The sequence below is a fragment of the Janthinobacterium goodfellowi genome, from assembly GCF_051380695.1.
Classification (GTDB): domain Bacteria; phylum Pseudomonadota; class Gammaproteobacteria; order Burkholderiales; family Burkholderiaceae_D; genus Janthinobacterium.
The window spans coordinates 56,362-282,367 of the sequence record NZ_JBNYXN010000006.1; the positions used below are offsets into that span (position 1 = coordinate 56,362).

A 226,006-nucleotide genomic window follows, 5' to 3' on the forward strand; every position below is an offset into this window, starting at 1 on the left:
ACGCCAGCCCCATGCCCCGCTTCGCGGCACACGAAGTTCAGGCACCAGTGGATGCCGTACGAGCGGTAGACATAGGCGTGCGCGGGCGGGCCGAACATGGCCGCATTGCGCGGCGTCATGCCGCCATACGTGTGCGAGGCCGGGTCCAGCCGGTCATACGCTTCCGTTTCCACGATGCGCCCGCCCACGCCGTCGACCAGCACGGTCACGCCGATCAGCTGGCGTGCCACGCTGCTGGAATCGTCCGCAAAATCGATACCCGCGAGGATTTTTTTCATCCGGCAATTGTAATGCCACGCTGTCTGCGTACGCCTAGTCTCGCCTTGAAAACAAATAAAAATTAGTATTTTTATCATGAATATCGGGATGGACAGCGTCGTAAAATACGGAAAATAGCGAATGGAGCGGGCCAAAACGGGGATTTTTCCAGAATAGTTTGCACAGATGAACTATTGCCGCGCATAAACAGCGATAATCGTCGGCACCGCGCCGGGCGCCCACGAGGCGGATGGCGGCAGCGCAACAAGATAACAACCAGGCAAGACAATGATGACGAGAGCGGCAGCGCAAAAGCAGGTAGTGCAGGAAGATCCGGTTGACGCCTTGATGCGTTCCATCCGTATCCCGCCGCGTCCCAGCCTGCTGGTCGACCTGCAGCGCGAACTGGCCGAACAGGACCCGTCGCCGCGCCGCATCGCGCGCATCATCGCCGACGACGTCGGCATGTCCGGCGCCCTGCTGAAACTGGCGAATTCGCCGTTCTATGGCGCCGCGCGCAAGGCCAAGTCCGTCGAACAAGGCATCAACTTTCTCGGCATCAACCAATGCAGCGCCATGATGACGGGCTTGCTGGCGCGCCAGGCGCTGGAAGCGGAAGGCGTGGAACTGACCAATTTCTGGGACGTATCGGCCAAGCGCGCGCGCGCCCTGGTATTTACCTCGCGCAAGCTGCGCATCGCCCCGCCCGATATCGCGCATACCTTCGGCCTGTTCTGCGACATCGGCGTGCCCCTGCTGATGAACCGCTTCCCCGACTACGTCAACACGTATGCGGCGGCGGCCAACGATGCGCACAACTGTTTTACAGCCCTGGAAGACGCGCGCCACCAGACCAACCACGCGGCCATCGGCTGCTTGCTGGCGCGCAACTGGGGCCTGTCCTCCGACGTTTCCTGGGCAATTTTGCACCACCACGACTACACGGTGCTGGCGGACCCGTCCACGGACGACGCCATCCGCTCGCTCGTCGCCCTGTCGCTGCTGGCCGAAAAGGGCATTCAGCGCTACCATGGCAACAGTACCTCGCTGGAATGGGACAAGGGCGGCGAACTTGCCTGCCAGCATCTTGGCCTGTCGCAGGAAGAAGCGGCCGACCTGCTCGACGAGCTGCACGAGATGTTCGACACCGACCATTGAGGTATCGGGCGGCCGCGTCCGCCTGTATGATCCATCCCGGCGCCCGGCAAAACCCTGGCGCCCGTTTCCGTTTGCCTGACCCGTATTCCTTAACCTGTTGATCGCCATGCCCAAAAATAAGCGCCCTGTCCCCCGTAAATCCGCCAACACGCCTGAAGACAAGGATGAGTCCGTCACACGCATGCTGTGCACGATGGCCCTGAACCTGGCGGAGCAGGAAGACAGCGAATCGCAGGGCACGGTGCTGGCCGAGCAAGCCGTCGAGTTCGGCCGCCTGATCCGCAAGGCCCTGAATCAAAAGAAGGATGAAATCCTGTACGACGCCATCGAGCGTTCCAAGTACGAGGACGTGGGTGCCTATCAGTATTTGCGCAGCCATATCGAGGAAGCGGCGTCCATTTCCGTGATCCGCCGCGAAAACGCCCCGGCGATGGAAATCAACGCCTTCGTCGTGCCCCTGCTGGTGCAAAGCACGGGCGGCCTGAAGGAAGCGGACAGCTTCCAGGACCAGGATGCATTCGAAGCGCTGGTGAAAAGTTTTCAGCAGGCAGAACTGGAAAGCGCCAAGGCCAAGGTGGTCCTGATGAGCCATGCCTACGACCTCGATGAAATCGACCGCATCACCTATAGCCATCTGCACGACATGGTGCGCGATGCCTATTCGTCGATGACGGACAAGAAGATCGTCGCCACGCCGGGCCTGGAAAGCAGCATCGTCGGCTGGAGCGAAACGGCCTTCGGCCCGCAGGACACGGCCGTCGAACTGCGCTTCCTGCTGGGCTTTGCCTTGAAACGCGTGGACGATCCGTTCTATGCGGAACCGAAGGACGAAGCGGCGCTCGACGCCTGGTTCGATGCGCGCATGGCCCGCTACCAGCAATGGACGACGGAAGTGGGCGACCTGCTGAAACGCTGCCTGGCGCCGGCCGGCAGTGCCCTGGAAGTGAGTTTTCTGTACCAGGATCTGTTCCACGGTGGCAAGGAACAAGGCATGAGCGAGTATGCGATGCTGCAGATGATGTCCGGCATCAACCATGCATTGGCGGAAAACAACGTGGATGCGGGCGACGTCTCGGTGGTCGTCGGCCCGGCCGATGAACATGGCGAAATGCTGCTGCGCGTCAACGTCAGCACGGCGGACGGCGCCCTGCTGCACAGCGCCGACAAGCCGCTGGACCTGGCCGCCGACCTGCAGGACGAAGTCGACGACATCTGCGACGCGCTGGCCACCATCGGCGTCACCCACTTGTCCGTGGCGCTGAAATTCGATGCCAAGGGGCAGCCGGTGGAAGCGCAGGCTTATATAGCAAGTTAAAACCATGCGGTCTGTATGCCGCCAGGTTTTTTCACATTTCAATTTACACACTGAGTTGTGCGAAAGGCACGTTCTTCAATTCAATATCAGTCACCCTCCGGCCATCTCAAGAAAAAATTAGGGTTGTGATATTTACCTTGCGTTTTTTCAAGATGGCCCCCTACCTTACATAAAGGAACTGCGTTAAATTGTGAAAGCTCAGCGCAGCGGGTCAAGTGAAGATTCTGGCCACACCATCTTCAACCATCTTCACGAATACGTAACAAACAGCAATATCTTTGCTCAGATCCACCGCCTTCCTTCCAAATTCCCCTCCATCAGTTCGCCCTTGTTACTCGCGTAATTTGACGCCAGCAAAATGTTCCCCTCCTACAATAGCGCAACATATTGATTCAGCGCAGTTACAACGCCAGCAATCATTGATCTATCCACCTAATTATGTACCTGATGATCTACATCAAACCTTGCCCAACTATCGCCAGAATTACCAATTTAAGAATGTAACAATTAAACTACTCAATAACTTTTTCACTTCAAATAATCATGCGTATAAAATATATTTTAAGAAAAATCGTGGCCGCCGTCAGGGCATCAATCTCTACAGCGAATGGACAGAAATGGGCAAGACGAGGAATCGTCCTATTTTTAGTACCATCCATACTTCTGTTGTTACCACTATTGGCACCTATTGCAGTTGACTACACCATCGTTATCTTCCAATTAAAAATCTACTTTATTGTATTGGCGGTCATAACCACATACAGCAAAGTGCCAAGGTTCCGCAATGCTGCACAGATGCTAATCCACAAACTTCGAATAATTGATCAGGACTTAAACAAGCCACAGCGCCTCTATCGAAATATTGTTGTTCTTGGCGTTACAGTTACACTACTCGGCTACTTAGGTGCCGGCCATTGGTTACCATATCTATGGTGGACCTTTGTCGTCTATTGTATTTACGTCGCCGTGCTTGATGGGCTGCGTTGGTATCAGGCTCTTTCTGCGCATACGCTCGGAAAAGCGTCTATCACCGTTATCTTCGCTGCTACGAGCACACTCGCCTATGCAATGGCACGTCAAGAAATTGCTATCGCAATCCATGTAGTACCAACAAATTTCACCCATACAAGCCTATTAATGGCAATTTTTACCATACCCTTCCTTATCGTATTTTCCGGCGGCTTGATATACGCGACCAGCATGGTAGCATCAGCGATTATTATTCCGGTCCTGTTCATGGCTCGGAGCGCGCCGAAGGGAATGAAAGCATGGTTATTGGCCGAAACTATCCAGGATAGTTCGATGAAATATGTTATGACAACCAAAATCTTCCAAGTCTTCTTCTATGGGATACTTGGTTTAATTCTTTGGCAACAGGGACGTCCTGCCATGTTACATTATGAAACTGAAATTCAAAAATGGCTTCCTGCTGCCGTGTACAACTTTGATATGTACCCCGGGAAGGAATGTGCACTCAAGCCTGGTGAGAAACTAGCACCTTTAGGCGATGCAAAATTTTTAGTAGCAAAGCGACTCGAAAATGGAGATATAAAATTCTCGCCTCCGATGAAGTGCGACGATCTTCCCGTGCACTAAACCTACTTTCCGCAACTAATGCACTTCCATTTTTCCGAGCTTCGAAACATTAAGTGCAAGATATAAATCCAATAATTTCAAAAAACAGTCTAACCAATATAAGTAAAATTAGCCCATTATCTCCATGCATTTTGGTCGCCGGATAACGTTATTATCAATAGCATCGACACAGAAACGAGAACTGGCGATTCGCGAAAGAAAATATAATTTATAGTGCAATAGTGATTTGCATCTGTTGGCTACCTTCCTTAATTATTCTTAATTCCCCCCTACAAAGAGCACAGTATTTCATACTTACTCACGCAAAGTCCGCCACAAAGCCAATTTACTGGAATATTGCAAAGTATAGGCGGGGCTGCTCGATGGCAAGCTGACGATGCGGTAACGCTGCGCGTGCTCGCCCAGCACTTTGACGCCCAGCTTGGCGGCCGTGCCGCCGTTGAAGGCGATCGTGTGCAGCTGCGGCAGGCTGGCGGCCAGGGCGACGAGGTCGTTGTCGTCGCGGCAGCGGATATTGCTGTCCAGGCTGCCCGCGCGCTGCGCCTGCGCCACCACGTCCCACAGGCCCACGCCGTGCGCCAGCAAGCTGGCCAAACGCTCTTCATAGGGCAGGCTCTTCAACTCCACGCCCAGCACCTCGCCCAGCAGCATCCAGAACTTGTTTTGCGGATGCGCATAGTACTGACTGTGCGCCAGCGATTTTTCGCCGGGCAGGCTGCCCAGTATCAGCAAGCGCGTGCCGGCGTCGACGACGGGATCGAAACAGCGCTTGCGCGCATCGGCAGCATGGTCTGGCAGGAGAGCTGGGCTGTTCAAATCAGATATCCGGAAGGGAAGACGAAGGAGCATTTTACCCGGCCACGCGACGGTGTAGAATTCCCGCACACCCCTCCCTCTACAAGAGACGCCCATGCGCACCATCGACACCCTGCTGGCCCAGTATGGCGAAAGCCACCGCAACCACATCAATGAATGGGTGCACATCGTGTGCGTGCCGTTGATCGTTTTCAGTCTGCTGGGGCTGCTGTGGAGCGTGCATCCCAGCGTGGCGCTGCTCGGCAGTATTCTGGCCTTATACTATTACTATAAGCTGTCGCGTCCGTTTGCGGCGGGCATGCTGGCGATGCTGGCCGTCATGCTGGGCCTGCTGCTGCTCATGCCGCCGCTGACTATTTTGCCCACGTCGCTGGCGCTGTTCGTGCTGGCCTGGATAGGCCAGTTCATCGGCCACCAGATCGAAGGCAAGAAACCGTCGTTTTTCGACGATGTGCGCTTTTTGCTGGTGGGGCCGCTGTTCGTGCTGGGATTTTTGTACCGGCGCCTGCGGCTGGCGTATTGAGCGGCAGGTGGTCCCTTGGTCACGCGGGACCGGTAACAGATTTTTACTATTCGCAACTAGTTATCTGCGACAAGTGTCCTTATGATAAGTCATCATCTGCCGGTCGACGCAATCGGCAACCAACTTTTGTCCAAGGGAGTCCTACATGAAAGCACCAATTATTGCAGTGGCATTGCTGGCCACCCTGGCCGGCTGCGCCGTACAACCGAACTCGGCGAATGTCTACAACGCGCGCCAGGCGCAGAATGAACAATCGGTTCGCATGGGCACGGTTGAATCCGTGCGCCAGGTAACCATCGACAAGGGCGAAACGGGCACGGGCGTGCTGGCCGGCGCGGCGCTGGGCGGCGTGGCCGGCTCGACCGTCGGCGGCGGCAAGGGCGCCATCGCGGCCAGCATCCTCGGCGCGGTTGCCGGCGGCATGGCCGGCAAGAGCATCGAAGCGAATGCCTCGAACAAACCCGGCCTGGAAATCACGGTGCGCCTGGACAATGGCGACATGCGCGCCATCGTACAAGACGCGGACGAACTGTTCCGTCCGGGCGAGCGCGTGCGCCTGCTGTCGGACGGCCGCAAGACCCGCGTCACCCACTGATCTGCTTGCCGGCGCATGCGCTCAGCCGAATGCGCCGGCAGCGATGAGCAAAGTCGAGGGCGACATGCCCTCATGCAGCCAGACGGCAATCCATGTTGCCACGATGACATACACAAGCACGCTCCATATTTTGATCTGCAGTGAGGCTGGCATGGCGGTCTCCCTTCAAAGATGCAATTCAGAAAACATTTACTTGATATTAAAGTAAATATTTTCATAAATTCAACATTCTCCAGAAGCACTGCGCTGGCTCAATGCCGGTGTGTCTGCTGACCGCTCGTCGAGCAAGCCCGACCAGGGCTCGCCATCCCCGCGCGATGCCCGTATACTTGCGCGATGTCCTCTCCTCTCCTGTTCATCATTGCCTGCCTGATCTGGGGCTCCACCTTCTGGGCCATCACCTTGCAGCTGGGCGATGTCGCCCCCGCCGTGTCCGTGGTCTACCGCTTCGGCCTCGCTTCCGCCACCCTGTTTGCCTGGTGCGCGCTGCGCGGCGACCGCCTGCGCCTGCCCTGGCGCGCGCAAAAATGGATGCTGCTGCAGGGCCTGGCCTCGTTTGCCCTCAGCTATGTGTGCACGTATAGTTCGGAGCAATACCTCGTTTCCGCCCTCGTCAGCGTGCTGTTCGCGCTGATGGTGTTCTGGACGCCCTTGCTCAACCGCATCGCCTTCGGCACACCGATCACCTGGAGCACCTGCTGCGCGGCGTTTGTTGCCATCTGCGGTATCGTGCTGCTGTTTTACCAGTCCATCGGCGCGGCGCTGCACGATATTCTCGGCGGCGGCAATGGCCATTTTCTGCTCGGATTCTTGCTGGCCCTGGTGGCCACCGTGTCTAGCACGGTAGGCAATGCCCTCGTCATGAAAGTGCGCGAACAGTCCGGCAACGTGATGCTGACCATGGCGTGGACCATGCTATGGGGTAGCTTGATGGTGGCCGCCTGGGCCATCGCCACGGGCCAGTCCTGGCAATTGCCCACGCGCACGAGTTACTGGATGGGATTACTGTATCTGGCCATCTTCGGCTCGGTGATCGCCTTCAGCGCGTATTTCACTTTAATCGCGCGCATCGGCACGCAAAAGACCGTGTATATCGGCGTCGTCACGCCCGTCATTTCCGTGCTGCTGTCGGTCCAGTTCGAACATTACCGGCCCGCCCCCATCGAATGGGCAGGCATGGTCCTATGCCTGTCCAGCGTGGCCTGGGCCCTGACGTCGGGCGCGCGCAAGACGAGTAGCATTGCTTCCCTTTCCACCACTCCATCAACAAAGGCAACATGAGCACCTCTTCCTCCCTCGCCATCCGTCCCGCGACCGCATCCGACGTGGCTGCCATCTTTGGCATGATCCACGAACTGGCCGTGTTTGAAAAACTCGAACACATGATGATCGCCAAGGAATCCATGCTGCACGACAGCCTGTTCGGCAAGCACCCCGCGTGCGAAGCGCTGGTGGGCGAGGAAGACGGCACGGTCGTGACCTTCGCCCTGTTCTTCCACAATTTTTCCACCTTCCTGTGCCGCAAGGGGCTGTACCTGGAAGACCTGTATGTGAAGCAATCGGTGCGCGGCAAGGGCTATGGCAAGCAGATGCTCGTGGCGCTGGCGCAACTGGCCGTCGAACGCGATTGCGGTCGCTTCGAATGGTCGGTGCTGGACTGGAATGACAACGCGATCAACTTCTACAAGGGCATGGGCGCGGACGTGATGCCGGACTGGCGCATCTGCCGCGTGACTGGCGATGCCTTGACGCAATTGTCGGCAGGAACGCCGAAAGCGGCCTGATTGGAATTGTAGCGAAGGAACTGACAATGCAAGTTCCCAAAAAAATCCCCGCGGGCTAGCGGCACCGCGGGGGGAACCCATTGTCAAGTGGGAGGGGGAGAATGCAATCAACGGTTATCAATATAAACGCTACGACTGGTCACCGCGCCGACCTTTACATTTGCTTACCGGGCCTTACATTTTCCTTAAAGCCGACACCTAACTGTCCACCATTTGCCACAGTTTATTTCCGTGGTTCAATCAATGTGCCGTGCAAGCCGATATGTTGTTGCGCAACCCCACTGCCACCCTGCGCATTTTTATAGATTTGGTACACTGTCAGGCAGGCGATGCAGCCAGCAACCACGGCAAAAATGACCATGCGACGCTCCTTGAGTATGCTTGATGGAATCAGGGCTCGCGGCTGATGATGTCCAGGCGAGCAGGGAAAATTCAGTGTGGCATCTTCGACGTTGGGGGCATTGCGCAATGTCAAACGCGCCAATTTGACGGGGTCATGGCGTTTGATCTGACGCAAAGTGGCGGCATTCCGCTCACACAAAATGAACGCATCATTCCGCACCTGGGAGCCACATCATGAATGTCTCTGCCAAACCGCTCGTCATGAAAATCTACCGCGCCTACCTGCGTTCCCGCCTGGAACGTTACACGCGCGACTTGCAAGCCATCGCCGAACAGCGCGAAAACGACTTCCAGGCCGAACGCATCCTGCACCAGGCCGTCGTCTCGGTGCGCTCCAAACTGCACTCGCTGTAACCGTGATGCCGTCAGTGCTGCCGGCCGGCAACGGCCCAGCGTTCCACCAGCTCGAACAGGCCTTGCGTCAGCAGGGCCAGCACGGCTGCGGGGATCGCGCCGGCCAGCAGCATGTCGTTGTCGTTCAGGGCCAGGCCGATGGTGATGCGTTCGCCGTAGCCTCCCGCGCCGATGAAGGCGGCGATGGTGGCCGTGCCCACGCTCATCACGGCCGCCGTTTTCACGCCCGCCAGCATGACGGGCAAGGCCAGCGGCAAGTCCACGTGCAGCAGGCGGTCGCGCCGGCTCATGCCCAGCGCCAGCGCCGCCATGCGCAAGCCTTGCGGCACCTGCAAGATGCCCGTGCACGTGTTGCGCACGATGGGCAGCAAGGCGTACACGAATAGCGCCACCAGCGCCGGCGCCAAGCCGATCATGCCCAGCACGGGTATCAATATCGCCAGCAGGGCCAGCGACGGCACCGTCTGCAGCACGCCGACGAAGGCCAGCACCGTTTGCCGCAGCGGCACCGAAAACGCCGCCAGCACGCCCAGCGGAATGCCGATCAGGCATGCCAGCGCCACCGACAGCAGCACCAGGGTCAGGTGCTGGCGCGTCAGGGTCCACAGATCGTCGCCGAGGATTTTATCAAGCAAGCCGCTGCGCGCGACCGCCGGTTTGTTCGCCCGCGTGCCTGACGCCAGCCACTGCCGCGCCACGCCGGCAAAGCTCTTGCCGTCGATTTCCACGGCCGCATTCATGGCGATCATGTCGGCCTCGCTGATGCGTCCCTGCAGCGCCTGCAAGGCTTGCCAGGCGGCGGGAAAGCGCTGCGGCACGTCGAGCCGGTACAGCAGCATGGCGTCGTAGCGGGGAAAGTACTGCTGCGTGTCGGCCAGCACGCGCAAGCCATACTGGCGGATCTTCGCGTCCGTCGAATAGATGTCGATCACGTCCACCTGGCGCTGCGCCAGCGCTTCATACGCAATGCCGTGATCGAGCCCGCGTGGGCGCTGCGGCAAGCCATAGCGCGCGGCCAGACCCGGCCAGCCATCGATCCTGCCGATGAATTCATGCGACAGGCCGAATTTCAAGGCCGGGTGCTGCGCCAGCTGCGCCAGGCTCGCGATGGATGTTTCATCGCCGCGCATGGCCAGCGCATACGTATTGTTAAAGCCCAGCGGCACGGCCACGCCCAGCCCCAGCGCGGCCAGCTCGCGCCGCATCTGGTCCAGCTCAATCGGTTTGTCGTGCTTGAGGATTTCGCTGGCGATCGTGCCCATGTATTCGGCATACATGTCGATGCTGCCCGCCTGCAGCGCAGCAAGCACGATGGCCGTGTTGCCCAGGCCCTGGCGGTGCTGCGCCCTGACGTGCGGCGCGGCGCTCTGCTGGATGATCTCGCCGAGAATATACGATTCCGTAAAGCGCTTCGAACCCACCTTCAGGGTACCGCCGTCCAGGGCGTGTGCGGGCGCGGCGACGCCGAAAACAAGCAGCAACAACAGGTAAACACAACGCACGCGGCGCTCCAGGACGGATGATCAATCCGGCAAGCTTACCACCGGCGCGCGCCAGACACCGCCATGCACCACGCCCGCGCACGGGTTCAGGCCCAGCGCATATGCCAGGTCGGCCGGGCGCGCGATGCGCCACAGGGCGAAATCGGCGCGCTTGCCCACTGCCAGGCTGCCCGTTTCATACTGCAAACCCAGCGCGCGCGCCGCGTGGCAGGTGGCACCGGCCAGCGCCTCCTGCGGCGTCAGGCGCCACAGCGTGCACGCCATGTTCATCGCCAGCAGCAATGACGTCATGGGCGAGGTGCCCGGATTGCAATCGGTGGACACGGCCATGGGCACGCCGGCCGCGCGCAAGGCCGCCACAGGCGGCGGCTGCGTCTCGCGCAAAAAGTAATACGCGCCCGGCAGCAGCACGGCCACCGTGCCGTGTTTTGCCATGGCGGCGATGCCCTCCTGCGACAGGAATTCCAAATGGTCGGCCGACAGGCCGCCATGGCGGGCCACCAGCGCCGCGCCGCCCAGGTCCGACAGCTGCTCCGCATGCAGTTTCACGGGCAGGCCCAGCGCCTGCGCCGCCTCGAATACCTTTTCGGTTTGCGCCGGCGTAAAGCCGATGCGTTCGCAAAAGGCGTCGACGGCATCAACCAGTCCATCGCTGGCCAACCGGGGCAGCATCTGGGCGCACAGCAGCTCGATATACGCATCGGGCTGGCCCGCGTATTCGGGTGGCAGCGCGTGCGCGCCGAGGAAGGTGGTGCGCACATTGACCGGCAGCTCTTGGCCGATGCGGCGCGCCACGCGCAGCATCTTCGCCTCGCTGTCCGCAGCCAGGCCGTAGCCGGACTTGATTTCCAGCGTGGTCACGCCTTCGGCCAGCAGCGCCAGCACGCGGGGCAGGCTTTGCCGCAGCAATTCGTCGTCGCTGGCCGCGCGCGTGGCGCGCACGGTGGACATGATGCCGCCGCCGGCACGGCTGATGTCTTCATAGCTGGCGCCATTCAGGCGCGCCTCGAATTCGTCGCTGCGGTTGCCCGCGTGGACGATGTGCGTATGGCAGTCGATCAGGCCGGGCGTCAGCCAGCAGCCCTGGCCATCGTGCAGCACCGCGCCGCTGGCCGGCAACTCGTCGCCGGGACCGAACCAGGCGATGCGGCCATCCTTGACGGCGATGGCCGCGTCGAGCAGTTCGCCGTAGCCGTGCTCCATCGTGGCCAGGTGGACGTTGTGGATGACCATGTCCCAGTCTTGCATCGTTTTTCTCTCCTAGATGAACAGGTCGACGCGGAACACGGCCGTGCGCTGCAAGGCGTCGAGACGCCATTCCTGCGCATCGTCGGCGTCCAGCAGCAGCGCGTCATGGCGGGCCAGCGCAAACTGCTGGTCGCTTGCGCGCACCAGCACGTGGCCTTCGCCGGCGACGAACAGCAGGGTGGCCGCGCTGCGCCGTACCAGCTTGCCCGGCGCCGTGATTTTTTCCAGCTGGTGACGGCAGCGGTCGCGCCGCGTCATCACATTGAAATCCGTCGTCGGTCCCTTGACCTGCGCCTCCACGGCCGCCTCGCCGGGAAACCACAGCATCGGTTGCGCCGCATTCAAGGTCACCTTGCGCGTGCCGTCAAGCGTCAGCTGCACGCTGTCGCCATCGACCAGCATCAGGCTGCGGTCGATGCCTGGAAAGCTGGAAAACGGCCCGCTGGCCGTGATCGTCGCCAGGCTGATACGCCAGTCAAAATCGTCGAAACCGGCGCCCGGGGGAGAAATGGCGATTTCCGTCGTGCTGCCGCCGCCATTCTTCCACGGCGCGGCGCGCAGGTATTCCTGCGGGATGAAGGTCGCCATCAGAGCGCCCTCAGTTGCGCCAGGGTGCGCTTGTAGGCGGTGGCGATGGCGTCCTGCGCCACGTGGCGCCCATCGCGCACCTGCCACTGGCCGCCGCACAGCACGTCGCGCACCAGCTTGTCGTTGCCGCAGAAGATAAAACTGCCCAGTACATCGGCGATGGCCACGCCGCACAGGTTCACATGCGCGTCGTCGAGCACCAGCACATCGGCGCGGCAACCTGGGGCCAGGGCACCGAGCTTGCGTCCGGACGCCTGCGCGCCCCCCTGCAAGGCCGCCTGCCACAGATAGTCGCCCACGTGGCGCTGCTCCGGCGTGGCGGCCACGTTGCGCTGCTGGCGCTGCAAGCGCTGGCCATATTCGAGCCAGCGCAATTCCTCCACCGGCGACTGCGACACATGGCTGTCGCTGCCGACGCCGAAGCGCCCGCCGGCGGCGATGAATTCGGCCAGCGGAAACAGGCCGTCGCCCAGGTTCGCCTCCGTCGTCGGGCACAGGCCCGCCACGGCGCCGCTGGCGGCCATCCGCGCCACCTCGTCAGGCTGCACATGCGTGGCGTGCACGAGGCACCAGCGCGCATCGACATCGACCTGGTCGTACAGATACTGCACTGGGCGCCGGCCGCTGTAATCCAGGCACTGACGCACCTCGCCCTGCTGCTCGGCGATATGGATGTGGATGGGCCGGCCCACGGGCAGCGCTTGCGCCACTTCGCGGATCTGCGCCACGCCGGCGGCGCGCAGCGAATGGGGAGCAAAGCCCACTTCCACCTGCCCGCCGCGCTGCGGCGCCAGCGCCTCGACGATGCGCAGGACATCGTCCGCACTGGTGCGGAAGCGCGCCTGCTCCGGCTTGAGCGGTTGCTCGCCGAAACCCGCATGGCTGTACAGCACGGGCAGCATGGTCATGCCGATGCCGCTGATGCGCGCCGCGGCCAGCACCCGTTCAGCCGTTTCGGCGGGACGCGCATACAGGTCGCCAGCCGCATCGCGCTGCAGGTAGTGAAATTCGCAGACGGACGTGTAGCCATGGCGCAGGCATTCGGCAAACAGCTGCGCGGCGATGCTTTCCATCTGTTCCGGCGTGATGCGGTGCGCGAAGCGGTACATCAGCTCGCGCCAGGTCCAGAAACTGTCCGCGACATGATTAACCTCGTCACCCGCAACCTCCGTCATGCCGCCCAGCGCGCGCTGGAAGGCATGCGAATGCAGGTTGACCATGCCGGGCAAGACATACTCGGCCACTTCCGCGCCGGGCGGCGGCGTGGCGCCCTCTTTGACGTGCGTCAAGTCGCCGGCCGCATCCCATTCCAGCAGCACGTCGCGGCGCCAGCCTTGCGGCAGTAGCGCGTGGCGCGCAAACAAACAGGTACTCAATGCGCCACCCATGCCATGGCCGCATCCATCATCTGGCGCAGCAGCGGCTGCACCCGGGCCGCCAGGTCAGGCCGGTAGCCGAATGGCGCCGATTCGTCCATGTACAGGCACTGGCACATCTCCAGCTGGATCGCATGCACGCGGCCTGCCGGTTGGCCGTAATGGCGCGTGATATGGCCGCCCTTGAAGCGGCCGTTGAGCGCCACGGTAAATGCATCCTGCGCGCGCGCGATATCGACCACGGCGGACGTCAGGCCCGCATCGCAGCTGGCGCCATCGGCCGTGCCGAAGTTCAGGTCGGGCAGCTTGCCGTCGAAGAAGCGCGGCACATGCGAGGCGATGGAATGGGCATCCCACAGCACCACGGCGCCATGCACGCGCAGCAGGCGGTCCAGTTCCGCGCGCAGCTGCGCATGATACGGCGCCCAGTAACGCTGCAATCGGCGCTGCACGTCGGCCGCATCGGGTTCCTTGCCGGCCAGGTACAGCGGCTCGCGGTGGAAGGTATCGTTGGGCAGCAAGCCCGTCGTATCCTGGCCCGGATACAGATTCGTGTCTTCCTGCGGGCGGTTCAAGTCGATGGCGTAGCGCGACCAGCGCGCCGACAGCACGGACGCGTCCATCTCCTGCAAAAAGCCGTACAGCTCGCGCAAATGCCAGTCCGTGTCGGCCTTGATGAGGGCCTGCGGCGTCATGCGCGCGGCGATATCGTCCGGTATGTCGGTGCCCACGTGGGGCATCGACACGAGCAGCGGGATGCTGCCTTCGTTGAAGCGGAAATCCATGCTTGTCTCCTTGCTCCCGCTCAAGCGTACAGCGGGGCGAACAAATTCTTGCAGGTGCTGCTCAATTCACCCTGCAGCACCATCTGCTTGGCCGCTTCGATATCGGGCGCGAAGAAGCGGTCGGCGTCGAAGAACGGCACCTTCTGGCGCAGCTGGTGGTGCACGTGCTCCAGGTGCGGCGAGGTTTTCAGCGGACGGTGGAAATCGATGCCCTGTGCGGCAGCGAGCAGCTCGATACCGACGATGACGGCCGTGTTGTGCGCCATGTCGTCCAGGCGGCGCCCGGCGAACGTGGCCATGCTCACGTGGTCTTCCTGGTTGGCGGAGGTGGGCAGGCTGTCGACGCTGGCCGGATGGGCGAGCGACTTGTTTTCCGACGCCAGCGCCGCGGCCGTCACGTGGGCGATCATGAAGCCGGAATTGACGCCCGGGTCGCGCACGAGAAACGGAGGCAGGCCGGACAGCGTCGCGTCGATCAGCAGCGCGATACGGCGCTCTGCCAGCGCGCCGATTTCGGCGATCGCCAGCGCCAGCGTGTCGGCGGCAAAGGCCACCGGTTCGGCATGGAAGTTCCCGCCCGAGACGATCTCCGCCTGCCCGTTGGGGCCATCCTGGAAAATCAGCGGATTGTCCGTGACCGCATTGGCTTCGATCAGCAGGGTGCGGCCCACATTGCCGATCAAATCGAGGCAGGCGCCCATGACTTGCGGCTGGCAGCGCAGGCTGTACGGGTCTTGCACGCGCTCGTCACCTTCCAGGTGCGAGGCGCGGATCGCGCTGTTGGCCACCAGCTGGCGGTACATCTGCGCCGCCAGGATTTGGCCCGGCTGTCCCCGCACGGCGTGCACGCGCGCGTCGAACGGCGAGTCGCTGCCCTTGGCCGCGTCGAGCGACAGCGCGCCCGTGACCATGGCCGCTTCCAGCAGGCGCTCGGCCATGAACAGGCCATGCAGCGCCAGCGCGTTCGACACCTGCGTGCCATTGATCAGGGCCAGGCCCTCTTTCGCCGCCAGCACGACGGGGGCGATGCCTGCCTGCGCCAGCGCCTCGGGCGCCGGCATCAATTCGCCGTTGACGCGCACGTCGCCCACGCCCAGCATGGCCAGGGTCATGTGCGACAGGGGCGCCAGATCGCCCGAGGCGCCGACGGAACCCTTGGCGGGAATGGCCGGCATGATGCCCGCGTTGTACAAAGCGATCAGGGTGTCGACGATCAGCGGGCGCACGCCGGAAAAGCCGCGCGCCAGGCTGCCGATCTTCATCAGCATGATCAGGCGCACGACGGCGTCCGACAGCAGCTCTCCCGTGCCGACGGAATGCGACAGGATCAGGTTGCGCTGCAATTGCTCCAGTTTTTCATCGGGGATGCGCGTCTTGGCGAGCAGGCCGAAGCCCGTGTTGATGCCGTAGGCCGCATCGCCCTTGGCGACGATGGCTTGCACGGCGGCGGCCGACGCCTCGATGACGGGATAGGCCTCGGCGGCGAGGATCAGTTTTGCGGGTGCGGCCCAGACGGCGCGCAGGTCGCCCAGGGTCATCGCGCCCGGCTTCAGGGTCCAACTTTTGGCGTGCTGTGTCATCTTCGCTTTCACTTCATCATGGGGAGAATCAGGCCGTTGCGCTTGGCGCAGGCGGCCGCAGTTTCATAGCCGGCATCGGCATGGCGCATCACGCCCGAGCCGCTGTCGTTGACCAGCACGCGGGCCAGGCGTTTCGCCGCCCCTTCCGTGCCGTCGGCCACGATGACCATGCCCGCATGCTGAGAATACCCCATTCCCACGCCGCCGCCATGGTGCAGCGAGACCCAGGTGGCGCCGCCGGCCGTGTTCAGCATGGCGTTCAGCAGCGGCCAGTCGGAGACGGCGTCGGTGCCGTCCTTCATGCTTTCCGTCTCGCGGTTCGGGCTGGCGACGGAACCCGTGTCCAAGTGGTCGCGGCCGATGACGATGGGCGCCTTCAGTTCGCCCGTGCGCACCATCTCGTTGACGGCCAGGCCGGCGATGTGGCGCTCGCCCAGTCCCAGCCAGCAGATGCGCGCCGGCAGGCCCTGGAAGGCGATGCGCTCGCGCGCCATGTCCAGCCAGTGGTGCACCTGCTTGTGGTGCGGGAACAGCTCCTTGATCTTCGCATCCGTTTTATAGATGTCTTCCGGGTCGCCCGACAGGGCCACCCAGCGGAACGGGCCACGTCCTTCGCAAAATTGCGGGCGGATGTAGGCGGGCACGAAGCCGGGGAAGTCGAAGGCGTTCTGCACGCCCTGGTCGAACGCCACCTGGCGGATGTTGTTGCCGTAATCGACCGTGTGCACGCCCATGGCGTGGAAATCGAGCATGGCCTGCACGTGGGCGGCGCAGGAATCGGCGGCGGCCACCGTCAGGCGCGCGTGGCGCTGCGGGTCTTGCTGCGCCGCCTTCCAGTCCGAGACGCTCCAGCCGCGCGGCAGGTAGCCGTTGACCAGGTCATGCGCGGACGTCTGGTCCGTCACCAGGTCGGGCACCAGGCCGCCCGCCTTGGCGCGGCGCACCAGTTCCGGCAGCACTTCGGCCGCGTTGCCCAGGAGGCCAATGGAAATGGCTTCCTTGCGTTCGGTGTGGTATTTGACCAGTTCCAGGGCTTCGTCCAGGCTGGCCGCCTGCTTGTCCAGGTAGCGCGTGCGCAGGCGGAAGTCGATGCTGCTCTGCTGACATTCGATGTTGAGCGAGACGGCGCCCGCCATCGTGGCGGCCAGCGGCTGCGCGCCGCCCATGCCGCCCAGGCCCGCCGTCAGGATCCAGCGCCCGCCCCAGTCGCCGCCGAAATGCTGGCGGCCCGCCTCGGCGAAGGTTTCATACGTTCCCTGCACGATGCCCTGCGTGCCGATATAGATCCAGCTGCCGGCCGTCATCTGGCCGTACATGAACAGGCCCTGGCGATCGAGCTCGTTGAAGTGTTCCCAGTTCGCCCATTTCGGCACCAGGTTGGAGTTGGCGATCAGCACGCGCGGCGCATCCGCGTGGGTCTGGAACACACCCACCGGCTTGCCGGACTGGATCAGGAGAGTCTGGTCGTCTTCCAGTTCGCGCAGCGAGGCGAGGATCTGGTCGAAGCAGGCCCAGTTGCGCGCGGCGCGGCCGATGCCGCCGTAGACGACCAGGTGCTGCGGATTTTCCGCCACTTCCGGGTCCAGGTTGTTTTGCAACATGCGGTAGGCCGCCTCGGCCTGCCAACTCTTGCAAGCCATGGCCGTGCCGCGCGGCGCGCGGATGGTACGGCTGGCATCAAAGCGTGGATCGGTGTCCATTGTGCTGTTCATGCTGTCTCCTCGTAGGGTGCGAGCGGACATGCGTGGTCCGCTCTGGTACTCCCAGCATAGGTTGTCTATACAACCAAGTCAACAGGTTTTTGCAGCTGTCAAATCCTTACTTTTTCTCGAACACGCGCTTGCCCGCCACCCACGTCTGCAGCACCTGCGTCTTGCCGATGGCCTTGGGTTCGACGGTGAACAGGTCCTGGTCGACGACGATGAAGTCCGCCCATTTGCCCGCTTCCAGCGTGCCGATGACCTTTTCCTGGTGCGCCGCCCAGGCCGCGTCGAGGGTGAAGCAGCGCAGCGCTTCCGTCACCGTCATGGCTTGCTGCGGATACCAGCCGCCGGCCGGAAACCCTTCGCTGTTTTGCCGCGTGACGGCCGCGTGGATGCCCTCGAACGGGTTCGGCGACTCGATGGGGAAATCGGAGCCGCAGGCGATGCGCGAACCCTGCTTGAGGAAGGTGCGCCACGCATATGCGCCCTTGATGCGTTCGTGGCCCACGCGCTGCTCCGCCATGTTCTGGTCGGATGTGGCGTGCGTGGGCTGCATCGACGGCACGATGCCCAGACTCTTGAAACGGGGGATGTCGCTCAATTTCACCACCTGCGCGTGCTCCATGCGGTGGCGCAGGCCCACGCTATGGTATTGCGCGATCAAGGCTTCATAGCCGTCGAGGATTTGATGGTTGCCCGCGTCGCCGATGGCGTGCACGTTCACCTGGTAGCCGGCGCGCATGGCTTTTTCCATCTTCGCGCGCATGGCGTGGTCCTTGTAGAACAGCAGGCCGCTGGTAGTCGGATCGTCGCTGTACGGCGCCAGCAGGGCCGCGCCGCGGCTGCCCAGGGCCCCGTCGGACAGCAGTTTGACGGCGCGCAAGGCGTACATGTCGCGCGCATAGCTTTTTAATGGGCCGTTTTTCGACAGCGCGTCGAAGTCTTCCGTCGTGTCGGCAATCATGCCGTAGACGCGCACCGTCAGCTTGCCGTGGTCCGCGTAGTCGCGGAACAGCCGGTCCTGCATCTGGCCGATGCCCGCATCGTGCACGCTGGTCAGGCCCGCCTGCGACAGCTGCGCCAGCGCGCCATCGAGGGCGGCGCGGTTTTCCACGTCGCCCGGCTTGGGCAGCACGGCATCCATCAAGTCCATGGCATTGTCGACCAGCACGCCGGTTGCATTGCCGTCCGCATCGCGGACGATCTTGCCGCCGGCCGGATCTTGCGTGGCGCGCGTGATGCCGGCCAGCGCCAGCGCGCGGCTGTTGGCCCAGCCCGCGTGGCCATCGACCCGGCGCAGCCACACGGGCCGCGCGCTTTCCGCCGCATCGAGTTCCGCGGCCGTGGGAAAGCGTCCCAGCTTCCAGATTTCCTGGTTCCAGCCATTACCGATCACCCAGCCGCGCTCGGGATGCGCGCGGGCGAAGTCGCCCACGGCCTGCACGGCGGCCGGCAGCGACGACGAACCGTACAGCATCACGCCGCTGGCGATCGTACCCAGGCCGAACACGTGACCGTGCGCGTCGATCAGGCCCGGCAACACGGTTTTTCCCTGCACGTCGACGTGCAGGGCGCCCTTGGCCGCCTTGCGTTTCGCCTGCGCGGCGCTGCCGACGGCAAGCAGCTTGCCCGCGTCGTCAAAGGCCAGCGCCGTGAAGCGCAGCACCTTGCCGCTTGCATCGAGCGTGTAGCCATTCGCATTGTCGATGACGGTATCGGCATGGGCCTGGCCCAAGGTGCCCAGGCAGGCGAGAACGAGCAGGGTGCGGCGCAGGTGCGGGGTCGGCATTTCCATCTCCAGGTCTTTTAATAAATGAGTGAAAAGACGAGTGTATAGAAATTGGCAAAATGGTCAATCAGGCAGCGTGCGGCGGCCTTACCATCAGCCAGTAATCGCAGCCCGTGACGGCTTCCGCGTAACGCCCCGCCACCACGAAGCCCAGGCGGGCATAAAACGGCAGGCTGCGCTCGTTGTAGGTCTCCAGGAAGCACGCGGCGCCCGCCGCATCGACGGCCGCCAGTCCCGGCGCCAGCACGGACGCGCCCAGCCCCTGCCCCTGCGCGGCGGGAGCGATGCCGGCGATCGACAGATACCACGCGTCTTGCAGACCATGCGGCGCCAGCGCGTGCTCCATGTTCGCGACGATGGCCGTGAAATGCGCGTAGCCGCGCTCCCCCAGCAGCACGCGCAAGGCATCCTCGCGCTGCGCGTAGGCGGCCTGGCGCTGGGCCGCCGGCGTATCCGTCGTCCAGATGGCGGCACCATTGCCCGTCTCATCAGCCAGGTCGACGCGGCCCGCCTGCTCGCCCTCGACCAGCGCCAGCGCGAAGTACGCCTCCAGCATGGCCAGCCGCGCCGCTTCATCCTCGCCGCACGCCACCGTGACGGCGCGGTAAAACGGGTCGCCGATCAGGGCGGCGGCCAGGCTGCGGGCGGTGCGGGAGGATGCGATGTTGGATGGGCTGGACATGGTTCTCTTTCTGTTCATTGAAACGCCCGGCATCTTAACGCAAGCGCGCAGGCCTTGCGCCCGGTCAATACTCGCGTGGCGGTGCTGGCCTACGCTGGCGTTTTATCGCGGAGGTTCCATGGCCAGGCACCATGTCATCAGCACCACCGCGTGCGAGGTGTTCTTCAAGCTCGTGGCCCACCAAAAGAGCAGCCTGGGCGCGCACTTCGACAGCATGATCGTCACCTTCAGCGCCGACGGCCAGCCCGTGCTGGGCACCACCCTGCGCAACGCGACAAGCGGCTGCGAACTGCACCGCCTGGCCGGCCAGCCCGACGAATGCTGGTGCTGCGGCTACGACGAACAGCTGGAATTCGTCTCGCAAAACAAGGTGCCGCTGGCGCACGCCGATTACCGGCTCACCTTGAGCAACGGCGAAACGTGGACGGGGACGACGGATGCGAAGGGACGCACGGGGCGCGTGGCCAGCAAGCGGGAGGCGCAGATCACCCAGGCCGAGTTCCTGCCGCACCCGGATAAATCACCATGCTGCGCCGCCGCGCCAAAACACGCTGCGCCTGCCGTCAAGGTCGTCCAGCTCGATGGCATCAAGACGACCGACAAGGACGTCGGTTCTTCCGTGAAACAGGTCAAAGTGAAGGACAAGGTTCGCCCGCTGACCAGGGGCGAGATCGACATGGCCTGGATGCTGTTCCAGGATGCGATCGACTACGGCAAGGTCAAGGTGCATGGGGAGCCGTATCTATGGTTCGGCTTGCAGCCGAAAGATGTGGCCATGACGCCGGATGGGGAGATTTATTTTCATGAGTCGGAATTTCGAGAAGATTTTTCCATAGCTCAGCCAATAGACAAAAACTGGTTCATGCATGAAATGGTCCATGTCTGGCAGTATCAATTGGGCTATCCGGTTGCATTGCGTGGGGCTATCCGTTTCGGATTGAGTTACACGTATTCTTTAAAGCGAGGAAAAAAACTATCTGACTTCAACATGGAGGCGCAGGGCAACTTACTGGCAGATTATTTCGGGCTAAAGTATTTGAAAACACCAAAAGCCATGAATCAAAAAGAATACCGAAACTCCCTGACTCTCTACGAAGAGGTGATCAATGAATTTATTAAAAATAGAAAAAGCAAGACCAATCTTCCTGGAAATGACATTGATCATGAGCCTCGGTTTGACATACCGTGATGCGTACCCGATGTCCCGCATGGCCGAAGCCGAGATTAGCTCATTCAAAGGCATACCATGCTTTACCATTTCAAAAAAAGAAGAACGCCGCAATGGAACGCCAATGCTGGGCGCACTCATGGTTTACGATATCTCCATAAAGCCGCCTGTAGAAGTCTGGTCCTTCATTCTCCCTGGAGCGACGACCCTTCCCATGCATGCAAAAACCTGCTATTTGTATGGCCAAGTACCGGCAGGAGCCGAATCGACTGCCGTGACGATGCTGAAAACAGACAGGATGTACAGCGTCTTTTTGAATGGCAGGCCGGATGACCCATCTGACTCGACCTACGGCTACAAAGGGAAATTCTGTCTCATCACGACAGCGAACAGCGGCCAACAGGTCATTCCCATCAAGCGCGATATGCGGGCCTGGATAGACGAAATTTGCCCAGCAAACACTTCGGCACAATAAGGTCAATAATGTCCATTTATAACAAGACCCTACCGCTGCTCACCTTGCTGACCTGCATGAGCGCCTCGGCCACTTCCCGCATGGCATACGCGGAAGTACAGCTAAAAAATGGCACTCCCTGTTTCTCTATTTCTGAAAAAGAAGAAGCGCGCAACGGGCTTCCTCGGATTAGTGCAGTCGTACTGACAGATGTATCCGTCAAGCCTGCAGTCAAAGTATGGTCTTTTCTTTTACCGGGCGCAGCGACTATTCCTGTGCATGCCAAGTCCTGCCTTCTGTATGGAGTTGCATCAGCAACAGCAGAGGTCAAGCCACCCAAAGCCCCGCCGCTGAAAACAGGACGCATGTATGACGTCTTCCTGAACGGTGGGCCAGCCGATCCCTCAGATCCTACTCGCGGTTACGTGGGCAAGTTTTGCTTATTCACCGACATCTCCGGGGAGCGCAAGATTCTTCGTATCGACAGCGATAGCCAAGCCTGGATAGATGAAATCTGTCCAGAACAGTCGCTCATCAGATAGTGCGAGGGTCGCCATGCCATATCGTCACACGCTGCTATTCCTGCTTGCCACCCTGACGGCTATCGATGCCTCGGCGTGGTCGCGCATGGGTCCCGCCGCCGTCATCACGGAAGCGGGCCTTCCCTGCTTCCAGATTGCCAATGAAGAGGAAAGATCAAGAGGCCCCGTCAGCCTGAAGATGCTGACGATCAGCACACCTGGGCCGAATGGCTGGAAAAATGTATGGACGGTCATGTTCCCCAATGCCTCGTTTGGCGATCCCACCTATCGTCTGCCAGACAAGGGATGCGTGCGCTACGGCAAGGCTCCCGAGGGGGCCGAGAGCAGCGATGCCGCGCCACTGGTTGCGGGAAAGGTGTATGGCGTATCCTTCCTTGGAAGGCCGCCATCCACATCCGATCCGACTTCGCGCTACTCGGCAGATTTTTGCCTGCTCACAGCCCAAGCCGGGGGATTTCACGTCGTTCAACTGACAAACGGCAAGAATACCTGCGCCCCCGAAGAACTGTCACGATAAGGCATGCAGCATCAGGGAATTGGCCAAAACACTCAAGGTTTGGGCGGAACCACTTCAATCGACGCCTCCCCCCGCTTCGCCGGCGCCCTGAACCATTCACCGGGCGGCACCACGTGCGATTCTTTCGGGTCGTCGATGTAGTGCGGCGAAGTGATCTGCACGTCGAATTCGTTGAAGACGTCGATGATGTTCTGGTGCAAGCGGTTCAGCACTTCGGCGCGCTGACGGGGGACTTCGGCGCTGGCGTAGGCGACGAGGCGGTATTGCACGTAGTAATCCTGCAGGGCCAGCTGCATCACGTACGGTTTCGGCGTGGTCGACAGTTCCTTCGTGCGCGACGCGGCCAGTTCCAGCATGGCGTGCACCTGCCGCCACGGCGTGGCGTAGCCGATGGTGACCGTGGAGTCGAGCACGAAGCCGCCGCCCGGCTGGGCGCGCGAATAGTTCTTCGTCGTTTGCGACATCACCCAGGCGTTCGGCAAGGCGACTTCTTCGCCCAGGCCCGTGCGCAGGCGTGTCTCGAACATGCCCAACTCGACCACCGTGCCTTCGCTGTCGCCCACGCGCACATATTCTCCCTTGCGCAGGGCGCGCGTGTACATGAGGATCAGGCCGCTGGCGCCCTGGCCCACGATGCTCGACGCACCGATCGACACCATCAGACCGACCAGCACGGACAGGCCCTGGAAGGCGGCCGTATGCGAGCCGGGCAGATACGGATACGCCATGGCCAGCGCGAACAGCCAGATCACCACGCTGGCGATGCGGCGCGTGGGCAGGGCCGTGTCCTTGTCGAGCCAGCCGATCTGCAATTCGCCGCTTTCCACGCGCTTGAACAGCGAGGCGGCCGTGGCGGCGATCAGGCGCGCGATGGCGAAGATCACGCAGACCAGCACCAGCCCCGGCAAGGCGCCGATGATGGCGTGGAAGACGTCGGCGGCCACGTCGAACAGGTAGCCGCTCAGGCTTTCGCCCCAGGAACGCGTGTAGGGCAGGCGGCCCAGCACGAAGGCGGCCCACAGATAGGTGGCCATCAGGCGCAAGCCCCACAGCACGGCGCTGAGCAGTTGATACGCAAAGGCGATGTAGTGTTCGGCGTCGAGCACGCGCACATTCTTCAGGCGCACGTCCCGCAGGCGCGAGGCCAGCAGGATGCCGCTGCGGCGCTTGGCCCAGCGGTACAAGCGCGTCAAGCCCATCCACACGAGCCAGAACACGAGGGTGGCGGCCGCGCACACGGCGGCGGCGATCGACAGGTAGCGCCAGCTGCTCTGCTCGCGATAGTCGAGCACGGCCTTGCTCAACTCGCCGGCCGCCGTTTTCGCCACGCTTTCCGTCGTGTCGCCGGCCAGCTGGTTGACGTCGCCAGGCACGACGACGAACAGTTGCACGCCGTCGAGCAACACTTGCGTGCCTTCGGGAATCATGCGCGTGCTCGGCTGCAGCGGACCGTTTTTCGCCAGCACGCCTTCCAGGCGGCGCTGCGCGCCGATGGCTCGTTCATCGGGCGGATAGCCGGCCAGCGCGGCGCGGAAGACGAATACCTTGCGGTTGGCAAACATCAGCGGCGCCGTCTTGACGGCTGCGGCCTGCGACGGCGCGATGGCGGTCGCGGCTTCCGCAACGAGCGAGGATACGCCCTCGTCCGCGTGGGCTGCGGGCAGCAGGAAGATCGTCAACAGGTACAGCAAGCGGAGCAACGCGGACATGGCAGAAATGAAAGAGTGACAAGGAGTAGCCATCATGCCATGTAATTGCGGAAACTCAAGCGCCGCACCTACCGTTCAGCTCGCATCATGGAAAATGATGCCCAGGGTATGGCGCAAGCCCGAACGCAAGCGCGACACGCCATGGCGCATGTTGACGCGGTAACTGCCGCGCGTGCCGTTGACGGGGCGCTGCGCCACGGGAAAGATGACGGCGTCGCCCTGCGCCAGCGGCACGACCTCCAGGCGCGACTGCATGCGCGGACGCTGCTCCGTGAGCACGAACTCGCCGCCCGTGAAATCGTCTTGCGGGCGCGACAGCAGCACGGCCAGTTGCAGCGGAAACACGTGCTCGCCATACAGGTCCTGGTGCAGGCAGTTGTAATCGCCGTCGCGGTAGCGCAAGAGCAAGGGCGTGGGCCGCGTCTGCCCCGCCGCATGGCAGCGCGCGAGGAAATCGGCGTGGCTGGACGGAAAGCGCGTTTCCAGGCCCATGCTGGCGTGCCAGAGGTTGGCGATCGCCGCCAGCGGCCCGTACAACTGTTCGCGCAAGGCAGCCACCACGTCCGGCAGCGGATGCGCCCAATACTGGTATTCGCCCTGTCCAAAACCGTGGCGCTGCATCACCACCTTGCTGCGAAAGCGCGATGCATCGTCATACTGCGCCGCCAGCGCCCCGCACTGCGCGGGATTAAGCAAGCCCGGCACGACGGCGCAGCCATATTGATTCAGCTCATCCTCGATCTGGCGCCAGTCCAGCGCCCTCACCGCTCGCCCTCGCGTTCGAGCAGCGCCTGCTTGCGCTCTACGCCCCAGCGGTAGCCGGACAGCGCGCCATCGTTGCGCACGACCCGGTGGCAGGGGATGGCGACGGCCAGCGCGTTCGCGGCGCAGGCACCCGCCACGGCGCGCGCGCCTTGCGGGGCGCCGATGCGCCGCGCCAGCTCCGCATAGCTGACCGTGCTGCCGGCGGGAATCTCGCGCAAGGCTTGCCACACGCGCTGCTGGAACACGGTGCCGCGCACGTCGAGCGGCAAGTCCAGGCCCAGACCCGGCGCCTCGACCAGGCCCACCACCTGCGCCACCGTCTGTTCATAATCAGGCTCGGCGCCGCGCAGCTCGGCCTGCGGAAAGCGGTCCTGCAAGTCGCGCAGCAGCACTTCCGGGTCGTCGTCGATCAGAATCGCGCAGATGCCCTTGTCCGTGCTGGCCACGAGGATGGCGCCCAGCGAGCAGGCGCCGATGGCAAAGCGGATCACGGCGCCGCTGCCGCCGGCACGGAATGCGCCCGGCGTCATGCCCAGCAAGCCCGGCGTGGCGGCGTACAGGCGGCCGCTGGAATTGAAACCGGCCGCATACAAGGTCTCGGTGACGTTCGCCGCGCCCTGCAAGCCGGCCTTCAGGCGCTCGCCGCGCCGCGCCGCCGCGTAGGCTTTCGGCGTGATGCCCGTATGCGCCTTGAAGACGCGGTGGAAGTGAAAGCGGCTCATGCCGGCCGCCTGCGCCAGCGCATCCAGGTCGGGCAGCTCGTCGCTGGCGTCGATCAGCCGGCAGATGTCGGCCACGATGGCCGCCTGGCGCTGGGCCAGCGGCGGCAAGTTGGGTTTGCAGCGCAGGCAGGGGCGAAAGCCGGCCGCCTCCGCGTCCTCGCAGCTGGCGTGGAAAGCCACGTTGCGGCGCAAGGCGGGGCGCGCGGCGCAGGAAGGCCGGCAATACACGCCCGTCGTGCGCACCGAGTAATAAAAGACGCCGTCGGCATCGGGCGCGCGCCGCTGCAGGGCATCCCAGCGTTCATCGTCAGTCAGGTAAGCGTGTTCCATGGCGAACTCCGTGCAGGTCAATAGTAAGAGCCTATCCCAGTAGATGAATACATCCCCTGCTGGCGCCCCTCAGAAGCGGGGACGGCGTTGCTCGTCGTCGCGTGGCTCGCCACGCGTCCTCCTCACGCCTTGTCCGCGCTCCTGATGAACTGCCAGCAGAAGACGCTCCCTACTGGGATAGGCTCCAAGTCACCAGCATAACCAGCGCCCATGCGCGCCACACTCCGGCGCTTGCTTTTGAATTCAAAAAGGCTGGCGGCGCCTGCCTTGCTCGGTGCTAAAATCGGCCATCGCGCCTCCAGCCGGCGGCGCGTCCAGCCCGCGCCCCGGAGAAACCGCATTGGACGACCACAATACCCAGGAAAATACGCCCATTTTCCAGCGCATCAAGGATTTTCTGCTGGCCGGCATTGCCGCCGGCCGCTGGAAGGAAGGCGACGTGATTCCGTCCGAGCAAGCCCTGGTGAAACAGTTCGGCGTCTCGCGCATGACGGTCAACCGCGCCGTGCGCGAACTGACGAGCGAGCAGGTGCTGACGCGGCGCCAGGGATCGGGCACCTATGTGGCGCAACAAAAATACCAGGCGACCCTGTTGGAAATCAAGAGTATCGCCGATGAAGTGCGCGCGCGCGGGCATATCCACCGCAGCAGCCTGCAATTGCTGGAGCGTACCAAGGCCTCGGATTTGCTGGCCAAGCAATTCGGCCTGCCGCCGGAACATCCGCTGTTTCATTCGCTGATCGTGCATTTTGAAAACGGCGTGCCGATCCAGGTGGAAGACCGCTGGGTCAACCCCGAGTGCGCGCCCGACTACATGACGCAGGATTTTTCCAGCATCACGCCGAACGAATACCTGATGGCCGCCGCGCCCCTGCAAGGCGCCACCTACAGCATCGAAGCGCTGTCGGCGCCGCGCGACATCGCCGAAATGCTGGCCATCGACACGAAACAGGCATGCCTGGTGCTGCGCCGCCAGACGCGCTCGGGCGGCAAGATCGCCTCGATCGCCACCATGTGGCACCCCGGACACCGCTATCAGTTCGCGGGAAGTTTCACCTGAGAACACCTGAAAAACCTACTGCGCGTCGCGCTTTGCGGCCTGTGATACTCACCGTGCTCAAGCACGGTTGCGCTTCTCGGCCACAAATCACTGCCGCTCGCTACGGTTTTATCAGGCGTCTTCCGAGCAGATGGTTCAATAACACGATTTTGCGTTAAATTTCTCTCAGATTCTCACCAAATCGCGAAAAAAACAGCCATTCCGGGGCAAAAAAAATCCCGTTCTGGCTGTTTCAGAACTTAACTACTCCGAGCAAATATTCGATGCTATAGTTGCCGCCAGAAAGCGCCGCAGGCGTTTATTTGAGCGCGCATCATGCACTGCCAGCCCAGTCCAATCAAGCCCCAGAAAGGGATGCATTTGTCGTATTGCAGCCACACGAGTTTCAGCGCACCACGCCGACGGCGCCCTGCGCTGCGCCGGCTCGCTCGTACGATGCTGGCGGCAGGCATGGCAGTGTCCCTGCCGGTGCAGGCGGCGGTACACGGCATGGCGCCAACACTGCTATGGCCTTACGCGGCCGCCAGCGCCACCGCCCTGGCGGGAGTGGCTTGCTGGCAAGCCTGGCGGCTGCGGCAGCAGTTGCGCCGCCTGCTGCTGCCCGCGCATGCCCTGGCCGAACAGGATGCCGGGCAAGCCTTGCGCGGCGCGGCCATGGCTGGCTGGACCTGGCGGCGACAATCCGACCGGCTGCAGTTCGCCCCCCAGTATCAGGACGTGCTGGGCGACAAGGGCGCCAGGCTCGATCATGCACTGGCCGACTGGCTGGCCGAGGTGCACCGGGATGACCGCGCGCGCCTGAGTCTTGCCTTTCGCCAGCATCTGGAGGGTCAGGCACCCGGCACCTTCAATTGCGAATTCCGTTTGCGCCACAGCGACGGCCACTGGCGCTGGCTGCTGGCGCGCGGCGCCGTGCTGACACGTGCCTCGGATGGCGCCGCCACGCAGGCCAGCGGCATCATCTGCGATATCAGCGAGCGCAAGCAGGACGAGCAATCGCGCATGCGCTCGATGCTGGAAGCGGCGCCCGAAGCCATGCTGGTGGCCGACGTCGAGGGCAAGGTGCATTACGCCAACCAGATCGGCGCGCGCTGCTTCGGTTATCCGCTGGCCGAATTGACGGGTATGTCGCTGGAGCAATTGGTACCGGAAAGCACGGCCAGCCAGTCCGTGGGCGATCCGCAAGCGCGGCACAGCCTGCCAGGCCGGGTGATGATGGCGCGCCGCCGCGACGGCACGCATTTCCCTGCCAAGGTCAGCCTGTCGCCGCTGCGCATGGCCGGGCAATTGTTTTCCATCGTCTCGCTGCGCGACATGACGCAGCGGCAACGCGCCGAGGAAGCCCTGCACGCCAGCTCGGAACGCTACCGCCTGATCGTGCAGACGGCCGCCGAAGGCATCTGGATGACGGATGCGGACGGCAAGACCACCTTCGTCAACCCGAAGATGGCGCACATGCTGGGCTACACGGTGCAGGAAATGCTGGGCCGGCCCCTGCTCGACTTCATGGACCGCGACAGCCAGCTGCTGATGCAGCGCCGCCTGGCCAGCCACGGCAGTGCCGCCAGCCAGCCGGACCAGGTCGATTTCCGCTTCTTCCGCAAGGATCAGTCCAGCCTGTGGGGCTTGCTGTCGAGCACCAGCATCCAGTCGGACAATGGCGAGCCGGGCGGCACCCTGGCGATGATCACCGACATCACGGAACGGCGCCAGGCGTCGATCGCCCTGTCGAACTCGAGCCAGCGCATGGCGTCCGTCTTCGGCGCGGTGACGAACGGCCTGGTCGTGCAGGACAGCCACGGCCACATTTTGGAAAGCAATGCGGCAGCCGAGCGCATGCTGGCGGCCAGTCCGGCAGGCAACAGCCTGTGGCAAGCCATCCGCGAAGACGGCTCCGCCTTCGACCAGCGCAGCCATCCCGTGCACATCACCCTGTCGACGGGCGAGGCCATGCGCGACGTGCTGATGGGCGTGCAGCAACCCGACGGCAGCCTGTCGTGGCTATCCGTGAATACCGAGGCCATCCGCGATGAATACGGCAAGGTGGGCATGGTGGTGGCCAGCCTGACGGACATCACGTATCACAAGCGCAGCGAGAGCGCCTTGCGCGAACTCAATGAACACTTGGAAGAGCGCGTGGCGCAGCGCACGGAGCAGCTGGACCAGGCCAAGCAGGTGGCCGAAGAAGCGAGCCTGGCGAAGGGACAATTCCTGGCCAACATGAGCCATGAAATCCGCACGCCCATGAATGGCGTGATCGGCATGGCGTATCTGGCCCTGAAAACGGACCTGGAACCGCGCCAGCGCGATTATCTGGAAAAAATCCGTTTTGCCGGCGAACACTTGCTGGGCATCATCGACGATATCCTCGACATCTCGAAGATCGAGGCGGGCAAGCTGGAAATCGAGCGCGTCAACTTCAGTTTCGACCACGTGGTGCAAACGCTGATGACGGTGGTGGCGCCGCGCGCCGCCAGCAAGAACCTGGAACTGCTGTTTGAAATCGATCCGCAATTGCCGGCCGTACTCGTGGGCGACCCGCTGCGCCTGGGGCAAGTGCTGATCAACTACGCCAATAACGCCATCAAGTTCAGCGAACAGGGCAGCATTACCGTGAAAGTGCGCAAGGTGGTGGCGGACGCGAAGCACTGCCTGGTGCGCTTCGAAGTGTGCGACCACGGCATCGGCCTGTCGCAGGATGAAATGAGCAAGCTGTTCCAGTCCTTCCAGCAGGCCGACACGTCCACCACGCGCGAATATGGCGGCACGGGCCTGGGCCTGGCCATCTGCAAGCAGCTGGCCCAGCTGATGGGCGGCGACGTGGGCGTCGACAGCCGTCCCGGCGCCGGCAGCACCTTCTGGTTCACGGCCAACCTGGGCATTTCCGACCAGGCGGCGCCCGCCATGCTCGACAGCATGGTGCAGACGGCGGCCGCCATGCGCGCCAGCGCCGACGCGGCCCTGGTGATGCGCACGCTCAAGCATGCGCGCATCCTGCTGGTGGAAGACAACACATTTAATCAACAGGTGGCGCTGGAATTGCTGGAGGAAGCGGGCGCCTCCGTCTGCCTGGCCAACAATGGCGAGGAAGCGCTCGACCTGCTGCGCCAGACGCAGTTCGACTGCGTGCTGATGGACGTGCAGATGCCGCTGATGGATGGCTTGCAGGCGACGCGCCACATCCGCGCCGACCCGCAGCTGGCGCACCTGCGCGTGCTGGCCATGACGGCCACGGCCACCAGCGAAGACCGCGTGCGCTGCCTGGATGCGGGCATGGACGATTTCATTTCCAAGCCCATCCAGCCGGCCATGATGTACCAGACCATCGCCAGCTGGCTGCCGGCGCGCGAGACGCCGCCGCCACCGGCGCGCAACCGCGCCGCGCCCGCCTTCAAGACCACGCTGGCGGGCGACCCGCAGGTGATCGACCTGTCGATCCTGGCCAAGTTGCTGGGCTACAACCCGGAAAAGGTGCGTAAATTCGCCTTCAAGTTCCTGCAGACGACGCAGGATGGCTTTGGCGACATCGATGCGGCCCTGGCGCGCGGCGACGTGCACCAGGTGCGGGAACTGGGACACCGCATCAAGTCGTCGGCGCGCACCGTCGGGGCCCTGGGGCTGGCCGAGCTGTGCCACAACCTGGAAACCCTGGCGCCGGGCGAAGCGGCCGACGAGGCGGAGCGGGCCCGGCACATCGTCGCGCGCCTGTGGCCCCTGCTGGAACAGATTACCGAACAAATCATGAATAACACCAGCTTTGCCAATGACGATTAGCTACCGCCAAATTCCTTTGAGGCAAGGTATCGGCATCGACAGCGATGCGCATATCAATAGAAAGACAGGACGATGACTACTGTATCAAACCAAGCAAGCCGGGAACACAGCGAAGCAGGCCTGGCGCCATTGCGCGTACTGCTGCTGGACGACGACGTGTTCATGCTCGACGTGCTCAGCGACATGCTCGAGCAGATGGGCCCGTTCGACATCCGCTGCGAATCGCACAGCGAACAGGCGCTGGCCACCCTGAAGCAGCACCAGCCCGACCTGCTGATCTGCGACCTGTCCATGCCCGACATCGACGGCATCGAATTCTTGCGCATGGCGGCTGAAAACGGCTTCCGCGGCGGCGTGGTCCTGCTGTCGGGCCTGCATTCGGCCGTGCGCCTGGCGGCCGAACGCCTGGCCATGGCCAACGGCCTGCATATATTAGGCACCTTCCGCAAGCCGATGGAAAGCGCGGAATTGCAGCTCATGGTGAACTTGCAGCTGCAGCACACGGCGCGTCTGGCCAGCGCGCAAGCCTGATCGCGGAGTCAGGCCGGGAGGGCGGACACGGCGCCGCAGGCCAGCAGGCATGCGGCTTTGCCGCCCTGGCGGCAGGCGCAGGGGCGATATGCCTCAAGTTTTTCTGCAATAATCGCCACGCTTTGAAAAAATGGGTTATTATTTCAGCCATCCCCGCCTGCATACCTCTGGTCGCACCTTCCAAGAACATTGAATTTGTGCCCATTGCCCCCATCTTCTCACTGCATTCCAGGAAGCATGGATGGCGAACCAGCGTATGGTTAATTCCAGGCATTATTGATCCCACCCTCATTTGAGGAAAATATGAGCGAAAATATCAAACACATTAGCGATGCATCTTTTGAAGCAGACGTCCTGAAATCCGAGTTGCCAGTACTGGTCGACTTCTGGGCAGAATGGTGCGGTCCCTGCAAGGCCATCGCCCCGATCCTGGAAGAAGTGGCCAAGGAATACGCCGGCCGCATCGTGATCGCCAAGATGGACGTGGACGCCAACCAGGCAGTGCCTGCCAAGTTCGGCATCCGCGGCATCCCGACCCTGATCCTGTTCAAGGATGGTGCTGCAGCTGCTCAAAAAGTGGGCGCCATGGCCAAGGGCCAGTTGACCGCTTTCGTCGACAGCAACATTTAATGTATGATGGGCAGCGCTGCGCCCGCAGCGCCGCCTGACTGGATAGACCGGGAAGCGGCTTTGCCTCATTCGTGCACAGCCTTCCCCAATAATTAATCAACGCCACGCAGTCCCCTCCCCTACCTTTACATCCCGTCTCGGGACACTCAACACATATGCATTTATCCGAACTAAAGGCCCTACACGTATCCGCCCTGCTTGAGATGGCGATCGGTCTTGACATTGACAACGCAGCCCGCTTGCGCAAACAGGAGCTGATGTTCGCTATCCTGAAAAAACGCGCCAAGTCCGGCGAACAGATTTTTGGCGACGGCGCCCTGGAAGTGCTGCCTGACGGCTTCGGCTTCCTGCGCTCGCCTGACGCCAGCTACATGGCGTCCACCGACGACATTTACATCTCCCCTTCGCAAATCCGCCGCTTCAATCTGCACACCGGCGATTCGATCGAAGGCGAGGTACGGACCCCGAAAGATGGCGAACGCTATTTCGCACTGGTCAAAGTCGACAAGGTCAACGGCGAATCGCCGGAGATGTCGAAACACCGCATCCTGTTTGAAAACCTGACGCCGCTGCACCCGAACGAGCCGCTGCGCCTGGAACGTGAAATGAATGGCCAGGAAAACATCACCGGCCGCATCATCGACCTGATCGCCCCGATCGGCAAAGGCCAGCGCGGCTTGCTGGTGGCGTCGCCGAAATCCGGCAAATCCGTGATCCTGCAGCACATCGCGCATGCGATCACGGCAAATCACCCGGACATCACCCTGATCGTGCTGCTGATCGACGAACGTCCGGAAGAAGTGACCGAAATGCAACGCTCCGTGCGCGGCGAAGTGGTCGCCTCGACCTTCGACGAGCCGGCCACGCGCCACGTGCAAGTGGCCGAGATGGTGCTGGAAAAAGCCAAGCGCCTGGTCGAAATGAAAAAAGACGTGGTCATCCTGCTCGACTCGATCACCCGTCTGGCGCGCGCCTACAACACCGTCATCCCTGCCTCGGGCAAGGTCCTGACCGGCGGTGTCGACGCGAACGCGCTGCAACGTCCAAAACGCTTCTTCGGCGCCGCGCGCAATATCGAAGAAGGCGGCTCGCTGACCATCATCGCCACGGCGCTGATCGAAACGGGTTCGCGCATGGATGACGTGATCTTTGAAGAATTCAAGGGTACCGGCAACATGGAAGTACATCTGGAACGCCGTTTGGCCGAAAAACGCGTCTACCCGGCCATCAACCTGAACAAATCGGGTACCCGCCGCGAAGAATTGCTGATCAAGCCGAACGAGCTGCAAAAAATCTGGATCCTGCGCAAGTTGCTGTACTCGATGGACGAGATCGAGGCGATGGAGTTCATTCTCGACAAGATGAAGGCGACCAAAAACAACGCCGAATTCTTCGACATGATGCGCCGGGGGGGGTAAACCTACTGCGCGTCCCGCTCTACGGCCTGTGTTGCTCGCTGTACCTTCGTACAGCTGCGCTACTCGGCCGTATATCGGGCCTGCTCGCTACGGTTTCCCGCTCCCCGGTGCCGGATCGTAGTGCAAGCCGCTTTTGAGCGGCTTTTTTATTGCCTGCGGCCCCAAAGCGCTATATAATCGACGGTTGCATTATTTTAAACCCTGGCAAGTGATCGGCAATCGGGTCAAGAAGCAGGACGACCGACGAAGTGCTGTTTGGCTACCAAACTAGAGAGAAGACCATGAAAGTCGATACCCATCCAGAATACCGCGAAGTTGTTTTCCACGATCTGTCGTGCGATTTCAAATTCGTTACCCGCTCGACCATCCAAACTCGCGAAAAAATCACCCACGACGGTAAAGAATACCCACTGGTGAAGATCGAGGTTTCGGCTGAATCGCACCCATTCTTCACGGGCAAGCACAAAATCGTCGATACCGCCGGTCGCGTCGAGAAGTTCCGTCAGAAGTTCGGTTCGGTTGGTTCGAAAACCGCAGTCGCAGCAGGCTGATTTTTGCCGCTTTGCGGCAAAACAGGGCAGCTTCGGCTGCCAGAGAAAAGGCAGCCACGGCTGCCTTTTTTGTCTTTGGCCGCTTTACTTTATACTCGCGCATACCCGACGCCATTCGTCGCGTCTTGCCACTATTCTGATACCGATTATCGATGAAGCCAGTCCGCCTTCCCGCCGCTGCCACACTCGCGCTGCCACGATGGGCCTTGTTTGCGCTCGGCCTGCTGTACATCCTGCCTGGCCTGATCGGCCGCGAACCGTGGAAGAACGATGATGCCGCCAGTTTCGGCATCATGTGGACCATGGCGCATGGCGGCCTGAACGACTGGCTGTGGCCCAACATCGCCGGCCTGTCGCTGCCCGACGAAGGCCCGCTGGCCTTCTGGCTGGGCGCCATCTTCATCAAACTGTTCGGCTGGATCGACGGCGACGTCTTCGGCGCGCGCATGTCGACCATCGGCATCTTCGTCGTCAGCACCCTGTCCGTCTGGTACACCGCCTTCAACCTGGGCCGCCGCAACGACGCCCAGCCGCTGCGCCTGGCCTTCGGCGGCCAGCCCGAGCCGGACGACTTCGGCCGCACCCTGGCCGATGCCGCCGTGCTCATCTACCTGGGCTGCCTGGGCCTGCTGCAGCACAGCCACGACATCACGGCCGAAGCGCTGTACGTGTCATTGATGGCGTATTTGCTGTACCGCGCCGTGCGCTACATGGAAGGCCCGTCCGTGCGCAATGCGGCCCTGCTGGGCCTGGCGCTGGGCGGCCTGACCCTCGCGCGCGGCTGGATCACGCCGGCGGCGCTGAGCATCGCCCTGCTGCTGTGCACCGTCTTCCTGCGCCTGCCATTGCTGCGCAGCGTGCGCCACCTGGCGCTGGCCATCCTGATCGGCATCGCGCTGACCCTGGTGTGGCTGCTGCCGGGCGAATGGCTGCAACCGTACGGCCATTCGCCGCTGCAAGCATGGATGGAATGGAATTGCCGCCAGTTCAGCGCCCCCAGCCTGAAAAGCCTGCAGTATTTCTGGCGTGTCGGCATCTGGTTCTTCTGGCCCGCCTGGCCGTTCGCCGCCTGGGCCGTGTATGCCTGGCGCCGCCAGCACCACGTGCTGCACATCGTCGTGCCGCTGACCTTTGTCGCCATGCTGGCCATCCTGGGCCTGTGCCATCCCGATCCCGACCCGAGCCAGCTGCTGCCGCTGCTGCCGCCGCTGGCCGTGATGGCCGCATTCGGCCTGCTGACCATGAAACGGGGCGCCATCAACGCCATCGACTGGTTCTCCGTGATGGTGCTGACCATCTGCGCCCTCGCGCTGTGGCTGTTCTGGTTCGCCATCCTGACCGGCTGGCCGCCGAAACTGTCGCATAACGCCCTGAAACTCATGCCCGGCTTCAAGCCCGAGCTGGACTTGCTCGCCTTCTTCGTCGCCGCCTGCGCCAGCGCGGGCTGGGTGGCACTGGTGCACTGGCGCATCTCGCGCCAGCCGGCCGTGCTGTGGCGCGCCGTGGTACTGTCGTCCGGCGGCCTGATCCTGATCTGGGTGCTGATCATGACCCTGTTCCTGCCGCCGCTGAACTACAGCAAGAGCTACGCCAGCGTGGCGCATCAGATTTCCGTCCACCTGCCGCCGGGCACTACCTGTATCAACAGCAACGTCGGTGCCGCCCAGCGCGCCTCGTTCGCCTACTACGGCCACCTGCCGTTTGCCACGGTGGGGCAGCAGCAATGCGATGTATTCTTGTTGCAAGACAGCATCAAAGTTCCCGACAGCAAGGAAAAGCTGCCGGAACACCACGGTGCGGACTGGATCAAGCTGTGGGAAGGACGCCGCCCCACGGATGACGTGGAACGCTTCCGCCTGTACCAGCGCGTCAGGTAAGCAGCAAAAAACCGGGCCAGCCCCGGTTTTTTTACGTCCGCCAGACAATCATTACTGTCAGGAAAAGTGTTGCCTTAAAATATAGTGAATTACCTAAATTGAACTAACATTGCTTTTTAGATTATAATAGCGGACTGCGCGATGGCGGTGTCTTGCTTTCCCGCCCGAATCGTCCCCCAATTCACCATGAGATTGTCCATGAAATTATTTGCTACACGCACCTTGCCGCTCATCAGCGCCGCCCTGTTCGCCTTCTCCTTCAGCGCTTCCGCGCAAGCGACCGTGGTCGACCTCGGCGTTGCCAATGGCTATTCGGCCTTTATCTTCGGCAACATCGGCAGCAGCGGCTCCAGCGGCTTTACCAGCGTCGGCGGCAGCATTGCCGCTGGCGGCAATATCTATCTGGACAACTACAACGTCGGCACGAATAAAAAGCCAGGCAGCGCCGTCAATTCGGTCGTTGCGGGCGGCAACCTGAACACTGGCTGGGGCACGCTCAGCGGTTCGGCCGTGTACGGCGTCAGCAACCCCAACGCCACCCTGACGGCGCCACAATGGTTCCCAACGAACAACATCAGCAAAGGCAATGCGTCCACCCTGGACTTCGCGGGCGCCAAGCAGCAGTTGACGACCCTGTCGGGCGACGTGGCCAAGCTGCAATCGAACGGTACCGTGATTTCGCAGTACGGCAACATGACCCTGGTCGGCAATGTCAACGCCGACGTGAATATTTTCAACATCGATGCGTCGAACCTGCATAACCTGACCCTGGACCTGTCCTCGCTGAAAAGCACGGCCAGCATCATCATCAACGGCACGGCCACCAACATCACCATGAGCGGCGGCTTCGACAATTTCGCCAGTTTCGCCAACCGCACGCTGTTCAACTTCGCCAACGCCACCACCACCAGCCTGCAGAACGTCGGCATCAACGGCAGCATCCTGGCGCCGCACAGCGCGTTCTCGGGTTCGGGCGACATGAACGGCACCCTGATCGCCAATTCGGTCAGCTCGATCAATTATGGCCATGTCGCGATGAACGGTTCCGGCTTCAACACGGTCAACGTGTCGGCCGTACCTGAGCCAGGCACCTACGCCATGCTGCTGGCCGGCCTGGGCTTGCTGGCCTTTATGCGCCGCCGCACGCCAGCGCGCGCACCGCAAGCCGCGATGGCCTAAGCTTTACGCTGATCAATAAAAAAACACCGGGCCGCGCAAGCGTCCCGGTGTTTTTTTATGGGCTGGCGAAAAACTTATTCCGTACTCAAGCCCAGATCCGTCGCCACCTGCTGGCGCAATACATATTTCTGGATCTTGCCCGTCACCGTCATGGGAAATTCCTCGACGAAGCGCACATAGCGGGGAATCTTGTAATAGGCGATCTGCCCGTCGCAAAAGGCGCGGATGTCCTCGCTGGTGGCCTGCGTGCCCGGGCGCAGGATGATGCAGGCGCACAGTTCTTCGCCATACTTGGCGTCCGGCACGCCCACGCATTGCACGTCGAGCACGCTCGGGTGACGGTACAGGAATTCCTCGACTTCGCGCGGGTAGATGTTTTCGCCGCCGCGTATCACCATGTCCTTCGAACGGCCGACGATGCTGCAAAAGCCGTTGTCGTCGATGACGGCCAGGTCGCCCGTGTGCATCCAGCGCGCCGTATCGATGGCCTCCGCTGTTTTTTCCGGGTCGCCCCAGTAGCCCTGCATCACGGAATAGCCGCGCGTGAGCAATTCGCCCTTTTCGCCGCGCGGCACGATCCGCCCTTCCGCATCGATGATTTTCACTTCCAGATGCGGGTGGACCCGGCCGATGGACGAGACGCGCATCTCGCGCGGATCTTCGATCGACGTCTGGAAGCTGACGGGCGACGTTTCCGTCATGCCATACGCAATCGTGATTTCCGCCATGTGCATCAATTCGATAACCCTCGTCATGACTTCCATCGGACACGGCGAGCCGGCCATGATGCCGGTGCGCAAATTCGACAAATCGTATTGTTTAAAGTCAGGATGATCGAGGATGGCGATGAACATGGTCGGCACGCCATGCAATCCCGTGCAGCGCTCGGCCTGCACCGTTTCCAGCACGGCTTTCGGGTCGAAGCCTTCGCCGGGAAACACCATGGCCGCGCCATGCGTGACGCAGGCCAGGTTGCCCAGCACCATGCCGAAACAGTGGTACAGGGGCACGGGGATGCACAAGCGGTCCCGTTCCGTCAGGCGCATGGCTTCGCCGATGAAAAAGCCATTGTTCAGGATATTGTGGTGCGTCAAGGTGGCGCCCTTCGGCGCGCCCGTGGTGCCGGACGTGAACTGAATGTTGACGGCGTCGTCAAACTGCAAGGTGGCGCTGACTTCTTCCAGGCGCGCCAGGTCGGCGTGCGTGATGCCTTCCATCACCGCGTCGAAATTGTGCATGCCCGGGGTGGCGGCCGCGCCCAGGCGGATGACGTGACGCAATTGCGGCAGGCGCGGCGACTGCAGGGCGCCGGCGCGCGAACGGGCGATGTCCGGCACCACGTCCTGCACGATGGCCAGGTAATCGCTGGACTTGAAGCTGGGCGACAGGATCAGCGCGCTGCACTGCACCTTGTCGAGCACGTATTCGAGTTCCGAGCGGCGGTAGGCGGGATTGATGTTGACCATGATCAAACCGGCTTTTGCCGTGGCAAACTGGGTCAGCACCCATTCCGCGCAGTTTTGCGACCAGATGCCGACCCGGTCGCCCGGCTGCAAGCCCAGCTTCAGCAGGCCGGCGGCCAGCTTGTGCACGCGCTGCTGGAATTCCAGATACGTCCAGCGCACGTTCTGGTGCGCCACGATCAGGGCATCGTGCTGGCCGTAGCGCTCGGCGATGCCGTCCAGGTAGGCGCCTATCGTTTCGCCGATCAACGGCGTCTCGTGGGCGCCGTGTACATAACTCATTGCTTGCATGCTGTCTCCAGGGTGTGTGGCGCGGCGCGCTCTTGTTATCGTCTTCGATGCTGAAAATTATAGCCGCAACCGCCCCCGCCCTGCGTCAGCTTGCTGTAATGTGCAGGCCAGCACACCAGATACTCACGGCACCATGACAGGCAACGCGCAGCACCCGCCCGAACAGGGCTTTATTCTGACCCGCCACTGGCGCGACACGCCCGCCGGCACGGAGGTCGATTTCTGGCTGGCAACGGATGCCGGGCCCCGCCACGTGCGCCTGCCCGTGCAGATGGCCGTCGCCTTCCTTCCCATGGAGCAGCAGGAACAGGCGCAACAGCTGCTGCGCGGCGAGCGCCATGCCGAGCTGCGTCCCCTGTCGCTGTGCGATTTTCACCACCGTCCCGTGCTGGGTCTGTACTGCAAGCAATACCGGCATTTGCTGAAGCTGGAAAAGCAGCTGCGCGCGCATGGTGTCGACGTGTACGAAGCGGACATCCGCCCGCCCGAGCGCTACCTGATGGAGCGTTTCATTACGGCGCCGGTAAGCGTCAAAGGGGAAACAGGGCAGGACGTGCAGCTGAAACCGGCACCCGGCTACCGGCCAAGCTTGAAACTGGCCTCGCTCGATATCGAGACGACGGCCCATGGCGAGCTGTATTCGCTGGCCCTGGAAGGCTGCGGCCAGCGCCAGGTCTATATGCTGGGGCCGCAAAACGGCGGCGATGAAACGCTCGATTTCGACCTCGAATACTGCGACACGCGCGCGCAGATCCTCGAGCGCCTGAACACGTGGATGGAGCGGCACGATCCGGACGCCATCATCGGCTGGAACCTGGTGCAGTTCGACTTGCGCGTGCTCAAGGAACATGCTGAGCGTTATCAAGTGCCCTTGAAACTGGGGCGCGGCGGCGCCGTCATGGAATGGCGCGAACACGGCGGCAAGCAGGAACACTATTTTGCCGCCGCAGCCGGCCGCCTGATCATCGACGGCATCGAAGCCTTGCGCTCGGCGACGTGGAATTTTTCCTCGTTCAGCCTGGAAAACGTGGCGCAGACGCTCTTGGGCGAAGGCAAGTCCATCGACAATCCCTATCAGCGCATGGCCGAGATCGACCGGCGTTTCCGCGAAGACAAGCCGGCGCTGGCGCGCTACAACCTCAAGGATTGCGAGCTGGTCACGCGCATCTTCGCCAAGACCGAGCTGCTGACCTTCTTGCTGGAACGGGCCAGCGTGACGGGCCTGGCGGCCGACCGCAGCGGCGGCTCCGTGGCCGCCTTCGAACATTTGTATTTGCCGCTGATGCATCGGCAGGGTTATGTGGCGCCCAACCTGGGCGATATTTCGGGCGAAAACAGCCCCGGCGGCTTCGTCATGGATTCCCAGTCGGGCCTGTACGATTCCGTGCTGGTGCTCGACTATAAAAGCCTGTACCCGTCCATCATCCGCACTTTCCTGATCGACCCCGTGGGGCTGGTGGTGGGCACCAGCGGCGACGAGGCCGATACCGTGCCCGGCTACCGGGGCGCGCAGTTTTCGCGTGTAAAACATTGCCTGCCCGCCATCGTGAAACAGGTGTGGCAAGGGCGCGAGACGGCCAAGCGCGAGCGCAACGCGCCCTTGTCGCAAGCGTTAAAGATCATCATGAACGCGTTCTATGGCGTGCTGGGCTCGAGCGGCTGCCGCTTCTTCGATCCACGCCTGGCCTCGTCGATCACCTTGCGCGGCCACGACATCATGCACCGCACGCGCGAGCTGATCACCGAGCAAGGTTATCAGGTGATCTATGGCGACACGGATTCCACGTTTGTGTGGCTGAAAACGGCGCATACGGATGAAGAAGCTGGCAAGATCGGCCGCGCCCTGGTGACGCATGTGAACGCCTGGTGGGACGCCCATCTGCGCGAGGAATTCGGCCTGGAAAATGCGCTGGAACTGGAATTCGAGACGCATTACCGGCGTTTCCTGATGCCCACCATCCGCGGCTCGGAAGAAGGCAGCAAGAAGCGCTACGCGGGCCTGGTCGGCAAGCCCGACGGCAGCGAACAGATGGTCTACAAGGGCCTGGAAACGGTGCGCAGCGACTGGACGCCGCTGGCGCAGCAATTCCAGCAAGCCTTGTACCTGCGCATCTTCCAGCGCGCCGCCTATCAGGACTATGTGCGCGACTACGTGGCGCGCACCGTGCGCGGCGAATTCGATGCTTTATTGGTCTACCGCAAGCGATTGCGCCGCCCGCTCGACGATTACCAGCGCAACGTGCCGCCCCACGTGCGCGCGGCGCGCACGGCCGACGCCTACAACCTGGCGCAGGGCCGGCCGCTGCAATACCAGAACGGCGGCTGGATCAGCTATGTCATCACCGTGGCGGGACCGGAACCGCTGGAAACGCAGCGCTCGCCCATCGACTACCAGCATTACCTGACGCGCCAGCTGCAGCCGGTGGCGGACGCCATCTTGCCCTTCCTCGGCGACGATTTTTCGCGCCTGGTCTCGGGGCAACAGGATTTGTTTTAGATCAATTTTGCTGACCGGCACAGCCAAGCTGAGGTAATATCGGCGCCTGCCGGGCCAGTCCGCGGGCGCTGTGCGCCGGGGCAGCGTAAAATACGCCTTGGCGAAAGAATAAGAGCTGCATGAAGAAGAAGATGCCATTCCAGACGAGAATCGTTCGCAAGAAGATTTTCCCCGCTGAAATGGCGCATAATTTCACACTATGTTGAACCAGCGGGCAGCAGCACCAGCCGTCTGCCCTGCTAATTTTTGAATGAATTGACACCATGACCGAGATCACGTCCCTGAGAGACATCCCGCAAAAAAATATCTTCCGCAAGGGCGACACCTTTGTGCTGTTCGGCGAGCTGTTCGGCCGCGGCTATGTGAATGGCTTGCTGGACGAAGCGCGCAAGGCGGGCATGAATATCGTCGGCATGACGGTCGGCCGCCGCGATGAAAACATGGCGCTGCGCCCCCTGAACGCGGAAGAACTGGCCGAAGCCGAAGCCAACCTGGGCGGCCGCATCATCAATGTGCCGCTGATGGCCGGTTTCGACCTCGACGCGCCCGCCGGCGAACCGACGCCGACGGCCCTGCTGGCCGACATGACCCTGAAAAGCTGGCAAGAAGACAAGCTGGACTGGGCGCAGATCGAACGCTGCCGCGAAGCCGGCATCGCCCGCTTCAGCGCGTCCGTGGCCAAAGCCATGGCCGAACTGGACAGCCTGATTCCTGACGGCAGCAATGTGTATTTCGCCCACACCATGGCCGGCGGCATTCCGAAGGTCAAAGTCTTCCTAGCGATCGCCAACCGCATCTACAAAGGCCGTGGCGAGCGCTTCATGTCTTCGCGCGCCCTGCTCGACAGCGACCTGGGCAAGTTGATCCTGATGAACTTCGACGAAGTCACGGCCAACACCCTGCAGCACCTGATCGACGGCAGCGCCGCCATCCGCGCCCGCATCGAGCAAACGGGCGGCCAGGTGCGCTACAGCGCCTACGGCTACCACGGCACCGAGATCTTGATCGACGGCAAATACCAGTGGCAAACCTACAGCAACTACACGCAGGGCCTGGCCAAGATGCGCCTGGAAAACGTGGCCAAGGCTGCGTGGGAAAAAGGCATCAAGGCCACCGTCTTCAATTGCCCGGAAATCCGCACGAACTCGTCCGACATTTTCGTCGGCGTGGAGCTGTCGCTGTTCCCCCTGCTCGACGCGCTGAAAAAAGAAGGCGGCGCAGCCTGGGCCGAAGAACAGTGGAAAATCTGCCAGGGTTTGCTGGAAGACGGCGTGTCACTGCAAGACTTGCTCGACCGTATCGCCGCCTACAACGGCGACGCCACCAGCGTGCAATTCCGCAACTTCGCCGCCTGGCCGATGGACAACACGCCAGAGCTGGCCGAAGTCATGATCGGCACCTCGGACGACATCACCAAGCTGCACAAGGACCGCAAGGAACTGATCACCGACCACCTGAGTTCCTTGGTACTGGAAGGCACGGGCCCGCTGATGTTCCACGAAATGTCGGAACCGAAAGCGCCCGTCATCTGGCTCAACCACGACATCATCGCGCGCCAGCTGAACTCGGTTCACAACTGAGTTTGAAACTGCGCTTGATGTAGCAACACACCACCGACGGCCCGGCTCATCCCCGGGCCGTCGGCGTTTACGCCGCCGCGTTTATGTCCGCACGATCGACACGCCGCCATCGGCCAGCAGCGCCGTGCCGGTGGTGAAGCTCGAGGCATCGGATGCCAGGTACAGCGCCGAGCGGGCGATCTCGTCCGACGTGGCCAGGCGTTTCAGGGCATGCAATCCCGCCACGAAGGCCAGCGCCTCGGGCGTATTCGCCACTGCCCGCCCCATCGGCGTATCGGTGCCGCCCGGCAGCAGGGCATTCACGCGCACGCCCGCCGCGCCATACTCGGCCGCCAGGGCCTTGGTCAAGCCGATCACGCCCGCCTTGCTGGCCGCATACGCGGCCATGCCGGACATGCCCAGCGTATGCCCGACAAAGGTCGAGGTAAAAATCAGCGAACCGCCGCCGCGCGCCGCCATGGCGGGCAACTGATATTTGGCTGCCAGGAAGGCACTGGTGAGATTGGTATCGACCGCCGCCCGCCAGTCTTCCAGGGCAACTTCCGGCGTGGGCCCCATGGGCCCCAGGGTGCCCGCATTATTGAAGGCGATATCGAGGCCGCCAAAGCGTTGCAGCGCCAGCGCCACGGCCGCTTGCGCGCATGCCGCGTCGCCCACATCGCCGGCGCAAGCCACGGCTTGCGCGCCGCCGTCCGCCAGCTGCCCCACCAGCGCATCGAGTTCCTTCCGCCGCCGCGCCACCAGCACCAGCCGCGCGCCATGGCGGGCAAACAGCCGCGCCGCCGCAAGGCCGATGCCCGAGCTGGCGCCCGTGACGATCGCGACCTTATTTTCCAGTTGCAACATTTGCGTCCCCTTCAGTGGTTGAAAGGGAAAAGATAGGCCGGCAAGCCAGGCGCGGCACTCCGCTTCTTGCGCTGGAATCGGCGTCTTCACAGATTCTCCATGCATGTGGCAAACGCACGCCAAGCATAAAACTTGCCAGATTGTGACAAATCAGTGATAATGCGTCTCGCGTTGCCGGGATGGCGGAATAGGTAGACGCACGGGACTCAAAATCCCGCGCTGGAAACAGCGTGCCGGTTCGATTCCGGCTCCCGGCACCAGAACACAGCAGTAAAAGCTCGAAAAACATCCAGGAACCCGCCTTCGTCATAGGAGAGCGGGTTTTTTGTTGTCCGTATTTGTCCATCGGCGTACATTCAAAGCCATGAATTTTGTTGGTACTTTTTGCTGGATTTAGGATTTTCTCTAAAAAAATACCATCAGGGAGTGCGCCATGCCACTGTCCGATCTGTTTATCCGCCATGCCGTCTACCAGGGCACGCCCAGCGGCGACAAGTATCCCGACCTGTACGGCATGTACCTGCTGGTTACCCGTACGGGCAAATACTGGCGGTTGAATTACCGCCATGCAGGCAAACAAAAGACGCTGGCCCTGGGCGTCTACCCCCGCGTGAGCCTGGCCAAGGCGCGGCGCAAGGCCGAAGACGCGCGCAAGGCGCTGGCCGAAGGGATCGATCCGAACGCCGTCAAGCGCGCCCAGAAGGCCGAGCAGCGCAGCGCCGCCTTGAATACCTTCGACAAGCTGGCGCGCCAGTGGCTGCTCACCATCCAGCGCAACGGCAGCGCCAGTACGCAAAAGAAAGTCGGCAACTGGCTCGAAGGCGACGTCATCCCGTATCTGGGCAAGATGCCGCTCAACACCATCCGCCCGCGCGACGTGCTGCGCGTGGTGCAGCGCGTCGAGGCGCGCGGCGCGATCGATTCGGCGCACCGCATCAAGCAGCTGTGCGGCCAGGTGCTGCGCTTCGGCGTGGCGATGGACCTCGTCGAGCGCGACGTCACGGCGGACCTGAAAGGCGCATTGACGCCGGTGCCGAGAACGCACTACCCGGCACTGACGGAGCCGGGCGATGTCGCGCCGCTGCTGCGCGCCATTTATGGCTACCACGGCCACGTTACGGCGGTGGCGGCGCTGAAACTGGCGCCCATGCTGTTCGTGCGTCCCGGCGAACTGCGCGCCGCCGAATGGAGCGAAATCCATCTCGATGCCGCCGAGTGGCGCATCCCGGCCAGGAAAATGAAAATGCAGCTCGAACACCTGGTGCCGCTGCCGACACAGGCCGTGGCGATCCTGCGCGCGCTGCAGCCTGTCACCGGCGAAGGCCGCTACGTGTTTCCCGGCCTGCGCAGCGGCCAGCGCTGCATGAGCGAAAACACCATCAATGCGGCGCTGCGTTCCCTCGGCTATGCCAAGGAAGTCATGACCGGCCACGGTTTCCGCGCCATGGCCCGCACCATCCTCGACGAAGTGCTGCAAGAGCGCGTGGACCTGATCGAGCACCAGCTGGCGCACAGCGTCATCGACCCGAACGGGCGCGCCTACAACCGCACGGCGCACCTGCCTGCGCGCCGCGCCATGATGCAGCGCTGGGCCGACTATCTCGACGCCCTGCGCGACGGCGTCGCCACGCCGCCAGCCTGACGGCGACGCCCGTCTGGAGAAAGAAAACCAGCGACGGCGCTGGCCGGAACAGGTGCCGCGCCACGCGCGCATGTCGTCGCCGCGCCACGATAGGCGACACGGCGTGCGTCCACCCACATCCGCCGTCATCCTGTTTCGCGACAGCGCCCGCGCTGTTTGATATCGCATAAGGAAAGCGGCGGGCCCGCGCCTACATTAAAGACCGGGGAGCCGCGGGCGCGTGAGCTGGCGAGGAGCAAGCCATGTTTTCGCTTCGCTCAAACCGGCTTGCCCTGCGGGGCCATCCTCGCTGCGCTCGCCCACCACACCAGGAGCATCGATGCACGCCGAGACCACGCCACGCAAGCGACAAGGCGGCCGCCCGAAAGGCGACCCGGCCGCCGTGCGCGGCGCCACCATCGGCGTGCGCGTGTCGGCCGCCGAACATGCGGCGCAGCTGGAACGCGCCGCCCGCATGCAGATGCGTCCCGCGCAATGGCTGCGCGCCGCAGCGCTGGCGCGCGCCTTGCCCCGACCGCCCGTCGCCGCCATCAACCGCGAACACTACGTGGAACTGGCCCGCCTGGCGTCCAACCTGAATCAGTTGACCCATCTCGCCAACGAGGGCGGCCGCGTCGCCGTGGCCGACGCCCTGCTGCAGCGGCTGATCGCGGAAACGCGCCGCCTGCGGCTGGCACTGCTGGGCGTGAAGGAGCAGGACGATGATCGCTAAGGCCATCAAGGGACGCGGCTTTCGCGGCGTGCTGGCCTATGCCTGGGCAAGGAGCAGGCGCGCGTGATCGACACCAACATGACCGGCCGCACGCCGCGCGAACTGGCGCAGGAATTCGGCGCCGTGCGCAAGCTGCGCCCAGGCCTGGGCAAGGCGGTGCTGCACGTGTCGCTGTCGGCCGCGCCGGGAGAGCAGCTGTCCGACGCCCAGTGGACGCAGATCGCGGGCCGCTATCTGGCGGGCATGGGCCTGGACGACAACCAGTACCTGCTGACGCGCCATGCCGACACCCGGCATGAACACGTGCACCTGCTGGTCAACCGTGTCCGCTGCGATGGCGGCGTTGCCAGCGACAGCCACGACTACCGGCGCCAGGAAAGCATCATGCGCGCGGTCGAACGCGACTTCGGCCTGCAGCAGCTGCGCCCCTCCGTAGAGGCGCCGCGCCGCGCGGCGAGCAGGGGCGAGATCGAGGCAGGACTGCGCACCGGCATCGCCTCGACACGGCAGCGGCTGCAGCAGCTGTGCGACGCCGCCATCACCGGCTGCGCCAGTTTCACCGCTTTCATGCAGCACCTGGCAGCGGCGGGCGTGGCCCTGGTGCCGGTGACGCAGCGCCATGACAGCACCCTGGCGGGCCTGTCCTACCGCCTCGATGGCGTGCTGATGAAGGGCAGCGACCTGGGACGCGGATACAGCCCGATGGGGCTGGCGAAACGAGGAGTCCACTATGACAAAGAGCGAGACCTTGCGGCAGTTGGCCACTGCCGAGAATACGGCGCAGCTGGACGCGCTGGCGTGCAACATGGCGCAGCTGCACCAGGCGAAGCTGGCCAGCGCCGAGGAGCTGGCGGCGACCCTGGAGCCGCTGGCGCAGGCGATGGCGGCGCTGACGGACGAGGCGCGCCAGACGATGCAGCAGCTAGGCCTCGACGGCACGCGCCAGGGCGAGCAGTTCCGGAGCCAGATCGAGGCGGCGACGAGCGCCTGGCGCAGCGCGGAACAGGCGGCGCGCGAGAGCGCCCAGGCAATCGACTGCAGCAGCCGTATGCTGTCGCAGCGCCAGTATCTGCTGGCTGCGCTGGTGGGCATGATGACGGGGCTGCTCGCCAGCGCATTGTGGCTCTGTCTGGCACCTGCCCCCAGGTTGCAGAACGTGCTGGACGCGCAGCAACTGGCCGCGCTGATCCGGCCCGCGACCGCAGCCTGGAAGCCGTGCGCGGGCAAATGACGGCAATGGGCTGCGCGCAGTTCGTCGTCAGGCTGGTGCAGGCAAGGGACGGCAAGCAAGAGACGCGACAGTGGAGCGGGCTGGAACTGCTCCGCAGTCTGACCTGGCTCAAGCGCATGAATGCGCGCGGCTACGACGTCACCCTGCGCCCCGCAGGCCAGCATGGCCTGGTGCTGCTCGACGGCCTGCAACAGGCCGACTTGCAGCGCCTGGACGCGCGCGGCTGGCAGAGCGCCGCCGTGGTGGAAGTGCAGCATGGCCGCTTCCAGGCCTGGATCAAACTGTCCAGGCAGCCAGTCGCCTACGCCTTGCGCCACCAGGCGGCATCCCGCCTGGCGTCCGACCTTTGCCGCAGCGGCAGCGCCATCACGGTCGCAGAATTTGGCGCGCTGGCCGGGTTGACCTGCCACGCATCGGCCATGGCCGAAGCGCAAGCGGCACGCTATGCGCTGCTGCAGGCATCGAGCGGAACAGTGGCCGCCGCCGCAGCGCCCTGCCTGGAGCGCATGGCGCACTTGCCGAACCTGCCACCGCCGCCCAGGCTGTCCATGCCGCAGGGCGCTGTCCGGAAACGCTCAAGCGGGCGCGCCAGATAATCGGCCAGGTGCTGGCGGCCTTAGCAGCAGCTTTACCGGTTGCATTTCGACATGGCGGCGAACGTTTGGCGCATGAGAAAGCCATTTTCTCGGGCGTGACAATGCGTGTAGTTTTCTGTTTGGCAATTTGCTATTCTCGGGGCGGCTGTCGGCTGCGGATTCAACCGGTCAATGACGGCAAGCGGCCAAAAGCAGACCTATTGCGAGGCTACGCCTTAACTCGTCATGTAGTCGTTACATCGCATTCTCATTGTTCGTTGTTCGACTTCAGAGATAATCATCAGTAACCCCAGATTCAGCATCCTCCAAACGTAGCAAGAAAGGATTCAATGCGCCGTCTCGTCACCTTAATTCCCCTGATCTTTTGCACACCTATGGCCTTTGCTGCCGTACCAGTGAATATTCACGTTCCACCTAATGTGCAAGCGTGCACTCGTGCGCAACCATGTCCAGTTGCAATCCTTAGCCCAGGATATGGGCTTTCCGGTTCAGACTACTCATTCGTCACACAAAATCTCAACCGAATGGGTTACTTGGTTGTCGCGTTGCAAGATAGCTCTGGCGGCATAGCGTTAGATCGAAACGCGCCGATTACGAAGCAACTACGGGCGATGGCCCGCGTAACTTCACGGTCGATCTCCACCGTGATCGACGGGACCGCAGTACGCTATCCTCAGTTCGATTGGAGACACTTGCTTCTCGTCGGGCACTCCCTTGGTGGCGACAGTTCGGCTCAGTTTGCCGCTGACAACCCGAGCCGCGTATCCAGCTTTATCAGCCTCGACAGCCGTCGGGTCGCGTTGCCCCGCTCAGCTGGTATCCACGTCCTGACAATTCGTGCCAGTGACACCACTGCCGACCGCGGTGTACTGCCGAATGAGAAAGAGCGCGGCCACTACGGTACATGCGTGGTCCACATCAAAGGCTCGCGCCACAAGGATATGCAAGATGCTGGTAGTGAACAATTGAAGGCCAAAATTGTATCCGCCATCGATACTTTCCTCGCTCCAGCGCCGCACCCTAAATACGCCTGCGACCGAGACTCAAAGCTCTAATAATGTTCAGGCGATCATTTTGATATTGCAAAGTCCGCTATGGGGCGGAAGCTGCCAACGGCAGCAACCGGCCAGAAGCGGACAGTCGGCAATTGACCAATAAAGCTTTACTCAGAAAGTCAGCATGTCTCACCGTGATCCTTTTAATGTTATTTCATCCACCGTTGATCTGGATGATCCGGTAGAGCACGGTGATGCTCAACGCTTTATGGTTAACGCCCTGGCTCGGGTGATCGAATGTCTACCCGTTCCCGCGCAGTCTTCTGTTTTGGCTGCTAAACGATATCTTGAGGGCGCGGCAACGGATAGCGAGGCCATAGCTGTCCGGGTGAGGCTTTGGGAGACCATCCGAGGACGCGATATGTCGGATGACCCTGAGGTGTTGCGTATCAGAACCACGATTTGTGCGCTGCACGGCATGGACGCTGAAGCACCTTACGACAAGTTGGAATACTTTCTGTTTTTTTGGGAGCGCAGCGGCTTAAGCATGGTCGAGCTAGCTGGAGCTATGTTCGACACATACGGCGTTGTTTATCACGACGCTTAATCGGCTGCGGTGGCATATGTCGAATGCGTCAGATCTATGTCTGCTTCGGGGCGTAAGCGGACACCGCAGTGGGGAAGCTGCGGCCTCAAAGCAACTCGCAGTAATTTCGGCCATACTTTTCAAGAAAGCGTTCCCTCGCTGCCGATGCTTGCTGGAAGGAAAATACAAAATCAAAAAAATTCATCGGGAGTGCTAGCATTTGACGGTTTTTGTACTAGACTACTTGTCTGAAGTCACCAGCAACCGCTCCAAGTGGAATGGTAACGAAGAACTTTTTCTCCGATGATGGTATTTATGATGGTATTTTTGGATATTCGCTGAATTCTCATAGCGGTTTTCGATTCCGGCTCCCGCACCACAGAACACTTTAGTTGTACCTGATCAAACCCGCCCATCGCCAGATGCTGCGGGTTTTTTTGTATTAGCGCCCCGATCTGCGCTCCAGCACCGCCGCCCGCTCCGTATCAACAATGCTGAAACGCACGACATTGCGTGTGCAGCCATCCGGCTATCCAAACGGCCGCACGCCAAACAGCACGCCGTGCAGCCAGAACGCCAGCAGCAGCCACAGCGCACAGCCTGCGGCTATGGCGATCAGGGTGCCTTGCATGGTGCCGCCCTGGTAGGCCACGCCGGCCGCGCGGTCGCGCTGCACGGCAAAAACCAGATCCACTGACGACCAGACGAGGAAGCTGCCGAACAGCAGCACGTCGGCCACGTTGCCGTTGGCCAGCAGATGCGCGACGGCCCAGAGTTGCGTGCCCAGCAGCATGGGATGGTGCACCAGGGTCTTGATGCGGTTGCGCGGCACATTGGCCGCCGCCAGCAAAATCAGCGAGAACAGCATCAGCAGGCCGCTGGCGTGGCGCAAGCCCATGGGCGGCGTCCACAGTGCCTGCGGCTGCTGGCGCGCCAGGGCGTAGCCCCAGATGATCAGGCCCAGCCCGGCAAACGCCACGAGCGAATACAGCCCCTTCCAGCGCTTTTCGCCCAGGCGCATCAACTGGACGCTGCGCCAGCCGTCGGCGACGATGCGCACCGAGTGCACACCCAGGAACAGCAGCAAACCGAGTATCAGCACCGTCATCGTCTTCTCCCCCAGTTAATACCCGCTATCGAGCATAGACGACACCATGGCCGGCGCCGTCCGCGCAGATCAACGTTCCTCGCGATAGTAATCGCAGCCCTCGAACGTGGTGCGCAGCGCCTGCTGCAGCTGGGCGTAGCGCTCGGGCGTCAAGTTGAAACGCACGTCGATCTGGCCGTCGTCATCCATCTGCATGGCGGCCTCGGCATCCATCTGCACGGACAGGCGGTTCGGATGCAGGATCACGGCGTGCATGTGGCCATACCAGGCAAATTCCTGGCTGCAATATTCAATATACGGCTCGTCCATGCCCGTGGCGACGTCCTGCTCGTCGTATTCGTCGGCGCGCTGCAGCATCAGGTAGACGGGCTCGCCTTTGCCCGCTGGCGCGGCCAGGGTGGTGATCAGGGCGTCGTCTTCATGGATGACGGACAACTCGGTGGCGGTAAATCCTGCGGACATGGCGTGCTTTCAACAAATAAATGAATGACGCCACCATAGCGCAAAAGCGCCGCGCACGACATAGGACGCGGCGAATAAAGCGTGCCGCCCCCGGCCGCGCTCGCCGCCTATAATGGCCATTCCATCCATATTGCACAGGAGACCGTCTTGACCGCCGTATCACCCTACACCACCCGCCTGGCCATCCCCTCCATCGCCACCTACCAGCACCTGCGCGTCGCCGCCGGGCTGAGCGCGAAAACCGCGGAGGCGGCGGCCAAGGGCTTGCCGAACTCGCTGTTTGCCGTGCAAGTGCTGCTGGGCGACGAAGTGGTGGGCATGGGCAGGGTCATCGGCGATGGCGGCTGCTTCTTCCAGGTCGCCGATATCGCCGTGCTGCCGGCCCACCAGGGCAAGGGCCTGGGCAAGCGCATCATGCGCGAGATCATGCAATTCATCGAGACGGAAGTACCGCCCAGCGCGTATGTCAGCCTGATCGCCGATGGCCAGGCGCAAGACCTGTATGCGCAGTTCGGTTTCAAGCATACGGCGCCCGCCTCCGTCGGCATGGCGCTGAAGCGCTAAGCGACCGATGCCGGTCTGGCTGCTGTGCTGCATGGCGCTGGCGCTGCTGTTGAGCGCTGCCGCCTGGCGCGCCGAGCGCGCACGGCAACGGTGCGGGCGCACGACACGCTGGCCATGGCTGGCGGCCATCGCCGCGTCCGTCCTCTTGCCCCTGGCATGGCTGCCCGGCGTGCTGAAGGCCATGCCGGCCGAGCAGGCACAGCTGAAACTGGGCTGGTTCGTGTTATCGAGCGGCATGCTCTTGATGCTGGCGCTACGCAGCATCTGGCTGCTGTCGCACCAGCGGCGCTGGCAGAAAACATCGCTGCTGGGCACGCCAGTGTACTTGAGCGGCGGTATCGGCCCCTGCGTGGCCGGGCTGCTGCGGCCCCGCATCGTGATGCCCGTCTGGCTGCAACTGATTCCTCCCCAACAACAGGCGCTGCTGCTGGCGCACGCACAATGCCGGCTGGCCGCGCGCGACCCGCAGTTGCTGGCGCTGGCGTACGCCTTGATCGTGATCATGCCGTGGAACCTGCCCCTGTGGTGGCAGCTGCACCGGCTGCGCTTTGCCATCGAGGTCGATTGCGATGCGCGCATGCTGGCGCACGGCCATGCGCTGCGCGACTATGCCACCGTCCTGCGCCGGCACGGCCAGTATTATTCGGGCTTGACGGGCGCCTCGCCCATCGTGCTGAACGATCCGCTGGCGCTGCGCCGGCGGCGCCGGATCATGGCCAGATTTCCCCGGGGCCGGGCGGCGAACTTGCTATAGTAGCGGCATCGCCGCGCGGCATGCCCGCGATCCCGGCTCCCCCCTTCGAAATCAGAGAGATACCATGCTTTACCTGCTTGCCATCGTGATCGTCATCGCCCTGCTGTACTACGTCTTCAGCGGCCGCACGCCCGTCAAACCGCTGCACAAGCCGCTCGTCTCCGTGCGCCAGTACGTGCCGGCGATCCCTGCGGGCGCACCGGCGCACCACTGGAGCGATGAAGGACGCTTTGCGTCGGAAGTGGAAAATGAAGCGATGTACCAGCCCGCCATCGCCAAGCTGGCCGGCGAACACGGTCCCGGCAACGCGGAAGAAAAATGCCTGGCCCTGCTCGTCTGCGACGATGCCAACCCGTTCCAGGACAAGGCCATCGCCGTCTTCATCGACGGCCAACTGGTCGGCTACCTGTCGCACAACGACGCCCTGCGCCTGCGCCGCAACCTGGGCCGCATGGACCTGGTAGGCCAGCTGACCTCGTGCGACGCCGTCATCCGCGGCGGCGGCCTGTGGAACGGCAAGCGCCTGTCGTATGCCGTCTGGCTGGACTTGCAGCCCTACAATTAAGTGAACTCCCGCCACGGCCAGCGTTGTTGCGTCACACAAGGAAGTGCCGGACAGATGGCGCCGGCGCCGATGCAGACCACTGGAAGGGCAAGGAGTTCGATGCCATTATCGCCGGCAGTAGACCAGGCATTTTGATGCACATCAAATAAATCGACATTTCCTGGCTGTGGCCTTGCGAAAGGTCATGGCCCGTGTTTTTTTGACCCACATCAAGCCCCCCCCATAAGAAAACCGCCCATGAGCACAGCCATGCTGGACTTGCCCGTGCTGATGGCGCACTGAGGTCAAGCGCGCCATGTCTATTTGCTAAATAGCTATAATTGCCTGATTTTCCATATCAAGGCAATGTAGATGAAGCAACAACTGATCCATTGGGGCAGCGCCCTGGCGCCATTCGGCAGCGACCTGCTGTGGACGGTCCTGCCGTGGATGCTGCTGTATGGCGTGCTCGGCTTCGTGCTGGCGCTCGGCATCTGCTACCAGCTGGCCAGAAAATGCCTGCTGGTGCGCCGTCCGCCCGCCTGGCATGTGGCCGCCAAGCTCAGCTATGTGTTGATCCTGCTCGCGCTGCCGCTCCTCGGCGGCGGGTTTGGCGCCGTGCACAGCGTGCACCGCGTGGTCAACCAGGCCCTCGAGCGCGACCTGCAGCCGGTGGTCGAAGCACAGATGCCGGCGCTGCGCGTCTACCTGGAACAGCAGGCCAGGCTGATCGCCCCGGGCCAGCCGGTCAGCATGCGCAGCCTGATCGAACCCTTCGTGCAAGACATGTATTACCGGCCCACCTCGGACAGTTACTGGGAACGCAGCAAGGCGCGCTGGATCAATGAATTCATCCTGCGCCGTGGCAGCGTGCTGCTGACGCAGGTGCTGCAGGAACAGCTGATCGCCAGGGCCGGCGTGCTGGGCGACGCGCTCAAGGGCGCCGGCTTCCGTGGCCAGGCGACGGGCGAACTGGCCAGCCTGGGCACCGACCTGGCCGTGCGCCTGACCACCGATGTGGCGCGCCAGGCCGACTTCAGCAAACTCGACAAATCAGTGCCGATGATTTTCATCGACGCCATCAAACGCCAGGCCGGCGCCTATTTCAATTCGCTCAAGATCACGCTGGGCCTGTTCGCGCTGGTCGCGCTGCTGCTGGTGTGGGGCGAGATCATGCTGTACCGCCACTATTACCTGCGCCGCCAGCCGGCCGCCACGGCCCTGCCCGTGCCACCGATGTAAAAAAAAGCCGCCCCTCCTTGCGGACGGGGCGGCTTTTCATGTGCAGCTAACGCTTAGACTTTACGCTGGGCGACAGCGTCCACTACGCACAGTGCCGTCATGTTGACGATGCGGCGCACGGTGGCCGATGGCGTCAAAATGTGCACGGGCTTGGCGCAGCCGAGCAGGATCGGGCCCACGGCGATGCCGTTGCCGGCGGCCGTCTTCACCAGGTTGTAGGCGATGTTGGCCGATTCGATGTTCGGCATGACGAGCAGGTTGGCGTCGTTCTTCAACGCCGAATTCGGCATGATTTTCTGACGCAGCTTGCTGTCGAGGGCCGTATCGCCGTGCATTTCGCCGTCGATTTCCAGGTCCGGCGCGCGTTCCTTGATGATGGCCAGGGCGGCGCGCATCTTTTGCGCCGAGGCGCTGTCGCTGGAACCGAAGTTCGAGTGCGACAGCAGGGCCGCGCGCGGCGACAGGCCGAAACGGGTCATCTCTTCGGCGGCCATGATAGTGATCTCGGCCAATTGCTCGGCGTCCGGGTTTTCGTTGACGTGCGTGTCGACCATCACCAGCTGGCGTTCCGGCATGATCAGCACGTTCATGGCGGCGTAGACATTGCTGCCGGCGCGCTTGCCCAGCACCTGGTCGATGTATTTCAGGTGCAGCTGGGTAGTGCCGAAGGTGCCGCAGATCATGCCGTCCGCGTCGCCCTTGTGGATCATCATCGAACCGATCAGGGTATGGCGGCGGCGCATTTCCAGCTTCGCGTATTCCTCGGTGACGCCCTTGCGGCTGGTCATCGCGTAATACGTGTTCCAGTAATCGCGATAGCGCTCGTCGAAGTCCGGGTTGATGACGTCGAAATCGACGCCTTGCTTGAGGCGCAGGCCGAACTTCTGGATGCGCGCTTCGAGCACGGGCGGACGGCCCACCAGGATGGGGCGCGCCAGTTTTTCATCGACCACCACTTGCACGGCGCGCAGCACGCGCTCTTCTTCGCCTTCGGCGTAGACGATGCGCTTGAGTTCGGCAGGCGTGGATTTGGCCATCAGGAACAGCGGCTTCATGAAGGTGCCGCTGCGGTAGACGAATTGCTGCAGGCTGTCCGCGTACGCCTGCAAGTCCTTGATCGGACGCGTGGCGACGCCGGAATCCTCGGCCGCCTTGGCCACGGCCGGCGCGATCTTGATCAGGAGGCGCGGATCGAACGGCATCGGGATCAGGTATTCAGGGCCGAACGACAGGTTGCTGATGCCGTAGGTCGTGGCCACGATGTCGGACTGCTCGGCGTGCGCCAGGTCGGCGATCGCGTGCACGACGGCGATTTCCATTTCGCGCGTAATGGTGGTTGCGCCGCAATCGAGGGCGCCGCGGAAGATGTACGGGAAGCACAGCACGTTGTTGACCTGGTTCGGATAGTCCGAACGGCCCGTGGCGATGATGGCGTCGCTGCGCACGGCCTTGACTTCTTCCGGCAGGATTTCCGGATTCGGGTTGGCCAGTGCCAGGATCAGCGGGTTCGGCGCCATCTTGCGCACCATGTCCTGCTTCAGCACGCCGCCGGCGGAGACGCCGAGGAAAATGTCGGCGTCCGGGATAATCTCGGCCAGGGTGCGCAGCGGCGTGTCTTGCGCGAAGCGTTCCTTGTCCGGGTCCATCAGTTCCGTGCGGCCCTTGTAGACGACGCCGGCCAGGTCGGTGACGTAGATGTTTTTCAGGGGGAAGCCCAGGTCGACGATCAGGTCCAGGCAGGCCAGCGCCGCGGCGCCCGCGCCCGACACGACCAGCTTGCAGTCCTCGATTTTCTTGCCGACGGCTTTCAAGCCGTTCAGGATGGCCGCGCCGACGATGATGGCGGTGCCGTGCTGGTCGTCATGGAAGACGGGAATCTTCATGCGGTCGCGCAGCTGGCGCTCGATGTAGAAGCACTCGGGCGCCTTGATGTCTTCCAGGTTCACGCCGCCGAAGGTCGGTTCCAGCGAGGCGATGATGTCGACCAGTTTATCGGGGTCCATCTCGTTGATTTCGATGTCGAAGACGTCGATGCCGGCGAATTTCTTGAACAGCACGCCCTTGCCTTCCATCACCGGCTTGGCGGCCAGCGGGCCGATATTGCCCAGTCCCAGTACGGCCGTGCCGTTGGTGATGACGGCCACAAGGTTGCCGCGCGCCGTATATTTATAGGCATTCGCCGGATCGATGACGATTTCTTCACAGGGAGCGGCCACGCCTGGCGAATAGGCCAGCGCCAGGTCGCGCTGGTTGGTCAGTTGTTTGGTCGGCGTCACGCTGATTTTGCCGGGGCGCGGGCACTCGTGATACTCGAGTGCGGCCAAGCGCAATTGTTGACGCAATTCTTCTTTTTTATCAGATGACGAATCCATGCTGTGCTGCCTTCCTGTTTGGTCGATCGGGTGTTCCGGATTTTATCAGACCGATTCTTTCAATTAGCTAGGTATTTTCCGCTAGCCACAGTCTGATATCACGAAAACGCATAACCTAGCATTGTAAGGCCGTCCGGCGGCACAAACGTCCTGAACAGGAAAAACTATCAAATTTTAGATTTCAATTAGTTTTTGTGATCAGTCGCCGGGAGCGCGCCACAGCGGCAGCGCGGCGACGGCGCGCTCGATATCGTCCATGTCGTCGTCGCCCAGGGTGGTGTCGAATGGGGCGGACAGGATGCGGCGCATCAGCGCCAGACGGGTCGTCGCCTGCTGCGCGTCGATGAAATGTGTCGTCTCCGCGCAATACTGCGCGCGGCGCAGGGCATCGGCGCCGTCATCGTCGCCATCGGGATAATAATGGCGGCCGATGTGATGCAGCGACTGCAGCAGGAATTCGATCTCGCGCAGGATGCGCAGCGCATCCTCGCCGGACAGCACGATGCGGCGGTTGGCGGGCAGCAGGGACGGCGGCGCGGCGCGCTTATTCGAAATTGTCATCGATCAGGAAGCCGTAGCCGTCATCGATCAGCATTTGCAGATACGCGTCGAAGCTGTCGGCGATGACCAGGTAGCTATCAGGATCGTGCAGGAAGCGCACGACCTGCCCCACCTTGCCCGACGCCGTCGGCGTGAAATCGACATACAGGCGCGAGGATCCGCCATTGTTCATGCAATGCGAAAAACACAGGCGCTGGCCCTGCTGGACGCCTGCGTCGATGCGGGTGTCGACGATGCCGGGGTCGTCTTCCAGGTAATGGCCGTAGATATCGGCGATGCTGCGCTGGTTCGCTTGCCGGTCTTCCAGGATCTGTTCAACGGAACTCAGATAATACGGATACTCGAACACGTCCGAGCCCAGCATGTACACCAGTACCATGCCGCCCGCATACTCCTGGTAATACGTGCCGTTGTACTGGCCCAGCAGGCGCAGCAGGCTGTCCGGGCACAGCGGATACGCCTGGCGCAAGCTGTCCAGCTGCGCCGCGCTGGCGCCGCTGGACAGCGCCAGTTCCGCCAGCGGTTCCGGCGGCATGGCCTGGCGCAAGCCGGCTAAATAGTGGTCGACGATGTTCATGGCTGAAATATATCAGCTGACCCGATACGCCATGCGCACGCTAGCGCGCACCGGCCAGCCGCGCCCCCGGCGCGAAGCGCACGGCGATCAGCAATAACAGCACCACGCCCCCGGCCATCACCATCCACGCCTGGGCCAGGCTGGACGAGTGCTGGCGGATCAGGCCGGCGATGAAGGGCATGCTGCTGGCAATGATGTAGCCGCCGCCCTGCACGAAACCGAGCAAGGCGCCGGCGCCGGCAGGATCACGCACGTGATCCATGCTGACGATCAGCGACAGGGGAAACAGGGCGCCGATGCCGCAACCGAGCAGGATCACGGCAGGAATGGCCAGTTGCGCGGGCGCCACGATCAGGCAAGCCAGGCCGGCCAGCACGGCCAGCAGTACCGACAGCAGCAGGATGCGGCGGTCGGAGAAGCGGTGGATGACGCTGGAAATCGCCAGTCCCGCCAGCACTTCCACCAGGGTCAGGCCACCGAGCAGCAAGCCGCTGTCGGCCGCGCTCCAGCCCAGTTCCGTGTAAAACGGCGGCAGCCAGGCCAGCACCAGGGTATAGGCGCCCGTGCCGATGCCGAAAAACACCATCAGCAGCCAGGCGCGGGGGTTACCCACGGGCAGGCTGGCGCCCGCGCCGCCGGACACGTCCACGCGCGAGGCGGCGGCGCGGCGCCACAGCAGCGCGGCGGCCACGGCGGGCAGCGCCCACAGGGCCAGCAGCGCTTGCCAGCCCCAGCTTTGCGCCAGCGGCGAAGCGGACGCGGCCGCGATGGCCGCGCCGCCCATGATGCCCGTCGTATAAAAACCCATCAACTGACCCGCCCGCTCGGGGAAATGGCGCTTGATGAAGGCCGGCAGCAGCGCCTGCACCAGCGCGATGCCCAGGCCGCCCAGGGCCGCCGTGGCGATCAGGCCGCCGCTGCCGTGCAGGGGCCAGCGCAAGGCGCAGGCGGCAGCGATGATGGCGATGCCGAGTCCGATGCCGCGCGCCACGCCCAGCCGGCGCTGCAACTGCGCGCCCGCCAGCGCGCACACGCCCATGGCGAACACGGGCACGGTGGTCAGCAAGCCCGCGTCGGCATTGCTGAGGCCCGTGCTGGCCTGGATACTGTCGAGCAAGGGGCCGATGGCGGCCAGGATGGGGCGCAAATTCAGGCCCAGCAGGATGATGGCGGCCACCAGCAGGGCGGACGAGGGTAACGGGGAAGATACGGGGCGTTCAACAGGCATGGCAGAGTAGTCCTTGCCTCGCAGGGAGGCACATGGTTTAATGCGTGACATAATCACTTGATGAAAAGTATCTTAGCATAAAGATAGAAATCTATCTTGATGTCGAGATAAATGCATACACCATGACGGATACCCCGCAAGAACACGCGCGCGCGCAATTTGCCGCCGCACAATGGCAACGCGAACTGCCGCAGATGGATACGCGTGCCATGCAGCTGGTGGGCCAGCTGGGCACGGTGGCGCAGCTGATGGCGCGCGACTGGCTCAATCCCCTGTTCGCCGAACACGGCTTGCAGCCGGGCGAATTCGACGTGCTGGCGACCTTGCGCCGCTCGGGCGCGCCCTACAGCCTGACGCCGACGGCCCTGTACGAGGCGGCCATGCTGTCCTCGGGCGGCATGACCAACCGCATCGACCGGCTGGAAGCGGCCGGCCTGATCGAACGCCAGAAGCACCCGACGGACCGGCGCGGCGTGCTGGTGGCCCTGACACAAAGGGGATTGGAATTGATTGAGAAGCTGGTGCTGCTGCACGTGGAAAACGAGCGCGCCATGCTGTCGGCCTTGAACGCGGACGAGCAGCGCCAGCTCGACCAGTTGCTGGCCAAGCTGCTGCACGGCATGGCGCAGGCAAAGAAGGGTTAAGCGAGCACGCGCGCCAGCTCGCGCAGGGCCGCATGGCCGCGCCGTGCCTGGCGCTGCAATTGTTCCGGCGCACAGTGGCCATACAGGGCCTGGACGTGGCCCTCGCTGGCGGCGCGCAGGTCGAGCTCGCCCGCACCGGGATCGGGCAACTGCCCCTCGACCAGGGTCAGGAAATAATGGCGCTGCGCCCCGCACAGGTTGGCCGCGAACTGCAGCACCAGGCCGCTGTCGAACAGCAGCGCGCCGCTGCGCGCCCCCGCCTCCAGCAGCAGACGATACGGCGGCAAGGGCCGCCGCGCCGCGCGCAGCACGCTGGCCAGGCGCACCTGATAACCGAGTTCCAGTCCATTCGCATGCAAGCGGCCGCCTTGCAGATACACCTTGAACGATGCTTGCACGGCCCGGCTGGCGCAGCGGAACCAGCGCTCATCCTCATACAGGCACAGCTGGCCGCCATCGCACAGCTCGTAAAATCCGCGCGCCAGCAGTTCCGGCGCCGTGAAAGTGGCCAGGCCGACGGCCTGCGGCTCGCGCAGCCAGCCATCGTCAAGATAGGATTGCATCACGGCGTGGATATCGTGGAGAGGCATAGGGACATGATCGGCGGTGGCAAGGGCCTGTATTGTAGGCCAGCCTATAATAGCCGGGCCACACTATCACTCAACGAACAGACCACGCCATGGCCCCACACGACGCGCTTTCCGAATTCGACCTGATCAAACACTATTTCGTGCGCCAGCGCCCCGGCCGCGCCACCCTGGGCATCGGCGACGATTGCGCGCTGCTCACGCCCGGCGCCGGCAAGCAGATCGCCATCTCGTCGGACATGCTGGTCGAGGACCGGCACTTCTTTGCCGGCGCCGACGCCCGCATGCTCGGTCACAAAAGCCTGGCCGTGAACCTGTCCGACCTGGCCGCCATGGGCGCGCGTCCCGTGGCATTCACTTTGGCCCTGGCCCTGCCGCAAGCGGAACGCGCCTGGCTGGCCGGCTTTGCCGACGGCCTGTTTGCATTGGCAGATGAATTTGGCTGCGAACTGATCGGCGGCGACACCACCAAGGGCCCCCTGAATATCTGCATCACCGTGTTCGGCGAACTGACGCCGGGCCAGGCCCTGCGCCGCAGCGCGGCCGTGGCGGGCGACGATATCTGGGTCAGCGGCACCCTGGGCGACGCGCGCCTGGCGCTGGCCGGCTACCGCATGGAACAGGAACTGTCCTCCGCCGACCTGCTGATGGCCGCCGCACGCATGCACACGCCGACGCCGCGCGTGGCGCTCGGCTGCGCGCTGGCCGAAGCGGGCATCGCGCATGCGGCCATCGACATCTCGGACGGCCTGGTGGGCGACCTCGGTCACATCTTGAAAGCGTCGCAAGTGGGCGCCACCCTGGACGTCGACGCCCTGCCGGCCGGCCCGATACTGGCGCAGCAGGATGCGCAACTGCGCCGCCGCTACACGGCCGCCGGCGGCGACGACTATGAACTGTGCTTCACGGCGCCCGCATCGTCGCGCGAGGCCATCGCCGCGCTGGCGATCAGCTGCGGCACGCCCGCCACGCGCGTGGGCCGCATCGAGGCGCAATCAGGCTTGCGTCTGGTGAACGGAGCCGGGCAGCCGCTCGATCTGGCCTTGCGTTCCTTCGACCACTTCAGCGAGTAACTTCTAGCGCACCGACACGCGCGCCAGCCCCGGCTGGTTCACCATCCAGTAATGCTGGAAGGCCAGGCGGATATTGTCGCGCAGCTGCGTGTCGTCCCACGGTTTCGTGTAAAAACGGTAGATGGCACCGCGGTTGATCGAGTCGAGCACCGCTTCCAGGCCCGTGTAGCCGGACAGGATGATGCGGATGGTTTCCGGGTACAGCTCCTTCACTTTACTGAGGAATTCCGTGCCGCTCATGCTGGGCATGCGCTGGTCGCAGACGATGACGTGGACCCTGTGCAGGGCCAGCATCTCGAATCCTTCGGCCGGCGTGCTGGCCGTGAGGATCTGGTAGCCCTCGGGACGGAACAGGCGGTGCAGCGAGGACAGCACGTTGACGTCGTCGTCGACGATGAGCAGGGTTTGCGCCGGCTGGGCGGCCGGGTCGTGGCCGGGCGGCAGGCCCGCGCCGGCCGTGATCATCTGCCCCAGTTCCAGCGCCGGCAAGGCGCGGCTGAAATAAAAGCCCTGGATTTCGTCGCAGCGGTTGCGCCGCAGGTATTCGAGCTGCGGGCGCGATTCCACGCCCTCGGCCACCACGCTCAGCTTCAGGCTGTGCGCCATGCTGACGATGGCCAGCGCGATGGCCGCGTCGTTCGGGTTGCTGGTGATGTTGCGCACGAAGGCGATGTCGATTTTCAGCTTGTCGATGGGGAAGCGCTGCAGATACGCGAGGCTCGAGTAACCGGTGCCGAAATCGTCGATGGCCACCTTCACGCCGATTTTTTTCAGCTTGCCCAGCACGACGATGGTGCGCTCGGCGTTCGACATCAGCGCCGTTTCCGTCAGTTCCAGTTCCAGCAGCTCCGGCGCCACGTTGTACTGCGCCAGCGCGCGCGTCACTTCGCCTTCCAGGTCGCCTTCGGCAAACTGGCGGCTCGACACGTTCACGGCCACGTGCACGGGGCCCACTTCGCTGTCGCGCCATTCTGCGATCTGGCGGCAGGCGGCCTGGATCACCCAGGCGCCCACGCGCACGATCAGGCCCGTGTCTTCCAGCACGGGCACGAATTCGGCCGGCGCCACCAGGCCGTAGCCGGGACGGCGCCAGCGCAGCAGCGCCTCCACGCCGCTGATGCGGCCCGTGCGCAAATCCACCTTCGGCTGGTAGTACAAAATGAACTGCTCGTGTTCGAGCGCATGGCGCAGCGCCAGTTCCAGGTCCAGGCGCGCCAGCACCTGCACGTTCATGCCGGCCGTGAAAAAGCGGTAGCCGTCGCGGCCCGCCTGCTTGGCGCCGCCCATGGCCGTATTCGCGTATTTGATCAGGGTTTCCGGGTCGGTGGCGTCGTCCGGATACATGGCGATGCCGATGCTGGCCGTCAGGGTGGCCGCGTGGCCGCGCAAGTCGAACGGCGCCCTCAAGGCTTCGCGCACCTGGTTAGCCACGGCCACGGCTTCCTGCTGGTTGCGGCTCATGGTCAGGATCAGCGCGAATTCGTCGTTGCCCAGGCGCCCTACCGTGTCGCGCAGGCGCACGCATTCGACCAGGCGGTTGCTGAACTGGCGCAGCAGTTCGTCGCCCAGCGCCGCGCCCAGGGTGTCGTTGATGCTTTTGAAGCGGTCCAGCGCGATGAACAGCACCACGATACGCCAGCTTTTTTCCTGCGCCAGTTCGACGGCCTGGGCCAGCGTCTGGTAAAACAGGCTGCGGTTCGGCAGGCCCGTCAAGCCATCGTAATGGGCCAGGTGCTTCAGGCGCTCCTGTGCCTGGCGCCGCTCGCTGATGTCGCGCGCCACGGCGATCAGCAGCAGGCCGCCCGCAGCCTGCCCGCCCATCACGGGCGCCTGCGCATACCAGTGCCAGCCCAGTTCCACGGGCACCAGGCTCAGGTCGCGCCGCACCAGTTCGCATTCCGTCACTTCCGTGGCCAGGTGGGCCGGGCCGCCCGGCAGCGCGGCCAGAGGCGGGGCCGGCGGCGACGGCAGCAGGCTGCCGGGCGCCAGCGCCAGCAGTTCGGTGCGCGCATAGCCGAGCAGGCGGCATGCGCCGTCGTTGACGTCGACCAGGGTCATGCCCAGCACGTCGACGAGGAAGATGGCGTCCGTGGTGGCGTCCATGGCGCCGCGAAAGCGCTGCAGTTCGGCCGTGCGCTGGCCCACCGTGCGTTCGAGCAGGGTGTTGTAGTGACGCGCGGCGCGGTGCAGCAGCCGCACTTCGAGCATGTTGCGGATGCGCGTGAGCACCTCGAGCGCGTCGAAGGGCTTGCTGATGAAGTCGCGCGCGCCCGCTTCCAGCGCCGCCAGCTTGGCGTCCGGGTCGGCGGCGATCACCAGCACGGGCAGATAGCCTTCCAGTTCCAGCGGGCGCAAGGCATCCATCACGGCATAGCCGCTCATGCCGGGCATCACTAGGTCGAGGATGATCAGGTCGAACTGGTGGCGCTGGTGCAGGCCGGCCACGGCGCGCGCATCGAGGGTGCTGGTGATGGCCGTGTAGCCGCCGCTGTGCAGCAAATGCTCGAGCAGGCGCAGATTGACGTCCTGGTCGTCGACGACGAGGATTTTCGCCGCATAGATATCGGCCTGGCTGATCATGGCGCGCCTGTTCCCTTCTGCCGGCGCTGCTGCGCCACATAGGCCAGGGTGCTGTTGATCGCCTCGGTAAATTCATCGAGGTTGATCGGCTTGGTCAGATAGCGGTAAAAGCCCAGCGCCATGCTGCGCTCGACGTCGCCCGGCATGGCGTTGGCCGTCAGGGCGATGACGGGAATATGCGCCGTGCGGGGATCGGCGCGCAGCAGCTTCAGCGCGTCCGTGCCATTCACGTGCGGCAGGTTGATGTCCATCAGGATCAGCTGCGGCAGGTGCGTGCGCGCCATTTCCACGCCCAGGCGGCCATCCGTGGCCGTCAGCAGGCGCAATTGCGGGCAGTAGCGGACGATTTCCTCGACCAGGGTCAGGTTGGCGGGATTGTCTTCCACGTACAGCAGGGTCACGGGGGCGCTGTGCTCGAGCAGCGCGCCGGCCAGGTCCGGCCGTGGCAAGGCCAGCAGGTCGGGCGCGGGCACGGCGTCGACCACGCGCAGCTCGATCCAGAACGTGCTGCCTTCGCCGGGCGCGCTGGTCACGCCGATGCTGCCATCCATCAGCTCCACCAGGCGCTTGGTGACCACCAGGCCGATGCCGCTGCCTTCTTCCGTGCCGCCCTCCTGCCCCAGCCGGTTGAAGGGCTGGAACAGCAGCGCCACCTGTTCGCCGTCGAGGCCTATGCCCGTGTCGCGCACGCTGATGCGCACCCGTCCGGCCGCCTGCGGCGCGCAATCGATGGTCACCCGCCCCTGTTCGCGGTTGTACTTGAGCGCATTCGACAGCAGGTTCAACAGAATCTGCTTGAGGCGCGTGCGGTCGGCCAGCACGTTCAGGGGGCAGGCGTCGGGGAAGGTCATGCCGATGCCGCGCTGGCTGGCCAGCGGCGCGATCATGTCGCGGCATTCCTGCAAGATGGCGTCCAGGGCCACCGGTTCGAGCGACAGGCTGACCGTGCCCGATTCCACCTTCGCCAGGTCGAGGATTTCATTGATCAAGGTCAGCAGGTGGCGCCCCGATTTCAGGATATGGCCGGCGAACTCCTTCTTTTGCTCCAGGGTCGACGGCAGGCGGTCGGAACTGAGGATTTGCGCGAAGCCCAGGATGGCGTTCAGGGGCGTGCGCAATTCATGGCTCATCGACGACAGGAAGGCCGACTTGGCATAGTTGGCGCTGCGCGCCTCTTCCATCGCCATGGCCAGTTCGCCATTCGTCATTTCCAGCTGCATCGTGCGCTCGTGCACGCGCACTTCCAGTTCCTGGTTCAGGCGCATGACTTCCTGCTGCGCCTGGGTGCGCTGCTCGCCCTCGCGCGCCAGCTCGCCGTTCGAGCGCTCCAGCGCCTGCGTGCGCAGCTCGATCTCGGCCAGCATCTTGTTGAAGGAATCGACCAACTGCGCCACTTCGTCGACGCTGAGCTTGCGCGCGCGGCGCGAGTAGTCGCCCGTCTCGATCACTTCGCGCGCCACGTCGGCGATATCGAGGATGGGCTGCGTGATGACGAAATCGAGGCGGCGCAGCAGCAGCAAGGCCACCAGCAGCGCCAGCACCGTCACGCCCAGCGCGATGGCCAGGTAATCGGCCGTGCGGCCGGCCAGCTCGTAATCGGCGCGCAGATACACGGTGCCCAGCAGCTCGCCATTGTCGACGATGGGCTTGAACAGCTCCACCGAGTTGCCCTGGATGGTTTCGCCTTCCTTGCCCACCTTCGCCGGCAGCTCGCCCACGTGCTCGTTCGCGCGGTAACTGGCGAACAGGCTGCCGTCGGCCTTGTACAGGGCGCCGGCCGTCACGCGCGGGCGGATGCGCATCAGGTTGAGGTTTTCCAGCGCCAGGCGCTCGTCGTCGAAGGCCAGCGCGGCCGAACTCATGTGTCCAAGCAGTTCGGCCTGGGTACTGATGTCGGCCACCAGGTTGCGGTGGTAGGCGCGCAAGTCGTAGGCGACGATGGTGCCCAGGGAAATGACGAGCGCCACCAGGGTGGTCAGCAAGACCACCGACATCAGTTTGTGGCGGATGGAGCGCAGTCGTATCATCTAGGCGCCTCCCGTCTGCACGCGATAGGCGGCCAGCAGCATGCGCGCGCTGATGCGGATATGCGCCTGCGCCACGGGTTTCAGGGCCACGTCGAAGCGCACCTTGTCTTCGGCCATCACAAAATTGATCATGCTGCCCATCGCGTAGACCTCATCCGAATCGGACACCGTCAGCAGCGCCAGGCTACGGCTGGCGGCCAGCATTTCCTGCAGCGCCGATTTATCCAGCGCGCCCAGGTACAGCACGTGCAGCCCGGCCAGCGCGTCGCCGCGGCGCACTTTTTTCACCTGCACGGCGCGGCCGTTGACGCTGTGCCCGGCCACGCTCAGTTCAAGCTGCTCGGCCAGCGCGTCGGCGCCCGCCACGCCGATCACCAGCGGAGAGTCGGGCCGGACAAAGCTGCCGTCGGGCCACTCGACATAGCCGGCAAACTTGTACAGATACGCGGCCTTGACCTGGCGCTCCAGGTCGCCCGGCACTTGCGCCCGCGCCTCGGCGCACAGCGTGCCCAGGAGCAGCAATAGCCAGCCCCAGCGAAGGGAGCGATGGCCGCCGCGCACGGGGCGGCGCAGGGGGCCAGGATGACGCCACCAGGTCCAGTTCAGAATTGCCATGACAACCGAGTAAAGATAATGCATACGAAGGCGCGGCACCATGCCGCTTGCCTGTTCGAGCGATGCGCACCAGGGTAGCGCAGCGACAGAGCGCCTGCCGGCCCGAAGTGGTAGCAAATGTATAAAAGAGTGTACGCATTTTCGCTGTGACCGGGGAAAGTTTCTTTTACCGTGGGCCATGCTACAGTCTTGCCACCATTTTCACCGCATGCAGGAGTCAACCATGAGCAACGCACTCGTCCCCCTCTCCACCGCGGTCGGCCTGGCCTTGCAGGCGAAAGGCCTGCTGCTGGCCACGGCCGAATCGTGCACGGGCGGCGGCGTGGCGCAAGCCGTCACCGATATCTCAGGCTCGAGCGCCTGGTTCGAACGGGGCTTCGTCACCTATTCCAATGGCGCCAAGAGCGGCATGCTGGGCGTGCCCGCCGAGCTGATCGCCGCGCACGGCGCCGTCAGCGAGGAAGTGGCCGCCGCCATGGCGCAAGGCACCCTGGCCCACAGCGAGGCCCAGGTGGCCGTCTCGACCACGGGCATCGCCGGCCCCACGGGCGGCGTGCCGGGCAAGCCCGTCGGCACCGTCTGCTTCGGCTGGGCCATGGACGGACGCGTGCAGACGCAGCGGCTGGTGTTCGCCGGCGACCGCCAGGCCGTGCGCGAGCAGGCGGTGGCGCACGCCCTGCGCGAACTGCTGCGTTTTATCCAGTAGCGTCGGCGATGCAGGCGCGGTCGCGTCCCGCCTGCTTGGCCGCGTACAGGGCGCTGTCGGCGCGCATCAGCAATTCGTGGCGGCCGGCGCCGTGGCGCGGATATTCGGCGATGCCGGCGGAAAAGGTGCAGCCGGACAGGCTGTGCGGCGCCTGCTGGATCAGCAGCTGGCGGTAGCGGGCGGCGATATCGTCGATCTTGTGCGCGGCGATGACGCTGTCGGCCTCGCGCAACAGCAGGCAGAATTCCTCGCCGCCATAGCGGCACACCATGTCGCTGCCGCGCAGCTGACCTTCCACCAGGCGCGCGAACTGGATCAGCACTTCGTCGCCAAAGTTGTGCCCATAGGTGTCGTTGACGCGCTTAAAGAAATCCAGGTCGATGATGGCGATGGCCACGGGCGCATCCGCATCGGCCTCATGCAGGATGGCATTGAGACAGGTTTCAAAATGGCGGCGGTTGTACAGTCCCGTCAGGTGGTCGCGCATGGCCTGTTCCTTCAGGCTGTCCTGCAAGGAATTGACATGCAGGATCTGGTGCGCCAGTTCGCGGTTCAGGTGCTCGAGCTTGACGTTTTCCGATTCGCGCGCCGCCTGCAGCTCCAGCGCCTTGTCGCGCTCGGCCTTCAGGCTGTGCATTTCCTTTTCCAGGTTGCGCATCAGGCTGCGCGAGGCGCGCGCCGACTTGCTGCTGGCCTCGTACGCGGCCTGGTATTGCTGCAGGAAACCGTACGCGGCCTGCCATTCGCCCAGCTGGGCATTGATATCGGAGAGCCCACGCAGGATCTGCTGCTGGTGGAACGGATTGCGCGTCCAGCTCAGCAGGCTGTGCGCCTGCGTCAGCGAGGCCAGCGCCTGCGCCGTCTGTCCCGCGTGCAAGTCCAGCTTGCCGCGCACCAGCCACGCATGCATCTGCTCTTCCAGGTCCTGGCCGCGGCGCGCATAGTCTTCCGCCCGCAGCAGCAATTGCAAGGCGCTCTCGGGCTGGCGCAGCAGGATGGCGGCGTGGGCGGCAATGCAGAACAAAAAGGCGCGCACGGCCAGGTCTTCTTCCGGCCACTCGTAAAACGGCTCGACCAGCGCCAGCGCTTCGGCCGGCTTGCCGGTAGCTAATAAACACATGGCAAGGTTGGCCGAAACGATGGTTTGCTGGTATTTGAGCTTTTGCGTGCCGATGATCTCGAGCGCCTCGACCAGCAGGGGAATGGCGTCTTCATCGTTGCCCAGGTCATGCTGCGACGACGCCAGGTTCGACAGGCTGTTGACCCGGTGCGCGGGGCTGCCGAAACGCTCGGCGATGTCGAGCGCCAGCAGGAAATTGCGCGGGCCGTCCTGCGTATCGCCACGGTTCAGGGCATCGACGCCCAGGCGCGCGTACAGCATGAACTTGTGCAGCGAGTCGGGGATCTGCGCGGCCTGGCTGCGCGCCTGCAGGAAATGCTGCTCGGCATCGGCAAAGTCGCCGCGCCGGCTCGCGTATGCGCCCCGCAGGGCCGCCACCTCCATGCCCCCTTCCAGGTCGCCGCTGTGCTGGAAATACGCGCGCAGGCGCTCGCACGACGGTTCGGCCTCGCCCGCGTAATACGCGAGCCAGCAATGATTCAGTTCCGCATAGGCGCCGCCGCGCGCATACTGTTGTCGTTGCGCCGCCGCCAGCGCCATCTGCGCCAGCCGGCGTGCCTGGCGGCGGTTGCCGACCAGGCAAGACAGGGCTTGCTGATTCAAACGGTCAATGTCGGCTTTATCGAGACTGGAGATCGGCACTGCGTCCTCGTTCACACTCTGGGGTGCATTTTTCACACAAAACTTGCTCTGTATCAATGGTATCCTGATTAACATCATAACCAGATTCGCTCCCGCGCATGGCATCTTTGCAAAGGATTGTGGTAAAAATGCCAGTCGTGGCCTGGCCGGGCGCCATCGCCGCTGTCACGGATCTTTGATTGTCACTGACGCAACAACTTGGAGTAGTCGCAATGCAAAACACGGTACATTTCATCCTGCAGGGCAAGGGCGGCATCGGCAAAACCCTCGTCTCGACCCTGCTGGCCCAGTGGATAGGCGGCAAGGACGACACGCCTTTGCGCTGTTATGACACCGACCAGGAAAACGCCACCTTCTCGCGCTACAAGGCGATGAACGTCAAGCATGTGCCCGTGATGACGGATGCGCGCAACATCGACCCGAAACGCTTCGACGCGCTGATGATCGACATCCTCGACACGGACGGCAACTGCGTGGTCGACAATGGCGCGAACACGTTTTCGCCGCTGATGGGCTACCTGCTGGAAAACGACTGTTTCTCTCTGCTGGAAGAATCGGGCCGCAAGGTGTACATCCACACCATCGTCGGCGGCGGCGACACCCTGCACGACACGGCCACGGGTTTTGTCGCCACGGCACAGTCAACGAAGGTGCCGCTGGTGCTGTGGCAAAACGAACACTTCGGCCTGCTGCAATCGGCGTCCGGCAAGCAGTTCGTCGAGTCGCAATCGTATGCCGACAACCGCGCGCGCGTGAAAGGCAGCATCACCTTGAGCCAGCGCAACCCCGACACCTTCGGCGCCGACGTCAAGAAAATGAACACGGCGCGCCTGACGATGCAGGAAGTGCTGCAGAACGACAAGTTCAACATCATGGAAAAGCAGCGCATCAAGGTCGTCTACCGCGATATCTTCGAACAGCTCGACAAGGTGCAGTGGTAGATGGACCGGCACACACTGCGCAGCCACGTGTTCGACAAGACGGGCATCAAGGTCGACGTCGATGATCCGATATTCGCCCTGGTGGCGCTGAACGAAGCCGTGCTGGCGGAAACCGTCGAGCGCCAGCTGGCCCTGCTGGACGCCGCCACCCAGGCGCTGGCTGCGCAGGCGCGCGCCACGGGCGGCTTGCCGCCCGAACCGGGCGCTGCCATGCCCCAGCCCGTGCCGCAAGCGCCCGGGCCCGCCCCCCTTTTTACGCCGCGCGAATGGCGTTTGCTGGGCGCGGCGGCCATCGTCTCGCTCGCCTGCGCGCTGATGGTGCTGGGCGGCGCGGCCCTGCTGTATCAACCGTAGCACCGTCGCGCTGGGCCAGCCCCGAGCGGGCCGCAGCGTCTTCCCCACCCTAGCCTGGAAGCATGCATGAAACCGATCAAATTGCTGGCCATTCCCGCCCTGATGCTGTCGCTGTACGGCGCCCCGCTCACGCTCGCCCACGCCGCCGGCGCCGCTGCCGCGACGGCAGCCACGGCAGCCACGGCCGTGCCCAATGTCGCCTACGAAAAATACACCTTGCCGAACGGTCTCGACGTGATCCTCGTGGAAGACCATAAATTGCCCGTCACGGCCGTCAACATCTGGTACCACGTGGGGCCGGCGAATGAAGCGCCGGGGCTGACGGGCTTCGCGCACCTGTTCGAACACATGATGTTCGCCGCCACCAAGCACGTGCCGCGCGGCATGGCCGACCAGTTGCTCGAAGGCGCGGGCGCCACCGATTCGAACGGCAGCACGGATTTCGACCGCACCAATTATTTCGACACGGTGCCGTCGAACCAGCTGGAACTGGCCCTGTGGGCCCATTCCGACCGCATGGGCTATCTGCTGGACGTGCTCGATCAGACGGCGCTGACGAACCAGCAGGACGTGGTGCGCAACGAGCGCCGCCAGAGCGTGGAAAACGCGCCCTACGGCATCGTGCAGGAAGCGCTGTACCACCAGCTGTTTCCGAAGACCCATCCGTATTACGCCAGCGTCATCGGTTCGCACGCGGACATCCAGAACGCGAAACTGGCCGACATCAAGGAATTCTTCACCAAATACTATGGTCCCAACAATGCCAGCCTGGTGATCGCGGGCGACATCGACAAGGCCAAGACCAAGGAGCTGGTCAACAAATACTTCGGCAGCTTCAAGAGCGGCCCCGCCGTGGCCAAGCCCGACGTCGTGACGCCGCCCATCACGCAGGAGCGCCGCCTGGTGGTGCAGGACCGGGTCGAACTGCCGCGCGTCTTCATGGCCTGGCTGACGCCGTCCGCCTACGCCAAGGACGATGCGGAACTGTCGATGGCCGCGCAAATCCTGGCGGGCGGCAAGTCCAGCCGTTTATATAAATCGCTCGTGTACGACAAGCAGATCGCGCAGGACGTGGGCGCCAACCAGAGCTCGAACGCCCTCACCTCCGTGTTTACCCTCGACGTGACGGCCCGCCCCGGCCATCAGCCCGAGGAAATCGAGCAAGCCATGCAGGCGGAACTGGAACAGTTGCGCGCCCAGGGGCCCAGCGAGAAGGAACTCGAGCGGGCCCGCAACAGCATCGAGACGAGCATGCTGAGCCAGGTGGAAAAAGTGGGCGGCAATGCCAACATGATGAACCAGTACAACCAGTACCTGGGCGACCCTGGCTACCTGGGCAAGGATATCGAGCGCTACCGTCAGGTGACAGCGGCCGGCGTGCAGCGCGCCGTCGACACCTACCTGAAAAACCAGGCGCGCGTGGTCGTCTACGGCGTGCCGGGCAAGCCGGACCTGGGTCCGGAAGTGGCGACGCCCGCGCCGGGCAAGGTCAAGCCGGCACCGGGCACGGCCATCAACGCGGACGAGCCGTGGCGCAACGCGGTGCCGAAGGCCGGTCCCGCGCCGAAGATCGTGCTGCCGCAAGCGACCTCCTTCACCTTGAGCAACGGCTTGACCGTGATCCACAACTACAACCCGGCCGTGCCACTCGTCTCCAGCCAGCTGGTCATCAAAAGCGGTTCGGGCGCCAATCCGCTGGCGCAGCCGGGCTTGTCGAGCTTCACGGCGCAGTTGCTGCAGGAAGGCACGGCCACGCGCAGCGCGCCGCAGATCGCCGATGACGTGGCGCAGCTGGGCACCTTCCTGGGCACCGGCTCCGGCGCGGATGCCTCGTTCGCCCAGTTGACCTCGCTCAAGTCCACCTTCCCGCAGGCGCTCGACGTGCTGGCCGACGTGGTACAGCACCCGCAATTCCCGCAAGACGAAGTGGAGCGCCAGCGCGCCAGCCGCCTCGGCGAACTGGCGCAGCAGCGCGAAAACGCGGCGGCCGTGGCGGTCCGCGTGGAAGCGGCCGCCCTGTACGGCCCGCAGCATCCGTACGGTTACATCCAGCTGGGCACGGAAGCGGCCCTGAAAGCCACCAGCCGCGCCGACCTGCAGGCGTTCTGGCAGCAGCATTATGTGCCCAACAATGCGGCCCTGATCGTCTCGGGCGACATCGGCGCAGCGGAATTGAAGGCCCTGGCCGAAGCCAAGTTCGGCAGCTGGAAGGCGGGCGCGGTGGCGCCGTCCGTGACGGCGGCGCCGGCCACGACGAAAGCCAGGCTGATCCTCGTCGACAAGCCGGGCGCGCCGCAGACGGCCGTGCGCCTGTCGGCCATCGGCGTGGCCCGCGCGACGCCCGACTATGCGCCGCTGCAAGTGATGAACGCGGCGCTGGGCGGCCTGTTTACTAGCCGCCTGAGCAATAATTTGCGCGAAGAGAAGGGCTACACCTATGGCGTGCGCTCGCACTTCCAGTACCGTAGCCAGCCGGGACCGTTCTCCATCGCGGCCGGCGTGCGCACGGACGTGACGGGCGCGGCCGTGTCGGAAACCTTCAAGGAAATCCGCGCCATGATCGCCAAGCCGTTAAGCGCCAAGGAATTGTCGAATGCGCGCAATTCGCAAGTGCTGTCCTTGCCGGGCCAGTTCGAGACGAATGCCAGCATCAGCAGCAGCATGGCCAACACGTATATCTACGGCTTGGGCCTCGACTACTACGCGACCTTGCCGCAGCGCTTTGCCAGCGTGACGGACAAGCAGGTGCAGCAGGTGGCAAAAAAATACCTGCAGCCGGAAAAGCTGATCGTCATCGGCGTGGGCGACCAGGCGAAGATCGCCCCGCAGTTGAGCAAGCTGAAACTGGCGCCCGTGGAACTACGCGATGCCGAGGGTAACGTGAAGTGAGGACTAGCGGCGCTTGAACAGCGCCGCTTTATCCACCAGCGCCGCGATCGCCACGCCCGCCGTGTAGGCGATCAAATCGCCCCAGCCGAAGGTGGAACCGAGCACCAGATGCCCCAGCGGATGCGCGCGCAGCGCGACGAGCCAGGGCGTCTGGACCAGCTGGCCGAATTCGACGGCAAAGCAGATCAGCAGCGCAGTCAGCGCCAGCTGCCAGGTGCGCATGCGCGTGGCGAAGATGCCCAGCGCAAAGACGATCATCATGGCCCACAGGGCATCGCCCGGATACTTGCCCAGCGCGGCGGGGAGGAATTGGGGATAGGCGCGCGAGGCCAGGCCCAGCGCGATGACAGCCACGGTTGCGCCCACCTGCAGCAGGCGGCGGCGTTCAGGTTTTACCAGGAACATATTTCCATTCAAAGGCACAATACGGGCCGAACCATTGCGGCCCGTCCGATATTGTACTGCGCGGCCGTGTCCGCCTGCAGCCTATCGCATCAAGCCAGGTCCACGTGCTGCGCCAGGAAATCGAGAAAAACGCGCACGCGCGGCGGCACATGCCCGCCCTGCCCCACGAACACGGCATGCACTTCTTCGCTGTCGCCCGGGTTGAACGCTTCCAGCACGGCCTGCAAACGGCCTGCCGCGATATCGGCGCGCACCTGGAAGGCGGCCAGACGCGCCAGTCCCAGCCCCGCCAGCGCCAGTTGCCGCAAGGCTTCGCCATCGCTGGCCTGCGTATTGCCCACGACCGGCACGACGAGGTCGCCGTCGGGCAGGCGCAGCGGCCAGCCAGAGCGGGCGCGCGCGTAATTGGCGTCGAGCAAGTTATGCGACGCGAGATCGGCAGGCAACAGCGGCGTGCCGCGCCGGGCCAGGTAGCTTGGTGCCGCCACGATCGCCATGCGCGTCTGGCCCAGCTTGCGCGCCAGCAAGTTGGAACTTTTCAGGGGACCGGCCCGCACCGCCACGTCCGTGCGCTGCTCGAGGATATCGACGACGGTATCGGTCAGCACGATGTCGAGCGTCACCTCGGGATAGCGTTCAAGGAAGAGCGGCGCCAGCGGCAGCAAAAAATGCTGGCCGAACGGCACGTTCGCATTCACCCTGATCTTGCCGCGCGGGACATCCTGCACGCCCGCGCAGCGCTCCGCCTCGTCCAGCGCCGTCAGCACCTGCGTGCCCCGTTCATACAGGCCGCAGCCCTCGGCCGTCAGCTGCAGCTGGCGCGTGGAGCGGTTCAGCAGGCGCGCGCCCAGGCGCTCTTCCAGCCGAGACACGAGCTTGCTGACGGCCGACGGCGTCATGCCGCAGGCGCGCGCGGCGGCGGAAAAGCCGCCCAGCTCGACCACGCGCACAAACACTTCCAGCTCGCCGGAACGGTTCACTTCCAGTCTGGCCATTGTGAATTCAACTCATAAATGTTCTTCGATGGGATAGTCTAGTACACAAATGGCTTTGCTTTCATCATGCGCACATTCCCCTTGATAAAGCGAGCCGCCATGCAACGATATTCCCTCCTCCCCGCCGCCCTGCTGAGCCTGGCATTCAGCACCAGCCCTGCCCAGGCCGCCAACGCCGAACCTGCCCACGGCTGGCTGGCCAGCTGGACAGCCAGCCCGCAAGCCGTGTGGGGCAGCGACTTTGTGCTTCCCGCCAACGTGCCCGCCGTGCTGCACGGGCAAACCGTGCGCCAGGTGGCGCGCATCAGCGTGGGCGGCCCGCGCGTGCGCATCGTGCTGTCGAATGCGTATGGCAAGGCACCGCTACGCATCGGCGCGGCCACCGTGGCGCTGACCGCTTCCGCTTCGGCCATCGAAGCGGGCAGCCTGCGCACGCTGACGTTTGCCGGCCAGCCCTCGGCCACCATGGCGCCGGGTTCGCCGCTCGTCAGCGACCCCGTCGCGCTGTCCGTGCCAGACCTGGCGCGGCTGACGGTGAGCGTGCACCTGCCGCAGCCCAGCGCGACTGCCACGTTTCACTGGGATGGCCGCGAGACGGCGTGGATTGCCCCGCAGGACCAGACGCGCGCCATCCGCATCGATGACGCGCCCGGCGTGCAGACCACCACGGCGCGCCTCTTGCTCAGTGCCATCGAGGTGGAGGCGGCGCCGGCGGCGCAAGCCGTGGCCATCCTTGGCGACTCGATCACCGATGGCGCCAGCGCCAGCCTGGGGATCGATGCACGCTGGCCCGATTTCCTGGCCAGGCGCCTCGCGCCGCAGGGCGTGGCCGTGATCAATGCGGGCATTTCCGGTGGACGGCTGTTGTCCGACGGCATGGGAGAGAACGCCCTGGCCCGCTTCGAGCGCGACGTGCTGGCGCAGCCCGGCGTGCGCACGGTCATCGTGTTGTTGGGGATCAATGACATCAGCTGGCCCGGCACGGCGTTTGCGCCACAGCAACAGCGTCCCACCTTGGAAGAATTAAGCAGCGGCTACGCGCAGCTGGTGGCCCAGGCGCGCAGTCGCGGCGTGCGCGTTATCGGCGCCACTGTGACGCCGTTCGAAGGCGCCCTGCCCGGCACGCCCCTGAGCGACTATTATCAGCCGGAAAAAGATGCACTGCGCCAGCAATTGAATGCGTGGATACGCGACAGCGGCCTGTTTGACGCCGTGCTCGACTTCGACGCCTGGGCGCGCGACCCCGCCCATCCGCTGCGCCTGCTACCCGCCTACGACTCGGGCGACCACCTGCACCCGGGCGACGCGGGCAACCGGGCGCTGGCGGAAGGGATAGACCTGCCGCTGCTGTTGAACGATCAGTCGCCCAGGCCCGCGTACAAGGCCGTGCTCAAGTAGCGTTCGCCGAACGACGGGATGATGGTGACGATGGTCTTGCCCGCGTTTTCCGGACGGCGCGCCACTTGCAGGGCGGCCCACAGGGCGGCGCCCGACGAGATGCCGACCAACAAGCCTTCATCGCTGGCGGCCAGGCGCGCCGTGGCGAAGGCGTCGTCGTTCTTGACGCAAATGATTTCGTCGTAGATGGCCGTGTTGAGGATTTGCGGCACGAAACCGGCGCCGATGCCCTGGATCGGGTGCGGTCCCTTGGTGCCTTTCGACAGCATCGGCGACGCTTCCGGTTCCACGGCGATCACTTGCAGGCCGGGCTTGCGCTCCTTCAACACTTCACCGATGCCGGTAATCGTGCCGCCCGTGCCCACGCCGGCGACGACGATGTCGACTTGCCCATCCGTATCGCGCCAGATTTCCTCGGCCGTCGTGGCGCGGTGGATGGCGGGATTGGCGGGATTATTAAATTGCTGCAGCATCAAATAGCGCGGGTCGGCCGCCACCAGTTCCTCGGCCTTGCGAATGGCGCCCAGCATGCCTTCGCTGCCGGGCGTGAGCACCAGCTCGGCGCCGTAGGCGCGCAGCAGGATGCGCCGTTCGCGGCTCATGGTATCGGGCATGACGAGGGTGCAGCGGTAGCCGCGCGCGGCGCAGACCATGGCCAGCGCAATGCCCGTGTTGCCGCTGGTGGGCTCGACGATGACGGTATCGGGATGGATCTTGCCTGCGGCTTCCGCGGCGACGATCATGGACAGGCCGATGCGGTCCTTGACACTGTGCGCGGGATTGTAGAATTCGAGTTTGGCCAGGATGGTGGCCACACTGCCGGCGGCGATGCGGTTGATGCGCACCAGGGGGGTGTTGCCGATCAGTTCAGTGACGTCGTTGGCGATGTTCATGGGAGTCTCCACAGCAATTACAGAAGAATCCAGTCTACCGCGTTTTGGCGGCGGCGCGAGCATGCGCCGCCGCCAAAGTGAACAATTACTTAACGTCCAGCAATTCCACGTCGAAGATCAGTGCCGAGTTCGGCGGAATGTCGCCATTGCCGGCGCCGCGCGGGCCGTAGGCCAGTTCGCCTGGAATGATCAGGGTGCGCTTGCCGCCCACTTTCATGCCAGCCACGCCCTGGTCCCAGCCCTTGATGACCATGCCCTTGCCCAGCGGGAAATCGAACGGGCCACGGCCCACGGAGCTGTCGAACTTCTTGCCGCGCGAATCTTTCGCCAGGGGACGGTACAGCCAGCCCGTGTAGTGCACGGTGACGTTGCTGCCGGCGGACGCTTCCTTGCCCGTGCCGACCTTGTTGTCGATCAGAATCAATTTATCGGCGACAGGGCCAGGGCTCAGCGAGACGGCGGAGGCGGGAACAGGCGCTGGCGCCTGTGCCTGCGCCAGCGACGCGGCGACGGAGCAGATCAGGGCAAACAAAACGGAGCTACGCGTCATGATGTATTCTTTCATTGAGTGTCGGTGAGATCCCTGCAAGCGCCAGTGAGCGCGGCAGGGAACGCCAATGATAGCAAACCGCCGCAACGATAGGAAAAACTTGTCGCCCGATACACACGCTCCCCGCCTGTTTTACGCGCTGTGGCCCGACGCGGCCACGCGTGCGGCCCTGGCCGCCTGGCAGGCGCGCCTGCAAGGCAAGCCCGTGCGCGTGGAAAAACTGCACCTGACCCTGGCCTTCCTGGGCCAGCACCCGGCCAGCGACCTGCCGGCCCTGCTGGCTATCCTGGAACAATTACCGGCACGTCCCATGCCCTTGCTGTTCGATCACGTCAGCCACTTCACGCAGCTGGCGCTGGCCTGGGCCGCCCTGGCGCAGCCGTCGCCGGCCCTGCTGGACTTGCGCGCGGCCTGCATGCACAGCCTGGCGAAGCAGGGGCTGGCGCCCCGCTTCGAGCACGACCGTTTTACGCCGCACGTGACCCTGGCGCGCCAGGCGCCGCCGCCAGCCATCGAGCACTTCGCGCCGATCGCCTGGCAGGCGGACGAACTGGTGCTGGTGGAATCGCTGAAAAGCAGCGGCGACTATCGCATCGTGGCGCGCCGCAAACTGGCTTAGGCGGCGTCCGCCACTGGCACTGCGGCCAGTTTGTCCTGGCGCAAGCTTTTCAGCGCATGGGCAGCCGCCACCATGCCGAAGCTGGCCGTCACCACCACGCTGGAACCGAAGCCGGCGCAATTCAAGCCCGTCACGCCGGCGGGCGTGCTGCCATCGATGGCGCACGCTTCCGCGCTCTCTGGCGTGCTCAACGGCTCCATGGAAAACACGGCATCGACGTTGAATTTGTTTTTCACGCCACGGGGGAAACCATATTCGGTGCGCAACAGTTTGCGCACGCGCTTGAGCAGCGGTTCCTGCTCCGTTTTCGACAAATCGCGCACGGCGATCAGGGTCGGGTCCGTCTGCCCGCCCGCGCTGCCGATGGTCAGCATGGGCAAATTGCGCGCGCGGCAATACGCGATCACGGCTGCCTTCGCCTTGGCATTGTCGATGGCATCGACCAGGTAGTCGAAATCGCGCCCGCCCAGCAGCTGTTCGAGGTTATCGGGGGTAATGAAATCCTCGATCTGCGTGACCTGGCAAAACGGGTTGATCAGTTCGATGCGTTCGGCCAGGGCCGTGATCTTGGCCTTGCCGATGGTGTCGCTCATGGCCTGGATCTGGCGGTTGATGTTCGATTCGGCAACATTGTCGAGGTCGATCAGGGTCAGGCGGCCGACGGCGCTGCGCGCCAGCGCTTCGACGATCCAGGAACCGACGCCGCCCACGCCGATCACACACACGTGAGCCGCGCGAAAACGTTCCAGCGCGGGGGCGCCGTACAGGCGGGCTATGCCGCCGAAACGCCGTTCAAAATCGATCTCGGTCAAGTCCATGGAAATTAGTTCATTGGTGGAGGTATGCATGGCGCCATTTTAACGGACACTGCGCTGGCGGATATTCTAAAATAGCCGAATTGACACAGCGACAAGCGCCGTTTGTCGCCGCGCCCCCACACCGTTCACCACGAGAACTCGCCATGACCGCTCCCCTGTTCGACTCCGTTCCCGGCTTTGACCAGCCCATCGCCGTGCTCAAGCATTGCCACGACAAGATCCGCAAGCAACTGACGACCCTGCAAAACCTGCTGGCCCACTTGGTGCAGCACGGCAACACGGCGGACGCGCAGCAGGCGGCCAAGGCAGTGTTGCAATATTTCAATAAAGCCGCCCATCTGCACCATGACGATGAAGAGCAAGACCTGATGCCCATGCTGCAGGCGACGGCCACGGGCGACGATGCGGCCCTGCTGGCGACCCTGGTGCCGGAAATCCTGGCCGACCACCAGCGCATGGACCAGGCCTGGCTGAGCCTGCGTCCGGAACTGGATGCCATCGCCGCCGGCACGGGCACGCAGCTGTCCGCCCATGGCGTGCGCGACTATGTCGCCGCCTACCAGGCCCACATGAGCAAGGAAGAGGGCCAGCTGGCGCCGATGGCCAAGCGCCTGTTCAGCGCGCAGCAGGTGGAGCAGCTGGGCACGGCCATGCAGCGCCGCCGCGGCATCGCGCCCGAAGCACCCGCCGCCGCCCAGCCGGACGCGGCCGCCGCGCTGGCGGCCATGCGCACCGATTACGTGCAGTCGAGCCTGAGCGAGACCGATGTGCTGGCCGATCCCATCGCCCAGTTCCAGAAATGGTTTGCCGAAGCCGTCAAGGCCCAGGTGCTGGAGCCGAACGCCATGAGCTTGTCCACCGTCACTTCCGAGGGCAAGCCCAGCTCGCGCATCGTGCTGATCAAGCAGTTCGACGAGCGTGGCTTTACCTGGTACACGAATTATCAGAGCGACAAGGGCCAGCAGCTCGAACGCAACCCGCACGCCGCCCTGCTGTTCTTCTGGGGCGAGCTGGAGCGGCAAGTGCGCATCGAGGGCACGGTGGTGAAAACCACGGCCGCCGAGAGCGATGAATATTTCAATGTGCGTCCCGTGCAAAGCCGTTTGTCGGCGATTGCCTCGCAGCAAAGCGCGCCCATCGCCGACCGTGCCGCGCTGGAACGCAATTACGAGGCCGTGGCCGCCGCCGTCGGCGATGCGCAGCCGCCGCGCCCGGCCCACTGGGGCGGCTACCGCTTGCAGCCGGAGCGCATCGAATTCTGGCAGGGACGCCGTTCGCGCTTCCATGACCGCATCGTGTTTACGCGCGGTGCGGACGGGCAATGGAGCATGCAACGCTTGCAGCCTTGAGGGCGCAGTCAAGGCGGCGCAAAGCAAGCTGGTCAATATAGGTGTAGGCTATGAGGGTCGAAGTTACTAAATGACATTGTTTCTCAATTTGCGGGCGCAACGGCGGCCGCTTCATTGGAGGCCATTTTGTTTGTACAAAACCAACTCAAGTCCTGGATCGCCAGCATCCGCAGCAAGACCGCCTTGCCGCTCCGTATAGAATTGTGGAATGGCCAGCATGTCGACCTGTCCAGCGAAGCGCCTAGAGTCACCATCCGCCTGCCGACCGTCGCCTCGGCCCGCTATCTGCTGAACCCGTCGCTGGCCAACCTGGGTTCGGCCTATGTGGAAGGCAATATCGAAGTCAAGGGCACGGCCCAGGACATGATTTCCATCTGCAATGCCCTGGCCCGCAACACCTTGAAACCGGAAGGCAAGCTGGCCCGCATCGTGCGCAGCTTTACGCACGACAAGAGCAAGGATGCCGAGGCCATCCGCTACCACTACGATGTGTCGAATGCCTTCTACGAGCAATTCCTCGACCCCGCCTTGGTGTATTCTTGCGCCTATTTCGAACACGGCGATGAAACGCTGGCGCAGGCGCAAGTCAAGAAGATCGACCATATCCTGAAGAAAATCCAGCTGCAGCCGGGCCAGACCCTGCTCGACATCGGCTGCGGCTGGGGCGCGCTCGTCATGCGTGCCGCCCAACAATATGGCGCCCGCTGCGTGGGCGTGACCCTGTCGGAAAACCAGTACGCGCTGGCGCGCGAGCGCGTGGCGGCGGCCGGCCTGGCGCACCTGATCGACATCCGCCTGCAAGACTACCGCGACGTCACGGGCCAGTTCGACCGCATCACCAGCGTGGGCATGTTCGAGCACGTGGGCCTCAAGCATTTGCCCGAGTATTTCGGCATCATCAACAAGCTGCTGGCGCCGGACGGCATGGCGATGAACCACGGCATCACCTCGACCGACCCGGAGAATGGCGAAACGCCGTATGGGGGCGGGGAATTCATCGAGAAATATGTGTTTCCGCACGGCGAACTGGCGCACATCGGCAATGTACTCAAGACCATGCAGCAAGGGGGGCTGGAAGTGCTGGACGTGGAGAATCTGCGGCGCCACTATGCGCGCACCTGCGCGCTGTGGACGGAAAATTTCGAAGCCAACGCCGAGCAGATCCGTCCGCTGGCGGGCGAGCGGCGCTTCCGCATCTGGCACGTCTACCTGGCCGGCTGCGCCTATGCCTTCGAGCAAGATTTGATCAGCCTGTACCAGATCGTCTGCGTGAAGGCGGGCCGACGCTCTTCCGTCCTGCCCTGGTCGCGCAATTACATGTATGCGCAGGACGCCAGGCCGGCGCCCGTGCTGGCGACCTGATCCTGATGCGCGCGCGGGGCGCTTACTTCAGGCGCCCCGCGTACATGGCGCGGAATTTCTCCACCTTGGGCACGACGACGAGGGCGCAATAGCCCTGCAAGGGGTGCCGCTCGACGTAATTCTGGTGGTAATCCTCGGCCGGATAAAAGACCGATGCCGGTTCTAGCTGCGTGACGATCGGCGCATCCCACACGCCGGCCATCTCGGCGAGCACCTTGCGCGCCACGGTTTCCTGTTCGGCCGACTGGTAATAGATAACGGAGCGAAATTGCGTGCCGACATCGTTGCCCTGCCGGTTCAAGGTGGTGGGGTCGTGCAGCGTGAAAAAGATTTCCAGCAAGTCGTGATAGCTGATGACGGCGGGATCGAATTCCAGGCGCACCACTTCCGCGTGGCCCGTGTCGCCCGTGCACACCTGTTCATAGTTGGGGTTGGGCACGCTGCCGCCCGTGTAGCCGGACTCGACGCGCGTCACGCCGCGCACTTCCCCGTACACGGCGGCCAGGCACCAGAAACAGCCGCCGCCCAGTACCGCCACTTCCATCTGTTGATTCATGATGCCCTCCCGCAACGCCTGTGCGACGTATCATTTGATGACTGTAACGCAAAGCGCCATGGCCTGCAGCGCCGCTTGAAACGGCGCGTGGTGCACCGCACATAAGGGGCATGCCGGCCACGATTGCGCTGGCACTGCCGATTTTTGGCATAATGTCAGCAAATAGACAGGTCACCCATGAACACACGCTCTCCCCGCGCGCCAGCGCAAGAATTCGATACGACACATTTCCGCCAGGCATTGTCGCAGTTTGCCACCGGCGTGACGGTCATTACGACGCGCCTGGCCGACGGCAGTTTCCGCGGCTTGACGGCCAGTTCCTTCAATTCCGTCTCGCTGTCGCCGCCCCTGGTGCTGTGGAGCCTCGGTTCCGTGGCGAACAGCATGCCCATCTTCAGCGGCAACTCGCATTACGTCATCAATGTGCTGGGCGCCGAGCAGGCGGAACTGGCGCAGCGCTTCGCGCGCCGTACGCCGAATCCCTTCGACGACGTCGAATATGAGCTGTCGCGCACGGGCCAGCCCATCCTGAAAGGCGCCTCGGCCTGGTTCGAATGCCACAACCGCAGCCGCTATCCCGAAGGCGACCACGTCATTTTCGTGGGCGAAGTAGAACAATGCGCGTTTACCGCACAGCCGCCCTTGATCTTCCACAATGGAAAGTTCAATACACCGCCAGCCTGAGCGTGACAAAAAAAAATCCGCCGAGGCGGATTTTTTGTTTTACAGGGTAAATTTATACCCGATGCTGACACTCACGGCGAGCGGGTCGAGCTTGATATCCTGCGTCTGCCCCGTCGAGAATTTCGCCTTGGTCTTCAGGAAGGTCTTGACCACGGCCACGTCGGCAAACCAGCGCTCGTTGAAGGACAGGGTGCTGCCGACCACCAGGCTGCCTGCCAGCTTGTTGTCCAAGCGGTAGGTGACCGGCGATCCACCCGGATCCAGCAAGGCCGTCATCTGGCCCGAGCCTTTTTCTTTCTGGAAATAGGCATACGTCAAGCCCGCGCCCACGTACGGACGGATCATCGCATTGGGCTGGAAGAAACGGTACTGGATGAAGGCCGTCGGCGGCAAGGCTTCCGCCGTCCCCAGCTTGCCCGTGCCCTTGATGGCGCCATCGCCGATCAAGTCATGCTTGTACGGCACACCCAGGATCATTTCAGCGGAAATATTGTCCGTGATCATGTAGCCAAAGGTCAGGATGGGTTTGGTATCGGCCTTGACGTCGGCTTTCGTGCCCGGCAGCGCCGGCGCGGAAATATCGCCACTGTCCACGTGCGGCGTGATCTTGTTGACGCCGACCTTGGCCATCCAGGTGCCCGCGCTTTGCGCCGAAGCGCCCGTCGCCATGGCCATCGCGGCGGCGGCGGCCAGCACGCGTACAGCGGTATTCAAACGATTTTTCATCTTGTCTCCTGATCATTATGTGCGGATAGCCGGGCTATCCAGTCTTGTCGCAGCCAGCGCCAGCCACGTCCCGGGGACGCAGCCGGCGCGGCGATTCCTTACAGCCAGCCCCGCACGACCATGTCCTTGGCCACATAACGGGCCAGCAACAGGTTGTTGAACGGCGTAGGATGCACATCGTCGGCATACGCGTAGTGGCTGACGTCGCCCGCTTTCAGGTTCGCGCCGGTGCAGACCAGCGAGCTGCCCAGGATATTGCCCGGCGCGCTCAAGTCGCACGCCGTCTCGCTGACATTGGTCAAGCCATACGGACCTGGGTTGACGCCCTGATCATGGCTGACGGCAAACACGTCGACCAGCAAGACTTTCGCATTGCCGCTCAGGCCGCCGCTCAGTTCGCCATTGAAGGCGCTGACCATGGCATTGATGAGGGCCTTGGTATTGGCATCCTTGCTCAAGCCCGATGGCGTACCGGCCACGTCGGGCAGATTGTTGACCACCACATAGTTGGCGCCCTTGGCGATGATCTGGTCCTTGACCAGCGCCACCAGTTCGGTGCCAGCTTGTTTCATGGAGGCAACCAGCAACGGTCCCTGGGCCGCAGCGTAATCGGCACCGGCCTTGGCGCCGGCGGCGTTGCCCGTCACCGTCGCATCGGCTTGCGCCTTGGCGACCAGCGGACCATACACGGCAGGCGAAGCGACGGTCGTGTTGCCGGCAATCACGGCCGCTTGCACGGCGGCGCCGACGATGGTCGCCGACGTGGCGCCAGGCGCCGCGCTGGCTGCCTGGATGGCGGCACCGATGGAGCCGGCGGCCGTGGCGGGATTGGTGGCACCGGCGGCCAGGGCCATGGTCAGGTTGGTGGCGAATGCCTTGGCGCCCGCATCGGCACCCGCCTTCGTGCCGGCGGCCGTCGCACCGGCTTGCAGTGCGCCCAGCTGATACAGCACGTCGTTACCGCCAGCCATGACGAAGACGGCTTCCGTGCCGCTGAACTTGCCGCCGGAAACGGCCAGGTGGTTCGCGACCTGCGTCACCACGGGCACGGTCAGGGCGCCCAGCGCGCTACCGGTGGCCTTGTTGTTCGGACCGATCGGATTGGTGACGCGCGAACCGCCCATGGCGTAGCCGTAGCAGCCGGTATGCTTGACGCGCGGCACGGAAAGGCCTTGCGCGGCATTGCCTTCCAGGCCAGTCTCGGCGGCGCATGGCGCGGCCAGGCCGAATTGCGCGGCCAGATGTTCGGTCCAGTTCTTGCCCGTCAGTTCAGGATTGATCTTGGTATTGTCGCCATTGATGGTGAACTTGCCGCCACCTTTCGCCGCCACCGTGCCCACGGCATACGAGCCGACATCGGACAGGCTGTCGCCGAACGACACCTGCGCCGTGTATTTGACTTTCAAAGTTTGATCACCGCCACTGGCGCCGCCGCAACCTGCCAGGACAGCCGCAGCCAGCACGGCCAGCGCGAATTTTGTTTGATGCATTTTGTCTCCTCGGTCTTTTTTCTGGTTTCTAAACGAACGGGCGTGCTATTCGCTACCCAACTAATATGCCATCGTTCCTCAGGCTTGTATAGAAAATATGTTTTAAAAATCAACAGAATAACAACACCGCCGGCGCCCCTGTCATGACCGGGCGATCCACTGAATTATGGAGGAATTAGTATGTTTCGTGGCAAGCATCTCTATTGCGCTGCATCAAGAAAAAGCCCCTTGCGGGGCTTTTTATGATGCGGATAGAAACTGCTGCAAGATACCACTTGAGCCGAACGCGGCACGCCGCAAACGGTCATTGACGCCCAGCCACGCGGGGCCGGTGGGCGGAGCTTCGACGAGGATCAGCTCGGCGCCGACCTGGTCCATCGTGCGCAGCGAGGCATACAGCGCATGCGCGTAGTTTTCCGGGCTGGCCGCCAGGCGCACGCTGGCGCTGGCCGGCGGCAGATCCGAGTAGTGGATCAGGGCCACGCGGCGTCCGTCGTTGAGCAGGCGGTTCAAGGTGGCGCGCACGTCGTCGCTGTGCTGCATCGCAACAGGCGTATGTGGCGCGTAGTGCGATTCCAGGGTGCCCGAGGCGCGTGGCGCGGCCGCGTCCGCCACAGCCGGTGCGCGGCCAATGACGGCGGCGATCTGCTCGCTGCTGATATGGCCGGGACGCAAGAGTACGGGACCGTGCGTGGCCAGGCGCGACAGGTCGACGATGGTCGACTCGATGCCCACGTCGCTCTGCCCGCCGTCGAGTACCAGGCCCAGCAAGCCGCTGCCGAGTTCCGCCGCGAATTCATCGCGCACATGCTGCGCCGTGGTGGGGCTGACATTGCCGAACTTGTTTGCCGACGGCGCCGCCAAGCCACCGTTGCCGCCCTTGAACGTGCGTAGCAATTCGATAGCCACCGGATGCGACGGGCAGCGCAAACCCACCGTATCCTGGCCGCCGGAAACGGCATCGGGAATATGCGCGGCGCGCTTGACGATCAGGGTCAGCGGACCGGGCCAGAAGGCGGCCACCAGTTGCTCCGCCTCGACTGGAATATCATCGGACCAGTGCGCCAGGTCGGCGCCGGGCGCCACGTGCACGATCACGGGGTGGTCCGAGGGACGGCCCTTGGCTTCATAGATGCGCGCCACGGCGGCCGGGTTTTCCGCATCGGCGCCCAGGCCATACACCGTTTCCGTGGGGAAAGCGACGAGACCGCCCGCTTCCAGCACGGCGGCCGCCGCCGCCAGATCGTGTGCGGGCACGCTCACGGCGCGATTCCCAGGATCAGGCAAGCGTCGCGCAGGCGCTGTTGCGCCTCTTGCAAAGTAGCGGCGATGAGGGTCAGGTGACCCATCTTGCGGCCACGGCGCGGATCGTCCTTGCCATACAGGTGCAAACACGCGCCCGGCAGTGCCAGGATACGGTCCCAGGCTGGTTCGCTGGCGACATCGCTGCCGTCGGCAAACCAGGCATCGCCGAGGATGTTGAGCATCACGGCCGGCGAATGCTGGCGCACCTCGCCCAGCGGCAAACGCGCCATGGCCCGCACCTGCTGCGCGAACTGGCTGGTGACGCAGGCATCCATCGTGTAGTGGCCGCTGTTATGCGGACGGGGCGCCATTTCATTGACCACCAGGCTGCCATCTTCCAGCACGAAAAATTCGATGCACAGCACGCCGACATAGCCGAGCTCGGCAACCATGGCCTGCGCCGCCCGCTGCGCCCTGGCGGCGCAGTCGTCCGACACGTTCGGGCCCGGCACCGTGGTGGTAAACAAGACGCCGTCGCGGTGCACGTTTTCGGCGATCGGATACACGACCGATGCACCGTCCACGCCGCGCGCCGTCAGCACGGACACTTCATACGCCAGCGGCAGCATCTTTTCCAACAGGCAAGTTACTTCGCCCATTTCCGCGAAGGCGGCGCGCACCTCGTCGCGCGTGCGCACGCGGAACTGGCCCTTGCCGTCATAGCCCATGCGCACGGTTTTCAAGATGCCTGGCAGCAAGTCGTCGGCGATGCCGTCGATGTCCTGCTGCGTGGCAATCACCATGTGCGGCGCCGGCAGCACGCCGGATTTCGCGGCACAAGCGACAAAGAAACGTTTTTCCGCGATGCGGTCTTGCGCCACCGACACGCCGTGGGCGTTGGGCGCCACGAACACGCGTTCGGCCAGGCGCGACAGGCTGTCGGCCGGCACGTTCTCGAATTCCGTGGTGACGGCCAGGCATTGCGCGGCCAGGGCGTCGAGGCCGGCCGCATCGCTGTAGCCGGCATTGACCAGGCGCTGCGCCACCTGCCCCGCAGGGCAGGCATCGGACGGTTCCAGCACAGCCACCTGGTAGCCCATGCTCTGGGCGGCCTGGGCAAACATGCGGCCGAGCTGGCCGCCGCCCATCACGCCCAGCCACGCCGGTGGGTTGGCGGCGGGCAGCAATGGGGAAGTCGATTTACTATTCATTATTTTTCAAACACATTATTCAGGCAAGACCATGGCCTTGGCGGCGGCCGTTTGCGTCACGCGGAAGGCTTCCAGGCGGTCGGCCAGGGCGTCGTCGTTGGCGGCAAGCATCGCCACGGCCGTCAGCGCCGCATTCGCCGCGCCCGCTTCACCGATGGCGAAGGTGGCCACGGGCACGCCCTTGGGCATTTGCAGGATGGACAGCATGGAATCTTCGCCGCGCAGGTATTTCGACGGCACAGGCACGCCCAGCACGGGAACGATGGTCATCGCCGCCACCATGCCAGGCAGGTGGGCGGCACCGCCGGCGCCGGCGATGATGGCGCGCAAGCCGCGCGCGCGCGCGCTTTTCGCATACGCATACATCTCATCGGGCATGCGGTGCGCGGATATGACTTGCGCTTCGTATGGGACGCCAAACTGTTTCAGCATTGCAACAGCGTTCTGCATCACGTCCCAGTCCGAGGACGAGCCCATGATGACGCCGACCAGCGGCTTATTCTGCTCACTCATCTCAGGCCTTCAGCTTCTCGCCCGTCAGGCGTTCGATGGCTTCGAAATACTTGGCCTGGGTTTTTTCGATGACGTCGGCAGGCAGCGCGGGCGCCGGTGCGGTTTTGCCCCAGGTCAGTGTTTCCAGGTAGTCGCGCACGAATTGCTTGTCGAACGATGGCGGCGAAATGCCAGGCTGATAGGAATCGGCAGGCCAGAAACGCGAGGAGTCGGCCGTCAGCACTTCATCCATCAGATGCATGACGCCGTTGTCGTCGAGGCCGAATTCGAACTTGGTGTCGGCGATGATGATGCCGCGCGTGGCCGCGTACTCGGCGGCCGTCTTGTACAGGGCAATGGCGACGTCGCGCATCTTGGCGGCCAGGTCGGCGCCGATGCGCTCTTCCATTTCAGCAAAGCTGATGTTTTCGTCATGCTCGCCCAGCTCGGCCTTGGCCGCCGGGGTGAAGATCGGTTCCGGCAGCTTTTCCGCCTGTTGCAGGCCGGCCGGCAGCTTGATGCCGCAGATGCTGCCCGTGTCCAGGTAATCTTTCCAGCCCGAACCGATGATGTAGCCGCGCACGACTGCCTCGACCATGATCGGTTTCAAGCGCTTGGCCACGACGGCGCGGCCCTTGACTTGCTCCACTTCCTCGGGCGCCACCACGGATTCCGGCGCCACGCCGGTCAGGTGGTTCGGCACGATATGGCCCAGTTTCTCGAACCAGAAGTCGCTCATCTGGTTGAGGACCTTGCCCTTGCCGGGGATAGGCTCGTTCATGACGACATCGAAGGCCGACAGGCGGTCCGTGGTGACGATCAGGATCTTGTCGTCGCCAACGGCGTAATTGTCGCGGACCTTGCCGTGGCCCAGCAATGGCAGGGAGTGGATGGAAGTCTGATAGAGGCTGTTCATAGCGGGGGAATAGTTGGATGAAACGAAACCGGCAGGCAGGGAAGGCGCCCGCCGGTCGAGAAAATCGGGCACGGAGCATTGCTTCCGGCCCGTTCCAGACAGAATTTTACTTCACAATTTGCGCCAGCTCGCCGGCCTTGTAACGCTCGGCCATTTTTTCCAGTGGCATGGCCTTGATTTTCGACGCCTGGCCTTCGCAGCCGAATGCCTGCATGCGGGCGCGCACGATTTGCTCTGCAGCAAGACGGGCTGGCTTCAGGTAGTCGCGCGGGTCGAATTTCGACGGGTTTTCAAACAGGTATTTGCGGATCGCGGCCGTCATCGCCAGGCGGATGTCGGTGTCGATGTTGATCTTGCGCACGCCGTGACGGATGCCTTCCTGGATTTCTTCCACTGGCACGCCGTAGGTTTCCTTCATGTCGCCGCCGAATTCGCGGATGATGGCCAGCAATTCCTGCGGCACCGACGAGGAACCGTGCATCACCAGATGGGTGTTCGGGATGCGTGCGTGGATTTCCTTGATGCGGTCGATGGCCAGGATGTCGCCCGTCGGCTTGCGCGTGAATTTGTAGGCGCCGTGCGAGGTGCCGATGGCGATCGCCAGGGCATCGCACTGGGTGCGCTGCACGAAGTCGGCCGCTTGCGCCACGTCCGTCAGCAGTTGCTCGCGCGTCATGGTGCCGTCGGCGCCGTGGCCGTCTTCCTTGTCGCCCTTCATGGTTTCCAGCGAACCGAGCACGCCCAGTTCCGCTTCCACCGTCACGCCGATGGCGTGCGAGAATTTCACCACTTCACGCGACACTTCCACGTTGTATTCGTAGGAGGCGACCGACTTGCCATCCGCTTCCAGCGAACCGTCCATCATCACGGAAGTAAAACCCGAGCGGATGGCGGCCATGCAGACGGCCGGCGACTGGCCGTGATCCTGGTGCATGACGACGGGAATGTGCGGATACGCTTCGACGGCGGCGTCGATCAGGTGGCGCAGGAACGCTTCACCGGCGTACTTGCGGGCGCCAGCGGACGCCTGCATGATCACCGGCGAGTTCAAGGCATCGGCGGCGGCCATGATGGCCTGCACTTGTTCCAGGTTATTGACGTTGAAAGCAGGAATGCCATAACCGTTTTCGGCGGCATGGTCCAACAATTGACGCATGGATACGAGAGACATGGTAATACTCCAGATAACAATAGAAACCGTTGCGGCGCTTCGCGGTCGATGACCGCGCCGGCGCCTGAATTCTTACGTTTAGTCGAATTCGCCTACTTTGACAATTTTCAAGGCATTCGTACCGCCCACCTGGCCCATCGGCTCGCCCCAGGTGACGACGATCATGTCACCCTTTTTGACGATACCCTGCGCCACCAGCAGCTCTTCCGCCTGCTTCAGCACTTGCGCGCTGGGGGCGTTCTGCATCAGATGATACGCCCGAACATTGCGGTACAGCGCGGCTTTGCGCAAAGTCGTCACGCTGGGCGTGAGCGCGTAAATCGGCGTGTCGATACTGTGGCGGCTCATCCACAAGGCGGTGGAACCGGATTCCGTCAGCGCCACGATGGCTTTGACGCGCAAATGGTGGGCCGTAAACAGGGCGCCATACGCGATCGACTGATCGATGCGGGTAAACGTGACGTTGAGGAAATCGGCATCGAGCTTGTTGTATTCGGACTGTTCCGCTTCGACGCAGATGGCAGCCATCATTTCCACCGTCTCGATCGGGTATTTGCCCGAGGCCGTCTCGGCCGACGTCATGACGGCATCCGTGCCGTCCAACACGGCATTGGCCACGTCGGACACTTCGGCGCGCGTCGGCACGGCGTTGACGATCATCGATTCCATCATCTGCGTGGCCGTGATCGCCAGCTTGTTCGACGCGCGCGCCATCTTGATCATGCGCTTCTGCAGGGCCGGCACGGCCGCGTTGCCGACTTCCACGGCCAGATCGCCGCGCGCCACCATGATGCCGTCGGAGGCGTCGAGGATTTCCTGCAGCGCGGGAATGGCTTCCGCCCGTTCGATCTTGGCGATCATCATCGGCTTGTGGTGGTACGGTTCGCCGGCGATATTGGCCAGCTGGCGCGCCATTTCCATGTCGGTCGCGCATTTCGGGAAGGAAATAGCCAGATAATCGGCCTGGAAACTCATGGCCGTCTTGATATCTTCCATATCCTTGGCCGTCAGCGCGGGCGCGGACAGGCCGCCGCCCTGGCGGTTGATGCCCTTGTTGTTCGACAGCTCCCCGCCGATCTTGACGGTGGTGTGGATTTCACTGCCGTGGATGCGCTCGACGATCAGCACGATGAGGCCGTCGTTCAGCAGCAGCACGTCGCCCTTGTGCAGGTCGCGCGGCAAGGCCTTGTAGTCGAGGCCGACCCGTTCCTGGTTGCCCAGTTCGCCGTTTTCTCCCCACTTGGCGTCGAGGATGAAGCGCTCGCCCGCTTCGAGCTGGATGCGGGTGTTTTCAAACTTGCCGACGCGAATCTTCGGCCCTTGCATATCGGCCATGATGGCCACTTCGCGGCCGCATTCGGCCGCCGCCAGGCGCACCAGCGCCGCGCGGTCGATATGGTCCTGCGCCTTGCCGTGGGAAAAATTCAAGCGCACCACGTCGACGCCCGCACGTATCATTTTGACCAGGATATCGAAGTCGGTGGAGGCGGGGCCGATTGTTGCTACGATTTTTGTACCACGTGGCATAGGAATCCTTGTGCGCGAGCGAAGGTGAGCAAGGCCGGTTTGAGACAGCAGCCGGCAAGGTAAAAGCGCAGCGGTCAGGCTGCGCTTGGTGGCACTACAGTCAGGCTGGATCAGCCAGCACGTTGCATGAGAATTTCCACTGCAGGCAAAGTCTTGCCTTCCAGGAACTCCAGGAAAGCGCCGCCGCCCGTCGAGATATAGCTGATTTTATCGGTAATGTCGTATTTGGCAATCGCCGCCAGGGTGTCGCCACCGCCGGCGATCGAGAATGCTTTCGACTCGGCAATGGCCAGGGCCAGGGTCTTGGTGCCGTTGCCGAACTGGTCGAACTCGAACACGCCAACGGGGCCGTTCCACACGATGGTGCCGGCGGCGGCGATCTGCTGCGCCAGCAGGGCGGCCGTTTTCGGGCCGATATCGAGGATCATGTCATCGTCCGCCACGTCGGCCACGTCCTTGACGGTGGCGGCGGCTGTCGGCGAAAACTCCTTGGCGCACACGACATCGACGGGAATCGGCACTTGCGCGCCGCGCTTGGCCATGATGTCGATGATGGCACGGGCTTCGTCGACGAGTTCCGCTTCCACCAGCGACTTGCCGACGTTCAAGCCGACGGCTTTCATGAAGGTGTTGGCGATGCCACCGCCGACGATCAGGTTATCGACCTTGTCGGACAGGGCTTTCAAAATGGTCAGCTTGCTCGATACTTTCGAACCAGCAACAATGGCCAGCAATGGACGGGCTGGCGCGTGCAAGGCTTTGCCCAGTGCATCGAGTTCGGCGGCCAGCAGTGGGCCGGCGCAGGCGACAGGGGCGAACTTGGCGATGCCGTGCGTGGATGCTTCCGCGCGGTGGGCCGTGCCGAACGCGTCATTGACGTAGATATCGCACAATTTCGCCATTTTTTGCGCCAGCTCATCGCTGTTTTTCTTTTCGCCCTTGTTGACGCGCACGTTTTCCAGCAAGACCACCTGGCCGGCGGCCAGGTTTTCCAGGCCGGCGCCATCGACCCAGTTTTGTTTCAGTGCAACTTCCTGGCCCAGCAGCTCGGACAGGCGGGCCGCCACGGGCGCCAGGCTGTCGGCCGGCTTGAACTCGCCTTCCGTCGGACGGCCCAGGTGCGACGTCACCATGACGGCGGCGCCAGCGTCGAGGGCGGCGCGGATGGCCGGCACCGAAGCGCGGATGCGCGTATCTTCGGTGATCTTGCCACTGTCATCTTGCGGGACGTTCAGGTCGGCGCGGATAAACACGCGCTTGCCTTGCAGTGCATTTTGGGCGATCAAATCTTGCAGACGGATGAAGTTGAGAACAGCTGACATGGCGATCCAGATGACGAGTGGAAGGAAGTGCGCTATTTTACCGCAATGACCAGACCAAATCGCCGATTTGTCCTGCTTTACTGAAAAACGTGCAACAGGCGCAAGCCCGTGAAAACCAGCATGCCAAACACGATGGTTTGCAGCATATTGCGGCGGATCACAAAAAAGAGCGTGGCGGCAACACCCGACAAGAGTTTCAAATTCGATAACCCCAAGTGGATTTGCTGCCCTTCCATCAGCATGTCGGGCGCGATGATGGCGGCCAGCGCGCAGGCCGGCGCATAGCGCAGCATCTCGCCCACGCGGCGCGGAATGGTGATGTGATGGCCGATCAGCCAGAAGGTGCTGCGCGTGGCGGCCGTGGCCACCACCAGCACGGCGATGGCGATCCACACGTCGCTCCTGCCCCAGGCTATACCGTCAAACATGGCGTTTTGTCCACTTTTCTGTCAATTCTTCCACGGCCATGGCGCTGACCATGCCCACCACGACGGCCACAAGCAAGCCCAGCTTATACGGCAAGCCATAGGCCAGCACGGCGACCGTGCCTGCCACCAGCACGCCGCACAGGGCGGCGCGGCTGAGGATCAGCGGTATCGTCACGCACAGGATCGCCAGGGTCCCGGCAAAACCCAGACCCCATTCGGCCGGCACGATGGCGCCCAGCACGATGCCGATGAAGGAACCGGTTTGCCAGGCCAGCCAGTTGGGGTAGATCAAGCCTTTCAGGAAAGGCAGCTTGGCCGGGTCCGGCGTTTCGTGCGGGTAGCGCTGCAGGAACAGGCCCACGGTGATGTCGCCGGCCACATAGCCGAGCGCAAAGCGCTGGCGCCACGGCAGATGGGCGAAATGCGGGGCCAGCAGCACGGAAAAGATGACAAAACGCAAATTGACGACGAGGGCCGTGGCGAAGATCACCCACACGGGCGCCTGCGCGGCCAGCAGGGGTAAAGAGGCGAGCTGGGCCGAGCCGGCAAAGACAAACAGGGTCATGGCTCCCGCCTGCGCCACGGTCAGGCCGCTTTTCACCATGGCCACGCCCACCACCATGCCCCAGGCGGCGATGCCCAGCAAGGTGGGCGCGCCCAGGTTCAGGCCGGCGCGCCAGGCATCTTTCAGCATGGCATCGTCGCTGGTGACCGGGACGGCGTTCACGCGGCGCTCCGGCAGGCGCACTGTGGTAACTGCACAACAATGGTGCGCGGAGGTCGGCTCCGCAACGGTGATACCGGCAAGGCAAATCCAGTCAGTGTGGCGCTGCAGCTGCCGAATTTGCGCGAAAACCCGCGCCGCAGCCGAAGATGATCAAGCCGCCATTTTAGCCATGATTTTTGCTGTCTGCCTGAATCCGTTAAAATCGTGGTTTTGGCAGCAGCCGACTTCCATCCATACAGCCTCACGGAGCATGACAAGATGACAAAAACCACCCAGCCAGCGGTCGAACTCGACAGTAAAGACTTGCCAGCCCACTGCCCTAACCCGGCCATGCCGCTGTGGTCGTCGCATCCGCGCGTGTTCCTGGAATTCAACAAGGACGGTGTCGCCAAGTGCCCGTACTGCGGCACGGCCTACACCCTGAAGGAAGGCGCCAGCGCCGGCCATCATTAAACTGCCCAGCGGCGCGCCTCCAGCGCGCCGTTTTTATGTGCACCAGCCCGGAGTCGTCATGAAACGTCTGAAAGAACTCAATGGCAGCGCCGCCGAAGTCGAAGCGGCGTTCTACGATGCCTTGCATCGCGCCGACCTCGAAGCGCTGATGGCGCTATGGGCCGACGATGAAGAGATCGTCTGCATCCACCCGGGCGGCGCGCGCCTGATCGGCCATGTCGCCATCCGCGCCTCGTGGGAAACCATCCTGGCGGGCGGCGGCCTGCACATCGTGCCCGCGCAGCTGCATGAAACGCACAACCTGATGAGTTCAGTACACACCGTCATCGAAGGCGTCACCAATGATGAAGGCGGTCCGGCGCATCTGCTGGCGACGAATGTGTACGTGAAAACGCCGCGCGGCTGGCGCATCGTCTTGCACCACGCCTCCATCGCCCCCGGTGGCGCGCCGGCCGACGCCACGGGAACGCAGATACTGCACTGATGTCTTTACCGCTTATTGACAACGCCCCCTACACCGCCCCGCTCTGGCTGCCTGGCGGCCACGCGCAGACGATTTATCCCGCCGTGTGCCTCGCCAAGCCGGCCGTGGCCTTCCGCCGCGAACGCTGGCAAGCGCCCGACGGCGACTTCGTCGACGTCGACCTGGTCGACGGCCAGCCGGGCCAGCCCTTCGTGCTGCTGTTCCACGGCCTGGAAGGCTCGTCGAACAGCCATTACGCGCGGGCCCTGATGGCCGAGGTGGCCGCGCGCGGCTGGTCGGGCGCCGTGCCGCATTTTCGCGGCTGCTCGGGCGAAGCGAACCTGGCGCCCCGCTTCTACCATTCGGGCGATGCGCAGGAAGTGGACTGGATCGTGCGGCGCCTGCGTCCGCGCGCGACAGGCAAGTTTTACGCGGCCGGCGTCTCGCTGGGCGGCAACGCCCTGCTGTGCTGGCTGGGCCAGTCGCAGCACCAGGCCGATTTCATCGATGCGGCCGCGGCCGTGTCGGCCCCGCTGGACCTGGCGCAAGGGGGCAAGGCCTTGTCTTCGGGAGCCAACCGGCTCTACACGCGCATGTTCCTGAACACCTTGAAACCCAAATGCCTGGCCAAGCTGGAACAGTTTCCCGGCCTGTTCGCGCGCGAGGCCATGCTGGCCGCGCGCGACTTGCACGCCTTCGACGATGTCGTCACGGCGCCCCTGCACGGCTACCGCGACGCCGACGATTACTGGCACCGCGCCAGCGCCAAGCACGTCTTGCAGGACATCACCGTGCCGACCCTGGTGCTGAATGCGCAGAACGACCCCTTCCTGCCCGGGCGCTTCCTGCCGCACAGCGCCGCGCCGACAGTCACGCTCGAGTATCCGCGCCACGGCGGCCACGTCGGCTTTGCGGCAGGCAAGTTGCCGGGCAGCACACGCTGGCTGCCGCAGCGCCTGATCCATTTTTTTGAAGGCGGCAACACGGCGCCATCGGCACCGCAAAGCTGTCACGCTGGCAGTTCGCAAACGCACACGGAAAACGCACCACATGGATGAACTCGTCAAACAGGCCCTGGCCAAATGGCCGAACGTGCCGCACTGCTACGGCTGGCTGGGCCTGGACGCGCGCGGCCACTGGCGCATGCGCGACCAGCAGGCGCAACAGCGACAACTGCCAGGCGACAAGATCGCCCACGAGGCCCTGCTGGGATTTATCAACCGCAATTACGGCCATGACGAACGCGGCTGCTGGTTCTTCCAGAACGGCCCGCAGCGCGTGTATGTAAATCTGGAAGCAACGCCCTACATCGCCCGCAGCGATCCGCGGCACGGTTTTGCCGTGCAGACAGGCGCGCCGCTGGCAGCCATCGATGCCGCCTGGCTGTGCGACAACGGCGCGCTGATCCTGCGCCAGGGCGACAGCGTGGCGCAGGTCGATGACCGCGACATGGCGCAGGTGCTGCCCGCGCTGCGCCTCGATGGCCAGCTGGCCAGCGACGAGGCCTTGCTGGCGTGGCTGGAAGAGCGCCGGGGCAAGCTGACCCTACTGCATGACGGCAAGGAGATCGCCGTGCAGCCGCTGCGCTACGATGCCGTACCGACAACCTTTGGCTTCCAGCGCGCGCCGCAAGCCGAATAAGGCTTATCCCTTCTGCTCCTTGATCTGCTCGCGGCGCTTTTCCTGCAATTCGCGCTCGCGCGCATCGATCACGGCCTGGTCATAAAAGGTCGCGTCCGTCGATTTGCGGGCGATCGTCAGCTGGTCCAGCGCGGCCATGGTGGCGCCCTGCAGCACGTAGGATTCGGCCAGCGCCATGTGCTGCAAGGTCCTCTTGCCCTGATCCGCATAGGCTTTCGCCAGTAAATCGTACAGTTCCGGCTCTTCCTTGTAGAGCTGCACCTGTTCGCGCAGGTACACGGTGGCCTGCTCCAGCTTGCCGGCAGCCATCAGCGCTTCCGCATACTGGTGAGCAATGCCGCGCGACAGGGGAAACTGCTGGCGCGCAGAGTCCGCCGCCTTCAAAGCCTGCTGCGCCACTTCCTTCTTTTGCGCCGGCATCAACAGCACTTCCAGCCCCATCGCCGCCAGCAGCGAGTTGGGCGCCTGGGTGCCACCCGAGGTGAACACATTCGGTCCGGCCGGCTGGTGCAGGGCCGCATTGGCCGCATCGAGTTCCTTTTGCGCCTCCGCCGGCTTGCCCTGCTTGACGGCGACAAAGGACAAGCCGTAATGGGCGGCCGTCACCTGGAAGCGGCTTTGCTGCTCCAGTTGCGTCTTGAAGACGGCCTGGGCATTCAGCAGGCCTTGCACGCTTTCATCCTGCAGCACGCGGGCGCGCGCCCGGGCCAGGTGAAAACTCAGGCTGTCCGCACGCTGCTTGTACGGCTGCTCGCGGATGCGCGCCTGGATGTCGGCGATGCGTTCCGTCGTCAGCGGGTGGGTCTGCAGATAGGCGGGCATCAGGTCGCTGTACGAGCGGCTGGCCGCCTGCATGCGGCCGAAGAAGGCCACCATGCCGGTGGTGTCGAAACCGGCTTCGCCCATGATCTGGAAACCGATGCGGTCCGCCTCGCGTTCGGCATCGCGGCCGAAATTGAGCTGGCGCTGGATGGCCAGGCCCTGGCCGGCGGCAAACACGCCCATGGCCACGTCGCCGCCTGCGCGCGAAGCGAGCGCCGCCAGCAGCATGGCCGCCAGCGGCATCAGGGCATCCTGGCGCTGCTGGCCCAGCATGCGCGCGATATGGCGCTGCGCCACGTGGCCGATCTCGTGCGACAGCACGGAAGCCAGTTCCGCCTCCGTTTGCGCCGCCAGCACCAGGGCCGAGTGCACGCCGATGAAGCCGCCCGGCAAGGCAAACGCGTTCAATTGGGGATCGCGCACGGCAAAGAAGAAATAGTCGTAATTCGTTTCGCCGCGCACGCTGGGGCGCGCCGCCACGAGGGCGTTGCCGAAGGTATTCAGGTATTCGAGCAAGGGCGCGTCGTCGAGATAGTCGCGGTCGCCGCGGATGCCGCGCATGATTTCCTCGCCGATCTTGCGCTCCATGGCCGGGGACAGGTCTTCGCGCGAGGTATCGCCCAGGTTCGGCAGGTTCGGCGCCGGCGGCACGGCCAGCGGCGTCCAGCCGCTGGCAGGCTTGGCCGCCGCGCCGGCGGCCGGCGCCGCTGGCGCGGACGTATAGGTTTGCGCCAGCGCAAACGGCGCCGCCAGCCACAATGCCGCCAGCATGAATGTGCGCAAAGAGCCGCGCAGCCATGCCGTGCCGGCGTTCTCAGGGACGATCGGAAGGGGAGTTTTTGAATTCACGGGTGCTATCATACCTTGTTAGCGGCGCCCATTCCCACGCGCCATGCCAGTGGCATGGCGTCGTGATTCGGCCTGCCGCGTCCCCGTTCCTCACCTATTTTGACGCCATGACAACAGCAGACAAGCAAGCCCCCGCCGGGGAACTGACCCATTTCGACGCCACGGGCCAAGCCCATATGGTCGACGTGGGCAGCAAGGAAGACACGCGCCGCAGCGCCGTGGCCGCCGGCACCATCCGCATGCAGCCCGCCACCCTGGCCCTGATCATTTCCGGCAACGCAAAAAAGGGCGACGTGCTGGGCATCGCCCGCATCGCCGCCATCATGGGCGCCAAGCGCACCAGCGACCTGATTCCCCTGTGCCACCCGCTGGCCCTCACGCGCGTCACGGTCGACTTCGACGTGGATGAAGCGGCCAACAGCGTGCATTGCCGCGCCCAGGTCGACACGACGGGCAAGACGGGCGTGGAAATGGAAGCGCTCACGTCCGTGCAGATCGGCTTATTGACGATCTACGACATGTGCAAGGCCGTCGACCGGGGCATGGTCATGACCAACGTGCGCGTGCTGGAAAAGCATGGCGGCAAGTCGGGCGACTGGCACGCGGAAGTGTAACTATGCGGCCTGGCGCGCCAGCCGGCCCCGGATGCGGCGCACGTCGCACAGCAGCCAGAGGGCACTGGCCAGGCACAGCACGATGATGGCGATCGACAGGGGCAAGTGGAACTGCTCCTGCCCCGCCAGCGCAAAGCCGGCATGGATCAGGCAAGTGCCCACGCCGAGCGCGGCGCATACGCCCGCGTAAAACGGCGCCCGCTCGGTGCCGAGCAGCACGTGCCGGTAACCGGCCAGCACCACGGCAATCGCCGCCAGGTTAAACACGAGAAAACCCTGCACGCCGCCCGGCACATGAAACATCTCCCATTCTTTCCAGTAGGCGGCGTCGATCTGATGCAGGATCAGGCACAACATGGTCCAGAAGTAGCTGCGCGACATAAGATTTATATTCGTCAATATTGACGCAATTGTAAATCTTATGTCACGGACCGTCACGCACGGTATTCTTTGATAGCAATATCAATTTCATTGATCTACATGCTTTTTCATCAAGAAATCATGCATACTGCGAGTCGACCATATTCACATGAGCATCGCATGACTAGCAACAAGCCCGCCGCCGAAAGCAAGCTCCAGGACTTCGAATTCGAAGCCATGAATCTGCAGGTGGGGGGACGCATCCAGTTCATCACGCACCGCACCATCAAACCCATTCAGCATTTCTCGACCGTGATCGGCTATGTGAAAGACGAGTACCTGATCGTCAAGATTCCCATGGAGAACGGCGCCTCCATCGTGCTCAACGAAGGCGACAAGCTGACCATCCGCGTGTTTTCCGGCGTCACCGTCTGTTCGTTTGCCTGCAGCGTGCTGCGCATCTTTGGCCGCCCGCTCAATTACGTGCACCTGAGCTTTCCCGACACCATCCAGGGCACCAGCCTGCGCACGGCCATGCGCGTGAAAGTGGACATTCCCGCGCAGCTGAGCTACCGCGACGTGGCGGCCGTGCCCGTGTTCATCGTCAACCTCAGCGTCTCGGGAGCACTGATCGAGGCACCCAGCATGCTCACGCCCGATGACGAAGGCGTGGCGCTCAGCTTTACCTTGCTGGTGCAGCCGAACAAGCATCAGATGCGCGTCAACACGCGCGCCCGCATCCAGAACGTCAGCGTGGGCAAGCCCTCGAATGGTCACGCCGCCGATGTCGCCGAAATCTATACATACGGCGTGCAATTCATCGACCTGGAACCGACCCACTACACGCTGCTGCAAAATCTTACCTATGAAGCGCTGATCGCGGACCGGCAAAAAATCGTCTGACACAGGCGCGGCAGGCGCCGCTCACTGCGTCGCCACCACCTCGGGAATATTGTTTTTGGTAATCGCTTCCTTTGCCGCCGGATTCGTCACGGTGGTGCTGTTGAACCAGCTCAGGCTGCTGGTACCCGGCTTCATGGTCATCGTCACGCTTTGTCCACCGATCCCCGTGCCCAGGTCGGCAGCGAGGGTCAGTACGATATTGCCCTTGTCCACTGTGGCGCTCGCCACTTCGCGCGTGGCACTGAAGACGGGAATGGAGCTGGGCACGGCCGGGGTGGGCGTGCTGCAGGCGGCCGCCTCGCCCCCATTTTCCTGCACGCACAGGGCCACGGCCGTCTTCAGCGGCGCCGCCGCGGCCAGCACATTGCTGACCTTGGCCCGCATCGCATAGTCGCCGTACTGGGGAATGGCCACGGCCGCCAGGATGCCGGCGATGGCCACCACGATCATCAGTTCTATCAGGGTAAATCCGCTCTGCGCGCGCATCGCATCCTCCCGGGGTGCAGTTGGTCACGCCCTGCACGGTGCAAGCGCCATGCCAGCGGCGCGCCCGGGCAGCGGCGGCACACATGGAAAGAAAAGCGACACTTTTTGGCAGCTTCGGACCGGCACCGTCGGCCCAGGCCGGAAATCGCCGTGTCGTGCGGACACAAAAAAAGGAGCCGAAGCTCCTTTTTTGTACTGCGGTGACCGGGCTGGAATTACAGCATGGCTTTCAGCAGACGCGCCATTTCCGACGGGTTTTTGGTGACGGTGATGCCGCAAGCTTCCATGATTTCCAGCTTGGCTTGTGCCGTATCGGCACCGCCCGAGATCAGCGCGCCGGCGTGGCCCATGCGCTTGCCTGGAGGAGCGGTTACGCCAGCGATGAAGCCGACGACCGGTTTTTTCATGTTGTCTTTGATCCAATAAGCCGCGTTGGCTTCGTCCGGACCGCCGATTTCGCCGATCATGATGACCGCGTCGGTATCTGGATCGTCATTGAACATCTTCATGATGTCGATGTGCTTCAGACCGTTGATCGGGTCGCCGCCGATGCCGACTGCCGACGATTGGCCCAGGCCCAGTGCGGTCAATTGACCCACTGCTTCATACGTCAGGGTGCCCGAACGCGAAACGACGCCGATACGGCCCTTCTTGTGGATGTGACCTGGCATGATGCCGATCTTGATTTCGTCTGGCGTGATCAAGCCTGGGCAGTTAGGGCCCAGCAGCAAGGTTTTGCTGTTGGCTTTAGCCATGCGGTCTTTCAGGGCCATCATGTCACGGACAGGAATGCCTTCGGTGATGCAAATGGCCAGATCCATTTCAGCTTCGACAGCTTCCCAGATCGCCGCTGCGGCGCCTGCTGGCGGCACGTAGATCACGGAAACGTTGGCGCCGGTTTCTTTTTTCGCTTCGGTAACGTTAGCGAAAATAGGAATGCCTTCGAAATCTTCGCCGGCTTTCTTCGGGTTCACGCCTGCCACGAAGGCAGCTTTGCCGTTCGCGTAGTCGCGGCAACCGCGGGTGTGGAACTGGCCGGTCTTGCCGGTAATCCCTTGGGTAACGACTTTGGTATCTTTATTGATCAGAATGGACATGTTGATTCCTTAATTAAGCTTGACCGGCAGCAGCGGCAACGACGCTCTTGGCTGCATCTTCCATGGTGTCGGCTGCGATGATAGGCAGACCGGAATCGGCCAGCATCTTTTTGCCCAGGTCTTCGTTGGTGCCCTTCATGCGCACGACCAGCGGTACGTTCAGCGAGACGGCTTTCACTGCGGCGATCACGCCTTCAGCGATCACGTCGCAACGCATGATGCCGCCGAAAATGTTCACCAGGATGGCTTTCAGGCCTGGGTTTTTCAGCATGATCTTGAACGCTTCGGTCACTTTTTCTGCCGTGGCGCCGCCGCCGACGTCCAGGAAGTTGGCTGGCTCGCCGCCGAACAGTTTAATCGTGTCCATGGTGGCCATGGCCAGGCCGGCGCCGTTCACCAGGCAACCGATGTTGCCGTCGAGCGAGATGTAGGCCAGGTCGAATTTCGACGCTTCGATTTCCGCTGGATCTTCTTCGTCCAGGTCGCGCAGGGCGACGATTTCCGGATGACGGAACAGGGCGTTCGGGTCAAAGTTGAACTTGGCGTCCAGGGCGATGACTTTGCCGCTGCCGGTGACGATCAGCGGGTTGATCTCGGCCAGCGAGCAGTCGGTTTCCCAGTAGGCTTTGTACAGGCCTTGCAGGTTGGCGCGCGCGTCGGCGATGGAACCGGCAGGCACGCCGATTTTGGCGGCGATGTCGTCTGCCTGGGCATCGGTCAGGCCTACGCCCGGATCGATGGTCACGTGGTGGATCTTCTCAGGGTGGCTCTCGGCCACTTCTTCGATGTCCATGCCGCCTTCGGACGATGCCATCAGGACGATTTTCTGGGTAACGCGGTCGGTGACCAGCGAAACGTACAGTTCTTGCTTGATGTCGGCGCCTTCTTCCACCAGCAGGCGGTTGACTTTCTGGCCTTCGGCGCTGGTCTGGTGCGTGATCAGCTGCATGCCCATGATCTGGTCAGCGTATTCCTTGACCTGTTCCATCGATTTGGCCACTTTCACGCCGCCGCCCTTGCCGCGGCCACCTGCGTGGATCTGCGCCTTGACAACCCACACCGGGCCGCCCAGGGTTTCCGCAGCCTTGACGGCTTCTTCGACGGACATGCACGGAATACCGCGTGGTACCGTCACTCCGTGCTGCCGGAGGATTTCTTTGGCTTGATACTCATGGATTTTCATGCTGGCTTCCCTTCTGATACTGATTTGTAAAAATACGGTTAGTGGTGCAAAAAAAACAGGAAAAACAGAGCGCCGGGGTCACGCTTTGGCTACCCAGCGCGGGTAATACTGTGCAACCGCCCCGCCATCGGTGCGCAGGGCGTGGCATTTGTCGAGTTGAAACGGCTTTTCATGCGACACGTCAGCATTCGCACCGTCACGGGTCGACCAGACATCGCCGGCAAATGCCTGAACCGTCGCAGTCGGCAAGACTTGCGCCAGTTCGGTCAAATGGGTACAGCCAGCGATTCCCGCCAGGCGCTGTTTCAAGTCGCGGCGGAAATTCTTCAATAAGTTCAAACCGATCAGCGCCCTGTAAGCGGGGCCGATGGTATCGCAAAAACCGGGATAGGGCACGGCATCGGAGGCAGCTTCGGCCTCGACAATGTTCAGTTCGCGATCGACGGTAATGCGTAAATGGAGGTCATGCAGAGGGACGCCGGCGGGACGGGGGCCGGAGGCCAGGGTCGCGTCATAGCTTTTGATATCGGTGATATGGGCGTCAATATCCCACAGGCCGTCGTCGCGCATATACGCTTGGACGTCGATAACGCGGGAGTGCCGTAGGGCGCGCCGGGATACGGGAGTTGACAGGGGCATAAGACCGATGCCGCTTGCGCGGCCATAATTTAGTAAGCAGCCATGTGCCTAAAGCACTCTGTTCGCAGCTTCTACGAACAGCAACCGCACCTGCGGCGCCGCAAAAACCCTAAAAGTGTAGCACAGTAGGCGCCGGTTGCGCCGCAACATAATTTTTCATTGCTTTGATAAAAATATTTCAAAGCATAAAGAATTCACATGGAAATTGACGCTATTATCACGAATGGTGATGATAGATATGGCCGATGAGCGCCGTGGCATCCCTGAAATGGCCGCGCCGGCCCGGCCGACGGCGGCATGGGCTGGCCCGGCCCCACGCAGCGCAACAATATGCCATCCGATCGACAGGCTGGCGGCGAGGAAAATGAACTTACCAGTAAAACAATGATCTGTAGCAAGGCTGCCTGGCAGGCAAGGCATGGTGCAGTCACGAACTGTTGCAGAAGGAACACAGCGGGACGGCCAGCGGCGCGCGCCTAGTCGTCTTCCGGCTCTAGCCCCTTCAAGGCCGCCTGCACGGCGCGCTGGGAAAAGCCGCGCTGCATCAAAAAACGCATCTGCTTGTTGCGCTGCTCCGCATCCTGCGCCACTTGCCCGAATTTGCGGCGCCACACTTCGCAGGCGCGCGCCACTTCCCCTTCGGCCAGGCCCGCCTTGAGTTCCTGCAGCGCTTCGCCGCCTATGCCATGGCTTTGCAGCTCCGCCATGATGCGGCTGTTGCCGAAGCGGGCCGAGCGGCGGTGGATCAGCGACTCGGAAAAGCGCTCCTGCGACAGCCAGTTGGCCTGCTCCAGGCTGTCGAGCAAGGCTTCCACGTCGTCGCCCTCCTGCGCATGGCGCTGCAGCTTGCGCCGCAATTCCATGCGGCTGTGTTCGCGCATCGACAAAAAGCGTAGCGCCCTGCCCTTCAGGCTTAGTTGTACTGCGGCCATACACCCACCTTGTCTTTCATTCCACGATCACATCACCCAAACACAATCGCCGCCCGGCGCAACAGCGCGGGACGGCGATCATGGTCACACCTTGCAGCAAGCCATGCGTAGGTCGGATTAAGCCCCTTGGGCCGTAATCCGACAACATTGTTGACGTCTGTGGTGTTGTCGGATTACGCGCGGCTTTGCCGCGCTAATCCGACCTACTCTGCCTTGGCTTCCGCAGCCTTGGCAGCCTTGTCGGCGGCCTTATCCGCTTTTTCCGGCTTTTCAGCGGCCAGCGGCGGCAGTTCACGCACGCCCAGCGAAGCGCGGACCTTGTTTTCGATTTCGCGGGCCAGCGCCGGACGCTCTTGCAGGAAGGCGCGGGCGTTGTCCTTGCCCTGGCCGATGCGTTCGCCGTTGTAGCTGTACCACGAACCGGATTTTTCCACGATCTTGGCATCCGAACCCAGGTCCAGGATTTCGCCTTCGCGCGAGGTGCCGGCGCCGTACAGGATGTCGAAGTGCGCTTCCTTGAACGGCGGCGCGATCTTGTTCTTGACGACCTTGACCTTGGTTTCGTTGCCGATCACTTCATCGCCGGACTTGATCGAGCCGGTGCGGCGGATATCCAGGCGCACCGAGGCGTAGAATTTCAGCGCATTGCCGCCCGTGGTCGTTTCAGGGCTGCCGAACATCACGCCGATCTTCATGCGGATCTGGTTGATGAAGATGACCAGGGTATTCGTGCGGTTGATGGAGCCGGTCAGCTTGCGCAGCGCTTGCGACATCAGACGCGCTTGCAAACCTGGCAGGGAATCGCCCATGTCGCCTTCGATCTCGGCGCGTGGCGTCAGTGCCGCCACGGAGTCGATGACGACGAGGTCGACGCTGCCCGAACGCACGAGGGCGTCGCAGATTTCCAGCGCCTGCTCGCCCGTGTCCGGTTGCGAGATCAGCAATTCATGCAGGTTCACGCCCAGCTTTTGCGCGTAACCGACGTCCAGCGCGTGCTCGGCATCGATAAAGGCGCAGGTGCCGCCCAGTTTTTGCATTTCGGCGATGGTTTGCAGGGTCAGCGTGGTTTTACCCGACGATTCCGGACCGTAGATTTCCACCACGCGGCCGCGCGGCAAGCCGCCCACGCCCAGCGCGATATCGAGGCCGAGCGAACCGGTCGACACGACTTGCACTTCTTCGATCGGTGCGCTGGCATCCATGCGCATGACCGAACCTTTGCCAAACTGCTTCTCGATCTGCGCCAGTGCGGCGGCGAGCGCCTTGGCTTTTTCCGATGCGGGTACTACAGCTTTTTTATCGTCCATATGTTCTTTCAGCCGTTCTACAGGTGCGGATTCAGGTGACGCATCTACGTGAACCGTGCAGCCTGCGATAGCGCCAGTGGGTTAAATTCTTTACACAGACAGTACTGTATAAAAAAACAGTGATCAATGCAAGCGGAACGTGGATTTGTTTTGAAACAGATCAATACAAGCCTGGTTTTTCACAAAAACTCGCCACCTTGCGGAAAATGAAACACAATACAAGCTTCTACCGCTGCAAGCATAGGAAGCCTCACCATGCGTATTTTACTTGCCGAAGATGACAGCGTGCTGGCCGATGGCCTGACCCGCTCGCTGCGCCAGTCCGGTTATGCGATCGACTACGTCAAGACCGGGCAGGAAGCCGATACGGCCCTGTCCACCCAGGAATTCGACCTGCTGATCCTCGACCTGGGCCTGCCGAAGATGTCCGGCCTGGAAGTGCTGCGCCGCCTGCGCGCACGCGCCTCGCTGCTGCCCGTGCTGATCCTGACGGCCGCCGATTCCATCGAACAACGCGTGAATGGCCTCGACCTCGGTGCCGACGATTATATGGCCAAGCCGTTCGCCTTGTCGGAACTGGAGGCAAGAGTGCGCGCCCTGACGCGCCGCGGCGCTGGCGGCGGCGCCACCATCATCAAGCACGGCCCCCTCAGCTACGATCAGGTGGGACGCAGCGCCTACATCAACGACCAGATGCTCGACCTGTCCGCGCGCGAACTGGGCTTGCTGGAAATCCTGCTGGGCCGCACCGGCCGCCTCGTCTCGAAAGAGCAGCTGGTCGACCACCTGTGCGAATGGGGCGAGGAAGTATCGAACAACGCCATCGAAGTGTATGTACACCGCCTGCGCAAGAAGATCGAGGTGGGCGGCGTGCGCATCGCCACCGTGCGCGGCCTCGGCTATTGCCTGGAGAAATATTCGGAAGCGGCGCGCCTGCAAGCCGAAGCGGGCGAGGCCGCCGCTCCTGCCAACGGTCCCGCCAGCAAGTGAAGGCGCGCGAGGCGCCTGCGGACGAGCCGGACGACGACGACTGGTTCGAGCCGCCCACCACGGAGCAGGATGACACCATCGAGCATTCGCTGTTCGGCGAAATCCTCGACTGGATGCTGGCGCCCCTGCTGCTGCTGTGGCCGATGAGCATCGCCATCACCTATCTGGTGGCCAAAGGCATTGCCAATCAGCCGTTCGACCATGCGCTGGAAGACAGCGTGACAGTGCTGACGCAACAGGTCAAGCAGGCCGATGGCGCGCTGCTTCGCCGCGCGCCGGAAAAGAACAGCAGCGGCCGCGACTTCCTGCGCGGCGACGATATCGACACCCTGTATTACCTGGTGGTGGGTCCGCGCGGCGAATACCTCGACGGCGACCGCGACTTGCCGCCGCCGCAAGACCCCGACAAATACCGCAGCGGCATGGTGCTGTTTCGCAACGACACCATCCACGGCACGCCCGTGCGCGTGGCGTTCAGCTATCTCGATATTCCTGCCGGCAACGACGATGAGCCGAACCGCGCGCTGGTGCAAGTGGCGGAAACCCTGGAAAAGCGCGCCCAGCTGGCCAATGAAATCATCAAGGGCGTGATTTTGCCGCAGTTCATCATCCTGCCCGTGATCCTGGCCCTGGTCTGGTTTGCCCTGGCGCGCGGCCTGTCGCCGCTGGCGCAATTGCAGGAGCGCATACGCGCCCGGCCGCCCGACGACCTCTCTCCCATCGAATCGGGCCAGGTGCCCGAGGAAATCACGCCGCTGGTCGGTTCGCTCAACGAGATGCTGGCGCGCCTGTCCCTGTCGATCGACATGCAGAAACGCTTCATCGCCGATGCGGCGCACCAGATGAAGACGCCGCTGGCCGGCATGCGCATGCAATCGGAGCTGGCCCTGCGCCAGACCGACCACGACGAGATCCACCGCTCGCTGCTGCAGCTGGCGAAAAGTTCGGAAGCGGCCACGCGCCTGGTCAACCAACTGCTGGCCCTGGCGCGCGCGGAAAACCAGCCGCAGGCGGGCACGGCATTCGAGCCGATCGAACTGAGCGAACTGGCGCGCGGCGTGGTGCAGGACTGGGTGCAAGCCTCGTTTGCCCAGCATATCGACCTGGGCTTCGAACAGCCCGCGTATTCGATCATGATTTCCGGCAATGCCATGATGCTGCGCGAGCTGCTGAGCAATCTGATCGACAATGCCCTGCGCTACACGCCAGCTGGCGGCAGCGTCACGGTGCGCGTGCGCAGCACCCTGGAACTGGCCATCCTGGAAGTGGAAGATACGGGCCCCGGCATTGCGCCGGCCGAACGGGCCCACGTATTCGAACGCTTTTACCGCATTCTTGGCAGCAATGTCGACGGTAGCGGCCTGGGCCTGGCCATCGTGCGCGAGATTGCGCAGCAGCACGGCGCCGAAGTCGATATTTTTAACAATCCGCGCGCCACGTCGCCGAAGTTGCCAGGCACCCTGCTGCGCCTGAGCATCGCCCTGCTGTTGCCGGAAGCGCCAGAAGAGGATGACATCACGTATGGATAAACCCAGCCTTTCCGCAACGCCGCCGCAGCCGGCGCGCACGCCCGGCCCCGAGCTGCAGGCGCGCCGCGATGTGCACTGGCGCAAGACGCGGCGCCTGACGGCCATCCTGCTGCTGGTCTGGCTGCTGACGGGCTTCCTGACCGTGTTCTATGCGCGCGAGCTGTTGCACCTGAACCTGTTCGGCTGGCCCCTGCCCTTCTACATGGCGGCCCAGGGCGCCTCGCTCGTGTACCTGGCCATCATCGCCTTCTATGCCTGGCGCATGCGGCGCCTCGACCGGGCTTTTCATGCCGAGGAGCAAGCATGAGCGGCCAGCGCAGCTTCTTTGCGCGCCTGTGCCGCTACTACCTGCTGTTTACCGCCGGTTTCGCCGCCTTCCTGCTGGCCCTGTCTGTGCTGGAACAGGAAGGCATGCCGCGCGCGTGGATCGGCTACCTGTTCATGCTCGTCACCATCACGCTGTACGCCACCATCGGCGTCATCAGCCGCACCTCGAACGTCACCGAATACTATGTGGCGGGACGCCGGGTGCCGGCCATGTTCAACGGCATGGCCACGGCCGCCGACTGGATTTCGGCCGCCAGCTTCATCAGCCTGGCGGGCGGCCTGTACCTGAACGGCTTCGACGGCCTGGCCTTCATCATGGGCTGGACGGGCGGCTATTGCCTGGTGGCGCTATTGATCGCCCCCTACCTGCGCAAGTTCAGCCAGTACACGATTCCCGATTTCCTCGCAGCACGCTACGGCAGCGGCACCGACAAACGGGGCGCCAGCGTGCGCGTGGTGGCCGTGGCCGCCACCATCATCGTGTCGTTCACCTATGTCGTGGCGCAGATCTACGCCGTCGGCCTGATCGCCTCGCGCTTCACGGGCGTGGATTTTTCCGTCGGCATCTTCCTGGGCCTGGCCAGCATCCTCGTCTGTTCCTTTCTGGGCGGCATGCGCGCCATCACCTGGACGCAGGTGGCGCAGTACATCATCATCCTCGTCGCCTTTCTGATTCCCGCCATATGGCTGTCGGTCAAGCATGCGGACAATCCCGTGCCGCAGATCGCCTACGGCAAGGTATTGCCGCAACTGAGCGCGCGCGAACACGTGCTGGAAACGGACCCGAAAGAAAACGAGGTGCGCGCCATCTTCCGCCAGCGCGCGCAAAGCTACCAGGCGCGCATCGACGGCTTGCCCGGTTCCTGGGAGCAAGGCCGCCTGACGGCCCAGCGCCAGCTCGATAGTTTGCGCCAGCGCAATACCTCGCTGTTCGATATCCGCAACGCGGAGCGCACCCTGATCGCCTATCCCAAAAGCCCCGACGAGGCACGCGTGCTGTGGCAGGCGATGCAGGCGCAAAACCGGAAACGCGCCGAACCGATCATTCCGCACGCGCAGCCGTTTCCCGCCGCCGACCGCGAGCAGTCCGACATCAAACGCAACAATTTCCTGGCCCTCGTGTTTTGCATGATGCTGGGCACGGCCGCCCTGCCCCACATCCTCATGCGATCGTACACCACGCCCTCCGTGCACGAAACGCGCGTCTCCGTGTTCTGGACGCTGTTCTTCATCCTGTTGATCTATCTCACGATTCCCGCGCTGGCCGTGCTGGTCAAGTACGATATCTACTCGGCGCTGGTGGGCACGCAATACGCGAACCTGCCCACCTGGGTGTCGTACTGGGCCAATGTGGACAAGCTCAGTCCCCTGATCAGCATCGTCGACGTCAACCGCGACGGCATCGTGCAACTGGCGGAAATTTCCATCGACGCCGACGTGCTGGTGCTGGCCACGCCCGAGATCGCCGGCCTGCCCTATGTGATTTCCGGCCTGGTGGCGGCCGGCGGCCTGGCTGCCGCCCTGTCGACGGCCGACGGCTTGCTGCTGGCCATCTCCAACGCCCTGTCGCACGACATCTATTACAAGGTGGTCGATCCCAGCGCCTCGACGCAAAAGCGCGTGACGATTTCCAAACTGCTGCTGCTGGCCGTGGCCTTCATCGCCGCCTATGCCGCTTCGCAAAAGCCGGCGGACATTTTGTCGCTGGTGGGCGTGGCCTTCTCCCTAGCCGCCTCGACCCTGTTTCCGCCGCTGGTGCTCGGCGTCTTCTGGCAACGCGCCAACTACCAGGGCGCGCTGGCCGGCATGCTGACGGGCTTTGGCGTGTGCCTGTATTACATGCTGCACACGAGCACCATGCTGGGCGGTAATGCCAGCGGTCAATGGTTTCATATCGCGCCCATCTCCGCCGGCATCTTCGGCGTGCCGGCCGGCCTGGCCGCCGCCATCCTGGTCAGCTGGCTGACGCCGGCGCCGGGACGGCGCAGCAGAGGGCTGGTCGAGCACATCCGGGCGCCGGAATGAGCTTCCATCTTTCAATTTTCTTTCCAGGTTACCCCACACCATGCTCCAGGTTCTCTTGCGTCTGCTCCATCTCTTGGCCGCCTGCGCCAGCCTATTGGCCATCTCCGCACAGGCGCACACCGCCGTCGCCCCGCCCCTGTCGGCCTTCTTCGCCAACCCCGAATTCAGCGCCCCCCAGCTGTCGCCCGATGCGCGTCACCTGGCCGTGAAAGTGAGCGGCGCGAACAATCGCGAACGGCTGGCCGTCGTCAACCTGCTCGATAACAGCATCAAGGTCGTGGCGCAATTCAGCGATGTCGACGTGGGCGACGTCGAATGGGTCAACAACGAGCGCCTGATCCTGAACACGCGCGACCGCCAGACGGCGCCCGGCGACATGCGTTTCGGGCCGGGCCTGTTTGCCGTCAACCGCGACGGCAGCAACTTTCGCCAGCTGGCCGCCCGCAGCGCCATGCCCGATGCCTCCACCTCGATCTATAAACTGCTGCCCTGGCATACCTACCTGACGGGCCAGCGCGGTGCGCAGGATACTGCTGCCGTGTATGTGCGCAGTACCGTGTACGCCTCGACGGGCGAAGTCGACTATGAAGGCTTGCGGCAGCTCGATACGCTCACGGGCCGCAGCACGAGCGTCAAGCCGCCGGGCAAGGTGCGCCGCTGGCTGCTCGACCAGCATGGCGAACCGCGCCTGGCCGTCACCCGGGAGCGCAATATCGAAAGCATCATGTACCGGGAACCTGACGGCGGCGTCTGGCGCACGCTGGCGCAGTTCGACGCCTACCTCGGCGGCGCCAATGCCTTCACCCCGCTATCCTTCGGTCCGGACGGCACCTTGTACGTGAGCGCCCGCATGGGCAGCGATACGCTGTCCGTGCATGCCTACGACCTGGCCAGCGGCAGCATCAAGCCCACGCCCATCATCTCGCTCGACGGGTATGACTTCAGCGGCAATCTGATCGTCCGGCAAGGCAAGCTGCTGGGCGTGCGCCACCTCAGCGATGCGCGTGCCACGCGCTGGTTCGATCCCGCCATGACGGCGACCCAGGCGCGCATCGACGCCCTGTTGCCGTCGACCATCAACCTGGTCTCGCTGGCGGCCCGCCCCGCCACGCCCTTCATGCTGGTGACCTCGTATTCCGACCGGCAGCCGGGCAAATTCTCGCTGTTCAATAGCGATACGGGCAAGCTGAGCATCATCGGCGAGACGCAGCCGCTCATCCAGCCGGCGCAGATGAGCGAGCAGCAGCTGGTGCGCTACACGGCGCGCGATGGCCTGGCCATTCCAGCCTGGCTTACCGTGCCCGCCACGAGTTCTGGCAAGCAGCTACCGCTTGTCGTGCTCGTGCACGGCGGCCCGTATGTGCGCGGCAGCTCCTGGCAATGGAATGCCGAAGTGCAATTTCTTGCCTCGCGTGGCTATGCCGTGCTGCAACCGGAGTTTCGCGGCAGCACAGGCTTTGGCGCCAAGCATTTTCGGGCCGGCTGGAAACAATGGGGCTTGAAGATGCAGGACGATCTCGCCGACGGCGCGCGCTGGGCCATCGCGGAAGGGATCGCCGATCCGCGCCGCATCTGCATCGCTGGCGCCAGCTATGGCGGCTATGCTGCCCTGATGGGCCTGGTCAACGATCCCGACCTGTTCCGCTGTGCCATCGACTGGGTGGGCGTGACCGACATTAACCTGATGTATAGCGGCCACTGGAGCTTCAAGTCCGACCTCGGCGATGACTGGAAACAGTACGGCATGCCCGAGCTGATTGGCGACCGGACGGCGAACGCGGCGCAATTCCAGGCCACCTCGCCCATCGCCCAGGCGGCGCGCATCACTCAACCCCTGCTGCTGGCGTACGGCGCCGCCGACCAGCGGGTGCCGCTGTACCACGGCAAGCAGTTCTACGCGGCCGTCAAACAGTACAATCGCGATGTCGAATGGGTGGTATACGATGAGGAAGGTCATGGCTGGACACTGCCGAAGAACCGCATCGACTTCTGGGGCCGGGTGGAGAAATTCCTCGACAGAAATATCGGAAAAGACAGCGCGCCGCTAAAAAAGGAGTAGGCTGGAGGGCCGCTTTACTTACGAGGAGATCCCATGCCGTCTGGAAAAATTCTTGTTGCCCAGGGAGGCGGCCCCACCGCCGTCATCAACCAGTCGCTGGTGGGCGTGGTGCTCGAATCGCGGCGTTTTCAGCACGTCACGCGCGTGTACGGCGCGCTGCATGGCGTGCGCGGCATCATCAATGAAGAGTTCGTCGACCTGACGCAGGAAACCAGCCATAACCTGGAACTGGTGGCCGCCACGCCGTCTTCGGCGCTCGGCTCCACGCGCGACAAGCCCGACATCGCCTACTGCCAGCAAATCTTCGAAGTGCTGCGCGCGCACGAGATCGAACATTTCTTTTACATCGGCGGCAACGACTCGTCCGACACGGTGCGCATCGTCAGCGAGGAAGCGCACAAGGCCGGCTATCCGCTGCGCTGCATCCACATCCCGAAAACCATCGACAACGACCTGGTGGGCAGCGACCACACGCCCGGCTTTCCCTCGGCCGCGCGCTTCGTCGCGCAAGCGTTCGCCGGCGCCAACCTCGACAACGCGGCCTTGCCCGGCGTCTACGTGGGCGTGGTGATGGGCCGCCACGCGGGTTTTCTGACGGCCGCCTCGGCGCTGGGCAAGAAGTTCCCCGACGACGGCCCGCACCTGATCTATCTGCCCGAGCGCATCTTCGTGCTGGAAAACTTCCTTGCCGACGTGAAGGCCACCTATGAAAAGTATGGCCGCTGCGTGATCGCCGTCTCGGAAGGCATCCACGATGCATCGGGCGAGCCGATCGCCAGCCTGCTGGCCCAGGAAGTGGAACGCGATGCGCATGGCAACGTGCAATTGTCCGGCACGGGCGCGCTGGCCGACCTGCTGTGCGACGAGATCAAGGCCAAGCTGGGCATCAAGCGCGTGCGCGGCGATACCTTCGGCTATCTGCAGCGCTCCTTCATCGGCTGCGTTTCCGACGTCGACCAGCGCGAAGCCCGCGAAGTGGGAGAGAAGGCGGTGCAGTTCGCCATGTGGGGCGACCGCGACGGCTCCGTGGCCATCAAGCGCACGGGCTTTTATTCCGTCGATTACGAACTGCTGCCGCTGACCGACGTGGCGGGCAAGACGCGGACCATGGAAGACGAGTTCATCAGCGCCAGCGGCACGGACGTGACCGATGCATTCCGCCTGTATCTGCGTCCGCTGCTGGGTTCAAGCATGCCCGATGCGTTCCGCCTGCGCGCGGCCAAGGTGGCGAAGGTCTTGAAACCTTAGCTGGACTCCGCCAGCAATAGCGGCCGCAGCTTGACGGCCGCTTCTTTTAATTGCGGCACGTGTTGCAGCAATTGCTCCACGGACTTTCGCGCCACGGGCGCGTGGCAGGCGACGGCCGCCACGATGCGCCCATCGGCCGCGCAGATGGGCACGGCCACGGCCACCATGCCGTGCACGAATTCCTCGTCGTCGATGCCGATGCCCAGCCGGGCGATGCGCACGATCTCGCGCTCGAGCAGCACGGGATCGGTGATGCTTTTCGGCGTGCGCGCCTCCAGGGTCAGCATGGCCAGCAATTCGCGCCGCTCCAGCAAACTCATGTGCGCCAAGAACAGCTTGCCGCTGGCCGTGCAATGCATGGGCGCGCGCGTGCCCAGCACCAGGTGCAGGCGCAGCGGTTCCTGCGTTTCCACGCGGTCCACGTAGACGACGGCATTGCCCTCGGGAATGGCCAAATTGCACGTCTCGCCCGTGGCCGCCACCAGGCTGCCCAGGATGCTGCGGCTCACGCGGATCAGGGCATTGTTGCGCAAGGTCGCCAGCGCCAGGTTGGTCGAAGCGGCGCCCGGTACATAGCCGCGCCCCACGGGCGTGCGCAGCACATAGCCATGTTGTTCCAGGGTATCGAGCAGGCGCATCATGCTGGCCTTGGGCACCTGCATGCGCGCGGCCAGTTGCGACAAGGTCAGGGGCTGGCTGGCGCTGGCCAGGTGCTCGATCAGGCGCAGCACGCGCAAGCCGCGCGCCTCGTCGCCATGGCTGGCCGCCGCGCTGCTGCCCACCGCCCCAGCTTCTCCGGCATCGGCCGGCCGTTTTTGAAACGCATCATGCATGTTCTGTTTCACCTCTCGCGTATGCGGCGGTTTCCGCTTGTCCCGGTGCTGCACGTCTTCTATAAATGGAACCAGACGTTCCAAAAATAATCAATAAAGACCAGTGTATCGCAAAAAACGCCCGCCGAGGCAAGCTGATACCGCAACGCAGGAGACAAGCACCATGTTGCAAACACACTACGATTACATCGTTGTCGGCGCCGGTTCGGCCGGCTGCGTGCTGGCCAACCGCCTGTCGCACGACAGCGGCAACCAGGTATTGCTGCTGGAAGCGGGCGGCAAGGACAACAATCTCTGGATACACGTGCCGGTCGGCTATTTCAAGACCATGCACGACCCGAAGCTGGACTGGTGCTACCGCACGGAAGCGGATGCCGGCATTGCCGGGCGCCAGCTGCAATGGCCGCGCGGCAAGGTGCTGGGCGGCTCCAGCTCGCTCAACGGCTTGCTGTATGTGCGCGGACAGAAAGAGGATTACGACCGCTGGGCCGAACTGGGCAACGCAGGCTGGAGCTATGCCGAGGTGCTGCCCTATTTTAAAAAATCGGAAGACCAGGAACGCGGCGCCAGCGATTACCACGGCGTGGGTGGCCCGTTAAAGGTGTCGGACCTGCGCCTGCGCCGCCCGATCGCCGAACACTTCATTGCCGGCGCCACGGAAAGCGGCATCCCCTTCAATGCCGATTACAACGGCGCCACGCAGGAAGGCGTCGGCTACTTCCAGCAGACGGCCAGCAAGGGCCTGCGCTGGAGTACGGCCAAAGCCTTTTTGCGCCCGGCCCGCAAGCGCGCGAACCTGCGCGTGGAAGTGCGGGCACAGATCACGCGCGTGCTGTTCGAGGGCAAGCGCGCCGTCGGCATCGAGTACCGGCAAGATGGCCAGCTGCGCCAGGCGCGCGCCAGCGGCGAAGTGATTTTATGCGCGGGCGCCATCGGCTCGCCGCAAATCCTGCAATGCTCGGGCGTGGGTCCGCGCGCGCTGCTCGAGCAAGTGGGCGTGCCGCTCGTGCACGACTTGCCCGGCGTGGGACAGAACCTGCAAGACCATCTGCAAATCCGCCTCGTCTTCAAGACGCGGCTGAAAACCCTGAACGATGAAGTCAACAGCCTGTGGGGCAAGCTGTGGGTGGGCATGCAATATGTGTTTTCCCGCTCGGGTCCCCTCACCCTGGCGGCCAGCCAGGTGACGGTGTTTACCCGATCCTCGCCCGAGGTGGAGCGGCCCGACATCCAGTTCCACATGCAGCCCTTGAGCGCCGACAAGCCGGGCGAAGGCGCGCATCCGTTTTCCGCCTTTACGTCGTCCGTGTGCCAGCTGCGCCCGCACAGCCGCGGCCACGTATCGATCAAGTCCGCCGATCCCCTCGCCTACCCTGGCATTTATCCCAATTACCTGTCCGACCCGCGCGACCAGCAAACGGCGATTGCCGCCCTGCGCGTGGCACGCAGGATCGCCGCCGCGCCGTCGCTGGCGCCGCACATCATTTCAGAGTTCGTGCCCGGCCCGCAGTTCGAGACGGATGCGCAGCTGCTGGACGCGGCGCGCCGCTTCAGCCAGTCGATCTACCACCCGAGCGGCACCTGCAAGATGGGCCACGACGCCATGGCCGTCGTCGACGACCGCCTGCGCGTGCACGGCATGCAGAACCTGCGCGTGGTCGACGCGTCGATCATGCCGGAAATCGTCTCGGGCAATACGAACGCGCCCACCATCATGATCGCCGAAAAAGCGGCCGACATGATCCTGGCGGACGCCGTGCGGCTGCCGCAGGCGGCCTGACCCACCCATTCCAGGCAAGGAGGATGTCAGCGGCGGGCAGACGGCCCCGCCTCCAATGACCCGGCGACAAGCCGGGCATCAGAAAAAAACACATAATCGATATCGATTGGAGACTAGATATGGACAACAATCCCAGCAATCCGAAAAAAGCCCAAGAGCTGCGGAAAGTCGTGATGGCCAGCGTAATCGGCGCCACCATCGAGTGGTACGACTTCTTTTTATACGGCGTCGTCGCCGGCATCGTGTTCAGCAAGCTGTATTTCCCGGGCGGCGATCCGCTCGTCTCGACCATGCTGGCCTACGGCACCTTCGCCGTGGGCTTTCTGTCGCGCCCCATCGGCGGCGTGATCTTCGGCCACTTCGGCGACAAGATCGGCCGCAAGAGCATGCTGGTGATGACCCTGATGATCATGGGCATCTCCACTTTCCTGATCGGCGTGCTGCCGACCTACGACCACATCGGCTACTGGGCGCCGGGCCTGCTGCTGTTCCTGCGCGTGCTGCAAGGTATCGGCCTCGGTGGCGAGTGGGGCGGCGCGGTGCTGATGGCGTACGAATATGCGCCGCCGAAGGAGCGCGGCTTCTATGCCAGCCTGCCGCAGATCGGCCTGGCCATCGGCCTGTGCCTCGCGTCCGGCGTGGTGGCGATCCTGTCGTACACCCTGACGGATGCGCAATTCCTTTCGTGGGGCTGGCGCGTCGCCTTCATCCTGTCGGCCGCCCTCGTCTTCATCGGCATGTGGATACGCCTGAACGTGATGGAAACGCCCGAGTTCCAGGCCGTCAAGGAAAAGAACGCGGAGACGCAGATTCCCTTCTTCGACCTCTTGAAACGCTATCCGGGCAACGTCCTGAAGGGCATGGGCGCGCGCTATATCGACGGTGTGTTCTTCAATATCTTCGGCGTGTTTTCCATCACCTATCTGACCAACACCATCAAGATCGCCCGCACGGAAGCGCTGATGGGCGTGATGGCGTCGGCCGTCGTGATGTGCTTTTGCATCCCCTTCTTCGGCCGCCTGTCGGACCGCATCGGCCGCAGCAAGGTGTTCTTCTGGGGCTCTCTGATCACGGGCGTGTCGGCCATTCCCGCCTTCTGGATCATGCTGCACCACGCCGACAATCCGCTGCTGCTGTGGTGTTCCGTGATCATCCCGCTGGGCGTGCTGTATTCGGCCGTGTACGGCCCGGAAGCGGCCCTGTTCTGCGACCTGTTCGACGCCAAGGTGCGCTACACGGGCATCTCCTTCGTGTACCAGTTCTCCGGCATCTTCGCCAGCGGCCTGACGCCCATCATCGCCACCTACCTGCTCAAGACGGGCAAGGGCGAGCCATGGCACATCGTCGGCTACATCCTGTTCGCCTCCCTCGTCTCGGCCGTCAGCGTGGCCATGATAGGCAAGGGCGGTTCGCAGCCGGACGGCCGCATGAAGCCGGCGCACGCAAGGTAAGCTGGCAACTGGCATAAAAAAAGCAGGCTCTCAAAGAGGCCTGCTTTTTTCTTTTTCATAAATGCCAAAGCGCCTGACAAAACCGTAGCGAGCGCCAGTGATTTGTGGCTAAGAAGCGCAACCGTACTCTAGTACGGTGAGCATCGCAGGCCGCAAAGCGCGGCGCGCAGTAGGTTTGGTCAGGTGCGATCAGATGACGATCGTCTGGTGCTCGTCGCCCACGCGGGCACGGATGGTGCCGATGCGCGAGACGGTTTCGCCGGCCGCTTGCAATTGCGCGATGGCGGCGTCCGCGTTTTCCTGCGAAACGATGACGGTCATGCCGATGCCGCAGTTGAAGACGCGGTGCATCTCGGCGTCAGCCACGCCGCCGTGCTGTTGCAGCCACGTGAACAGCGGCGGCATGGTCCATGCCTTCGAGTCCAGTTCGGCCACCAGGCCAGGCTGCAGAACACGCGGGATGTTTTCCACCAGGCCGCCGCCGGTGATGTGCACCATGCCCTTGACTTCCATGGCATCCATCAGCGCCAGCAGCGGCTTGACGTAGATGCGCGTCGGCTGCATCAGCACGTCGGCCAGCTTACGGCCATGGAAGTCGCCTTCCAGGTCCGGCTTCGCCACTTCGATGATCTTGCGCACCAGCGAGTAACCGTTCGAGTGCACGCCCGACGAAGCCAGGCCCAGCACCACGTCGCCCGGGGCGATCTTGGTGCCGTCGATGATTTTCGATTTTTCCACGGCGCCGACGGCAAAACCTGCCAGGTCGTATTCGCCGGCCGGGTACATGCTCGGCATTTCCGCCGTTTCGCCGCCGATCAGCGCGCAGCCCGCTTGTTCGCAACCCTGGGCGATGCCCTTGATGACGTCGGTGGCAATGGCCACGTCCAGCTTGCCGCAGGCAAAATAGTCGAGGAAGAACAGCGGCTCGGCGCCTTGCACGAGGATGTCGTTGACGCTCATGGCGACGAGGTCGATGCCGACCGTGTCATGGCGGTTCAGTTCGAACGCCAGGCGCAATTTCGTGCCCACGCCGTCGGTGCCCGAGACCAGCACGGGTTCCTTGTACTTCTTGCTGATTTCAAACATGGCGCCAAAACCGCCCAGGCCGCCCATCACGCCTTCGCGCAGGGTGCGCTTGGCAAACGGCTTGATTGCTTCGACTAAAGCGTCGCCTGCGTCGATATCGACGCCAGCGTCACGGTAGGAAAGGGAAACATTAGAAGTCTGGTTCATGGTGTGGTGGCAGCGGAGGCGGTAAAATAGAAGGCGGATACCCGCCGGCACGCGCGCGCAAGCATGTTTTTCAACATCGTGCGGCAGGGCGCCAGCGGGTGAATTCGGTCGATCAAGACGCTATTTTATCAAACTGCCCCGCCATTTCGTAATTAACTGCCTTTTTTTAACGCAACAGCACAAACTACATGCCATTCGCCATCACCGCCGAACAGAAGCAAACAGCATTTTGGATCGCGGTCTGGCTGGCATTCTTGCTGCTGCTCGTCAGCCTGGGCCCCATCCTGACGCCCTTCCTGGCCGCCGCCATCCTCGCCTACGTGCTCAATCCCGGCGTGGACCGCTTGCAGCGCCTGCATTACCGGCGCTTTTACGTTCCCCGTCCGCTGGCCGTGCTGGTCGTCGTAGTGTTGTTTTTCCTCGCCATCACGGCGCTCGTGCTGATCGTCGTGCCCGTATTGCAAAAGGAAATCCCCTTGCTGCAGGCGCAAATCCCGCAATTCCTGAGCAAGGCGAACGAGTTCCTGGCGCCGAAACTGCGCGACCTGGGCATCCGCGTGCGCCTGGACGGCACGGGCATCAAACGCATGCTGAGCCAGCAGATGGCCACCAGCGGCGATGAAATCTGGAGCACGGTACTCGCCTCGGCCCGCATCGGCGGCACGGCCGTGCTGGGCTGGCTGGCCACCGTCGTGCTGATTCCCGTGGTGCTGTTCTACCTGTTGCTGGACTGGCATCCCATGCTGGCGCGCATCGCCGGCGCCGTGCCGCGCCGCTGGGTCGGCCGCACGGTGGGCATGGCGCAGGAAGTCGACACCCTGCTGGCGCAATACCTGCGCGGGCAGTTGCTCGTGATGCTGGTGCTGGCCACGTATTACTCGGTGGCGCTGGCCATCGCCGGTTTTGAAGTCGCATTGCCTGTGGGCATCATCACGGGCTTGCTGGTGTTCATCCCCTACCTGGGCTTCGGCCTGGGCCTGATGCTGGCCCTGATCGCCGCCCTGCTGCAATTTGCCGACTGGAGCGGCGTCATCGCCGTGGCCGTCATCTATGGCTGCGGCCAGGTCATCGAGGGCTTTTTCCTCACGCCGCGCCTGGTGGGCGAGCGCATCGGCCTGAACCCGCTGGCCGTGATCTTCGCCTTATTGGCTTTCGGACAATTGTTCGGTTTCGTCGGCGTTTTGCTCGCTTTACCCGCTTCTGCCGTCCTGATGGTCGCTTTTAAGCATCTAAGACGCCACTACCTCTCCAGCAGCTTCTATAATACCTAGTAAAAGCGGATATCATATCAACCTAGCAATACCACGATGCACATGCAGTAATGAAAAACAGGACAAGGCGTACGCCATGAAACAACTGGTGCTCGATTTAGGCACAGACCAGGCGCACAGCCTCGATACCTTCGAGGTGGGACAGAATGCCGAAGTGGCGCAGCTGATGCGCCAGTTCGCCGCGCGCACTTCGCGCGAACATTTTGCCTACCTGTGGGGCGAACTGGCCGCCGGCAAGAGCCACCTGCTCAAGGCCCTGGCCAGCACCGAGCGCGCGCGCTACATTTCGCCGTTCTCGATCGAGTCCGAATTCGTGTATTCGCCCGACGTGGACCTGTACCTGCTCGACGACTGCGAAAAGCTGTCGCCGCTGGCGCAGATCGATGCCTTTGCCCTGTTCAATGAAATCCGCGCCAACCAGGCCTTCATGGTCTGCAGCGGCGCCGTGCCGCCTGCCGTGCTGCCCGTGCGCGAAGACTTGCGCACGCGCATGGGCTGGGGCCTGATCTACCAGATCCACGGCTTGACGGACGATGAAAAAATCGCTGCCCTGACCCAGGCGGCCACCACCCGCGGCTTGACCTTGTCGCCCGGCGTGTTACCCTATCTGCTGTCCCATTTCCGGCGCGACATGCGTTCGCTGTCGACGATGCTGGACTCTCTCGACCTCTACTCCCTTGAAACCCAACGCCCGATCACCTTGCCATTGTTGCGCGAGTTGCTGCAGGCGGAAGCGAAAGAATGATGAATCTGGCCCTGTTTGACCTCGACCACACCCTGCTGCCCATCGACTCGGATCACGAGTGGGGCGAATTCCTGGTACGCATCGGTGCCGTGGACGCCGCCGAATTCACCCGCCGCAACGACGAATTTTTCGCGCAATACCAGGCCGGCACGCTCGATCCCGTGGAATACCTGGAATTCTCGCTCGGCACCCTGGCGCAATTCCCGCGCGAACGCCTCGAAGCGCTGCACAAGCAGTTCATGGCCGAAGTGGTCTTGCCGGCGATCCGCCCCGAAGTCGTGGCGCTGATCAAGCAGCACCAGGACGCGGGCGACCTGCTGGCCATCGTCACGGCCACCAACCATTTCATCACCAAACCCATCGCCGATGCACTGGGCGTCGAACACCTGCTGGCCGCCATGCCCGAATATGACACTCAAGGCAATGTCACGGGCAAGCTGCTGGGCACGCCCACGCTGGGCGCGGGCAAGCTGACCCACACCCACGCCTGGCTGGAAAAGATGGGCAAGGAACTGGGGCAGTTCGAGCGCAGCTATTTTTACAGCGATTCGCACAACGATATTCCCTTGCTGTCGGTCGTGACCCACCCCGTCGCGACCAATCCCAACACCGCTTTGAGCGCACACGCATCCCTCCACGGCTGGCCATCACTCCACTTATTCAATGATTAAAAAATTCATCCGCAAGATCCTCGGCGTTAAAAAAGAGGCAGCGCGCGACACCACGGCACCCGTCGTGCTCGGTCCCGCGCAACACGGAATCGACCCGAAACTGGTATCGTCGAATGCCATCCGCGTCACCAGCAGCCTGCAGGAAGCGGGCTTCGCGGCCTTCGTCGTCGGCGGCGCCGTGCGCGACCTGCTGCTGGGCGTCAAACCGAAGGACTTCGACATCGCCACCAACGCCACGCCGGAACAGGTCAAGCGCTTGTTCCGCCGCGCCTTCATCATCGGCAAGCGCTTCCAGATCGTGCACGTGATGTTCGGCCAGGATCTGCTGGAAGTGACGACCTTCCGCGGCGCCGGCGCCGACTCGGCCCCCAAGGATGAACACGGCCGCGTCCTGCGCGACAACACCTTCGGTTTGCAGCACGAAGACGCGCTGCGCCGCGACTTCACCATCAACGCCATGTACTACAACCCGGCCACGCAGGAAGTGCTCGATTACCACGGCGGCGTGGAAGACATCCGCGCCAAGACCCTGCGCATGATCGGCAAGCCGGAAGAACGCTACCGCGAAGACCCCGTGCGCATGCTGCGCGTGGTGCGCTTCGCCGCCAAGCTGAAATTCACCATCGAGCCGCACACGGCCGCGCCGATTCCCGTCATGGCGCCGCTGATCAACAACGTGCCGGCGCCGCGCGTGTTCGACGAAATGCTGAAACTCCTGATGAGCGGCCACGCGCTGGCCTGCCTGCAGCAACTGCGCAAGGAAGGCTTGCATCACGGCCTGCTGCCGCTGCTCGACGTGGTGCTGGAACAGCCGCTGGGCGCGAAATTCGTCACCCTGGCGCTGGACGCCACGGACCAGCGCATCGCCGCCGGCAAGACCGTCTCGCCGGGCTTCCTGTTTGCCTCGCTGCTGTGGCACCAGGTGCTGGAAAAATGGACGGCCTACCGCGCCGCCGGCGAGTCGACGATTCCCGCGCTGCACCTGGCGGCCGACGACGTGCTCGATTCGCAGACGGAAAAACTGGCCCTGCAGCGCAAGATCGGTTCCGACATGCGCGACATCTGGTCGATGCAGCCTCGCTTCGAGCGCCGGGTCGGCAAGGCGCCGTACAAACTGCTCGAGCACCTGCGCTTCCGCGCCGGCTACGACTTCCTGCTGCTGCGCTGCGCCTCGGGCGAGATCGACGCGGACATCGGCGAATGGTGGACGGCCTTTTATGAAGGCGACGAGGAAACGCGCGAAGCGCTGCTGGTCAGCGCCAATGCCGCGCCGGGCGCCGTCAAGAAGAAACGCCCGCCGCGCCGCAGCACGCGCAGCAAAACGGGTGGCGGCACTACCACCGGCAGCAGCAGCAGCGGCGAATAATGTCAGTGATTGCTTACATCGGTATCGGGGCGAACCTGGGAGACGCGCGCGCCAACGTGCAGGATGCGATCGCGCGCCTGGCGCGCCTGCCCGGCGCATCCCTCGTGGACGCCTCGGCCAGCTACCGCACGGCGCCCATCGATTCCAGCGGCGACGACTACATCAACGCCGTGGCGCGCATCGCGACCACCTTGCCGGCGGAGGAACTGCTGCAGGCCCTGCACGCCATCGAGGCGGCGCACGGACGCGAACGGCCTTACCGCAATGCCCCGCGCACCCTGGACCTGGACTTGCTGCTGTACGGCGATGCACAGATCGCCAGCGCCACCCTGACGGTACCGCATCCGCGCCTCACCGAGCGGGCCTTCGTGCTGGTGCCGCTGCTGGCCCTGGCGCCGGCCATCGTCGTGCCCGGCCTCGGCCCGGCGCAGAGCTACCTGGCGGGCGTGGCCGACCAGGCGATCAGCCAGCTCTGAGCGCCATGCGGCATTGCTCTACAATGCCGCCCCTGCACGCCGCCATATAAAGTACTACACTAGCGGCGTCGCAATAGCATCACCCCCCATTCACTCTAGAGAATACCTATGTCCGCTTATTTGCAAGGAACAGATCTGGCCGCAAAAGACAAGGCCGCCACACCGACGCCGGCGCCATCCAAGCCTGTCGCCAACAAGGCCGTGACCATCCACACCCTGGCCACGCTGCGCGCCGCCGGCGAAAAGATCACCATGCTGACCTGCTATGACGCCAGCTTCGCGTCGCTGATGGACCGCTGCGGCGTGGAGATCCTGCTGATCGGCGATTCGCTCGGCATGGTCTGCAACGGCCTGAACTCCACCCTGCCCGTCACCGTGGCCGAACTGGCCTACCACACGGCGTCCGTGGCGCGCGGCAGCAAGTCGGCCATGATCCTGTCCGACCTGCCGTTCGGCGCGTACGGCACGCCTGAAACGGCTTACGCCAACGCCGTCATCCTGATGCAGGCAGGCGCGCACATGATCAAGATCGAAGGCGGCGCCTGGCTGGCCGAGACCGTCCGTTTCCTCACCGAGCGCGGCATCCCCATCTGTGCCCACATCGGCCTGACGCCGCAATTCGTGCACCAGCTGGGCGGTTATAAAGTCCAGGGCAAGAGCACGGAAAGCGCCGCCGAACTGAAAAACGACGCGCTGGTGCTGCAAAACGCGGGCGCCGCCATCGTGCTGATGGAAGCCATGCCGTCGCAGCTGGGCAAGGAAGTGACCGACATGCTGACGATCCCCACCATCGGCATCGGCGCCGGTCCCGACTGCTCGGGCCAGGTCCTCGTCATGCACGACATGCTGGGTGTCTTCCCAGGCCGCAAGGCCCGCTTCGTGCGCAACTTCATGGAAGGCGCGGCCAGCATCGATGACGCCGTCACCGGCTATGTGAAGGCCGTCAAGGACGGCAGCTTCCCGGCGCTGGAACACTGCTTCTGATGGTTTGATCGGGGTTCGCGGCTGTTCGCTGAACCCCACAGCTACTACCGGGGTCAGACCCTCAGGGACCCGGCGTCCCCGTCTGACTCCGGCTTAACGCCAACAATTCCCACTACCCCACCTGTATCCACGTCGTCTTCAGCTCCGTGTACTTGTCCAGCGCGTGCAGCGACTTGTCGCGCCCGTTGCCCGACTGCTTGTAGCCGCCGAACGGCACGGTGATGTCGTCGCCGTCGTACTGGTTGACGTGCACGGTGCCGGCACGCAGGGCGCGCGCCGTCTGGATGGCCTTGCTGATGTCCGAAGTCCACACGGCCGCCTGCAAGCCGTAGGGCGTGGCATTGGCCTGTTTGATGGCTTCGGCGATATCCGTAAAGCCCAGCACGGACAAGACGGGGCCGAAGATCTCTTCGCGCGCGATCGTCATGCCGGCGTCCACGCCGAAGATGGTGGGCTGCACGTAGTACCCGCCCGTATCAAGGCGCACGGCCTCGCCGCCGCCGAGCAGCTGCGCGCCTTCGTTCTTGCCAGCCGCGATATAGCCCATCACCGTTTGCATTTGCGTGGCGTCGACGATGGCACCCATGACGGTGGCTTCGTCGAGCGGGTCGCCCGGCTGGAAGCGGGGCAGCATGGCCAGCGCCTTGGCGACAAATTCTTCCTTGATCGATTCTTCCACGAACAGGCGCGAGGGCGCGTTGCAGCTTTCGCCCTGGTTGAAGAAGATGGAGCCGACGGCGGCCGCCACGGCCTTGTCCAGGTCCGGGCAATCGGCGCACACGATGTTGGCGGATTTGCCGCCCAGTTCCGTCCACGCCCGTTTCAGATTCGACTGGCCCGCCATCTGCACGATCAGTTTCCCCGTGCGCGTGGAACCCGTAAAGCCGATGCAATCGACATCCATGTGCAGCGCCAGCGCGGCACCGGCCTCGTTGCCGTAGCCGGGCAGCACGTTGAAGACGCCCGCCGGCACGCCCGCTTCCAGCGCGATGTCGGCCAGGCGCAGGGCCGTCAGCGGCGATTTTTCCGACGGTTTCAAGATCACGCTGTTGCCGGCCGCGAGGGCGGGCGCGATCTTCCAGGCAGCCATGATCATCGGATAATTCCACGGCACGATGGCGGCGACGACGCCCACCGGTTCGCGCGTGATCAGGGCCAGGCTGTTGGCGGGCGTCGGGGCGATTTCATCGTAGACCTTGTCGATCGCCTCGCCATACCAGCGCAGGCAGTTGGCCGTGGCGCCCACGTCCACGCTCTGGCTGTACTTGATCGGTTTACCCATGTCCAGGGTTTCCAGCAGGGCCAGCTCGGGACCGTATTTCTGTACCAGGTCGGCGAACTTGATCAATATCCGCTTGCGCTGCGCCGGCGATTTACCGGCCCAGCGGCGATCGTCAAAGGCGGCGCGCGCGGCCTGCACGGCCGCCTCCACGTCGGCGCCATCGCAGCGGGCCACCTGCCCCAGCAAGCGCCCGTCGATGGGCGACAGATTGTCGAAAGTCTGGCCGGACCTGGCCGCGACCCGCTCACCGTTGATGAAGGCGCGGCCATCGATCTTGATCTCTGCGGCCCGTGCGTGCCAGCTGGTGTTTTCCGTCATGGTCGTCTCCTGTGTCAGTTTACAAGCAGCTTACTCCTGGTCCGCCGAATACGCCGCGGACATCTGCTTGCGGCGTCTGCGGTCGGCGCGCGCCAGCATCACGGCATATGCGATCACGGCGAGCGTCACGACGAGGATGGTCAGCGCGGCGATGGCATTGACGCGCGGATCGAGCCCCAGGCGCGCGCGCGAGAAGATCACCAGCGGCATCGTCGTCGAACCGGGGCCGGACAGGAAGGCCGACAGCACCACGTCGTCGAGCGACAGGGTAAACGTCAGCAGCCAGGCCGAGGCCAGCGCTTGCGTGATGTTCGGCAGGGTCACGAGAAAGAACACCTGGTGCGCGCGGCAGCCCAGATCCATGGCCGCTTCCGCCAGCGACTTGCTCATTTCCTGCAGGCGCGACTGCACCACCACGGCCGCATACGCCATGCCCAGCAGGGTGTGACCGAGCCAGATGGTCAGCACGCCCCGCTCGGGGAAGCCGAAGACCTTTTGCATGGACACCAGCATCAGCAGCAGGGACAGGCCGATGATCACTTCGGGCATCACCAACGGCGCGCTGACCATGGCGGAAAACACCGTGCGGCCGCGGAAGCGCTGGTAGCTGGTCAAGGCAAAGGCGGCAAACGTGCCGAGGATGACGGAAGACGTCGCCGACATGAAGGCGATTTTTAATGACAGGCCGAAGCCCGAGATGATTTCCGCATCGCTCATCAACTCGCTGTACCAGCGCAGCGAAAAGCCGCTCCACACCATGTCCTGGCGCGAGCTGTTGAACGAGAAGACGATCAGCACGATGATGGGCAGGTAGAGGAACAAATAGCCCAGCGAGAGCCAGCCGCGCCCGAACCAGCGCTGCAGGAAGGTACGTCCGTTCATGTGCGCTCCTCCGCGTCCTGGTCGGTCTTGTATTTGTTAAAAATGGCCATTGGCACGAGGATCAGCAGGATCACCAGCACCGTCACCGACGAAGCCATGGCCCAGTCGTTATTGGTGAAATACTCATCCCACAGCACGCGGCCGATCATCAGGGTTTCCGGGCCGCCCAGCAGCTCGGGAATCACGTATTCGCCCACGGACGGAATGAACACCAGCATGGCGCCGGCGATGATGCCCGACTTCGACAGGGGCACGGTGATGCGCCAGAACGCCTGCAAGGGCGTGGCGCCCAGGTCGGCCGCCGCTTCCAGATAGCGCACGTCCATTTTCACCAGGTTCGCGTACAGGGGCAGGATCATGAACGGCAGATAGGCATACACCATGCCGACGACCAGCGAGAACGAGGTATTCATCATGTGCAGCGGTTCCTGCACCATGCCCAGCGCGAGCAGCAGGTCGTTGAGCAAGCCGTGATTGGCCAGGATGCCCTTCCACGCATACACGCGCAGCAAGAACGAAGTCCAGAACGGCAGCATCACCAGCATCATCAGCACGGGGCGGATAGCCGGCCTGGCGCGCGCCATGAAGTAGGCGAACGGGTAGCCGATGAACAGGCAAATGGCCGTGGTGATGGCTGCGTACTTGATGGAACTGAGGTAGGTGAGCAGATACAGTTCATCGGCGGCGATGAACAGGTAGTTGGCGATTTTCACCTTCAGCACGACGATGCCGTCGACATACGACAGCAGGCCGCCGAACGGGCTGCCCGCCGTGTCCATGTCGGACAGGCTGATGCGCAGCACGATCAGGAACGGTATTAAAAAGGCGGCCGTCAGGAACAGCGCGGGCACGGCGATGACGGCGTTGCGCCCAGTGACCCAACGCAGGGTGACGAGCTTGCGCAGCGATTGCAGAATGGACGTCATGATGGCCTCAGCTGGTCAGCACGACGATGTCGGCGCCATCCCACCACACCCACACGCGCTGTTCGCGCTCAAGGCGCGCGGCGTCGTGGCGGGCCGCGTTGGTGCGCGAGACTTTCACCACCGTGCCGCTGTCGAGGCGCACGTGGTAGCTCGTTTCATTGCCAAAATACGCCATGGCGACGATCACGCCCTGGGCGCAGTTATAGCCGTGTTCCGCTGGGGCAGCCCGCTCTTCCAAAGCGGGCGGCGCGATCTGGATGCCGATCTTTTCGGGGCGCACGGCCACCGAGACATCCATGCCCAGATTGCCCGTGATGCCATGCGCGACATAGTGGCGGCCGTCGGGCGTGTCGATGATCACGTGATCGGGTTCGTCTTCCGTGATGCGGCCATCGAACAGGTTGACGCTGCCGATGAAGTCGGCGACGAAGCGGCAATTCGGCGTCTCGTAGATTTCACCGGGCGCGCCCACCTGCAGGATGCGCCCTTCGCTCATGACGGCGATGCGCGTGGCCATGCTCATGGCCTCGTCCTGGTCGTGCGTGACCATCACGCACGTCACGCCCACCTGCTCGATGATGTTGACCAGTTCCATCTGCGTGCGTTCGCGCAGTTTTTTATCCAGCGCGCCCAGCGGCTCGTCGAGCAGCAGCAATTGCGGACGCTTGGCCAGGCTGCGCGCCAGCGCCACGCGCTGCTGCTGGCCGCCCGATAGCTGGTGCGGCTTGCGCTTCGCGTATTGGCCCAGCTGCACCAGCGCCAGCATCTGCTCGACCCGCGCCGCCACTTCCGCTTTCGGCAAGCCGTCGCGGCGCAGGCCGAAGGCGATGTTGTCCCACACGGACAGGTGGGGGAACAGCGCGTACGACTGGAACATCATGTTGATGGGCCGCTGGTGCGGCGGCACGTCGACGATGCTGCTGCCCGCCAGCACGATGCGCCCCGAGGTCGGCGTCTCGAAACCGGCCAGCATGCGCAGCAGGGTCGACTTGCCGCAACCTGAACTGCCCAGCAGGGCGAAGATCTCACCCTTGTTGATCGTCACGGAAATACCATCGACGGCGCGCACGCCATCGAATTCCTTGACCAGCTGATCAATCAGCAAGAAAGGCGCTTGGGCGTCGCTGGCCGACGCGGCAGGTGTTGCTATCGTCATGTGTGGGTAGCTTCTGGGTAAGAGGGTGTCAAAATGAAAAACTGGCCACTACAAGAGCGGCCAGGATGGAAGTTTAGCGGAACTGCCGCCATTGCGGTCCAAAAAATACGCAGATGGCGGCAAAATGGGGCAAAAACCTACATCCAGCCCTTCGCCTTCACCTCGTCATACGTCTTGTCCAGGCACAGCCGTATCAGCGCCACCATCTCATCGATCTGCGCGCGCGTCATGACCAGGGGCGGGGCGACGATCATGCGTTCGCCCACGGCGCGCATGATGACGCCGTTGTCGAACATGTGGCCGCGGCAGATCATGCCCACGCCCTGGTCCTCGTCGAACAGCTCGTTGTCGTGCACGGTGGCGCCCTTTTTACGCACCAGGTTCAGGCCCGCGACGAGGCCGCAGCTGTCCGCATAGCCGACCAGCGGATGCTCGCCCAGGCTGGCGAAGCACTGCTTCAGGTACGGTCCCGTATCGTCGGCCACCTTCGCCACCAGCTGCTCTTCCTCGATGATGCGGATGTTTTCCAGCGCGGCCGCACAGGCCACGGGGTGGCCCGAATACGTGAAACCGTGCGTGAATTCGCCGCCCTGCTCGATCAGCACCTTGGCCACCCTGTCGCCCACCAGCACGCCGCCCAGCGGCACATAGCCCGAGGTGACGCCCTTGGCGAACGTGATCAGGTCGGGCTTGATGCCGAACAGCTCGGAGCCGAACCAGCGCCCCAGCCGGCCGAAGCCGCAGATGACTTCATCGGCGATCAGCAAGATGCCGTACTTGTCGCAGATGCGCTGGATTTCGGGCCAGTACGTCGATGGCGGGATGATGACGCCGCCCGCGCCCTGCACCGGCTCGCCGATGAAGGCGGCCACCTTGTCGGCGCCGATTTCCAGGATCTTGTCTTCCAGCCAGCCGGCCGCCTTCAAGCCGAAGGCTTCCGGAGACAAGCCGTGGCCCGATTCCAGGTAATTGGGCTGGCCGATATGCGCGATGCCCGGTATCGGCAAGCCGCCCTGCGCATGCATGCCGTCCATGCCGCCCAGCGATGCTCCCGCCACCGTGCTGCCGTGATAGGCGTTATGGCGGCTGATGATGGTGTGGCGCTCCTTGTAGCCGAGGATATCCCAGTAGCGGCGCACCATGCGCAAATTCGTGTCGTTGCCTTCCGAGCCGGAACTGGTGAAGAACACGTGCTGGAACTGCGGCGGCGATATCTGCGCCAGCTTGGCCGCCAGCTGCGCGGCCGGCACGTTCGTCGTGCCAAAGAAGCTGTTATAGAAGGGCAGCGTCTCCATCTGCCTGTACACGGCTTGCGAAATCGACGTGCGGCCATAGCCCACGTTGACGCACCACAGGCCCGACATGCCGTCGACGATCTTCTTGCCCTGGCTATCCCACAGGTAGACGCCGTCGCCGCGCACGATCACGCGCGCGCCCTTGCTTGCCAGGTCCTGGAAGTCGGTGAACGGATGCAGGTAGTGGGCCGAATCCATCTGCTGGATGGCGGCCGTGTCGTACACCTGCGGCGCCGCGTTCTTTTGCGCCACGGACGATACAAAAGCGGCGCTCGGCGCCAGCGGATTGTTGGATGTGCTCATAGGTGATCCTTTATACGTGCAGTAAGAGATGCTCGCGCTCCCACGGACTGATGACGGTCATGAATTCCTGGTGCTCCAGGTCCTTGATGGCCGCATACACGTCGATGAAGCGCTCGCCCAGCACCGTGCGCAGCTTGTCTTCCGCGCGCAGCAGCTGCAGGGCCTCGGGCAAGCCTTGCGGCAGCTCGAATTTCATGTCGTAGGCGCTGCCCACCATCATCGGCGTCGCTTCCAGCTGTTCCGTCATGCCGAGATAGCCGCAGGCCAGGGTGACGGCCAGGGCCAGGTAGGGATTCGCGTCGGCGCCGATGATGCGGTTTTCCACGCGGCGGTCCTGCACGCCCGACTCGGGGACGCGGAAGCCCACCGTGCGGTTGTCCAGGCCCCACTGGATGTTGATCGGCGCGGCAGTGTGGCGCACGATGCGGCGGTAGGAGTTCACGTAGGGCGCGACGATGGCCATGGCCGACGGCATGTAGCGCTGCAGGCCCGCGATGTAATGCTTGAAGATGGGCGCGGCCGAACCGTCCTCGTTGCTGAAGATATTCAGGCCCGTCTTCGCATCGACGACGCTCTGGTGCACGTGCATGGCGGAACCCGGCTCGCCCGCCATGGGCTTGGCCATGAAGGTGGCGTACATATCGTGTTTTAACGCCGCTTCGCGCAGGGTGCGCTTGAAGAAGAAGACCTTGTCGGCCAGGCCCAGCGGATCGCCGTGCAGGAAGTTGATTTCCATCTGTCCCGCGCCGATTTCGTGGATCAGCGTATCGACGTCAAGGTTCATCAGTTCGCAGTAATCGTAGATATCCTCGAACAGCGGGTCGAATTCGTTGACGGCGTCGATGCTGTACACCTGGCGGCTCGTCTCGGCCCGGCCGCTGCGCCCGATGGGCGGTTTCAATGGCAAGTCGGGGTCCGTGTTTTTCGCCGTCAGGTAGAACTCCAGCTCCGGCGCCACCACGGGTTTCCAGCCCTTGTCCGCATACAGTTTCAGCACGCGCCGCAGCACGGAGCGGGGAGCAAAATCGACCAGCGCGCCATCGGCAAAATAGCAGTCGTGGATGACTTGCGCGGTGGGGTCGGTAGCCCACGGTACCATGGTGATGGTGGTGGGATCGGCCTTTAAAATCATGTCGCGGTCGGTGCTGGAAATGGCGCGGTCGTAGCCGCCATCATCGACCGGGTAATTGCCCGTCACCGTCATGCCCAGTACCGCTTCCGGGATGCGCATGCCGCGCTCCTGGGTGAATTTCCCGCGCGGCAGGATCTTCCCCCGCGCCACGCCCGTCAAGTCGGGTACCAGGCATTCGATTTCCGTGACGCGCTTTTCATTGAGCCACAAATCCATATCCGTATAGGTGAAATTTTCGCGTATTGCCATGTTTCCCTCTCGCTGGTCTTGATCAAGCACCGCGTACTGCGGGCGGTGCGCCTGTCATTCTGTCTTTCTGTGCTGCTCCTGGTAGTCGCGGCAAGCCTGGCCGAAGGCGCCGAACAGCCGCATGGACTGCGGATTGTCCTCGACCTGCCATTCCGGGTGCCATTGCACGGCCAGCGCAAAGCCGGCGGCGCTGGCCACCGTGTACGCTTCCACCAGGCCGTCGTCGGCCAGCGCTTCCACCAGCAAGCCATCGGCCAGCCGGGCGATGCCCTGGCCATGCAGGGAATTGACCATCATTTCGCTCTCGCCGCCCAGCAACCGTGACAGCACGCCGTCGGGCATCAGCTTGATGCGGTGCGCGGGCGCATACTGGCGCGCCAGCGGATCGAGCACGTTCTCGCGGTGGTCCTGCATGCCAGGCACCGCCTGCACGGCCTGGTGCAGGCTGCCGCCCAGGGCCACGTTGACTTCCTGGAAGCCGCGGCAGATGGCCAGCAGCGGCAACTGCGACGCCAGTGCGGCGCGGATCAGAGGCAAGGTGGTGGCGTCGCGCGCGGGGTCCTGCGGCAGGTCCGGATGCAGGATCTCTTCGCCATACAGGCGCGCGTCGACGTTCGAGGCGGAACCGGTCAGCATGACGCCGTCGGCGATCCGCAGCGCCGCTTCCATGTCCACATCGGCGCCCAGGGCGGGCAACAGCAGCGGCATGCAGCCGGCGCCGCGCAGCACGGCGTGCAGGTATTTATCCTGCGCCATGTGCCAGGCGTGGCTGCCCAGCTGGCGCTGGCAGGCGGGAACGAGAACGATGGGATGGCGCATGGTGCTACCTCGCTGGCGTGACGATCCAATGACAGCGCCATGACAGCGCTGCCGCTCGCTTCACTGTACAGCAGAGCCGGTAGAGTCGGCCACACCGATGGACGTGGCCACTGGCGGCGCACATCGCCTACACTACGGCTTTGCAATATTGCCTTTATTAAAATCATCATATGCCCGTCCGGCGCCAAACACCAGCGCCGCGGGCACAGTTCCCTACTTTCCCATGCATCCACACCGTTTTCCCGCCCTCCCGAACACCTTTTCCACCGTGCGGGGGCAGCCATGAAGCACATGCCGTGGCGCGACTTCTTCGCCCTCGTGGTCAGCATCGGCGTGGTCGGCCTGGGCCTGGGCGCCACCATGCCGCTCACCGCCCTGACCCTGCACCAGCGCGGCGTGGGCACGGACATCATCGGCATGATCACGGCCGTCAGCGCCCTCGGCATCCTGGCCGCCTCGCCGTTCGTCTCGGGCTGGGTGGGGCGTTTCGGCGCGCGCGCCACCATGCTGGGCGCCGTCTGGGTGGCATCGCTGGCGACGATCGCCATGCAGTTCAGCGACCACCTGCTGGCGTGGAGCGTGCTGCGTTTCCTGTTCGGTGGTGCCATGGGCGTGCTGTTTACCATCGGCGAAGCATGGGTCAACCGCCTGGCGCCCGACAATTCGCGCGGCCGCGTGGTGGCCATGTACACCACCAGTTTTACCTTCTTCCAGCTGATCGGCCCCGCCCTCGTAGCCCTCTTCAACGACAAGATTGCGTGGAGCTTCGCCGCCTGCGGCCTGCTGTTTTTGCTGGCCGTGCCGGGCCTGATGCTGATCTCGAACAGCGGCCCGGAAAAGGAGCCGGAAGAACACGGCGTGAAGTGGACCCTGATCCTGCCGCGCATGCCGATGATCGTGCTGGGAGCCGCCTTCTTCGCCCTGTTCGACACCCTGGCATTGAGCTTGCTGCCACTGTATGCGATGGAGCACGGCGTCGGCACGGACCTGGCCCTGCTGTCGGCCACCGTGGTGCTGGTGGGCGATACGGGCCTGCAATTTGCGCTGGGCTGGATGGCCGACCGCTTCGGTCGCGCCAGGGTCCACGCGGGCTGCGGCGTGGCCGTCTGCCTGCTGCTGCCGTTGCTGCCGTTCGCCGTCGGCACGCCGTGGCTGTGGTGGACCTTGCTGCTGTTGCTGGGCGCGGCGGCGGGCGGCATCTACATGCTGGCCCTGGTCGCCTGCGGCGAGCGGTTTACGGGGCTGTCGCTGACCAGCGCCAGCGCCATCGTCAATGCCACCTGGGGCGTGACCAGCGGCGGCGGCCCCCTGCTGACGGGCGTGCTGATGCAATCGGCGGGCGTAAACGCCCTGCCGGCCGTGATGTGGGTATGCGCCGCCATTTTCGTGGGCAGCGCCGTGTGGGAACGCAGGAAGGGGATCGTGTAATGCGCTACTTTTTTTCCAACCGCTGCCGCAGCTCTTCGGCCACCGGGTAGTCGGGATACGCCTGCCTGAATGCGGCCCACTCCTCGTGCGCCAGCGCGCCCTCGCCCGCCTTGAGCAGGGCGTCGATCTTCACCAGCCACACGGAAGCGTCGAGCTTTGCCGGCGGCGGCAGCGGCGCGGAGCGGGCCGCCACGGGAGCGGGCATGGCCAGCGCGCGCTGCACGGGCGCCTGGCGCTGCATGCCGGCCTCGGCCTGCATGGCGGCTTGCTGCTCCATTGCCGCGGCAGGCGCCGGCGGAGGCGGCGGCGCAGGTGGAGCCACGGGTACTGACACATGTGCTGGTACTGGCTCGGCGTGCGCCGGCGACCTCGGTGCCGCCTTGGCCATGGCGCGCGGTGTCGGCGGCGGCGCGGACTCAGTCGCAGGTGCAGCGGCCGGTGCGGCTTCCCGCATCACCTCCTGCGTGACCGGTTCCCCGACCACGGGAAACTGCGCCGGCTTCGAGCCGAACCAGTCCACGCCGATCAGGTTTACCGTCAGCAGCACGGCAGCGGCCAGCCCCAGCGGAACGCGCCAGCGCTGCAGGTAGTCCGGTGATTTCTTGGCCGGCGGAGTGCGCAGCACGCCATCGGCACTGTCGTTGGCGGCCGCCGGCTGATGCAAAGCTTTTTCCGCGTCGGCCAGGATGGCCGCATCGAGCGCGCTGGAAGGCGCCGGCTGCGGCAGGCTGGCCAGCAGCGCGTTCAATTCCTCATCATTCGGTTCGTCGTGATCGTGCGTATTCATGCCTGTCCTCCCGCGCCAGCGGCGCTGTCCAAGCCCGCGCGCAATTTCTGCATGGCGTAGCGCAGCCGGCTCTTGACGGTTTCCGCTTCCGCCCCCGTCACCGCGGCGATCTCGAGGATGCTCATGCCGCTGAACTGCTGCAGCACCAGCGCCTCCTTTTGCTCCACCGGCAGCGCGGCGATGGCCGCATGCAGCCGCGCGTGCTGCTGTTTCTGCTCCAGCGACTGCGGCGGCGAGGCGCCCTCGTCCGCCAGTTCGCCCGCGTCGCCGTGGTCCTGTCCTTCCCGCTGGCGCAGGAGGTCGATCAGGCGGTTGCGCGCGATCTGGTACAGATAGGTGCGAAACGCCGCCTGCGGCTGGTAGCCGGCCCGCGCCGCATGCAGGCTGGCCCACGCATCCTGCACGATCTCGTCCACCCACGCGCGGCGCGGCGAACGCCAGGCCACGAAACGGTACAGGCCCTGGCTGTGGCGCCGGTACAGCTCGCGAAACGACGGCAGGTCGCCGGCGCTGTAGCGCAGCATCAGGTCTTCATCCGTCGCGGTCAATAAAGTGTCGGGCATGCGGACCAGTGTAGCCGAACTACGCGGCAGCGACAATTTCCCTGCGCCTTCAGCGTAAAGTGGATGCAATGGGCGCATAGCTGACGCGGCGCACTTCGCGGATCTGTCCCTCCTTGAGCGCCCCTTCCACCAGTTCATAGCCGAGCAGGGCGAAGACGCGGCCCTGCAGGAACAAAGGACGCGCATTGCCGTACCAGTCCACGCAGGACGCGCGGCAGCCGTCGTCCGATGCCGGACCGGGCCGCGCCGCCAGCGCGCCCAGTTCCGTCAACTGCAAGCCGCTGTTGCGCAGATACAGAACGGAGGCGGCTGACTTGTTGAGGCCAGGCCGCTCGTCCGCACCCAGGATGGGCAGGCCGATCAGGCCCTCGCCGGCCGCTTGCGGCTTGTAGAAAAAGCCGTGGCTGCGCGACTCGCCCTGCGCCGCGTCGGCGCGGATGTAGCGCGTGGCGACGGCCGCCTGCGCCCCCAGGCCGATGGTGCTGAAGTGCAGATCCCTGCCCTGCGCGCCGATCACCACGGCGTCATTGCCCAGCGCTTCGATGCGCTCCACGCCGTGCGGCAGCGACAAGGCTTGCACGCTGCCCGCATCGGCCCAGCGCACGGCATACAGGGGCTGGCGCGGCCAGGCCTGGTCGGCCTTGCGGCGTCCGGGATTGCCGGGATTGCCGTACAACAGATACGGCCCCACATAGCGGTTCTGCAGGCCGTAGCCGCCGCCACCGGGCAGCGGATGGTAGCTGCCGGCCGGCGCGCTGTCGCGGCCATCGGAAAACGACGCCAGCGGCACGCGCAGCAGGGCCATGTCGCCCCGGCCCCGCGCGCCATCCCACATCGCGTCGCCCTGGCCCTCGGCGCGCAGCAGGACGTTCAGGTGGCCGTCGCCGCTTTCCAGGAGCGAGAACTGGTCGACGGGCGCGCCAGCCACCTTCAGGGCGCTGGGCGCCGAGCCGTCGAGGGGAATGCGGAACACGCCCGAGTCGCTGCCGCGGCGCGTCGTCCACACGAAAACGGATTCGCCCGACACATAAAACACGCGCCCCTGCGGCCCCATCACGGCCGTCGCTTCGCAGCGCATGTCGCGCTGCGCCAGATCGCACACGGTGACCGTATGCAGGGTCAGACCAAAGCCTGGTTCGGGCTCTTCATCGGTGCGGTAAATGCGCGTGGCCGGGGCGATGCGCTTGAAGTCGGACGGCACGGCGTCGGGACGCCAGCGGCGCAGCGCGGGAAAGCCGCCGAACGGGTCGCCCCGGCGCAGGTTCAGCGACAGGGGCGAATAGAATACCAGCTTGCTGCCGATCAGGCGGCTGGCGTAATTGCGCGACGAATAATAATCGTTGGAGCGCAAATGATACGTGGCGCGGTAGGCCAGCTTGCCGTCCGCACCGATGTCGAACAGGCCGATCTCCGTGCCGCCACGGCTGTAGCTGTAGCCGATCACCACGACCGTGTCGCCATCGATCAGCATTTCGTCATACCAGCTGCCGGACGGGTCGCTGCCGGGCGCGAACGCGTCGAGCGCAGCGACGGGCTGCAGGGCATTGCCCCCCATCTGCACGGTAAACAGCTTGCCGCGCCGGAGCATCACCAGGTGCTTGCCGTGCAGCTTGACGATGCCGCCTTCGTCCACGCCCGCCGTCTGCACATTGGTGACCGATTCGGCCGCCTCTGCCGATGCCGCCGGTGCCGCTTTCGCCACCATCGGCGCTGGCGCTGGCGGCGGCGCGGGTGCCGTCGTCATATACTGCGCCGTGGCGCGCTGCAGTTTCTGCTGCTCCCGCAGCAGCGCCGCCTGGCGCGCCTGCAGCTGCTGCAGGTAGCTGCTCAAGGCCTGCTCGCTGGCGAACGGCGCCAGGGTCTTGCGCGGCGCCGTGCCGGCGGCGTGGCTGCCTGCCGACAGCAGCAGGGACAGTATCAATGTGATCTTGAGGGCGCTGGACATCGCTTCTTCTCCGGTTGGCTGGGGTGTCCAACATGAAACGCAGCGGCAGAGAAAAAAGGGTTAAATATGCGCAAAAATATTCACGCGGCTGCCGCCTTACTCAAAACCCCGTATGCGGTCGCCATTGAAATTCGGCAGGCGCCACTCGAAGTGCAGGGCCAGGAAGCGGAACAAAAAGCCCGCCCCGATGGACGACAGCTGCGCCACTGAACTATCGACCTTGAAGTGCAGCAGGCCGACATACAGGGCGCCCGTAAACAGCGCCACGGTGGCATACACTTCGCGCTGCAGCACGAGGGGAATCTGGTTGCACAGGATATCGCGCAGCAGGCCGCCGAAGACGCCCGTGATCATCCCCGCCAGCACGACGATGGCCGGGTGCATCTTGGCCGACATGGCGATGTCGCAGCCGATCACGCAAAACGCCACGAGACCCAGTCCATCGACCAGCAAAAAGATGGCGCGCAGATGGTGCAGATAGCGCGCGACAAAGGCCGTGACGACGGCCGCGCCGATGGTAAACAGCAGGTATTCGGGATGCGCGATCCAGCCCAGCGGATAGTGCCCCAGCAGCACGTCGCGCACGGTACCGCCGCCCAGCGCCGTGACGGTGCCGATCATGCAGATGCCGAACAAGTCCATGCCCCGCCGCATGCCCATGATGGCGCCGGACATCGCTTCGGCGACAATCGCCACCAGGTAAATCGTATATAGCAGCATGGTCTTACTCTTCCGAAAATGATTTGAGAATTTGTTCGCGTTCGCGCGCTTCGCTCAGGGTGCGCGCCTCGCTCGTGCCCGTGCTGGAGCCGCCATCGCCGCCAGCGCCAGAGTCACCGTGCGCCATGCGCGTATCGGCACCGGCGCTGCCGCAGCCGACGCTGCTGTGGATAAAGGCGAAGTTATCCTTCAGGCAGTCGCCGGCCAGGTATTCGGCATACACGTAGTCGCCGTCGAGCAGGGCCAGGCCAGGCGGTTCGGCCAGCACCTGTTCGCGGCGGCCCTGCACGGCCACCTGCATGTAATCGCGCCAGACGGGCAGCGCCAGGGTGCCGCCCGTGGCGTTGCCCAGGCTCTTGGGCTGGTCGTAGCCTAGCCAGACGACGGAGACGAGGCCCGAGGAATAGCCGGCGAACCAGGCGTCATACGCATTGTTCGAGGTGCCCGTCTTGCCGGCCGCGTCGCCGCGTCCCAGCGCCAGCGCGCCGCGTCCCGTGCCGCTCTTGACGACGTCGCGCAGCATGCTGTCCATGACGTAGGCATTGCGCGTGGAGATGACCTGCGTGCCCGGTGCCGGCGCGCCTTTGGCGCGTGGCGCCGCGTCGGAAAACAGCACTTCTCCGCTACGGCTGCGCACTTCCTTGATCAGCTTTGGCGGCATTTGCACGCCGCCGTTGGCGAACACGGCATACGACTGCGCCAGCTGCAGCGGCGTGACGGCGCCAGCGCCCAGCGCCAGCGGCAGCGAGACGGGATTGCGCGCGCCCTCGAAACCGAAGCGCGTGGCGTAGTGCTGCACGTAGCCGGGGCCGGCCGCCTGCATCAGGCTGACGGCCACCAGGTTTTTCGAGCGCACGAGACCGCGCCGCACGCTGATGAAGCCTTCATAGTTGTTGCCGTAATTGCGCGGACGCCACGGCTGCGCGCCCGTTTCCCGCGGCAGCAGCAGGCGCTGCGTATCGTCCACGGCCGTGCCGGGAAAGTATCCCTTTTCCAGCGCCGCCGAATACACGAAAGGCTTGAAGCTGGAACCGGGCTGGCGGTAGGCCTGCATGGCGTGGTTGTAGTGGTTGCGGTAGAAATCGAAGCCGCCCGCCATGGCGACGATTTCGCCGCTGTGCGCCTCGACGGAAATGAGCGCGCCTTCCATCTCGGGCAGCTGGCTCACGAGCCAGCGCTTTTTCGCCGCGTCGTGCACCACGCGGATGACGCTGTTTTCCACGATGGCGCGCTTGCCGTCGAGCGGCAGCTTGCCGCCCAGGCGCGCGTCCGATGCCGCCAGCACGATCTCGTCGCCATTGCGCAGCTGCGCCGTCACCTGGCGCTTGCCGCTCGTCTCGACCTTGCGCACCAGCGCGGCGCGCACTTCTCCGCTGTCCGGGTAGGCGGCCAGCTGGCGCGCCACGCTGTCTGCGGAGGAGGCCAGGCGCGCTTCCGGGCCGCGATAGCCGCGCCGCGCCTGCGCATTCAATAGCCCATCGCGCAGCGACTTGTCGGCCGCCCGCTGCGGCGCCATGCGGATGGTGGTGGTCACGTCCAGGCCCATGCTGTAGGCGCCTTCCGGGTAGCTTTGCACGATCAGCTGACGCGCTTCCTCGACCGCATACGCGGCCGCGTGCACGGAGCTGTTGCGGTCCTTGTTCAGCGCCAGTTTTTCCGCCACGGCCGCGTCGTATTCTGCCGGCGTGATGTAGCCGAGTTCGCGCATGCGCTGCAGGATGTAATGCTGGCGCACGGTGGCGCGCTGGGGATTGGCCACGGGGTTGTAGGCCGACGGCGCCTTCGGCAAGCCGGCCAGCATGGCCGCTTCGGCGATGCTGACGTCGGCCAGCGGCTTGTCGAAATAAATGTTCGAGGCGGCGGAAAAGCCGTAGGAACGCTCGCCCAGGTAAATCTGGTTCATGTACAGTTCCAGCAGCTTGTCCTTGCCGTAGTGCTGTTCCAGCTTGTAGGCGAGCAGCATCTCCGTCAGCTTGCGCTGCACGGTCTTTTCGCGCGACAGGAAAAAGTCGCGCGCCACCTGCATGGTGATGGTGCTGGCGCCCTGCGCATGGTGGCCCGTGACGACGTTGGCCAGGGTCGCGCGCGTCAAGCCATAAAAGTCGACGGCGCCATGCTCGTAGAAGCGCGCATCCTCGATGGCCAGCAAGGCCTGGCGCATGCGCAGCGGGATCTCCTTCAGGGGCAGGAACTCGCGGCGCTCTTCGCCGTATTCGGCCAGCAGCTCGCCTTCGCTGGAGAAAATGCGCAGCGGCAGCGCGGGCTTGTACTGGGCCAGGTGCTCGACGGCCGGCAAGTCCTGCCACGCCTGGTGCAGCCACCAGCCGCCCGCGAGGGCGGCGGACAAGCCCAGGCCCAGGGTCAATCCCAGGCCGAATTTCAGATTGCGCGCCAGTTTCGATGACGGCTTGCGTGGCTTTGTATCTTGCGCTTGTGCTTCCATGGTGGTATTCCCTTGCTGCCAGGAGGCCGCGCTGCATGCGCGTACGCGGCACTCCATCAAAGAGGCATTGTGCACTGCAACACACCCATCCTTATGAAAAGTAAGTATTATTTAGTATTGATAAATTTTTCTTATGTAAGGCAGTGGTCATGGATCTCAATCCCAAGCACACGGAAGCGTTCCGCGCCGTCGTCGAAACGGGCAGTTTCGAGCAGGCGGCGCTGCGGCTGCACCTGACGTCGCCGGCCATTTCGCAACGGGTGCGGGCGCTGGAAAGCCAGCTCGGCAATGCGCTGATCGTGCGCAGCCGTCCCGCGCGCGCCACGCGCATGGGCCAGCGGCTGATGCAGTATCTGAAGCGGGCCAAGCTGCTGGAAGCGGATTTGCAGGCGGAGCTGGCGGTGCAGCAGGATGCCCCGCTGACCCTGGTGCTGGCGCTGAACGCCGACTCCATGGGCACGTGGTTTTTCCCGGCCCTGTCCGAGGTGCTGATACGCGAACGCGTGCTGCTGGACCTGACCGTGGAAGACCAGGACCACACCTATACCTTGCTGGAGACGGGCATGGCGATCGGCTGCATCAGCACGGAGCCGAAACCGATGCGCGGCTGCACGGCCGAGCCGCTGGGCGTGATGCGCTACTGGCTGGTGGCCACGCCCGCGTTCCGCCAGCAGTGGTTCGCGCACGGCCTGACGCGCAAGGCGGCGCGCACGGCGCCCGTGGTCGCCTACACGCGCAAGGACACCTTGCAGTCGTCGTTCCTGCAAGAGGCGCTGGGCTTGCCCGAAGGCGCCTACCCCTGCCATTACGTGCCGGGCGCCACCTCGCACTTCAACGCCATCCGCTACGGCCTCGGCTACGGCATGGTGCCGGAGTTGCTGCTGCAGGCGAATACGGATGGCGAGCTGGTGGAAAGGCTCACGCCCAAGACCCCCGCCGACGTGGTCCTGTACTGGCACACGTGGAAGGTGCAGTCGCCGCGCATGGAACAGCTGTCGCGGCAAATCATCGCGGCGGCACGCACCATGCTGAGATAATTATCGCTGCATGCCCCAGCGTTTCAAGGTCACGCGCTCCAGGGTGCGAAAGCCGATGTTTTCCACCAGCAAGCCGATGACGATGACGGCAGCCAGGCCGGCGAACACCTTGTCCGTGTACAGCTCGTTGCGGTTCTGGAAGATATACCAGCCCAGGCCGCCCTGCCCCGACGTGGTGCCGAATACCAGCTCGGCCGCGATCAGGGTGCGCCAGGCAAACGCCCAGCCGATCTTCAGGCCCGAGACGATGGACGGCAAGGCGCCCGGCACGAGGATGTGCAGCACCAGGCGCAAGCCGTTCAAGCCGTAGTTGCGGCCCGCCATGCGCAGGGTCTCGGGCACGCCCTGGAAGCCCGCATACGTGTTCAAGGCCAGCGGCCACATCACGGAATGGACGATGACGAAGATCAGGCTGGCGCGCCCCAGGCCAAACCACAGCAGGGCCAGCGGCAGCAGAGCGATGGCCGGCAAGGGATTCAACATGGCCGTCAGGGTTTCCAGCAGGTCGCGCCCGATGCGGCTCGATACGGCCAGCAAGGTCAGCACGAAGGCGGCCAGCACGCCCACCGCATAGCCCTGCAGCAAGACGACGAGGGACGCGGCCGTGCGCGTGAGCAATTCTCCGCTGGCGATGCCGCCGATAAACGCCTGCGCCGTCTGTATAAAACTGGGCAACAATAAATCGTTGTGCGTCCAGCGCGCCGCCCCTTCCCACAGCAGCGCCAGGCCGAGCAAAATCAAGGCCTTGCGCCACAGCGCGTGCTGGCTCCAGCGCTGCCAGCGCGACAATGGCCGCTCGACGATGACGCCGGCGGGCGGCGGCGCCGCGTAGACGAATTCCTGGCGGATGGGCGGCTCCAGCAGCGCGCTCATACGGCCTCCCGCTGCGCGCCAGCTGCTTGCGGGACGGGAATTACTTCCTCATCGAACAGCAAGCCGTGGATGCGGCGGCTGGCAGCCTGGAATTCCGCGCTGCCCGCGCTGTGCAAGCCGAATTGATGGCTGTTGAGTTCGGCGCGTACGCGGCCCGGATGGGGCGACAGCAGCAAGATGCGGTTGCCCACGACCAGCGCTTCTTCGATCGAATGCGTGACGAACACAAGCGTGAAGCGCAGCTCTTCCCACAGGCGGCTCAGCTCTTCCTGCATCTTGCGCCGCGTCAAGGCGTCGAGGGCGGCGAACGGCTCGTCCATCAGCAGCACTTCCGGCTGCATGGCCAAGGCGCGCGCGATGGCCACGCGCTGCTTCATGCCGCCCGACAAGGTATGCGGATGGGCGTCTTCAAAGCCGGCCAGGCCCACCTTGGCGATCCAGTGATGGGCACGCTCGCGGGCCGCCTGCTTGTCCAGCCGCTTGCTGGCCAACAAGGGGAACATGACGTTTTCCAGCACGGTCTTCCATGGCGGTAACTGGTCGAATTCCTGGAACACGACGACACGGTCCGGCCCCGGTTGATGAATGGGCTGGCCCTGCATGGCGATGCTGCCTGCACGCGGCGCGACGAAGCCGGCCACGGCTTTCAGCAAGGACGACTTGCCGCAGCCCGATGGCCCCAGCAGCACGAAACGGTCGCTGCGGAACACGTCGAAACTGACATCGTGCGTGGCGCGCACGGTGCGCTGTTCCGTGCGGTACTCCAGGCTGACATTCTTGACGCTGAGCAAGGGCTCCAGCGCAACCGGAGGGCGTACGAGGTAAAAAGCGGGCGCATTCATGTCAGCCTCCTTGCGTGATGGCAGGGTCGTCAAAAAAGTAATCGCGCCAGCTGTCGGGCAAGTTGCGGATGGCGCTCACGCGGTGCAGGAATTGCGCCAGTCCATAGGTATTTTGCGGCGCGATCTTGAATTGCACTTGCGGATTGGCAAAGATTTTCAGCAGCAGATTGCGGTCCACCTTGCTCTTGTTCACCTTGATGTAGATGTCGGCCGCGCCTTGGCGGTTGCTGCTCGCGTACTGCGCCGCTTCGGCCAGGGCGGCGATGAAGGCGCGGTACGTCTTCGGATTGTCCTTGCGGTACTTTTCCGTCGCATACAGCAGGGTCGACGAGCTGGGTCCGCCCTGCACGTCATACGAGTTCAGGATGATGTGGGCGTTCGGATTCTGCGCCAGTTCCTGCTCCTGGAACGGCGAATTGCCGAAATGGCCGCTCAATTCCGTGCCGCCGGCGATGATGGCCGCGGCCGCATCCGGATGCGGCAGGGTTTGCGTGATCTTGTCGAGGCGGGCAAATTCCTTGTCGCCCCACTGCTTCGCCACGGCCATCTGCAATATCCTCGCCTGGACGGAAACGGAGACGGCGGGCAAGGCGATGCGGTCCTTGTCCGTCAAGTCGGCCAGGGTTTTCACCTTGGGGTTGTTGCTGATCAAATAGTAGGGAAAATTGCCCAAGGACGCCACGCCGCGCACGTTCTGCCGGCCTTTCGTCCGGTCCCAGATCGTCAGCAGCGGCCCCAGGCCCGCCCCCGCGATGTCGATATTGCCCGACAACAAAGCATCGTTGATGGCCGGGCCGCCGGACAGGGTGATCCACTCGACTTTCACGTCCACGCCCTGCTGCTTGCCATGCTTTTCGATCAGCTTTTGTTCCTGCGCAATATTGAGCAGCAAGAAGGTGATGCCGTGCTGGCCCGCGATGCGGATCTGGCCTTCGGCCCGGGCCATGGGCATGGCCATGCACAGCACGGCAATGGTGGCGAGCAGGCGCCGGGAAAAGGTCAAGATCGGCAACATGGACACTCCTTGGGTCAGATCAACAGTCAAAAAATCAGTATGGCGCATCGCCTTCGATCGTGGTTCGGTAGAGTTTGCGGCGCTGGTTTGGCGGGCACCCCGTCGCCAGATGCATCAGGGAACGGTTGTCCCAGAACACCAGGTCGTGCGGCTGCCAGCGGTGCACATACAGGTGCTCGGGGCGCACGCTGTGGGCAAACAGTTCGTCGAGCACGGCGCGGCTTTCATCGTCAGGCACGCCGACGATGCGCGTGGTGAAATGCTCACTGACGAACAGGGCACGGCGTCCCGTTTCCGGATGCACGCGCACGACGGGGTGCGTCACGGGTTTGACTTCATCGATCTGCGCCTGCGTCAGCGCGGGCCGCCATGGGTTGCGGCGGCGCAATTCCTCATACTGGCTCAAATAGCTGTGTTCGGCGCGGGCGCCGCGCACGGCGTGGCGCAGCGCGGCCGGCAAGCTTTCCCACGCCAGGTGCATGTTGGCAAACACGGTATCGCCGCCCTCGTCCGGCAACTCTTGCGCGTGCAGCATGGAACCGAGGCTGGGCACTTCCTTGTACGACAGGTCCGAATGCCAGAAGTGACCCGCGTCGCCCAGGCCGATGGGTTGGCCATCTTCGACGATGTTCGAGATGATCAGCACTTCCGGCTGCGTGGGCAGCTGGAACTGGCGCAGCACGTGGATTTGCAGGGGACCGAAGCGGCGGCTGAAATCGACTTGCTGCTGCGGCGTGATGCGCTGGTCGCGGAACACCAGCACATGATGGTCGAGGTGGGCGTGGTGCAGGCGCTGGAAGTCGCCCAGCGACAGCGGCTGCGACAGGTCCAGTCCCAGCACTTGCGCGCCGAGCGGGGCATCGAACGTTTCGATGCGGAAATGGCTGGTGGAAAGCACGGGTTTCAGGACGGCCGACATAAGAATTCGCCAAGAGTCTGGGGAAGTCCACTCTATGCCTGCGCATCGATCCTGCAAACGAAGCATTTCTGATATGGATATGCGCGGCGCGTTGCGCCAGACTGCAACAGCGGCTGTCACGCAATGGCACAGCGGCACCGGCTTTGCCCGGGATTGGCGCTAGCACGCAACTTGCTTATCCATTCATTTTCAACGCATAGACAGGAATGCCATGCCCGCCATCGCCCTGCTGCTCGTCTTGCTGTTCACTGCTTCCGTTCACGCCCAGGATAGCCAGGGTGAAAGTGATCTCAGCTACAAAGCCTATGTGCACAGCGACAAGCGCATCAAGTGTTTGTACGGCTATGCGGCCGACAAGACGGGCGACCATGGGGCGGCCGTCGCCATCTTTGAAGACTGCATCCGGCGCTGGAACGATGTGTATTCGATGATTTGGCTGGCCCAGCTGTATGAAACGGGCATCGGCGTGACCAAGGACCTGGCGCAAGCGACGGCGCTGATGCGGCGCGGCGCGCACGCCAACGATGACGCCGCCTATGCGCGGCTGGCGCGCTATCACTATGGCGTGGCGCTGGCCGAAGGCCGGGGCACGCCGCAGGATCTTGCCCAGGCCAAAACCTGGCTGCGCCAGGCGGCGCAGGAAGGCGTGCGGGAGGCGGCCGACTACCTGGACCGCCTGGAAGGCACCGCGCCGTAAGCGCCGTGCCGGCGTGGCTTACGCCGTCGCTTCGTAGCGGGCCAGGCGGGTCGCCATGCGCGGCGCCAGCTCGTGGCCGGCCGTGACCGTCACTTCGAGGTCGTTCAGCAAGCCATCCTTCAAGCCGTAGACCCAGCCATGGACGCTGAGTTCCTGGCCCCGTTCCCACGCATCTTGCACGACAGTGGTCTGGCACACGTTCAAGACTTGCTCGACCACGTTCAGTTCGCACAGGCGGTCGCCGCGCTGGCGGCTGGTCAGCACGTCGCCCAGATAGCGCTCGTGCTTCTGGCCCACGTCCTGCACGTGGCGCAGCCAGTTGTCGACCAGGCCGATGCGCGTGCCCGTCATGGCCGCATGCACGCCCTTGCAGCCGTAATGGCCGACGATGATGATATGTTTGACTTTCAGCACGTCCACGGCAAATTGCAGGACGGACAGGCAATTGAGGTCGGAATGCACGACCACGTTGGCAATATTACGGTGCACAAACACGTCGCCAGGCGCCATGCCCAGCAATTCGTTGGCGGGCACGCGGCTGTCGGAACAGCCGATCCACAGGTATTCGGGCGAGGTTTGCGCTTCCAGATTCTTGAAGAAGTTCGGGTCCTTCGCCACCATCGAGTCGGCCCAGCGGCGGTTACGCTGCAGCAGTTCCGCCAGGGCCGGGCCATTTTTCTGTTCGGTCATATCGCTCCCATTGTGTGCGTACGACTGAATTGGCGGCAAATCGCACCCATAGGCCGGCGATGCGCGCGCATTTTTCAGTCGTGATGAAAAAAACGCCGGGATGTTTCAGCATCCCGGCGCATGGTATTACGTGTGCTTACTCAAAAAAATCCTTGACCTTGTCTTTCCAGGTCTTGCTTTGCGGACTGTGCTTGGCACCGCCCTCGGTCGTCGACTTTTCAAAGTCGCGCAGCAGGTCTTTCTGTTTTTCCGTCAGTTTCACCGGTGTTTCGATGGCCACGTGGCAGAACAGGTCGCCCGCGTAACCGGAGCGCACGCCCTTGATGCCCTTGCCTTTCAGGCGGAAGGTCTTGCCCGACTGGGTGCCTTCCGGGATCGTGAACGACACTTTGCCGTTCAGGGTAGGCACTTCGATTTCGCCGCCCAGAGCAGCCTTGGTGAACGAGATCGGCATTTCGCAATGCAGATCGTCGCCTTCGCGCTGGAACACGGCGTGCGGCTTGATGTGGATTTCCACATACAGGTCGCCCGATGGGCCGCCATTCGTGCCCGGTTCGCCGTTGCCGGACGAACGGATACGCATGCCATTGTCGATACCGACGGGAATTTTGACTTCCAGCGTCTTGTTGCGCTTGATGCGACCGGCGCCGCCGCATGGCGTGCAGGGGTCGGTGATGACCTTGCCGCTGCCATGGCATTTCGGGCAGGTTTGCTGGATGCTGAAGAAACCTTGCTGCATGCGCACCTGGCCGTGGCCGCCGCACGTCCCGCAAGTGGTCGGCGAGGTGCCCGGCTTGGCGCCGCTGCCGTGGCAGGTGTCGCACTTGTCCCAGCTCGGCACGCGGATGGTCGTGTCGAAGCCGTGAGCAGCTTGCTCCAGTGTAATTTCCAGGTTGTAGCGCAAGTCGGCGCCACGGTACACCTGTGGACCCGCATTGCGGCTGCGTCCACCGCCACCGCCAAAGATGTCGCCGAAGATATCGCCGAAGCTGTCGGCGAAGCCGCCCGCACCGCCGCCGAAGCCGCCGCCACCGCCCATGTTCGGGTCCACGCCGGCGTGACCATAACGGTCATACGCATCGCGCTTTTCCGGATTGGTCAGCATCTCGTAGGCTTCTTTGACTTCCTTAAACTTTTCTTCCGATTCCTTGCTATCCGGATTGCGGTCCGGATGGTATTTCATCGCCAGTTTACGGTAAGACTTTTTGATCTCTTCTTCCGAAGCATTTTTTGCGACACCGAGTGTCTCGTAAAAATCACGCTTTGCCATGTTGTCGGCACCTTGCAGTCTATCTACTGATGTAAAAATTACACGAAAAAGCCGAGTCGAGTGCTGCGCTAGGCGCAGCGACTCGGCTCGGCCGGTCTTCGCGGCTAATCCCGCGATGTAGCGTTCAGCCCGGCTGCCCCCAGTTCATGGGAGCGCAAGACAATTACTTGCTGTCTTTGACTTCCTTGAAGTCAGCGTCGACAACGTCGTCCTGCTTGGCGCCTGCGTCCGATGCGCCAGCAGCTTGCTGTGCACCTTCCGCGCCGCCGGCAGCTTGCTGCGCTTGCATGTCGGCATACATTTTTTCGCCCAGTTTCTGCGATGCGCTCGACAGTGCTTCCACCTTGGCGTCGATCTCAGCCTTGTCGCCCGCCTTGATGCTTGCTTCCAGGTCGGTGATCGCCGCTTCGATCTTCTCTTTCTCGCCCGCATCCAGCTTGTCGCCGTATTCGGTCAAGGATTTCCGGGTCGAGTGTACCAGAGCATCGGCCTGGTTGCGCGACTCGGCCAATTCTTTGACCTTCTTGTCTTCTTCGGCGTTCAGCTCGGCGTCTTTCACCATCTTCTGGATTTCAGCCTCGGTCAAGCCGGAATTGGCCTTGATCGTGATCTTATTTTCCTTGCCGGTGGCCTTGTCTTTCGCGCCGACGTGCAAGATGCCGTTGGCGTCGATGTCGAAGGTCACTTCAATCTGTGGCGTGCCGCGCGATGCTGGCGGGATGCCTTCCAGATTGAATTCGCCCAGACCCTTGTTGCCGGCGGCGATTTCGCGCTCACCCTGGAAGACCTTGATGGTCACCGCAGGCTGGTTGTCGTCGGCCGTCGAGAACACTTGGCTGAACTTGGTCGGAATCGTCGTGTTTTTGTGGATCATCTTGGTCATCACGCCGCCCAGGGTTTCAATACCCAGGGACAGAGGAGTGACGTCCAGCAACAGCAAGTCCTTGCGTTCGCCCGACAGGACCGAACCCTGGATCGCTGCACCCACGGCGACGGCTTCGTCCGGGTTCACGTCCTTGCGTGGATCCTTGCCGAAGAATTCCTTCACTTTTTCCTGCACCTTCGGCATACGGGTCATACCGCCGACCAGGATGATGTCGTCGATGTCCGACACTTTCACGCCAGCATCTTTGATGGCGATGCGGCATGGTTCCATCGTGGCCGTGATCAGCTCTTCCACCAGCGATTCCAGCTTGGCGCGGGTCATCTTCAGGTTCAAGTGGACCGGTGCGCCGTTCGCCATGGCGATGTACGGCTCGTTGATCTCGGTTTGCTGCGACGACGACAATTCGATCTTCGCGCGCTCGGCCGAAGCCTTGATGCGCTGCAGGGCGATCGGATCTTTTTTCAGGTCGATGCCGTTGATCTTCTTGAACTCGTCGATGATGTAATCGATGACGCGCTGGTCGAAGTCTTCGCCGCCCAGGAAGGTGTCGCCGTTGGTCGACAGCACTTCAAATTGTTTCTCGCCATCAACATCCGCGATTTCGATGATCGACACGTCGAACGTACCGCCACCCAAGTCATACACGGCGATTTTACGGTCGCCTTTTTCGGTCTTGTCCAGGCCGAACGCCAGCGCTGCCGCGGTTGGCTCGTTGATGATGCGCTTGACGTCCAGGCCAGCGATACGGCCGGCATCCTTGGTGGCTTGACGCTGCGAATCGTTGAAGTACGCAGGCACGGTGATGACGGCTTCGGTGACTTCTTCACCGAGGTAGTCTTCTGCCGTTTTTTTCATCTTGCGCAGGACTTCAGCCGAAATTTGCGGCGGCGCCAGTTTTTTGTCGCGTACGCTAATCCATGCATCGCCGTTGTCGGCCTTGATGATTTGGTAAGGCATCAGCGCGATGTCTTTTTGGACTTCTTTTTCGTCGAACTTGCGACCGATCAGACGCTTGACTGCGTACAGCGTGTTTTTCGGATTGGTCACGGCCTGGCGTTTCGCCGGCGCGCCGACGAGAATTTCGCCATCTTCTTGATAAGCAATAATCGACGGCGTCGTGCGTGCGCCTTCAGCGTTTTCGATTACCTTTGGTTGACCGTTTTCCATGATGGAAACGCAGGAATTCGTGGTTCCCAGATCGATACCGATAATTCTACCCATGATTTTTTTCCTTTTATTTGCTAGATTTCAGATGGTTCTTATATGTGGCAAAGCGGCATGGTTTCAAGGCTTGCTTGATGCCGCACTCTGATTATTTTGCTTGCGCGGTCGTGACAATGGCTGGACGCAGCAGACGGTCCGCAATCATATAGCCCTTTTGCAGGACGGATACGATGGTATTGGCTTCCTGGTCCGCTGGCACCACGGCAACGGCCTGGTGTTTCATCGGATCGAGCTTTTCGCCCTGCACTGGCAAGACTTCCACCAGGCGATTGCGCTCGAACGCTGCGTTCAGTTGCTTCAGGGTCATCTCGACGCCTTCTTTCAGCGATTCGATGGTCGGTGCTTCCACCGTCAGCGCCGTTTCCAGGCTGTCTTTCACCGGCACCATGGCTTCGGCAAAGCTTTCGACTGCGAATTTATGCGCTTTAGCAACATCTTCCTGCGCACGGCGGCGAATATTTTCGCCATCGGCCTTGGCGCGCATGAAGGCATCGTGCATCTCTGCAAGACGCGCTTCGGTACTCGCCAGCTGCTCTTCCAAAGTAGGCTCTGCGGGAGTCGATGGTGCAGTCGCCGCGGCGTCCGCTTGCGGATTAGGTACAGCTTGGTTTTCCTGATCTTGCATCTAGAAAGCTCCTACAATCAATGACTTAAATGAGTTAGTCTAACTATCTTTACAACACTAACGGGCAGATGGGGCTATATCCTATTGTTTCAAGGGGTATGCATGGCAAAACCAGAATTACATCGATCCATGTTACAGCTTATTACAAAAGGCTACCCATTTCGGCCAGTGAGCCGTGCGCGCCCCCTTGATTTTCCAGGCTTCCCCCGGCAAAGCGGGCATTCTACCAGCCCCGCCACGGCCATCGCCACTGGCGGCGTTGCTATCTGGATAGTACTTTTGCCCCGCCACACATGACAAAGCCGCGCAAGCGCGGCTTTTGATTGTAAAAAATCAACTATCTTTAATTCGCCGCGCCCAGTGCCAGCGCCGCCGCGCGCGCCTGTTCGCCCGCTTTCTTGTCCGCGTCGCGCTGCGGTGCCGTCTTCATCGTCGGCCAGCCGATCATGTGTTGTTCTGCAATTTCCGCCATGCCCGCGATCCAGGCCGGCGTTTCGTTCAGGCAAGCGATGTAGTGAAACTGCTGGCCGCCGGCCGCCTCGAAATCATGCTTCGCTTCCATGGCGATCTCTTCCAGCGTTTCCAGGCAGTCGCTGGTAAAGCCCGGGCACAGCAAATCGACGCGCTTGACGCCCTGCTGCGCCAGCGCCACCAGGGTCGGCGCCGTGTATGGCTGCAGCCATTCGGCCTTGCCAAAGCGCGACTGGAAAGTCACCACATATTGCTCTTTAGTTAATTTCAGTTTTTCCGCCAGCAATCGCGCCGTTTTCAGGCATTGGCAGTGATACGGATCGCCCAGCAGCAAGGTGCGCTTGGGCACGCCATGAAAGCTCATCACCAGTTTTTCCGGACGGCCATGCGCTTCCCAGTGGTTCAGCACGGAATCGCGCAAGGCGTCGATATACGTGTCGTGCTCGTGATATTGCTTGATGAAACGCAATTCCGGCACATTGCGCACGGTAGCGTAATGGGCGAATACGGCGTCGTAGATGGAACCCGTCGTCGTGCCCGAGTATTGCGGATACGCCGGCAGGATGGCGATGCGCTCGCAGCCTTCGCTTTTCAGCTGGGCCAGCACGTCGGGCAAGGAAGGCGAACCGTAACGCATGGCCATGGCCACGGTCACACCATCGTGCCCCCGCTCGGCCAGCGCGCCGGCCAGCAGTTTCGCCTGCTTTTGCGTGTGCACTTTCAGGGGCGAGCCCTCGCGCGTCCAGATCGACGCGTATTTCTTCGCCGACTGGCCCGAGCGGAAGGGCAGGATGATCAGGTTCAGGATGAACCACCAGACGATGCGGGGTATCTCCACCACGCGCGGGTCCGACAAAAATTGCTTCAGGTAGCGCCGCACGGCAGACGAGGTCGGCGCATCGGGCGTGCCCAGGTTGACCAGCACCACGGCGCTGCGGTCGATGCTGCCATGCGTGTACGGCGGTTCTGTTTGAAATGACATGAAGGCTCTTCGAAGGCGTTGGATGGATTAGCCAACCATTATAGTTACATTGCGTCAACATCGGGAGTACTGCCAGGCGATGGCAGCACGCCTGTCACGTCCCAGGTCAAATCGCGAGCAATTCGCGCGCATGCTTGCGCGTGGTGGCCGTGATTTCCAGGCCGCCCAGCATGCGCGCCACTTCTTCCACCCTGGCCTTGGCGTCGAGCATGTCGATGCGCGACGCCGTCTTGCCGTTGTCCAGGGTGCTTTTTGCCACTTGGAAATGCTGATTGGCCTGGCTGGCCACTTGCGGCAAGTGGGTCACGCACAGCACTTGCCGTCCCTGCCCCAGGCGTTTTAATAAGCGTCCGACCACTTCCGCGACGGCGCCGCCGATGCCGCTGTCGACCTCGTCGAAGATCAGGGTCGGCGTGGTGGTGGCGTGCGAGGTGATGACGGAAATGGCCAGCGCGATACGCGCCAGTTCGCCGCCGGACGCCACCTTGGCCAGCGAACGGGGCGCCGTGCCCGCGTGGCCGGCGACAAGGAATTCCACTTGCTCGAGGCCATGCGCGGCCGGTTCGCACGGGTGCAGGGCGATTTCAAAGCTGCCGCCCGTCATGCTCAGTTCCTGCATGGCGCGCGTGACGGCTTGCCCCAGTTCCAGGGCGGCGGCGCGGCGCGTGGCGGACAGGCGCTCGGCCACGGCGCGGTACTCGACCTCGATCTTCGCTTCCTGGCGCAGCAAGCCCTCGATATCGGAAGCGTCGGCCAGGTGCTGCAGCTTTTCCGACAGCTTGGCATGTTCTTCCGGCAATTCTTCGGGCGTGACGCGGAATTTGCGGGCCGTGCTGTGCATGGCTTCCATGCGCGCGTCGAGCTGGTGCAAACGCTCCGGGTCCAGTTCCACGCGGTCCAGGTAATTGTTCAGCGCATACACGGATTCCTGCAGCTGGATGCGCGACGATTCGATCAGGTCGACGATCGGCTGCAATTCCGCATCGACGGACACCAGCTTGCCCAGCTTCTGATTCAAGGCCGACAGCTGCGACACGATCGGGTGGTCTTCCGACTCGGAAATGAGGGACAGCGCTTCCTGCGCCCCTTCCAGCAGGCTGGCCGCGTGCGACAGGCGGCTGTGCTCGTTCGTGATCTCCGTCCATTCACCGGGCTTGGCGGCCAGTTTTTCCAGCTCGCCTACTTGCCATTCCAGCCGTTCGCGCTCGTACAGCACGTTGGCGGCATTCGTTTCGAATTCTTCTCGCTGGCGCACGAGGGCGCGCCAGCGCTTGTGCAGCGCCGCCACTTGCCGCGCATCTTGCTCCGCGCCCGCTTCGCGCGCCGTCGCCTGGCCGTCGAGCAAGGCCCGCTGCGCTTCGCTTTTCAGCAAGGACTGGTGCGCGTGCTGGCCATGGATATCGACCAGCATGTCGCCCAGTTCGCGCAGCTGCGCGGCCGTGGCGGGGATGCCGTTGATATACGCCTTCGAGCGGCCCGCATTGTCGATCACGCGGCGCAGCAGGGCGCCGCCATCGTCGTTGGCGAATTCATGCGCCACCAGCCAGGCCTGCGCCACCTCGCTGACGGAAAAATCGGCCGTGATGTCGGCCTTGGCCGCGCCTTCGCGCACCACGCTGGCGTCGCCGCGCCCGCCCAGCGCCAGGGTCAGCGCATCGATGAGGATGGACTTGCCGGCGCCCGTCTCGCCCGTCAGCACGCTGAAGCCGGCGGAAAATTCCAGTTCAATGGTATCGACAATGACAAAATCGCGAATGGACAGTGTATGGAGCATGGCTTCTGTGGTTAGGCGGCGCACCGCGGGTTGAGGTGGAGAAACTATTAGCTGAGCTTGCCCTCGCCCGACGGGTACTCATTCCAGTGCAATTTTTCACGCAGGGTGTTGTAGTAACTCCACCCTTCCGGATGCAGGAAGGTAATCGTATGGGGCGAACGGCGGATGAGGATGCGGTCTTGCTGCACCAGGCTGGCAAAGGTCTGCATGTCGAAATTGACGCTGATATCGCGCCCGCGCACGATTTCCACCACGATCTGGCTGGAATCGGGCAGGACGATGGGACGGTTCGACAGCGCATGCGGGGCGATCGGCACGAGCACGATGCCGCCCAGGGTCGGATGCAGCAGGGGACCGCCGGCCGACAGCGAATATGCGGTCGAGCCCGTGGGCGTGGAAATGATCAAGCCATCCGAACGCTGGTTGTACATGAAGTGGCCGTCGACCTCGACGCGCAATTCGGCCATGCCGGCGCCGCCGCCGCGCGAGACGACGACATCGTTGACGGCCATGCCCACGTGGATCGACTCGCCATCGCGCAGCACGCTGCCTTCGAGCAAGGTGCGGCGCTCGGCCTTGAAACGGCCGCCGAGAATTTGCGCCAGCACGGGCAGCATGCGCTCAAGCGGAATATCGGTCATGAAGCCCAGGCGCCCCTGATTGATACCGATCAAGGGGACGTCGAATGGCGCCAGTTGGCGCGCAATGCCGAGCATGGTGCCGTCGCCGCCCATGACGATGGCGCAATCGGCGGCGGCGCCGATCTCGGCCGGCGACATGGCGCGCACGCCGGGAAATGCCAGGTTCAGGTGCGCGGCCGTCTCCGCCTCGAAGACCACCGTGTGGCCCAGCACTTGCAGGAAATCGACGATGCTTTTCACGGGCTCGGCAATGCCATCCGTATTCTGGCGCACGACCAGGGCGATAGTCTTGGCGCCCAGGTTGAAGCGCTCGTCCGGGGCTGGCAAGGTCGCGGCTGGCTGTTCGGCGCGCTGTTCGGCGTGTGTATCGACGGGCATAAGAGTCTCGGTAGTAAATTCGGTGGCAAGCCGCCCCAGGCTGTCGCACGCCGCCATCGCATGATACTGTATATATACACAGTATAGTGCGGCTGCCGTGTGCCCGCAAGGGGCGTTCTTGGTATTGCACGCAGTGTAGCGCAGAAAAAGAATCGTCCATGCGTGCGCCAGCGCTCCCTGCATGGACAAATCCGCTTGCATGCACTCTGGCGCGGCAGGACACTGATTTCACGTCAATTCTTCTGTCAGGAGGCCATATGGTTACCCAGCATAGCGAACGCAAGATCAATACCGATGAAAAGGTCAGCAATGACGGCGTCGACCGTCTGCCGCACGAGCGCGACGAATCGCCCGATGCGCAAAACGTGCGCCCACGCAAGATCATGCAGCAGGCGGCCAGCGACCTGGAGCAAGGGCTGGTCGATACGGACCTGCACGCCCAGCCGGGCGTGGAAAAGGTCAAGCCCGCCGCGCCGCAGCAAGCCCGTCCCGACGCGCAACTGGAACCAAAGAAGGCGCGCTGACTCCAACCGTCACGCCCCGCTACTCGCACTGCTGATGCGCACTGGTCATCGCACTGGTCATATTACGGAGTACGCCATGCACCGTTACGTCTGTTCATTCCTGCTCGCCACTGCCTGCGGCGCCCATCTCGCCCACGCCCAGACGCCCGCCATGCCCGTGGGCTTCGGCCCCCAGCCCACCCTGCCCGCACCGGACAAGCAACTGATTCCCACCGTGAACGTGGCGCCCGTGCAGCGCTGGACGGCCGCGCAGCACCCCGCTGTCGCGGCGGGCCTGGCCATCCATGCATATGCGCGCGACCTCGACCATCCGCGCTGGCTGTACGTCTTGCCGAATGGCGACGTGCTCGTGGCGGAAACGAACGCCCCGCCCAAGCCGGACGACAGCAAGGGCATCAAGGGCGCCATCATGCAGATGCAGATGAAAAAAGCGGGCGCGGCCACGCCCAGCGCCAACCGCATCACCCTGCTGCGCGGCATCGACGCGAATGGCGTGGCGCAAACGCGCAGCATCTTCCTGCAGGGACTGAACTCGCCATTTGGCATGGCCCTGGTGGGTAACGAGCTGTACATCGCCAATGCCGACGCCTTGATGCGTTTTCCTTACAAGGAAGGCCAGACAGCCATCACAGCGCCCGGCGTCAAGGTGATGGATTTGCCGGGCGGCCCCATCAATCACCACTGGACCAAGAACGTCATCGCCAGCTCCGATGGCAAATTTCTCTATGTTTCCGTCGGCTCGAACAGCAACGTGGGTGAAAACGGCATGGCGGCCGAAGATGGCCGCGCCGCCATCTGGCAATTCACGCGCGCCACGGGCAAGGCCCGCGTGTATGCGACGGGCTTGCGCAACCCCGTCGGCCTGGCCTGGCAGCCCAGGACGGGCGCCCTCTGGACGGCCGTCAATGAGCGCGACGAGCTGGGCAACGACCTGGTGCCCGACTACATGACGTCCGTCAAGGATGGCGCCTTCTATGGCTGGCCCTACAGTTATTTCGGCCAGCACGTCGATGCGCGGGTCACGCCGCCCCGTCCCGAACTGGTGGCCACGGCTGTTGCACCCGACTACGCGCTGGGCGCCCATACGGCCTCGCTGGGACTGGCGTTTTATGACGCCACCCTGCTGCCGGAACGCTACCGGGGCGGCGCCTTCATCGGCCAGCACGGCTCGTGGAACCGCAAACCCTTCAGCGGCTATAAAGTCATCTTTGTTCCGTTCGCCGATGGCGTGCCCAGCGGTCCTCCGCAGGACGTCGTCGCCGGCTTCCTCGACAGCAATGGCAAGGCGCAGGGGCGCCCCGTCGGCGTGGCCGTCGACAAGGCGGGCGCGCTGCTGGTGGCGGACGACGTAGGCAATGTCATCTGGCGCGTCACGCCGGCGCCGTGAATGCATGGGCGCCGCGCATGCGCCCCCTGTGTGGCACAACGAACGGAAGCGCAGGGATGGGACGCGCATGATGGACCTTCGAACCACGCAAGGAGTACATCATGAAAAAAACAGGATCAGCCGTCTGGAGTGGCGGCCTTAAAGATGGCAAAGGATTTATTTCCACCGAAAGCGGCGCGCTCGACAATGTGGCCTATGGTTTCAACACGCGCTTCGAGGATGGTCCCGGCAGCAATCCGGAAGAACTGATCGGCGCGGCCCACGCGGCCTGCTTCACCATGGCCCTGTCCGGCCAACTGGGCGAGGCGGGCTTGCGCGCCACGGCCCTGAAAACCACGGCCGACGTCAGCCTGGAAAAAATCGATGGCAGCTATGCCATCACGGCCGTGCATTTGACCCTGGTGGCCACCATTCCTGGCGCCACCGACGAAGCGTTCCAGGACGCGGCCCTGCGCGCCAAGCTCGGCTGCCCCGTATCGAAGTTGCTGGCCACGGAAATCACGCTGGACGCCCGTCTGGAGTAATTCCGGCAGACCGCCCGCTGCTGTCCAATCAGCGGACGGCAAGGGCGGTCTCGGCAAGAAAGCCGTAAAACGCATAAAATCCTGCCATTCCCCTCTCACCCTCAAGGATTTACGATGCGTATTTTGCACACCATGTTACGGGTCGGCGACCTGCAGCGCTCCATCGACTTTTACACGAATGTCCTGGGCATGAAACTGCTGCGCACCAGCGACAATCCGGAATACCAGTACACGCTGGCCTTCGTCGGCTATGGCTCGAATCCCGACCATGCGGAACTGGAACTGACGTATAACTATGGCACCACCAGCTACGAGCTGGGCACGGCGTATGGCCACATCGCCATCTCGGCCGACGATATCGTCGCCGCTTGCGACGCGGCACGCGCGAATGGCGGCAACGTCACGCGCGAACCGGGTCCCGTCAAGGGCGGCAACACCGTTATCGCCTTCATCACCGATCCGGATGGCTACAAGATCGAATTGATCGAACGCAAGTTCGACGGCCAGGGCGCCGGCCTGTAATTCCTCAGCCTGGCTCCGTGGCCGTTGCAATGGCCGCGCGCAGCCAGGCGATGCCCGCATCGCCGTCCGTGCGGCGGTGCCGTATCACTTCAAACGCAAACGGCGCGATGGCAAACGGCGCGGAGCACAGCGCCAGCCCTTGCGCCACGCTGCCGTGCAAGGCGCGCCGCGCCACCGTCAGGATCAAATCCGTCCCCATCACCACCTCCGGCGCGACCGTCCAGTACGGCACGCGCACGGCGATGCGGCGCGCCTGGCCCAGTTGCGCCAGAGCCGCATCGACTTCGGCCGCCATGCCGCCTTCGCCGGACGCCAGCAGCACATGCGGGCGCGCCAGATAGGTCTGCAAGCTCAAGCTCTCGCCCGGCGCCAGGCTGGCCGGATCGAGTGCGCACACGAACGTTTCCTCGAATAAAGTTTCTCTATGCAACTGCTCGGGCAATTGCGGGAACACGCCCAGCGCCAGGTCGATCTCGCCATCCTGCACGCCGGCCACCACGGCCTGGCGGCTGGCATAGCTGACGGCCACGTCGATGCCGGGCGCTTCCACGCGCAAACGGCGCAGCAAAGAGGGCAAGATCAATGCCGCGCCGTAATCCGACATGGCCAGGCGAAACACGCGCTGCGCCGTGGCTGCCTCGAAGACGGCGCCGCCGAGCACGGAGCGCACGCTCTGCAAGGCTTCGGCCAGCGGCCGCGCCAGCGCCAAGGCGCGCGCCGTTGGCTGGAAACCGCCCTTGCCGCGCAGCAGCAGCGGATCGCCGAGCAAGTGACGCAAGCGCGCCAGCGCATGGCTGACGGCAGGCTGACTCATGTGCAAGCGTTCCGCCGCGCGCGACAGATGGCGTTCGCTGAGCAGCGCTTCCAGGATCACCAGCAAGTTCAAATCGACGGCGCGCAGATTATTCATTTGGTGCATAGTTAGCTGACAAACTACGAATTGGATTTAATGATGACAGCATAATACGATGACTCCATCAACTCAACACGCAGGGAGTCGCACATGAACGGATGGATCACCTTGTTTGCCCCGCTGGCCATGCTGGCCGGCGCCGTCGTCCCTTTTCAGGCGGGCGCGAACGCCGCGCTGGGCCGCAACCTGGGCCACCCGCTGTGGGCCACCATCGCCTCGCTGGCCGTCAGCGCCGTGCTTGCTTTACTGGTGATGCTGGCCTGGCGGGTGCCCGCGCCCGATTTGCACCTCGCCATGCGCGGGCCGGGCTGGTCCTGGCTCGGTGGCGCGGCCGGCGTGTTTTATATTACGGCCGCGCTGATGCTGGCGCCGCGCATGGGGTCCGGGCCCTTCATGGCGGCCGTCATCGGCGGACAGATGCTGGCAGCGCTGGCCATCGACCGCTACGGCTTGCTGGGTTTTGCCGTCAAGCATATTTCTCCGCTGCACTGGGCCGGCGCCGGCCTGGTGGTGGCCGGTGTCGTGCTGACCCAGTTCGCCAGCAGCCGCGCCGTCTGACAACACCGCCAGACGAAAAAAAACCAGCGCCGTTGCCGGGGCTGGTTTTTTTTGCAGGGCAAGACCGCCCTTACTTGTCGAGCAAGGCATTGACGGGCATCAAGTCCGTTTCCTTCAAGGTGCCGGCGGCAGCCTTCAGGCGCAAGCCGTTCATGATGGTGTCGTAGCGGGCTTTCGACAGGTCTTTTTGCGTCGAGAACAATTGTTTCTGCGCATTCAAGACGTCGATATTGATGCGCACGCCCACTTGATAGCCGAGCTGGTTCGATTCCAGCGCCGACTTGCTCGACACTTCCGCCGCTTCCAGCGCCTTGACTTGCGCCAGGCCGCTATTGACGCCGAGGAAGGCCTGGCGCGCGCCTTGCGATGCCGCGCGGCGTGCCGTTTCCAGGTCGTTGCGGGCCTTGTTTTCCAGCGCGATCGATTCGCGCACCTTGCTGGTGACGGCAAAGCCGCTGAAGATCGGGATGCTCCACTGCACGCCGATGGCATTGTTGTTGACGCCGCCGGCGCCGCCCGTCGTGTAAGTGTGGCCCGTGTTGGCGATCAGGTCCAGGGTCGGGTAGTGGCCGGCGCGGTTGCGGCCGATATCGCGCTTGGCCGATTCCACGTTGAACTGGGCCGTGACGACGCCGTAGTTCTGTTCTTCCGCCGAGCTCACCCACGGTTCGATGGCGGCCGGTTCCGGCGCGCTGATGACCACGCCCGTGCGCATCGGCGCCAAGGACGTTGGCGCTTCGCCGATGATGGTTTGCAAGGCGCTGCGCTTGTTGGCCAGGTCATTGATGGCGGCAAATTCCTGCGCCACCACTAGGTCATAGGCCGCTTGCGCTTCGTGCGTATCGGTAATCGTTTGCGTACCGACTTCGAAGTTGCGCTTGGCCGATGCCAGCTGCTCCGTCGTCGCGACTTTTTGCGCCTGCGTGGCGCCCAGGTTGTCCTGCGCGCTGAGCACGTCGAAATACGCCTGCGCCACGCGCGTGATCAGGTCTTGCTGCACCTGTGCAAATTGCGCTTCGGCGATCGCCTGCGCCAGCTTGCTTTGCTGATAGGTTTCCCAGCGATCCCAACGGAACAGCGGCTGCGCCAAGGTCAGGTTGTAGGTATTCGTGTGCACGTTAACGGTCGGCATGGTGATCTTATTGCCTTGACTCAATACGATCGGTTCCTGATTGCCACGCGTATTGCTGCCCGACGCGGAGATTTGCGGCAGCAAGCCTGCCAGCCCCTGCGGAACCCGCTCCATCCCGGCCGACAGGGCCGCGCGCGCGCTGGCATACTGCGCGTCATTGGCCAGCGCCTGCTGGTACACCTGGATGAGATCGGCCGCCTGCGCTTGCAGCGAGCATGTCATCGAGACAAAGGCGCTGGTCATCAGCACGGCGATAAGGGGTTTCCGCATTGCATTTCTCCGTTGGAGTCGTCAAAAGTTGATGGAATCAAAAATCTGCTACCGCTTGCCTTGCACCCGCCGGATGAGCGGGGTACAGGCCTCCGCAGGCATGCAGGAAAACATGCCTGGGTGCATCTACTGCAACATAACTTAGTATTGAGGCATTGCGCCGTCGACTTGCAGCGCCCAGGCATGCACGCCACCCGTCAAATTACTGATCTTGCCAAACCCATTGCGTTCCAGGAAGGCCGCCACTTGCATGCTGCGCATGCCGTGATGGCAGATGCAGACGATCTCGGCGTCCTCATCGAGGTCATCGATGCGGGCAGGAATCGAGTTCATCTGCATCAGGGTGGCACCGTCGAGGTGGCACAGGTCGAACTCCCACTGTTCCCGCACGTCCAGCAGGAACGGACGCGGGCGGGAAGGGTCAGCCAGCCAGGCGGCCAGCTGCGGTGCACTCAAATGCTCCATCGAATCGGTCGCCTCAGAACTGGAAATGCGACGGTGCCACGGCTTGCAGCGGCGTGACATTGGTTTCAAACAGCTTGCGCGTGTCGTAGGCCTTGTCCGAGCTGCGCGTGATCAGGTGCGCCGACATGATCGGCGCTTCGCCGATGATGGCCAGGATGCGGCCGCCGACTTTCACTTGTTGCAACAGCGCTTCCGGCAACACGGCCAGGGCGCCGGACACGACGATCACGTCGTATGGCGCGCCCTTGCTCCAGCCCTGGGCGCCGTCGCCCAGTTCCACGGTCACGTTGGTCACGCCGTTGGCGGCCAGGTTCTGCTCGGCCAGGGCTTTCAATTGGGGAACGATTTCCACGCTCGTCACATGACGCGCCTTGTGCGCCAGCAAAGCGGCCATGTAACCGCTGCCGGTACCGATTTCCAGCACATTTTCATGCTTCTTGACGGCTACGTCCTGCAAAATGCGCGCTTCCAGCTTCGGCGTCAACATGCATTCGCCGCCGCCCAGTGGGATTTCCGTATCGACGAAGGCCAGGTTTTTATAGGCAGCCGGCACGAAATCTTCACGTTTGACCACGTTCAACAGCTCCAGCACGTCGATATCCAGTACGTCCCATGGACGGATCTGCTGTTCGATCATATTGAAGCGGGCTTGTTCGATATTCATCTTTGGACTCGGTAAGTGAAGTAATAATCCGCCATTTTATCGTTGAACTGGCTGAAAGCACATGTTAACCATAAAGGCGGGGAATGGAGGAAATTTGCGACGATCTGCAGATTTGGGGGGGCGAACCTTGGAAAAGGGGTAACTGAACGGTAGTAGCCAGGCCCGGTGCATCAGCTTTTCCCGGGCGCCTCCGCCTGCAGGCTGCGCAAGCTCATGTCGATAAAGGCATCCATATAGGCGAGCGGATCGATATCCTTGACCTCGCACGGCACGAAAGAGTGCGTCCACATCATGAGCATGGTGACGGGCGCGCTGAGGATGGTGCTGACCAGCACAGGATCGATCTGGCGGAATTCGCCCCGCTGCATGCCCCGTTCCAGCAGGCTAACAATCAGCCCATTGCCGCGCGCGACGACTTCTTCGTTGTAAAACTGCGCCAGTTCCGGGAAATTGTTCGCTTCGGCCAGCATCAGCTTGGTCAAACCGGCCAGTTTGGTGGCGCCGAATTCTTCCCACCACTGCATCATCACCTTGCGCAACAATTCGGCGCTGGTGCTGTCCGAAGCGGCCATGCTGTCTTCCGCCTCGCCGATCGACTGCACGATATTGTCGCGCACGACGGCCTTGAACAGCTCTTGTTTATTCTCAAAGTACAGGTACAGGGTGCCTTTCGACACGCCCGCCCGCTTGGCCACATCCTCCAGGCGCGTCGATGCGAAGCCCCGTTCGACAAACAGGTCGAGGGCGGCAGCGAGTAATTCCTGCGGGCGGGCATCCTTGCGCCGCTCCCAGCGGGGCTTGGTATCAATCGGGGCTTGCATGTATCTTTCCAAGTAACTTACTTTTGAGTCATTAATAGTAGCCCTGTCTACGGGCAAGGTCAAGCGCAGGCGACCGTTGGACGACAGATGAGTTTGCACTGGCGACAGATGAGTTTGCACTGGCGACGCATAAGTTTGCACTGGCGACGCATGAGTGTGCACCAGCTACGCCTAAACTTGCTTTGGGACGTTAAGGAGCGCATCCGTTTGCACCGGTAAATCCGCCATTGTTGCAGTAAACTTGGCGGGGAAGGCGATCAGATTGCATAGTACCAGCTAGTAGGCCATGTTTGAAACATCAATAAACGCCTATGTACGGCACCATCACGGTCGTCCAAAAGCCAGTAGAGATGCCTTCCAAAAATACAATTTAATTCATTCGCCACTGTACCATCTAGGCAATTACAGTTGACCTAAGAGTTCGTGATACCTGCTCATCCGTCACTTTGATAGCAGAGCCAATCAATTCTTGAGCAATAGCCTCAGCCAATTCATTAACTTCAATATATAAAAAAATAAGTGCCGTAAATTTTTCATCCGAGTCAATGATACATCGCGTGCCGTCCGGCGTCTTTAGCTGCATGGCACGAGGTTTATCTACGACAAAACTCGCTAACTCGGTTTGTGCCACTGCAACCAGAGAAAGCTCATTCCATCGTTGAACATTAAGTGCATCGGAACGGAAGTGCCAAACCAATCCGGCAACATCATAACTATTAAGAGTAATCAGTGCAGCTCGATCTGAATCGACTTTCAAAGTCTTCAGCAATCGAATCATTTTCTTTGCGCCACCATTTGCCAGAATATCTTTGACATTTATGTGATGCATATGCAGGAAGGGATAGTTTTTGATAGTCTGAGCAGACGAAGTGTCTAAAATGCACACTCCTCTATCTTTTTTCTCTCCAGTTTTCTGATAGTCAACAGTGTCATGCCAATGCGAAGGGACAACATCAATCTTGCGACTAAGTGAGCCGCCACTAAGGGCTATTGACTTTGATCCTGTAGTATCGACATCCGCTTCGGGAAACGCCGCACGAAGTACACTGGCAGATCTTGTCCTCAATCGAAGTAGTAACTGAGGTCCAGACTCGCCTGTCCAATCCGAATATTCACCGCGAAGATTTTTCGCGCCAAAAATGTCTATGGTTACAAAACCCTTCCGAAGAACCAAAAGATCAACATCACTTGTTCCTCGTATGTGTACATTAAGAGGTACAGAGCCTTGATACTCGAATTCAACAGGAATTTCTCCTAACAGAGATTTTTCCAATTGATTTTTTACCCGGTCACCTTGAGCGTAGGAATTCTTGGTGTACTGAGCATCGACCTCCTGCAATGCGCCCAAAGCATACCGCGTTGCCTTATTGATAGAACGCTTTTCATAGGCCTCTTCAAGCGGAACGTGAAATGCCGAATCAAGCGCCACAGAATCGCTTTTTGCCAATAATCCAGAAGTCCCCCCTTGACGACGACGCTTCAAGCCCTGCAGTTTACTATCATAGTCTTTGCTCATTTCTTTTCCTTTTTTAGACTCATCCGGCCAAATGATCCTCTTCCTTTTGCATTAAAGTAGTCACCATCAGCATTGTTCAGTTCTTTGTCAAATCTGAGCTCACAATAGCCGACATGGGGCTTCAACTCTGGCTCACCGATACGCGGCTCGTTACGATAGCTATACATTAACGTCCAACAACCATCAGGCTCGGGGATCAATGCGGCAGAGACGCTGTTCGATGCAGAAGTGGAAGTCTCAGAACGAACTCGTATTTTTTCCCAATTTTGAGAAATAGCTATCTTTGCACTCCATTCGAATTGAATTTTCCCCTCCAAATCAATGGTCCGTCCACTGCAGGTCCAAGAGCCGCCTATATGAGGAACTTGCGAAAAAAAGGATAAAAACCGCCAGCCAAATCGATTGAACAACCAATGCGCCGCCGTATAAGCAAGCCCGCCAGTCAGCGAAACCATAACAATCTTGTGAGTCCATTCAGGGAAGCCGTAATTGTCGAGAACTTGAACTAAGCCAATACTCGCCGCTGCCACCAACGAAGCGGCTAATGCTGCAAGCGCCCCCAAATACCGACCAATCGATGTCCGATTGTGTCCCACTATGGAATATTCATGTGCCTGCATCAAATAAATTCCTGCTCAGAAGCACCATGGTGCAATATAAAAATTAGCGATGTAGCGGCATGCAAAGAAGTGTATTTAAACTTAAAATTTTCAAGAATTAATAATTCACTAAAAACCTTAAAGAAATTTCTGCTGCGCCCTGAGTTACATGCAATCTAATTAAAAATGGTGGGGCGATATAACGTCGCCCCACCATTGCTTAAGCGTAACGAATGAGTTTCCAGGTTACCGCTTTTCCACCATGTGGCGGCATAACGTTATGAATCGCAATCGGGGCAGTGGTGGGTGGGGAGTCTTGCGACTCCCACACACCGCTTTCAGGACAGCGCTCGCCGGTTTTTGCAGTAGTACCAATAGGCTTCTTCATGTCTATATCTCCTTGAGCTAGACGGTTGTGAACGCATGGATAAGCATGCGAGTATTTAGATCACTTGCCGGAGATAGCAGCCTGAGCTCAGTCAAACTCCGATACCAAGAATCTGACTAAAGTTTGACAAAAATCACATAAAGTTCATATGCATAAATGACTAAATTTATGTTTACTTGAAGACAATTTTCTAGCTAAGAAGTAAATAGAAATTTACTATTGGGACAACGGCAAACGTATGCGGAATACGACCCCGCTCGGGATATTCCGCGCGTGAACGCTTCCACTCATCCTTCCCAGGTAGCTGCGAGCAACGAAGAGACCGACACCACTTCCGACTGTCAACTCTGATGGGGTTGTAGAGAAGCCGTATTCGAAGATTTTCTCAAAATTTTCATCTGCAATATAAGAGCCGTCGTTTTCGATCTCGATCAAAACATGATATCCGTCAATGACCAGCTTCATGCGTATCGACGTACTCGGTGCACGAAAGCGAGCAGCATTGGCCAAAATATGCGTTATCGCGTCTTCGATTGCGCCATCGTCGACGTCACAATTGACACCAGTAAGTGGACCGTCATAGATGACGTCCGGGATATTCTGAAGCTTTGCGTTGGCGGCTAATTCTGAAACGAATGCCGCGATATCTTGCTTTTCCAACGAAAGCATACGGTTGCCAAAAGCGTGCTCAGGCGCAAGGTTGCCCTGCAGGTGAGGGAGCGCAGCGACAATACGATCAACGTATTTCCTACTATCAGATCCTTGATCATGCATGCTTAACAGAGCTTGGAGTGGCGATCGTATTTCGTGGCCAATCACTCGGATATTGGTCTCACGGATTTTCAGATCCTCCATCTTTCGATGGTGCTCATCGGAGCGGCGCGCCTCCCGATCAGCCAGATCGCGAGCTGCTCGATGCCGAGTGTCTTTGAGAAGCTCATTAAACCCCCGCGCCAACGTACCAATTTCATCTACTTGATTTGAAAATGGAAGCTCGGCACCTACTTGGCCCGCATGCGCTACCAGTTGACGCGACTGGCGAGTCAAAATGAAGATCGGCCTTAATAGCTGCCTAAAAAAATAAAAAGTAACGATCACGCCAGCAACAATCAACCCGGTCAGCCCAATCAGTGCCTGCCACAGCCCTTTCTCAATGACATTTCCGGGATGGATAACCTGAAAATTTAGGCTGGTATCGGGGAGTATCTGATAGCGGGTAAGATCATTAGAAGCAATAAGCAAATCCCCATCCACCACTTCGACAGGACCGAACTTATGATCAGTTTTATAGCGATCATTTTCAGCAGGAGCTACAATGTGCATCGCTATCGATTTACCGTTCCCGTCTCGTTTATGAATTCTGAGTTCCGCATGGGTTTTGTAAATCTGGTCCGCCAACGAAACGATGGACTGATTCGATACCCCAATCGCTTTGTAGTCAGTTAAACGGGGAGCATTACCGACAGCACTAACGTCGCGTCGCGAAAATGTTAGCTTAATGTCCTGCCAACCCCGAGGCGGCCATTCGCCCTCGCCCATCTCCGCATCTATATCTGCTTCCGGATCAAACTCCTTAAAGTTAATTCGGACAACGTAGTTAAGTATTTGGCTTCCATCAACTTGACGCTGTGCGTATGCCCATCCCTCGACACGCTTGTCGCGTTCGCGCGAGGTTCTTGACGTTTCGCGATAAGCAGTAATTTCGTACCGTCCCTTTTGAACGTCGATTTTTGCAGGCTGCTGCAACACCAGCCACCATGAAGTCGTCTTGCTTCCTATGGCAATTTGAATCTTCAACATGTCGGCGTTGAATCCAACATCTCCTGTTTTAAGTACCGTCACTGAATCATCTACGACAGACGCCGACAAAAACAGGAACTTTCCCAAGGCTCTGTTCTGCACGAAATACGGACAGAAACGGTCCTTTTCCGAGGCATTGTCTTCTCGCAACGATTGCGTTGAAGCAAGCGTGACGAAGCAATTCCGTGGCGGCTGGCGCGGGGGAGATCGGTCTCCAGCAGGCAATGCTACGTAATAAGAGCGAGGAAGAAGCAGTGGAGTTACGACGCGCTTCTCGGCAAGCAGCTTTTCCAGATTCTGTTCAATCGTAAATCGCTCATCCGCTTCATATCGTCCAACAAGTTCACGTAGGTCGCGTTCCAGGAATTCGCCTCGCATAGAACGAGCCTTTTCCATTGACGTAGTGATGAGTTGATAAAGTATCCAAAATGATATGACACCTAGACCAAGAAGCGCTATACCACTTCTGAGCGTCAGCTGATATCGGCGAATTAATGTAATAAGCCGACTATTCACGCCAAAAATATCCGAACATTGGCTTTGACTTGACCTTGTCAAAGTTGTCGTCGATATCCTTGAATGCACTTCTAATATTCTGAATATGCACCCGAAGGGTTTCAACATTACGTCCACTGTCCAGCAAATCAAAGAAATCTGAAAATGGAACCGGCGAATTTAAATTATGTACCATCTCTTCGACAATTCGTAGTTCTGTCATCGTCAGGTGCACAGTGACATTTTTCCAACTTGCGGGATGCCGGCTACTACGGTCTATTCTTAGATTAGGATCAAGCGTGGCGCCGCTGACATCTGCGTTTCGTGGCTTTTTAATCTCGACTTGAGCAATGCGAAAACCAATGGCTCGTTTGGCTTGAGTCACGAAATCACTTTCTATCACAGGCTTCTGTAAATAGTCCCAAACTCCTAAGGCTTTGAAAACATCGCGATGTACCTCAGCCTGCGGCGATCCGGAAACGATGAGCAACGGACATCGCATTGAGTCAATTACCTTCGCAATCTTTATGCCGCCTAATCGATCTGTTCCGGACCCAAGATCTAAATCAGAAACGACAAGATCAAAATCTATCGTTTCTATTGCCGCCAAGGCGCTATCAAAGGCAAAAAACTGCTGGACCTCGCAATCCGGCCAGACAGATAGAAGATAGCCTTTGAACTGGTCGTTTGTCGGTTGATCGTCTTCGATGATTGCTATGGTGTACATGTAGGTCTCTCAGCGGCTATTTCTCAGTGTACAAGATTGCAAACTAAGTGGATAGCGAAGTGAAATAAATGAGTCTTTATGTCTTCGAATTCCTGCGATGCCCCCCCTAAACGGCGAGTGTACAGATCAAAAAAAAACAATTTCTAACACCCAAAATAGCGCAAAAAACAGAAAAGCAAAACCAAAAAAAATGAACAGAATCAAATACTTGCATTCATTTTTACTGTGTTGTAGAGTCCAATAAAATGTGTAAAAGAAGAGTAACAGACATGCTTTTGACCGCAGATCAAGTCTTAGAAGAGTTCCGCGAACGGGGTATTTCTGTTGCGGAGTGGAGCCGTCACAACGGTTTCAAACCAAATTTAGTTTATCAAGTCCTGCGTTCGAGGACCCTTCCTGAGCGGGGAAAAAGCCATGCTATTGCTGTGGCTCTAGGCATGAAGAAAGGAAAAATTACCCCTGACTTTAGTTGGGTAACAGGTCAAACGTAGGGAGGGGATCTATAGCAAAAACAAACGTCAGCGACAAGCACAACCCAGAAGTAAAACGGGCCCCTACGGGCCCGTTTTAAGGTTGCATATCTAAAGACACGAACCTGTTCGCGCTCGTAGTGTCTCTCGAATGCAACTGTGAGTCAAGTCGTCCCTACGTTTTGGGTCGGCGCCACAACAGTCATCGCGGCCGTTTCAAGGCCGTGATGAAACCAATCATTCAGAGGAATGCTAATGCTTTCAGCTCCAAGAATTCATCACAAGCGCTTAAAACCGATCACTGCCAACACCTCAGGGTATCCCAATTCCACAGGCATAAATGCTGAAATAGAGTTTCAAACTGCGACCATGCCGTCGCAAATAGACCTGTTTTATCAGATCGACCAAGCATTTAAAAAATCTCCCAATGTCGCACGCATTTTTCACGGTGACCGCCGTATATGCCAGGGTGGACGGGGCCGAAGAACCGCCCTGTTTCCCAGTCGTAAATGCGGGGGGCATGTTCCCTTGGAGAGCCAGCTTGAGCTTGCCTATGCCGTTGTACTTGAACGATCACCTCTGGTCCGCGACTACCGCACTCAAGCCATTCGTATCCCCTTACCCGGCGACCGATCAGCACATCCGGACTTTCTAATCAGGACCGTAGACGGCACCTTTGAGATACATGAGGTCAAGCCATCCATTGAGTACCTCTCGGCCGAAGCCATCCAGCGGTTCGCTACCATCGGAGCGTTGCTCGCCCGAACTGGCATAGGATTCAAGGTAGTCGATGCAAGCGACCTATGCAGCGGCGTCGAGCTACAGAAGCTGCTAGGCCAGTATTCGCGCGGCCACATCCAGGCCATCTCTCAACAGCAAATCGATCTTGGAACAACCATACTCAGGGACGGCAATATTAATTCTTTTAGCGAGGCCTATAAGCTTCTGCGAGAGCAGCAACTTCCAGTGCAACTAGCGGACTACCTCCATTTTCACCAGCAATGGGCTTTTCGTTCTGCCAAGGGGCTGCCCAATGACCAAAATTATTGAGCCGACCCTCGGCGTGCGATTCACCATGCATGGAGCGGAATTTGAAGTGAGCTTTGTTTCGCGCGGACGTGTTCGCTATTCAAGCAGTGCCGGTGGGGCCGTTCACCATATGGAGTACCGCGCGTTCCTCGACCTTCAGGCTACAGGAACGCTGATACCTGCTGAAAGCTCAGTCAGGCTGATAACCGCACACAATAGCCAAATCGTGGTCCGCAAGCATCGCTATGTCCAGGCTGCGATCCTCAATCTTACTCGCCCAACAGCGAGGTCAGCGCTGAGGTCAATTATCAATACCGTTTCGAATGAGATTTCTGATAGCAGTCCGCCGTCAGTACGATCCGTGTCGTATTGGATACTGTCGTTTCGGCTCAATGGCCTCGCCGGTTTAGCTCCGCGCAGAAGAATCGGAAACAGGACAATGCGATTTGGCATCGAACTTGAACACCTCGTCACCGAAGCAATCAACAGTGAATTTTTGAAACGAGAGCGGAGCGACAGCAAGGCAGTTCAGGCTTACATCGCTGGGCGCGCGCCCGACCTTGGCATAGGTGTCCCCAATAATGCTGATCTAGTATCAACCCGCACAATCCAACGTCGGTTTAGACAACTGGACCCGCACCTGGTCGCGCACGCTCAAAACGGCAGCCTTGCAGCAAGTAAAATTGCTCGCGCTGCAGGGAAATCAGTCAAAGCCGTTAAAATCCTGTCCCTTGTCCAGATGGACACTCACATAGTTGACGTACACGTCGTTGATCCGGACACTGGCGAGGTGCAAGGCCGTCCACGCCTGACGGTAATTCTTGACGTAAACACGCGATGCATTGTCGGCTTCTACTTAGGCCTCTACAACGCCAACGCTAGTACATCGTTGGCAGCACTAAAAGACATGGTGGTTCGATACGGCATACCCGCACTAATAGTTCCCGACAACGGAGTCGAATTCGCCAATTCAGCGTTCATCCTATTTTGCGCAGCACTGGCGATCACCATCTCACCTGCCCAGAAGTACGATCCAAATGGCAAAGCACATCTCGAGTCGTTCTTCGGCACATTGACGGCTGCATTAATCCAGACCTTGAGCGGTACCACTTTTTCAAATCCCGCTAAACGAGGTGACTACAATTCTACGAAAAAGGCCCGCTTCACTCTCGATCAGGTGAAATCATTTACTGAAGAGTGGATTAGCGAGATCTATCACAAGACCGTCCATACCCGCACAATGCGGGCACCTGGTATGGCATGGGATGAACAAGAAAAAGCATTCCCCCCAATGAAGTTGAGTTCAGAAGAAGCGGATGCTCTTGCACGACGTCCATATCAGAGGACCATCCAAGGTGGCCGCGTCCAGTACGACAGGCTTCAGTTCTATTCGCATGCGTTGGCCACTCTCGAAGCCAAAGGATACTCAACAGTCACAATCTTGGTAAATGAGCTCGATTTGCACACCGTGTTCATCGAAGACCCAACTAAAAAAGGGGAGCTGATTATGGCTGAATCAATCGACCCTGCTTACACTGAAGGATTGACTCAGTATGCCCATGAGGAAGCAAAAAAAATTGTGAACGAAATGGCCGAGTCCGACAGACGTAAATTTGGTCGCAACCACCTCACCGCCGCCCGTTGGGAACTTATGAAACGCATTCAGACGGAAAGCGAAGTAGCAAAGAAATGGCTACGAAAACTGACTAACGGGAAAGGGCGTGAAAAGGTTACAAAAGACCATAAAGAAAAAATCGAATCACATCTTAGCTTTGTAGAAATAGACAATGTAGTCGCCGTTTCCTCGCCACCACTCGTCGCGATCCCGACAAGCTTGCCGAACTCACGGTCCGAAAATTGGGCCTCCGTCGCGAAGTTCAACTCGTTTGATGTGGAGTAGATTATGGATCGCGAAAATTTTATCCACCGAGTCGCACAACTCGATAAAATGATTATTGCACATGATGCATTCAGTGCGGCGGTGCATGGCATAGAAGATTGTGTGGCCAAATCTCAATTCTATCGTGAACCGATAGGCAGCCTGCTGCTTGCCGAAGGAGGAATGGGGAAGACCACCGTGTACCGCACAATTTTATCTCGCCTACCAAAGGCTGTCGAACGAGATGAAAATTGCGACCGAACAATCGTACCTGCCTTCTATTTCGAAATACCGTCGCCGGCTACCGTTAAGAGCGTCGCGGCGAGCATGCTCGAGGCGCTAGGTGCGGATAGACATTTATCGGGTGCGTCCGCCGCCTTCATGACGGACCGGCTATGTAAATTATTGGGGAAATCGAAGACGATGATAGTGTTCGCCGACGAATTCCATAACCTATTCAACTTCGGACCTCGTTCAACCAAGATCAACACTGCCGTATGCAACTGGATCAAATGGATGGTGAACAATACGAAGATATCGTTCTGCCTTGTAGGGCTGCCCGACATTGCTTCGTTTCTCTTGGCTGATAGCCAGTTGGCTCGTCGATTCCCAATGCACTACCATCTTAGGCCCCTTTCCCCAGGTGATCAGGAGAGGCCCGGCGCGTTGGTTCCCTTCGTAATCGAAGCCATGCAACAAGGCAAGCAGCGACTACAATTCGAGTCAGTACCTAAGATGGAAAGCCTCTATTCTGCAAATCAGATATATGCAGCCACCGGCGGGAGCCCATCATTCGTGATAGCCCTGATCAAAGAGGCAGCACTAAATGCACTTGAATCAGGTGCGACGCACATGACATTGGAAAACTTCGCCGCTGCTTGGGACTCCGGCGCTAGCAACAGCGCAAGCCTCGTCAGAGAAAACCCGTTCAGACTGTCTCACGGGGCATTGGCTACGGCGTTGCGGAGAAGCGCATGATACCCTACCTACTCTTCCGCCCCATTCCTTACGCTGATGAAACTGCCGCGAGCCTATTGATCCGGGCGGCCGAAGAAAATGGGCATAAGAATGTCTACCAACTCCTTGCTGGGAAAGGAATTCGGATCAACGAGCTAGGCTTGCGAGCATGCCTCATTGATCCGCGAAGATATCGCGGCCTCGTTCAATCATTGGGATTAGCGGACGACGCAGCGGCGCTCGCACTGGAGCGCGTTGGCCCCTCGAGGAGGGCACCTCGCTGTTACCGTTCTATAGCGATTCCAGCCATTTTATTCCGGCGTCATGAGGCCAGTGCATTCTGTGCAGAGTGTTTAATAGAGGCCCCATACTTGCGGCAGCAATGGCTAATCCGCCCCTTTTCGGTTTGCGTTAAGCATCTGCGGCTCTTGGTCGCTCACTGCCTTAGCTGTGGAAAAGTCCCATCGATTGGTCGCGGAAACCTTACTCGCTGCAACCACTGTAAGACCTCTCTGCTAGAAATGTACGGTACGTCGGTGTGCGTCGATTCAATGATTTCAATCCAGCGCATGATGGATGCGCACGATGTCGAACCACTAGGTATTATCTTGGAGTTCTGGGAGACACTCTTGCGTTTTGACGAGCAGGGGGATCAGCCGTCAGCTGAGCATGCGCGGCTTGACGCTTCAGTTTCGTTCGCTCTCGGAGGCATCGACGCTGAGAACTACGTTGCAGGGCTGGTTGAAGAGCGTTTATCGTCGTTACATCCACGCATCCAGTTAGAGCCATTCATGTCGGGCACCGCGCCACTTAAGAATTTCGCTGAAGGGATAGTCGATCTCGTTTCACCGCTCCCTAAAATTGGCACCGGCCTTCCTAGCATTTCGAAGCTAGGCAAAGGTGAAGTCTGCCGAGTATTAGATATCACGGCACTCCAACTGGCCGAACTGATCGAGAGCGGCAATTTGAAATGGCCTCAAAACGGAGGGCGACAACGAAAGATCTCCATCACCGACGTTGAATTTATGCTGCATGGGTTCAGTCTTGGTGAGCGAGAAGTCTCGCACCTCGCCTCAAACGAGAAAATAATGGATCAAAATGCAAAGCGTATAGTTGCGCACGCAGATCCTCGCGATGAGAGCGATGGTCCTCCGCGCTTAACTTGGGAATCATTCTGGCGAGGAGAAATATAAATACCCTAAGGATTCCATTTGTCGGCCAGCTTTGAGTGTTGACCGTATAGGCTATATCTTTAGTTCCGTTTCAACATCGGTTGCTGGCTGTGTTCACTAGTGAAGTTGAGCGGGGGGAGGTAGGACACGCCATCATGCTAGGATTCCTACGCGAACTGGTGCTCGTCCAGCGCAATCGACAAGTACACGTTCCAGCTTCCGGGACGACTAAAGACCGAGGAAGCCAAATAACGCAAGCACCGGTGCACTTTGAAGCATCCTCATGAAGAACTAAGGGAATAGGCTTTGAAGGATATTACGACCGGGTCGCGGGATTCGCGAGGGTACGGCGCCTGGTCTTCACCAGCCGCACCTTCACGGCTCTGGTGCGTGGCTATGGTCTCAAGCAGGAGTTCATAACACCTCACTGCCCGCAGCAAAATGGCATAGTGGAGCGGGTAATCCACACTTTGAAGGAACAGGGCGCGCACCGGCATCGTTTCGAGACTTTGCAGTACGCCGGCCGCATGATCGGCGACTGGATTCAGTTTTACAACCACAAGCGTCCACACCAGGCGCTGAGGATGCAAACCCCAGCGGCTACTTTTGCATTAGCCGCGTAAGTTGAGCAGATTTCGCTGGGTCATTGCAATGTTGATGACGTGCCAAATACTGCACAATGGCAAGTGGCAAAGAAAAGTGCAGCATGCTGCACATTACATGTGGGGACTGGATGCTAATTTTTCTTGACACTGAATATACCGATCCAGTGAACTGCGATCTCATCAGCATTGGCATGGTGGGCGAGGATGGCAAGAATGAGCTGTACCTGGAACGCTCAGATTTTCGGGTGGAATGGTGTAATCAGTTTGTTCAATCCACTGTGCTGCCGCTACTGGGCAAGACTGGCCCGGCTATCACCCAATCCAAGCTAACCACACAGTTGGCCGCATGGTTTCTAACGCTGCCGCGTAACGTTACTATCGCGTGCGACAGCATCACAGACTGGAAGCTACTCGTTGCCGCGCTGAATGGAATACATCCACCGAACCTGACCGGCCGTTATGATTTGCGTGGACATATTGACTCATCGGAATTTCATCATGCCGTAATCCGATATCATGAACACTACGGGCCATGGCACCATGCTTTACACGATGCGCATGCGCACCGGCATGGCTGGCTAGCTTGGCAAGACAGCAGGAAGAGTCAATAGGCCTGACGTCTGAGCAGCGCAGCTTCATCTTCAATGAGCAGAGTAAGGCTGAGCACGCATTGTCGTTAATGAAGCATTAAAGGCTACGTAAAAAAAGCTTAACGGAACGATTTGAGACTGCATTGAGTTACTGTGTGACTGAAGTTCCTTGCGGATTGCGCCTCATTGAGACTTTGCAACATCCATGATACGAAAGCGCACCAGCCAGCATGTGTTAGCGCCTCACCGAACGTCGCAGTCTCATTCCGCCCGTATGCGTATTCCCAGCGCCGTCTAGACTGTCTGCGCAGTGTCTGTTTATCGGCTCGGAACTGGCGGGCTGCCGCGCCGCAGCCATCCAAAGCCTGTTCGCTATCGCCAAGCTCAACGGACTTGACCGGCGTGCTGGCTCGCCGATGTCTTGGAACGTCTCCCGACGTGCCCCAACAGCCAGATCGACTCGCTGTTGCCATTCCCGGACTTTATTCAGATCTAAGCACGCTGTACAGGTGGGATAGTTGGGCGCTTACGGCTATGCCGATGTGCTCGAACATCAAGCAACACATGGTAGCAAGGACCGCTGTGCTCAGCGCACTTCGCAGCCTAACGGATGGCCAGTTAGTAGAGTGCAAGCTTATGTGTCGCTTTCAGACCGTAGTGCAAGCTTATCTGTCGTCCAGTGCAAACTTATGTGTCGCCGAAATTCGTAAGTCCCTGTTTTTACATAACGTCCGGTGCAAACTCATGTGTCGCTCAACGGCGACGCGGGGCACCGTCCCGTATGCTGAACACGGGTATTGTACGCTCCATGTCGGCGTTGGCGACACCTCCTCTGGCGCCTGAGCTGTGGCGCTGGGTGAACCAAAATGCGTTTCAGCCCCCGTTTTGCGCAGTTCATCGCATTGGCGTTCAGCAAAGACAGGCGCTTTGCTATCTTGACATCGACAGCACGGCAGCCGCGGCGCGGCAGCCGGCTTATTTCTTTGTCCTGAACTAAAACAATCATAAAGGAAACACCATGCGTACCTTGCTGGCCCTGTGCTGTGCCGTTGCCCTCGGCGGTTGCGCCATCGTCATCAACCCCAACGATGGCGAAGTGCGCCATGCGGACTCGGGCGGCAATGCCATCCAGGGCAATGAACAAGTGAGCCGCGACGTGCGCCAGGTCAGCAACATCAACACGCTCGAGATCGACAGCATGAAACGCATCGATATCAAGATCGACGTGCGCGTGGGGCCGGCAACATCGCTGATGATCGAAGCGGACAGCAATCTGCAGCCGCGCATCCATAGCGAAGTGAGCGGCAATACCCTGCGCATCTGGAGCGATACGAACATTCGCAGCAGCAATGGCATCCACGTCATCTACACGACGCCGCAATTGAGGAAGATCAACATCTCCGGCTCGGGCCGCCTGGTGGCCAGCGGTTTCAATGGCGAGGATTTCAGCCTGGAGCAGCGCGGTTCGATGAAGAGCGAATTGTCGGGCACGGTGGGACGCTTCGACGTGGCCAACAATGGCTCGGGCAGCGTCAACGCGGCGGCCCTCGCCAGCGGCAACACGGATGCGGTGCAAAACGGCTCGGGCAACATCCAGCTGGGCAGCGTGCGCGGCGAACGCATCAACGTGGCCGTCAACGGCTCGGGCAGCATCAGCGCCAGCGGCGCCGTGCAGCGCCTCGACGCCAACGTGAATGGCTCGGGCGACATCAACCTGGCCGCCCTGCGCAGCGACGTTGCCTATCTGGCGAGCAACGGTTCCGGCGACATCGACGTCACCGTCCAGAATGAAGTCAACGCCCGCGCCAGCGGTTCCGGCCGCATCACCGTGCATGGCGATCCGGCCCGCCGCACCCTGTCGGGCAAGCGCGTCAGCATCGTGCGCTAGGCCGAATAACCTCTTGCAACTTCACAGCCAGGCCAGTCCTGGCGCTACTGCGGAGCCGGCTTGCTATACTGTCGGCTCCTCACCCGCCCGCCTGAAATTCCATGTCACCATCTGCCACCCTGGCATGCCGCCCATCGTGCGGCGCCTGCTGCACCGCACCGTCCATCACCAGCCCCATTCCCGGCATGCCGGATGGAAAACCGGCGGGCGTGCGCTGCATCCAGCTGGCCGACGACAACCGCTGCAAGATCTTTGGCCAGCCGGAGCGGCCCGCGTTTTGCGGCGGCCTGCAGCCGTCCGAAGAGATGTGCGGCAGCAGCCGCGAACATGCCGTCCAGTGGCTAAGCGATCTTGAACGGCTGACGGCGCCCTGAGCTGCGGCAACGCCTTAGTCTGCGGCCTTGATCCGCACCGAGGCCCGCTCTTCATCGCGCAAGCGTTTGTATTCCAGTAGCAGGGAAACGACCAGATAGGCCAGCAGCACGAGCAGGGAAGCGCGCGCATCGCTCCAGTCCAGCGTGCCGTGGCGCTTCCAATGCAGCGCATTAAAGACAATCAGCATGGCCACGACACCCCACCCGCTGCGGCGCATGACGCGGCCCAGCAAGGTTGCCATTAATAATTTATTGGAGAACATGGTTTCCTTATTCCATTTTTCCCAACTGTACGCACTTCATATTCCTACGGCAATACCGGCACGCGCGCAAAAGTCACCTTGACTCGATTTGCACGTTTACGTATATTCATGCACATTCCTGCACGTTTTAACCTATAAGCCATGTCCGCCACCCTGCTCCTCAAACAACGTCACGCCCTGATCCAGCAACAATTGCACGCCGATGGCAGGGTGCTGGCGCTGGACCTGGCGCGCCAGCTTGACGTGTCCGAAGACACGATACGGCGCGATCTGCGCGAGATGGCGGCGGCCGGCCTGTGCCAGCGCGTGTATGGCGGCGCCCTGCCGCTGGCGCCCGACGGCGGCACCTTGACGCAGCGCAAGCAGGAAGCGCCCGAGCGCAAGGCGCGCCTGGCGCAGGCGGCCGTCTCCCTCGTGCACGCGGGCCAGGTGCTGTTTCTCGATGCGGGCTCGACCAACCTGGCCATCGCCAGCGCCTTGCCGGAGCTGGCGCTCACTGTCATCACCAATGCCCCCGCAATCGCCATGGCGCTCATGGAGCGTCCCGAGATCGAGCTGATCATGGCTGGCGGCCGGGTCGACCGCCGCGCCGGCGCCAGCCTGGGGCCGCAGGCGCTGCGCACGGTCGAGCGCATGCATCCCGACTTGTGCTTCCTCGGTGCCTGCGGTGCCGATGCGGAGGCCGGCGTGACGGCGTTCAACTACGACGAGGCCGAGTTCAAGCGCAGCATCGCCGGCGCCAGCAAGGCCGTCGTCGTGGCCGTCACCAGCGACAAACTGGGCACGGCCGCGCCCTTCGGCGTGCTGGCCACGGGATTGCTGCAGCACCTGGTGCTCGAAGCGGACGCCGATGCCACGCATGCCGCCGCCTTTGAGCGGCTGGGCGTGCAAGTGTTGCGCGCCCGCGCCTGATCTTATCCACCCCGACTCTTGAAAAGCTTCCCCATGCATCTCACTGGTACCCTGCAACAACGCGCCACGCGCCTGGTTTTCTTTGCCGCCGGCCTCGGCATGGCCGCCTGGGCCCCGCTGGTCCCCTACGCCAAATCGCGCCTGGGCCTCGATGAAGCGACGCTCGGCATCCTGCTGCTGTGCCTGGGTGCCGGCTCGCTGTGCGCGATGCCATTTACAGGCATGCTCACGGCCCGCTTCGGCTGCCGCAAGGTCATCGCCGCCGCCGGCCTGCTCTTGACCGCCATCCTGCCCGGGCTGGCGCTGGCCGCCACGCCGCTGCAGCTGGGCCTGGTGCTGCTGGTGTTCGGCGCGGCCATGGGCACCTTCGACGTGGCCATCAATATCCAGGCCGTGATCATCGAAAAAGCCAACGGCGGCGCCATGATGTCGGGCTTTCACGCCCTGTTCAGCGTGGGCGGCTTCGCCGGCGCGGCCTGCATGGCCCTGCTGCTGTGGCTGGGCCTGACGCCGGCCTGGTCCTGCGCGGTGGTGATGCTGCTGCTATGCGGCGTGTTGGGCGCGGCGCAAGGCCATCTGCTGCCGACGGCGTCCGCCTCCGGCGAAAAGACGCCGCTGTTCGTCATGCCGCATGGCGCCGTAATCCTGATTGGCCTCTTGTGCTTTATCGTCTTCCTGGCCGAGGGCGCGATTCTCGACTGGAGCGCCCTGTTCCTCACCACCACGCGCGGCGTGGAAGAAGCCAAGGGCGGTCTCGGCTACGCCGCCTTCGCCATCGCCATGACGGCGGGCCGCTTCACGGGTGACAAGGTGGTCAGCCGCTTTGGCGGCAAGCGGGTGCTTACTGTTGGCGGCCTGTTTGCAGCGGCAGGCTTCTTCCTGGCCGTGCTGGCGCCGCATGCCAGCCTGGCCATGGCCGGCTTCGTGCTGATCGGCCTGGGCGCGGCGAACATCGTGCCCATCCTGTTCACGGCGGCGGGCCAGCAACATGCCATGCCGGCCAGCCTGGCGGTGGCGGCCATCACCACCATCGGCTATGCGGGCATCCTGGCCGGTCCGGCCGTGATCGGCTTCGTGGCGCATGCTACCAGCCTGAATATCGCCTTCGCCATGCTGGGCGCCGCCCTGCTGCTGGTGGCGGCCAGCGCGCGCCTGGTGACGCCGGCAAAACAGGTTTCCTGAACCCTCCCCTTGCCTGGCTGGCAGCGGCAAAAAACCGCTGTCCGCCAGCGCCCAAATCGGCTCGACGGGCCTCCGGCATGGTAAGCTTCGACCCCGCGCACATTGCGGGCGCCATGCACACACCCCATCCTGTCAATTACACCCTTGTATACATCTATGGATCTCATTCTTGCGTTAAAAGCCATCATCATGGGGCTGGTCGAAGGTTTCACCGAATTCTTGCCGATTTCGTCCACGGGACATCTGATCCTGGCCGGCAGCCTGCTCGACTTCACCAGGGATGTCTCGAAAGAAGTCATGGATGTCTTCGAGATCGCCATCCAGGCCGGCGCCATCCTGGCCGTATGCTGGGAATACCGCCAGCGCATCGGCAGCGTGCTGTCCACCTTCGGCACCGAGGTCAAATCGCGCAAGTTTGTGCTGAACGTGGCCATCGCCTTCATCCCGCTGGCCGTCATCGGACTGGCCATCGGCAAGATGATCAAGCATGCGCTGTTCAAGCCAGTACCGGTCGCCATGGCCTTCATCATCGGCGGCATCGTGATTTTGCTGGTGGAGCGCCGCGCGCGCACCAACCCCGTCACCGTGCGCGTCAACTCGGTCGATGAAATGACGCCGTTCGATGCCCTGAAAGTGGGCTGCGCGCAGGCGTTCGCGCTGATTCCCGGCACCAGCCGTTCCGGCTCGACCATCATCGGTGGCATGCTGCTGGGCCTGTCGCGCAAGACGGCTACCGAGTTCTCGTTCTTCCTGGCCATCCCGACGTTGCTGGCCGCCACCGCCTATTCTCTGTATAAAGCGCGCGACATCCTGTCGGCCACCGACGTGCCCCTGTTCGGCCTGGGCACCGTGGCCGCCTTCATTTCCGCCTTCCTGTGCGTACGCTGGCTGTTGCGTTACATCAGCTCGCACGACTTCACGTTTTTTGCCTGGTACCGCATCGTGTTCGGCTTGCTGGTCCTGGCCAGCGCCCACTACGGCTGGGTTGTTTGGGCAGAATAAGGCACTATGAATCAAGATCTTAACCAGCGCGCGCTGCACCTGCTGCAAACCGTTTTCGGCTACCCGGCCTTCCGCGGCCAGCAAGCCGACATCGTCGACCACGTCAGCCATGGCGGCGACGCGCTGGTGCTGATGCCCACGGGCGGCGGCAAGTCGCTGTGCTACCAGATTCCCGCGCTGCTGCGCGATGGCGTCGGTGTCGTCGTCTCGCCGCTGATCGCGCTGATGCAGGACCAGGTGGACGCTTTGGCCGAAGTCGGCGTGCGCGCCGCGTTCCTGAACTCCACCCAGACCTACGAAGAAGCGAGCCGCATCGAGCGCCTGGTGCGCACGGGCGGCATCGACGTCGTCTACGTGGCGCCCGAACGCCTGATGACACAGCGTTGCCTGGACCTGTTCCAGGCCTCGAAGATTTCCCTGTTCGCCATCGACGAGGCGCATTGCGTGGCCCAGTGGGGCCACGACTTCCGGCCCGAATACATCAAGCTGTCGGTGCTGCACGAGCAGTTCCCGGACGTGCCGCGCATCGCGCTCACGGCCACCGCCGACCCGCAGACGCGCGCTGAAATCGCCCTGCGCCTGCAGCTGGAAGACGCGCGCCAGTTCGTCTCGTCCTTCGACCGCCCGAACATCCGCTACCAAATCGTGGAAAAGGCGAATGGCCGCAAGCAACTGCTCGACTTCATCAACACGGAACACGCGGGCGACTGCGGCATCGTCTACTGCCTGTCGCGTAAAAAAGTCGAAGAGACGGCGGAATTCTTGAACCAGAGCGGCATCCGCGCCCTGCCGTATCACGCCGGCATGGAATACTCCAAGCGCAGCGCCAACCAGGCGCGCTTCCTGCGCGAAGAAAACATCGTCATGGTCGCCACCATCGCCTTCGGCATGGGCATCGACAAGCCCGACGTGCGCTTCGTCGCCCACCTCGATCTGCCGAAAAGCATCGAGGGCTATTACCAGGAAACGGGCCGCGCGGGCCGCGACGGCATGGCCGCCAACGCCTGGATGGCGTACGGCTTGCAGGACGTGGTGCTGCAGCGGCGCATGATCGACGAATCGGAAGCGGACGACACCTTCAAGCGCGTGCTGGGCGTGAAGCTCGACGCCATGCTGGGCCTGTGCGAAACGCTCAGCTGCCGCCGCATGCGCTTGCTCGAATACTTCGGCGAACCGGCTTCGCCGTGCGGCAATTGCGATACCTGCCTGGTGCCGCCCGTGTCGTTCGACGGCACGGTGCCCGTGCAAAAACTGCTGTCGGCCATCTACCGCGTCGACCAGCGCTTCGCCGGCGGCCACGTGATCGACGTGCTGCGCGGCGTGGAGTCCGAACGCATCAAGACCTGGCACCACGATTCGCTGTCGGTCTTCGGCATCGGCTCGGACCTGGGCGAAGCGGAATGGAAATCGATTTTGCGCCAGGCCATCGCGCTCGGTCTCGTCTCGGTCGACCATGAACAATACAGCTCGCTGAAACTGACGGACGCCTCGCGCCCCGTGCTCAAGGGCGGCCAGAAGGTGCAGCTGCGCCAGTACCAGAAACCGGTGAAAACCAGCAAGCGCAGCACCAGCGTGGCGAAGGGCTATGTCGAGACGGATTTGTCCACCAGCGAGCAGGCGATCTTCGACAAGCTGCGCTGGTGGCGCGTGGAGACGGCGCGCACGCACAACGTGCCCGCCTACGTGATTTTCGTCGACGCCACCCTGCGCGAAATCGCCAAGGCCAAGCCCACCTCGCTCGAGCAGATGCGCGGCGTGAGCGGCGTGGGCGAGAAAAAACTGGCCTCGTACGGCGACGAAATCGTCGCCATGATCCTGGAGATGATTTGATGGAAGATTTGATGGAAGCACTCTCGTCCGACCTGATCTATCAGGCCGTGAAAATTCTCGGCGCCCAGCCCGACGCCGAAGACGCGGTGGAAGCGCAAGTACGGTTACTGGTGCAGGACGATCTCACCGTGCGCCGCCTGGCCGACGTGGTGCCGGAAGCCTTCGGCCTGGTGCTGGCGTCGCACCTTCCCGGCGCCGACAACATGACCCTGCCCCATACCTTCCGCGCCCAGGACGAGGACGGCGAGTGGGTGGAGTTTCCCATGCGCCGCGAACCGATCTTTGTCGTCGCCGCGGATATCGCCCAGCATACCTTCCACAACGGCCCGCGCGCGCTGATACAAAACCTGGCCGACCGCAGCTCCCTGCTGTCGGCCATCAGCAAGGCCCTGAACGCGGGCGGCTCGCTCGAGGGCACGACCCTGGGCCCGCCGTCCTTCTTCGGCCTGCCGGCATCGCTGTACCGGCCGACGGCATCGCCTGACGCTCCCTGAGCACCTTGCCTCTGCCCTTGAGAAGAGATCGGTCCCGCGATGGAAACCAAATGGCTGGAAGACTTCATTTCGCTCGCTGAAACGCATAACTTCAGCCGTTCCGCAGCCCTGCGCCACGTCACCCAGCCGGCCTTTTCGCGGCGCATCCAGTCGCTGGAAAACTGGCTCGGCATCGACCTGGTCGACCGCACCTCGTATCCCACGCGGCTAACGCCGGCCGGCGCCGTGTTCTACGAGCAGGCGCTGGAAATGCTGGGGCAAATCAACGGCGTGCGTGCCCTGTTGCGCGGCAAGCGGGCGGCCACGCAAACGAGCGTCGATTTCGCCGTGCCGCACACTCTCTCGCTGACCTTCATGCCGAAGTGGCTGACGGCGCTGGAAGAAGGTTTTGCGCCGATCAACAGCCGTTTGATGGCGCTGAACGTGCACGACGCCGTGCTGCAGCTGGTCGACGGCGGCTGCGACCTGCTGCTGTGCTATCACCACCCGCGCCAGCCAGTGCAGCTGGACCCGGGCCGCTACGACATGCTGGTGATGGGCCGCGAAACCCTGCGCGCCTATGCGCGCTGCGGCCAGGACAAGGTGCCGGACTTCGTCCTGCCCGGCAGCGCCAGGGAGCCGCTGCCCTTTCTCTCCTACACCAGCAACGCCTATCTGGGTCGCATGGTGGAACTGCTGCTGGCCGACGCCAAGGCGCCCCTGTTCCTGGAAACCTGCTACGAAACAGACATGGCCGAAGGCTTGAAAATGATGGCGCTGGAGGGACGCGGCATCGCCTTCCTGCCCGAATCGGCCGTCATGCGCGACGTCAAATACAAGCACCTGGCGCGCGCCGACGGCGGCGCGCCAGGCTGGGAAATCGAGCTGGAAATCCGCTTGTACCGCGAGCGCCCGTCCAGCCTGCGCCCCGGAAAACAGATCGTCGAAAGCCTGTGGCAATACCTGGTGCAGGTGCAGGAAAGCGCCGCGCGCGGCGGAAAAAAACGCCGGCGCACGGCTGCCACCACCATTCCATCCTGACCTCCTAACTATGCAATAAATGCATAACCGGATGCGCACAAAGCATTGGCCGGGGCATGAGGCTATCGCCTACGATGCGGTTCCGCTGCGCGCAGCTGCATATCGGCTGTGCCTCTAACGTATTCGTATTGTCCAGGAGCTTATCAAGCATGACCAGCAAGCACGCACTTCCTTCCTACCTCAATCCTGAAGACCTGGGCCCATGGGGCGTCTACCTCGAGCAGATCGACCGCGTCACGCCGTACCTGGGCAACCTGTCGCGCTGGGTGGAAACGCTGAAGCGTCCAAAGCGCATCCTGACGGTCGACGTGCCTATCGAGCGCGATGACGGTACCATTGCCCACTACGAAGGCTACCGCGTGCAGCACAATCTGTCGCGCGGCCCGGGTAAAGGCGGCGTACGCTTCCACCAGGACGTGACCCTGTCGGAAGTGATGGCCCTGTCGGCCTGGATGACGGTCAAGAATGCGGCCGTCAACGTGCCATACGGCGGCGCCAAGGGCGGTATCCGCGTCGATCCGAAGACCCTGTCGCGCAACGAACTGCAACGCCTGACCCGCCGCTACACGAGCGAGATCAGCATGATCATCGGACCGAACAAGGATATCCCGGCGCCGGACGTCAACACGAATGAACAAGTCATGGCGTGGATGATGGACAGCTACGCCATGATCGGCGGCAATATGTCGACCGGCGTGGTGACGGGCAAACCGATCTCGCTGGGCGGCAGCCTGGGTCGCCGCGATGCGACGGGCCGTGGCGTATTCGTCGTCGGTTGCGATGCGGCCGCCAAGGTCGGCATGTCGCTCGAAGGCGCGAAAGTCATCGTGCAAGGTTTCGGCAACGTGGGCGGCGTCGCTGCACGCATGTTCGCTGAAGCCGGCTCGAAAGTGGTCGCGGTACAAGACCACAAGACCACCGTCGTGCATTCCGGCGGCCTGAACATCCCGCAATTGCTGGCACACGTGGCCGAAGTGGGCAGCGTCGAAGGCTTCCCGGGCGCCGAGGCATTCGTGCCGCGCGAAGATTTCTGGGGCATCGATTGCGATATCCTGATCCCGGCCGCGCTGGAACAGCAGATCACGGCGGAACGCGCACAAGTCATCCGCGCCAAGATCATCCTGGAAGGCGCCAATGGCCCGACCCTGCCGGCAGCGGACGACATCCTGACCGACCGTGGCGTGCTGATCGTGCCGGACGTGCTGGCCAACGCCGGCGGCGTGACCGTCAGCTACTTCGAGTGGGCGCAAAACTTCTCGAGCTTCTTCTGGACGGAAGAAGAAATCAACAGCCGCCTGACCCGCATCATGCGCGAAGCGTTCGACGCGGTATGGCAAGTGTCGCAAGAGAAGAAAGTGTCGATGCGTACCGCCACCTTCATCCTGGCGTGCACGCGCGTGCTGCAGGCTCGCGAAGTACGCGGCCTGTATCCATAATGGCTGCCTGAGAAAATGCCTGGGGCGTTGTTGCTTCGCCTAGCCCCAGACATTTTTCAGGCGCCATTGGGTTGCTGACGCTCTAAAAAAAATCCCGCCACACTTGCGTGTGAGCGGGATTTTTTGTATCTGGCGGACTTTTTTACGCTGCGTAACCTTGCGGATTCTGATGCTGCCAGCGCCAGTGGTCGCGGCACATGTCGTCGATGTTTTTCTGCGCTTGCCAACCCAGCAATTGCTTCGCCTTGTCGGCTGAGGCGTAGCAGCTGGCGATGTCGCCGGGACGGCGCGGCACGATGTCGTATGGCACCTTGCGGCCGCTGGCGGCCTCGAAGGCGCGCACGGTATCGAGCACGCTGTAGCCGTGGCCCGTGCCCAGGTTGACGGTAAAGCCGCCCTCGGTGGAGAAAAGGCGGTTCAGTGCCGCCACATGGCCCAGCGCCAGGTCGACCACGTGGATGTAGTCGCGCACGCCCGTGCCATCGGGCGTATCGTAATCGTTGCCGAAGACGGCCAGGCGCTCGCGGCGGCCCACGGCCACCTGGGCGATAAAGGGCATCAGGTTGTTCGGGATGCCGGCCGGATCTTCACCGATCAAGCCGCTGGCGTGCGCGCCGACCGGGTTGAAGTAGCGCAGCACGCCCACTTGCCAATGCGCATCGGCATGCACGAGATCGGCCAGGATCTCCTCGACCATCAGTTTCGAACGGCCGTAGGGATTGGTCACGGACAGGCGCGACGATTCCATGATCGGCAAGGCTTCCGGATCGCCATACACGGTGGCCGACGAGCTGAACACAAAACGCTTCACATTCGCCGCCGCCAGCACTTCCAGCAGCGCCACGGTGCCCGACACATTGTTATCCATGTACATCAGCGGCTGGGCCACGGATTCCCCCACGGCTTTCAAGCCCGCAAAATGGATCACCGCATCGATGGCGTGCTCGCGCAAGACGGCGGCCATGGCCGCGCGGTCGCGTACATCCGCTTCATAGAAGGGCACGCTTTTGCCGGCAATGCGCTCCACGCGCGCCATCGCTTCGCGCGCGCTATTGCACAGATTATCCACCGCGACTACCTCAAAGCCGGCAGCCAGCAGTTCGACACAGGTATGCGAACCGATGAAACCGGAAGCGCCGGTCACGAGTATTTTCTTGGACATAATATCAATCAATGCAAAAAAGATAAGACTACCGTAATTCACCCACTTTGCCTAGTCAGCGCACGATAGTGTACGCATGAAAAAAGCCTGCAGCGTCGCCGCGGCAGGCTTGATCTCGCGCAAACGGCACAGGTGGGCAAACCGCCAGGTTATTTCTTGATGAACACCAGATCCCACACGCCATGGCCCAGCTTCAGGCCGCGGTTTTCAAACTTGGTCAGCGGACGGTACGCAGGCTGTGGCGCATAAGCATCGGCGCTATTGCGCAACTGTGGCTCGGCGCCCAGCACTTCCAGCATTTGTACCGCGTAATCTTCCCAATCGGTGGCGCAATGCAGATAGCCGCCTGGCGCCAGGCGATCGGTCAATTGCTTGACGAACGGCGACTGGATCAGCCGGCGCTTGTTGTGACGCGCCTTGTGCCATGGATCGGGGAAGAAAACGTGGATGCCGGCCAGCGAATTGGCTGGAATCATGTGCGTGAGCACTTCCACGGCATCGTGCTGCAGCAAGCGCAGATTCGTCAGCGACTCTTCGCCGATCAGCTTCAACAGGCTGCCCACACCGGGCGTATGCACTTCCACGCCGATGAAATCCTTCTCCGGCATGGCTTTGGCGATATGCGCCGTCGTCGCACCCATGCCGAAGCCGATTTCCAGGATAACCGGCGCCTTGCGGCCGAACACCTGCTCGAAATCCATCGGTTCTTTGGCGAAAGGCAACAGGAACTGCGGCCCCAAGGTCTCGAGCGCGCGCGCCTGCGCGACAGACAGCCGTCCCGCGCGGGTCACGAAGCTGCGGATGCGGTGTTCGGTCGGATCGTACATCATCGGCCGCGCCGGGCCGTTTGCTGGGGTATCAGAGGACATGGGAATGAAGAAAATAGTGGCGGCGCCGCACAAAGCCAGGCACCAGCGGAAAATGGAGCGGGTGAAGGGAATCGAACCCTCGTCGTAAGCTTGGGAAGCTTCTGCTCTACCATTGAGCTACACCCGCGAAGCCTGCATTTTACGCGGGATGGTAACGACTTGGCAAACTTGCGCGGCGCGTTCGAATTCATCAGGAATTCTTGCAATATTTAACAAAAAGACAATTTCTCCACATCGGTACGGTAACGTTTTTGTTAGTAAAGAACAACATCGCGGGCTGCCAGACCCGGTGAATAGACTGGTATACGTCTAAAATAGAATAAATTATTGTCGCCATGAACTGTGTAGCGCAGACTAGCGGGAGAAATGTTGCTACAATCGGGTGACAGTTTAGCATTCCCGCTGTTCAACCTAAAAGGATATCCCATGAAGAAAATTCTGATCGCCTCGGCAATCCTGTGCTTCGCTTCCGCACAAGCAATGGCTCAATCGGCACCAGCTCCTGCTCCAGCAGCAGCTGCACCAGCAGCTGGCGCAGCTGCCGGCACCACCGTTGCCGGCCTGAGCGTCAGCACCTTGATCGCAATCGGCGCAGCAGTTGCCGTTGTGGCCGGTGCAGCAAGCTCGGATTCGACCACCGCGCACACCACCCCAACCCATCATTAATACCTGGCTGCTCAGGCAGCAACAGGTAGGCCTATCCTGCAGCTTGATGTTAAGCCAAAAGGTAAAGGCTTGGTGTAGCAATACTTGACATAGTCAAATATGACAACTATTGCAAAAAAAGCCCTTTTCATTTGAAAATGGGCTTTTTTACTTTTTATCAAACATCAAAAAGATTGGCAGTAATCTTTCTGCTGTGAACGAATGATGTCATATCGTATGGTCACGCCTGCGACTCTCATCTATTCAATTAAGAGATCCGCTTTCATGCCATTAAAATATCCCACGCCATCGCTTCAGTTGCCATGAAGAATCAATTTTTCTTCAAGCGCATGGGATTTGCCCTGCAAGGCATAAGCGCTGCCTTCCGCATGGAAGCGAGCTTCCGCCTGCAATGTCTGGCCACCCTGTTTGTGCTCATCGTGCTCTCCTGGTCCAAACCTGCCCTGATGTGGTGGGCCTTGCTATTGCTCAATTGCGGCATGGTTTTGGCCGCGGAATTGTTTAATACCGCGCTGGAACACTTGATCGACCACCTCCACCCCGCCCTACATCCAAGCATCAAGATTGCGAAGGACTGTGCAGCTGGAGCAGTGTTGCTTCTCAGCATGGCCGCCGTAGGCGTGTTTGTTGCTTTTTTGCTTGAAAACGTTGTGTGCTAGCAGAAATACCGGAGTGTCAAACTACAATACAGGACGAGCTAAATTGCGTGCCTCCCAGAATCCATAGAGACTATAGAAAATACAAAAATTTCTATAATTTATTAGAATATTGCCCCGGCTTGCAACATTGATTTTTTCAGTATGTATGTCCGATTCCCCGAGTAAGGGCACGACAAGTCGGCCGAGTTTTAAGATATGCCGGCTGACTGAATATGCAACTCCATCCAATATTAAATTTACATTGAAGCATAAATGACTATCCCCCTCTTACCAGTGATTCTTTGCGGCGGTTCTGGCACACGTTTATGGCCACTTTCGCGCGAGGCGTTTCCAAAACAGTTTCTGCGCCTTTCCGCTCAAGGCAGCATGCTGCAACAAACGCTGCAGCGTCTGGCGGGTATCGACACGGTGTCGCCAGCACTACTGGTATGCAACGAATCCTCGCGTTTCATCGTCGCGGAGCAAGTACGTGAGATCGGTCTGGAAAATAGCCGCATGTTACTCGAGCCCATGCGTCGTAATACGGCGCCGGCGATCGCCTCAGCCGCCTTGCATGCGATGGAAAATGGTGAAGATCCCCTCCTGCTGGTGCTGCCATCGGACCACGTCATTTTGGATACCCCTGCTTTCCATCGTGCAATAGCACTGGCGCGTACTGCTGCGGAGGCAGGTAATTTGCTGACTTTCGGCATCACGCCAACGGGACCAGAAACAGGATATGGCTATATCCGCGCCGAAGGCGCGCCGACGGGAAGTATTCAGCGCGTACTTGAATTCGTGGAAAAGCCGGCTCTCGCGCTTGCAGAACAATATATCGCCAGCGGAGAGTACTTCTGGAACAGCGGCATGTTCCTGTTCCGCGCCAGCCGCTACCTGGAAGAGTTGGAACGCTTCCAACCCGCCGTCCTGGCCGCTTGCCGCGCTGCCATCAGCGCCGCGAAGAGCGACCTCGACTTTATTCGATTGGACAAGGATGCCTACGCCGCCAGCCCCGATATCGCCGTCGACTACGCCGTCATGGAGCGCACCAGCCATGCGGCTACCATCGCCCTCGATGCGGGCTGGAATGATATCGGCTCCTGGAAAGCCGTACTCGACGTGGCGGAAAAAGATGCCAGCCAGAATAGCACCCTAGGCGACGTATTGATTCAAGATTGCAATGATTGCCTGGTGCACAGCAGTAGCCGCCTGGTCACCGCCATCGGCATGCGCAATACCGTTATCGTGGAAACCGCCGATGCCGTGCTGGTCATGGATGCGGATCAGGCACAACAAACAAAAACCATGGTCGCACAGTTGATCGCCAGGGAGCGTCCCGAAGCCACCATGCACCGCGAAGTCTTCCGTCCGTGGGGTTCTTATGACTCCATCGGCAATGGCGACCGTTTCCAGGTCAAGCGGATCACTGTCAAGCCTGGCGCCAAGCTGTCATTACAAATGCACCACCACCGCGCCGAGCACTGGATTGTGGTATCCGGCACTGCCCAGATCACCAATGGTGACAAGGAATATTTGCTGACCGAAAACCAGTCTACCTATATCCCGCTCGGCGTCGTCCATTCCCTGGCTAACCCGGGCAAGCTACCGCTGGAATTGATTGAAATTCAATCGGGCAGCTACCTTGGAGAAGACGATATCGTCCGCTTTGAAGACCGCTACGGGCGTGCTTGACCGAGCAGAGGCACAATCACCACGCATGCGTCACCGCAAGAATTCACACTGAAGTTTATAAGGTTTAGCAAGTATCATGAAACCAATCGAAGGCATCTTTGTACAAGAAGTAAAATGGTATTGCAGCAGCAGGGCAGAAAAATATTTTCTCACCTTTGCCGATGCACTTGCCATGTTCATGGCATTCTGGCTCGCAGGCAAATGGATGCTCGATGCCGGCGACTTGAACAGCTTCGGGCTGGATAGCTCGCGACTGCTCAGTTACAGCCTGCTATCCCTGGTCACCCTGGCTATCTTCAAGCTGAAGGGCCATCATGCCAAACGCCGTCCGTACTCGAATGAAATCAAAGAACTCCTGAAGGTCGCCATGGTCATGGGCCTGATTGACGCGGCCCTGGTGTTCCTCGACAAGCGCGACTCCTCGCGCGAAGCACTCCTGGTTACCTGGCTGCTGGTGCCCTGCTGTGTCTTGCTGCTGCGTGGCATGGTCAAATACCTGCTGATGAAAGCTGGCGGCTGGATACGGCCTATGGTCATCATTGGATGGGGTGACAATGCCTTGCAAACAGCGCGCGCCTTTGATGAGGAAGCGTTGATGGGCTATCGCCTGATTGCATTCCTGATCCCCGAAGGTCAAGGCCGCCTCGAACATCATTATGTGAACCGCAACAAGCAAGCTGTGCCCTGCATTCAATTGGGCGAGAACCCGGAACAAACGCTCAAACTGCTGGGCGACCCGCATACGGTTGTCGCCCTGGAGCAAGGTGGCATCGACGCCTATCAGGGCATGATCCAGCAGGTCAGCCGTTGCGTTGCCAATATGCAAGTGGTACCTGCAGTACGCGGCTTGCCCCTGTACGGCATGGAAGTGAACCATTTCTTTGCACATGAAGTGCTGCTGCTGACCATGCGCAACAACCTGGCACGGCCAGGTTTGCAGTTGATTAAGCGCAGCTTCGATCTGACAGCTTCGATCTGCGTACTGGTCATCGGCTCCCCCATCTTGCTGTGGATCGCAGCCAAGGTCATGGCATCGGGCCGTCCCATCTTCTATGGCCACAAACGCGTGGGCCAGAATGGCAAGCATTTTCTCTGCTATAAATTCCGTACCATGGCCGTGAATGCCGACGTCTTGCTCAAGGAATTACTGGAGCGCGACCCTGAAGCCCGTGCCGAATGGGATCGTGATTTCAAACTGAAAAACGACCCTCGCATCACTTCGATCGGTCATTTCCTGCGCCGGACCAGCCTCGATGAATTGCCGCAGCTATGGAACGTACTGAAAGGCGAAATGAGCTTGGTCGGGCCGCGCCCGGTTGTCGATGCGGAACTGGAGCGTTATGGCCCTCAGGTAGACTATTACCTCGAAGCCAAGCCGGGTGTTACAGGCCTGTGGCAAGTGAGCGGCAGGAACGACGTGAGCTATGATACGCGCGTTTATCTGGACGCATGGTATGTCAAGAACTGGTCTTTATTTAATGACATTGTCATCTTGCTTAAAACGGTTAAAGTCATTTTCAAAAAAGATGGCGCGTATTAAATAGCTGATCAAATAGAATTGCAATAATTTCGTTTCAAATTTTTTCCCCCATCGCTCTCAAAATAATCGCAAGAGTGAAGCATCGTGAAGATGTTCAAGTAAAAAAGGATAACAGCATGATTTTAGTGACTGGCGGTGCCGGCTTCATCGGTTCCAATTTTGTACGCGATTGGCTGGCGCTCAACGATGAGCCCGTAATCAATTTTGACAAACTGACCTATGCTGGCAATCTCAGCAATCTGGCCAGCCTGGAGCAAGACCCGCGGCATATCTTCGTACGCGGCGACATTTGCGATACCACCCACATTTCCCGCCTGCTGGCCGAGCACAAGCCGCGCGCCATCGTGCATTTTGCAGCAGAGAGCCATGTCGATCGTTCGATCCATAGCCCCGGCGAATTCATTTCGACCAACGTCAACGGCACCTTCAGCCTGCTCGAAGCAGCGCGCGCCTATTGGTCCGGACTAGACGGTGATGACAAGAGTGGCTTCCGCTTCCTGCACGTCTCGACGGATGAGGTGTATGGCACCTTGGGACCGAATGACCCGCCATTCACGGAAACGACGCCGTATGCGCCAAACAGCCCGTACTCGGCATCGAAAGCTGCGTCTGACCACTTGGTGCGCGCGTATTTCCATACGTATGGCATGCCGGTGCTCACCACCAACTGTTCGAACAATTATGGTTCCTTCCATTTCCCGGAAAAACTGATTCCACTCATCATCAGCAATGCCCGTGCCGGCAAAGCCTTGCCTATCTATGGCGATGGCATGCAAGTGCGCGACTGGCTGTACGTGGGCGACCATTGCTCGGCGATCCGCCGCGTCCTGGAAGCGGGACGCCTGGGCGAGGTTTACAATGTGGGCGGCTGGAATGAAATGGCCAATCTGGAAGTCGTGCACACCTTGTGCGACATTCTCGATACGCTCGATCCCAAGGCATCGGGCAGCTATCGCGAACAAATCACCTATGTGCAGGATCGCCCCGGCCACGACCGCCGCTATGCCATTGATGCGCGCAAGATCGAGCGAGAACTGGGCTGGAAGCCGGCCGAAACCTTCGCTACCGGCATCCGCAAGACCGTGCAGTGGTATCTGGACAACCAGGCCTGGGTCCGCGATGTCCAGTCGGGCGACTACCTCAAATGGGTAGAGAAAAACTACGCGGCACGCGATACAGCACAGGAGCAGAAATAATGGGGGCCGCCATCGAACGCAAGGGCATCATCCTGGCTGGCGGTTCCGGCACACGCTTGTATCCCGTCACCATGGCCGTGTCAAAGCAGCTGCTGCCCGTGTATGACAAGCCGATGATCTACTATCCACTGACCACTTTGATGCTGGCGGGCATACGTGACATCCTGATCATTTCCACGCCACAAGATACACCGCGCTTCCAGGAGTTGCTAGGCGACGGCAGCCAGTGGGGTATCCGCCTGACCTATGCTGTGCAGCCCAGCCCGGATGGTCTGGCGCAGGCGTTCATTATTGGCAAAGAATTCGTCGGCGATGCACCATCAGCGTTGATTCTAGGCGACAACATCTATTACGGTCACGACTTTGAATCGCAGTTACGCGAAGCCTCGGCACGCACCAGCGGCTCGACCGTGTTCGCCTATCACGTCCACGATCCGGAACGCTATGGCGTGGTCGACTTCGATGATCAGCGCCGCGCTGTCAGCATCGAAGAGAAGCCGCTCAAGCCAAAATCAAACTATGCCGTCACTGGCCTGTATTTCTACGACAGCCAAGTGTGTGGAATTGCCGCTGGTATTGCTCCCTCACCGCGCGGCGAACTGGAAATCACCGATGTGAATCGGGTTTATCTTGAGCGCGGCGAGCTCAATGTGGAGTTGATGGGACGTGGCATGGCATGGCTTGATACTGGTACGCATGAATCCCTGCTGGAGGCAGGACAATTCATTGCGACTATTGAAAACCGACAAGGTCTCAAGGTAGCTTGCCCAGAAGAAATCGCTTATCGCAAAGGGTATATCGATGGCGTCAAACTGGAGCAACTGGCCCAGCCATTGAAAAAAAATGCCTATGGCCAATACCTGCTGCGTCTCCTCGAAGAAAAAATATACTAAGGCCTGAACGGCTCATTTCATACCATGCAAATTCAAACGACAGCAATACCTGATGTTCTGATCATCGAGCCAACCGTGTTTGGCGATGATCGCGGTTTTTTCTATGAAAGCTTTAACCAGAAGCGCTTTGCCGAGCTGACAGGCGTCACGCGCGACTTCGTGCAGGACAACCATTCCAAGTCGGCGAAGGGCGTGTTGCGTGGCCTGCACTACCAAATCCAGCAAGCGCAAGGAAAACTGGTGCGCGTTACCGCGGGCGAAGTGTTCGACGTTGCCGTCGATTTACGCAAAAGCTCGGCAACCTTCGGCCACTGGGTCGGGGTTACCTTATCGGCCGCCAATAAGCGCCAACTGTGGGTTCCCGAAGGGTTTGCGCATGGCTTCGTCGTAACCAGTGACCATGCCGAGTTTCTCTACAAGACAACAGACTATTGGGCACCGGAGTTCGAACGCAGCATCCTGTGGAATGATCCGGCGATCGGTATCGATTGGCCTTTGGACGGCGAACCGCTGTTGTCGGGTAAAGATAAAGTGGGCACGCTGCTGGCCAACGCCGACGTCTTCGCCTGATCCACCAATCTGTCCAACTGGAATCAATCTATCTCATGAGCCGTATTTTAATCACAGGAAAAACCGGCCAGGTCGGTTACGAACTTGAACGCAGCCTGCAGGGCCTGGGCGAAATTATCGCCATTGACCGCAGTCAAATGGATCTAGCTGACCTGGACCAGGTGCGCGATGTCATCCGTCGTGTGAAACCGACCCTGATCGTCAACCCGGCAGCCTATACGGCGGTCGACAAGGCCGAGAGCGAGCCGGCACTGGCCTTGCGCATCAATGGCGAAGCACCCGGTGTCATGGCCGAGGAAGCCAAAAAACTGGGGGCGGCGCTGATCCATTACAGCACCGACTATGTTTTTGACGGTAGCAAGGACGGTGCGTATATTGAAACTGACCCGACCTGCCCGGTCAATGTCTACGGCAGCAGCAAACTGGCTGGAGAACAAGCCATCCAGGCGGCTGGCATCCCTCACCTGATCTTGCGCACCAGCTGGGTCTATAGCACGCACGGTAAGAATTTCTTGCTGACCATGCGCCGCCTGGCGCAGGAACGCGAGGAGTTGGGCATCGTTTCGGACCAGTTCGGCGCGCCGACCTGGAGCCGCACGATCGCCGACACCACCGCGCACATCGTGGCGCAAAGCCTGGCAGCGGCAGACCAGCAGGCATGGTGGGAAGAACGCGCCGGTCTGTATCATCTGACCGCGCAGGGCACCACCACCTGGTTCGGCTTCACCGAAGTCATCATGGCGGATCCATCGGTCACGAAAAAACCAAGGCTCAAACCGATACTGGCACAGGACTATCCGGTACCGGCGAAGCGGCCGACCAATTCGGTGCTGTCGTCGCAGCGCCTGATCGACACCTTCTGCGGTTTGCCGCAATGGCAGGAAGCATTAAAGCTCTGCATGGGCTAAGCAACGGGAATGGCCGTCACTGATGTGACGGCCATTTTTTCATCAACAAGCTGTAAATTTATCAATAAATATTATCAGCTTGTATCCGCTGGCAATGCCATGTTAAAAAATGACGATTCATTGCGGCTGCAGTTGCTACGTTTTCCGCTGATTGTTGGCGTTGTTTTCATCCATGCTTATACATTAGGCGCGGATCCTTCGACCGCAATCATCGGCGCCAGCCATGCCAATGAGTTCGTTCAGACCTTGATTTCACAGGAACTGGCGCGCTGCGCGGTACCATTGTTTTTTCTGATATCTGGCTATCTGTTTTTTTATGGCACAACATGGTCAACAGAAAAATATAAAAGCAAAATACAATCGCGTATCAGTACATTGCTCATACCTTTCCTTTTCTGGAATATTTTAGTTCTGTTATTATTTGCGGCTGCGCAATCTCATCCAAAGACCGCATTATTTTTTTCCGGACAAATGACGTTGATCAGCGACTACAGGATCTCTGATTATTTTATTGCCATTTTTGGAATTGTGCATTATCCTGCTTCGTATCAATTTTGGTTCATTCGTGACCTGATGGTTCTGGCATTACTGGCACCATTAATCTACCAATTATTGACAAAGGTCCCTGCCATTTTCCTAGCAACTTTATTGACATTGTGGATCTTACGTTTTGGAGGAGATGCTTCCAAATCAGCATTATTCTTCATACTTGGTGCTTACGTCGGAATAAAACAGTATAGTCTGTTCTTGCTGGATAAACAGGCAAAGTGGATGTTTCCTCTGTATATCGCCATGGCCATAGTTAACAGCATATATCCAGAAACATGTTTTTATCCCTATGTACATAAAATTGGCATCATGCTCGGTCTGCCGTCATTTCTTTATCTTACCAAGATACTTTCAAGATCTACAGCGTTAAAAACAGCCTTGGTATCGATGGGAAAAGCCAGCTTCTTTGTTTTTGCAACGCATGAACCATTGTTGACGGTGATCCGAAAAATATCTTATAAAATGCTGCAACCGCAGCATGATGCAGAAATACTGACGATTTATTTCCTGTCAGTCGTAGTCACTGTCGCCTGCTGTAGCGCTCTATTTTTCCTGCTTAATCGCATTGTTCCGCGCTTTACCAGAATGATTGCAGGCGGAAGATAGACCAGCGCTACTGAGGCGAGATGTATGGACCAGGTGGTCATTCAGTATCTGTCAATAGCCACACTGCCGCCTGTTATTGATATTTCTTGATGATGTCAAACATGGCCTGCCCGGATTTCTCCCAGCTGAAGCGCTTGATATTCTCGGCGCCTTTTCTGACCAACTCGTCCTGCAGCGCCTTGTCGTTTACCAGTTGCAGCATCTTCTCCGCCATGTCCTCGGCGCTGTCAGGATCGCAATACAGTGCAGCATCCAGGCAGACTTCGGGAATGCTGGCGGCAGTCGATGCGATGACCGGACAAGCGCACGCCATGGCTTCCAGAGGCGGGATACCAAAACCTTCAAAGCGCGAAGGAAATACATAGCAGGTGGCGGAACCGTACATCTTGAACAGATCTGCATCGGCAACATAGCCCGTCAGTTGGACATCGCTGCGCCCTTCCAGCATCTGCGCCAGCGTAGTTGCCTTGAAGACGCTCTTGTTCCAGCCGCCGATCAGCTTCAGCACATACTCCGAGCCGCCGCGCTGCTTGAACAGGTCGAAGGCCTTGACCAAGGTCTCGATATTTTTATAGGGCTGGATGGAACCAACAGCAATGATGGTTTTTTCCTTAGCCAAAGCAGCATTATCAGCGTGGAATATGGACGAAGAGGCGTTATAGACAACCGTCAAATGGTCCGGCTTGATCTGATAAGTACTGCAAATATCTTCCTTGCTGAAATTACTCACCGTGGTGACGTGCAGGGAAGAACGCAATACGCGCGGAATCAGGAAATTATAATAAAGGCGGAATTTCCATGAAACAGCGTCAGGGAAATGGATGAATGCCAAGTCATGCACGGTAACGATCTTGCGCGCGTAGAAAATCGGCGCGGTGGTAGCCAGTGACAAAAGCAATGGGGAACCATTATTTTTCAAGAAACGTGGCAACTCGATCTGCTCCCACAAGTGACCAGTCAACCGACCGACCACTTCCACACCCAGTTCCTTGGCCAGTTCCGGATGCTTGATATTGGCCGGTGCCACGAAGCGGATCGACGGATCGATCTTTTTCAGAATGCGGCTAATTTCAAGGGCGTAGCGCTGCACCCCGGTGATCGATTGAGTAAGGAAACGCGCATTAATAAAAATCATGTATCTGAACCATTTCTAAATCAAGCTGCAGACGCGGCATCACCACGTTGCATCACGGTGGTGCATGACGAGGGCAAAACTTCATCGAGCCAGCCATCCAGGCTATATTTTTGCTCGATTTTTTCACCCAGCGGCTCAAACTCCGTGTCAAAAAATTCCTTGGACACCTTCATGCCTGCACGCTCAATCACCAGCACGTTACTGGGCCGGTAAATATCCGCGCGTTGCGCAAAGGGGTTGGTGGTGATCAGTTTCTTATGGGCACCGACGGTTTCCAGGGTACGCATGGTCAGGCCGGACTGAATCGGCCGTTCGATATCGATCACGGCGCGCGAGCGCGCCAGCAAGGCACGCAACTCGGCTTTGGCCACCGGCTTGAAAACGAACTCGGATTTCTTTGCACCCCAGAAGGACGGATCAAACACGCGCCGTGCCCAGTACACCAGTCGCGAATTGAAGTACAGAATCTTCTTTACCCGCACGCCCGGAGGCAGGGCTCGCTCTAGGTGCGTCATCACCTTGTAGCGATCCGAGTGAACGGTACCGAAAAAGAACAGATCGATATCTTTCTCCACGGCTGGCAGTCGCGCATATTCATCAAGATAAAACAGCGGCCGGTACTCAAGGCGTGGATCATTCTCTGCATCGACCGGGTCGAACGTGAAAGCGCGGTCAAAGAACTGTACTTTTCCCGGGCTGTCGGACGACATGTTCTTGTAGCTGTCCCAGAAATACAAGGTGAATCGCGCTTGTGGGAACGCTGCCTTCATCCTTTGGATTGCCGCGCAGGACAGCGCCTGGCCTTTGATGACCAGCACTTCAGTAATCGAATGCTGCGCTACCTGGCGTATCACGTCATCAAAATAACGCTCAGCCTTGCCGCTTTGCAGGCTCGGTGAGATCCTGATCAGTATCTTCGTCAAGGTATCATTGGCGGGCCGGTCATCAAACCATATGGCGGAAACGCCACGTCGTGCGAGGCAAGCCTGAATCTCTTTGGCATAACCAAAAAAATCAGGGGCAATTATTAAACAACTTGGACTTTGCGCTGACATTACCATCTCTTATTTACAAATGTCGGTGGACAGGTCATGTCAACACCCGGGTCAAGAACTACTTCTGAAATTTTCATGCGGCGGCAGCAGGCACCTTATGCCAAAGCTGGCTTTGGAATCTGCTTGCGATGACGTAAAAACGGTTGCTCGATATAATTCCACGAAAAAAGTGCCAATAAGACGATGCATAAAATGGCAGCGATCATGGCACGTACTGGATAGACAGAGAAAAGACCCAGACTAATAAAAACCTGAGCGATCGGTGCATGAAACAAATAAATACCGAAAGAAAAATCACCATGCTTCCCAACATTACCAAGGCGTGGCATTGAGATCGCGGCCCAGCTCACCAACATCGTCACTGCTATTGGAGAAAGCATTTCAAACAACCAGCCGTCTGGAATGTAATACAACAGAATACCAGCCACCGCCATCCATGCCGGTGGCCTAAAACCTTCACGCGTTTTATAGAAGCACCACGCACCACCGGCAAAGAAGCACAACTGGCCGGGCAACTGCTTTGCCATCTTAAAATAGAATTCCGTACCGGTAGCTGTTCCTTGGACAAAAAATCCAACCTTCCAAGCCAAAGACAGAAAAAACACCAAACCAAGAATTTTATTGTATCCCCATTTACGTACAGCCCATACGATTACCGGTACGCAGGCATAGAATAAAACCTCAATCTTGATTGTCCATAAAGAAACATTCACAGCAGATTCATACTGCCCTAAAAAAACCCCTGGCAGACTCGGAGCATTAAAATTGGCCAATGCCAGGTTAAACGCAATATATCGCCAAAAATCTTTACTTGAGAAATATTCCGCAAAGGGCAACGTCGAAAGCAGGGACAAAAGTACCGCCGCACCCACCACGACAAAGACATATGCAGGGGCAATCCGTAGCATCCTCTTTTTCCAGTAGTCACCCAATGATCGTGATTTTTCATAGCTCATTGTCACCAGATAGCCACTGACAATGAAAAATGCCTGCACGGCAAATAGAGATGAGATATGTTGCGTCATCCATGCAAAGCCAGGCACCTGCGACAAAATAGCGATATGAAAAAAAACCACCATACTTGCGAATATCAAGCGCAGCAAGTCAAAGTTATTCTGATGCAAGGGCGCGTCTTTTTTTAATGAATTCATTTTATTTAAATAATATTTCTTCAAGACGCAGGAAATTTTTCTTCTACACCATTAGCCAATTGCTCGAAAATTCTGACATCATTTCTTGACCATGTACGAGTCATTTTTAAGTTCAAGCTGCCTGATTGATAAAATAAAATAACCGATTAATATCCACATGGGCGGGAAGCTCAAGTCCGGCCCGGCCAATGTTTTAGCGATAAGCATCACCAAAAGTGCCCAGCCTGATGCTTCACAAGCGATTAAATCACGCCGTTCAGCCGCCTCGAGTCTAGCTCCTCGCAGGCTATGCAAAAGCAATAATCCCGCTGCAATCGCGATGCAGAACGTTCCAAGCACTCCTATATTCGAAAACAGGAAAGCAACAAAACTGGAAGGACGATTACTTCCAAGACCGGCTCCCAAAAAATTGGTTTCACTCAACACAGTAAATGCATAGCGATCTGCTGCAAGGCGATGCAATGATGAATCAGAAGCACCTTTATCAAAAATCACGGCATCCAGAATAATATCGACACCAGGAACAAGGACATAAAGAAAGACTATCGCCGCAAGAAAAGAAAATATTGTCAGGAATATCTTTCGTCCCTTGACACCACCAGTTCGATAGTACATGGCACTAAAAGAGTGCATGATAAAAAATAGTATGAGTGCGACGAAACCAGTACTTGAAGCCGAAATAAGCAAAGAAAAAAGCGACACAACTAACAATACCATCCAATAACGGGATATTTTACCCTTTTCAGCATTAATAAACTGAATATATGTCCAAGCGACAAAACTGGCCATAAACATGGCATAGAATGACGGCTCAGTAAAAGTTGAATTAATCCTTGGCAAAAAAGCAAATGTGGCATCAGTGGCAATACCAAAGGTCGCATTATTTAGCAAGTATTCCGTAGGATAATATATACCAAACAATATACTTACCAATTGATAATATGAGAAAAAACAGACGATAATTCCAGATATGAAATAAGCCTTGGATGTGGCATCCAGGATATTTCTATCCTTGCGCATTACAAAGAAAAGTATGCTTACCCAATACAGCAATAAATAGACCGCTTGGGCGATATTAGATGCCGATGGAACAAGGATTCCAGGCGACATGTATTGCTCATCCACTCCACCTTTTGGAGTATAAACGTGCGTTCCTGAGAATGCCATCGGAAGAATAAAGGCAGAAACAATTGATACAACTGCAAATGCAGAAAACCAAAAAACAAATCCATTCCATTTTTTTGGGATAACAAAATCATATTTACCCCAGTAAAGAATAACATATACAAAAAGCAGGATTTGCACCAACAAAAATGGCGATACACCGAATTGCTCGGTTCCAGGCAACACCATGCCTTGGAATACTGAGAAAAACGCCAACAAGAAAATTATTTTTGACAAACCCTGCCTCTTTACCTGAATCAGAAAAAGTGAAATTACATTTTCAAACCATCAAGAACGCCCTTGAAAAATGGCACTCTTAATTTTTTTGAAAATAACTTCCATTTCAATGGACGAGTGGCAAAGTAATAAGAGAAAGCCACCAGTTTTGCCAAGGCACCGAAATTTTTTCTGATAAAATAAATACGATTCCTTTCGCCATAATAAATGGAGAAAGGCGATGCAGATCCACCCGTGCTGCTACTTACCTTGTGCCAGACCTCGCCTTCAGGCCAATAATAAATCCTGAATTTGGCCAAATTGGAACGCCAGACAAAATCCGTATCGTCATGATAAACAAAATATTTATCATCCATGACGCCGATCGCATCGAAGACGGAACGGTGAATCAGCATGAAACAGGTTGGCGCATAATTCGTGTAGCCGGCCACATCGAACTGCCCCTTATCCACATCGCCTTCGCCCGTATGCAGGGTCGTCCCGGTCCACGGATTGATTTTTCCGCCGGCGCACCAGATTTTTCCCGAGTCAAAGAAATAGATCTTGGGAACGATCAGTTTTTCCTGGCGCTGATCTGCCAGCGTCAGCATCTTGTTCAGCAAGCCGGTATCCTTGAATTCGATATCGTTATTTAATAACAATACATATTCGCAGCCCATCTCCAGCGACAGCTTGATGCCCTGGTTGTTGCCGGTCGCGACACCCACGTTGCTGGCATTGCGTATCAAGGTTACGTTCTTGATACCGTATTTTGCAATGCCCTCTTCTGCCGCCGCGTACGAAAGCTCATCGATGCTATTGTCGATGATGAACAGCCAATAGTCGTTGAAGCTCTGTTTGGACAGGCTTTCGAAAAATCCTGGCAAGACCGGCGCACTATTGAACAGTACAGTTACCAGGCCGACCTTGGCCGTCATTTGTACAATCCCCGTTGCTTCATTTCAGCGATACTGGCATCGTAGGAGTCGGCCTGTACAGCCTGTTCGTTAACCCATGCAGTAAAACGCGCAATACCTTCGCTGAAGCTTACTTTAGGTTGGAAGCCCAGCAGACGATTCGACTTGCTCAGATCCGCATAGTTGTGGCGGATATCGCCCAGGCGGTAAGCGCCCGTAACCTTGATCGGCACTTCGATGCCATAGTGCTGGACCAGGGTTTGCGCGACCGTCAGGACATCAGTTGCAACGCCAGCGCCGATACCAAACACTTCACCATTCGCTTCTTCTTTTGTCAGGGCCAGGGTCGTTGCAGCAACGATATCGTCGATAAACACGAAGTCGCGGCTTTCCTTGCCATCTTCGAAGATGCTCAGGCCATTGCCATTTTTGATGCGGGTCGAGAAGATCGACAGGATGCCGGTATATGGATTGCTCAGCGACTGCCCAGGGCCATACACGTTTTGATAGCGCAGTGCGGTAGCGCCGATACCCAGCGAACTGCATACCGTCATTACCATCTGTTCCTGGTTTTGTTTGGTAATACCATATACCGAGGAAGGGTGAATTTTCGAGTCTTCATCGGTGGCCAGCAACGTCAGTGGCGCACCAGTCTGTGGACACAGCGGCTCGAAGCGGCCAGCCTGCATGTCGGCATCCTTGCGTGCGCCCGGATAGATGATGCCCAGCGCTTCCGAACGATATTTGCCTTCGCCATAGATCGAACGCGAAGATGCGACCACGACTTTCTTGACCTGGTATTTTCCGTTGGCCAGCAAGTCAAGCATGATGCCAGTGCCACCGATATTGACGTCGACATAGCGCTTGATCTCATACATGGACTGCCCGGTACCTGTCTCAGCTGCCAGGTGCACGATGGCGTCCTGGCCAGGCAGAACCGCTTCCCAGGCAGCGACATCAGTGACCGAACCCAATACGAAATTGGTAGTGTCCTTGATGCTGCGATACAAAGGCGAGGTTTCAGCTGGATTATCTCCGTGAATTTGCGGAGACAGCGTATCAAGAATAGTTACATCATGTCCCAAGCTTTTGAGATGCAAAGCCAGGTTAGATCCAATAAAACCAGCACCACCGGTAATTAAAATTTTCATACTTTGATCCATTTTTTAGTTTCCAAACAATACTTTTTCAATAATTTTGCGGGGCTTCCAGCAATCATGGAATAATCTGGGAAAGAGTGCGTAACTACTGATCGGGTTCCAACGATACAGTGCTTTCCTAGCTTCACATTGGGGAGTATAGAGACTCCATAACCGATAAAAGTATAAGCACCAATATGAACTGGGCCTTTGCACTCCAGATCTTGCTCCATTATCAGACCGGCTTCAGGATCAAGTCCATGAGCGATATCTGAAATATAAACATGCTCACTAAGAACACAACCATCTTCAATCACAATAGATTGCATACAATGGATCTGATTATAGCCGCCAACATAAACATCATTCCCAATCTCTATTTTTGAATTGAGAACTTGCCCTTGGTACTGCACCACAGGATGCAACACAGAAAATCGGCCAATTTTTGTATTATCACCAATTACAATGTTTGATGGGTTATGAATCCAGCGAGGTAAAAATATAGCGGAGTTTTTTCCAAGGGACGCAACTTTTGGCCGGTAAAGAATAGCCTTTGCCAAATTTTTTAGTATTCTAATAATTCCCATAGTTTATTTTAAATGAAAAAAACAACAAAATAGTCAAAAATATTAACGGGAGAGCCAGAATTCGGCTCATGAAAAATGACCTGGATACAGTGAGAACCGTGGTATTTTTAACGACAAGAATGAAGCTTGCAAAAACCCCCGCTAATGCCCCAATCAATGTAGCATAAGCAACGCCATGCGCTCCCATTTTACTTGCCAGCAACAGACTAAAAAGTAAATTTACGCCCCCTTCAGTCAATGCTGGAACTAATGCTTTTTTATGCTCAGCGATTGCCACAAGCAAAATAGAAAAAGGCATCATTATATTTCTAACAGAATGAGCAATCAATAAAATCAACAAAAATGAATAAACATCAGATACATATTCTTGGCTTATCCATAGACCTAAAGCATATTTTCCGAGCACAAAAAATAGTGCAGTGACGACAATCAGGAAAAAAGCACAAGAGAGGCTCGACATGACGAGTATTTTTGGCAACTTCCCAAGCTTGTCCGGATTTGCATAGGTTGCAGAGCCTATCGCGACCAATGGATTTAGGATGGCCTGTAACACGCCAACCAAGACAGTGATCGATGTGATTGCCAATGAATATGCGGCGACCTTCTCAAAATCAAAATGGCCCACAACGATCATATCGACGCCATTTACAAACAACATTGCTAGGTTCCAAACGGCGAGGCTGGCGCAATAATTAAAAATTTGACGTAGACGGGCACGATCAAGATGCCCTAGCTTTTTTATCAAGCTAGACGCCCATTTCCTGGCGCACAAATAACTGGCAGGCACAAGTAAAGCGCCACAACATGCTAAAGTAATTGACAGCGCCAGTAGCCCACCATCATTTTTAAGTACCAACCAGAGTGAAAGCAAGCTAAGCATACGTACTGACAATATGCAAACGACAGGAATGATATTTCGATGCAATCCAACAAACATTCCATTTGGCACAAGGGCAAATAACTGCCAAGCCGCTGATAACCCCAGCAAGCCAATACATATACGAAATTCAGCTACGAGATTACTTGGGATATTCGAGAACAAAAATGGATAAAAAATCACCAATGCCAAAACCACCAATATTGCCAAGATGGAAAAATAAGTAACTAAAGCAATGCCAGCTCGTATAGTTTTCTTTTGGTCATCCAAATCATTTTTTTCGCTGGCATGAGCTATAAATTTTGTCATCGCCGTCTGCAAGCCAAATCCAAATATCTGAAGATATAACAGGATTTGCAATGCAAGCGTCCATACAGAAAATTCCATCTTCCCCAGATACCTGACGACCAAAGCTGGCAACAACAGGTTAAACAATGCGGAACCGGCACCCCCTATTACATTCGCAACGGCGTTCTTTAAGAATAGATTACGAAGTGATGCAGCTGCCATTTTTAATTTAATTAATATTTATTTTTAAAAACCAAGAAATGACAACAGCAACACTCATACGCCAATGACAATATACTCAGTAGAAATTTTTCAACAATAGATATCTATTGCTTCCAAGCAGTGCGCAAAGCTATCCATCTCCGGTTTTTTTCAGGGTTACGTCGCGAAGCAAGATAAGCATCACGCAGCAAGGCGATAAAAATCGCCAACACGCCTCCGCCGATGACACCAACTATGGTCATCATCAGTGGTTTCGGTTTCGTTCTTTTCTCCGCCGGCACCGCTAGATCAAGTTGCTGAATCATTGAGGAATCCTTGGCCTCATCAATTTTCGCCAGCTCATATTGTTTTGCCAGCAATTCAAAGATGGTTTCATAATATTTAACGTCGCGCAGGGTGCGGATATATTCAACACCCGCCGCAGGAATCTTACCGCTTGGAATCATGACATCGCCAGCACGTCCCTGACCATTCTGCTGCTTTTCCAGCTGGCCTTGCAGGCCACGCAGTTCTTCTTGCAAACGCAGATATTCGGGGTTGCTCGCCGTAGCAAAACTGCGCATCGATTGAAGCTGAACAGTTTTCGCCGCAATAGTGCCCTGCAGTTGCGCCTCATTGGCGATAATGCCCTTGACCTGGCCCTCCAGTTGTAACATGCCCGTCGTTTCCTGCATTTTGCGCATGGCGACTTCAGCATTTGCCAATTCATCTTTCGCGGCTTTGAGCTGCTTTTCAAAAAATACCCGCCGTCTTGCTGCTTCCGTGATCGCCAGGCCCTTGGTCAACGCCGCGAGTTCAGTCACATAGGCATTTGCCAACTCTGCCGCAAATTTCGGATCAGTGTCTTCGATCGAGATGCCGATCAAGCCATCTTTACCATTGGATAAGGAACGAACTTTTTCCAACTTTCCGCGTGTTTCGTCCAAAGTTTCCTTTTTGAACCGTTCTTTCAACTTGAACTTTTCAATCAGATTGTCCGCAATCGTCCGGCTCTGCAGCATCCCCACATATAAATCATTCGGATTTTTCAATCCGGCGATACTGCCTGCGGCCCCGGCCAACCCGCCAAGTTGCCCCAACATCGCAGAAACGGAGGAACTCTGCTGTTGCGGCGGCATGATGACGGCGGTGCTGACATACTTCGGCGTCATCAACAAGCTTGCCGTCAGCGCTAGCGCTCCTATTATTAGCGGCAATATGATGATGATCTTGCGTTGGCGCGCTAGGGCGGCGAATACGTCGAGTAAATGAATTCCTTCCTCTTCCGCCTGTTCGACTGAATATTGTTTCTTCTGAATTTCTACATGCTCGGACATCGTTCGCTTTCAAATTGAGTATGGTTTCATGCTTTTCTGGTGAGATGCCGTGTTAGTCCTTCAAGACTTTCAAACCAGCCGCACCCAGACCAAACTGATAGAAAATCGAAGTCCATTCCTTCAGGCTCTGCATGAAGGTACTGCGGTCGATCTTTTCCGGCACGACAACAGTATCACCAGGGTTTAAGGCGCTTCCACCAATGCCACTGAACCAACCACTGCTCTGCCCACTTTTTGCCGTACCATCTGCACGAATCACGTACATTTCCGATTTATCAGCCGTCGAGGTAACACCACCAGCCTGTAACACGTAGTCATTGACGGTACGTTGTGGACGATACACAAAAGCGTTCTGCTGGAAAACGGAACCCAACACGTCAACAGTGCCCGGGCGACGGGGAATAAAAATGCTATCGCCGTCCTGCAGCGGCAGATCCGGCAGGTTTTTCACCTGTGTTTCGACGCCCGGCAAATCGAGCACAATACGGCCCTCTGCCTTGATGGCGCGCAGCTTCTGCACGATGCGACGCTGTTGCTCCACTTCGGCAGCGGTTTTCGCCGCATTTTCCTTGTCTGCAGTCGCTGCCATGCGTTGAGTCGCGTTGGACTCCAGGTCGCGCTCAAAACGGTCCGCCACTTCATTCAATTTCGCTTGCTGCTGGCGGCGTACCGATTCCCGATTCAGCTGGGTGGCATACAAATAACCGTTTTCGTTCGCACCGCCCACTCGAGCAATCAACTCGCGCAAAGTCTCGCCCTTTTTCAACAAGAAAATCCCGCTTTGCTTGGCATCGCCGGCCACGCGCACATATTCATTCTGGATTTGTGCTTGTACCGGTACGGCGCCTGGTGCGAATACACGCAACACGTCGGTAGGCTTGACCGGGATGCTGGCCAGCTGGCTGCTGCTGATCGCACGGTCCGCGACCAGTTCGACCACGGTCTTGTATTGATTGTCGACATTCTTCTCAACAATGACTTGCTTGGTTTCAGCTGCCGAATCAAAGCCACCTGCCCAGGTCAGGACATCCGCCAGGTTGGCATTACCTTTTAATTCGAAAATGGCGGGCTGCTTCACATTGCCGGTCAGTGCCACCAATGGTCCCGTTTCAGGAATATAAATCACGTCACCGTCGCGCAAGGTCATGTCGCTGCTCTTGTCACCTTTGGTTAACATGTCATACAAGTCAAAGGTACTGATGACTTGTGTACCGCGCTTGAGCTGGATATTTCGCATGCTACCGGTGGCATCCGGGCCGCCCGAGGTAAACAGGGCATTGAGCAGGGTACTCATGGCACTCAAAGTATAGGTGCCAGGACGGACCGCGTGGCCAACCACGTACACTTGTACGGCGCGCGTCTGCGCAATGCTGGCGGTCAGTTCAAAATTATTATAGATCTTGCCGACCGCCTTTTTCAGATAGCCTTGCAAATCCTTGTACTGAACGCCACTGACCTTGACGGAACCGACGCGGGGAATGAAAATCGCACCGCTACGGTCAACCGTCGCGCTGACGTCAATATCGACCATACCCCATCCGCGTACCTGCAATTCGTCGCCTGTACCGATGACGTAGTCCTGATTCACCTGGGCGCTATCGAACGGCGCAAACGTTGACGGTACGTCGCTGAACAGATCCTTGCCGAAAATAGGCAAACTTTGACCGGTGACGCCAGCGGCATACGCTTGAAACGGTCCCACTTCAACGTCAGCCGCCGCGCGCTTGGCGGGACGACTGACAGCAGGGTTCGGCGCCTGGCGCGACTCGGCGGCGCGGCTGCGAATCGCCGGCAGGCTGCTGCTGCTACTGCTGCTTTCAGACGATTGTGCCTTGGCCAGATCGCTGATATTCAACTCTTGCGCTACAGCAAAAGATGAACTTGCTCCGAGGCAGGCTGAGAGTATCAAGTGTTTCACGAAAGGCTGGGGAGTACAAAATTGCTTTTTCATGCTGGTCTTTGTCTGAATAAATAATGTTTGTAAAAATGCGTCTCAAGACGTCCGTGCCTAATTTGTACTTAATACTTGCCCTGCCAGGTCACGCTGATTTCTTTCGGTCCGGGATTGATCGACAGGCCCGATTTGCTCTGGTCGCGCTGCGCGTGCCACAGCCAGCTGCCCATGGCGTAACCGAGGATGCCGCCAGCGACCGTGTCCGATACCCAGTGCTTGCGGCCAAACACGCGGCCGGCGGAACCGACGGCAGCCACGCTGTACAGCCATGGCGCGTCGTATTCCTTGGCAAATGGCGTCACGGCGGCAAAGCCGATCGCCGCATGCGCGGAAGGGAATGAGGAATTCGAACGGGAACTGCCGCTGCCGACGCGGCTCCACGCCCCGAGATCTTCCTCTGGGCGGGCGCGGCCAAACGCATATTTGCCGACCACCGCCACGCCCGTTGCCGCGGCAACCGATTGCAGGGAAATGAGTCCCGTGTTTTGCAGGCGGTCATCGCCCAAGGCGAAAGCAGCGGCAGCGGCGCCCACTGCCGCGTAGGGCATGGCTTTGCCCAGCTTGTCCCAGTTGCGGTAGACCTTGGAATCTTCGTGCTTCTTGACGAAACGGTCGACGGGTTTGTCGGCCAGCGCGGAGGCCACCACTACACCTCCGACCACCGCCGTCGCCTTGAGCCATTCAGGGACGCTAGGCGTAGCAGAGGCGGATTGCTCCAGGCGCGCGCGCATGGCGGGCCATGGGCTGACAAACGGCCGGTCCGGCGGATTGACGGCAGGCAAACTCTGTTCGTCCGGGCGCTCGGCAAAATTGCCCAGGCCGTCGTAGCTGTGCATGTCGGCGCGCGGACGCTCGAACATGTCATACAGGTCGCCAGGCGAAGCCACCATCTGGCCCACGTCGCGCGTCCATGGCGAGATGGCGAAGCCGGCCGTCGATTGCGTATCCATCGGCAGCATGCTGTTCAACGGTACGGACAGGAAAATGCCGCGGTCCTGGTAGGGCTTCGATGGCGTGCCCGGGCTGGTGATGTCGTTGCCGTTCGTATGCGTGTACCAGGCACCGACTTCGATGCCGGACTGGAAACGGCGCTTGAATTCCATGCGCACGCCCGTGTCCTTGGCCAGGAAGCGGCCGGCGCGTGCCGTCACGGTAATGTCGTGTGGCAAGCGGTAATGCAGGGAGCCGATCGCCGTCACCGTCTTGTAGTCGCGCGAATCGAGCAAGCCCTTGAATCCACGCTGCTGCAAGGCATCAACGGCCACGTCGGCCGCCCAGCGGCTATCCTTCGGCAGGTACAGCACTTGGCCGCCCACACCGCGGAACATGTCTTCATACAGACCGGCCGACATGCGGGTATACACGCGCTCTGCCGGATTGTCATATTTGTTCAGCAAGACGCGGCTCAGCGAAAAACGCCCGCCGCGCAAGTATTCCGCCACATCGGTACGCACATGCGGCAAGTTGCTGTTCGATGGCTGCTTGACGCCCGATACCGTTTCCAGCAACTGCAGGCTGGCGGCGGTATTCAGATACAAGCCGTCGCCCAGGCGGCGGTCATAGTTGGCGACCGCCGAAATCGAATAGCGGAAGGCGCCGCTCGGATCGTTGAAGAAGAAGCCGACCTTGGGAGCGATCTTGAAACGGTTCGCCTCCCGGTCCAGCGATTTGATCTGCACCACATCGCCATCGACGCCGACACCGACGGCCAGTTTGCCATCATCCTTGAGGACATCGGCGGCCTTGGCGGGAGCAGCTGCGGAAACGGCGGGCGCCGGTGCGGTGGCAAGCGCGGGAGCCACGGCAAGTACCGGCGCGGGCGCAGGTGCTGGTGAAGGCACAGGTGCGGCGGCAACGACGGGCGCCGGCTTGTCGAGGAACTCCTGCAGCCAGCTTTGCTGATCGTCCCGGATGACATCGCTTTTCTCCGGATAGCGCAGCAACACGACATCGAGGAAAGCCTTGCGGTCGATCTTGCCTGCCAAATAGTCATTCAGTTTGGGCAAGTCAAAGAATTCGTAGGTGGCGATTGGCTGGTCCAGCTTGGTATACGTGATGCGCAGGGTCGTCACGCCCTTCGGCGTGAAGGCGACCGCGGTGCGCGCGGCACGGCCAACGGCGCGGCCCATGTTCGAGATCCGGCTGTTGGTCAGGCTCAGGCTGAGGACATTGCCCTCTTGCTCGACACGAATATTCTTGTAGTCCTGTTTTACCAAGGCATTGACCAGATCGGCGCCATACACGGGATCGCGGTGCCATTCTTCCTTGCTCGGCAGCGGTGGCGGATTCTTGTCGTCGACGAAGAACGGCGGTTCGTACACCTTGGGAATGAACTCGCGTTCGCCAAATGGAATAGTGACAAAGGCGTTCACGCTGAACTGGTCGCGGCTGCGGGCCGCTTGCAGGGCAAGCCAGCCCCAGCGGTATTCCAGACCCACGGAAGCGCCCTTGCGGCGCTTGCCCGCATTCGTTTCGCTGGCGCGGAAATCGCGCAGATAATTGGTGGTGTCGTATTCAGCCACCACCGACCAGCGCGGCAGCGCGGCAGGAGTCCAGCGCGCGCCGGCAAACACGCCGTCCGGGCGTTTATGGGCATAGCCTAGGCTCGCTTCGATATTTTTGCTGGCGCCAAAAGTCTTGGTGGCAACCACATATTGGCCCTTGAACAGCTCGGTACCGAACAGATCCGTCATGCCGACGGCGACCGACGGCATCCACTCCGATTCCGTCCACAGGCGCAATTTACCGTCGACGACCTTATCCTTGTAGCGGCCATAGCCGCTGCCATATTCGCCGGGCACGTTGGTAAAACCGGGAATACCCGTTATCGACACATAACGTCCTGTCATTTGCAGGAAAGGCAGGATATTCGCCGTGGCCCATAACTGGCCATACGGGCTGTCGTAGCTGTAGCCGACGCTGAAGGTGCCGTCCGTTTCCACCACGGCGCTGGGCATATTGATATAGCCGGATTGACCACCATGATTCGGGGTCGCGGCCATCACCGACGGCGCGCCAAGCACCAGACAGCCACACCAGGTATATTTGATTGATTTTCTGAGTACGCTTAACAAATCCGGCTACCTAAAATATCCTGCACCTGGAATTCCTGACAATGTATTCAGAAAATCAATGAGCTTGGGGAAACGTGAATAAAACGAAAAAAGGCCAACCGGCGGGCATTTAGCAATGCCACGCATCAGTTCGCCACTAAAACTGGGCACTCCCGGGCAGTTGATTGTTGCTTAACCATGCCTCAGCAATGTATGTCGCAGAATTTTAACATTGTTTTCTTGTAGCAAATGCTTAACTTGTTTCCCTTACGCCACACCTGTCAATGCCGCGCAAACGCCGCCAGCGTTCCTGAGATACGCTGGAACAGTTATTTCAAACTGCCAAACACTTTACCGATAATCTTGCTGCCATAGGCCAGCGGATTACTGCGGATGGCTTTTTCTTCCTCGCCGATCATCAGGTACAGGCCATCAAGCGCACGGTCCGTAACGTAGCCTTCCACCGTCGATTGCTGCTGCGGCACCAGTCCCGTCTTGCCGATCTGGCTCATGGTGCTGTTGTATTTGCCGGCCAGGCCGGAGCGGTCGGTGACGGATTTCACGATGGGCAGGAACTTGACGGCCAGGGGCACTGACGTTTTCTGGCGGAAAAAGTCCGTCACCGATGTGTCGCCACCGGAGAGGATATTTTTCGCATCGCTCACGCTCATCGACTTGACCGCATCGAGCAGCAAGGGCTTGGCCATTGGCACGGCCGATTCGGCGGCACGGTTCATCGACACCACCAGATCGTCCAGCTGCTGGCCGCGGCCCGTCATTTTCAGCAGGGGTTTGGCTTGCTCCAGGATGCCGGGCAGCTTGATCTTGACCTTATCGTTGTTCAGGAAACCATTTTCGACACCCAGTTTCGATACGGCGGCAGCGGAGCCGGCTTCCAGCGCCGCTTTCAAGCCATTGCTGGCATCCTGATTGCTAAGGGCATCGAGGGGACCGGCGGTGCCTGCGCCGGACGACAGCAGCGCCAGCGCACACAGGATCGCGGCGGGACGGCCAGGGAAAGGGTTCAGGCGCATGGTTTTCCTTTTTAAGAGAATAGACAGTCCACCTTCTTCTGGCACCTTAGCACATCAAAACCGCCAATACTGCAGCATTTTTTTGCACCAGGGGAAAACAAGGGGGCCACAGATGGCGAAGGGAAAGGACTATACAGCACCGACTGTTGTATCCGCGCACGCTAACGCGCGCGGCGCAGCTTAGCCTGCTATTACCGCCAACTGTTCGCGCACCCGCGCCAGATCCGTTTCGCGCATGCGCGCCGCCGTCTGGCGCAGCGATTTTTCCGCGCCGGCCACGCCCGCCGCCGCCGCCATCGACAGCCAGATATACGCCTGCTGCAAATCGAGCGGGCTACCCTGGCCGCTGGCGGCCATCAGGCCCAGATTCATTTGTGCCCGCGCATGGCCCTGGCGCGCGGCCAGCGCATACCAGTCCCAGGCGGCGGCATAGTCCTGCGGTACGTCCTGGCCATTGTCATGCCGCAGGCCCAGCGCGAACTGGGCCAGGCTGTGGCCCTGCGCGGCGGCGCGGCAATAGCAGGCGCAGGCCTGCTGGCTGTCGGGCGCCGGACCATCGTCGCGGTCGTGCAACACGCCCTGCATGTATTGCGCGGGCGCGTAATCCTGCTCCGCGGCGCGGCGGTACCATTCCAGCGCCAGCGACAGATCCTGCGGCACGCCCTGGCCATGTTCATAACGCAGGCCCAGGTCGAACTGCGCCCGCACATGTCCCTGGTCGGCCGCCTTGCGGTACCAGAAGATGGCTTCCTGCGCATCGGCAGGCATGCCCTGCCCATGCTCGTACAGGAGTCCCAGCTGATACTGCGCGGCGGGAAAACCCTGCCCTGCCGCCTGGCGGTAGAACACCTGCGCCCGGGCATAGTCCTGCGCGCCATGCTCATGGTGCAGGCCCAGGTTGTGCTGGGCCGCCGCATGGCCCAGTCCCGCCGCCTTGACATACCATTCCAGCGCCGCCTGTTTATCGCAGGGCACGCCCTGGCCATTGTCGTAGATCAGGCCCAGATTGAACTGCGAACTGGCGTGGCCCTGCTCGGCCGCACGCCGGTACCAGCTGATCGCCTGCCGGCTGTCCTGCGGCAGCACGTCGCCATTTTCATAGCGCAGCGCCAGGTTGAACTGGGCCGGCGCATAGCCCTGCTCGGCCGCCTTGCGCATCCAGGCCGTCGCCTGCTGGCGGTCCTGCCGCACGCCCTGGCCATTGTCGTAGCGCAGGCCCAGGTTGAACTGCGCGCGTGCATAGCCCTGTTCGGCCGCCTTGCGGTACCAGGCGATGGCTTGCACGAAATCCTGCGGCACGCCCTTGCCATTGTCATACATCATGCCCAGATTATTCTGCGCGCCCGCGTCGCCCTGTTCCGCCGCGCGGCTGAACCACAGCATGGCTTGCCCGCTATCTTGCGCGATGCCCTGGCCCTTGGCATACAGCCAGCCCAGGTTGTACTGCGCCGCCGCGTAGCCCTGCTCGGCCGCCTGCTGGTACCAGTGCGCCGCCTGCGCGAAGTCCTGCGGCACGCCCTGTCCCTTCTGGCACATCACGCCCAGGTTGTATTGCGCATGCTCGAGTCCCTGCGCGGCAGCCAGGCCGTACCAGTGCAGCGCCAGCGCATAGCTTTGTTCGATGCCCTGGCCATTGAAGTACATGAAGCCCAGGCTGTGCTGGGCGTTCGCATTGCCCTTCTCGGCCAGGCCTTTCAGGCGCAGGTAGTCAGCCGTGTAATGCGCAGCCGTGTAACGGGGATCGGCGAGCGACATGGATCAAGCCTCGATGGCCAGCGTCTGCGGCAGCGCGGGGGCGGCATCGGCGATCAGGCGGTTCTGCTCCTGCAGCACGCCGATGAAGCTGCCCAGCGATATGGGACGGTGGTACAGATAGCCCTGCATCGTGGTGCAGCCCTTGTCCTGCAGGTAGCGCGCCTGCCCTTCCGTCTCCACGCCCTCGGCGATCAGGTGCAGGCCCAGGCCGCGCGCAATCGAGATGATGGCCAGGATGACGGGATAGTGTCCGTGCTCGTCGTGGATCTCCTTGACGAACGACTGGTCGATCTTGATGGTGTGGATGGGGAAGCGGTGCAGGTACGACAGCGACGAATAGCCGGTGCCGAAATCGTCGATGGCCACCGACACGCCCAGCTGGCACAGCTTGTTCAACTGCTCGATCGCATACTGTGGGTTGCGGATGCAGATGTTTTCCGTGATTTCCACTTCGATCTTTTCCGGCGCGATGCCATAGCGCGTCAGCGCGCCGCGCATCTTTTCGAAAAAGTCGCCCCGGTCCAGGTATTGCGGCGACAAATTGAGCGACAGGCGCACGGCCTCGCCACCGGCCGCGTTCCACTGCACCAGGTCGCGGCACAGGGCGCCCAGCATCCAGTCCGAGATCGGCAGCATCAAGCCGTTTTCCTCGGCGAACGGCAGGAATTCGCCGGCCGTCAGCAAGCCCCGCTGCGGGTGGTTCCAGCGCATCAGCCCTTCGGCGCCGACGATGCGGCCCGTCATCACGTCCACCTGCGGCTGGTAATACATCTCCAGCTGATTCAGCTCCAGCGCCTTGCGCAGGCTTTGCTCGAGCGCGATCTTCTGGTGCGACACGTCGAGCATGGACTCGTGATAGAAACTGTGGCCGTTCTTGCCCAGCGCCTTGACCTGGTACATGGCGATGTCGGCGTGGCGCAGCAGCTCGTCGATGGTCTCGCCGTCGCCCGGATAGATGGCGATGCCGATCGACGCCGAAATATGCACCTGGTTGCCATCGAGGTCGAAGGGCTGGTGCAGGCATTCGAGGAATTTGTCGGCGATCAGGCGCGCATCCTGGCGGTCGCGCAGTTCCGGCAGCACGATGGTGAATTCATCGCCGCCCTGGCGCGCCAGCGTATCGCCGCGGCGCAAACAATCCTTCAGGCGCAGCGCCACCTGCTGCAGCAGCTCGTCGCCCTTCACGTGGCCCAGGGTATCGTTGACCAGCTTGAAACGATCGAGGTCGATGAACATCACGGCCAGTTCCGTCAGCTTGCGCCGCGCCTGGATCACGGCCAGCCCCAGGCGGTCCTTGAACAGCATGCGGTTCGGCAGGTCGGTCAGGATGTCGTGGTAGGCCTGGTAGGAGATGACTTCCTCGGCACGCTTGCGGTCGGTAATGTCGCGCGCCACGCCGTAGGTGCCGAAATACTCCTGCTTTTTCGCTTCGTGATCGTGGCCGTGCATGCCGATGGAATTGAGCGGAATCGTCATCAGCGTGTTGCTGAAAGTCCGGTCGCTGCCGCTGCCGCTATGGCATTTCAGGCGCAGTTCCACATTGCGCGAAGCGCGCTCGTCGAGGCGGCGCTCGTTGAAGGCATAGCGCGCCCGCTCCTGGTCTTCATCGTGCACGAGGATCGAATAGTGGCTGCCGATCAGCTCTTCGCGGCTAAAGCCCAGCAACTGGTGCACCCTGTCGTTGATGAAGGTGATGCGGCCTTCGTGGTTCAGGGTATAGATGATGTCGGGCGAGCTGTCGACCAGGTAGCGGTACATCTTTTCCGAGTTTTCCAGCTGCAGCGCGATGCGCTCGTTCTCCAGCGCCAGCTTGCGCTTTTGCAGCGCGTTCTCCACCGTCTTGAGCAGCTCCTCGCGGCTGTACGGCTTGCGCAGGTAATCGTAGGCGCCGCGTTTCAGGGCGCCGATGGCCGCCTCGATGCCGACGTCGCCGCTCATGACGATCACGTCGCCCTCGATGCCGCGCCGGTTGATGTGGTCCATGATTTCATGGCCGCTCATGTCGGGCAGGCGCAAGTCGAGCAGGATCAGGTCGAAGCGCAGTTTCGACAGCTGCGCCAGCGCCTCGCTGCCGCAGGTGGCCGTGTACAGCTGGTAGCCGCGGTCCTTCAGCAATTCGTGGAGAGAGGCGAGCAAACGGGGCTCGTCGTCGACCAGCAGGATGCGCGGACTGTTTTCCAGGTCAAAGGGAATGGCGGAGGAGTTCATGGACGTTACGAAGACAAGGCGGTATTGCCGGGCGCGGGCAGCGCGGCTGCGGCGCTCGCCGGCAAGGGAATGGGCAGCAAGATTTCAAACGACGTGCCGGACTTGCTGCTGCGGCAGCCGATCACGCCATGCAGGCGGGTGACCAGGTCGTGCACGATGGACAAGCCCAGGCCGTGGTGCGCCCCTTCCTTGCTGCTGCGCACAGGAGAAAACAGATTGGCCAGCACGTCCGGCGCCAGGCCGGCGCCATTGTCGCTGACGCACAGTTCCAGGTACAGGCGGCGGTCGCGGTTGACGTGGCCACGGTTCGCCACTTCGATGCGCCCACCATCGGGCAAGGCTTCGACGGCGTTTTTCAGCAGATTGAGCAGAATTTGCTTGAGCATGTCGGCATCGGCCTCCACCTCGCATGGCGCGTCCTGCATGCGCGTGACCACCTCGATCTTCGGCGGCAGGAAGTCGGTGGCGCGGAACAGGCGCAGCACGTCGTCGACCACGCGCGCGCAATCGGTCACGCCGCTGGCGGCCACCGGCTGCAGATCGGCCAGGCCGCCGATCAACTGGCCGACCCTGTCGATTTCCTCGTTCAGGATAGCCATCTCGCCCGTGACCGGCTCCTGCTTCTCCAGCTTGTGATCGAGCACGCTCAGGTAGTTCTTGATGATGGACAGCGGGTTATTCACTTCATGCACGACACGGCGCGACGCGGCACGGTATTCCTCGGCCACGTGATCGAGCTGGCGCCGTGCCAGGCCGCGCGCGCTGATGGCCGCTTCCAGCGCCGTGGCGGCCTGGTTGGCATAGGCGCGCAGGAAACCCTCGCGCTTCTGGCAGGCGGGAATCTGCCAGGCCGCCACGCCGCCGATCAGCACGCCCAGGCTGCGCTGGCCCGCCACCAAAGGCACGCAGACCAGGCTGTCGGTACCGAGAATGCGGAACAGCTGTTCCTCGACGATGCCCAGCGCCGGCATGTCGCGTTTTAAAAAGGCCAGCTGACACTCCAGCGCCGAAGCGGCCAGGGGCCCGCCCTTGGCCAGCGGGACCGAGAAACCGGCCAGGCGCTGCTGATGTTCGCCCGCCGCCACGCCCACCAGCGCATGACCGGTGGGGTTTTGCAGCAGGATGACGGCCGTGTCGAAATCGAACAGGATGCGCGCCGAACGCGTGATGGCTTCCAGCAGGCTGCTCTCGCCCTGTTGCCGGGCGAAGGTCTGGCCCACTTCCGACACCAGCACCATGTTGCGTACTTCGTCGGACAGGCGCTGCTGCACCGGATCGACGGCTGGCGGCGCATAGGCGGGCGGCGTGGCGATATCGTCCGCGCCGGCCAGGTCGATGCCCAGGTGCTGCGCGGCCTGCGCCACCTGGCGCGCGACGCTGCCGGCCAGGTCTTCCAGTACCTCGACGTCCAGCGCGCACAGGCTTGCCGCCTGCGTGATGGACTCGGCCTCGTCCGCGTCGTCGGCATGGCAGCACAGCAGGTGCGCCAGGCGCACGATGCGGATCAGGGGATGGCTCGCTTCCAGGCGCGCCAGCGGTTCATGGTGATACAGCACGCTGTCGGCCAGGAAGGAATCGAGATGCCAGCGCTCGATCAGCCAGGCGCCCGCTTCGGCATGCGTGATTTGCAAGGTGCGCTGCTCCACCGCGCACAGGGCGGCATCGTCGCGCGCCGTGAAGTTGAACGCGTATTCTTTTGGCGCCGTGGCCAGCAAGGCCAGGCGTCCCACATTGTGCAGCAAGCCCGCCAGATACGCTTCCTCGACGTGCGGATACGCCATGGCCTTGGCCAGCGCACGCGCCATGACGGCGGCCGACAGCGAGCTTTTCCAGAAGGCGCGCAAATCCGTGCTGCCGGAATGGGGAAAACTGCTGAAGGTCTGGAAGACGGATTCGCTGATGACCAGGGTCTTGATCATGTCCGTGCCCAGCGACACGAGCGATTGCTCCAGGCTGACGACCTTGCTCTGGCGATGGTAGGCCGAGCTGTTGGCCACGCCGAGGATCTTGCTGGTCATGCCCGCATCCTTGGCGATCAGGGCAGCCAGCTCCGGCATGCCGGCATCGTCGGCCTGCAGGTGGGCGATCAGCTTGATGAGAATCTGCGGCATGGCCGGCAGGCGGGCAATCAGCAGGCGATTGCGAATATCTTGATCAGATTGATGCATCGTATCAGGCATTGCCGGTTCGAAAAGGAAGAGCGCTCAGCAGCAAAGCGCGGCCACGTTCAGAGGAATCCTCCACTCCTGTAACCCAAAAAATGTCGCCTGAGAGGATGCCGGGAAAAAAGCTCATCTTATCATAAGCGCCGGATATTACTTGCAATATAGAAAATTAAGTTGAAATAAATCCAGCGTTCTGCAGTGGAAACTTATGCCCTGAAGGAACCCAGCAAACGGTGGCGGAAGCGCCGCGAGATCAGCCACAGCGCCAGCGCCAGTCCCGTAAACGCCAGCTGACCCGACGCCAGCCACAGCACGGAACCGGACAGCAGGGGCGAGATCACGCCTGCCACCACGGCGCCCAGCAAGGTGCTGGCAAACGACTGGCACGAGGCCACCGTGCCGCGGATATGCGGGAACAGGTCCAGCGCCAGCAGGGTCGCGCCCGGCCCCACCAGCGACATGCCGAAGGTGTAGAAGAACAGGGGCAGCACCGACCAGGGCAAGGATGGCGGCAGGAACAGGTGGTACACGACATTGACGCTGGCGGCGCACAGCAGGAAGGCAAAGCCGATGCCGATCTGGCGCGCGAACGTGACCTTGCCGGCGATGCGGTTGGCCGCCGCGGCGCCCATGAAGATGCCGCTCACGCAGGGAATGAACAGCCAGGCGAATTGCGATGGCCCCAGGCCCAGCTGCTTGGGCAGCATTTCCGGCGCGGCCGTGATGAACAGGAACAGGCCCGCGAAATTGAGGGCGACGATGCCGGCCTTGATGTGGAACAGGGGCGAGCGCAGGATCTGGCCGTAGCTCGACGCCAGGAAGCGGGGATTGAAGGGCTGGCGCTTTTCCATCGGCAGGGTTTCGGGCAGGCGCCAGTAGCAGAACGCCAGCAGCACCACCGTATAAAAGGCGAGGAACAGGAAGATCGAGCGCCAGTCGAACCAGATGACGATCCAGCCGCCCAGGATCGGCGCCACGGCCGGTGCGATGGAAAAGATCATTGTCACCAGCGACAGCAGACGCGCCGCCGCCGCATCGGCATACAGGTCGCGGATGATGGCGCGGCTGATCACCACGCCGGCACCGGCCGAGACGCCCTGCATGATGCGGAAGAACCACAGATAGTGCACCGTGTGCGCCGAAGCGCAGCCCAGCGAGCCGATGGCAAACATCAGCAGCGACACGAGAATGACATTCCGGCGGCCGAAGGTGTCCGAGATCGCGCCATGCCACAGCACCATGCCGGCAAAGGCCAGCATGTAGAACGTCAGCGACTGCTGCACTTCCAGCGGCGAGGCCTGCAGCGAACCCTGGATCGCGCCAAACGCGGGCAGATAGGTGTCGATCGACAGGGGCCCCAGCATCGACAGCCCGGCCAGCATCATCGCCAGCGCACCGCGGCTCAGCGGCGCCATGTGGCTTGGCGTGGGAGGCGGAACGGGCGTGACCGGGTCGGGCGGCACATCGGCCGGAGGGGTGGGAAACATGGCGGGTCCAAAGTGGCGCACGGACCGGTTTCGGTCCGTGCGCGGGGTGACTGCGGGGTCTTGCGACGAACGCTTACTGCTGTGGCTTGGGCTTGGCTTCTTCACGGCGGTTGTATCCCGCCACCATATCGAAGCGGAACAGACGGCATTCCAGCGCGCCGTTGAAGAAAGGCGTCTTGCGCGCTTCCTTCAGACGCAGCAGCTTGGGCAGGCCCAGGTCGGCCGTGAACAGGAATACCGTCCAGCCCGCGAAACGCTGCTTCAGGGTCGTGCCCATGGCCGAATAGAACGACGTCGACAGTTCATCTTCGGGGATGGTGCTGTCGCCGCGCACGCCGATACGCTCGCCGTACGGCGGGTTGGTCAGCATGATGCCCGGCACGTCGCTTGGCGGCTTGACTTCCTGCGCCTCGATCTGTTTCAGGGGCACGTCGAAGCGCACGCCGGCGCAACGCAGGTTATGGCGCGTCATGGCGACCATGTCGCCCGAAATGTCGCTGCCGAAAATGGTCGGTTCGGCCGGCAAGGGATTGACCTTGATGGCGTTTTTCATGGCATTCCACGGCGCCGGATCGAAGTCGTGGAAGTTTTCAAACGCGAACTGGCGCGACGCGCCCGGTGGTATCCCCTGCAGCATCTGCGCCGCTTCGGCCAGGATGGTGCCGGAACCGCACATCGGGTCGAACAGCACCATGCCAGGCTTCCAGCCAGACACGCGCAGCAGGCCGGCGGCCAGGTTTTCGCGCAGCGGCGCGTCGCCCGTCTCTTCGCGCCAGCCGCGCTTGAACAGGGCTTCGCCAGAAGTATCGAGGTAGACGGTAAACGTGTGCGCGTCGAGGAAGCCGACGATGCGCATGTCCGGCGTCTTGGTATTGACCGATGGACGCTCGTTGAACTGGTCGCGGAAGCGGTCGCAGATCGCATCCTTGATTTTCAATGTCGTGAATTCCAGGCTGCGCAACGGCGATTTGACGGCCGTGACGTCGACGCGGATCGTGTGATGCACGCCGAACCAGTCTTCCCACGATTGCGCCAGGGTCAGGTCGTAAATATCGTTTTCCGTCTTGTAGCCGGAATGGGCCATGCGCATCAGCACGCGCGAAGCGATGCGCGAATGCAGGTTGATGCGGTAGGAATCGAGCAGGTCGCCCGAGCAGTGGACACCGCCCGGCACCTGGTTGTGGACCTTCATGGTCGCACTATCCTGGGCGATCTCGCCCAGTTCCTCGGCCAGCGCCGCTTCCATGCCGCGCGGGCATGGGCAAAAATATGAAGCCATGGTGTACCTTTTATCCGTTGAAAAACAATTAACTAAAAATCTGAAATATCACGTAGGTCGGCTTAGCCCGCAGGGCGTAAGCCGACATAAGCCGACATGCCGCACACTGTGCTTGTCGGATTACGCGCGGCTTTGCCACGCTAATCCGACCTACCACTCTCTAAAAAACTACTTCTCCAGCGCGCGCTCGACAAAATCGAGGCGATCCTGGCCCCAGTAGCCTTCGCCATCGACGATGTACCACGGCGAGCCGAAGACGCTGGCGGCGGTGGCCGCTTCCGTATTGGCGTCGTATTCTGCCTGCACGCTGGCCGTTTCCGACGTTTTCAGCAACTGGCGGCCATGGAAACCGGCGTCAAACGCGATCTGGACCAGGGTTTCTTCGTCGCCGATGTTGCGCTCTTCGGCCCACAGGCCGCGCATGATGGCGTGCGCCAGGTTCAGCGATGCTTCCACGCCGTGCGCCAGGCGCGTGGCGATGATCAGCTTGGCCGACGCTTCCGGCGACACGGGGAAGAACTTCGGCTGCAGGGTCAGTGGCACTTGCAAAAAGGCCGACCAGCGCGCCAGTTCGGCCAGGCGGTACGTCTGGCGCTGTGGTGCGCGCTTGGCCAGCGGCAGGCCGCCCGAGACGCTGAAGACCTTGCCCAGGTCAAAGGGACGCACGTCGATCTGCGCACCCGTCTTCGCGGCAATGGCCATCAGGCGCGCATGCCCCAGGTAGGTCCATGGCGAGTGGGGCGCAAAAAAATACTGCACGACTTTGCTCTGGTTTGCACTCATCTCGACTCCCTTAGAAAGGCTTGACCACGACCAGCACGACGACGGCCAGCAGCATCACCACCGGCACTTCATTAAACCAGCGGAACCAGGTGTGGCTGCGCTTGTTGAGACCTTTTTCAAACTTGCGCAGGATGGAACCGCAGGCGTGGTGATAGCCGAGCAGCAGCACCACGAACGTCAGCTTGGCATGCATCCAGCCCGGCATCTTCATGCGGCCTTCTCCCCCACCGTACAGCATCCACATCAACGCGAGCCCCAGTACCATCGCCGGCAGCGCCAGCAGGGACATGAAGCGGTACAGCTTGCGCGCCATCAGCAACAGTCGCTCGGTCGCCACCGTTTCCGTCTCCATCGCCAGGTTCACGAAGATGCGCGGCAAGTAAAACAGGCCGGCAAACCAGGAAATGACGAAGATGATGTGGAAGGCTTTGGTCCAGAGAAAGAGCATGGGGTTTCCAGTGTCGGAGGTGGAAAAAATGAGAGCACGGGCCGCCTGGTGGGCAGCCCGCGAAAGAGGCTATTTGCGGACTTCGCCGTGGCCGAAGACCACGTATTTGAGCGAGGTCAGGCCTTCCAGGCCCACCGGGCCGCGCGCGTGCAGCTTGTCGTTCGAGATGCCGATCTCGGCGCCCAGGCCGTATTCGAAGCCGTCGGCGAAACGCGTCGACGCATTCACCATCACCGAGGCGGAATCGACTTCGCGCAGGAAGCGCAGGGCATCGCTGTAGTCTTCCGTGATGATGGACTCCGTGTGCTTCGATGAATACTGGTTGATGTGGTCCATCGCTTCGTCGATGCCGTCGACCACCTTCACCGACAGGATGGCGGCCAGGTATTCGGTGCGCCAGTCTTCCTCGGTGGCGTGCACCAGGTGCGGATAAGCGGCGGCGGCCAGGATCGCATGGCTCTCAGGATCGGCGCGCAGTTCCACCTGCTTGGTCAGGTACAGTTCGGCCAGCTGCGGCAGCACGGTGGCGGCAATGGCGCGCGACACGAGCAGAGTTTCCATGGTGTTGCAGGTGCCGTAGCGGTGGCACTTCGCGTTGAAGCCGATATCGATCGCCTTCCTGATATCGGCCTTGGCGTCGATATAGACGTGGCAGATGCCGTCGAGGTGCTTGATCATCGGCACGGTGGCCTCGTTCATCAGGCGCGCGATCAGGCCCTTGCCGCCGCGCGGCACGATGACGTCCACATACTGCGGCATGGTGATCAGGGCACCGACGGCGGCGCGGTCGGTGGTGTCGATCACTTGCACGGCATCGGCAGGCAGGCCTGCTCCCTGCAAGCCTTCCGCCACCAGCTTGGCCAGCGCGCGGTTGCAGTGAATGGCTTCCGAGCCGCCGCGCAAGATCGTCGCGTTGCCGCTCTTGATGCACAGGCCGGCCGCGTCCACCGTCACGTTCGGACGCGCCTCATAGATGATGCCGATGACGCCCAGCGGCACGCGCATCTGGCCCACCTGGATGCCCGTCGGGCGGAATTTCATGTTCGAGATTTCGCCGATCGGGTCGGCCAGCGCGACGATTTGCGTCAAGCCTTCGACCATGGTGGCGATGGCGGCATCGGACAGGGTCAGGCGGTCGAGCATGGCCGGCGCCAGGCCGGCGGCAGCGGCCGCATCGAGGTCGCGCTGGTTGGCCGCGCGCAGCAGGTCGGCATCGCGTACGATGGCAGCGGCGATCAGGCTCAAGGCGCGGTTGCGCGTGGCGCTGTCGGCACGCGCCATGGCGCGCGAAGCGGCGCGCGCGCGCGTGCCCACGTCCTGCATATATTCTGTGATGTCCATGCTCGTATCCATAAAAGTTAACCCTTGGCGATCTTCAGGCCCAGTTGCAGCATGGCATCCCAGGCGTCGCCCGCGTAGCCCTTGGCGCGCAAGCCCTTGATCATCTTGTCCACCTGCGCCGCCTGCTGCAGCGCCGCTTCCAGCACGGGCAGCGAAATGCGCCGCAAGGCCGGTTCCATCAGCCGCTCGCGCGGGCCCCAGATGCGGTATTCCTTCAGCAGCGCGCCCAATGGACGCCCTTGCGCCATGCCGGCCTTCAATTTTAACAGCGTGCGGATTTCTTCGGAGACGGCCCACAAGACCAGCGGCAGCGCCTCGCCCTCGCCTTTCAAGCCTTCGAGCATGCGCACCAGGCGCGCCGGGTCGCCAGCCAGCATGGCTTCGGACAGCTTGAAGACATCGTAGCGGGCCACGTTCAGCACCGCGTCCTGCACTTGCTCATACGTCAGCTTGCCCGCCGCGTGCAACAAGCCCAGTTTCTGGATTTCCTGGTGCGCCGCCAGCAAATTGCCTTCCACCCGTTCGGCGATGAAGTCGATGCTGGCCCGTTCCGCGCTTTGCCCCTGCGCGGCCAGGCGCTGGGATATCCACGCGGGCAACTGCGCCCGCTCCACATTCGGAATGTCGATATACACGGCCGCCTGCTGCAGGCTGGCGACCCAGGCCGCCTTCTGCGTAGCCCAGTCCAGCTTGGGCAAAGTGATCAGGGTCAGGTTGTCCGGGCTGAGATTTTTCGCATAGCTTTGCAGCGCCGCGCCGCCATCCTTGCCCGGCTTGCCGGTGGGGATGCGCAGCTCGATCAGTTTTTTATCGCCGAACAGCGACAGCTCCTGGTTCGCCGCCAGCAGTTCGCCCCATTTGAAGCTGCGCTCCACCGTCAGCACATCGCGTTCGGAGTATCCCTGCGCGCGCGCCGCGCGGCGGATCTTGTCGGCAGCTTCCAGCGCCAGCAAGTGTTCGTCGCTGGTAATCACATACAGCTGCGCCAGCGGCTTGGCCACATGCCCATCGAGCGCGTCTATCCGCAATTGCATGGCGTCCCCGTTACTGCTGCGGGGCGACCGGCGTCACGGGCACCACTGGCGCCACCGACATGGCCGGCAGCACCGGCTTGATGGCCGCCAGACGGCGCATGATCTGCTGCACCATGTCGTTGCGCATGTCGCGGTACAACGCCGCTTCCTCGGTTTCCTTGGCCAGTACCTGCGATTCATCGAAGGTGATCGGACGCA

At 61.2% G+C, this 226,006-nt stretch carries 211 protein-coding genes, 2 tRNA genes and 3 pseudogenes (2 of these 216 running past the window's edge); 100 read left to right on the forward strand and 116 right to left on the reverse strand.

What is annotated here, in order from left to right; all coding sequences use genetic code 11:
* Positions 1-278: the 5' end (the start) of a DNA-3-methyladenine glycosylase gene (locus ACQ4WQ_RS21380; RefSeq protein ID WP_436499826.1), read on the reverse strand. It extends 301 nt beyond the left edge of the window; the window shows 278 of its 579 coding nt (coding positions 1-278); its start codon is at positions 276-278; its stop codon lies off the left edge, out of view.
* Between the two features lie 271 nt (positions 279-549).
* On the opposite strand from ACQ4WQ_RS21380, the gene ACQ4WQ_RS21385 reads away from it, so the two are divergent.
* From ACQ4WQ_RS21385 to ACQ4WQ_RS21395, 3 genes are all read left to right on the forward strand, one after another.
* Positions 550-1,416: an HDOD domain-containing protein gene (locus ACQ4WQ_RS21385; protein ID WP_326456489.1), complete on the forward strand. Its 867-nt coding sequence runs from the start codon at positions 550-552 to the stop codon at positions 1,414-1,416.
* Between the two features lie 106 nt (positions 1,417-1,522).
* The gene (locus ACQ4WQ_RS21390) at positions 1,523-2,731 is read left to right on the forward strand and encodes a hypothetical protein (protein WP_436499828.1); all 1,209 of its coding nucleotides are present in this window, start codon (positions 1,523-1,525) and stop codon (positions 2,729-2,731) included.
* Positions 2,732-3,274: 543 nt separating this feature from the next.
* A complete protein-coding gene (locus ACQ4WQ_RS21395; protein WP_436499830.1) occupies positions 3,275-4,327 on the forward strand; it encodes a hypothetical protein in 1,053 nt (350 codons plus the stop codon).
* A gap of 294 nt (positions 4,328-4,621) precedes the next feature.
* On the opposite strand, the gene ACQ4WQ_RS21400 is transcribed toward ACQ4WQ_RS21395, so the two are convergent.
* Entirely contained in the window at positions 4,622-5,143 is a 522-nt protein-coding gene (locus ACQ4WQ_RS21400) for a DNA-deoxyinosine glycosylase (RefSeq protein ID WP_436499832.1), read from the reverse strand.
* Between the two features lie 94 nt (positions 5,144-5,237).
* Here ACQ4WQ_RS21400 and ACQ4WQ_RS21405 point away from each other — a divergent pair, with 94 nt between their 5' ends.
* A complete protein-coding gene (locus ACQ4WQ_RS21405) occupies positions 5,238-5,666 on the forward strand; it encodes an Mpo1 family 2-hydroxy fatty acid dioxygenase (RefSeq protein WP_436499834.1) in 429 nt (142 codons plus the stop codon).
* Between the two features lie 145 nt (positions 5,667-5,811).
* Positions 5,812-6,261, forward strand: coding sequence for an outer membrane lipoprotein (locus ACQ4WQ_RS21410; protein WP_034780449.1), 450 nt, complete (start codon positions 5,812-5,814; stop codon positions 6,259-6,261).
* Positions 6,262-6,282: 21 nt separating this feature from the next.
* Here the strand turns inward: ACQ4WQ_RS21410 and ACQ4WQ_RS21415 are convergent, their stop codons facing one another.
* Positions 6,283-6,414: a hypothetical protein gene (locus ACQ4WQ_RS21415; protein WP_326456461.1), complete on the reverse strand. Its 132-nt coding sequence runs from the start codon at positions 6,412-6,414 to the stop codon at positions 6,283-6,285.
* 183 nt (positions 6,415-6,597) lie between these two features.
* On the opposite strand from ACQ4WQ_RS21415, the gene ACQ4WQ_RS21420 reads away from it, so the two are divergent.
* Both ACQ4WQ_RS21420 and ACQ4WQ_RS21425 read left to right on the forward strand, forming a co-directional pair.
* Positions 6,598-7,542, forward strand: a complete 945-nt coding sequence (locus tag ACQ4WQ_RS21420; RefSeq protein WP_436499836.1) for a DMT family transporter — start codon at positions 6,598-6,600, stop codon at positions 7,540-7,542.
* Entirely contained in the window at positions 7,539-8,045 is a 507-nt protein-coding gene (locus ACQ4WQ_RS21425) for a GNAT family N-acetyltransferase (protein ID WP_326456463.1), read from the forward strand. The genes ACQ4WQ_RS21420 and ACQ4WQ_RS21425 overlap by 4 nt, the downstream gene beginning before the upstream one ends.
* A gap of 223 nt (positions 8,046-8,268) precedes the next feature.
* On the opposite strand, the gene ACQ4WQ_RS21430 is transcribed toward ACQ4WQ_RS21425, so the two are convergent.
* Complete coding sequence (locus ACQ4WQ_RS21430; protein ID WP_436499838.1) at positions 8,269-8,562, reverse strand: hypothetical protein; 294 nt, start codon at positions 8,560-8,562, stop codon at positions 8,269-8,271.
* 59 nt (positions 8,563-8,621) lie between these two features.
* Here ACQ4WQ_RS21430 and ACQ4WQ_RS21435 point away from each other — a divergent pair, with 59 nt between their 5' ends.
* Positions 8,622-8,801 (forward strand): hypothetical protein, encoded by a 180-nt coding sequence (locus ACQ4WQ_RS21435; protein WP_034746290.1) that lies wholly within the window; start codon positions 8,622-8,624, stop codon positions 8,799-8,801.
* Between the two features lie 11 nt (positions 8,802-8,812).
* Here ACQ4WQ_RS21435 and ACQ4WQ_RS21440 read toward each other — a convergent pair whose 3' ends face one another.
* From ACQ4WQ_RS21440 to ACQ4WQ_RS21480, 9 genes are all read right to left on the reverse strand, one after another.
* A complete protein-coding gene (locus tag ACQ4WQ_RS21440) occupies positions 8,813-10,303 on the reverse strand; it encodes a glycine betaine ABC transporter substrate-binding protein (protein ID WP_436499840.1) in 1,491 nt (496 codons plus the stop codon).
* A gap of 21 nt (positions 10,304-10,324) precedes the next feature.
* Positions 10,325-11,551, reverse strand: coding sequence for an imidazolonepropionase (hutI, locus tag ACQ4WQ_RS21445; RefSeq protein WP_436499842.1), 1,227 nt, complete (start codon positions 11,549-11,551; stop codon positions 10,325-10,327).
* A gap of 12 nt (positions 11,552-11,563) precedes the next feature.
* A complete protein-coding gene (locus ACQ4WQ_RS21450; RefSeq protein WP_436499844.1) occupies positions 11,564-12,139 on the reverse strand; it encodes a HutD/Ves family protein in 576 nt (191 codons plus the stop codon).
* Positions 12,139-13,527: a formimidoylglutamate deiminase gene (locus ACQ4WQ_RS21455; protein ID WP_436499846.1), complete on the reverse strand. Its 1,389-nt coding sequence runs from the start codon at positions 13,525-13,527 to the stop codon at positions 12,139-12,141. The genes ACQ4WQ_RS21450 and ACQ4WQ_RS21455 overlap by 1 nt, the downstream gene beginning before the upstream one ends.
* Positions 13,512-14,300, reverse strand: coding sequence for an N-formylglutamate deformylase (hutG, locus tag ACQ4WQ_RS21460; protein ID WP_436499848.1), 789 nt, complete (start codon positions 14,298-14,300; stop codon positions 13,512-13,514). Before hutG ends, ACQ4WQ_RS21455 begins: the two co-directional genes overlap by 16 nt.
* A 20-nt stretch (positions 14,301-14,320) precedes the next feature.
* Positions 14,321-15,880: a histidine ammonia-lyase gene (gene hutH, locus ACQ4WQ_RS21465; RefSeq protein ID WP_326456469.1), complete on the reverse strand. Its 1,560-nt coding sequence runs from the start codon at positions 15,878-15,880 to the stop codon at positions 14,321-14,323.
* An 8-nt stretch (positions 15,881-15,888) separates the two neighbouring features.
* On the reverse strand, positions 15,889-17,592 hold the full coding sequence (gene hutU / locus ACQ4WQ_RS21470; protein WP_436499850.1) for a urocanate hydratase: 1,704 nt from the start codon (positions 17,590-17,592) through the stop codon (positions 15,889-15,891).
* Positions 17,593-17,698: 106 nt separating this feature from the next.
* The gene (locus tag ACQ4WQ_RS21475; RefSeq protein ID WP_436499852.1) at positions 17,699-19,372 is read right to left on the reverse strand and encodes an amidohydrolase; all 1,674 of its coding nucleotides are present in this window, start codon (positions 19,370-19,372) and stop codon (positions 17,699-17,701) included.
* Positions 19,373-19,439: 67 nt separating this feature from the next.
* Complete coding sequence (locus ACQ4WQ_RS21480; protein ID WP_436499854.1) at positions 19,440-20,054, reverse strand: GNAT family N-acetyltransferase; 615 nt, start codon at positions 20,052-20,054, stop codon at positions 19,440-19,442.
* Positions 20,055-20,172: 118 nt separating this feature from the next.
* Here ACQ4WQ_RS21480 and ACQ4WQ_RS21485 point away from each other — a divergent pair, with 118 nt between their 5' ends.
* The 4 genes from ACQ4WQ_RS21485 to ACQ4WQ_RS21500 are packed head-to-tail and all read left to right on the forward strand — an operon-like array spanning position 20,173 to position 22,735.
* The gene (locus ACQ4WQ_RS21485; RefSeq protein ID WP_436499856.1) at positions 20,173-21,243 is read left to right on the forward strand and encodes a hypothetical protein; all 1,071 of its coding nucleotides are present in this window, start codon (positions 20,173-20,175) and stop codon (positions 21,241-21,243) included.
* Positions 21,218-21,697 (forward strand): hypothetical protein, encoded by a 480-nt coding sequence (locus ACQ4WQ_RS21490; protein WP_326456474.1) that lies wholly within the window; start codon positions 21,218-21,220, stop codon positions 21,695-21,697. Before ACQ4WQ_RS21485 ends, ACQ4WQ_RS21490 begins: the two co-directional genes overlap by 26 nt.
* An 8-nt stretch (positions 21,698-21,705) precedes the next feature.
* Positions 21,706-22,218 carry a hypothetical protein gene (locus ACQ4WQ_RS21495; protein WP_436499858.1) on the forward strand — a complete coding sequence of 171 codons (513 nt, stop codon included), beginning with the start codon at positions 21,706-21,708 and terminating at the stop codon, positions 22,216-22,218.
* A gap of 13 nt (positions 22,219-22,231) precedes the next feature.
* Entirely contained in the window at positions 22,232-22,735 is a 504-nt protein-coding gene (locus tag ACQ4WQ_RS21500) for a hypothetical protein (RefSeq protein WP_436499860.1), read from the forward strand.
* 32 nt (positions 22,736-22,767) lie between these two features.
* On the opposite strand, the gene ACQ4WQ_RS21505 is transcribed toward ACQ4WQ_RS21500, so the two are convergent.
* From ACQ4WQ_RS21505 to ada, 3 genes are all read right to left on the reverse strand, one after another.
* Entirely contained in the window at positions 22,768-24,444 is a 1,677-nt protein-coding gene (locus tag ACQ4WQ_RS21505; protein ID WP_436499862.1) for a mechanosensitive ion channel family protein, read from the reverse strand.
* Between the two features lie 75 nt (positions 24,445-24,519).
* The gene (locus ACQ4WQ_RS21510; protein WP_436499864.1) at positions 24,520-25,209 is read right to left on the reverse strand and encodes a 2OG-Fe(II) oxygenase; all 690 of its coding nucleotides are present in this window, start codon (positions 25,207-25,209) and stop codon (positions 24,520-24,522) included.
* Positions 25,206-26,261, reverse strand: coding sequence for a bifunctional DNA-binding transcriptional regulator/O6-methylguanine-DNA methyltransferase Ada (gene ada, locus ACQ4WQ_RS21515; protein WP_436499866.1), 1,056 nt, complete (start codon positions 26,259-26,261; stop codon positions 25,206-25,208). The genes ACQ4WQ_RS21510 and ada overlap by 4 nt, the downstream gene beginning before the upstream one ends.
* 340 nt (positions 26,262-26,601) lie before the next feature.
* On the opposite strand from ada, the gene hutC reads away from it, so the two are divergent.
* From hutC to ACQ4WQ_RS21555, 8 genes are all read left to right on the forward strand, one after another.
* A complete protein-coding gene (hutC, locus tag ACQ4WQ_RS21520) occupies positions 26,602-27,321 on the forward strand; it encodes a histidine utilization transcriptional repressor HutC (RefSeq protein ID WP_046684347.1) in 720 nt (239 codons plus the stop codon).
* Positions 27,322-27,771: 450 nt separating this feature from the next.
* Positions 27,772-31,095 (forward strand): PAS domain S-box protein, encoded by a 3,324-nt coding sequence (locus ACQ4WQ_RS21525; RefSeq protein WP_436499868.1) that lies wholly within the window; start codon positions 27,772-27,774, stop codon positions 31,093-31,095.
* A 72-nt stretch (positions 31,096-31,167) separates the two neighbouring features.
* Positions 31,168-31,626 carry a response regulator gene (locus ACQ4WQ_RS21530; protein WP_326456481.1) on the forward strand — a complete coding sequence of 153 codons (459 nt, stop codon included), beginning with the start codon at positions 31,168-31,170 and terminating at the stop codon, positions 31,624-31,626.
* Between the two features lie 303 nt (positions 31,627-31,929).
* A complete protein-coding gene (gene trxA, locus ACQ4WQ_RS21535; protein WP_070224200.1) occupies positions 31,930-32,256 on the forward strand; it encodes a thioredoxin TrxA in 327 nt (108 codons plus the stop codon).
* Positions 32,257-32,411: 155 nt separating this feature from the next.
* Positions 32,412-33,674, forward strand: coding sequence for a transcription termination factor Rho (gene rho / locus ACQ4WQ_RS21540; RefSeq protein WP_034746249.1), 1,263 nt, complete (start codon positions 32,412-32,414; stop codon positions 33,672-33,674).
* A 281-nt stretch (positions 33,675-33,955) separates the two neighbouring features.
* Positions 33,956-34,225, forward strand: a complete 270-nt coding sequence (locus ACQ4WQ_RS21545; protein ID WP_034746247.1) for a type B 50S ribosomal protein L31 — start codon at positions 33,956-33,958, stop codon at positions 34,223-34,225.
* 152 nt (positions 34,226-34,377) lie between these two features.
* Positions 34,378-36,102 carry an ArnT family glycosyltransferase gene (locus tag ACQ4WQ_RS21550; protein ID WP_436499870.1) on the forward strand — a complete coding sequence of 575 codons (1,725 nt, stop codon included), beginning with the start codon at positions 34,378-34,380 and terminating at the stop codon, positions 36,100-36,102.
* Between the two features lie 198 nt (positions 36,103-36,300).
* Positions 36,301-37,281 (forward strand): choice-of-anchor A family protein, encoded by a 981-nt coding sequence (locus ACQ4WQ_RS21555; protein WP_436499872.1) that lies wholly within the window; start codon positions 36,301-36,303, stop codon positions 37,279-37,281.
* Positions 37,282-37,355: 74 nt separating this feature from the next.
* On the opposite strand, the gene ACQ4WQ_RS21560 is transcribed toward ACQ4WQ_RS21555, so the two are convergent.
* Entirely contained in the window at positions 37,356-39,035 is a 1,680-nt protein-coding gene (locus ACQ4WQ_RS21560; protein WP_436499874.1) for an AMP-binding protein, read from the reverse strand.
* 133 nt (positions 39,036-39,168) lie between these two features.
* Between ACQ4WQ_RS21560 and ACQ4WQ_RS21565 the strand changes: the two genes are divergently transcribed.
* Positions 39,169-41,532: a DNA polymerase II gene (locus tag ACQ4WQ_RS21565; RefSeq protein WP_436499876.1), complete on the forward strand. Its 2,364-nt coding sequence runs from the start codon at positions 39,169-39,171 to the stop codon at positions 41,530-41,532.
* Between the two features lie 263 nt (positions 41,533-41,795).
* Positions 41,796-43,112, forward strand: a complete 1,317-nt coding sequence (locus tag ACQ4WQ_RS21570) for an enoyl ACP reductase FabMG family protein (RefSeq protein ID WP_436499878.1) — start codon at positions 41,796-41,798, stop codon at positions 43,110-43,112.
* A gap of 81 nt (positions 43,113-43,193) precedes the next feature.
* On the opposite strand, the gene ACQ4WQ_RS21575 is transcribed toward ACQ4WQ_RS21570, so the two are convergent.
* Positions 43,194-43,958: an SDR family oxidoreductase gene (locus tag ACQ4WQ_RS21575; RefSeq protein WP_436499880.1), complete on the reverse strand. Its 765-nt coding sequence runs from the start codon at positions 43,956-43,958 to the stop codon at positions 43,194-43,196.
* 173 nt (positions 43,959-44,131) lie between these two features.
* Here ACQ4WQ_RS21575 and ACQ4WQ_RS21580 point away from each other — a divergent pair.
* From ACQ4WQ_RS21580 to ACQ4WQ_RS21615, 8 genes and pseudogenes are all read left to right on the forward strand, one after another.
* A tRNA-Leu gene (locus tag ACQ4WQ_RS21580) sits at positions 44,132-44,218 on the forward strand.
* 173 nt (positions 44,219-44,391) lie between these two features.
* On the forward strand, positions 44,392-45,600 hold the full coding sequence (locus ACQ4WQ_RS21585; RefSeq protein ID WP_436499882.1) for a tyrosine-type recombinase/integrase: 1,209 nt from the start codon (positions 44,392-44,394) through the stop codon (positions 45,598-45,600).
* 319 nt (positions 45,601-45,919) lie between these two features.
* Positions 45,920-46,312 carry a plasmid mobilization protein gene (locus ACQ4WQ_RS21590; RefSeq protein WP_436499884.1) on the forward strand — a complete coding sequence of 131 codons (393 nt, stop codon included), beginning with the start codon at positions 45,920-45,922 and terminating at the stop codon, positions 46,310-46,312.
* A gap of 78 nt (positions 46,313-46,390) precedes the next feature.
* Positions 46,391-46,666: pseudogene (locus ACQ4WQ_RS21595) on the forward strand (relaxase/mobilization nuclease domain-containing protein); the annotation flags it as partial.
* Positions 46,667-47,042: 376 nt separating this feature from the next.
* The gene (locus ACQ4WQ_RS21600; RefSeq protein WP_436499886.1) at positions 47,043-47,543 is read left to right on the forward strand and encodes an IncQ-type mobilization protein MobB; all 501 of its coding nucleotides are present in this window, start codon (positions 47,043-47,045) and stop codon (positions 47,541-47,543) included.
* Positions 47,540-48,139 carry a DNA-primase RepB domain-containing protein gene (locus ACQ4WQ_RS21605; protein WP_436500275.1) on the forward strand — a complete coding sequence of 200 codons (600 nt, stop codon included), beginning with the start codon at positions 47,540-47,542 and terminating at the stop codon, positions 48,137-48,139. Before ACQ4WQ_RS21600 ends, ACQ4WQ_RS21605 begins: the two co-directional genes overlap by 4 nt.
* 329 nt (positions 48,140-48,468) lie before the next feature.
* Positions 48,469-49,194, forward strand: a complete 726-nt coding sequence (locus ACQ4WQ_RS21610) for an alpha/beta fold hydrolase (RefSeq protein WP_436499888.1) — start codon at positions 48,469-48,471, stop codon at positions 49,192-49,194.
* 124 nt (positions 49,195-49,318) lie between these two features.
* On the forward strand, positions 49,319-49,741 hold the full coding sequence (locus tag ACQ4WQ_RS21615) for a hypothetical protein (protein ID WP_436499890.1): 423 nt from the start codon (positions 49,319-49,321) through the stop codon (positions 49,739-49,741).
* 508 nt (positions 49,742-50,249) lie between these two features.
* Here the strand turns inward: ACQ4WQ_RS21615 and ACQ4WQ_RS21620 are convergent.
* Entirely contained in the window at positions 50,250-50,828 is a 579-nt protein-coding gene (locus ACQ4WQ_RS21620) for an NnrU family protein (RefSeq protein ID WP_436499891.1), read from the reverse strand.
* Between the two features lie 69 nt (positions 50,829-50,897).
* Positions 50,898-51,290 (reverse strand): Imm10 family immunity protein, encoded by a 393-nt coding sequence (locus tag ACQ4WQ_RS21625; protein ID WP_436499893.1) that lies wholly within the window; start codon positions 51,288-51,290, stop codon positions 50,898-50,900.
* A gap of 147 nt (positions 51,291-51,437) precedes the next feature.
* On the opposite strand from ACQ4WQ_RS21625, the gene ACQ4WQ_RS21630 reads away from it, so the two are divergent.
* The 4 genes from ACQ4WQ_RS21630 to ACQ4WQ_RS21645 all read left to right on the forward strand — a co-directional run bounded on the left by ACQ4WQ_RS21630 (position 51,438) and on the right by ACQ4WQ_RS21645 (position 54,394).
* The gene (locus ACQ4WQ_RS21630; RefSeq protein WP_436499895.1) at positions 51,438-51,854 is read left to right on the forward strand and encodes a GNAT family N-acetyltransferase; all 417 of its coding nucleotides are present in this window, start codon (positions 51,438-51,440) and stop codon (positions 51,852-51,854) included.
* Between the two features lie 7 nt (positions 51,855-51,861).
* On the forward strand, positions 51,862-52,608 hold the full coding sequence (locus ACQ4WQ_RS21635) for a M56 family metallopeptidase (RefSeq protein WP_326458700.1): 747 nt from the start codon (positions 51,862-51,864) through the stop codon (positions 52,606-52,608).
* 64 nt (positions 52,609-52,672) lie between these two features.
* Positions 52,673-53,173, forward strand: coding sequence for a hypothetical protein (locus ACQ4WQ_RS21640; protein WP_436499898.1), 501 nt, complete (start codon positions 52,673-52,675; stop codon positions 53,171-53,173).
* A gap of 351 nt (positions 53,174-53,524) precedes the next feature.
* Entirely contained in the window at positions 53,525-54,394 is an 870-nt protein-coding gene (locus ACQ4WQ_RS21645; RefSeq protein ID WP_436499900.1) for a hypothetical protein, read from the forward strand.
* Between the two features lie 53 nt (positions 54,395-54,447).
* Here the strand turns inward: ACQ4WQ_RS21645 and ACQ4WQ_RS21650 are convergent, their stop codons facing one another.
* From ACQ4WQ_RS21650 to ACQ4WQ_RS21665, 4 genes are all read right to left on the reverse strand, one after another.
* Complete coding sequence (locus tag ACQ4WQ_RS21650) at positions 54,448-56,766, reverse strand: NADP-dependent malic enzyme (protein ID WP_436499902.1); 2,319 nt, start codon at positions 56,764-56,766, stop codon at positions 54,448-54,450.
* 198 nt (positions 56,767-56,964) lie between these two features.
* Positions 56,965-57,327: a hypothetical protein gene (locus tag ACQ4WQ_RS21655; protein ID WP_436499904.1), complete on the reverse strand. Its 363-nt coding sequence runs from the start codon at positions 57,325-57,327 to the stop codon at positions 56,965-56,967.
* A complete protein-coding gene (locus tag ACQ4WQ_RS21660) occupies positions 57,311-57,904 on the reverse strand; it encodes an SMI1/KNR4 family protein (RefSeq protein ID WP_436499906.1) in 594 nt (197 codons plus the stop codon). Before ACQ4WQ_RS21660 ends, ACQ4WQ_RS21655 begins: the two co-directional genes overlap by 17 nt.
* Positions 57,905-57,944: 40 nt before the next feature.
* Positions 57,945-59,132 (reverse strand): MFS transporter, encoded by a 1,188-nt coding sequence (locus ACQ4WQ_RS21665; protein WP_436499908.1) that lies wholly within the window; start codon positions 59,130-59,132, stop codon positions 57,945-57,947.
* 122 nt (positions 59,133-59,254) lie between these two features.
* Here ACQ4WQ_RS21665 and ACQ4WQ_RS21670 point away from each other — a divergent pair, with 122 nt between their 5' ends.
* Entirely contained in the window at positions 59,255-59,776 is a 522-nt protein-coding gene (locus ACQ4WQ_RS21670; RefSeq protein WP_436499910.1) for a MarR family winged helix-turn-helix transcriptional regulator, read from the forward strand.
* Here ACQ4WQ_RS21670 and ACQ4WQ_RS21675 read toward each other — a convergent pair.
* Entirely contained in the window at positions 59,773-60,342 is a 570-nt protein-coding gene (locus tag ACQ4WQ_RS21675) for a hypothetical protein (RefSeq protein WP_436499912.1), read from the reverse strand. The two genes, ACQ4WQ_RS21670 and ACQ4WQ_RS21675, sit on opposite strands and share 4 nt — an antisense overlap.
* 113 nt (positions 60,343-60,455) lie before the next feature.
* Here ACQ4WQ_RS21675 and thiL point away from each other — a divergent pair, with 113 nt between their 5' ends.
* A complete protein-coding gene (gene thiL, locus ACQ4WQ_RS21680; RefSeq protein ID WP_436499914.1) occupies positions 60,456-61,436 on the forward strand; it encodes a thiamine-phosphate kinase in 981 nt (326 codons plus the stop codon).
* 3 nt (positions 61,437-61,439) lie between these two features.
* Here thiL and ACQ4WQ_RS21685 read toward each other — a convergent pair whose 3' ends face one another.
* Genes ACQ4WQ_RS21685 through ACQ4WQ_RS21695 form a run of 3 tightly spaced genes read right to left on the reverse strand, consistent with a single transcriptional unit; the run spans position 61,440 to position 66,658 of the window.
* Positions 61,440-64,016 (reverse strand): EAL domain-containing protein, encoded by a 2,577-nt coding sequence (locus ACQ4WQ_RS21685; protein ID WP_436499916.1) that lies wholly within the window; start codon positions 64,014-64,016, stop codon positions 61,440-61,442.
* Positions 64,013-66,043 (reverse strand): sensor histidine kinase, YfiR-like protein-associated, encoded by a 2,031-nt coding sequence (locus tag ACQ4WQ_RS21690; RefSeq protein ID WP_436499918.1) that lies wholly within the window; start codon positions 66,041-66,043, stop codon positions 64,013-64,015. The genes ACQ4WQ_RS21685 and ACQ4WQ_RS21690 overlap by 4 nt, the downstream gene beginning before the upstream one ends.
* A complete protein-coding gene (locus ACQ4WQ_RS21695; protein ID WP_436499920.1) occupies positions 66,044-66,658 on the reverse strand; it encodes a TOL_0243 family YfiR-like periplasmic protein in 615 nt (204 codons plus the stop codon).
* Positions 66,659-66,881: 223 nt separating this feature from the next.
* Between ACQ4WQ_RS21695 and ACQ4WQ_RS21700 the strand changes: the two genes are divergently transcribed.
* Positions 66,882-67,364 carry a CinA family protein gene (locus tag ACQ4WQ_RS21700; protein ID WP_326458712.1) on the forward strand — a complete coding sequence of 161 codons (483 nt, stop codon included), beginning with the start codon at positions 66,882-66,884 and terminating at the stop codon, positions 67,362-67,364.
* On the opposite strand, the gene ACQ4WQ_RS21705 is transcribed toward ACQ4WQ_RS21700, so the two are convergent.
* On the reverse strand, positions 67,354-69,126 hold the full coding sequence (locus ACQ4WQ_RS21705) for a diguanylate cyclase (RefSeq protein WP_436499922.1): 1,773 nt from the start codon (positions 69,124-69,126) through the stop codon (positions 67,354-67,356). The genes ACQ4WQ_RS21700 and ACQ4WQ_RS21705 overlap by 11 nt on opposite strands.
* A 212-nt stretch (positions 69,127-69,338) precedes the next feature.
* Between ACQ4WQ_RS21705 and ACQ4WQ_RS21710 the strand changes: the two genes are divergently transcribed.
* The 3 genes from ACQ4WQ_RS21710 (at position 69,339) to ACQ4WQ_RS21720 (ending at position 73,310) form a co-directional block, all read left to right on the forward strand.
* Positions 69,339-70,067, forward strand: coding sequence for a P-loop NTPase family protein (locus ACQ4WQ_RS21710; RefSeq protein WP_166446423.1), 729 nt, complete (start codon positions 69,339-69,341; stop codon positions 70,065-70,067).
* A complete protein-coding gene (gene traM, locus ACQ4WQ_RS21715) occupies positions 70,068-70,421 on the forward strand; it encodes a conjugal transfer transcriptional regulator TraM (RefSeq protein WP_436499924.1) in 354 nt (117 codons plus the stop codon). It begins immediately after the preceding gene.
* Between the two features lie 66 nt (positions 70,422-70,487).
* Positions 70,488-73,310, forward strand: a complete 2,823-nt coding sequence (locus tag ACQ4WQ_RS21720; RefSeq protein ID WP_436499926.1) for a M16 family metallopeptidase — start codon at positions 70,488-70,490, stop codon at positions 73,308-73,310.
* A 3-nt stretch (positions 73,311-73,313) separates the two neighbouring features.
* Here the strand turns inward: ACQ4WQ_RS21720 and ACQ4WQ_RS21725 are convergent, their stop codons facing one another.
* Positions 73,314-73,715 (reverse strand): ribosomal maturation YjgA family protein, encoded by a 402-nt coding sequence (locus tag ACQ4WQ_RS21725; protein ID WP_230501879.1) that lies wholly within the window; start codon positions 73,713-73,715, stop codon positions 73,314-73,316.
* Positions 73,716-73,804: 89 nt separating this feature from the next.
* Positions 73,805-74,710 (reverse strand): LysR family transcriptional regulator, encoded by a 906-nt coding sequence (locus ACQ4WQ_RS21730; protein WP_436499928.1) that lies wholly within the window; start codon positions 74,708-74,710, stop codon positions 73,805-73,807.
* Between the two features lie 99 nt (positions 74,711-74,809).
* On the opposite strand from ACQ4WQ_RS21730, the gene ACQ4WQ_RS21735 reads away from it, so the two are divergent.
* On the forward strand, positions 74,810-76,108 hold the full coding sequence (locus ACQ4WQ_RS21735; protein ID WP_436499930.1) for an SGNH/GDSL hydrolase family protein: 1,299 nt from the start codon (positions 74,810-74,812) through the stop codon (positions 76,106-76,108).
* Here the strand turns inward: ACQ4WQ_RS21735 and cysK are convergent.
* Positions 76,069-77,001, reverse strand: a complete 933-nt coding sequence (gene cysK, locus ACQ4WQ_RS21740) for a cysteine synthase A (protein ID WP_230539053.1) — start codon at positions 76,999-77,001, stop codon at positions 76,069-76,071. The two genes, ACQ4WQ_RS21735 and cysK, sit on opposite strands and share 40 nt — an antisense overlap.
* 85 nt (positions 77,002-77,086) lie before the next feature.
* Positions 77,087-77,551: an FKBP-type peptidyl-prolyl cis-trans isomerase gene (locus tag ACQ4WQ_RS21745; RefSeq protein ID WP_034780576.1), complete on the reverse strand. Its 465-nt coding sequence runs from the start codon at positions 77,549-77,551 to the stop codon at positions 77,087-77,089.
* A 100-nt stretch (positions 77,552-77,651) separates the two neighbouring features.
* Between ACQ4WQ_RS21745 and thpR the strand changes: the two genes are divergently transcribed.
* Positions 77,652-78,170 carry an RNA 2',3'-cyclic phosphodiesterase gene (gene thpR / locus ACQ4WQ_RS21750; protein ID WP_436499933.1) on the forward strand — a complete coding sequence of 173 codons (519 nt, stop codon included), beginning with the start codon at positions 77,652-77,654 and terminating at the stop codon, positions 78,168-78,170.
* On the opposite strand, the gene ACQ4WQ_RS21755 is transcribed toward thpR, so the two are convergent.
* Entirely contained in the window at positions 78,167-79,018 is an 852-nt protein-coding gene (locus ACQ4WQ_RS21755) for a tRNA threonylcarbamoyladenosine dehydratase (RefSeq protein ID WP_436499935.1), read from the reverse strand. The genes thpR and ACQ4WQ_RS21755 overlap by 4 nt on opposite strands.
* 113 nt (positions 79,019-79,131) lie before the next feature.
* On the opposite strand from ACQ4WQ_RS21755, the gene pdxH reads away from it, so the two are divergent.
* Positions 79,132-80,337, forward strand: a complete 1,206-nt coding sequence (gene pdxH / locus ACQ4WQ_RS21760; RefSeq protein ID WP_436499937.1) for a pyridoxamine 5'-phosphate oxidase — start codon at positions 79,132-79,134, stop codon at positions 80,335-80,337.
* Between the two features lie 126 nt (positions 80,338-80,463).
* Positions 80,464-81,699, forward strand: a complete 1,236-nt coding sequence (locus tag ACQ4WQ_RS21765) for a class I SAM-dependent methyltransferase (RefSeq protein WP_436499939.1) — start codon at positions 80,464-80,466, stop codon at positions 81,697-81,699.
* Positions 81,700-81,721: 22 nt separating this feature from the next.
* Here ACQ4WQ_RS21765 and msrA read toward each other — a convergent pair whose 3' ends face one another.
* Positions 81,722-82,255 (reverse strand): peptide-methionine (S)-S-oxide reductase MsrA, encoded by a 534-nt coding sequence (gene msrA / locus ACQ4WQ_RS21770; protein ID WP_326458724.1) that lies wholly within the window; start codon positions 82,253-82,255, stop codon positions 81,722-81,724.
* Between the two features lie 177 nt (positions 82,256-82,432).
* Between msrA and ACQ4WQ_RS21775 the strand changes: the two genes are divergently transcribed.
* On the forward strand, positions 82,433-82,939 hold the full coding sequence (locus ACQ4WQ_RS21775) for a flavin reductase family protein (RefSeq protein ID WP_326458725.1): 507 nt from the start codon (positions 82,433-82,435) through the stop codon (positions 82,937-82,939).
* Positions 82,940-82,978: 39 nt separating this feature from the next.
* Here ACQ4WQ_RS21775 and ACQ4WQ_RS21780 read toward each other — a convergent pair whose 3' ends face one another.
* From ACQ4WQ_RS21780 to ACQ4WQ_RS21830, 11 genes are all read right to left on the reverse strand, one after another.
* The gene (locus ACQ4WQ_RS21780) at positions 82,979-83,665 is read right to left on the reverse strand and encodes an OmpW/AlkL family protein (protein WP_326458726.1); all 687 of its coding nucleotides are present in this window, start codon (positions 83,663-83,665) and stop codon (positions 82,979-82,981) included.
* A 98-nt stretch (positions 83,666-83,763) separates the two neighbouring features.
* The gene (locus tag ACQ4WQ_RS21785) at positions 83,764-85,155 is read right to left on the reverse strand and encodes an SGNH/GDSL hydrolase family protein (protein WP_436499942.1); all 1,392 of its coding nucleotides are present in this window, start codon (positions 85,153-85,155) and stop codon (positions 83,764-83,766) included.
* Between the two features lie 240 nt (positions 85,156-85,395).
* Positions 85,396-86,418, reverse strand: coding sequence for an L-threonylcarbamoyladenylate synthase (locus tag ACQ4WQ_RS21790; RefSeq protein ID WP_326458728.1), 1,023 nt, complete (start codon positions 86,416-86,418; stop codon positions 85,396-85,398).
* On the reverse strand, positions 86,415-87,611 hold the full coding sequence (locus ACQ4WQ_RS21795) for a 5-(carboxyamino)imidazole ribonucleotide synthase (RefSeq protein ID WP_436499944.1): 1,197 nt from the start codon (positions 87,609-87,611) through the stop codon (positions 86,415-86,417). Before ACQ4WQ_RS21795 ends, ACQ4WQ_RS21790 begins: the two co-directional genes overlap by 4 nt.
* Positions 87,612-87,626: 15 nt before the next feature.
* Entirely contained in the window at positions 87,627-88,124 is a 498-nt protein-coding gene (purE, locus tag ACQ4WQ_RS21800; protein WP_436499946.1) for a 5-(carboxyamino)imidazole ribonucleotide mutase, read from the reverse strand.
* A 1-nt stretch (position 88,125) separates the two neighbouring features.
* Positions 88,126-89,019 carry a phosphoribosylaminoimidazolesuccinocarboxamide synthase gene (locus tag ACQ4WQ_RS21805; protein ID WP_436499948.1) on the reverse strand — a complete coding sequence of 298 codons (894 nt, stop codon included), beginning with the start codon at positions 89,017-89,019 and terminating at the stop codon, positions 88,126-88,128.
* Positions 89,020-89,125: 106 nt separating this feature from the next.
* On the reverse strand, positions 89,126-90,190 hold the full coding sequence (gene fba / locus ACQ4WQ_RS21810) for a class II fructose-bisphosphate aldolase (RefSeq protein ID WP_092711814.1): 1,065 nt from the start codon (positions 90,188-90,190) through the stop codon (positions 89,126-89,128).
* A 78-nt stretch (positions 90,191-90,268) separates the two neighbouring features.
* Positions 90,269-91,717 (reverse strand): pyruvate kinase, encoded by a 1,449-nt coding sequence (gene pyk, locus ACQ4WQ_RS21815; RefSeq protein ID WP_289946342.1) that lies wholly within the window; start codon positions 91,715-91,717, stop codon positions 90,269-90,271.
* Positions 91,718-91,827: 110 nt separating this feature from the next.
* Positions 91,828-93,039 (reverse strand): phosphoglycerate kinase, encoded by a 1,212-nt coding sequence (locus tag ACQ4WQ_RS21820; RefSeq protein WP_326458732.1) that lies wholly within the window; start codon positions 93,037-93,039, stop codon positions 91,828-91,830.
* A gap of 77 nt (positions 93,040-93,116) precedes the next feature.
* The gene (locus ACQ4WQ_RS21825) at positions 93,117-93,467 is read right to left on the reverse strand and encodes an AzlD domain-containing protein (RefSeq protein WP_436499951.1); all 351 of its coding nucleotides are present in this window, start codon (positions 93,465-93,467) and stop codon (positions 93,117-93,119) included.
* On the reverse strand, positions 93,460-94,161 hold the full coding sequence (locus ACQ4WQ_RS21830; RefSeq protein WP_436500262.1) for an AzlC family ABC transporter permease: 702 nt from the start codon (positions 94,159-94,161) through the stop codon (positions 93,460-93,462). Before ACQ4WQ_RS21830 ends, ACQ4WQ_RS21825 begins: the two co-directional genes overlap by 8 nt.
* A gap of 291 nt (positions 94,162-94,452) precedes the next feature.
* On the opposite strand from ACQ4WQ_RS21830, the gene ACQ4WQ_RS21835 reads away from it, so the two are divergent.
* The 4 genes from ACQ4WQ_RS21835 to ACQ4WQ_RS21850 are packed head-to-tail and all read left to right on the forward strand — an operon-like array spanning position 94,453 to position 96,751.
* Positions 94,453-94,647, forward strand: a complete 195-nt coding sequence (locus ACQ4WQ_RS21835; RefSeq protein ID WP_034746106.1) for a zinc-finger domain-containing protein — start codon at positions 94,453-94,455, stop codon at positions 94,645-94,647.
* 58 nt (positions 94,648-94,705) lie between these two features.
* The gene (locus ACQ4WQ_RS21840) at positions 94,706-95,131 is read left to right on the forward strand and encodes a YybH family protein (protein ID WP_326458735.1); all 426 of its coding nucleotides are present in this window, start codon (positions 94,706-94,708) and stop codon (positions 95,129-95,131) included.
* Positions 95,131-96,168 carry a YheT family hydrolase gene (locus ACQ4WQ_RS21845; protein WP_436499953.1) on the forward strand — a complete coding sequence of 346 codons (1,038 nt, stop codon included), beginning with the start codon at positions 95,131-95,133 and terminating at the stop codon, positions 96,166-96,168. Before ACQ4WQ_RS21840 ends, ACQ4WQ_RS21845 begins: the two co-directional genes overlap by 1 nt.
* On the forward strand, positions 96,161-96,751 hold the full coding sequence (locus ACQ4WQ_RS21850) for a DUF2946 family protein (protein ID WP_436499955.1): 591 nt from the start codon (positions 96,161-96,163) through the stop codon (positions 96,749-96,751). The genes ACQ4WQ_RS21845 and ACQ4WQ_RS21850 overlap by 8 nt, the downstream gene beginning before the upstream one ends.
* 3 nt (positions 96,752-96,754) lie before the next feature.
* Here ACQ4WQ_RS21850 and ACQ4WQ_RS21855 read toward each other — a convergent pair whose 3' ends face one another.
* On the reverse strand, positions 96,755-98,344 hold the full coding sequence (locus ACQ4WQ_RS21855) for a M48 family metallopeptidase (protein WP_436499957.1): 1,590 nt from the start codon (positions 98,342-98,344) through the stop codon (positions 96,755-96,757).
* 185 nt (positions 98,345-98,529) lie between these two features.
* Between ACQ4WQ_RS21855 and moaC the strand changes: the two genes are divergently transcribed.
* The gene (gene moaC / locus ACQ4WQ_RS21860; protein ID WP_070220374.1) at positions 98,530-99,036 is read left to right on the forward strand and encodes a cyclic pyranopterin monophosphate synthase MoaC; all 507 of its coding nucleotides are present in this window, start codon (positions 98,530-98,532) and stop codon (positions 99,034-99,036) included.
* Here the strand turns inward: moaC and ACQ4WQ_RS21865 are convergent, their stop codons facing one another.
* Complete coding sequence (locus ACQ4WQ_RS21865; protein ID WP_436499959.1) at positions 99,037-99,417, reverse strand: DUF6713 family protein; 381 nt, start codon at positions 99,415-99,417, stop codon at positions 99,037-99,039. It abuts the gene before it with no gap.
* A 159-nt stretch (positions 99,418-99,576) separates the two neighbouring features.
* On the opposite strand from ACQ4WQ_RS21865, the gene ACQ4WQ_RS21870 reads away from it, so the two are divergent.
* Positions 99,577-100,299 (forward strand): flagellar brake protein, encoded by a 723-nt coding sequence (locus tag ACQ4WQ_RS21870; RefSeq protein ID WP_436499961.1) that lies wholly within the window; start codon positions 99,577-99,579, stop codon positions 100,297-100,299.
* A 21-nt stretch (positions 100,300-100,320) separates the two neighbouring features.
* Here ACQ4WQ_RS21870 and ACQ4WQ_RS21875 read toward each other — a convergent pair whose 3' ends face one another.
* From ACQ4WQ_RS21875 to recA, 7 genes are all read right to left on the reverse strand, one after another.
* A complete protein-coding gene (locus ACQ4WQ_RS21875) occupies positions 100,321-100,785 on the reverse strand; it encodes a pilin (RefSeq protein ID WP_436499963.1) in 465 nt (154 codons plus the stop codon).
* Between the two features lie 215 nt (positions 100,786-101,000).
* Positions 101,001-101,882, reverse strand: a complete 882-nt coding sequence (sucD, locus tag ACQ4WQ_RS21880) for a succinate--CoA ligase subunit alpha (protein ID WP_034746085.1) — start codon at positions 101,880-101,882, stop codon at positions 101,001-101,003.
* A gap of 13 nt (positions 101,883-101,895) precedes the next feature.
* The gene (gene sucC / locus ACQ4WQ_RS21885) at positions 101,896-103,065 is read right to left on the reverse strand and encodes an ADP-forming succinate--CoA ligase subunit beta (protein ID WP_070220383.1); all 1,170 of its coding nucleotides are present in this window, start codon (positions 103,063-103,065) and stop codon (positions 101,896-101,898) included.
* Between the two features lie 78 nt (positions 103,066-103,143).
* The gene (locus ACQ4WQ_RS21890) at positions 103,144-103,704 is read right to left on the reverse strand and encodes a DUF2889 domain-containing protein (RefSeq protein WP_436499965.1); all 561 of its coding nucleotides are present in this window, start codon (positions 103,702-103,704) and stop codon (positions 103,144-103,146) included.
* 156 nt (positions 103,705-103,860) lie between these two features.
* The gene (locus ACQ4WQ_RS21895; RefSeq protein WP_436499967.1) at positions 103,861-104,124 is read right to left on the reverse strand and encodes a hypothetical protein; all 264 of its coding nucleotides are present in this window, start codon (positions 104,122-104,124) and stop codon (positions 103,861-103,863) included.
* A gap of 56 nt (positions 104,125-104,180) precedes the next feature.
* Positions 104,181-104,636 carry a recombination regulator RecX gene (gene recX, locus ACQ4WQ_RS21900; RefSeq protein WP_326458744.1) on the reverse strand — a complete coding sequence of 152 codons (456 nt, stop codon included), beginning with the start codon at positions 104,634-104,636 and terminating at the stop codon, positions 104,181-104,183.
* Between the two features lie 203 nt (positions 104,637-104,839).
* Positions 104,840-105,943: a recombinase RecA gene (gene recA, locus ACQ4WQ_RS21905; RefSeq protein WP_076565922.1), complete on the reverse strand. Its 1,104-nt coding sequence runs from the start codon at positions 105,941-105,943 to the stop codon at positions 104,840-104,842.
* Between the two features lie 255 nt (positions 105,944-106,198).
* On the opposite strand from recA, the gene ACQ4WQ_RS21910 reads away from it, so the two are divergent.
* The 6 genes from ACQ4WQ_RS21910 to ACQ4WQ_RS21935 are packed head-to-tail and all read left to right on the forward strand — an operon-like array spanning position 106,199 to position 114,121.
* Positions 106,199-106,933 carry a response regulator gene (locus ACQ4WQ_RS21910; protein WP_436499970.1) on the forward strand — a complete coding sequence of 245 codons (735 nt, stop codon included), beginning with the start codon at positions 106,199-106,201 and terminating at the stop codon, positions 106,931-106,933.
* Positions 106,930-108,462 (forward strand): sensor histidine kinase, encoded by a 1,533-nt coding sequence (locus ACQ4WQ_RS21915; RefSeq protein ID WP_436499972.1) that lies wholly within the window; start codon positions 106,930-106,932, stop codon positions 108,460-108,462. The genes ACQ4WQ_RS21910 and ACQ4WQ_RS21915 overlap by 4 nt, the downstream gene beginning before the upstream one ends.
* The gene (locus ACQ4WQ_RS21920) at positions 108,455-108,769 is read left to right on the forward strand and encodes a DUF4212 domain-containing protein (RefSeq protein ID WP_326458747.1); all 315 of its coding nucleotides are present in this window, start codon (positions 108,455-108,457) and stop codon (positions 108,767-108,769) included. The genes ACQ4WQ_RS21915 and ACQ4WQ_RS21920 overlap by 8 nt, the downstream gene beginning before the upstream one ends.
* Positions 108,766-110,814: a sodium:solute symporter family protein gene (locus ACQ4WQ_RS21925; RefSeq protein ID WP_326458748.1), complete on the forward strand. Its 2,049-nt coding sequence runs from the start codon at positions 108,766-108,768 to the stop codon at positions 110,812-110,814. The genes ACQ4WQ_RS21920 and ACQ4WQ_RS21925 overlap by 4 nt, the downstream gene beginning before the upstream one ends.
* A 40-nt stretch (positions 110,815-110,854) precedes the next feature.
* Positions 110,855-112,873, forward strand: a complete 2,019-nt coding sequence (locus ACQ4WQ_RS21930; RefSeq protein ID WP_436499974.1) for an alpha/beta hydrolase family protein — start codon at positions 110,855-110,857, stop codon at positions 112,871-112,873.
* Between the two features lie 33 nt (positions 112,874-112,906).
* Positions 112,907-114,121 (forward strand): 6-phosphofructokinase, encoded by a 1,215-nt coding sequence (locus ACQ4WQ_RS21935; protein WP_326458750.1) that lies wholly within the window; start codon positions 112,907-112,909, stop codon positions 114,119-114,121.
* Here ACQ4WQ_RS21935 and ACQ4WQ_RS21940 read toward each other — a convergent pair.
* Positions 114,118-114,954 (reverse strand): IclR family transcriptional regulator, encoded by an 837-nt coding sequence (locus ACQ4WQ_RS21940; protein WP_326458751.1) that lies wholly within the window; start codon positions 114,952-114,954, stop codon positions 114,118-114,120. The two genes, ACQ4WQ_RS21935 and ACQ4WQ_RS21940, sit on opposite strands and share 4 nt — an antisense overlap.
* Before the next feature lie 163 nt (positions 114,955-115,117).
* On the opposite strand from ACQ4WQ_RS21940, the gene ACQ4WQ_RS21945 reads away from it, so the two are divergent.
* Entirely contained in the window at positions 115,118-116,734 is a 1,617-nt protein-coding gene (locus tag ACQ4WQ_RS21945) for a GMC family oxidoreductase (RefSeq protein ID WP_436499977.1), read from the forward strand.
* A 119-nt stretch (positions 116,735-116,853) separates the two neighbouring features.
* Positions 116,854-118,185: an MFS transporter gene (locus ACQ4WQ_RS21950; protein ID WP_436499979.1), complete on the forward strand. Its 1,332-nt coding sequence runs from the start codon at positions 116,854-116,856 to the stop codon at positions 118,183-118,185.
* A 189-nt stretch (positions 118,186-118,374) separates the two neighbouring features.
* Here the strand turns inward: ACQ4WQ_RS21950 and purM are convergent, their stop codons facing one another.
* Complete coding sequence (gene purM, locus ACQ4WQ_RS21955; protein WP_034788683.1) at positions 118,375-119,418, reverse strand: phosphoribosylformylglycinamidine cyclo-ligase; 1,044 nt, start codon at positions 119,416-119,418, stop codon at positions 118,375-118,377.
* A 188-nt stretch (positions 119,419-119,606) separates the two neighbouring features.
* On the opposite strand from purM, the gene ACQ4WQ_RS21960 reads away from it, so the two are divergent.
* The 6 genes from ACQ4WQ_RS21960 (at position 119,607) to panB (ending at position 124,931) form a co-directional block, all read left to right on the forward strand.
* Positions 119,607-120,689: an AI-2E family transporter gene (locus ACQ4WQ_RS21960; RefSeq protein WP_326458754.1), complete on the forward strand. Its 1,083-nt coding sequence runs from the start codon at positions 119,607-119,609 to the stop codon at positions 120,687-120,689.
* A gap of 76 nt (positions 120,690-120,765) precedes the next feature.
* Positions 120,766-121,434: a DnaA regulatory inactivator Hda gene (hda, locus tag ACQ4WQ_RS21965; RefSeq protein ID WP_230539092.1), complete on the forward strand. Its 669-nt coding sequence runs from the start codon at positions 120,766-120,768 to the stop codon at positions 121,432-121,434.
* Complete coding sequence (locus ACQ4WQ_RS21970; protein ID WP_436500264.1) at positions 121,434-122,105, forward strand: histidinol-phosphatase; 672 nt, start codon at positions 121,434-121,436, stop codon at positions 122,103-122,105. The genes hda and ACQ4WQ_RS21970 overlap by 1 nt, the downstream gene beginning before the upstream one ends.
* The gene (pcnB, locus tag ACQ4WQ_RS21975) at positions 122,098-123,471 is read left to right on the forward strand and encodes a polynucleotide adenylyltransferase PcnB (RefSeq protein ID WP_436499982.1); all 1,374 of its coding nucleotides are present in this window, start codon (positions 122,098-122,100) and stop codon (positions 123,469-123,471) included. Before ACQ4WQ_RS21970 ends, pcnB begins: the two co-directional genes overlap by 8 nt.
* Positions 123,471-123,947 carry a 2-amino-4-hydroxy-6-hydroxymethyldihydropteridine diphosphokinase gene (gene folK, locus ACQ4WQ_RS21980; RefSeq protein WP_436499984.1) on the forward strand — a complete coding sequence of 159 codons (477 nt, stop codon included), beginning with the start codon at positions 123,471-123,473 and terminating at the stop codon, positions 123,945-123,947. The genes pcnB and folK overlap by 1 nt, the downstream gene beginning before the upstream one ends.
* A gap of 108 nt (positions 123,948-124,055) precedes the next feature.
* Entirely contained in the window at positions 124,056-124,931 is an 876-nt protein-coding gene (panB, locus tag ACQ4WQ_RS21985) for a 3-methyl-2-oxobutanoate hydroxymethyltransferase (protein ID WP_436499986.1), read from the forward strand.
* Positions 124,932-125,043: 112 nt separating this feature from the next.
* Here panB and ACQ4WQ_RS21990 read toward each other — a convergent pair whose 3' ends face one another.
* From ACQ4WQ_RS21990 to ACQ4WQ_RS22020, 7 genes are all read right to left on the reverse strand, one after another.
* Positions 125,044-126,531 carry an aldehyde dehydrogenase gene (locus tag ACQ4WQ_RS21990; RefSeq protein WP_326460043.1) on the reverse strand — a complete coding sequence of 496 codons (1,488 nt, stop codon included), beginning with the start codon at positions 126,529-126,531 and terminating at the stop codon, positions 125,044-125,046.
* 30 nt (positions 126,532-126,561) lie between these two features.
* Entirely contained in the window at positions 126,562-127,413 is an 852-nt protein-coding gene (locus ACQ4WQ_RS21995; RefSeq protein WP_436499988.1) for an ABC transporter permease, read from the reverse strand.
* Positions 127,410-128,339 (reverse strand): ABC transporter permease subunit, encoded by a 930-nt coding sequence (locus tag ACQ4WQ_RS22000; protein ID WP_436499990.1) that lies wholly within the window; start codon positions 128,337-128,339, stop codon positions 127,410-127,412. Before ACQ4WQ_RS22000 ends, ACQ4WQ_RS21995 begins: the two co-directional genes overlap by 4 nt.
* A 7-nt stretch (positions 128,340-128,346) precedes the next feature.
* Entirely contained in the window at positions 128,347-129,495 is a 1,149-nt protein-coding gene (locus ACQ4WQ_RS22005) for an ABC transporter ATP-binding protein (RefSeq protein ID WP_436499992.1), read from the reverse strand.
* A 137-nt stretch (positions 129,496-129,632) separates the two neighbouring features.
* A complete protein-coding gene (locus ACQ4WQ_RS22010) occupies positions 129,633-131,093 on the reverse strand; it encodes an aspartate aminotransferase family protein (protein ID WP_436499994.1) in 1,461 nt (486 codons plus the stop codon).
* Between the two features lie 10 nt (positions 131,094-131,103).
* The gene (locus ACQ4WQ_RS22015; protein WP_035822563.1) at positions 131,104-132,474 is read right to left on the reverse strand and encodes a glutamine synthetase family protein; all 1,371 of its coding nucleotides are present in this window, start codon (positions 132,472-132,474) and stop codon (positions 131,104-131,106) included.
* A 54-nt stretch (positions 132,475-132,528) separates the two neighbouring features.
* Positions 132,529-133,293: a gamma-glutamyl-gamma-aminobutyrate hydrolase family protein gene (locus tag ACQ4WQ_RS22020; protein ID WP_436499996.1), complete on the reverse strand. Its 765-nt coding sequence runs from the start codon at positions 133,291-133,293 to the stop codon at positions 132,529-132,531.
* Positions 133,294-133,575: 282 nt separating this feature from the next.
* Between ACQ4WQ_RS22020 and ACQ4WQ_RS22025 the strand changes: the two genes are divergently transcribed.
* Entirely contained in the window at positions 133,576-134,721 is a 1,146-nt protein-coding gene (locus ACQ4WQ_RS22025) for an MFS transporter (protein ID WP_326456007.1), read from the forward strand.
* A 4-nt stretch (positions 134,722-134,725) separates the two neighbouring features.
* On the opposite strand, the gene ACQ4WQ_RS22030 is transcribed toward ACQ4WQ_RS22025, so the two are convergent.
* The 5 genes from ACQ4WQ_RS22030 to ACQ4WQ_RS22050 all read right to left on the reverse strand — a co-directional run bounded on the left by ACQ4WQ_RS22030 (position 134,726) and on the right by ACQ4WQ_RS22050 (position 141,179).
* Positions 134,726-135,508 (reverse strand): hypothetical protein, encoded by a 783-nt coding sequence (locus tag ACQ4WQ_RS22030; RefSeq protein ID WP_436499999.1) that lies wholly within the window; start codon positions 135,506-135,508, stop codon positions 134,726-134,728.
* Entirely contained in the window at positions 135,505-136,071 is a 567-nt protein-coding gene (locus ACQ4WQ_RS22035; protein ID WP_436500001.1) for a sigma-70 family RNA polymerase sigma factor, read from the reverse strand. Before ACQ4WQ_RS22035 ends, ACQ4WQ_RS22030 begins: the two co-directional genes overlap by 4 nt.
* Before the next feature lie 49 nt (positions 136,072-136,120).
* Complete coding sequence (locus ACQ4WQ_RS22040; protein WP_436500003.1) at positions 136,121-138,016, reverse strand: beta-propeller domain-containing protein; 1,896 nt, start codon at positions 138,014-138,016, stop codon at positions 136,121-136,123.
* A 96-nt stretch (positions 138,017-138,112) separates the two neighbouring features.
* Positions 138,113-138,736, reverse strand: a complete 624-nt coding sequence (locus tag ACQ4WQ_RS22045) for a trimeric intracellular cation channel family protein (protein WP_289946411.1) — start codon at positions 138,734-138,736, stop codon at positions 138,113-138,115.
* A gap of 4 nt (positions 138,737-138,740) precedes the next feature.
* Positions 138,741-141,179, reverse strand: coding sequence for a penicillin-binding protein 1A (locus tag ACQ4WQ_RS22050; RefSeq protein ID WP_436500005.1), 2,439 nt, complete (start codon positions 141,177-141,179; stop codon positions 138,741-138,743).
* Between the two features lie 143 nt (positions 141,180-141,322).
* Here ACQ4WQ_RS22050 and ACQ4WQ_RS22055 point away from each other — a divergent pair, with 143 nt between their 5' ends.
* Complete coding sequence (locus ACQ4WQ_RS22055) at positions 141,323-142,216, forward strand: HTH-type transcriptional regulator ArgP (protein WP_436500007.1); 894 nt, start codon at positions 141,323-141,325, stop codon at positions 142,214-142,216.
* Here the strand turns inward: ACQ4WQ_RS22055 and ACQ4WQ_RS22060 are convergent, their stop codons facing one another.
* From ACQ4WQ_RS22060 to ACQ4WQ_RS22075, 4 genes are read right to left on the reverse strand one after another with little or no spacing between them, the layout of a single operon-like run.
* Entirely contained in the window at positions 142,217-143,089 is an 873-nt protein-coding gene (locus ACQ4WQ_RS22060) for an ABC transporter permease (protein WP_436500009.1), read from the reverse strand.
* Positions 143,086-143,931, reverse strand: coding sequence for an ABC transporter ATP-binding protein (locus ACQ4WQ_RS22065; protein ID WP_436500011.1), 846 nt, complete (start codon positions 143,929-143,931; stop codon positions 143,086-143,088). Before ACQ4WQ_RS22065 ends, ACQ4WQ_RS22060 begins: the two co-directional genes overlap by 4 nt.
* Position 143,932: 1 nt before the next feature.
* Positions 143,933-144,946, reverse strand: coding sequence for an ABC transporter substrate-binding protein (locus ACQ4WQ_RS22070; protein WP_414654666.1), 1,014 nt, complete (start codon positions 144,944-144,946; stop codon positions 143,933-143,935).
* A gap of 34 nt (positions 144,947-144,980) precedes the next feature.
* The gene (locus tag ACQ4WQ_RS22075) at positions 144,981-145,865 is read right to left on the reverse strand and encodes a TauD/TfdA dioxygenase family protein (protein WP_436500013.1); all 885 of its coding nucleotides are present in this window, start codon (positions 145,863-145,865) and stop codon (positions 144,981-144,983) included.
* Positions 145,866-146,076: 211 nt separating this feature from the next.
* Here ACQ4WQ_RS22075 and ACQ4WQ_RS22080 point away from each other — a divergent pair, with 211 nt between their 5' ends.
* A complete protein-coding gene (locus ACQ4WQ_RS22080; RefSeq protein WP_436500015.1) occupies positions 146,077-146,562 on the forward strand; it encodes a tetratricopeptide repeat protein in 486 nt (161 codons plus the stop codon).
* A gap of 18 nt (positions 146,563-146,580) precedes the next feature.
* On the opposite strand, the gene can is transcribed toward ACQ4WQ_RS22080, so the two are convergent.
* From can to ACQ4WQ_RS22115, 7 genes are all read right to left on the reverse strand, one after another.
* On the reverse strand, positions 146,581-147,252 hold the full coding sequence (gene can / locus ACQ4WQ_RS22085; RefSeq protein WP_215403311.1) for a carbonate dehydratase: 672 nt from the start codon (positions 147,250-147,252) through the stop codon (positions 146,581-146,583).
* 136 nt (positions 147,253-147,388) lie between these two features.
* Positions 147,389-148,522 carry a molecular chaperone DnaJ gene (dnaJ, locus tag ACQ4WQ_RS22090; RefSeq protein ID WP_034745985.1) on the reverse strand — a complete coding sequence of 378 codons (1,134 nt, stop codon included), beginning with the start codon at positions 148,520-148,522 and terminating at the stop codon, positions 147,389-147,391.
* A gap of 163 nt (positions 148,523-148,685) precedes the next feature.
* Positions 148,686-150,629 carry a molecular chaperone DnaK gene (gene dnaK / locus ACQ4WQ_RS22095; protein WP_326455998.1) on the reverse strand — a complete coding sequence of 648 codons (1,944 nt, stop codon included), beginning with the start codon at positions 150,627-150,629 and terminating at the stop codon, positions 148,686-148,688.
* A 91-nt stretch (positions 150,630-150,720) separates the two neighbouring features.
* A complete protein-coding gene (grpE, locus tag ACQ4WQ_RS22100) occupies positions 150,721-151,257 on the reverse strand; it encodes a nucleotide exchange factor GrpE (protein ID WP_034745977.1) in 537 nt (178 codons plus the stop codon).
* Between the two features lie 343 nt (positions 151,258-151,600).
* Positions 151,601-152,710 carry a ferrochelatase gene (gene hemH / locus ACQ4WQ_RS22105; protein WP_326455996.1) on the reverse strand — a complete coding sequence of 370 codons (1,110 nt, stop codon included), beginning with the start codon at positions 152,708-152,710 and terminating at the stop codon, positions 151,601-151,603.
* Positions 152,711-152,816: 106 nt separating this feature from the next.
* Positions 152,817-154,484 (reverse strand): DNA repair protein RecN, encoded by a 1,668-nt coding sequence (gene recN, locus ACQ4WQ_RS22110; RefSeq protein ID WP_436500019.1) that lies wholly within the window; start codon positions 154,482-154,484, stop codon positions 152,817-152,819.
* Positions 154,485-154,531: 47 nt separating this feature from the next.
* Positions 154,532-155,503 carry an NAD kinase gene (locus ACQ4WQ_RS22115; RefSeq protein WP_436500021.1) on the reverse strand — a complete coding sequence of 324 codons (972 nt, stop codon included), beginning with the start codon at positions 155,501-155,503 and terminating at the stop codon, positions 154,532-154,534.
* A 257-nt stretch (positions 155,504-155,760) separates the two neighbouring features.
* Between ACQ4WQ_RS22115 and ACQ4WQ_RS22120 the strand changes: the two genes are divergently transcribed.
* The 4 genes from ACQ4WQ_RS22120 (at position 155,761) to gloA (ending at position 158,460) form a co-directional block, all read left to right on the forward strand.
* Positions 155,761-156,027 carry a hypothetical protein gene (locus ACQ4WQ_RS22120; RefSeq protein WP_436500023.1) on the forward strand — a complete coding sequence of 89 codons (267 nt, stop codon included), beginning with the start codon at positions 155,761-155,763 and terminating at the stop codon, positions 156,025-156,027.
* 76 nt (positions 156,028-156,103) lie between these two features.
* Positions 156,104-157,414 (forward strand): PQQ-dependent sugar dehydrogenase, encoded by a 1,311-nt coding sequence (locus ACQ4WQ_RS22125; RefSeq protein ID WP_436500025.1) that lies wholly within the window; start codon positions 156,104-156,106, stop codon positions 157,412-157,414.
* A gap of 101 nt (positions 157,415-157,515) precedes the next feature.
* Positions 157,516-157,938 carry an OsmC family protein gene (locus tag ACQ4WQ_RS22130; RefSeq protein WP_298402647.1) on the forward strand — a complete coding sequence of 141 codons (423 nt, stop codon included), beginning with the start codon at positions 157,516-157,518 and terminating at the stop codon, positions 157,936-157,938.
* 114 nt (positions 157,939-158,052) lie between these two features.
* Entirely contained in the window at positions 158,053-158,460 is a 408-nt protein-coding gene (gloA, locus tag ACQ4WQ_RS22135) for a lactoylglutathione lyase (protein WP_086137871.1), read from the forward strand.
* 4 nt (positions 158,461-158,464) lie between these two features.
* On the opposite strand, the gene ACQ4WQ_RS22140 is transcribed toward gloA, so the two are convergent.
* A complete protein-coding gene (locus ACQ4WQ_RS22140; protein WP_436500028.1) occupies positions 158,465-159,370 on the reverse strand; it encodes a LysR family transcriptional regulator in 906 nt (301 codons plus the stop codon).
* A gap of 93 nt (positions 159,371-159,463) precedes the next feature.
* Between ACQ4WQ_RS22140 and ACQ4WQ_RS22145 the strand changes: the two genes are divergently transcribed.
* Positions 159,464-159,931 (forward strand): DMT family transporter, encoded by a 468-nt coding sequence (locus ACQ4WQ_RS22145; protein WP_436500030.1) that lies wholly within the window; start codon positions 159,464-159,466, stop codon positions 159,929-159,931.
* A 70-nt stretch (positions 159,932-160,001) separates the two neighbouring features.
* Here ACQ4WQ_RS22145 and ACQ4WQ_RS22150 read toward each other — a convergent pair whose 3' ends face one another.
* The 9 genes from ACQ4WQ_RS22150 to ACQ4WQ_RS22190 all read right to left on the reverse strand — a co-directional run bounded on the left by ACQ4WQ_RS22150 (position 160,002) and on the right by ACQ4WQ_RS22190 (position 168,808).
* Positions 160,002-161,333, reverse strand: a complete 1,332-nt coding sequence (locus ACQ4WQ_RS22150) for a TolC family outer membrane protein (protein ID WP_436500032.1) — start codon at positions 161,331-161,333, stop codon at positions 160,002-160,004.
* A gap of 141 nt (positions 161,334-161,474) precedes the next feature.
* The gene (locus ACQ4WQ_RS22155) at positions 161,475-161,798 is read right to left on the reverse strand and encodes a rhodanese-like domain-containing protein (protein ID WP_436500034.1); all 324 of its coding nucleotides are present in this window, start codon (positions 161,796-161,798) and stop codon (positions 161,475-161,477) included.
* 13 nt (positions 161,799-161,811) lie between these two features.
* Positions 161,812-162,462 carry a protein-L-isoaspartate O-methyltransferase family protein gene (locus ACQ4WQ_RS22160; RefSeq protein ID WP_152254892.1) on the reverse strand — a complete coding sequence of 217 codons (651 nt, stop codon included), beginning with the start codon at positions 162,460-162,462 and terminating at the stop codon, positions 161,812-161,814.
* A gap of 170 nt (positions 162,463-162,632) precedes the next feature.
* Entirely contained in the window at positions 162,633-163,283 is a 651-nt protein-coding gene (locus ACQ4WQ_RS22165) for a TetR/AcrR family transcriptional regulator (RefSeq protein ID WP_326459767.1), read from the reverse strand.
* 394 nt (positions 163,284-163,677) lie between these two features.
* The gene (locus ACQ4WQ_RS22170) at positions 163,678-164,799 is read right to left on the reverse strand and encodes a nucleotidyltransferase family protein (RefSeq protein ID WP_436500036.1); all 1,122 of its coding nucleotides are present in this window, start codon (positions 164,797-164,799) and stop codon (positions 163,678-163,680) included.
* A complete protein-coding gene (locus ACQ4WQ_RS22175; RefSeq protein ID WP_436500038.1) occupies positions 164,796-165,419 on the reverse strand; it encodes a Cap15 family cyclic dinucleotide receptor domain-containing protein in 624 nt (207 codons plus the stop codon). Before ACQ4WQ_RS22175 ends, ACQ4WQ_RS22170 begins: the two co-directional genes overlap by 4 nt.
* Before the next feature lie 199 nt (positions 165,420-165,618).
* Positions 165,619-165,786, reverse strand: a complete 168-nt coding sequence (locus ACQ4WQ_RS22180) for a hypothetical protein (RefSeq protein WP_436500040.1) — start codon at positions 165,784-165,786, stop codon at positions 165,619-165,621.
* 216 nt (positions 165,787-166,002) lie between these two features.
* Complete coding sequence (locus ACQ4WQ_RS22185; protein ID WP_436500042.1) at positions 166,003-167,964, reverse strand: sensor histidine kinase; 1,962 nt, start codon at positions 167,962-167,964, stop codon at positions 166,003-166,005.
* A gap of 130 nt (positions 167,965-168,094) precedes the next feature.
* Positions 168,095-168,808: a response regulator transcription factor gene (locus ACQ4WQ_RS22190; RefSeq protein WP_436500044.1), complete on the reverse strand. Its 714-nt coding sequence runs from the start codon at positions 168,806-168,808 to the stop codon at positions 168,095-168,097.
* A gap of 269 nt (positions 168,809-169,077) precedes the next feature.
* Between ACQ4WQ_RS22190 and ACQ4WQ_RS22195 the strand changes: the two genes are divergently transcribed.
* The 11 genes and pseudogenes from ACQ4WQ_RS22195 to ACQ4WQ_RS22245 all read left to right on the forward strand — a co-directional run bounded on the left by ACQ4WQ_RS22195 (position 169,078) and on the right by ACQ4WQ_RS22245 (position 177,772).
* The gene (locus ACQ4WQ_RS22195; protein ID WP_436500046.1) at positions 169,078-169,299 is read left to right on the forward strand and encodes a DNA-binding protein; all 222 of its coding nucleotides are present in this window, start codon (positions 169,078-169,080) and stop codon (positions 169,297-169,299) included.
* Positions 169,300-169,533: 234 nt separating this feature from the next.
* Complete coding sequence (locus ACQ4WQ_RS22200) at positions 169,534-170,328, forward strand: hypothetical protein (protein ID WP_436500048.1); 795 nt, start codon at positions 169,534-169,536, stop codon at positions 170,326-170,328.
* Positions 170,312-172,207, forward strand: coding sequence for a TnsB C-terminal domain-containing protein (locus ACQ4WQ_RS22205; RefSeq protein ID WP_436500049.1), 1,896 nt, complete (start codon positions 170,312-170,314; stop codon positions 172,205-172,207). Before ACQ4WQ_RS22200 ends, ACQ4WQ_RS22205 begins: the two co-directional genes overlap by 17 nt.
* Before the next feature lie 3 nt (positions 172,208-172,210).
* Positions 172,211-173,164 (forward strand): TniB family NTP-binding protein, encoded by a 954-nt coding sequence (locus ACQ4WQ_RS22210; RefSeq protein ID WP_436500051.1) that lies wholly within the window; start codon positions 172,211-172,213, stop codon positions 173,162-173,164.
* Positions 173,161-173,562, forward strand: a pseudogene (locus tag ACQ4WQ_RS22215) (TniQ family protein); the annotation flags it as partial. The gene ACQ4WQ_RS22210 and the pseudogene ACQ4WQ_RS22215, both read left to right, overlap by 4 nt.
* Before the next feature lie 132 nt (positions 173,563-173,694).
* Entirely contained in the window at positions 173,695-174,336 is a 642-nt protein-coding gene (locus tag ACQ4WQ_RS22220) for a hypothetical protein (RefSeq protein WP_436500277.1), read from the forward strand.
* A gap of 365 nt (positions 174,337-174,701) precedes the next feature.
* On the forward strand, positions 174,702-174,938 hold the full coding sequence (locus ACQ4WQ_RS22225; protein WP_436500053.1) for an integrase core domain-containing protein: 237 nt from the start codon (positions 174,702-174,704) through the stop codon (positions 174,936-174,938).
* 83 nt (positions 174,939-175,021) lie between these two features.
* Positions 175,022-175,531 carry a hypothetical protein gene (locus tag ACQ4WQ_RS22230; protein ID WP_436500055.1) on the forward strand — a complete coding sequence of 170 codons (510 nt, stop codon included), beginning with the start codon at positions 175,022-175,024 and terminating at the stop codon, positions 175,529-175,531.
* 293 nt (positions 175,532-175,824) lie between these two features.
* Positions 175,825-176,006 (forward strand): annotated as a pseudogene (locus ACQ4WQ_RS22235) (transposase domain-containing protein); the annotation flags it as partial.
* A 522-nt stretch (positions 176,007-176,528) separates the two neighbouring features.
* The gene (locus tag ACQ4WQ_RS22240; protein WP_436500057.1) at positions 176,529-177,398 is read left to right on the forward strand and encodes a head GIN domain-containing protein; all 870 of its coding nucleotides are present in this window, start codon (positions 176,529-176,531) and stop codon (positions 177,396-177,398) included.
* A 101-nt stretch (positions 177,399-177,499) separates the two neighbouring features.
* Positions 177,500-177,772, forward strand: coding sequence for a YkgJ family cysteine cluster protein (locus ACQ4WQ_RS22245; RefSeq protein WP_326459769.1), 273 nt, complete (start codon positions 177,500-177,502; stop codon positions 177,770-177,772).
* A 14-nt stretch (positions 177,773-177,786) separates the two neighbouring features.
* Here ACQ4WQ_RS22245 and ACQ4WQ_RS22250 read toward each other — a convergent pair whose 3' ends face one another.
* A complete protein-coding gene (locus tag ACQ4WQ_RS22250) occupies positions 177,787-178,035 on the reverse strand; it encodes a hypothetical protein (protein ID WP_436500059.1) in 249 nt (82 codons plus the stop codon).
* A gap of 141 nt (positions 178,036-178,176) precedes the next feature.
* On the opposite strand from ACQ4WQ_RS22250, the gene ACQ4WQ_RS22255 reads away from it, so the two are divergent.
* The 7 genes from ACQ4WQ_RS22255 (at position 178,177) to ACQ4WQ_RS22285 (ending at position 185,911) form a co-directional block, all read left to right on the forward strand.
* Positions 178,177-178,947 carry a DeoR/GlpR family DNA-binding transcription regulator gene (locus ACQ4WQ_RS22255; RefSeq protein ID WP_326459771.1) on the forward strand — a complete coding sequence of 257 codons (771 nt, stop codon included), beginning with the start codon at positions 178,177-178,179 and terminating at the stop codon, positions 178,945-178,947.
* 33 nt (positions 178,948-178,980) lie between these two features.
* The gene (locus tag ACQ4WQ_RS22260; RefSeq protein WP_326459772.1) at positions 178,981-180,129 is read left to right on the forward strand and encodes an MFS transporter; all 1,149 of its coding nucleotides are present in this window, start codon (positions 178,981-178,983) and stop codon (positions 180,127-180,129) included.
* 156 nt (positions 180,130-180,285) lie between these two features.
* Complete coding sequence (locus ACQ4WQ_RS22265; protein WP_326459773.1) at positions 180,286-181,131, forward strand: undecaprenyl-diphosphate phosphatase; 846 nt, start codon at positions 180,286-180,288, stop codon at positions 181,129-181,131.
* Between the two features lie 6 nt (positions 181,132-181,137).
* On the forward strand, positions 181,138-182,961 hold the full coding sequence (gene recQ / locus ACQ4WQ_RS22270; protein ID WP_436500062.1) for a DNA helicase RecQ: 1,824 nt from the start codon (positions 181,138-181,140) through the stop codon (positions 182,959-182,961).
* Positions 182,961-183,455, forward strand: coding sequence for a hypothetical protein (locus tag ACQ4WQ_RS22275; RefSeq protein WP_326459774.1), 495 nt, complete (start codon positions 182,961-182,963; stop codon positions 183,453-183,455). The genes recQ and ACQ4WQ_RS22275 overlap by 1 nt, the downstream gene beginning before the upstream one ends.
* A gap of 39 nt (positions 183,456-183,494) precedes the next feature.
* Positions 183,495-184,475, forward strand: coding sequence for a LysR family transcriptional regulator (locus ACQ4WQ_RS22280; protein ID WP_436500064.1), 981 nt, complete (start codon positions 183,495-183,497; stop codon positions 184,473-184,475).
* A 149-nt stretch (positions 184,476-184,624) separates the two neighbouring features.
* The gene (locus tag ACQ4WQ_RS22285) at positions 184,625-185,911 is read left to right on the forward strand and encodes a Glu/Leu/Phe/Val family dehydrogenase (protein WP_070220497.1); all 1,287 of its coding nucleotides are present in this window, start codon (positions 184,625-184,627) and stop codon (positions 185,909-185,911) included.
* A 142-nt stretch (positions 185,912-186,053) separates the two neighbouring features.
* Here the strand turns inward: ACQ4WQ_RS22285 and galE are convergent, their stop codons facing one another.
* From galE to ACQ4WQ_RS22300, 3 genes are all read right to left on the reverse strand, one after another.
* Positions 186,054-187,073 (reverse strand): UDP-glucose 4-epimerase GalE, encoded by a 1,020-nt coding sequence (gene galE, locus ACQ4WQ_RS22290; RefSeq protein WP_436500066.1) that lies wholly within the window; start codon positions 187,071-187,073, stop codon positions 186,054-186,056.
* Between the two features lie 149 nt (positions 187,074-187,222).
* On the reverse strand, positions 187,223-187,903 hold the full coding sequence (gene trmB / locus ACQ4WQ_RS22295; RefSeq protein WP_436500068.1) for a tRNA (guanosine(46)-N7)-methyltransferase TrmB: 681 nt from the start codon (positions 187,901-187,903) through the stop codon (positions 187,223-187,225).
* 92 nt (positions 187,904-187,995) lie between these two features.
* Positions 187,996-188,069: transfer RNA gene (locus ACQ4WQ_RS22300), tRNA-Gly, on the reverse strand.
* Positions 188,070-188,368: 299 nt separating this feature from the next.
* On the opposite strand from ACQ4WQ_RS22300, the gene ACQ4WQ_RS22305 reads away from it, so the two are divergent.
* The 9 genes from ACQ4WQ_RS22305 (at position 188,369) to ACQ4WQ_RS22345 (ending at position 197,200) form a co-directional block, all read left to right on the forward strand.
* Positions 188,369-188,608, forward strand: coding sequence for a hypothetical protein (locus ACQ4WQ_RS22305; RefSeq protein ID WP_158301067.1), 240 nt, complete (start codon positions 188,369-188,371; stop codon positions 188,606-188,608).
* A gap of 302 nt (positions 188,609-188,910) precedes the next feature.
* On the forward strand, positions 188,911-189,267 hold the full coding sequence (locus tag ACQ4WQ_RS22310; RefSeq protein ID WP_436500070.1) for a diacylglycerol kinase: 357 nt from the start codon (positions 188,911-188,913) through the stop codon (positions 189,265-189,267).
* 258 nt (positions 189,268-189,525) lie between these two features.
* Positions 189,526-190,938: a mannose-1-phosphate guanylyltransferase/mannose-6-phosphate isomerase gene (locus ACQ4WQ_RS22315; protein WP_436500266.1), complete on the forward strand. Its 1,413-nt coding sequence runs from the start codon at positions 189,526-189,528 to the stop codon at positions 190,936-190,938.
* A gap of 76 nt (positions 190,939-191,014) precedes the next feature.
* Positions 191,015-192,478 (forward strand): undecaprenyl-phosphate galactose phosphotransferase WbaP, encoded by a 1,464-nt coding sequence (wbaP, locus tag ACQ4WQ_RS22320; protein WP_436500072.1) that lies wholly within the window; start codon positions 191,015-191,017, stop codon positions 192,476-192,478.
* A 116-nt stretch (positions 192,479-192,594) separates the two neighbouring features.
* Entirely contained in the window at positions 192,595-193,674 is a 1,080-nt protein-coding gene (gene rfbB / locus ACQ4WQ_RS22325; protein WP_436500268.1) for a dTDP-glucose 4,6-dehydratase, read from the forward strand.
* Positions 193,674-194,567, forward strand: a complete 894-nt coding sequence (rfbA, locus tag ACQ4WQ_RS22330) for a glucose-1-phosphate thymidylyltransferase RfbA (protein WP_436500074.1) — start codon at positions 193,674-193,676, stop codon at positions 194,565-194,567. Before rfbB ends, rfbA begins: the two co-directional genes overlap by 1 nt.
* A 24-nt stretch (positions 194,568-194,591) precedes the next feature.
* Complete coding sequence (gene rfbC / locus ACQ4WQ_RS22335) at positions 194,592-195,137, forward strand: dTDP-4-dehydrorhamnose 3,5-epimerase (protein WP_034745785.1); 546 nt, start codon at positions 194,592-194,594, stop codon at positions 195,135-195,137.
* A gap of 35 nt (positions 195,138-195,172) precedes the next feature.
* A complete protein-coding gene (gene rfbD, locus ACQ4WQ_RS22340; protein WP_436500076.1) occupies positions 195,173-196,045 on the forward strand; it encodes a dTDP-4-dehydrorhamnose reductase in 873 nt (290 codons plus the stop codon).
* A 9-nt stretch (positions 196,046-196,054) separates the two neighbouring features.
* On the forward strand, positions 196,055-197,200 hold the full coding sequence (locus ACQ4WQ_RS22345) for an acyltransferase family protein (RefSeq protein WP_436500078.1): 1,146 nt from the start codon (positions 196,055-196,057) through the stop codon (positions 197,198-197,200).
* Positions 197,201-197,273: 73 nt separating this feature from the next.
* Here ACQ4WQ_RS22345 and ACQ4WQ_RS22350 read toward each other — a convergent pair whose 3' ends face one another.
* From ACQ4WQ_RS22350 to ACQ4WQ_RS22455, 22 genes are all read right to left on the reverse strand, one after another.
* Positions 197,274-198,335 carry a glycosyltransferase family 4 protein gene (locus ACQ4WQ_RS22350; RefSeq protein WP_436500080.1) on the reverse strand — a complete coding sequence of 354 codons (1,062 nt, stop codon included), beginning with the start codon at positions 198,333-198,335 and terminating at the stop codon, positions 197,274-197,276.
* A gap of 20 nt (positions 198,336-198,355) precedes the next feature.
* Positions 198,356-199,390, reverse strand: a complete 1,035-nt coding sequence (locus ACQ4WQ_RS22355) for a WaaS/CpsH family glycosyltransferase (protein WP_436500082.1) — start codon at positions 199,388-199,390, stop codon at positions 198,356-198,358.
* Between the two features lie 95 nt (positions 199,391-199,485).
* Positions 199,486-200,565: an acyltransferase family protein gene (locus ACQ4WQ_RS22360; protein WP_436500084.1), complete on the reverse strand. Its 1,080-nt coding sequence runs from the start codon at positions 200,563-200,565 to the stop codon at positions 199,486-199,488.
* A 54-nt stretch (positions 200,566-200,619) separates the two neighbouring features.
* On the reverse strand, positions 200,620-201,942 hold the full coding sequence (locus ACQ4WQ_RS22365) for a hypothetical protein (RefSeq protein ID WP_436500086.1): 1,323 nt from the start codon (positions 201,940-201,942) through the stop codon (positions 200,620-200,622).
* A gap of 35 nt (positions 201,943-201,977) precedes the next feature.
* On the reverse strand, positions 201,978-202,859 hold the full coding sequence (locus ACQ4WQ_RS22370) for a glycosyltransferase family 2 protein (protein ID WP_436500088.1): 882 nt from the start codon (positions 202,857-202,859) through the stop codon (positions 201,978-201,980).
* The gene (locus ACQ4WQ_RS22375; RefSeq protein ID WP_436500090.1) at positions 202,856-204,001 is read right to left on the reverse strand and encodes an NAD-dependent epimerase/dehydratase family protein; all 1,146 of its coding nucleotides are present in this window, start codon (positions 203,999-204,001) and stop codon (positions 202,856-202,858) included. The genes ACQ4WQ_RS22370 and ACQ4WQ_RS22375 overlap by 4 nt, the downstream gene beginning before the upstream one ends.
* Positions 203,986-204,564, reverse strand: coding sequence for an acyltransferase (locus tag ACQ4WQ_RS22380; protein ID WP_436500092.1), 579 nt, complete (start codon positions 204,562-204,564; stop codon positions 203,986-203,988). The genes ACQ4WQ_RS22375 and ACQ4WQ_RS22380 overlap by 16 nt, the downstream gene beginning before the upstream one ends.
* Complete coding sequence (locus ACQ4WQ_RS22385; protein ID WP_436500094.1) at positions 204,551-205,951, reverse strand: MATE family efflux transporter; 1,401 nt, start codon at positions 205,949-205,951, stop codon at positions 204,551-204,553. The genes ACQ4WQ_RS22380 and ACQ4WQ_RS22385 overlap by 14 nt, the downstream gene beginning before the upstream one ends.
* Before the next feature lie 104 nt (positions 205,952-206,055).
* Positions 206,056-207,267, reverse strand: coding sequence for a GumC family protein (locus ACQ4WQ_RS22390; RefSeq protein ID WP_436500096.1), 1,212 nt, complete (start codon positions 207,265-207,267; stop codon positions 206,056-206,058).
* A 52-nt stretch (positions 207,268-207,319) separates the two neighbouring features.
* Complete coding sequence (locus ACQ4WQ_RS22395) at positions 207,320-209,218, reverse strand: SLBB domain-containing protein (RefSeq protein ID WP_436500098.1); 1,899 nt, start codon at positions 209,216-209,218, stop codon at positions 207,320-207,322.
* A 68-nt stretch (positions 209,219-209,286) separates the two neighbouring features.
* On the reverse strand, positions 209,287-212,178 hold the full coding sequence (locus ACQ4WQ_RS22400; RefSeq protein WP_436500100.1) for a YjbH domain-containing protein: 2,892 nt from the start codon (positions 212,176-212,178) through the stop codon (positions 209,287-209,289).
* Positions 212,179-212,603: 425 nt separating this feature from the next.
* Positions 212,604-213,308, reverse strand: coding sequence for a DUF4197 domain-containing protein (locus ACQ4WQ_RS22405; protein ID WP_436500102.1), 705 nt, complete (start codon positions 213,306-213,308; stop codon positions 212,604-212,606).
* A gap of 180 nt (positions 213,309-213,488) precedes the next feature.
* Positions 213,489-215,063, reverse strand: a complete 1,575-nt coding sequence (locus tag ACQ4WQ_RS22410; RefSeq protein WP_436500103.1) for an SEL1-like repeat protein — start codon at positions 215,061-215,063, stop codon at positions 213,489-213,491.
* Between the two features lie 3 nt (positions 215,064-215,066).
* On the reverse strand, positions 215,067-217,271 hold the full coding sequence (locus ACQ4WQ_RS22415; RefSeq protein WP_326459796.1) for an EAL domain-containing response regulator: 2,205 nt from the start codon (positions 217,269-217,271) through the stop codon (positions 215,067-215,069).
* Positions 217,272-217,276: 5 nt separating this feature from the next.
* The gene (locus tag ACQ4WQ_RS22420; RefSeq protein ID WP_326459797.1) at positions 217,277-219,439 is read right to left on the reverse strand and encodes an HDOD domain-containing protein; all 2,163 of its coding nucleotides are present in this window, start codon (positions 219,437-219,439) and stop codon (positions 217,277-217,279) included.
* Positions 219,440-219,642: 203 nt separating this feature from the next.
* Entirely contained in the window at positions 219,643-220,923 is a 1,281-nt protein-coding gene (locus tag ACQ4WQ_RS22425) for a multidrug effflux MFS transporter (protein ID WP_219115165.1), read from the reverse strand.
* A 73-nt stretch (positions 220,924-220,996) separates the two neighbouring features.
* Complete coding sequence (locus ACQ4WQ_RS22430; protein ID WP_374106838.1) at positions 220,997-222,202, reverse strand: THUMP domain-containing class I SAM-dependent RNA methyltransferase; 1,206 nt, start codon at positions 222,200-222,202, stop codon at positions 220,997-220,999.
* A 168-nt stretch (positions 222,203-222,370) separates the two neighbouring features.
* Positions 222,371-222,985 carry a 2-hydroxychromene-2-carboxylate isomerase gene (locus tag ACQ4WQ_RS22435; RefSeq protein ID WP_436500106.1) on the reverse strand — a complete coding sequence of 205 codons (615 nt, stop codon included), beginning with the start codon at positions 222,983-222,985 and terminating at the stop codon, positions 222,371-222,373.
* A gap of 10 nt (positions 222,986-222,995) precedes the next feature.
* A complete protein-coding gene (locus ACQ4WQ_RS22440; protein ID WP_070302877.1) occupies positions 222,996-223,433 on the reverse strand; it encodes a CopD family protein in 438 nt (145 codons plus the stop codon).
* 69 nt (positions 223,434-223,502) lie between these two features.
* The gene (locus ACQ4WQ_RS22445) at positions 223,503-224,774 is read right to left on the reverse strand and encodes a glutamate-5-semialdehyde dehydrogenase (protein ID WP_326459799.1); all 1,272 of its coding nucleotides are present in this window, start codon (positions 224,772-224,774) and stop codon (positions 223,503-223,505) included.
* Between the two features lie 17 nt (positions 224,775-224,791).
* Positions 224,792-225,808, reverse strand: coding sequence for a DNA polymerase III subunit delta (holA, locus tag ACQ4WQ_RS22450; RefSeq protein WP_436500109.1), 1,017 nt, complete (start codon positions 225,806-225,808; stop codon positions 224,792-224,794).
* A 10-nt stretch (positions 225,809-225,818) separates the two neighbouring features.
* Positions 225,819-226,006: the final stretch of an LPS-assembly lipoprotein LptE gene (locus ACQ4WQ_RS22455; protein ID WP_436500111.1), read on the reverse strand. It continues 403 nt past the right edge of the window; only the last 188 of its 591 coding nucleotides appear in the window; its start codon lies off the right edge, out of view; the stop codon is at positions 225,819-225,821.

Bases quoted from the DNA above. Each gene is read 5' to 3' on its own strand.
- ACQ4WQ_RS21655 (WP_436499904.1), bottom strand. From the start codon at position 57,327: ATGACAATTTCGAATAAGCGCGCCGCGCCGCCGTCCCTGCTGCCCGCC.
- ada (WP_436499866.1), bottom strand. From the start codon at position 26,261: ATGGAACACGCTTACCTGACTGACGATGAACGCTGGGATGCCCTGCAG.
- ACQ4WQ_RS21935 (WP_326458750.1), top strand. From the start codon at position 112,907: ATGCCGTCTGGAAAAATTCTTGTTGCCCAGGGAGGCGGCCCCACCGCC.
- ACQ4WQ_RS22395 (WP_436500098.1), bottom strand. From the start codon at position 209,218: ATGAAAAAGCAATTTTGTACTCCCCAGCCTTTCGTGAAACACTTGATA.
- ACQ4WQ_RS22015 (WP_035822563.1), bottom strand. From the start codon at position 132,474: ATGGCAATACGCGAAAATTTCACCTATACGGATATGGATTTGTGGCTC.
- ACQ4WQ_RS22390 (WP_436500096.1), bottom strand. From the start codon at position 207,267: ATGTCCGAGCATGTAGAAATTCAGAAGAAACAATATTCAGTCGAACAG.
- ACQ4WQ_RS22355 (WP_436500082.1), bottom strand. From the start codon at position 199,390: ATGTCAGCGCAAAGTCCAAGTTGTTTAATAATTGCCCCTGATTTTTTT.
- ACQ4WQ_RS21615 (WP_436499890.1), top strand. From the start codon at position 49,319: ATGTCTCACCGTGATCCTTTTAATGTTATTTCATCCACCGTTGATCTG.
- galE (WP_436500066.1), bottom strand. From the start codon at position 187,073: ATGTCCAAGAAAATACTCGTGACCGGCGCTTCCGGTTTCATCGGTTCG.
- moaC (WP_070220374.1), top strand. From the start codon at position 98,530: ATGACAACAGCAGACAAGCAAGCCCCCGCCGGGGAACTGACCCATTTC.
- ACQ4WQ_RS22060 (WP_436500009.1), bottom strand. From the start codon at position 143,089: ATGAGCGCGCTGCTGGAGCCGCCCATCCGCCAGGAATTCGTCTACGCG.
- ACQ4WQ_RS21660 (WP_436499906.1), bottom strand. From the start codon at position 57,904: ATGAACATCGTCGACCACTATTTAGCCGGCTTGCGCCAGGCCATGCCG.
- ACQ4WQ_RS22035 (WP_436500001.1), bottom strand. From the start codon at position 136,071: ATGCCCGACACTTTATTGACCGCGACGGATGAAGACCTGATGCTGCGC.
- ACQ4WQ_RS21670 (WP_436499910.1), top strand. From the start codon at position 59,255: ATGACGGATACCCCGCAAGAACACGCGCGCGCGCAATTTGCCGCCGCA.
- ACQ4WQ_RS21500 (WP_436499860.1), top strand. From the start codon at position 22,232: ATGCCATATCGTCACACGCTGCTATTCCTGCTTGCCACCCTGACGGCT.
- ACQ4WQ_RS21425 (WP_326456463.1), top strand. From the start codon at position 7,539: ATGAGCACCTCTTCCTCCCTCGCCATCCGTCCCGCGACCGCATCCGAC.
- ACQ4WQ_RS22000 (WP_436499990.1), bottom strand. From the start codon at position 128,339: ATGACGTCCATTCTGCAATCGCTGCGCAAGCTCGTCACCCTGCGTTGG.
- ACQ4WQ_RS22230 (WP_436500055.1), top strand. From the start codon at position 175,022: ATGCTGCACATTACATGTGGGGACTGGATGCTAATTTTTCTTGACACT.
- pcnB (WP_436499982.1), top strand. From the start codon at position 122,098: ATGATTAAAAAATTCATCCGCAAGATCCTCGGCGTTAAAAAAGAGGCA.
- ACQ4WQ_RS22385 (WP_436500094.1), bottom strand. From the start codon at position 205,951: ATGGCAGCTGCATCACTTCGTAATCTATTCTTAAAGAACGCCGTTGCG.
- ACQ4WQ_RS21840 (WP_326458735.1), top strand. From the start codon at position 94,706: ATGAAACGTCTGAAAGAACTCAATGGCAGCGCCGCCGAAGTCGAAGCG.
- ACQ4WQ_RS21925 (WP_326458748.1), top strand. From the start codon at position 108,766: ATGAGCGGCCAGCGCAGCTTCTTTGCGCGCCTGTGCCGCTACTACCTG.
- ACQ4WQ_RS21585 (WP_436499882.1), top strand. From the start codon at position 44,392: ATGCCACTGTCCGATCTGTTTATCCGCCATGCCGTCTACCAGGGCACG.
- ACQ4WQ_RS21620 (WP_436499891.1), bottom strand. From the start codon at position 50,828: ATGACGGTGCTGATACTCGGTTTGCTGCTGTTCCTGGGTGTGCACTCG.
- ACQ4WQ_RS21390 (WP_436499828.1), top strand. From the start codon at position 1,523: ATGCCCAAAAATAAGCGCCCTGTCCCCCGTAAATCCGCCAACACGCCT.
- ACQ4WQ_RS22280 (WP_436500064.1), top strand. From the start codon at position 183,495: ATGGAAACCAAATGGCTGGAAGACTTCATTTCGCTCGCTGAAACGCAT.
- pdxH (WP_436499937.1), top strand. From the start codon at position 79,132: ATGACCGCTCCCCTGTTCGACTCCGTTCCCGGCTTTGACCAGCCCATC.
- ACQ4WQ_RS22045 (WP_289946411.1), bottom strand. From the start codon at position 138,736: ATGCTGCTATATACGATTTACCTGGTGGCGATTGTCGCCGAAGCGATG.
- grpE (WP_034745977.1), bottom strand. From the start codon at position 151,257: ATGCAAGATCAGGAAAACCAAGCTGTACCTAATCCGCAAGCGGACGCC.
- ACQ4WQ_RS21690 (WP_436499918.1), bottom strand. From the start codon at position 66,043: ATGATACGACTGCGCTCCATCCGCCACAAACTGATGTCGGTGGTCTTG.
- dnaK (WP_326455998.1), bottom strand. From the start codon at position 150,629: ATGGGTAGAATTATCGGTATCGATCTGGGAACCACGAATTCCTGCGTT.
- ACQ4WQ_RS22140 (WP_436500028.1), bottom strand. From the start codon at position 159,370: ATGAATAATCTGCGCGCCGTCGATTTGAACTTGCTGGTGATCCTGGAA.
- trxA (WP_070224200.1), top strand. From the start codon at position 31,930: ATGAGCGAAAATATCAAACACATTAGCGATGCATCTTTTGAAGCAGAC.
- ACQ4WQ_RS21755 (WP_436499935.1), bottom strand. From the start codon at position 79,018: ATGCATACCTCCACCAATGAACTAATTTCCATGGACTTGACCGAGATC.
- ACQ4WQ_RS21990 (WP_326460043.1), bottom strand. From the start codon at position 126,531: ATGACGGAAAACACCAGCTGGCACGCACGGGCCGCAGAGATCAAGATC.
- ACQ4WQ_RS21960 (WP_326458754.1), top strand. From the start codon at position 119,607: ATGCCATTCGCCATCACCGCCGAACAGAAGCAAACAGCATTTTGGATC.
- ACQ4WQ_RS21775 (WP_326458725.1), top strand. From the start codon at position 82,433: ATGAACACACGCTCTCCCCGCGCGCCAGCGCAAGAATTCGATACGACA.
- ACQ4WQ_RS22445 (WP_326459799.1), bottom strand. From the start codon at position 224,774: ATGGACATCACAGAATATATGCAGGACGTGGGCACGCGCGCGCGCGCC.
- ACQ4WQ_RS21865 (WP_436499959.1), bottom strand. From the start codon at position 99,417: ATGTCGCGCAGCTACTTCTGGACCATGTTGTGCCTGATCCTGCATCAG.
- ACQ4WQ_RS21415 (WP_326456461.1), bottom strand. From the start codon at position 6,414: ATGCCAGCCTCACTGCAGATCAAAATATGGAGCGTGCTTGTGTATGTC.
- ACQ4WQ_RS21850 (WP_436499955.1), top strand. From the start codon at position 96,161: ATGGATGAACTCGTCAAACAGGCCCTGGCCAAATGGCCGAACGTGCCG.
- ACQ4WQ_RS21805 (WP_436499948.1), bottom strand. From the start codon at position 89,019: ATGAACAGCCTCTATCAGACTTCCATCCACTCCCTGCCATTGCTGGGC.
- holA (WP_436500109.1), bottom strand. From the start codon at position 225,808: ATGCAATTGCGGATAGACGCGCTCGATGGGCATGTGGCCAAGCCGCTG.
- ACQ4WQ_RS22400 (WP_436500100.1), bottom strand. From the start codon at position 212,178: ATGCCCAGCGCCGTGGTGGAAACGGACGGCACCTTCAGCGTCGGCTAC.
- ACQ4WQ_RS22285 (WP_070220497.1), top strand. From the start codon at position 184,625: ATGACCAGCAAGCACGCACTTCCTTCCTACCTCAATCCTGAAGACCTG.
- ACQ4WQ_RS22265 (WP_326459773.1), top strand. From the start codon at position 180,286: ATGGATCTCATTCTTGCGTTAAAAGCCATCATCATGGGGCTGGTCGAA.
- ACQ4WQ_RS21825 (WP_436499951.1), bottom strand. From the start codon at position 93,467: ATGTTTGACGGTATAGCCTGGGGCAGGAGCGACGTGTGGATCGCCATC.
- ACQ4WQ_RS22175 (WP_436500038.1), bottom strand. From the start codon at position 165,419: ATGCAGGCACATGAATATTCCATAGTGGGACACAATCGGACATCGATT.
- recA (WP_076565922.1), bottom strand. From the start codon at position 105,943: ATGGACGATAAAAAAGCTGTAGTACCCGCATCGGAAAAAGCCAAGGCG.
- ACQ4WQ_RS21895 (WP_436499967.1), bottom strand. From the start codon at position 104,124: ATGCCTTGCCTGCCAGGCAGCCTTGCTACAGATCATTGTTTTACTGGT.
- ACQ4WQ_RS22155 (WP_436500034.1), bottom strand. From the start codon at position 161,798: ATGGAGCATTTGAGTGCACCGCAGCTGGCCGCCTGGCTGGCTGACCCT.
- ACQ4WQ_RS21590 (WP_436499884.1), top strand. From the start codon at position 45,920: ATGCACGCCGAGACCACGCCACGCAAGCGACAAGGCGGCCGCCCGAAA.
- ACQ4WQ_RS21725 (WP_230501879.1), bottom strand. From the start codon at position 73,715: ATGTTCCTGGTAAAACCTGAACGCCGCCGCCTGCTGCAGGTGGGCGCA.
- cysK (WP_230539053.1), bottom strand. From the start codon at position 77,001: ATGAACATCGCCAACGACGTCACTGAACTGATCGGCAACACCCCCCTG.
- purE (WP_436499946.1), bottom strand. From the start codon at position 88,124: ATGAGTGAGCAGAATAAGCCGCTGGTCGGCGTCATCATGGGCTCGTCC.
- ACQ4WQ_RS21835 (WP_034746106.1), top strand. From the start codon at position 94,453: ATGACAAAAACCACCCAGCCAGCGGTCGAACTCGACAGTAAAGACTTG.
- ACQ4WQ_RS22430 (WP_374106838.1), bottom strand. From the start codon at position 222,202: ATGGCTTCATATTTTTGCCCATGCCCGCGCGGCATGGAAGCGGCGCTG.
- hutU (WP_436499850.1), bottom strand. From the start codon at position 17,592: ATGAACAGCACAATGGACACCGATCCACGCTTTGATGCCAGCCGTACC.
- ACQ4WQ_RS22160 (WP_152254892.1), bottom strand. From the start codon at position 162,462: ATGAATATCGAACAAGCCCGCTTCAATATGATCGAACAGCAGATCCGT.
- ACQ4WQ_RS21555 (WP_436499872.1), top strand. From the start codon at position 36,301: ATGAAATTATTTGCTACACGCACCTTGCCGCTCATCAGCGCCGCCCTG.
- hutG (WP_436499848.1), bottom strand. From the start codon at position 14,300: ATGGATTTCCGCTTCAACGAAGGCAGCATCCCGCTGCTCGTGTCGATG.
- ACQ4WQ_RS21665 (WP_436499908.1), bottom strand. From the start codon at position 59,132: ATGCCTGTTGAACGCCCCGTATCTTCCCCGTTACCCTCGTCCGCCCTG.
- wbaP (WP_436500072.1), top strand. From the start codon at position 191,015: ATGAAACCAATCGAAGGCATCTTTGTACAAGAAGTAAAATGGTATTGC.
- ACQ4WQ_RS21565 (WP_436499876.1), top strand. From the start codon at position 39,169: ATGACAGGCAACGCGCAGCACCCGCCCGAACAGGGCTTTATTCTGACC.
- ACQ4WQ_RS22380 (WP_436500092.1), bottom strand. From the start codon at position 204,564: ATGGGAATTATTAGAATACTAAAAAATTTGGCAAAGGCTATTCTTTAC.
- thiL (WP_436499914.1), top strand. From the start codon at position 60,456: ATGGCCCCACACGACGCGCTTTCCGAATTCGACCTGATCAAACACTAT.
- ACQ4WQ_RS21910 (WP_436499970.1), top strand. From the start codon at position 106,199: ATGCGTATTTTACTTGCCGAAGATGACAGCGTGCTGGCCGATGGCCTG.
- ACQ4WQ_RS22020 (WP_436499996.1), bottom strand. From the start codon at position 133,293: ATGCGCCATCCCATCGTTCTCGTTCCCGCCTGCCAGCGCCAGCTGGGC.
- ACQ4WQ_RS21645 (WP_436499900.1), top strand. From the start codon at position 53,525: ATGAAGCAACAACTGATCCATTGGGGCAGCGCCCTGGCGCCATTCGGC.
- ACQ4WQ_RS21695 (WP_436499920.1), bottom strand. From the start codon at position 66,658: ATGGCAATTCTGAACTGGACCTGGTGGCGTCATCCTGGCCCCCTGCGC.
- ACQ4WQ_RS21530 (WP_326456481.1), top strand. From the start codon at position 31,168: ATGACTACTGTATCAAACCAAGCAAGCCGGGAACACAGCGAAGCAGGC.
- ACQ4WQ_RS21625 (WP_436499893.1), bottom strand. From the start codon at position 51,290: ATGTCCGCAGGATTTACCGCCACCGAGTTGTCCGTCATCCATGAAGAC.
- ACQ4WQ_RS22125 (WP_436500025.1), top strand. From the start codon at position 156,104: ATGCACCGTTACGTCTGTTCATTCCTGCTCGCCACTGCCTGCGGCGCC.
- ACQ4WQ_RS21490 (WP_326456474.1), top strand. From the start codon at position 21,218: ATGAGCCTCGGTTTGACATACCGTGATGCGTACCCGATGTCCCGCATG.
- ACQ4WQ_RS22220 (WP_436500277.1), top strand. From the start codon at position 173,695: ATGATTTCAATCCAGCGCATGATGGATGCGCACGATGTCGAACCACTA.
- ACQ4WQ_RS21870 (WP_436499961.1), top strand. From the start codon at position 99,577: ATGACTAGCAACAAGCCCGCCGCCGAAAGCAAGCTCCAGGACTTCGAA.
- ACQ4WQ_RS21945 (WP_436499977.1), top strand. From the start codon at position 115,118: ATGTTGCAAACACACTACGATTACATCGTTGTCGGCGCCGGTTCGGCC.
- ACQ4WQ_RS22420 (WP_326459797.1), bottom strand. From the start codon at position 219,439: ATGCATCAATCTGATCAAGATATTCGCAATCGCCTGCTGATTGCCCGC.
- ACQ4WQ_RS22255 (WP_326459771.1), top strand. From the start codon at position 178,177: ATGTCCGCCACCCTGCTCCTCAAACAACGTCACGCCCTGATCCAGCAA.
- ACQ4WQ_RS21855 (WP_436499957.1), bottom strand. From the start codon at position 98,344: ATGCTGGCGGCATTGTGGCTGGCGGCGCCGTTTGCGCTGGCGCAAACC.
- hda (WP_230539092.1), top strand. From the start codon at position 120,766: ATGAAACAACTGGTGCTCGATTTAGGCACAGACCAGGCGCACAGCCTC.
- ACQ4WQ_RS21940 (WP_326458751.1), bottom strand. From the start codon at position 114,954: ATGCATGATGCGTTTCAAAAACGGCCGGCCGATGCCGGAGAAGCTGGG.
- rfbA (WP_436500074.1), top strand. From the start codon at position 193,674: ATGGGGGCCGCCATCGAACGCAAGGGCATCATCCTGGCTGGCGGTTCC.
- hutI (WP_436499842.1), bottom strand. From the start codon at position 11,551: ATGCAAGACTGGGACATGGTCATCCACAACGTCCACCTGGCCACGATG.
- ACQ4WQ_RS21930 (WP_436499974.1), top strand. From the start codon at position 110,855: ATGCTCCAGGTTCTCTTGCGTCTGCTCCATCTCTTGGCCGCCTGCGCC.
- ACQ4WQ_RS21785 (WP_436499942.1), bottom strand. From the start codon at position 85,155: ATGCATCAAACAAAATTCGCGCTGGCCGTGCTGGCTGCGGCTGTCCTG.
- trmB (WP_436500068.1), bottom strand. From the start codon at position 187,903: ATGATGTACGATCCGACCGAACACCGCATCCGCAGCTTCGTGACCCGC.
- panB (WP_436499986.1), top strand. From the start codon at position 124,056: ATGTCCGCTTATTTGCAAGGAACAGATCTGGCCGCAAAAGACAAGGCC.
- ACQ4WQ_RS22370 (WP_436500088.1), bottom strand. From the start codon at position 202,859: ATGACGGCCAAGGTCGGCCTGGTAACTGTACTGTTCAATAGTGCGCCG.
- ACQ4WQ_RS21410 (WP_034780449.1), top strand. From the start codon at position 5,812: ATGAAAGCACCAATTATTGCAGTGGCATTGCTGGCCACCCTGGCCGGC.
- ACQ4WQ_RS21575 (WP_436499880.1), bottom strand. From the start codon at position 43,958: ATGTTGCAACTGGAAAATAAGGTCGCGATCGTCACGGGCGCCAGCTCG.
- recQ (WP_436500062.1), top strand. From the start codon at position 181,138: ATGAATCAAGATCTTAACCAGCGCGCGCTGCACCTGCTGCAAACCGTT.
- ACQ4WQ_RS22240 (WP_436500057.1), top strand. From the start codon at position 176,529: ATGCGTACCTTGCTGGCCCTGTGCTGTGCCGTTGCCCTCGGCGGTTGC.
- ACQ4WQ_RS22190 (WP_436500044.1), bottom strand. From the start codon at position 168,808: ATGTACACCATAGCAATCATCGAAGACGATCAACCGACAAACGACCAG.
- ACQ4WQ_RS21405 (WP_436499834.1), top strand. From the start codon at position 5,238: ATGCGCACCATCGACACCCTGCTGGCCCAGTATGGCGAAAGCCACCGC.
- ACQ4WQ_RS22115 (WP_436500021.1), bottom strand. From the start codon at position 155,503: ATGCCCGTCGATACACACGCCGAACAGCGCGCCGAACAGCCAGCCGCG.
- ACQ4WQ_RS22260 (WP_326459772.1), top strand. From the start codon at position 178,981: ATGCATCTCACTGGTACCCTGCAACAACGCGCCACGCGCCTGGTTTTC.
- folK (WP_436499984.1), top strand. From the start codon at position 123,471: ATGTCAGTGATTGCTTACATCGGTATCGGGGCGAACCTGGGAGACGCG.
- gloA (WP_086137871.1), top strand. From the start codon at position 158,053: ATGCGTATTTTGCACACCATGTTACGGGTCGGCGACCTGCAGCGCTCC.
- ACQ4WQ_RS22195 (WP_436500046.1), top strand. From the start codon at position 169,078: ATGCTTTTGACCGCAGATCAAGTCTTAGAAGAGTTCCGCGAACGGGGT.
- ACQ4WQ_RS22005 (WP_436499992.1), bottom strand. From the start codon at position 129,495: ATGACGATAGCAACACCTGCCGCGTCGGCCAGCGACGCCCAAGCGCCT.
- ACQ4WQ_RS21475 (WP_436499852.1), bottom strand. From the start codon at position 19,372: ATGCCGACCCCGCACCTGCGCCGCACCCTGCTCGTTCTCGCCTGCCTG.
- recN (WP_436500019.1), bottom strand. From the start codon at position 154,484: ATGCTCCATACACTGTCCATTCGCGATTTTGTCATTGTCGATACCATT.
- ACQ4WQ_RS22275 (WP_326459774.1), top strand. From the start codon at position 182,961: ATGGAAGATTTGATGGAAGCACTCTCGTCCGACCTGATCTATCAGGCC.
- ACQ4WQ_RS21450 (WP_436499844.1), bottom strand. From the start codon at position 12,139: ATGGCGACCTTCATCCCGCAGGAATACCTGCGCGCCGCGCCGTGGAAG.
- ACQ4WQ_RS22350 (WP_436500080.1), bottom strand. From the start codon at position 198,335: ATGATTTTTATTAATGCGCGTTTCCTTACTCAATCGATCACCGGGGTG.
- ACQ4WQ_RS21600 (WP_436499886.1), top strand. From the start codon at position 47,043: ATGACAAAGAGCGAGACCTTGCGGCAGTTGGCCACTGCCGAGAATACG.
- ACQ4WQ_RS22435 (WP_436500106.1), bottom strand. From the start codon at position 222,985: ATGAGTGCAAACCAGAGCAAAGTCGTGCAGTATTTTTTTGCGCCCCAC.
- ACQ4WQ_RS21505 (WP_436499862.1), bottom strand. From the start codon at position 24,444: ATGTCCGCGTTGCTCCGCTTGCTGTACCTGTTGACGATCTTCCTGCTG.
- ACQ4WQ_RS22080 (WP_436500015.1), top strand. From the start codon at position 146,077: ATGCCCGCCATCGCCCTGCTGCTCGTCTTGCTGTTCACTGCTTCCGTT.
- ACQ4WQ_RS22250 (WP_436500059.1), bottom strand. From the start codon at position 178,035: ATGTTCTCCAATAAATTATTAATGGCAACCTTGCTGGGCCGCGTCATG.
- ACQ4WQ_RS22310 (WP_436500070.1), top strand. From the start codon at position 188,911: ATGAAGAATCAATTTTTCTTCAAGCGCATGGGATTTGCCCTGCAAGGC.
- ACQ4WQ_RS21830 (WP_436500262.1), bottom strand. From the start codon at position 94,161: ATGCTGAAAGATGCCTGGCGCGCCGGCCTGAACCTGGGCGCGCCCACC.
- ACQ4WQ_RS21845 (WP_436499953.1), top strand. From the start codon at position 95,131: ATGTCTTTACCGCTTATTGACAACGCCCCCTACACCGCCCCGCTCTGG.
- ACQ4WQ_RS21545 (WP_034746247.1), top strand. From the start codon at position 33,956: ATGAAAGTCGATACCCATCCAGAATACCGCGAAGTTGTTTTCCACGAT.
- ACQ4WQ_RS22425 (WP_219115165.1), bottom strand. From the start codon at position 220,923: ATGTTTCCCACCCCTCCGGCCGATGTGCCGCCCGACCCGGTCACGCCC.
- ACQ4WQ_RS21780 (WP_326458726.1), bottom strand. From the start codon at position 83,665: ATGAAAAATCGTTTGAATACCGCTGTACGCGTGCTGGCCGCCGCCGCC.
- ACQ4WQ_RS21745 (WP_034780576.1), bottom strand. From the start codon at position 77,551: ATGACGCGTAGCTCCGTTTTGTTTGCCCTGATCTGCTCCGTCGCCGCG.
- ACQ4WQ_RS21735 (WP_436499930.1), top strand. From the start codon at position 74,810: ATGCAACGATATTCCCTCCTCCCCGCCGCCCTGCTGAGCCTGGCATTC.
- rfbC (WP_034745785.1), top strand. From the start codon at position 194,592: ATGCAAATTCAAACGACAGCAATACCTGATGTTCTGATCATCGAGCCA.
- ACQ4WQ_RS21485 (WP_436499856.1), top strand. From the start codon at position 20,173: ATGGCCAGGCACCATGTCATCAGCACCACCGCGTGCGAGGTGTTCTTC.
- dnaJ (WP_034745985.1), bottom strand. From the start codon at position 148,522: ATGGCAAAGCGTGATTTTTACGAGACACTCGGTGTCGCAAAAAATGCT.
- purM (WP_034788683.1), bottom strand. From the start codon at position 119,418: ATGAACCAGACTTCTAATGTTTCCCTTTCCTACCGTGACGCTGGCGTC.
- can (WP_215403311.1), bottom strand. From the start codon at position 147,252: ATGACCGAACAGAAAAATGGCCCGGCCCTGGCGGAACTGCTGCAGCGT.
- ACQ4WQ_RS21685 (WP_436499916.1), bottom strand. From the start codon at position 64,016: ATGATCAGCCAGGCCGATATCTATGCGGCGAAAATCCTCGTCGTCGAC.
- ACQ4WQ_RS22345 (WP_436500078.1), top strand. From the start codon at position 196,055: ATGGCCGTCACTGATGTGACGGCCATTTTTTCATCAACAAGCTGTAAA.
- ACQ4WQ_RS22145 (WP_436500030.1), top strand. From the start codon at position 159,464: ATGAACGGATGGATCACCTTGTTTGCCCCGCTGGCCATGCTGGCCGGC.
- ACQ4WQ_RS21820 (WP_326458732.1), bottom strand. From the start codon at position 93,039: ATGTCAGCTGTTCTCAACTTCATCCGTCTGCAAGATTTGATCGCCCAA.
- ACQ4WQ_RS21730 (WP_436499928.1), bottom strand. From the start codon at position 74,710: ATGGCCAGACTGGAAGTGAACCGTTCCGGCGAGCTGGAAGTGTTTGTG.
- ACQ4WQ_RS21480 (WP_436499854.1), bottom strand. From the start codon at position 20,054: ATGTCCAGCCCATCCAACATCGCATCCTCCCGCACCGCCCGCAGCCTG.
- ACQ4WQ_RS22065 (WP_436500011.1), bottom strand. From the start codon at position 143,931: ATGAATGCGCCCGCTTTTTACCTCGTACGCCCTCCGGTTGCGCTGGAG.
- ACQ4WQ_RS21875 (WP_436499963.1), bottom strand. From the start codon at position 100,785: ATGCGCGCGCAGAGCGGATTTACCCTGATAGAACTGATGATCGTGGTG.
- hemH (WP_326455996.1), bottom strand. From the start codon at position 152,710: ATGTCATTTCAAACAGAACCGCCGTACACGCATGGCAGCATCGACCGC.
- ACQ4WQ_RS21435 (WP_034746290.1), top strand. From the start codon at position 8,622: ATGAATGTCTCTGCCAAACCGCTCGTCATGAAAATCTACCGCGCCTAC.
- ACQ4WQ_RS22200 (WP_436500048.1), top strand. From the start codon at position 169,534: ATGCTTTCAGCTCCAAGAATTCATCACAAGCGCTTAAAACCGATCACT.
- recX (WP_326458744.1), bottom strand. From the start codon at position 104,636: ATGGCCGCAGTACAACTAAGCCTGAAGGGCAGGGCGCTACGCTTTTTG.
- rho (WP_034746249.1), top strand. From the start codon at position 32,412: ATGCATTTATCCGAACTAAAGGCCCTACACGTATCCGCCCTGCTTGAG.
- ACQ4WQ_RS21570 (WP_436499878.1), top strand. From the start codon at position 41,796: ATGACCGAGATCACGTCCCTGAGAGACATCCCGCAAAAAAATATCTTC.
- ACQ4WQ_RS21890 (WP_436499965.1), bottom strand. From the start codon at position 103,704: ATGCCCCTGTCAACTCCCGTATCCCGGCGCGCCCTACGGCACTCCCGC.
- ACQ4WQ_RS21710 (WP_166446423.1), top strand. From the start codon at position 69,339: ATGCAAAACACGGTACATTTCATCCTGCAGGGCAAGGGCGGCATCGGC.
- sucC (WP_070220383.1), bottom strand. From the start codon at position 103,065: ATGAAAATCCATGAGTATCAAGCCAAAGAAATCCTCCGGCAGCACGGA.
- ACQ4WQ_RS22070 (WP_414654666.1), bottom strand. From the start codon at position 144,946: ATGTTGCCGATCTTGACCTTTTCCCGGCGCCTGCTCGCCACCATTGCC.
- ACQ4WQ_RS22150 (WP_436500032.1), bottom strand. From the start codon at position 161,333: ATGCGGAAACCCCTTATCGCCGTGCTGATGACCAGCGCCTTTGTCTCG.
- ACQ4WQ_RS22075 (WP_436500013.1), bottom strand. From the start codon at position 145,865: ATGTCGGCCGTCCTGAAACCCGTGCTTTCCACCAGCCATTTCCGCATC.
- ACQ4WQ_RS22050 (WP_436500005.1), bottom strand. From the start codon at position 141,179: ATGGAAGCACAAGCGCAAGATACAAAGCCACGCAAGCCGTCATCGAAA.
- ACQ4WQ_RS22305 (WP_158301067.1), top strand. From the start codon at position 188,369: ATGAAGAAAATTCTGATCGCCTCGGCAATCCTGTGCTTCGCTTCCGCA.
- ACQ4WQ_RS21395 (WP_436499830.1), top strand. From the start codon at position 3,275: ATGCGTATAAAATATATTTTAAGAAAAATCGTGGCCGCCGTCAGGGCA.
- ACQ4WQ_RS21635 (WP_326458700.1), top strand. From the start codon at position 51,862: ATGCCGGTCTGGCTGCTGTGCTGCATGGCGCTGGCGCTGCTGTTGAGC.
- ACQ4WQ_RS21650 (WP_436499902.1), bottom strand. From the start codon at position 56,766: ATGGATTCGTCATCTGATAAAAAAGAAGAATTGCGTCAACAATTGCGC.
- ACQ4WQ_RS22025 (WP_326456007.1), top strand. From the start codon at position 133,576: ATGAAGCACATGCCGTGGCGCGACTTCTTCGCCCTCGTGGTCAGCATC.
- ACQ4WQ_RS21550 (WP_436499870.1), top strand. From the start codon at position 34,378: ATGAAGCCAGTCCGCCTTCCCGCCGCTGCCACACTCGCGCTGCCACGA.
- rfbD (WP_436500076.1), top strand. From the start codon at position 195,173: ATGAGCCGTATTTTAATCACAGGAAAAACCGGCCAGGTCGGTTACGAA.
- ACQ4WQ_RS22440 (WP_070302877.1), bottom strand. From the start codon at position 223,433: ATGCTCTTTCTCTGGACCAAAGCCTTCCACATCATCTTCGTCATTTCC.
- sucD (WP_034746085.1), bottom strand. From the start codon at position 101,882: ATGTCCATTCTGATCAATAAAGATACCAAAGTCGTTACCCAAGGGATT.
- traM (WP_436499924.1), top strand. From the start codon at position 70,068: ATGGACCGGCACACACTGCGCAGCCACGTGTTCGACAAGACGGGCATC.
- ACQ4WQ_RS21950 (WP_436499979.1), top strand. From the start codon at position 116,854: ATGGACAACAATCCCAGCAATCCGAAAAAAGCCCAAGAGCTGCGGAAA.
- ACQ4WQ_RS22170 (WP_436500036.1), bottom strand. From the start codon at position 164,799: ATGAGCAAAGACTATGATAGTAAACTGCAGGGCTTGAAGCGTCGTCGT.
- ACQ4WQ_RS22165 (WP_326459767.1), bottom strand. From the start codon at position 163,283: ATGCAAGCCCCGATTGATACCAAGCCCCGCTGGGAGCGGCGCAAGGAT.
- ACQ4WQ_RS22210 (WP_436500051.1), top strand. From the start codon at position 172,211: ATGGATCGCGAAAATTTTATCCACCGAGTCGCACAACTCGATAAAATG.
- ACQ4WQ_RS22040 (WP_436500003.1), bottom strand. From the start codon at position 138,016: ATGTCCAGCGCCCTCAAGATCACATTGATACTGTCCCTGCTGCTGTCG.
- ACQ4WQ_RS21795 (WP_436499944.1), bottom strand. From the start codon at position 87,611: ATGAATAGTAAATCGACTTCCCCATTGCTGCCCGCCGCCAACCCACCG.
- rfbB (WP_436500268.1), top strand. From the start codon at position 192,595: ATGATTTTAGTGACTGGCGGTGCCGGCTTCATCGGTTCCAATTTTGTA.
- pyk (WP_289946342.1), bottom strand. From the start codon at position 91,717: ATGCCACGTGGTACAAAAATCGTAGCAACAATCGGCCCCGCCTCCACC.
- ACQ4WQ_RS22180 (WP_436500040.1), bottom strand. From the start codon at position 165,786: ATGAAGAAGCCTATTGGTACTACTGCAAAAACCGGCGAGCGCTGTCCT.
- ACQ4WQ_RS21700 (WP_326458712.1), top strand. From the start codon at position 66,882: ATGAGCAACGCACTCGTCCCCCTCTCCACCGCGGTCGGCCTGGCCTTG.
- ACQ4WQ_RS22245 (WP_326459769.1), top strand. From the start codon at position 177,500: ATGTCACCATCTGCCACCCTGGCATGCCGCCCATCGTGCGGCGCCTGC.
- ACQ4WQ_RS21495 (WP_436499858.1), top strand. From the start codon at position 21,706: ATGTCCATTTATAACAAGACCCTACCGCTGCTCACCTTGCTGACCTGC.
- ACQ4WQ_RS22130 (WP_298402647.1), top strand. From the start codon at position 157,516: ATGAAAAAAACAGGATCAGCCGTCTGGAGTGGCGGCCTTAAAGATGGC.
- ACQ4WQ_RS22030 (WP_436499999.1), bottom strand. From the start codon at position 135,508: ATGAATACGCACGATCACGACGAACCGAATGATGAGGAATTGAACGCG.
- ACQ4WQ_RS21455 (WP_436499846.1), bottom strand. From the start codon at position 13,527: ATGGGTGGCGCATTGAGTACCTGTTTGTTTGCGCGCCACGCGCTACTG.
- msrA (WP_326458724.1), bottom strand. From the start codon at position 82,255: ATGAATCAACAGATGGAAGTGGCGGTACTGGGCGGCGGCTGTTTCTGG.
- ACQ4WQ_RS21525 (WP_436499868.1), top strand. From the start codon at position 27,772: ATGGCAGTGTCCCTGCCGGTGCAGGCGGCGGTACACGGCATGGCGCCA.
- ACQ4WQ_RS21640 (WP_436499898.1), top strand. From the start codon at position 52,673: ATGCTTTACCTGCTTGCCATCGTGATCGTCATCGCCCTGCTGTACTAC.
- ACQ4WQ_RS21995 (WP_436499988.1), bottom strand. From the start codon at position 127,413: ATGAACGGACGTACCTTCCTGCAGCGCTGGTTCGGGCGCGGCTGGCTC.
- ACQ4WQ_RS22410 (WP_436500103.1), bottom strand. From the start codon at position 215,063: ATGTCGCTCGCCGATCCCCGTTACACGGCTGCGCATTACACGGCTGAC.
- ACQ4WQ_RS21920 (WP_326458747.1), top strand. From the start codon at position 108,455: ATGGATAAACCCAGCCTTTCCGCAACGCCGCCGCAGCCGGCGCGCACG.
- ACQ4WQ_RS21420 (WP_436499836.1), top strand. From the start codon at position 6,598: ATGTCCTCTCCTCTCCTGTTCATCATTGCCTGCCTGATCTGGGGCTCC.
- ACQ4WQ_RS22185 (WP_436500042.1), bottom strand. From the start codon at position 167,964: ATGCGAGGCGAATTCCTGGAACGCGACCTACGTGAACTTGTTGGACGA.
- ACQ4WQ_RS22205 (WP_436500049.1), top strand. From the start codon at position 170,312: ATGACCAAAATTATTGAGCCGACCCTCGGCGTGCGATTCACCATGCAT.
- ACQ4WQ_RS21385 (WP_326456489.1), top strand. From the start codon at position 550: ATGACGAGAGCGGCAGCGCAAAAGCAGGTAGTGCAGGAAGATCCGGTT.
- ACQ4WQ_RS22120 (WP_436500023.1), top strand. From the start codon at position 155,761: ATGGTTACCCAGCATAGCGAACGCAAGATCAATACCGATGAAAAGGTC.
- ACQ4WQ_RS22405 (WP_436500102.1), bottom strand. From the start codon at position 213,308: ATGCGCCTGAACCCTTTCCCTGGCCGTCCCGCCGCGATCCTGTGTGCG.
- ACQ4WQ_RS21560 (WP_436499874.1), bottom strand. From the start codon at position 39,035: ATGCAAGCAATGAGTTATGTACACGGCGCCCACGAGACGCCGTTGATC.
- ACQ4WQ_RS21605 (WP_436500275.1), top strand. From the start codon at position 47,540: ATGACGGCAATGGGCTGCGCGCAGTTCGTCGTCAGGCTGGTGCAGGCA.
- ACQ4WQ_RS22415 (WP_326459796.1), bottom strand. From the start codon at position 217,271: ATGAACTCCTCCGCCATTCCCTTTGACCTGGAAAACAGTCCGCGCATC.
- ACQ4WQ_RS21720 (WP_436499926.1), top strand. From the start codon at position 70,488: ATGAAACCGATCAAATTGCTGGCCATTCCCGCCCTGATGCTGTCGCTG.
- ACQ4WQ_RS21610 (WP_436499888.1), top strand. From the start codon at position 48,469: ATGCGCCGTCTCGTCACCTTAATTCCCCTGATCTTTTGCACACCTATG.
- ACQ4WQ_RS22010 (WP_436499994.1), bottom strand. From the start codon at position 131,093: ATGAGCACATCCAACAATCCGCTGGCGCCGAGCGCCGCTTTTGTATCG.
- fba (WP_092711814.1), bottom strand. From the start codon at position 90,190: ATGTCTCTCGTATCCATGCGTCAATTGTTGGACCATGCCGCCGAAAAC.
- ACQ4WQ_RS21970 (WP_436500264.1), top strand. From the start codon at position 121,434: ATGAATCTGGCCCTGTTTGACCTCGACCACACCCTGCTGCCCATCGAC.
- hutH (WP_326456469.1), bottom strand. From the start codon at position 15,880: ATGACACAGCACGCCAAAAGTTGGACCCTGAAGCCGGGCGCGATGACC.
- ACQ4WQ_RS22375 (WP_436500090.1), bottom strand. From the start codon at position 204,001: ATGGATCAAAGTATGAAAATTTTAATTACCGGTGGTGCTGGTTTTATT.